The following is a 194170-nucleotide window of genomic DNA, read 5'->3' on the forward strand; positions in this document are numbered from 1 at the left end:
AATGCCGCCCGCCGCAGGCCGCTTCGCGTTCTGTACGAGGCTTCGTCCGGGGCCCCCATCCGGGGCGCGCCCGGTAAGTGGTACGACGCCGCATTGCGCCAAGTCCCCGGCGAAATAAGGGAGTTGAGGCGAACCTCCGCTTATGTTTTTCGTACGTGCGTACATTCCTGTGGTATATGCAGCCGGAGCCGCCAAGCGGCCCCCGAGCGGCTATGCTCCCTGTTGCGCAGCGCGTTGTGGCGACTACAAGCTGTCGTGCCGACTGCTGCGCGCCGCTGACCGCATGAGGGTTCGGGCGTCCTGGGACCGGCTTCTTCGTGCAGGGATCACCATCGTGAGCGCGCCGCGGCCAAGTGCCGGTGAGCGTGACGATTGCTCGTCGCGCTTGTTCAGGTAGCCCGCTCGCCGGTGCCCAACCTCCCCCACGTGTTTCCTCGTTCCTTCACCTTTCCTTCCATGAGCTTTGTTGAGGATGCCGATGGTCCGTGCTGGCTCGTCACCCGATGACTGGGGGCCCGCCTCGACCCCTATGTGGTTACTGCCTCCCATCCTGGTGGCCGTATGCGCTGCGGTAGCCGTCTCGCTCGCCCCTCCCGGAGCCCGCGCGCCGGTCGTCTGGTGCGGTGTGGCGGCGACCGTGGCCGTGGCCGTCGCGGCCCTGGAGGCGGTGCGCCGGGGACGTACGATCGCCCGGCTGCGACAGCGGTCCGCCGAGCAGGAGGCGTTTCTGCACCGGCGCCTGGCCGACCAGGAGGCCGAGACGGTCCGGCTCGCCAAGGAGCTGCTGCCCGCCGCGATGGCGCGGCTCCAGACGGGCGCGCTGGGCGAAGAGGTGCTGCAGGACATCGTCCTCGAGTCCAGGCTCAACCCGGAGTTCGAGGCCGCCCACCAGGCGCTGCTGCGGTCCGTGGTCGAAGCGGTGGAGGCGGAGGAGGGCCTCCGGGACTCCGCGCAGCGGGCCTTCGTCAACATCGCGCGACGCGTGCAGGCCATCGTCCACCAGCAGGCGCAGGACCTGCGGGAGATGGAGGAGAAGCACGGCAAGGACCCGGACGTCTTCGGCGACCTGCTGCACCTTGACCACGGCACAGCGCTCATCGGGCGCCTTGCGGACAGCATCGCCGTACTCGGCGGAGCCCGGCCCGGCCGCCAGTGGCAGCAGAAGGTGCCGCTGTTCAATGTGCTCCGCGGCGCCATGTCCCGCATCCTCGACTACCGGCGAGTCGATCTGCACTCGGTGGCCGAGGTCGCGATCGTGGGGCCCGCGGTCGAGCCGCTGATCCATGCGCTGGCCGAACTCCTGGACAACGCCACGCGCTATTCGCCCCCGCAAACGCGCGTCCATCTGACCGCGATCGAGGTCCAGTCCGGTGTGGCCGTCGAGATCGAGGACGCCGGGGTCGGCCTCACCGAGGAGGCCCGCAGCCGCGCCGAGCGGGTGCTGGAGCAGGCCTCGGCAGGCCTGGACCTCGACGACCTCGGCGAGACACCGCGGCTCGGCCTGGCCGTCGTCGGCAGGCTCTCCCAGACCAACCGCTTCACGGTCTCCCTGCGCCCGTCCGCGTACGGCGGCGTACGGGCCGTCCTGATTGTCCCTCAGGAACTGACGGCCGCAACTCCGTCGCCCGGCGGGCAGGTTGCCCGAGCCGCCACCCTGCCGCCGCCCAGGCCCAGGGTCAGGCCGCTTCCGGCGCAGCCGGCCGAAGCCGCCGTCGAGGAGTCGGCACTCGCGCCGCCGCGGAACGCCAACGGCCTGCCCCAGCGCCGTCGCCGCACCCCGGCCGCCGCCCCGCGAGCGAGTTCCGCGCCCGCGGCCTCCGCCACGGTTCCCAAGCCGCAGCAGGCACCCGCCGATCCGCCCGTACAGCCCGGGGTGTGGCTGGCCGCCTTCCAGAGCGGTGTTTCCGGAGAGACACCATCGCCGGACGGCGCCGACCGGCCGGACAGCGATGAGTCCTTGGACAAGGAAGAGTAAGTCAGTGACACAGCAGCGGCTCAACATGGACTGGATGCTCAAGGATCTGGCGTCCGGTGTTCCGCAGACCCGCCACGTCGTGGTGCTGTCCTCGGACGGCCTGTGCATGGCCCAGTACGGCACGGATATCGATACCGCCGATCGCCTGGCCGCGGCCTGTGCCGGACTGCAGAGCCTGTCGGCGGCTGTCGCGGCCGAATTCCCGGACGGCGACGGGTACATGCGGCTCGTGGTCATCGAAGTCGGCGGCGGCTTCTTCTACCTGATGGCGGCCGGCGCCGGGGCGTATCTCGCGGTGCTCGCCGACGAAGGGGTGGACGCCGGACTCATGGGTCAGCGCATGCGGGACCTGGTCGCCCGGATCGGCGAGCACCTCACCAGCCCACCGCGGGCCGACGGGCAGGTCACGTGAGCGACGGCCCCGAAGAGACGAGTGGAGGACCGGAACAGGCACGCCAACAGGACTGGGAGGAGGGCGGACCGGAGCGGCTCTACGTCGTCACGTCCGGCCGTAGCCGCCCTGCCCAGCGGACCCCCATCGACCTGGTCACGCTGATCGTGACCCGGAGCGCGCCCGGGGCCGGCATGCAGCCCGAGCACGCAGCGATCATTCGCATGTGCGACTACCCGCTGTCCGTCGCCGAGATCTCCGCATATATCCACCTGCCCGTCAGCACGGTCACGGTGCTCCTTGCGGATCTCCTCGCCGACGGCCACATAGAGGCACGCGCACCGATCCCGGCTGCCGCGTTACCCGACGTAGAACTTCTAGAGGCGGTGATGCATGGACTGCACAACCTCTGAGGCCTTTGTGGGGCCCCGGAGCGAGGACGCTCTTCCCGCCTCGGCCGCTTCAGCGGTCAAGGTGGTGATCGTCGGCGGATTCGGAGTCGGAAAGACCACGCTGGTCGGCTCTGTGAGTGAGATCCGCCCGCTGACCACCGAGGAGACCATGACCCAGGCCGGTGTCGGCGTCGACGACATCGCCGGGGTGGAGCGAAAGACCGCGACCACCGTGGCCATGGACTTCGGCCGGATCAGCCTGAACGAGCAGCTGGTGCTCTACCTGTTCGGCACGCCCGGCCAGGAGCGCTTCTGGTTCCTGTGGAACGGGCTGTTCGAAGGCGCGCTGGGCGCGGTGGTCCTGGTCGACACCCGGCGGCTGGAGGTCAGTTTCGATGTGATCGGCCGCCTGGAGGACCGGGGCGTGCCCTTCGTGGTCGCCATCAACGCCTTCCCCGACGCACCGGTGCATTCCGTGGCCGAACTTCGCGCGGCCATGGACCTCCCCGACTACGTCCCCATGGTCAACTGCGATGCCCGCGACCGTGGGTCCTGCCGCGATGCCCTGCTGACGCTCATGCGCTACCTGTACACCCTCACTACCGCGACTCCGGAGTCACAGTGACTGCCTCTTCCTCTGATCAGACCCGCACCGAGTCCGCCACTGCGCCGCCCCCGGAGTGTCCAGCCCACGTCCACATGGGTTCCGGCGGGCTGGTGCGGCTGTTCGGGCCCGAGTACGAAGCCGACCCGATGCGTGTGTTCGAGGAGCTGCGCGCCAAGCACGGTGCGGTGGCGCCCGTCCTGCTGACCGGGGATCTGCCGGCGTGGTTGGTGCTCGGCTACCGCGAGAACCTGGATGTCCTGCGGACACCCGGCCGGTTCTCCCACGACTCCCGTCTCTGGCACCAGCTGAAGGAGGGCAAGGTCCCTCCCGACTCTCCGATCCTGCCGGTGATCGGCTGGCGGCCCGACTGCCTGTCCGCCGACGGGGAGGAGCACCGGAGACTGCGCGACGCGATCATCGAGAGCCTGGGGCGCTTCGACCGGCGCGGGATCCGGCGCTACGTCACCCGCTTCGCCAACCAGCTGATCGACGACTTCGCCGCCGACGGGCATGCCGAGCTGCTGGCCCAGTACGCAGAGCAACTGCCCATGTTCGTTCTGACCCAGCTCTTCGGGATGCCCGAGGAGGCCGCTCCGCGCATGGTGGAGGCCACCACGGAGCTCGTGAAGGGGTCGGAGAAGGCCATCGCCAGCAATGAGTACATCAGAGACGTGCTCGGAGAACTCGTGGCTCACAAGCGCGCCGCGCCTGGTGCCGACCTCGCGTCGTGGCTGATCAGCCACGACGCCGGGCTCAGCGATGACGAGATCCTCAACCACTTGTGGCTCGTCCTCATCGCGGCGAATGAGAACACCACGAGCCTGATGGCGAGCACTCTGCGCATGGTGCTGACGGATCCGCGCTTCCGTGCATCCCTGGCCGGCGGTTACATGACCCTTCCCGACGCCGTCGAGCAGGTTCTGTGGGACAAGCCCCCGACGATTGTGCTTCCAGCCCGGTGGGCCACCGGTGACACGGAGCTCGCTGGCCAGTCCATCAAGGCCGGGGACATGCTCTTGCCCGGCCTGGCTGCCGGCAACGTCGACTCGGAGATCCGTCCCGATCTCGAGGTCCCCATGCACGGGAATGGTTCCCACCTCTCGTTCGGCGGTGGCCCGCACGAGTGTCCGGGCCGGGAAATCGCGCGAGCCATTGCCGACACCGCCGTTGACACCTTGCTCATGCGGCTGCCCGATCTTCAGCTTGCCGTTCCCGAGAGCAAACTGAGCTGGCGTACCACTACCTGGATCCGGTACCTGCGGGCCCTGCCTGTGAAATTCGAGCCGCGACGGCCTGAGCCCCTCACCTCGGCCGGACCCTCACAACGGCCTTCGCCCCGTCCGGCGGCCGAGGGCTCAGTGCCCCAGGACATGTCGACGGCTTCCGCGTCTACGGCGCCGGTCAGCGAATCCGGGGCCCGGCCGTCCTGGTGGAAGTCCTTGAAGAGGTGGCTGCGTCGGCGGTAGCCCATCTTCGAGGTCCACCAGGTCGTCGGGTCGGCGTACGCACGGGGGCGAGGACTTCCCTGGCCGTTCAGGACTCAGCCTCGCCCCGCGCGTCACTGAGCAGAGCCGATCTCCGCGTGCTGCTGAGACATTGATCAGCGGTGGCGCGCCGTCAGGCTTGGAGCGATGGGATGTCGTCGAGCAGCCTCATGCGCGTCGGCGCTCCCGGGTAGTGGTGCGGGGCGAGATAGCTGTTGCCATACACATTCCCGTTCACCATGTGGCGCACAAGCTCCACGTACCGGATCATATTGGGCTCACTGAGCGCTCGCGCGGCTTCGGCGATCAAATACCCCCGGTGCCAGAACTCGTCAGCCTTCTGGTTGTATAAGTCAGCGGTAGCCCGGACCGCAGCTTCTTGATCGTGGGACCGGTGCATAAGAAGCAGGGTGAAATTCGGTTCGGCTGGATGTCCGCCTACGCCGGGTGGGTGCCTCTCGCGCACGATGGATGCCAAGTCGTTCGCCAGGTAGGTGAGTTCGGCTGCCAGCTCGGCAATACCGGAGGAGCGCAGGGCTTCTTGAGCCTCAAGGGCAAAGGTCAGACGGTGTGCGATCCGCAGGCAGCTGATGTACGGGAGGACAGCTATGGTACGCAGCCTCAGCGCGTGGAACTCCTCCCAGGTCAGGGTCTCCGGGGCGATCTGATCCTCCTCTCGCATGCCTGCGCAGAGGTCTTCGACCCGGGTCTCGAACTCCGCGGTCGGTAGACCGGTGGAGCGCAGTTCTTGCAGCAGCGAATGGTAGTGGCTGCCCAATTCGTGGTCGGTAGGGGTGCGCCGCCTCCGGAGCTGGTCGGTGAAGTGGTGCCGTTCAGGCGGAGGGCAGTCGTCGAGGAGCATGAAAAGGACGGCGTACTTCGCGCACTGAAGTCGCGTGGGCAGGTGGCTGTCCGGTGGGGCGCAGTGGACCTCGAAGGCTGCGGCAAGAAACGCCTTCTGAGCGTGCCATGCGGGACCGCGTGTGCACGCACAGTGGTACATCGACCAGGCAAACGCCTGCGTAGTCAGAATCCATTGCCGTTCGCTGAGCATGAGCGGCCGGTAGGGGGCGAGGTGCGGGTCGGCCATGGCGATCTCTCCTCCTCTAGCGACCGGCGGCTGACGCTGACCTGGCCAGCCCGCGCAGGACATAAGCGAGCCCGAGCGCGGGGATATCGACGACGAGAGGGCGCGGCGCTGCGGTGTCCGCGAGACAGTCGAAACCACCGTCTGGACGCTGGACGCCGCGCAGGTACGCAAGCGCGGAGGGCACTGCCTTGCGGTCGGCCGCACGGCTGAGGGCGGCCAGGGCGAAGCCGGTGCTGGCCGGGTCGCTGGGTGAGCCGGTCCGGTGTCCCCAGCCTCCGTCGGGGTTCTGGCTCGCGGTCAGGTAGGCGATGGAACGGCCCACCGCCCGCCGCGCCGCCTGAGCGAGCGTACGAGGCAGGGTCGCGTGTTCCACTGCGTCGTTCAGACCGTCGACAGCCCGGACGATCGCGTTTCCTTCTGCCAGGCTCCAGCCACGTTCGAATGTGCCGTCCGGTTTCTGCGCGCTCACCAGCCACGCCGCGCCGGCCGCGAGCCGGTTGCCGTGCCGCGCCGCCCTCGTTGTCAGGACCGTGAGCGCACCCCCGGTCATCGCCGCCTCCGAAGGATTGCCGTGCCGGTATACCGGCCAGCCGCCGTCCGCGTTCTGCATGCGTTCCAAGTAGTCATGGCCGCGATCCAAGGAAGGCGCGTACCGCATCGGGTCCTGGCGATGCAAGAGACCGAGACCTGTGTAGGCGGTGTCGACGTCGGTCTGGCTCACACCGTCAGTGAAGCTCCAGCTGCCGTCGCACAGCTGACGACGCCCGAGCCAGGCGCATATTCGGTCCGTCAGCTCCCGTCTGGCCCCTGCCTCGGCCAGGGCCAGGCCCACTACCGATGTGGTCCAGGTGTCCATGTCCACGGCAAGGGACAACCCTCCGTCCTCGGTCAGCGTCGCGAGCAGCCGTGCCACCCCGGCATCCATCAGAGGGCCGTGTCCCGGCAGGAGCTGTAAGGCCGATAAGCACAGCAGGTGAGTCAGGTTGTTCCCCTCGTAGATGCTGCCGCCGGACACCACCTTGCGCAGGAGGGCCAGATCGGACTCCTCGACTGCCTCCCACCGCTCTCCCTCGTGGGCGTGCACAACCCGGCACGCCACCATCTCCGGTTGTTTCCACCGGTGCAGCCCCCGCAGAGCGAACGCGGACTCCTCACGCTGTGGGAGCGCCTTCATCGCACCTACCAGGTAGAGGATGGTGTCCAGCAGCACCCGCTTGCGGTGGGCCGAATGGTGCTCGAACCCGGTCAGCACATCCGCCGCGCAGGTATCTGCCGATCCTCTGCCGAGCGCCGCGAGTCCCAGCACGCGGTCCAGCTCCGTGGCGTCCGCCCGCACGGCGGCTGTTCCCAGATACGCCCGGAGACGGGCCGCTTGCTCCGCCCACCCGCCCTCGGCCTCCAGTAAACGCAGCGCCAACGACGACTCCAGCACCCGGCTTCGGCACCGGCAGTGCACCCGGCCCTGGGCATCGACCAGCCGGGCCAGACAGGTGCGCAGACCAACGAGCATCGGGTCCTGCGTATCGAACGCCACATCACTCATGCTCATTCTCTCCCTCATGACAAACAGGTGACATCACCTCCCACAGGCCCTCTTCCGAGAAAACGGATATCCTTCCACTGCTCACGGTCGGGCCTCTCGAGAAGGGTTGTCAGGCAGGTGCTCAGGCGCCCGCGACGGATGGTGGCAAGCTGACGTTCCGGGAAGAGACGCACGGGAACCCGGGCGCCGTGTGACCTAGCTCGTTGTTGAGAGCGGCCCGCGTGGGTGCCGTGCGTTTTCGAAGAAGCGGGAAGGACCGCGTTCCAGGCAGGCCGAGTGCACGGTCACGGGCAGCACCCCGGGCTCATACGGGACAATCGCGGTGGCCGACATGACAGAGCTCCTCAACGACGTGGTAGAGCATCTGGCGAATGTGCCCGGGCCCTCCGGCCCGGGATGCGCATATCGGTTCAACGGTTCCAGCCTCAATTACATTTGAGCAGAAGCAGCCCCCCGCCGCAGCGGCGCAAGAGGGCGCAAAACAGACGCGACATGAGGACGCAAGCACCCCCCACCGCTTCACCCAGCGCGAGCAGTTGGGGGAGAAGAGGCCCCCTGTGGCGGCTGTTCCTCGGGGGCTGTTTCCCGGAGCGGGTCGGCTGCCGTTGGTTGGTCGCCTCGGCGCCGCGCGATGGAGCACGCGCCGAGATCAGCCCTCCAGCAGGATCACCTCGAGCGTGCGCGGGCCGTGGACGCCTTCCACGCGGTCGAGTTCGATGTCGCTCGTCGCCGACGGGCCGCTGATCCAGGTCAGCGGGCGGACCGGGTCGAGCCGTTCCAGGGCCTGGGGTACGGAGTCCACGAGCTGTTCGGGGACGCGGACCACGCAGATGTGGTGGTCGGGCACCAGCGTGATCCGACGGCGGCCCTGGCCGGGACCGCCGTCGAGGACGACCGTGCCCGTTTCGGCGATGGCGACCGCGCAGCCGGTGACGACGCTGTCGACCGCGGCGAGTTCACCGGCCGTCGACTCCGCAGCGTCCGCTACGAGTTCGATGCCCTCGGCCTCGGCTGCCGCGAGCCATTCCTCCGGCAGCCCGCCCGGCACCAGAGCCGTACGGGCCCGGCCCGCGAGCAGCCGGGCGATCAGGCCCGGCAGCTCCGCGCCGGAGCAGCGGTGCACGACGGCCCGGTAGTCCGCCAGGTTCTCGGCGAGCAGGTCCGCGGTCCCGGCCGGGGTCCGCTCGCCGTGGACCCGGAGATAGTCGCGGGCGACCGGAAAGTCCTCAGGTCGCTCGCCCTCCGGGACGTCCGCCAGCGCCCGGCGTACCCGCGCCAGCACGCGCTCCCTGCTGCTCACTTCGCGCTCCCCTCGCCCCGGGTGCGCCGCCACCAGTCGCGGAACGACTCGGCGGGCATCTCCGGCAGTTCCCTGGTGTCGGACCACGCCCGGCCCGGGCCCGGCAGGCGCTTCGGGTGCAGCCTGCGCGTGCGCGACGCGACGCGCTGACCGGCACGGAGCGCGCCGGGGTGGTCCAGCGTCCAGCGGGCCGCGCGCATCGCCGCCCGCTCGGCCGCGTGCCCCTTCGCGGGCTTGAGGGTGACCTTGGTGCCGCGCCGCGTCACCTCGCCGCCCTCGACGACCCGTTCCCGCAGGTGCACCAGCACCTCGGGGATGTCGATGGCGACCGGGCAGACCTCGTAACAGGCCCCGCACAGCGACGACGCGTACGGCAGCGACGCGTCCAGCTCACTGCCCGTACCGCGCAGTTGGGGCGTCAGAATGGCGCCGATCGGACCCGGGTACGGGGACCCGTACGCGTGCCCGCCCGCTCGCTCGTACACCGGGCACACGTTCAGGCACGCCGAGCAGCGGATGCAGCGCAGCGCCTGCCGCCCCACCGTGTCGGCCAGGGCGTCGGTGCGGCCGTTGTCGAGCAGCACGAGATGGAAGGTCCGCGGCCCGTCGCCGTCCGAAGTCCCGGTCCACATCGAGGTGTACGGGTTCATCCGCTCGGCCGTCGAGGAGCGGGGCAGGAGCTGCAGGTAGACCTCGAGGTCCCGCCATGTGGGCACCACCTTCTCGATGCCGACGACCGAGATGAGGGTCTCGGGGAGGGTCAGGCACATCCGGCCGTTGCCCTCGGACTCCACGACGACCAGGGTGCCGGTCTCGGCCACGATGAAGTTCGCGCCGGAGACCGCGACCCTGGCGCGCAGGAACTTCTCCCGCAGGTGCAGCCGGGCCGCCTCCGCGAGATCCGCGGGTGCGTCCGTCAGGCCGTCGGGCGCGGGGCGGCCCCAATGCGCCATCTTCTCCCGGAAGATGTCGCGGATCTCGGAGCGGTTGCGGTGGATCGCGGGGACCAGGATGTGCGAGGGCAGGTCGTCGCCGAGCTGCACGATGAGCTCGGCGAGATCGGTCTCGCTGGCCGTGATCCCGGCTTCGGCGAGTGCTCCGTTGAGGCCGATCTCCTGGGTCGCCATCGACTTGACCTTCACGACCTCCGTCTCGCCGGTGGCCCGTACGAGCCCGGTGACGATCCGGTTGGCCTCGGCCGCGTCCACCGCCCAGTGGACCTGGCCCCCGGCCGCTGTCACCGCCTCCTCCACCTGCTCCAGGTAGTGGTCGAGATGGCGCAGCGTACGATCCTTGATCGCGGCCCCCGCGGCGCGCAGCTGCGCCCAGTCCTCCAGCTCGTCGACCGCCTCCGCCCGCTTGGCGCGGATGGTCTGGGTGGCGTGGCGCAGATTGGCGCGCAGCGTGACGTTCCGCGTGGACTCGGCCGCGGCTTGCGGGAAGGCGGGCATGCCCAGGAACGTGCCGCTCATCGCTCATCCCCTTCCGTGCTCGCGAGGATCTCGGCGATGTGGACGGGGCGCACCGGGGAGCCGAGGCGGGCGAGCGTGCCGCCGATGTGCATCTGGCAGGAGTTGTCGACCGCACACACGGCCTCGGCCCCGGTGGCGGCGATGTTGCGCGCCTTGTCCGCGCCCATCGCGGCGGACACGGCGGCGTTCTTGACCGCGAAGGTGCCGCCGAATCCGCAGCACTCCTCGGCGTCCGGCAGCTCGCGCAGCTCAAGCCCCTTGACGTGCTCGAGCAGCCGCCGCGGCCGGTCGCCGAGCCCCAGCAGCCGCAGCCCGTGGCAGGTGGGGTGATACGTGACGGTGTGCGGGTAGTACGCCCCGACGTCCGTCACTTTCAGTACATCGACGAGGAACTCCGTCAGCTCGTACGTCTTCGGGACCGCGCTCGCCGCGGCCGCGGCCAGTTCGCCGCCCCGCCCCTCCGCGGCCGCCCTGGCGCCGATCCGCGGGTAGCCGTCCCGCACCATCGCCGCGCACGAGCCGGACGGGGTGACCACGTAGTCGTAGTCGCGGAAGGCGGCGGCGTAGCGGCGCACCAGCGGCTCGGTCTCGTGGCGGTAGCCCGTGTTGAACTGGGGCTGCCCGCAGCAGGTCTGGGCAGCGGGGAAGTCCACCCGCACGCCGAGCCGTTCCAGCAGCGTCACGACCGCCTGCCCGGTGCGCGGATAGAGCGTGTCGTTGACGCAGGTGACGAAGAGCGCTACCCGCACGGCTGCTCCTCCCGCTCCTCGGGGCCGTCCGCAATCCGGGCCTCCGCCCGCTGCCGTGGCACGTGATCACCCATGGGCTCATCGTGCCGCAGGGTCCGGGCGTTGCACAGCAGGGAGCGCAGCTCGTCCGGCGAACCCGGCTGAGCCGGGGTGCGCGGGCGCGCTCCTGCGTAGCATGATGCCGCGGCCGTGAGGGACGGGCCGCGGGGAGCGCGGGAAGGCGGACGGTCGGGGGTCGTGGCAGCACGCATGGTGGGCATCAAGGACGTCGCACGGCAGGCGAAGGTGTCGGTCGGCACGGTCTCGAATGTCATCAACCGGCCCGAGATGGTCGCGGAGGAGACCCGCGAGCGGGTGCTCGCCGTGATCGACCGGCTCGGGTACGTGCGCAGCGAGTCGGCGCGGCAGCTGCGGGCGGGCCGGAGCCGGATCATCGCGCTGCTGGTCCTCGACATGGCGAACCCGTTCTTCGCGGAGGTGGCCTCCGGAGCCGAGCGCGCGGCGCGCGCGACCGGTCTCGGTGTGATGCTGTGCAACAGCGCGCAGAGCCCGACCGAAGAGGCCGACTACCTCTCGCTCTTCGCCGAGCACCGGGTGCGCGGCGTGCTGATCACGCCCGCGGACCCCACGGGCCGCAGCCTGGAGAACTTCCGGCGGCACGGCATCCCGCTCGTCTACGTCGACCGCGACGTGCCCCGCGCCGAGGCGTGCTCGGTGTCGGTCGACGACGTCACCGGCGGCACGCTCGCCGTACGCCACCTCCTCGAATACGGCCACCGCGGTATCACGTACATCAGCGGGCCCATGCACCTGGCGCAGTACCAGGACCGCCGGACGGGTGCGCTGAACGCGCTGGCGGAGGCGGGGCTGCCGGACAGCGCGCTCCGGCACATCGAGGTGGAGCGGCTGGATGTGCCCGCGGGCCGGGATGCGGGGGCGCGGCTGCTCGCCCTGTCCCCGCGCCCGACGGCCGTCTTCTGCGCGAACGACCTGCTCGCCCTCGGCGTGCTGCAGACGCTGTACGGGGCCGGGGTGCGCATTCCGGAGGACGTGGCCCTGGTGGGCTACGACGACATCGAGTTCGCGGCCGCGGCCGCCGTTCCGCTCACCTCCGTGCGCCAGCCCGCCTTCCGCATGGGCCGCGCGGCCGCCGACCTCCTGATCGAGGAGACGGGCGGGGGCGCGGAGGAGCACGAACACCAGCGCATCGTGCTCCAGCCGGAACTGGTGGTCAGGGAGTCCAGCCGCGTCTCGCACCGCGGATAGCCTGCGGGGCCCGAGCGAAGGAGCGTTCGGTCCGATGCGTGCCGCGATGTTCGAGAAGTTCGGCGAGGAGCCCGAGGTCAGGACGGTGCCGGACCCGGAACTGACCGCGTACGGCTCGGTGATCGGCTTCCACGAGGCGCCGGCGGCGCTGGCCGCGATGGGGACGGCATCCGCCAGGAGCGTCATGGTGATCGAATCGCACCGGTCCGCCTGACGGACGTCGCGCGACCGGCCTCATCCGGCTCTCGGCGCCGACGTCCGGCGCGGGGGTTGTCGCCGCGGGGCAGGCGGTCAGCGGAGCGCGTGGGGGAGGGGCGCGTCCGTGTCCGGGAAGGCCTGTTCCGTCCAGATGGTCTTCCCGGACGGCGTGTACCGCGTCCCCCACCGCTGCACCACCTGGGCGACGATGAACAGCCCGCGCCCGCCCTCGTCGTCACTGGCGCTGTGCCGCAGGTGGGGCGAGGTGTGGCCGCCGTCCGAGACCTCGCACAGCAGCGTGCGGTCGCGGATGAGCCGGAGCTGTACGGGTGGTGCGGCGTGCCGGATCGCATTCGTCACCAGCTCGCTGACGACCAGCTCGGTCGTGAACGCCAGCTCGTCCAGGCCCCATGCGCACAGTCTGCTGGTCGCCAGCTCACGGGCCTTCGCCACGCCCGCGGGCTCCGCAGGCAGCTCCCAGACCGCGACCCGCTGCGCGCCAAGCTCCCGGGTACGGACGAGGAGCAGGGCCGCGTCGTCGGCTTCCGGGCCGCTCGGCAGCAGCTCGGCGAGCGCCAGGTCGCACAGGTCGTCCAGCGAGTCCCGGGGCTCGCTGAGGACGCCGCTCAGCGTCTCGAGCCCGGCGTCGACGTCGCGGTGGCGGGACTCGACCAGGCCGTCCGTGAAGAGCGCGATGAGGCTGCCCTCGGGCAGCTCGATCTCCATGGACTCGAACGGCAGGCCCCCGAGGCCCAGCGGCGGACCCGGCGGGAGTTCGGGGAAGGACAGGGCTCCACCAGGCCCGACGATCGCCGGGGGCAGGTGGCCGGCCCGGGCCATGGTGCACAGCCGGGACACCGGGTCGTACACCGCGTACAGGCAGGTCACCCCGGTGGCCACGTCGTCCTCGGGGCCGAGACCGCCCGGGGCCTTCGAGGACGCCCGCTCCTCCGCGGACTGCCCCACCAGGTCGTCCAGGCGGAAGAGCAGCTCGTCGGGGGCGAGGTCGAGGCGCGCCAGGGCGCGTACGGTCGTGCGCAGCCGCCCCATGGTGGCCGCCGCGTTGAGGCCGTGGCCCACGACGTCTCCGACGACGAGTCCGACTCTGGTCCCCGAGAGGGCGATGACGTCGAACCAGTCGCCGCCGACGCCCGCCCGGCTGTCCGTGGGCAGATAGCGGTAGGACACGTCGACCGCGGACTGCGGCGGCAGGTGCTGCGGGAGCAGGTTGCGCTGCAGGGTGAGGGCCGCGGTGCGCTCGCGGGTGTAGCGGCGGGCGTTGTCGAGGCTCACGGCGGTGCGGGCCACCAGCTCGTCGGCCAGCGACAGCTCCCCGGTGTCGAAGGGCGCGGGGTTGCGGGTGCGCAGGAAGGTGACGAGCCCCATCGTCGAACCGCGGGCGCGCAGCGGTACGACCAGGGTGCCGCCCTCCAGGACGGCCCTGCCCGAGGAGAGGCCGCGGTCCTGCGGCGAGGCCGCCGGATAGCCGATGCGATACGGCTCCCGCACCGCCCCGGCCCCCTCGGCGCCCTCGGCCCCCTTGGCCCCCTCGGCTTCCGCCCCCTCCGCCGCGTCCTGCGGATGCGAGCGCCGCGCCATCCGCACGAGCGGGCCCGGGAGTTCCTGCGCGGAGTCCGGCTCCTCGCCCTCCAGCACGTCCTCCACCAGGTCGACCGTCACCGTGTCGGCGAACTGCGGGACGACCACCTCGGTGATCTCGCGCGCGATCAGCGCCATGTCCAGCGTCGTGCCGATGCTGCCGCCTGCCCGGACCAGCAGCTCGAGACGCTGCTGGGCCCGGTAGCGGTCGGTGATGTCGAACGCGTCCTCGCACACGCCCAGCACATGGCCGCGCGCGTCCTGCAGCCGGTAGTACGAGCAGGACCAGAAGTGGTCATTCTCCGGGTCCGCGGGCGGGCGGCCGCGGAAGTGCAGATCGACCACCGGCTCGCCCGTCGCGAGCACGTACCGCATGACCTCCGGGAGCGTGGACGGGTAGTTCGCGGAGAGGAACTCGCCTCCGGGGTACAGCTCCTCCACGTACAGGCCGAGGAACCCCTCGAGCGGAAGGCCGATCTCCTCCTCGTACTTGGCGTTGGCCCACGCCACGCGCAGATCCCGGTCGTAGATGGCCAGGGCGATCGGCGACTGGGTGGCCAGACCCTGGTACATCGCCTGGTGGGACTCCCAGCGGCGCAGCCCCTCCAGGTCGGCCGTGACCAGGACGCGTGCCGCTCCCGTACCGCCGTCCTCCAGCTCGCACACGGTCGTCGCCACCTGCAGCACATGGCCGTCCCGGTGGCGTGCGATACGGGGCTCGCTGTGGGTCATCGGACCGGTGTGGCCCTCGACGAAACCGGGGAATTCGGGCTCGGGAGTCGGCCGGCCCACCAGCAGCGTGTCCAGCCGATGCCCGATGATCTCGTGCGCGGGATAGCCGAGCAGTTCCTCGGCCGCCGGGCTCCACCCGATGATCACGCCCCGGGCGTCCAGCACTGCCGTGGCCGCCCTGGTCACATCGAGGGGACCAAGGAAGTCGGCGCCGTCCGCCGCGTTCCACGTGCTCATGGCATCAACCCAGCCCGGATTCAGTACCTACAGAATCGATCCTGATCAAGGCGTCCACAACCGCAGTGCCCCGGTCCGTCGGGGTGAGGGGCACTGCGGGGCACTGCGGGGCACTGAGGGGCACTGAGGGGAGCGCGGCACCGAAGGTGCGCTGACGTGCGCAAGGGTGCGCTGACGTGCGTACGGCTGACGCGTGCGACGGTGCGCCCGCGTCAGCCGTACGGGATGGCCGCGGTTCCGGACTATCGGTCCGCGCGGCGGCGGCGCAGCGTGATCACGGCGCCGGTGCCCGCCAGGACCAGCAGCGCGGTGCCGCCGGCGATCTGCGCGGAGGTCGTCTGGTCGATGCTGCCGCCGAGGCCGCCCTCCGTGCCCTTGCTGGGCGTGGTGGGCCGTGCCGTCGGCGACGTCGGCCTTACCGTCGGCCTTGCGGTCGGGCTGTGGGTCGGGCGGTGGGTCGGGCGGGAGGTGGGCTTCGACGTGTGGTCCCCCGGGTCGGGCTCGGCGAGAGCCGCCGGAGCCGCAAGGCCGAGGGTCGCACCGGTTACGAGGGCCACCGCGAATATTCGTCCAGCTTGCATATCGGATCTCCTGCGCCGGCGCGGCCCGCCTTGCCAAGCCGCTTCGGGGTAATTCCGGCGCAACTGGATTAAGCATGGAAATCCGGGCTGCCGCGACGGCTGGGCCGGGGCACATGTCACCCCGATGGAGCACCGGAGCCCGCCGCGGCGGACGCCTCTGCGCAGGTTGGCCGTCGTATGGGCCGGCTGTGGCAAGGGTTTCGCTGCAGCCCGCCGCATGGGTGAGCCGGTCGCCCGAGCCGAGTACCTCCGAAGGAGGGTCGTACTCCGTCCCGGCAGCACGCCGGAGGCGCGCATCCGGTTCAGCGGCGGGGTCAGCCGTGCCAGTGCACCTTGAACACCCAGGCGTGCCTGCCCGCTCTGCGGGCAGCGGCGGACCTGTCGGTCCGTGACCAGCCCTGGATCAGCGGCGACGCGCTCGCGCCCCTCCGCCGGGACTTCACCCTCGCGGACCTCGAACCGGAGGCCCGTGCCGTCGGGGTCACCGGCACGGTCCTCGTCCCCCAGACGGTCACGGTGCCGGAGGAGACACCCGAGTTGCTCGCGCGGGCCGCGGGCAGCGAACTCGTGGCCCGGGTCGTCGGCTGGACCAACCTGACCGCACCCCGGCGTGGAGTCGTCGGCGCCGCCGACGCGTTGACGGCCGGGCTCAGCCCTACGGAGCGGTCGGCCGTCTTCTCGGCCACGGCGACCGCCGTCTACGGCCTCCCCACCGCCTGACCCCTCCCCTCCCGAACCGGGGCTCCGCCCCAGACCCCCGTCCCGGGGCCAGGGGCGAAGCCCCATGCGGCGGGGCCGCATATCGTCCTCAGCCCGAAAGGCGATCGCGGGCGGAGCCCCTATGGGGCACTGCGGGGAAGAGGCCGCCGGACACGGCCCGGGTCGCCGGGCCCATGGAGCACCGCGGCTTCGGAGACCGACAGGGCCATGGCCATGATGGTGAGCTGCGGGTTCACCTCCGGGCAGCTGGGCAGCGCCGAACCGTCCGCGATCAGGACGCCGCGCACGCCGCGCAGCCGGCCGTCCGGGCCCGCGGGAGCGGCCTGCGGATCGGCGCCCATGGCGACCGTCCCCGTCGGGTGGAACGCGGACAAGTGCAGCTGCCGGGCCGTCACTCCGCTCAGCAGCTCGGTGAGTTCGGTCTCCGACCGGGCCCGTGGAGCTGCCGGAATCCCGGTCAGGACCTCTTCTGCACCGGCTGCGAAGAGAATCCTGCCCATCGCGCCGATCGCGCGCAGCAGCCGGTGCCCGTCGCCCCGGTCCAGGTCGTAGCGCGGCAGGCCGCGCCGGGTGCCCAGGACCCGGCCCGAGGGCCGGTCGGCGATCATCGCGCCCAGCGTGGCGAGGGAGCCCGCGCCCTCCAGCTCCGTGCGCAGCGCCCGGCCCACCCCGGGCAGTACGAAGGAGCCCATGCCCGGTGGCCCGGCCGTCGCCTCGATGAGGATGCCGTCCCCGTGCAGCTTCTCCACGCCGACGCTCTGCAGCACTCCGCGCCACGCCGTGACGGGCTCCGGGAAGCGCCCGGCGACGCTGCACGCCGGATGGACGGCGAGGTTGCGGCCGAGCCGCGGATGGCCGCCGAGGCCGGAGCGGCGCAGCAGCGGCGGCGACTGGAGGGCTCCGGCCGCCACGACGACCAGCGGGCTCAGGATCTCGAACTCCGTGCCGTCCGGCCGCCGGACGGCGACTCCGCACGCGCGCGCACCGCCCGGGCGGTCCGGTTCCGTCAGGATGCGCAGGACGTACGCGGTGGTGACGATCCGGGTTCCATCGGCGCACGCGCCGGGCAGCACGGACAGCTGAACGCTCTGCTTTGCGCCGGTGGGGCACCCGACGACGCACTGGCACGAGCCCCTGCAGCCGGGCGCGTTGCGGCGCAGCGGGCCCGCCTGCCAGCCGAGGCGCTCCGCCCCGCGCAGGGCCAGGCGCCCGTTGCGGCCGAGGACGTCGAGCGGCTGGGTGGCGACCCGGAGGGTGCGCTCGACCTCGTCCAGGCGGGCCCCGAAGGCCTCCGCGCCGGCGAGGGCGAGTCCGTACGCGTCGCGCCAGCGGGCCAGGACGCGGTCCGGAGTGCGGTAGCACGTACCGGAGTTGACCACCGTCGTGCCGCCGACCGCCCGGCCCACCGGCAGGACCACCGGAGGGTTGCCGAGCGCCACGGTCGCGCCGCCGTCGCGGTACAGCTCCGCGAACCGGTCCAGCGGCGCCCGCCGCCCGAAGTCCGCCGTGGTGTGCCTGCGCCCCTCCTCCAGGACGACGACGCGCATCCCCGACCGGGCGAGCGTACGGGCCGCCATGGCGCCACCCGCGCCCGAGCCGATGACGACGGCGTCGGCGACCGACCGGTCCGGCCACTCCGCCGACGGCACACAGTCCAGCGGGGGATCGTCCACCGCGCGCGTGGGCCGGGGCGGAGTTCCCGGCTCCTCATGGAGCATCCGCTCGGTCCCCGCGGCGAGCATCACCGGCACCTTCACGGCGTCGAGCAGCGGCAGCAGCGCGGGCCTGGCGGCGAGCGAGGCCAGTACGGTCTCGCGCTCGTCCGGTGTGAGGCCGTGCAGCCGCCGCCCGGTGCGCACGGCGGCGTACGCGTCAACGGCCGCCGCCGCGCCGCGCACCCCGGCGCGGGCGGGCCAGGCCATCGACGCGAGCAGCCCGTCGAGGCGGCCGGGAACCGCGCCCACCCACGGGGCGCCGCCGTCGTCGCCGAGCAGCGCGGCGACCAGGCCGCCCAGCCCCCGGCTCACCGGTCTCCCACCTCCGCGTGAGCGGTGCCGTCCAGCGTCCACTCCGCTTCCGTGCGCCAGCGGCCCCACCACCGTTCCAGCAGGATGTGCGCGTCGGCGGTCTCGCTGTTGCGGCACACGGCGGTGCTCCCGTCCGGGTCGGTGTAGTCCAGGGCGAGGGTGCGGTCCGCGGGCTGGGTGACCGTGACGCGGATGCGGCGCAGCCCGGCCAGCCCGGTGACGGTCCAGACGGGCAGTCCGATGCGCGCCCGGAATCGCCCGATTCCCGCCCAGCCGACCGCGCTGCGCTCCGCACGGCGCGGCCAGGTGCGGCCGTCCTTGCGCAGCCGCAGGAAGACGAGCGGCGGCAGCCTGTCGAGCCCCCGGCGCATCGAGACGGCCGTGACGATTTCGAGGACGTCGCCGCCGCCGAGGTCGGCGTGCAGCCAGGTCCAGCGGCGCGCGTTGCCGTGCCCGTAGATCCGCGCGGTCGCCCCCGGCGCGCCCGCGAGGCGCAGTTCGCCGCCCTCGTACGCGACGGTGCCTGCGTACGAAGCACGGGGCGCGGGCACGATCTGCGCGGCGGGCAGCAGCTCGCGCCGCCAGGACCAGCGCGGGAAGGTGTACAGCGGCCGGTCCTCGGGCTGTTCGGCGAGATCCCAGCGGAACTTTCCCGCCTCGCCGCGCAGCCGTCCCGGCCCGGCCTCGATCCCGTCGGCGGCGAAGCCGGACGGCCCCGGCCGCCAGGGCGCGGGCCCGAAGCGGGCGTGCCGCACCGGCCCACCGGGCGGGAAGAGCGCCACCCAGCCGTGCGCGTACGCCGCCGATCCGTCGCTGGGCGCGGTCAGTTCGTGGTGCAGCCACAGGCCGGTGCCGGTCGCGGGGTCGGTGAGGGTGGTGTACCAGACCTCGGTACGGCCCGGCCTGCCGTCCCAGCGCGGGGCCAGGTGACGGTCCGCGCTGTCATGCCGGGGGAAGCGGAAGCTCGCAAGGAACGGCAGCAGCCCGGTGGCGAGCGGAAAGCGGAGGGTGCCGTGCCCGGCCGGGGCGCCGTCCTCGAGCAGCGTGAAGGGCAGCACGGTCATGGATGTCAGAGGCCGCCGCGCGGACACGGACTTCCAGCCGTCGAGGGCGTACCGGCGGCCGTCCGCGGTGAAGCGCAGCCGGTAGCGGATCCGGCGCCTGGCGAGCGGCGAGATCTCCAACTCGCCCTCGGCGCATGGATCATCGGCCCAGCCGGCGACCCGTATTCGCCCGGTCAGCCGCCCCTCGGTCGTACGCATCGGGCGCAGCACCTCGTCCGCCCGCACGGCCAGATCCAGCCGTACCGCCCGCCGTTCGCCCTCCCCGGTGAACCGCACCGAGCCCAGCATCGTCTCCGCGAACGCGGTCCCGCGGCGGGCCATCAGGCGATCCCCAGACCCTTGAGCATGATCCGCTCGGTCGCGGCGAGGTATGCGTCCGCCGCCGCCCGGGCGGCCGGGCCGTCGCCCGCGGAGACCGCCGCGACGACCGGCTCGAGGCGGGCGTGGGCCGCGGCGGCGTCCAGGAACGGTCCTACGAGGTGCGAACGCAGCGGCAGATACGCGTTGAACAGCGTGTTCGTCAGCAGGCTGTAGACCCGGTTGCCGGTCGCGCGGGCCAGCGCGCGGTGCACCTCGACGTCGGCGAGCTGCACCGCGTCCACGCCCTCGGCGTCCCCGACGGCCGCCAGCAGTTCGCGCAGCTCGGCGCGCTGCTTGCGGGTGGCCTTCAGCGCGGCTCGCTCGGCGATCAACGCGCCGATGCTGCGCCGCACTTCGAAGATCTCGCCGAGCCAGTCGGGGCTGTGCCGCACGAGCATCGGCAGCAGATCGGCGCCGCCGAGCCGTGCGAAGTCGCGCACGCGCGTGCCGACGCCGTGCCGGGTTTCGAGCAGCCCGGCCTGCACGAGGCGGCCGAAGGCGTGCTTGAGGGTGGTACGGGTGACCCCGTACCCCTCGGCCAGCTGCCGCTCGGGCGGCAGATAGCTGCCGGTGGGATGGCGCCCGGAGAGGATGTCCTCGCGCAGCCGGCTCTCCAGTACGTCGACGATCGTCTCGCGCGGCAGCGTTTCCACGACTCGCCCCCTCCTGTCGGTTCAGTGGCCCAGTGGCTGAGCCACTGAACCATCCCACCCACCCAAGAACAACCCCCGTGCCCCGAAAACCCTGCGGCCCGACCCGAGTTGCTTCAACCTCCCGCCTCCGCGGCCCACTTCCCGCCCTCCGGCCGGGACTTCCCACCCGCCCGCATTTCCAAGGTCGCGCGATCCCGGCGCGACGCAGCCGCTCGGGGCAGGCCCCCCTTCCGGGAGCCCACTCCCCGTCCGCCTTCCCGCGCCGGCTGCGGGGGCATCGCTGCGGCCGGCAAGGCAGGGCGTGGACGTCCCCGGCATCGTCACCGTCGCCGCCCGGCTGACGTGCATCATGCTCGCCACCGACCGGGACAGCACCTCGGGCTGGACATCGGCGGAGGTCCTCGGCCCGCTCCTCGCGGGGGTAACGCTGCCGGCGCTGCTGGCACTGTTCGTCGCCGTGGAGCGGCGGGCGCGGGAGCCGGCCTCGCGGCGCTGGGCGACAACGCGCGCAGGCTGCTCTGCGCTCCCGACAGGGCCTGGAGACGATCCCGCGCCACCGAAACGCTGCCACCACAACGCGCCACCTCGCCGCCGGTGGCCCGGTGCCGCCCTCCCGTGGTGCAGTGGAGGGGAGAGGCTCCGCGAAGCTGCTCCGCGGGAGGGACGATGCCCGAGTGGACCTGGGAGTACACCGGATACGTTCCCGCTGAGGAGCGTCTGCGGGAGTCCCTGCTGACCCTCGGGAACGGCTACTTCGCCACCCGCGGCGCCGCCCCGGAGAGCATCGCCGACGACGTGCACTACCCCGGGACGTACGCCGCGGGCTGCTACAACCGCCTGGTCTCCATGGTGGCGGGGCGGCAGGTCGAGAACGAGGACATGGTCAACCTGCCGAACTGGCTGCCGCTGCGCTTCCGCGTCCGCACCGACGGCTCCGGCGCCTGGTTCTCGCCGGACGCCGACGAGCTCCTCGACCACCGGCTGATCCTCGACATACAGGGCGGCAACCTCACCCGCCGCATCCGGTACGAGGACGCCGACGGCCGCCGGCTGCGCGTCGACCAGTGCCGCCTCGTCCACATGGGCGATCCGCACCTGGCGGCGCTGCGCACCGAGTTCACCCCCGAGGGATGGTCGGGCGAGATCGAGCTGGAGTCGGCCATCGACGCCGAGGTGACCAACGCGGGCGTGCACCGCTACCAGGACCTGGCCGGAAACCATCTGACGCACGTACACGCCGGGGCGATGGAGCCCGACACGGTCTGGCTGCGCTGCCGCACCACCACCTCCGACATCAGGATCGGCATGGCCGCGCGCACCACCGTCACCGGAGCGGCCCCCGCGGTCTCCCGCCTGCACATCGCCCAGCTGCGGGTCGCCCATCTGCTGCACGTACCGGTCTCGCCCGGCGCCCCGGCCACCGTCGACAAGATCGTCGCCCTGCACACCTCCCATGACCCGGCGATCAGCGACCCGCTCGACGCCGCCGTGGGCGACGTCGTGACCGCCCCCGGCTTCGCCGGCCTCCTCGACTCCCAGCGCTCCGTGTGGGAACAGCTGTGGAGGCGTGCGGAGTTGGACGTGCCGGGTGAGGCGGGCACCATCCTGCGGCTGCATCTTTTCCACGTACTGCAGACGCTCTCGCCGCACACCGCGGACCTGGATGTGGGCGTTCCGGCGCGCGGGCTGCACGGCGAGTCGTACCGCGGCCATGTCTTCTGGGACGAGCTGTTCGTGCTGCCGTATCTGAACCTGCACTTCCCCGGCGTCTCCCGCGCGCTGCTGAACTACCGGCACCGCCGGCTTCCGCAGGCCTGCCGGATGGCCGCCGAGGTGGACAGGGCCGGGGCGATGTATCCGTGGCAGAGCGGCAGCGACGGCCGCGAGGAGACCCAGCAGCTGCACCTCAACCCCCGCTCCGGCCGCTGGCTGCCGGACTACTCCCGGCTGCAGTATCACGTCGGTTCGGCGATCGCCTACAACGTGTGGCGGTACTGCGAGGCCACGGGCGACACCGAGTTCCTGCAGACCAACGGCGCGGAGATGCTGCTGCAGATCGCCCGCTTCTGGGCCGACAGCGCCGCCTACGACCCCGGGCTCGACCGCTACCGGATCCGCGGCGTCGTCGGCCCTGACGAGTACCACGACGGCTACCCGGACGCCGAACAGCCCGGCCTGGACGACAACGCGTACACCAACGTCACCGCCGCCTGGGTGCTCGGCCGCGCCATCGACCTCGTACGCGATCTGCCCGAGCCGCGGCGCAGGGAGCTGTTCGAGCACATCGGGGTGGCCGAAGGCGAGCCCGAGCGCTGGGAGGACGTCTCGCGGCGGCTGCGCGTGCCCTTCCACCGCGGCGTCATCAGCCAGTTCGAGGGCTTCGGCGACCTGGAGGAACTCGACTGGGAGGGCTACCGCCAGCGGTACGGAGACATCCGCCGGCTCGACCGGATCCTGGAGGCCGAGGACGACACGGTCAACCGCTACCAGGCATCCAAGCAGGCCGACGTCCTCATGCTCGGCTACCTGTTCTCGCCCGCCGAGCTCTCGGACCTGTTCCGGCGGCTCGGCTACGAGTTCAGCGACGAGCTCTGGCACCGGACCGTCGACTACTACCTGCACCGCACCTGCCACGGCTCCACTCTCAGCGGCCTCGTCCACGGCTGGGTGCTCGCCCGGGTCCGGCGCGCCGAAGCGTGGAGCTTCTGCCGGGAGGCCCTCGAAGGGGACGTCGCCGACCTGCAGGGCGGCACCACCGGAGAGGGCATCCACCTCGGCGCCATGGCAGGCACCCTCGACCTGGTGCAGCGCGGCCTGACCGGCCTCGAGACCCGCGACGACGCGCTCTGGCTCGACCCGGTGCCGCTCCCCGAGCTGTCCGAGTACGGATTCTCGCTGCGCTACCGCGGGCACTGGGGCGTGGACCTGCGGCTGCGCCACGGCCGCCTGCGGATCAAGGTCCCGCCCTCCTCGGAGCCGCCCATCCGCGTGGTGCTGGCCGGCCGGTCGCTCACCGTCGCGCCCGGCGAGTCCTACGCGCTGCGGCTGCCGTAGGGGTGATCAGCCGCCGAGCGGCCGCGCCGCACTCTCCGGCGCGCCCGGCGGGCCGCGCGGCGCAGCCGGTACACCGGGGAGGGCCTTCCCGGCTCCTGCCGGTGGCGGTCCAGCTCCTCGGCCAGCCACTGGGAGCGCCGCTCGACGTCCAGCTCGTTCAGGAGCCGGTCGACGTTGGCCAGCAGCGCCCCGTGCAGCTCCCACCGGTCGGGCTGCCGCTCGGTCTCCAGCCGCAGCAGATCCGCGATCCTTTGCCGGTCGGCCCGCCCGTCGGCCAGCGCCTGGGCCAGCTGCTCCTCGGCCACCTCGGCGTTGGAGCTGACCTGGGCGGTGATCAGGCGGCCGAAGCTGTCCACGGCGTCGGCGATGTGCGTGAACAGCTCGCTCAGGGCCCCGGCCACCTCGCCCTCGTAGACCGGATCGGAACGCCGCTGGTGGGACAGGTCGGCGAGCGACCTGGAGAGGGTACGCAGCACTACGGCGCAGATCTCCAGCGTGTCGAGTCCGCTGCGCAGGACGAGCCGGGTGAGCAGGCCTTCGCGCACCCGCGGGTTGAAGCGCATGCTCTCGTCGGCGCGGTTCAGCTCGGCGTCGACGCCGGTGATCTGGTTGTCGAGGTGGCGCGCCTCGTGGAGCCAGCGCACCGCGTCGTCCCGGCTCGCGCCCAGTTCCAGCTCCCGGCTCATCCGCATCAGCAGCGCCCGCATCCGCCGGGCCAGGTCGGCGATGGCCTGGCCCGCTGGCTCCACGTACACGGGCGGAGCGACCAGCGCGTTCAGCAGAATGCCGGCCGCCGCGCCGATCAGCGTCTCGGCCACCCTGCTCCACGCCATGGCCGCCACGTGGCTGACGCCCAGCACGAGCATGGCGCTGATCGCCACCTCGGGCACGAACTCGTCGACGCGCACGATGTGGCCGATGACCAGCGAGGAGAAGATCAGCAGCCCCAGGCTCCACCAGCTCAGCCCCACCACGGCGCTGAAGGCCGAGGCGACCAGCACGCCCGCCACCACGCTGTTGACCCGCCGGAATCCGGTGGTCAGCGTCGCGTACAGGCTGACCTGGACGACCAGCAGCGCGGTCAGCGGCGCCAGCAGGGGCGGCGGGCCGCCGCTGATGAGCCAGTCCGCGGCCGCGTAGGCGAGAGTCGCGCCCACGGTGCAGCGCACCGTCTGGACGACGATCGGGTCGTCCCTGCGCTCCCAGCCCCGCCGGGCGCGGTCGGCGGCATACTGCGCGACTCCTGGCACAGTTCCCATGTATCCCATGTGGAAGCGGGAGGAACACCGCGGCCGGGGCATCCGGTGGTCCGTCGGCGGGCGGAGCCGTGCCGGGGGTGGCACAGTGGCGAACATGCCGGCCTCAATGCCACCGGTGCACGGCGCGCCGTGCTGGGTGAGTTTGATGACGCGCGACCTGGAGGCCGCGCAGACCTTCTATGGCGCGGTGCTCGGGTGGACGTTCCGGGCCACGTCCCTGGGACCGGACTTCTCAGTGGCGCTCGCCGACGAGGCGCCCGTCGCGGGCATGGGAGCGCTCGCGCACACCATGGGCGTCCCGGTCTCCTGGACCGCGTACTTCGCCGTCGAGAGCGCTGACGTCACGGCCGCCCGGATCCGGGAGCGCGGCGCCACGGTCGCGGTCGGGCCGATCAGCATAGGGAAGGGCCGGGCGGCCCTGGCCGCCGACCCGGCCGGTGCGGTCTTCGGCTTCTGGGAGGGCTGGGGCGTCCCGGGCTGGCAGGTCGGCCGCGGCGCGGCCCCGGCCTGGCTGGAACTCCGCACCCGCGACGCCTTCGCGGCGGCCATCTTCTACGGCCAGGTCTTCGACTGGGCCTCGGACAAGCCGGGCGCCCCCGAGGTCGAGTACGAGCACGACGCGGTGATGGTCCGGGTCGGCGGCCACACGGTGGCGCATCTGCGCGGCGGCGCCGTCGAAGCGGACCCCGACCCGCAGGTACGGCCCCGCTGGCACGTCTTCTTCGTCGTGGACGACGTCGACGCGGCGGCCGACGCGGCGGTCAAGGCCGGCGGCACGGTCGCGGGGCAGCCGAGCGACTCCCGAGTCGGGCGCGCGGCGACCCTGCGCGACCCGCACGGCGGGCTCTTCACGGTGACCTCGCCCCATAAGGACTCCCCGGAGCGAGCGGCGGACCGACCGCAGGAGTGAGCGGGGCCGACCCTCATGACGGGTTCTTCTCGCTGCCGACAGGCCGCCCCGCCGGAGCCCCGTTAGCGTGAGGAGCATGCAATCGCCCCTGCGTACGGAACGCCTTCTGGTGCGCGACTGGGCCGTCTCCGACGCCGAGGCGGCGCTAAGGATCTACGGCGCCGAGGAAGTGGCGCACTGGCTGACGCCCGCCATGCACCGCGTGGGGGACCTCGATGCGATGCGGGCCGTACTCCAGGCGTGGGAGGAGTCCCAGCACAACCTGGTTGTCCCGTCCGGCAGATGGGCCATCGAGCGGCTCGAGGACGGCCGGGTGGTGGGCGGTCTCGTCATCCGGATGCTGCCGCCGTACGAGGAGGACCTGGAGATCGGCTGGCAGCTCAGCCCCGACGCCTGGGGGAACGGCTACGCGACGGAGGCCGGGATCGCGCTCGCCCGCTGGGCGTTCCGGCAGGGCGCCGACGAACTCTTCGCCGTCGCCCGCCCGAACAACCACAGGGCCGCGGCCACGGCGCGCAGAATGGGCATGGAGTGGGTCGGGGAGACGTCGAAGTACTACGACATGCGGCTCAACGTGTACCGCATCCGCCCGTCCGACCTGCCGGACGCGAGCCGGGCCTGAGCGCGGGCGGGACCTGATCGGTACTTGGGGGCCCGGCTCGAGCCTCGCGGGGCTCACACGGGACGTCACGCGTTGGTGCAGGGCTTGCCGAACGTCGGGTTCAGCAGGCCGACCACGCTGATGGTGTTCCCGCAGACGTTGACCGGCACGTGGACCGGCGCCTGGACGACGTTGCCCGAAGCGATGCCGGGGGAGTGGGCAGCTGCGCCCTGCGCGCCGGAGTCGGCGACGGCGATTCCGGCGGCACCGGAGACGACGGCACCGGCGGCGATGGTCAGCACAGCGGCCTGGGCAATTCGCGGCATGGCGGGAAACTCTTTCCTCATTGGGCAGTTATCGTGCGGAAGGAAGATCCCTGCGTGTGATGTGCAGGGGATCTGCGCACTGCCCGCACGGAAGTTGTGCCCCGCCTCCCGCGTTAGCCCGATCCGGTGGTGACGAGCCCGAGCCCCGCCGGTTCCGAGCCCGCCTGTGCGCACACCGAAGCGGCCACCTCCGCGCCCAGCGCCAGCATGTCCCGCGCCTGATCTGCGGTTATGTCGGCGGGGCCGCCTGGGCGGAGCAGCCCGGCGCGGGCGAGCCAGGTCAGGACGCCCGCGGTGAAGGCGTCTCCCGCTCCGATCGTGTTGACGACCGGCACCGGGGTCGCCGGTACGTCGATCCGGTCGCCGCGCGGCGTGAAGGCGGTGCTGCCCGCCGCCCCGCGGGTGAGGACGACGAGACGTCCCCCGGCCGCCAGCCTCCGGCACGTGAACTCGGCGGTCTCGCCCGGCCACAGCTGTCGTACGTCCTCGTCACTGGCCTTGACGATGTGGGCCTGCTCGCAGAGGGCGGTGAGCCGTTCCCGGCAGTCGTGCTGGTCGAGCGCCGGAAGGGTGCGGACGTTGGGGTCGACGGCCAGCAGCGTCCGGCTTGCGGCGGCCGCCGCCGTCTCGGCGACGGCACCGGCCGCAGGGGCTACCACGGCCGACAGGCCACCGACGCAGACGGCCCCGAAGCCGTCAAGTCCGCGCGTCTGCGGGGCGATCCGGAAGGTGGCCGTGTCGGCGAAGTGGAAGTCGTACGCCGTGCTGTCCTCGCTGGGCGCACCTCCTGCGGTAGTCCCCCTGGGACTAACGGCCCTGGAGGCACCCCCGGGGGGAGGGCCGGCGACCGCCAGGGCCGTGGGCCGGTCGGAGCGTGAGCACAGGCCGAGGTCCACTCCGGCGGCGGTGAGCCGGCGTTCGATCGCGGCCCCGAAGGCGTCCCGGCCGAGACCGCCGGCGAAGCCGACCCGTACGCCGAGCCGGGCGAGTCCGGCGGCCAGGTTGGCCGGTGCCCCGCCCGGATGCGCGACGTAGCCGGTCCGGCCGGCCGTGTCCTCGGGGACCAGGTCCACCAGGGCTTCGCCCATCACCAGGACGGGGGCGGCGGGAGCGGTCACGGCTGCACCACGATCTTGCGTCCCTGGCCCGCCTTGAACTGGTCGAGCGCCTGCGGGTACTGCTCCAGTGGCAGCCGGTCGCTGATGAAGATCTGCGGGTCGAGGACTCCGGCCGCGAACAGCTCGGCGGCGCGCTCGTAGCTGTGCAGGACGGCCATGGAGCCGGTGATGGTGATCTCCTGGTTGTAGATCTTGTACGGCTCGATGGTGGCTTTCGTGGCGTAGTCCGAGACGCCGAACTGAAGGAACGTTCCCGCCTTGGCCACCCGGCCGAGGCCGTCCTGGATGGCCGCCGCGTTGCCGGTGGCGTCGATGACCACGTCCCAGCCGCGCGGCCGTTCCAGCTCGTCGGCCGACGCGGCGACCCGCGAGCAGCCCAGCTTCTGTGCCGTGGCGAGCCGTTCGGGGTTGATGTCGACGACGTCCACCGCGGTGGCGCCGGTGCGCTTGGCCAGCTCCAGCATCATCAGGCCCATGGTCCCTGAGCCGTAGATCAGCACCTCGGCGCCGAGCCGCGAGCCCAGTACGTCGTAGCCGCGGACCGCGCACGACAGCGGCTCGATCAGCGCCGCGTCCCGTACGTCCACATGGTCGGGCAGCCGGACGCAGTTGGCCGCGGGTGCGATCGCGTACTCCGCCGCGCCCCCCGCCACGGTCACACCGATCGCGGCCCAGCGGTCGCAGAGGTTGTTGTGCCCGGTACGGCAGTAGCGGCACTCGTGGCAGTACAGGGACGGGTCCACCGCGACCCGGTCGCCGACCGACAGCTCGGTGACCTCGCTGCCCACGCCCACGATCTCGCCGGCGAACTCGTGCCCGGGAACGACCGGCAGGGTGGGGGCGAACTCGCCCTGCAGAATGTGCAGATCGGTGCCGCACAGCCCGCAGGCGGCGACGTCCACGACGACCTCCCGCGGCCCGGGTGCCGGGTCGGGCACGGTGGTGACGGTGACTTTGCCGGGGGCTTCGATGAGCGCGGCCCTCATTTGACGGCTCCTAGCGACAGGCCCTGGACCAGTTTGTCCTGGGCGGCGAAACCGGCGGCGAGCACCGGCAGGGAGATGGCGACCGACGCGGCGCACAGCTGGGCGAGGAACAGGCCCTGGCTGGTGACGAAGCTGGTCAGGAACACCGGGGCGGTCTGCGCGGTGACCCCGGTGAGGACCCGGGCGAACAGCATCTCGTTCCAGCTGAAGATGAAGCAGATCAGCGCGGTGGCGGCGATGCCGGGTCCGGCGACGGGGGCGACGACCCGGGCGAGGACGGTGGGCAGCCGGGCCCCGTCCATCTGGGCGGCCTCGATGATGGAGACGGGCACATCGGCGAGGAAGGACTGCATCATCCACACCGCGATCGGGAGGTTCATCGAGGTGTAGAGGATGACGAGCAGCCAGACGTTGTCGAGCAGGCCGGTGTTCTTGGCGAACAGATAGACCGGCAGCAGTCCGGCCACGACCGGCAGCATCTTGGTGGACAGGAAGAAGAACAGCACGTCCGTCCACTTGCGTACGCGACGGATGGACAGCGCGTACGCCGCGGGAAGGGCCAGCAGGAGCACGAACAGCGTGGAGAAGACGCTCGCCGTGACCGAGTTGATCAGCGAGGGCCAGGGGCTCGCCCCGCCCCCCGCGCCGAAGAACTCCCGGTAGCCGTCCAGGGTGAGCGAGGCCGCCAGCGACGGCGGGTTAGTCGCCGCGTCGGCCTCCGAGTGCAGCGAGGTCAGCACCATCCACAGCACCGGCAGGCAGAACGCGATGCCGACCAGCCAGGCCAGCAGGCCCAGCGCAGCGGAGCGGCGGCGGGCCCGCCGGGCCGCGAGGGGAAGGGCGGCGGGGCGGGGGCGGGTTACGGTCAGCGAGCTCATGCGCGGGACACCTCCTCGCGGAAGAGGGAGGAGACCACTCGCAGCGCGAAGGTCGCGATCACGATCGTGCCGATCACGACGACGACTCCGGCGGCGGAGGCCAGACCGTACTCGTGGGCCTGGTAGAAGGTCTGGTAGATGGTGTACGGGAGGTTGGCGGTGCCCAGGCCTCCGGAGGTGATCGTGAAGACCGCGTCGAAGTTCTGCACGATGTAGACCGAGCCGAGCAGCACGCCGAGTTCGAGGTAGCGGCGCAGGTGCGGCAGGGTCAGATAGCGGAAGATCTGCCAGTTGCCGGCGCCGTCGAGGCGGGCCGCTTCCACCATGTCCTGCGGGCGGCTCTGCAGCCCGGCGAGCAGGATCAGCATCATGAACGGCGTCCACTGCCAGACCAGGGACGCCTCCACCGCGAGCAGCGGCATCTCCGAGATCCAGTCCCTCTGACCGAGACCCAGCCAGTTCAGGACGCCGTTCAGCAGCCCGTACTCGGGGTTGTAGAGCGCGTGCTTCCACAGCAGGGCGGCGGCGACGGGCACGAGCAGGAAGGGGGCGATGAGCAGCGTGCGCACCGCGCCCCTGCCGAAGAACGTACGGTCCAGCAGCAGGGCCAGGAGCAGTCCGAGGACCACGCTCACGACGACCACGGTGGTGGTGAGCGCAGCGGTCGTCAGGACCGAGTTCCGCAGATCCGGGTCGGTCGCCACGGTCGTGTAGTTGGCCAGGCCCGTGAAGTGGCGGGCGTCCGGGGCCAGGGAGTTCCAGTCGAAGAACGAGATCACCAGCGTCGCCACGAAGGGCAGTTGGGTGACCGCGATCAGGAACACCAGGGCCGGGAGGAGCGGCGCCCGGGTGGCCCAGGCCCGGAACTTCCGGGACTTCGGCCGGCCGGCGGCGGCCAGGTCCGGCGGCCCGGTGCCGGACCTGCGGACGTGGAGTGTGGTGCTCATCGGTTCCGGTACTCCTCGCCGACCTTCTCGGCCAGCTTCTGGGACTTCTTCAGGGCATCCTCGACGGACTGGCGGCCCGCGATGGCCGCGCTGATCTCCTGGGAGACCTTGGTGCCGAGGTCGGTGAACTCCGGAATGTCGACGAACTGGATGCCGATGGTCGGCCGGGGCTGGGTGCCGGGGTCGCGCGGGTCGGCACTGGAGATGGCCTGCTGGGTGACCGCCTCGAAGGCGCCTGCGGCCTTCTTGTACTCGGGGTTGGCGTACGTGGAGGCGCGCTTGCCCGCGGGTACGTTGGCCCAGCCGATCTCCTTGCCGACCAGGGACTCGTACTCCTTGCTCGAGGCCCAGGAGATGAACTTCCAGGCGTTGTCCGGGTTCTTGGACGCCTTCTGCAGGCCCCATGCCCAGGTGTAGAGCCAGCCGGAGCTGTCGGTCTTCTCCACCGGGGCCTGGACGTAGCCGATCTTGCCCTTCACCGGGGAGTCCGCGGCTTCGAGGGAGCCGGCGGCGGCCGTGGCGTCGTACCACATGGCGACCTTGCCCTGGGTGAGGTTGTTCAGGCACTCGGCGTACCCGGCCTGGGCCGCGCCCGCCTCACCGTGCTTGCGCACCAGGTCGACATAGAACTTCGTCGCCTTGGTGAACTCCGGCGAAGTGAGCTTCGCCTGCCAGTCCTTGGTGAACCAGGTGCCGCCGTAGGTGTTGACGACCGTGGTGAGCGGTGCGATCACCTCGCCCCAACCGGGCTGGCCGCGCAGGCAGATGCCCTTCATCCCCGGCTCGGCGCCGTCGGCCTTCGCCGCGAGAGCGGCCACCTGCTGCCAGGTGGGCTTCTCGGACACCTTCAGCCCCTTCTTCGCGAAAACGTCCTTGCGGTACATGAGGAAGGACGACTCGCCGTAGAAGGGCTGGCCGTAGACCTTTCCGTCGTCAGCGGTCAGCGACTCCCGCACGGGCGGCAGGATGTCGTCCTGGTCGAAGGCCTTGTCGTCCTTGATGTAGCCGTCCAGGGGGTGGAGCCACTGGTTCTTGGCGTAGAAGGGGACTTCGAAGTTGCTGATGGTGGCCACGTCGTACTGGCCGGCCTGGTTGGAGAAGTCCTGACTGATCTTGTCGCGGACGTCGTTCTCCGGCAGCACCGTGAAGCGGACCTTGATGCCCGTCTTCTTCGTGAAGTGGTCCGCGGTGAGCTTCTGCAGCTCGACCATCTGCGGGTTGTTCACCATGAGCACATTGAGGGTGTCGTCGCCGGATGAGCCGTTGCCGCCGGCTCCGGCGCACGCCGCGAGGAGTGTCCCCGCTGCGGCGACCGCGATGGTCACGCGTATGCCGTGTCGTCCCTGGATCGGCATGAGAATCTCCGTACCGCTGTGTCGGGTTAGGGGTGTGTCGAGCTGTGGGTTCGGGCAGGCATCGGGCTGTTTCCGGGCGTACGGAACCTAGCCGCCCGCGCGGGTGGGTCGGTGGACGGGGTTGCTGTGGTCAGGCAGGGGTGCGGCTCACACCCGTATGACCTGGGGGCCCAGGAGCGAGTAGCGATGGGCCTCGGACGATGGCAGGCCGGTGTCGGTGACGATCGCCTCGACATCGGCCACTTCGGCGAACCGGCAGAAGCTGACGGCCCCGAACTTGGTGTGCACCCCCACGAATATCCGGCGCCGGGCCCCTCGCATCGCCGCCGCCTTCACCTCGCTGACGACCGGGTCCGGCGTGGTCAGGCCGTAGGTGCGGGATATGCCGTTGGCTCCCACGTACGCCAGGTCGATGACGAAGCCGGAGAGCATCTGGACGGCCCAGTGGTCGACGGTGGCCATCGTGCCGCCGCGGACCCGGCCGCCCAGCAGCAGCACGGTGATCTTCTCGCTGGTCGCGAGGCCGCTCGCCACCGCGAGGGAGGCCGTGACCACGGTCAGCGGACGGTCCCGGGGCAGCGCCTCGGCGATGAGCTGCGGGGTGAAGCCCTCGTCGACGAAGACCGTCTCCGCACCGCCGAGCAACTCCGCGGCGGCTGAGGCGATCCGGGACTTCTCCGGGACGTGCATGGTGGTGCGGAAGGCCAGGGTGGTCTCGAAGCCGGCGCTCTCCACGGGGTACGCGCCGCCGTGCGTACGTCGTACGAGGCCGTGCTCCTCCAGGACGCTGAGGTCCCGGCGGACGGTCTCCTTGGAGATGCCGAAATCCGCGGCGAGCTTGGCGACATCGACGGACCCCGTGCGTCGGGCCAGCTCGAGCATGCCCCTGCGGCGTTCCTCGGCGTCCACGGTGCACTCCTTCACTGCCGGGCCTTGAGCTGTGCCCGTTCGGGCTCGTGTGCTGATTTAACAAGCCCGGATCGCTGGTGACCAGGTTCGTCGAAGCAACGATCGTGACCGTTTGTGCCCGTTTCCAGATCGACATCGGTGCTGCACAGGACCGGGGGAAGCGGTTGCGAAGGGGTCGGCCGCTGCCCGGGGCGGGGGGCGGGGAGGCCCGTTTTCTGCCCGCTCCGGGCCGCCCTTCGCGCAAAGCCGCACGCAACTGTGACCGTTGTGGTGTGTGGTGAGGGTGCGGGATATGGGGTGTCAGCGCGCGGTGAGCAGAGGCGGCCCGCCCTCCGGCGGGCACGGCGCCTGACCGGGGATGACGGGGGTCTGCGGCCCCGGGAACGGCATCGCGCCGGAGGGGCCGGAGGGGCCGGAAGGGCCGACCGGGCGGGGGATACGGAGCATCGGCTCGTCGCCGTCGTCCGCGGGCGGCCGGGGCCGGCCGCACGGACCGGTCCCCTCGCGCGCGGCGCTCTCGGCCGTCAGCGTCACCAGACCCCAGGCAGTGAGCGCGCCGGCGGCCAGCGTCGCCAGGCCCCCCGGCGTGCCGAAGCGAATGCCCTCGTCCAGCAGCACGATGCCGACGGCGGCGGCGACCACGGGGTTGACGACTGTCACGGTGGCCAGGGGCGCGGTCAGTCCGGCCCCGCGGTAGGAGGCCTGTGACGCGGCGAGCCCCGTCACCGCGAGCAGCGCGACCATGCCGAGCCCCGGCAGACTGTCCGCGACCGAGGAGGGCCACCCGTCCGGCCACTCCTCGGCCACCGTCTTCACGAATACCGAGGAGACGCCGTAGGACACCCCGGCTGCCGTGGCCAGCGCCACGCTGCGCGCCGCGGGCCGCCGCAGCCACCAGCTCGCCAGGACCAGGGCGCCGATCGCGCCCGCCGTGGTCACCGCCACCGCGAGCTGGTCGGCGCCGGACAGCGGACGGGACCGTGCCGAGCCGGTGAGCAGCAGGATTCCGGCGAGTCCGGCCGCGGCCATGAGGGCGCCGCGCCACGCGGCCGCCGTCACCCGGCGCCGCACGCACAGCGCGGCCATGGGCAGCACGAACACGATGGTCAGCACGCCCAGCGGCTGGACAACCGTCAGCGGTCCCGCTCCCAGGGCCAGCACGTGCAGGAGCGCCCCGGCCCCGTTCAGGGCGACCGCGAACCACCAGGCACCGCGCCGGAGCAGTGCGAGCTGCCGCGGGGGCGCGGTGGCGGCGACCCGCTCCTGGACGATGGCGGCCGCGGCGTAGCAGACCGCCGACACCAGGGACAGCAGCACCGACAGCGTGAGAGGGCTCATCGCCAGGCTCGCCGGCACGAGGGGGCGTGGAACGTCATGGCCCAACGATCCCGGAGCCGGGGGCCGATGTCGTCGTCTCCCAGGGTGGCTCGGGGCGTACCACAACCGGAGTACGCGGAGCCGCCGCGTCCGCCCACCGGTGGAGATCCTTTCGCTGCGGGTGGGGGTTCCGGGGCTGGGATCCGGGTCTGAAGCCGCGGTCGCGGGGTACACGGCAGGGCGTACGGCGGGAGTCGTACGCCCTTCCGACATGCCCAGGAGGCTGTGATGACCACTCCCCGCCCCGACCCCGTACCACCCACGCCCACGCCTCCGCCCGGTCCCGGACCAGGTCCCGGACCCGGCCCTGGCCCCGGACCCGGTCCCGTGCCCATTCCGGAGCCCGATCCGATCCCTCCGGTGCCGCCTGGGCCGACCACGCCCGAGCCCGTACCCGGGCCCGACCCGCAGCCCGCACCGGCTCCGTCGCCCGGGGGAGGGGGCTGATCGCATGGATTTGCTCGACGCGTTCGACGCCGGGCTCGAGGAGTTCGGCCGCCGGGTGCACAAGGTGGGGCCCGGCCAGTGGACGGTCGGTACGCCGTGCACCGAGTGGTCGGTGCGCGACCTGGTGAACCACCTCGTCGGCGAGCACCTCTGGGCGCCGTGGCTGCTGCGCGGCGCGACGATCGCGGAGGTCGGCGACCGGTTCGACGGCGACGTGCTCGGAGACGAGCCCGTCAAGGCGTGGGACCAGGCGGTCGCGGAGTCGAAGTCGGCCTTCCACCGGCCGGGTGCGCTCGACATCGAGGTGCACACCAGCGGCGGTCTCACCCCCGCGAGAGAGTACGGCTGGCAGATGACCTCCGACCTCGCCGTACACGCCTGGGATCTGGCCCGCGGCATCGGGGACGATGACACGCTGGACGAGGATCTCGCCCAGGCGGTATGGGAGTACATCGAACCCCAGGCCGACAGCTGGCGGGGCGCGGGCATCTTCGGCCCCGCCGTGAAGGTGCCGGACTCCGCACCCGTTCAGGACCAGTTGGTCGCCTTCCTCGGCCGCCGGCCGTGAGAGCGGCCGGCTGCGAGAGCACAGGCCGTGAGAGCACAGGCCGTGAGGGCGCGAGCCGGAGGAGCACCCGAGAGCCCAAGGCGGCACCGACCGGCGGCCGTTCATGAGTCCCTGACCAACCGTCAGCCCGGGGCCCCGACGTGTGGGGCCCCGCGCACCCCTGCCGCCGCCGTGACCTCGCCGCGGTTACGGTGCGTACCGATACGGGAAAATTTCTCGCTCTGCCTTTGAAACGCGGTGCCTGCACCGTCCGTACATAGCGCCGTCAAGAGGCGCGCACCCGCGCCGGACGGGAAGCGACTGCAGGAGTTGGACCAAATGAGGAAGTGGCAGAGCGCCTCGATCGCGGTGACCGCGGTGGCGATCATGCTGACGGCGGGTTGCGGCTCGGAGACCAACCAAGGGCAGACGGCCGCGGCGCAGCCCGCCGGACAGGCCGACGCCGCGTACGGGGGCCAGGACAAGGGGGGTTACGGTGGCGCGAATCCCCAGGGCCAGAAGGAAGAGGCCAAGACAGCGGGCCAACTCCAGATCGCGGACGACAAGAAGCTCGGCTCGGTCCTGACCGACAGTGAGGGCTTCACGCTCTACCGCTTCGACAAGGACACACCCGAGCCCCCGAAGTCCAACTGCGACGGCGACTGCGCCACCACCTGGCCGCCGGTCCCCGCCTCCGACGTCTCGTCCGCCGCCGGCATCGACCCCTCGCTGCTGGGCGAGGTCACCCGCGCCGACGGCACCCAGCAGCTGACGGTCGCCGGCTGGCCGATGTACCGGTACATCAAGGACAAGAAGCCGTGGCAGGTCAAGGGCGAGGGCGTGGGCGGCACCTGGTTCGCCTCGGCCCCCGACGGCAAGAAGGCCTCGGGCGACGGCGCCGATGACGGCGGCGCCGGTGCGGGCGAGGGCGCGGGCGAAGGCGGCGCGGGCGAGGGCGCCGGTGGTGAGGGCGGCGCCGGCGAGGGCGCCGGTGAGGGCGGCGGCGCGGCGGACCAGAAGCTGCCGGCGCTGTCGACCTTCACCGACCCGAAGCTCGGCGAGATCATCCGCGACGGCGAGGGCCGTACCCTCTACCGGTTCGACAAGGACTCGGCCTGGCCGATGAAGACCAACTGCACCGGCAAGTGCCTGGACACCTGGAAGCCCGCCAAGCCGGTCGACAAGGCCGACGTCGAGGGCATCGATCCCAAGCTGCTCACCACCTTCACCCGGCCCGACGGCACGGAGCAGCTCTCGATCGACTGCTGGCTCCTGTACACGTACACCGGCGACGAGAAGCCCGGGGACACCAATGGCCAGGGTGTGGGCGACGCCTGGTTCGTCGTCTCGCCGGACGGCAAGAAGATCACCAAGTAGCCGGGAGTGCGGAACCGGCGGCCCTTCAGCTGCCACCGGCAGTGCGGGCGAAGGGGCCGGCAGCCCACGGGTTGCCGGCCCCTGCGGCGTGCTGTGCCGCCGCTCGCACGTTTCGAAAAATGGGCTGAACAGTGACAGAGTTGCGCTGAGTGGGACAGCACGAACCGTCGGCACACCGCCCAGCGCGGTCCTCCGCACCGGGAGGGCGACATGGTTGATCGGGGAACGCCCCCGGCCGCCGCCCCGCTGCCCGACGACTGGCCCATGCGCGCCGAGGCCAACCTCGCCCTCAACCGCATGGGCAGCTTCGACTGGGACCTCGACGGCGGTCGGCTGCACATGGACGATCCGGCTCTCGAGGTCTTCGAGCTGAGCCCGGACGAGTACGACGGCGACCCGGTGACCCTCGCCGTCCGCGTGCCCATCGGCGAGGCCAGGCGGCTCGACGCCCAGGTCTCGCAGGCGCTCAAGGACGGCAGTACGACGTACGGCGCGTACTTCCGCATCCGCCGCCGCGACGGATCCCTGCGCTGGACCCACACCCAGGGCCACATCCAGCGGGACGGCGAGGGCCGCCCGCACCGCATCATCGGCATCATCCGGGACGCCACCCAGGAGCTCGTCCACGTGACCGAGCGCACCGCGCTGAGCGAGGAGCGCAAGCGCCAGACCAGCGTGATCGACGAGACCACCGCGGCCCTGGCCCACGCCATCACCGTCCAGGACGTCATCGACGTGCTGAGCGACAGCCAGGGTCTTGGCCGGCTGGGCGCCGTCAGCCTGTTGATGGGGCTGCTGGAGGGCGGACGGATCCATGTCGTGGCCGAGGGGCAGGCGGGGAGTTACGTGCCCGAGCTCGAGTACACGCGGGTCGACGAGGACTACCCCATGAGCGAGGTGGTGCGCACCCTCACCCCCCGCCTGATCACCTCGCCCGGCGAGTTCGCCCGCCGCTACCCGCGGCTGTGGCCGCACATCGAGCCGCTGGACGTCTCCGCCGCCGCCTACCTGCCGCTGATCGCGCAGGCCCGGCCGCTCGGCGCGCTCGGTCTGCTCTACCGGGGCAAGCGGAACTTCACCCCGGAGGAGCGCAACCTCCTGGTCGCCCTCAGCAGCAGCATCGCCCAGAGCCTGCAGCGCGCCATGCTCTTCGACCAGGAGCACGACATCGCCGAGGGCCTGCAGACGGCGATGCTGCCGCGCACCGTTCCCACCTTTCCCGGCGCCCGCATCGCCGTCCGCTACCGCTCCGCCCGGTTCGGCCGGGATGTGGGCGGCGACTGGTACGACGTGATCCCCGTGCCGGGCGGCCGGGTGGGCGCCGTCATCGGTGACGTGCAGGGCCACGACACACATGCGGCCGCCGTCATGGGCCAGCTGCGGATCGCCCTGCGCGCGTACGCCTCCGAGGGCCACTCGCCGGCCACCGTCATGGCCCGCGCCTCCGTGTTCCTGCACGAGCTGGACACCGACCGCTTCGCCACCTGCTCGTACGCCGAGGTGGACCCCGCCGACGGGACGGTGCAGCTGGTCAGGGCCGGGCACATCGACCCGCTGGTGCGGCACCCCGAGGGCCCCTGCCGGCCGCTCCCGGCCGCCGGAGGACTGCCGCTGGGGCTCTCGGCGATGTTCGGGCAGACGGACTATCCGGTGACCCGGGCGGCCCTCGACCCGGGGGAGACGCTGATCCTGTTCACCGACGGGCTCGTCGAGCACCCGGGGAAGGACCTGGACGACGGGATGCGGGTGCTGACCGACGCGGTGACCCGCGGCCCGCACGAGGTCGAGGAGCTCGCCGACCACATCGGCGCGGCGATGGGGGAGCGGACCGGCGGCGACGACATGGCGATGCTGCTGCTGCGCCGGGAAGGCGAGCCCATCCCCGAGATCGGCCGCAGGGTCCACCAGCATGTCGCCCCCGCCGACCCGGAGGCCCTGGCCCTGGCCCGGCACATGATCAGCGAGGCGGTACGGAACTGGGGCGCGGGCGGCCGCGCGGACGAGGTGGAACTGGTCGCCGACGAGCTCATCACCAACGCTCTGCTGCACACCGATGGCGGTGCCGTGGTGACCGTGCGCATGCCCGGTGGGGCCGAGCGGCGGCTGCGGGTGGAGGTGCAGGACGGGTCCAGTACGTGGCCGCGCCGGAGGGAGCCGGGCGAGACCGGGGTGTCGGGGCGCGGCCTGCTGCTGGTGGACCGGATGGCCGACGTCTGGGGCGTGGAGGCGCGGGGCAGCGGCAAGAGCGTGTGGTGCGAGTTCAACGTCCAGGACCGGTCGGAGAACTGAGGATCCGGACCGCGACCAGCGGGGAACGCGCTCGGTAAGCTCGCCGGGGACGGCGAGGACGACGGAACGGGGAGGCCCATGCGTACGGGACTGGCGGAGGAACTGCGTCGCCTGGACGGTGCCTCCTACGGCCGGTACAAGTCCCTCACCGGCACCTGGCGGATGCCGGGCTTCACCCTCGAAGTGGTGCGGGGCCAGGCCGATCCCTTCGCGCCGCCCGCCCGCGTCGCCGTACACGTACCCGCGGAACGGGCCGGGTTCCCGGGGGAGTTGCGGAACTGTCCGGTACGCCGCCGCGCCCTCGCCGGATATCTCGCACGGCAGGCCGCGGACGCGGCGGCCCGCACCCCGCTGCATGTGGACTGCGGCCGCCAGGAGGTGCTCGACCGTGCCTCCTGCCGGATCGGCGACGGCCGCGACGGCGAGGAGCGGGGCGCGGTGACGGTCCGTATGGGTGTCGAACTGCCCGGGCGGGGACGGCGGATCGACGGCCGCGCCGCGGAGGACGTCCTGTGCCGGCTACTGCCGCGGCTCGTCGAGCGCGCCCTGCACTACGCGTCGCTGGACGCGGTCGAGGTGCGGCGCTTCGTCGACGCCGTCGAGGACGCCGATGCACTGCGGCGGGCGCTCGACCCGCTCGGCCTGGTCGCGTTCGTCGCGGACGGCGCGGTGCTGCCGCGCCGCAGCGGCGTGGACGAGCGGCCGCTGACCGGGCCCGGCGTCGTGCCGTTCGCGTCCCCGGACGCCTTCCGGGTGGCCGTGGACCTGCCCAACGCGGGGCGGGTTACGGGCATGGGCGTGCCCGAGGGCGTGACGCTGATCGTCGGTGGCGGCTTCCACGGCAAGTCCACGCTGCTGCGGGCGCTGGAGGCGGGCGTCTGGGACCATGTGCCGGACGACGGGCGGGAGTTGACGGTCTCCCGCACCGACACGGTCAAGATCCGCGCCGAGGACGGCCGCCGCATCGAGCGGGTCGATGTGCACGCCTTCGTCAGCCACCTGCCCAGCGGGGCCGACACGGCGGACTTCTCCACCGACAACGCCTCGGGTTCCACCTCGCAGGCCGCCTCCCTGGTGGAGGCGGTCGAGGCGGGGGCCCGCACCCTGCTGATCGACGAGGACACCGCCGCCACGAATCTGATGATCCGTGACGCGCGGATGCAGGCGCTGGTGGCCAAGGACCGCGAGCCGCTGACCCCGTTCGTCGACCTGGCCCGCTCCCTGCACCGCGACCACGACGTCTCCACGGTCCTCGTGATGGGCGGCTCCGGCGACTACATGGACGTCGCCGATCACGTCCTGATGATGGACGCATACCTGCCGTCCGACGTCACCGCGCGGGCGCGCGAGCTGGCCCGTGTACCGACCGGCCGCAAGGCCGAGGCGGACGCCTTCCCGGCCGTCACCCACCGCCGCCCCGCCCCCGCCTCCGTCGATTCCCTGGTCCGCGGCCGCTCCCGGGTGCGGGCGCGCGGCACCGACGCGCTGGCCTTCGGGGAGGAGCAGGTGGACGTACGGGCCGTGGAGCAGATCCCCGACCGGGGGTACGTGACGGGGATCGGTTTCGCGATGGAGCTGCTGGTGCGGCGGGGGCACCTCGACGGCAAGCGGACGCTCGCCGAGGCGCTGGACCTGCTGGACCGTGAACTGGCGGGCGGCGCAGTGGAGTTGCTGGCCGTCTACGACGACGACTGCGCCGTGCCGCGGCGCCACGAGATCGCCGCTGCCCTCAACCGGCTGCGCAGTCTGCGGGTCAACCGCTGACGCGGTTGACCCGGACGCACGGCCCTGGCCAGGGGCGGCGGCCTGGGCGCCAAGCCGCGGTGGGGGCAGCCGGTTGAAAGAGGGCGGCTGCGGGAGTTCGGCCCTGCCGGGTGTGGCGGGTCAGAGCTTGCGGTAGCCGCGGGCGTCGTCGGTGGAGGAGATGACCGTGTCGGCGTCCGCCCCGGTCGAGGCGGTCACCAATGCCGCCACCGCGCCTTCTACGAACGGCGCGTCCGCGATCCGCACGTTCTCCGGCAGCGCCCCTTCCCCCGTCTCCGCCAGCAGCGCCTTCACCGTCAGCACGGCACTGCCCATGTCGCAGAGCACCACGACGCCGCGGCCCCCGTCCACCCGCTTGACCGCATCGCGGACGAGCGTGGCACTGGTGCCGATGCCGCCGTCCTCGACACCGCCCGCCGTGGCGATCGGGGACGGATTGCCCGTCCCGACCAGGGCCTTGGCCATCTCGGCGGTGGAGTCGGCCACTTCGCGGCTGTGCGAGACCAGGACCACTCCGACGCGCGGCCCCTCATCCCCGCCGTTCCCCGCCTCCTCGGCCGGGCCCTCCTCGGTCACCGGCCCAGCGGCCTCCGGCGCCCCCGTACCCGACTCCGCCCCGCGTGCCTCCGCATCCGGCGCCTCCGCGTCCGGCGCCTGGCCCCCGCCCGCCCGGGGATTGTCCGGCGCTTTCCCCTCCGCCGCCGGGGTGCGAGCGGGAGTCGCGGCCGGCTCCGGCTCCGCCCCGGCCAGCGCGTCGTACAGCGCCGTGATCAGCAGCGCCGACGACGCGGCCCCGGGGTCCTTGTGGCCGATGCTGCGCTCGCCGAGATAGCTGGCCCGGCCCCGGCGGGCCTGCATCGGGATCGTCGCCTCCGCGCCCTCGCGCGCGGCTCGCGCAGCCGCCGCCAGGGCGTCCCGCACCTGCGCGCCGCCGCGCAGCTCGGCGGCGTACGCCTCGGCGGCCGGGGCCAGTGCGTCGACCATGGTCTTGTCCCCGGGACCGGAGTCACCGAGCCGCCGCACCCCGGCGACCGCCTCGGCCAGGGCCTCGCCGAGCGCTTCGGGGTTCGCGGTCTCCGCGTCGCCGAGCGCCCGCCCCGCCCGCCGCAGAACCGTGCCGTACAGCGGCCCAGAGGCGCCGCCGACAGTCCGGGTGAGATGGGTCCCGAAGGCCTTGAGCAGTGCGCCCGGTGAGGCCGACGGCGCGGCGGCCACGGCGGCGGAGGCCGAGGTGAAGCCGCGCCGCAGATTGACGCCGTGGTCCGCGTCCCCGATGGCGGAGTCGAGCTGGGTGAGGTGGTCGGCTTCCTGCGTGATCACCTGCGTGGCACCGTCCAGCCAGCGCCGGAAGAAGGCGGTGTCGAGGACGGCGGCGGGTTCCGGAGGCACGGTCATGAGCGGGTGACTCCTCGGTTCGGAGCGGATGCGGGCGTACGGCGTGCGCCGGAGTGGCGCATACCGTCCGCCACCAGTCTGCTCCCTCGGACGACGACGTCACGATCCTCAGGGCCGGAATCGCATCCGCCCGGCCCCCGAGTGCGGGCCGGGCGGATTCCTCATCGAGCGGTCGGAGCGGTCGGAGCCGTCCGAGCCGTCCGAGCGGTCCGAGCTTTCGGAGCCGCCGGAGCTTTCGGAGCGGTCAGCTGAGCGCCTTGATCAGCTCACCGTTGCTCGTGTCGCCGCTGAGCTCCCAGAAGAACGTGCCGCCGAGGTTCTGCTCGTTCTTGTAGGCGACCTTCCCGGCGATGGTCTCCGGGGTGTCGTAGCTCCACCACTGGTTGCCGCAGTGCGCGTACGCCGTGCCCGCGACCGTACCGTTGGCCGGGCACTTGGTCTTGAGCTCCTTGTAGTCGTCGATGCCCTGCTCGTACTTGCCGGGCGCGGGGCCGCTCGCGGTGCCGCCGGGCTCCTTCTGCGTCACGCCGGTCCAGCCGCGGCCGTAGAAGCCGATGCCCAGCAGCAGCTTCTCCGACGGGATGCCGAGCCCCTTGAGCTTCTTGATCGCGGCGTCCGAGTTGAAGCCCTCCTGCGGGATGCCGTCGTACGAGGTGAGCGGCGAGTGCGGGGCGGTCGGGCCCTGGGCCGCCCAGGCGCCGAAGAAGTCGTACGTCATCGGGTTGTACCAGTCGACGTACTGTGCCGCGCCCGCGTAGTCGGCCGCGTCGATCTTGCCGCCGGACGAGGCGTCGGCGGTGATCGCCGCGGTGACCAGGTTGTCGTTGCCGAACTTCGCCCGAAGGGCCTGCATCAGGTTCTTGAACGCGTCCTTGCCGCTGGTGTCGCAGCTGAGGCCGCAGGCGTTGGGATACTCCCAGTCGATGTCGATGCCGTCGAAGACATCGGCCCAGCGCGGGTCCTCGACCAGCTGGTAGCAGGACTCGGCGAAGGCGGTGGGGTTCTGCGCGGCCTCCGTGAAGCCCTTGGACCAGGTCCAGCCGCCGAAGGACCACAGCACCTTGAGGTTCGGGTGCAGTTTCTTCAGCTTGCGCAGCTGGTTGAAGTTGCCGCGCACCGGCTGGTCCCAGGTGTCGGCGACGCCGTCGATGCTCTGGTCCGCGGTGTACGACTTCTCGTACGCGGGGAAGGACTCGCCGACCGTGCACTTGCCGCCCTGGACGTTGCCGAAGGCGTAGTTGATGTGCGTGAGCTTGTCGGCGGAGCCCGAGGTCTCGACGTTCTTGACGTGGTAGTTGCGGTCGTAGACGCCCCACTCGGTGAAGTAGCCGATCACCTTGTTGCCCGCGGCCGCCTTCTTGGGGGCCTTCGTTTCGCCGGCGGTGGCGGCGCCCGCCAGCAGCGTCGCGGCGAGCACCGCGGCACACGCGGCGGCGAGCGCCGCGATGAGCGCTCGCGTACGGGTGGGGGGACGACGGTGCGGTCTGAGCATGGGGGGATCTCCTCGGTGTGGGGTGAGGACGGGCCGGACCTGCATGCTGGGTTGGCATGCACGCGCTGACCGTTGACCGGAAACCGTAGAAGGACTAGACCACTGCGTCAATGGTTCGGACCAATCCTGGAGCGGCCGCCACCGGAATCCGTCCGGGATCACGAGTTCCGGGTCGCCTGTGACGGAGGGCCGCCGATCGGGCATACTCACAGCGCCACAGCCGCTGGTCAGGCCGTTCCGCGACCCGGAAAGGCAGCATCGGCTGAGCAGGATCACCCGGCGGCGCCGCCACACCCCGAGCGCGCACCGCCGCAGCGCCCGACAGGGAGGAGAGCGCCGCCATGCCCGACCGCGCCCCACAGCCGGTGGAACGCCAGTTGCCCACCGAGGAGGCCCGGGACCTGTTCGCCCTCGTCCGCGAACTCGCCCAGCGCGAGATCGCCCCGAAGGCCGCCGAGCAGGAGGACGCGGGCCACTTCCCCCGCGAGGTCTTCTCGCTCCTGTCCGAGTCGGGGCTGCTCGCCCTCCCGTACGACGAGGAGTACGGCGGTGGAGACCAGCCGTACGAGGTCTACCTCCAGGTCCTCGAAGAGCTCGCAACGGCCCGCCTCACCGTCGGCCTCGGCGTCAGCGTCCACACGCTCGCCTGCCACGCCCTCGCCGCCTTCGGCACCAAGGAGCAGCGGGCCGAGCACCTGCCGGGCATGCTCGGCGGCGGGCTCCTCGGCGCGTACTGCCTCTCCGAGCCCGCTTCGGGCTCCGACGCCGCCTCGCTGCGCACGCGCGCGGTGCGCGACGGCGACGACTGGGTTATCGACGGCACCAAGGCCTGGATCACCCACGGCGGCATCGCCGACTTCTACACGGTGCTCGCCCGTACGGGTGGCGAGGGCGCCCGCGGCATCACCGCGTTCCTCGTCCCCGGCGACGCCCCCGGGCTGGCCGCTGCGGCGCCCGAGCGCAAGATGGGCCTGAAGGGCTCACCCACCGCGCAGCTGCACTTCGACGGTGTGCGGGTCTCCGATGCGCGCCGTCTCGGCGACGAGGGCCAGGGTTTCGCGATCGCTCTCGATGCGCTCGACTCCGGCCGGCTCGGGATCGCCGCCTGCGCGGTCGGCGTGGCCCAGGCGGCCCTCGACGAGGCGCTGGCGTACGTGGGGGAGCGGCGGCAGTTCGGCCGCCCGATCGCCGACTTCCAGGGGCTGCGCTTCATGCTCGCCGACATGGCGACGCAGATCGCGGCGGGCCGCGCCCTCTACCTCGCGGCGGCGCGGCTGCGGGACGCGGGCCGGCCCTTCTCCAAGGAGGCGGCGATGGCCAAGCTCTTCTGCACGGACGCGGCCATGCGGGTGACGACGGACGCGGTGCAACTCCTCGGCGGCTACGGCTACACCGCGGACTTCCCGGTGGAGCGCTATATGCGCGAGACCAAGGTGCTCCAGATCGTGGAGGGGACCAACCAGATCCAGCGCATGGTCGTCGCCCGCCATCTGGCGGGCCCGGAGAGCCAGTAGAAGCGCGGCACGGGCGGTGGCCGGGTCCCCGAGGGGACCCGGCCACTGTCATGGCGAACCGCAGTCGCAGATCTCCGACGTCAGAGGCGTCTAGAAGATGTAGCGCAGCCAGTCGTAGTCGAAGAGCTTGAACAGATGACCGAACCCGTACAGGTCGTAGTCATCGTGGTCGTGGACGTGCTTCTTCTCGTAGTCGTTCCCGTAGCCGCGGTCGTCGTGCTTGTAGTCGGCCTTCTCGTGCTTGTAGCCGGACTTGCTGTGCTTGCTGTCCTTCTTGTCCTTCTTGTCCTTGCTGTGCTTGCACTTCTTCTTGTTCTCGTGCTTCGGCTTGGCGTGGTCGCCGTGGACGGCGGCGGTGACGGAGTGGCTCGGGGTCGCGTAGGCGGCACCCGCCATCGGCACGACAGCGGTTGCGACGGCCAGGCCGACGGCGGCAAGCGTGCGCCGGACGGATAGGGGCATGGGTCTTCCCTTTCATTCAGCCCAAAAAATGGCTTTCCCCCTCATTTCGGGACCCTAGGGGGAGTTGGCCGATCGCGCCCCTCATGAGAACCCGGCCTTCGAGCGGTGACCCGGCGCCAGCCACCTGACACCGGGCGCCGGAGCCCGTGGGAGGCCGTACCGCTGTAAGGGTGAGGGAGGAGGGGACAGGCCTCAACCGCGCGGCGTGGCGCCGGTCGTCTCCGCCGAGGTCTCGGCCGTCCGCTCCCCGGGCGCTCCGGACCGGCTGCCCGGGAGGTGGTTGAAGAGCAGGTTCAGGGCGATCGCGGTGAGGCAGCCCGCGCTGATCCCGCTGTCCATCACCGTCTGGAACCAGTCGGGGAACCGCGCATAGATGTCCGGCACTCCCACCGGCAGCAGTCCGACGGCGACCGACACCGCGACCACCGTCAGGTTGTGGTTGTCCCGGAAGTCGACGCCCGCCAGCGTCCGCAGTCCGCTCGCCGCCACCGTTCCGAACATCACCAGACCCGCGCCGCCGAGCACCGGCGCCGGGATCGCCGCCACCACCGCGCCCAGCTTGGGCAGCAGCCCCAGCAGGACGAGCATGCCGCCCGCGGCCGCGACGACCCACCGGCTGCGCACCCGGGTCATGCCGACGAGGCCGACGTTCTGGGCGTAGGCCGTGTACGGAAAGGTGTTGAAGACGCCGCCGAGCATGGTCGAGAGCCCGTCCGCCCGCAGCCCGTCCGCGAGCCGGCGCGGCTGGACCCCGCGGTCCGTCATCTCGCCGACCGCAATGAAGTCGCCGGTCGTCTCGGTCATGGTGACCAGCGCGACCACCAGCATCGACACGATCGCAGCGCCCTCGAACGACGGGGCGCCGAAGTGGAAGGGCGTGCTGACGCCCAGCCAGTCCGCGCTGCCGACCCCGTCGAAGCCGGTGTAGCCCAGCGGGACCGCGACGGCGGTGCCCGCGATGATGCCGGCCAGCACCGCGACCCGGCCGAGGAAGCCCGGCGCGAAGCGCTGCACGGCGAGGACGGCCAGGAGCACCCCGGCCGCGAGCGCGAGGTTCTTCGGCGCGCCGTGGTCCGGCGAACCGGACCCGCCCGCCGCCCAGTTGCCCGCGACCGGCAGCAGTGAGAGGCCGATGATCAGGATCACGGTGCCGGTCACCAGGGGCGGGAAGAAACGCAGCAGCCGCCCGAAGACCGGTGCGAGCAGGATCATCGCCAGGCCGGCGACGATGACGGACCCGTAGATCGCGGGCAGCCCGCCGTCCCCGGTGCCGATCAGCACCATGGGCGACACGGCCGCGAACGTACAGCCCTGCATGATCGGCAGCCGCACGCCGAACCGCCACCACCCCACGCACTGCAGAACCGTGGCGATCCCGCACACCAGCAGATCCGCGTTGATCAGATACGCCAGATCCGCGGGCGGCAGCTTCATCGCGCCGCCCACGATCAGCGGTACGGCCACCGCGCCCGCGTACATGGCCAGTACGTGCTGCAGGCCGAACGCGCCGAGCCGGGCGGCGGGCGGGAGCTCGTCCACGGGGTGGGCGGAGCCGGGTGGCAGGAATCGGTGAGAGGTTGTCGACATGGGGACTCCTCGACACAAGCGGTACGCGCGGATCGCGTGCCGACACGGTAGGCCGCTTGAACAGTTTGTTGAAGTCCCTGAGTGTTGCGTTCATGTGTCACGGGGCGCGGGCCGTACCGTAGGACCGCGCGGGAGGCCACAGGAGACGGCGGGGCCGTTGCGCCGCCCGGCGTTCCAACTCCCTCCCCTTATAGGCCACTTCCGCCATACGGGACCGTCTGAGACTCTCCTGTGACCGATCCTGGCCGAGACCGGACCCCTGGAGAAGCCATGACCGCAACCCCGTTCACCCGCCGCCACGGCATCAGGGCCGCGGCGGCAGCGGCCCTCGCCCTCCCGATCGCCGCCCACGCGGAACCAGCGGCGCAGGCGCAGGCCGCGGGCCCGGACGTGTCCGAGGGGTCATCGGCGTCCGAGAAGCCGTCGGCGTCCGCGGCGGCCACGTCCGGGGGCGGCGCCCGGCAGTTGCGCACCATGACCTTCAACCTCCGCTACGCCGGCGACACTCGGCCCAACTCCTGGGCCGAGCGCCGCCCCGTGATGCGGGAGCTGCTGCACCGCGAGGCGCCGCACCTGCTGGGCACCCAGGAAGGTCTCTACGGGCAGCTGCGGGACATCGTGTCCGACCTCGGCCCGCGCTACGACTGGATCGGCACGGGCCGCGAGGGCGGAAGCCGCAGCGAGTTCATGGCAGTCTTCTACGACAGGGCCCGCCTCGCCCCGGTCGAGTACGACCACTTCTGGCTCTCCGACACCCCGTATGTGATCGCTTCCAACAACTGGGGCGGCTCCATCACGCGGATGGTCACCTGGGTGCGCTTCGAGGACCGGGGCACGGGCGGCCAGTTCTACGCCCTCAACACGCACTTCGACCACCGCGGCCAGTACGCGCGGGAGCGGTCCGCGGCCCTGATCACCGAGCGGCTCGGGCAGCTCGACGCCGCCCTTCCCCGCATCGTCACCGGCGACTTCAACGTCCCCGCCCACGCCCACCCCGTCTACGACACGATGCTCGGCGGCGGCAGCCTGGTGGACACCTGGGACACGGCGGAGCGCCGCAGCCCGCAGTACGCGACCTTCCACGGCTACCGGCCGCTGGTCCCGGACGGCGACCGGATCGACTGGATCCTCACCTCGCCGGACGTCCGCACCCCCTACGCCGCCATCAACACCTTCTCCGCCCACGGCCAGTTCCCCAGCGACCATCTGCCGGTGCAGGCGGTGCTGGAGTTCTGATCGGGGGATCGGAGCACGGTGCTCACGGCTCTCGCGGCGTCGACGTCCGGTCGGGCTCGACGGCGGCTTCGCGTACGAACGGCTCGGTACGGTCGGCCGTGTGCGGCTGGGGACGGCTCGAGGGGCTCTCCTCGACGAGAACGATGTTGCGGGAGCCGCTCGGCGAGCTCAGGCAGGGAGCCGGGCTCAGGCGAGGCCGGGCTCGGCGGAACGAGCCGCGGTCAGGCGGCGTGATCAGGCGGCGTGATCAGGCGGCGTGATCAGGCGGCGTGATCAGGCCGCGCGGCGCTGAAACTGGGGCACTTGGATCGGCCGCGATCCCGGCCCGCCCACGTGTGAGAACGGCTGCGTGCGCCAGTCCAGGCCCTCCGGGAGGGTGAGCAGCAGCCCGGCGTCCCGCTCGTGCGCGTCGAACGAAGCGTCGGCGGGCGTCGTCTCGGCGACTCCGCGCCCCGTGCCGGGGCAGACCGTGAGGCCGAAGGGATTCCACGGTGTACGGACCAGCGCGTGCTCCGGCAGCACGTCCTCGTCCGCCAGCAGCGCGATCGGCCGCGCGCAGTCCGGGCAGATCACCCGGAACATCTCGTAGGTTTCGTCGGTACTGTCCTCGTCGCCGTCGTCCGCCACCGCCTCGAGGCCTGCCGGCTCGAGAACCGTGCTCTCCGGCACGGGCTGGGTGCGGTCGCTGTGACCAGGGCGCTTCAGGTTACGCATGGAGTAACTCCCCCTCCGGGTGGGCCGACAAAGGCGCTGCGGCCTCGACCACAGCAAGCATTTCCCTGACGGCCCCGCGGGTAATCGCGGCACTCCCGCGGACAGGTTCCGGAGTGTGTGGTGTTCGTCACATGCCGCTTGCAGGTGCCCCTCCGTGAGCCGTGAATTCGTCACATCTGCGGCCGAGTTCGGCTCCCGGCTCCCGGCCGGCCCTGGTGCGGCACATGGCCGAGGTGGAGCGCGCGTGGTTGCGCCGGGTGATCAACGGGGAGGACATCCCGCTCGTGTGGTCGGACGAGCGCGACTTCCAGGCGGCGTACGACGCGAGTGCGGCCACGCGGTCGGAGTCCTCGACGCCTGGCAGACGGAGGTCGAGCACGCGCGCCGTATCGAGCGGGAGGCGGAGTCGCTCGACGTGACCGGCTACGAGCCAGGGGAGGCGAGGACGTGGCGCTGCGACTGGTGATGCTGCACCTGATGCACGAATACGCCCGGCACAACGGGCACGCCGACTTCCTGCGCGAGGGAATCGACGGGACCGTCGGGGCCTGACCCAGCGCCGCCTCGCCGCCGGCCCGTGGCGACCGCCGGGCCCCCATCTCAGGTGTGCCAAGGGCCCCAGGTCACTGTAGGTTCTTGCGCTGTGGAGGAACTAGACCGGCAAATCGTGGAACTGCTCGTCAAGGACGGGCGCATGAGCTACACCGATCTGGGCAAGGCCACCGGCCTGTCCACCTCGGCAGTGCATCAGCGCGTCCGCCGCCTGGAGCAGCGCGGCATCATCCGCGGCTACGCGGCCGTCGTCGACCCCGAGGCCGTCGGCCTGCCGCTCACCGCCTTCATCTCGGTCAAGCCCTTCGACCCGAGCGCCCCCGACGACATCGCGGACCGGCTGGCCGACGTGCCCGAGATCGAGGCGTGCCACAGTGTCGCGGGCGACGAGAACTACATCCTCAAGGTGCGCGTCGCCACACCGCTCGAGCTGGAGAACCTGCTGGCCCGGATCCGCTCCAAGTCCGGGGTGTCCACCCGTACGACGGTCGTGCTGTCCACGCCGTACGAGGCCCGGCCGCCGCGCATCTGACCCGGGCGCGGGACGACTCCGCGAGCATCGGCACCCGGGACGACTCCGTGAGCATCGGCCCCCAGGAGCGGGGCGGCTCCGCCGACGGGCGACACTGAGATCATGCTGAATGACTCCGCCCCAGTCCAGGCCGAAGGCCGCACCGTGCTGCTGCGCGGAGGCACCGTCCACAGCCCCGCCGATCCCTTCGCCACCGCCATGGTCGTCGAGCGCGGCCAGGTCGCCTGGGTCGGCTCCGAAGGAGCCGCGGACGCCTTCGCGGACGGCGTGGACGAGGTCGTACGGCTCGACGGTGCCCTCGTCACCCCCGCCTTCACCGACGCGCACGTCCACACCACCGCGACCGGCCTCGCCCTCACCGGCCTGGACCTCTCCGGTGCCCGCACGCTCCCCGAGGCCCTCGGCCGCGTCCGTGCCCACGCCGCCGCCCGCCCCGGCGACCGCGTCCTGCTCGGCCATGGCTGGGACGCCACCCGCTGGCCCGAGCAGCGGCCCCCGTCCCGGGCGGAGCTGGACGAGGCCGCGGGCGGACGGCCCCTCTACCTCACCCGCGTGGACGTCCATTCGGCCGTCGTGACCAGTGCGCTCCTCGAGCTCGTCCCCGGGCTCGCGGGACACCCCGACGCGCCGCTCACCGGCGACGCCCACCACGCCGTACGCCGTACCGCCCACGCCGCCCTCACCCCGCAGCAGCGCGCCGAGGCCCAGCGCGCCGCCCTCCGGCACGCCGCATCCCTCGGCATCGGCGCAGTCCACGAGTGCGCGGGGCCCGACATCTCGGGCGAGGACGACCTCACCGCGCTGCTCGCCCTCGCCGCCGAGGAGCCGGGCCCCCGGGTCTTCGGCTACTGGGCCGAGCAGGTCACCGGGGCCAAGGACGCCGACCGCATCCGCGACCTCGGCGCGATCGGCGCGGCCGGGGACCTCTTCGTCGACGGCGCGCTCGGCTCCCACACCGCCTGCCTCCACGAGCCGTACGCCGACGCGGACCACACCGGCAGCGCCTACCTCGACGCCGCCGCCGTCGCGGCCCACGTCACGGCCTGCACCGAGGCCGGGCTCCAGGCGGGCTTCCACGCCATCGGGGACGCCGCCGTCGCGACCGTCGTCGAGGGCGTACGGGCGGCTGCCGAGCGGCTCGGGCTCGCCAGGATCCGTGCCGCGCGCCACCGCGTCGAGCACGCCGAGATGCTCACGCCGGAGACCGTCGCAGGGTTCGCCGAGCTCGGGCTCACCGCGTCCGTGCAGCCCGCGTTCGACGCCGCGTGGGGCGGCGAGGAGGGGATGTACGCCCGGCGGCTCGGCGCCGAGCGGGCCCGCACCCTCAACCCGTACGCGGCCCTGCTGCGCGCCGGCGTGCCGCTCGCGCTCGGCTCGGACAGCCCGGTCACACCCCTCGACCCGTGGGGCACGGTGCGCGCCGCGGCCTTCCACCGGACCCTCGACCACCGCATCTCGGCGCGCGCCGCCTTCACCGCCCACACGCGCGGCGGGTGGCGGGCCGTCGGCCGCGACGACGCGGGTGCGCTCGTGCCGGGCGCTCCGGCCGACTACGCGGTCTGGCGGACCGGTGAACTCGTCGTCCAGGCGCCGGACGAGCGGGTCGCCCGCTGGTCGACCGACCCGCGCTCGGGCACGCCGGGACTGCCCGACCTGACCCCCGGCGGCGACCTCCCGCGGGCCCTGCGCACCGTTGTGGGCGGACACACGGTCTACGCACGGCCGAACGAGTGACGTACCGGGGTGGCGCACCGCGGAACGCCGCGCCCGGGGCCTGTCGCGCCACCTGCGGATCTTTCCCACTGACCTGCTGCATCGTCAAATTTACGCAGGTCAAACGGCTGTTGACAGACCGCGGGCGGCGGCCGGTAGGTTCGGCCGAGTCCACCACAGGACGTCCGACCGGGGAATCTCCACACAGTCGCCGAACGCCGCTGGGCCATGGGGTGGCGCGCCGCACGGTGCGCCACCACTGGGAGCCAGGTCCAGCGCCCGCGCCACGGGGGCGAAGGAAGGTTCCGGCCGGCCGGCTGGTGTGACCCGGGTGGGGCCCGGACGTCCAGTAGACAACGGCTTTCGGTAGACCCGCAGCCAGCGGGTCCCAGGTCGGCCCGAAGGGCGCCGGGCCCCGATCCGCCGATCGCCTCCGGCGCGGTCGGCCATCTTCGAGGCGCGGTGGCAGTCTCTCGCTGCCGGGCTGCTTGCCCTCCCGCCTGCTTTCGCTCCCGTCTGCCGACCCTGCGTCGGCCTCCCCCCGGCTGAGCACGGGCGGGGACTTCCCCCGGTCCGTACGGAGTCTTCCCCCATCCTCAAAGGGCCGGGTGGGCGGGGAGCGCAGGGGCGCGGGGCCCGGTAAATGGAAGCGGAGCCTCCGCCGGCCTTGGTGAGGACCGGGGTCCATATCCCCGCCTTCGCGATGTACGGTCGCTTCACGACTTCGCTCGACCTGCAGGAAGGCCGCGACCGTGTCACCGGGCCCCCACACCACCGCCGCGAACCCCGCCGGGGAAGCACCCCGTGCCAACCGCGAAGCGGATCTCCCTGGAGCGCCCCGAGAGACCTCGAGCCTCGCGGGCCGCCCCGCCGACGGTGACGAGAAGGCCGCGCACGCCCAGGCCGCGCACCCCCAGGCCGCGCACTCCCAGGCCGCGGAGCCCTCCGAGCCCGCAGGGCCGGAGGCCGCGCGGGGCGGCGCGGGTGCCGTGGCGCGGCCGGGCCGCCCCACGCGCGCGTACCGGCTCGCCCGCCGCGAGGCGCCCCGTACCGGCCTCGCTGCAGCGGCCGGCATCGCCCTCGCCGCCGCCTTCCCGCCGTACGACGTCTGGCCGCTGTCCCTGCTCGCGGTCGCCGCGCTGAGCCTGCTCACCCACGGCAGGACGGCCCGCCAGGGAGCCTGGACCGGGTTCGCCCTCGGCCTGCCCTTCTTCTTCGTGCTGCTCCGCTGGCTCCATGTGGTCGGCTACGACGCGGTGTTCGGCCTCTCCGTCGCCGAGGGGGCCTTTCTCGCCGCGCTGGGCGCGGGCCTCGCGCTCACCTCCCGGCTGCCGCTGTGGCCGCTGTGGGCCGCGAGCCTGTGGGTGGCCGAGGAGTGGGCCCGCGACCGCGTTCCGTTCGGCGGATTCCCCTGGGGGCGCCTGGCGTTCGCCAACACCGGCTCGCCCTTCACCCCGCTCGCCGCGCTCGGCGGCGCCCCGCTCGTCACCTTCGCCGTCGCGCTGAGCGGCACCCTGCTCGCCGCCGCCGCGCTCGCCGCCTGGCGGCTGCGCCGCACCGAGCGGACCGCACGGGCCGCGCTCCCCGCCGCCACGGCCGCAGCCCTCGCCGTGGCAGTCGGCGCGGCCGGATACGCCGTGCCGGTCCCGACCGCCGCCGACGACCATGTGAACATCGCCGTCGTCCAGGGCAACGTCCAGCAGGCCGGCATGGACTTCCTGGGCCGCCCCATGAAGATCCTCAACAACCACGTCGACGCGACCCTCGACCTCGCCGAGGACGTGAAGGCGGGCCGCGCGCAGAAGCCCGAGCTGGTGATCTGGCCTGAGAACGCCTCCGACCTGGATCCGTTCCAGTCCCCGGAGGCGCATGCGCGGATCGACGAGGCCGTCAGGGCGATCGGCGTGCCCGTCCTCGTCGGTGCCCTCGTGGACCACCCCACCGAGGAGGGCTACGTCGAGAACCAGGGCATCGTCTGGGACCCGAAGTCCGGCCCGGGCGCCTCGTACACCAAGCAGCACCCGGTGCCCTTCGGCGAGTACGTGCCCTTCCGCGACCAGCTGAGCAAGGTGATCTCGCGGCTGCAGCGGGTGCCCCGCGACTTCTACCCCGGCGACCACAGCGGCGTGCTGCAGACCGGCCCGGCCCGGCTCGGCGACGTCATCTGCTTCGAGATCGCCTACGACGAGATCGTCCGTGACACGGTGAACGACCGTGCCCGAGCCCTCGTCGTACAGACGAACAACGCCACCTACGGCCGCACCGGGCAGCCCGAGCAGCAGCTGGCCATGTCCAAGCTGCGCGCCGTCGAGCACGGCCGCGCCGTCGTCACCGCCTCCACCAGCGGGATCAGCGCCATCGTGGCGCCCGACGGCACCATCGAGCAGCGCGCCGGGGAATTCACCCGCGACGTGCTCACCGCGCGCCTCCCATTGCGTGACGACACGACCGTCGCAGACCGCGTCGGCGCGGGCCCTGAGTGGGCGCTCGCTATGGTGGGCCTTCTGTCCTGCGCCGCCGCGATCGTGCTCGGCCGGCGGGGACGGGAACGGGGAGTTACGGACGAGAAGGGGCAGCAGTGAACGACGGCGGGCAGAGGCAGTACGGTCCTCTCGGCAGCGTCTTGGTGATCATCCCGACCTACAACGAGGCCGAGAACATCAAGCCGATCGTCGGCCGGGTGCGGACCGCCGTGCCCGAGGCGCACGTCCTCGTCGCCGACGACAACAGCCCGGACGGCACCGGCAAGCTCGCCGACGAGCTCGCGGCCGAGGACGGCCAGGTCCACGTACTGCACCGCAGGGGCAAGGAGGGCCTCGGCGCGGCCTATCTCGCGGGCTTCCGCTGGGGCATCCAGCACGGCTACGGCGTACTCGTCGAGATGGACGCCGACGGCTCGCACCAGCCCGAGGAGCTGCCGCGGCTGCTGACCGCGCTCAAGGGCGCGGACCTCGTGCTCGGGTCCCGCTGGGTCCCCGGCGGCCGGGTGGTCAACTGGCCCAAGTCGCGCGAGTTCATCTCCCGCGGCGGCAGTCTGTACTCGCGCCTGCTGCTCGATGTGCCGATCCGCGATGTCACGGGCGGCTTCCGGGCGTTCCGCAAGGAGACCCTCGAGGGCCTCGGCATGGACGCGGTCGCCTCCCAGGGCTACTGCTTCCAGGTCGACCTGGCCTGGCGGGCGGTCAAGGCCGGGTTCCACATCGTCGAGGTGCCCATCACCTTCATCGACCGCGAGTTCGGCGACAGCAAGATGAGCCGCGACATCGTGGCGGAGGCGCTGTGGCGGGTCACCGCCTGGGGCGTGGGCTCCCGGGTGAACCGCCTCCTGGGCCGCAAGTCCTCGCGCTGAGCCCGCCGCCTCCGCGCCGGGATCCCGGGTCGTCAGTCCGTCGGTTCGGCCGGCGGCGGGCGGCCCGGTTCGGCCTCCTCCATCTGCGGCGAGCCCCGCGGTCCCGTACCGGCCTCGTCCGTGTCGGGCAGCTCCTCGCCCTCTTCCGCCTCCAGGAACTCCTCGTCCTCGTTCTCGCCCTGCGCCTCCTCCGCATACCACTGGTCGGGGGCCTTGGCCCCGCCCGCCTGCTGGTCCGGCATATCCCGGGGGACACCGCGGCCGTGCTCGCCGGAGTCCGGTGAACGCTCGCTCATGCCTCCATCCTCACTCCCCGTGGGGATTCTGCGTGAACGGCCGGGTACCCGCGGACGCTCATCCCATCACCCCGGGCGCCGCGAGCACCGCCAGCAGGGCAAGACCGGCCACCGCCCAGGCCACGTAGTCGCCGATGTGCCCGGACTGCAGCCGTCGTACGGGCGCGAGCAGCGCCGCCGTGCGTCCCGGGGACGGCCGCCGCACGCCCAGGACGGACAGGGCGCAGGCGAGCAGCACCGAGAGCAGCCCGAGGAGCACTCCGGCGGCCGTCCAGTGCGGGGCGGTGACGGTCACCGGAGGTGCGGTGAGGCCGTCCAGCACGGCCCGTTCATAGGGTTCGTGGCCCGCGAAGAGCTCCCCGGCGCGCCCGGCGCCCGCCGCGAGAGTGGGGACGAGGCCCACGGCGAGCGCTCCGGCCAGCAGCGCCGAGGGCACCGCGAGCATGGTGTCGGGGATCCGGCCGAGGGGCGCGGTGGTCTCCGGCTCCTCATCGCCAGGCGTCTCCTCGACGCCCTCCGGCTCCTCGCCCGGCCGCAGCCCCGCGCCGCCGAAGACCCGCAGACCGGCGCGCAGGACCGCGCCGCCGGTCACCGCGGACACCAGCACGAAGACGGCGACGAGCCAGTGCGCCTCGTGCCCGGCGGCCTCCTCCGCAACCGCCTTGCCCAGGGCGGTGCCGAAGGGCGGCAGCCCGGCCAGGGCCAGGCCGCCGAGCAGGAACAGGGCCCCGGTCAGGCGCAGTTCGCGAGCACGGCCGTACAGCTCGTGCTCGTCCACGGAGGCGTACCGGTCCAGCAGGATCCCGGTGCAGGCGAACAGGGCGGCCTTCACGCCCGCGTGCCCCAGGACGTACAGCGCCGTCCCGGACGCGCCCTCCGGCGACAGCACGCCCACCCCGATCAGGAAGAGCCCGGTGTGCGCCACCGTGGAGAAGGCCAGCAGCCGCTTCAGATGCCGCTGTTGCCAGCACATCGCCGCACCGAGCAGTGCCGTCGCGACGCCGACGGCGATCAGGGTGCGGGTGACGGCGGCGGCCGGGATGCCGCCCGTTCCGGCGAAGACGGTCCAGTACACCCGCGCCGCGCCGTACACGCCCAGCTCCACCATCACGCCCGACAACAGCAGGCACACCGGCGTCGGCGCCTCCGCGTGTGCGTCCGGGAGCCAGAAGTGGAACGGGACCGCCGCCGCTTTGATCAGCATCCCGGCCGTGACCAGCACGAAGGCCGCGAGCACCAGGGCGTCAGGATCGCCCGGGCCGAGCCGCCGGCCGATCTGGGCGAGCCCCAGCTCGCCCGTCCGCGCGTACAGCATCCCGATGCCGAGCAGCATCGCGTATCCACCGAGGGAGCCGACGACGCCGAAGGCCAGCGCGCCCTGAAGCGGCCGGGGCTCCTCGACGCGGTAGCCGGTCAGCGCGTAGGCGACGACGCCCATCAGCTCGAAGAAGACGAAGGCGTTGAACAGGTCGCCGGTGAGGCAGAAGCCGCACATCCCGGCCTGGAAGAGCAGGATCAGCGCGGGGAAGGAACCGGCGTGGCCGCGCGGCGGCTCGTCGAAGTACCGCCAGGAGTAGACGAGTACGGCAACGACGAGGAGCGAGATGAGCACCGCGAGGCCGAGCCCCATCGGGTCGCCGACGAGGACGATGCCGACACCGGAGCCGCCGTCGTCCGGGCGCCAGCCGCCCACCCAGTCGACGGCGTACGGATCGCCTGCCGCGACCTCGGCGAGCGCCGTGACGGCCACGGCCGCTGTGCCGACCGCGACCACGCAGCCGACCGCGTCGGAGGCGATGCGCGGCAGCCGCCTGCCCACGGTGATCAGCACGGCCGCGCCCAGCAGGGGCACGGCCACGGTCAGCGGCAGGAGGGTCGCGGCGGTCAACCGGTCACCCCTTCAGTTCCGACAACTCGTCGGGGTCCACGGTCCCGTGGCGCTTGCGGAGCTGGACGACCAGCGCCAGCAGCAGCGCGGTCACGGTCGCGCCCACGACGACATCGGTGAGGGTGAGCGCCTGCACGACCGGGTCGACGGTCCGGGCGTTCCGCGGGACGTCCGAGAAGACCGGGGCCGTGCCGCCGTCGCGGTAGCCCACGGCCAGCAGCAGCACATAGGTCGAGGACTGGGTGACGGCCAGGCACCCCACCGCGTGAATCAGGTCGCGGCTGGTCACCAGGCCGTACACGCCGACCAGGAAGACCCAGCAGGCGACCAGATACGGCAGCACGCTCACGCGTCCTCCTTTCCCGGGCGCTCCTCCGCGTCCGCCGGGCCGGCGATCACCACGGCCTGGTCGAGGAAGCGGGCGGGCAGGACGACCACTCCGCAGGCCACCTCCATGCCCACGGCGGCGTTCAGCAGGGTCACCGTGCCGCCGGAGGAGAGCGTGTTGAACGTGCCGAGCGGCAGGACGTTCGCCAGGAACGCCGATCCGGCCAGCACCGCAGCCAGCCCCGTGATCACGTACGCGGCTTCGGCGGCCGCGTCCCCCACCTCGTACAGCCCGACCGGGCGGATGCGCTCCAGGGCCCGGTAGTCGTCGGCGATGTAGAGCAGGTGCAGCGCCGTGGCCACCACGATGCCGCCCTGGAAGCCGCCGCCCGGGCTCAGTGGGCCGTGCGCGACGATGTACAGCCCGACGAGCAGCGTGACCGGCAGCAGCATCAGGCCGAACCGGCGGATGCCCGCCGGCACCTGAGCGGGCTCCGGCGCGGTGCGGCGCCGCTCGCCCGCGGTCCGCCGCAGCAGCACCGACGTCCCCAGCACGGCGGAGAACAGGATCGTCTGCTCGCCGAGCGTGTCCAGCGACCGCTGGTCGAAGTTGACGGACGCCACGGTGTTGGCGGTGTGCCGCCGCAGCGCCGCCCGCACGGACCGGTCGCCGTACGGATGGTCGTCGCCACCGAACGGCGGCAGGTCGAGGCAGGCGAGGACGAACAGCGCCGCGACCACGGCCGCGGACGCGACGAAGAGTCCGATGCGGCCCCGCCGGCTCACCGGTCCCCGTTCCCGCCCCGCGGGCCGCCCCTCGGGCCGCGCTTCACTTTCCGTACGGTGAGCAGGATCATCAGCGGGGTCAGGGCGGAGCCGACGGCCAGCTGGGAGAGCGCGACGTCCGGCGCCTGCACGAAGGTGAAGAGCAGGGCCAGGGAGAGGCCGAGGAAGGACAGCACCAGCGCCTGGCGGGCGGGGTCGCGGTTGAGGACGGCGGCCGTCGCCGCGGCGGCCACCAGGAGCAGCGCCCCTGCGATGAGCACGTCAGTCATGCGCGGCCCTCGCGTCCGGCGTCGCGGCCCCCGGTCCCAGTTCCCCGGTCCCCGCGCTCGTGACCAGGCCGCCCGCGATCAGCAGGGCACCGATCACCAGCAGCTTCGCCATCTCCCTGCCGGGACCGGCCGCCACGCACAGCGGTACGACGGTGGCGGGGACCCCGGCCACCGCCGTCCAGCGCACCGGCCGTGAGCCGGGCAGGCCGCCGAGGAAGCGCGCGAACACCAGGGTTCCCGTGGGTCCGAGGACGGACAGCACCAGGGCGAGATCCAGATACGCGGGGCGGCCGAAACCGCGCGCGGCGAGGAGCAGAGTCATCGCCCCCAGCAGCGAGGTCAGGTTCTGGGCGACGAGCCGGTCGCGCGGTGAGCCACGGGAGATCCGCCACAGGGCGGGTACGAGGGCGGCGAGAGGCGCGAGCGCCGCTGCCAGCCAGCCGTCGGAGGAGCTCATCGCCGCTCCGCCGCCCGGCGCGCGGCGTGTGCGGCGACCGCGGCCACGAGCGCCGCGGCCGCGCCCACGGCCGCTTCGAGCGGGTCGACCGCCGACACCAGGACCAGCCAGAGCCCGGTCAGCCCGGCCCACCACAGCAAGATCTCCGACAGACCCCTCATGAGCCGGGAGCGTAGGCGCTGCGGGTCGCCGGTGGTCAGCGCCGCGCCCGGGCGGTACGGCGGCTCATCGAACGCCGCTCGCTCTCGTCGAGACCGCCCCAGATGCCGGAGTCCTGGTGGTGCTCCAGCGCCCACTCCAGGCAGTGCTTCCGCACCCGGCAACGTCCGCAGACGGCCTTCGCCGACTCGGCCTGCTGAGTCGTGGCGGGGCCTGAGACGCCGATGGGGAAGAAGAGTTCCGGGTCCTCGTCACGGCAGGCGGCGCTCTGACGCCAGTTCATGGGGGCCACTCCTTCCGCGCCCGCGCGCGGGCGCCTTGGTTTCCTTACGCGTGGTCGCACAGGTCGAAGTCCGCAACCCGCGTACCCGTGGGACCCGGGTCAATGCACACTGGGAGACATGACGACCGGCCTGCCGAACCAGCCACCGCCCACCCGCCCCCGGCGCTCGCGCGCCCGCATGTTCCTCCCGCTGGGCGTGGCCGCCTGGCTGGTGCTGGAGATCTGGCTGCTGACGGTCGTGGGCCGCGCCTTCGGCGGGTTCACCATCCTGGTGCTGCTCGTCGCCGGGGCGGTGCTCGGCGGTTACGTGATCAAGCGCGCCGGGCGCAGGGCCTGGCGCGGGCTGACCGCGAACGTCCAGGCGGCGCAGGCCGCGGCGGCGTCGGGGCGACCGCTCGACGAGACGACGGCGAGCGCCGAGAGCAGCGGCAATACCCTGCCGATGATCGGCGGGCTGCTGCTGATGATGCCGGGGCTGATCTCGGACGCGGCCGGGCTGCTCTGCATCTTCCCGCCGACGCGGGCGCTGCTCCGCCGCCTCCTGGAGCAGTCGCTGGAGCGCCGGATGCGGCTCGCGGCGGAGTCCGGCCCGTTCGGCCACGCCTACCAGCAGGCCGCCCAGTCCCGTATCCACCACCCCGACGGGAAGGTCGTCCAGGGCGAGGTCGTCCACGAGGACGGGCCCGGCGGCGAGCCACCCCGCGACGACGGGCCCCGCCCGCCGCTCACGGGCTGATGGGCGCCGTGGGCCCGAGCATGAAGAAGGCCGCGCGCGCCGCGAGCGCTTACGCGGACTTGCGGTTGTCCCGCGGATGCACGGCGATGTTCATGGCGCCGGAGCGCAGGACCGCCAGCCTCTCGGCCAGCACCTCCTCGAGCTCCTCGCGGGTGCGCCGCTCCATGAGCATGTCCCAGTGCGTACGCGCGGGCTTGCCCTTCTTCTCCTCAGGGCCCTCGCCATCCACCAGAAGTGCCTGGGCGCCGCACGCCCTGCACTCCCACTCCGGCGGGATTTCCGCCTCTACCGAGAACGGCATCTCGAATCGATGGCCGTTCGGGCATGCGTACTCCACCGCCTGGCGCGGGGCCAGATCGATGCCGCGGTCGGTCTCGTAGCTGGTCACCACGAGGCGCGTGCCGCGGAGAGCTCGCTCACTCATGAATCGTGCCTCCCGGGCTTGTCGCCCACAGGACAGGTGTCGCTGTCGTCGTCATCCGGTGCAACGTCCGGTCGGCGGTTAAGATTCCCGTTGCGGGTCATGCGTCGCCCGTCGTGCCGCCCCTTGTTGTACCCACCAGCGCCCGGTTTGTCACATCTGGCAGCAGATGTCACCCAGCGTTTTCGCCTCTTTAGCGAGCAGTAACGGTCCATCCGGTGAGTCAAGGGCGTACACTACCGTCCTTCGGGCGTGGACCCGAAATCCGGCCGGAATTCCCGCCTGGACCGGCCTTCCTCCGCCCCAGCGTCCGGCCCGCGTCCGGCCCGCCTCTCGCCTAGATCCGCTCCGGTACGGGATTGCCCGCGGCCGCCACCGCCCGGCGCACCGGCACCCGCGCGAGCAGCCCGAATCCCACCGCGAAGAACAGCACCAGCGAGATGATCGCGTCCCGGTAGCTGCCGGTCAGCTGGTAGGTCAGGCCGAACACCAGCGGCCCGAGCCAGCTCGTCCCGCGGTCGCTCAGCTCGTACGCCGAGAAGTACTCCGCCTCCTTGCCGCGCGGCACCAGCTGCGAGAACAGCGACCGCGACAGTGCCTGGCTGCCGCCCAGCACCATCCCGATCGCCGCCGCGAGCACGAAGAACCATACGGGCTCCCCCGCCGGCAGGAAGTAGCCCGTGCCGATCGTCAGCGTCCACGCCGCCAGCGAACCGAGGATGGTGCGCTTCGCGCCGTAGCGCCGCGCCAGCCGGCCCATGCCCAGCGCCCCCGCCACGGCCAGTACCTGCACCAGCAGGATCGCCGTGATCAGCGTCGTCTGGTCGAGCCCGAGCTCCTCCGAGCCGTATACGGACGCCTGTGAAATCACCGTCTGTACCCCGTCGTTGTAGACGAGATACGCGAGCAGGAACATCAGCGTCAGCGGGTAGCGGCGCATGTCCCGCAGGGTCGCCCGGAGTTGCCGCCACCCGCCGCCCAGCGAGCCCGCCCCGTTCGGGTCTTCGTCCGGGCCCCCGGCCGCGCCGCGCGGCACTCCCCGGTCCCGCAGCCTCCGCAGCGGCACGACCGCGAACGCACCCCACCACAGCCCGGCCGTCGCCAGGCAGATCCGCACCGCCGTCCCCTCCGACACCCCGAAGCCCTCGTGCCCCGAGTACAGGAGCAGGTTGGCGACCAACACCAGGGCGCCCGAGGCGTATCCGAGCGCCCAGCCGCGCGAGGAGACCGTGTCCCGCTCGTCGGGCTCGGCGATCTGCGGCAGGAACGCGTTGTAGAGCACCATCGACACGGAGAGGGAGGCGTTCGCCACGATCAGCAGAGCCCCGCCCAGCAGATAGCGCTCCCCTTCGAGGAAGAACAGCCCCGCCGTCGCCCCCGCCCCCAGATACGCGGCGGCCGCCAGCAGCGGCTTCTTGCGGCCCGTACGGTCCGCGACCGCCCCCACCAGGGGCATGACCAGCACGGCCAGCAGGATCGACGCCGACACCGCGTAGGCGAAGAAGGACCCCGCCCGCACCGGCAGCCCCAGCGGGTGCACATATCCGTCCGCGTCCGCGGCCGCCTTGGCGACCTCCGTCAGATACGGGCCCACGAAGACGGTGAGCACGCTCGTCGAATAGACCGAAACCGCCCAGTCGTAGACGTACCAGCCGCGCTGTTCCCGCCGCCGCTCGGCGGCCTCGGCCGCGGTCCCGGCCGGCCCGCTCGCGGTTTCCATGCCCATGCGGGCCCCCTCGTCGTCCCCGTCGCCGCGGTCCAGGGCTCACCGGCGACGAGCCGGGGGGAAGGGGCATGGTCAGGCCCAGGCCCCGCGGGCGGTCAGCACCGTGCGCAGCGTGTCGATGTGGTCGGTCATAATGCCATCCACTCCGAGGTCGAGGAGCGAGGTCATCCGGTCCGCGTCGTTCACCGTCCACACGTGCACCTGCAGCCCGCGCGCGTGCGCGGCCCGAACGAACGCGCGGTCCACGACCCGTATCCCGGACTGGCGCTCCGGCACCTGCACCGCGACCGCGGTGCGCCGCACGCGGGCCGGGAGGCCGTACGACCGCAGCCGCAGGCCGACAACGCCCCGGGTGCCGTACGAGGTCGCCAACCGCGGTCCGGCCAGCTTCAGAGCGCGGGTCACCCGGCCTTCCGAGAACGAGCCGATGCACACCCTGTCCCACGCGCCGGTCCGCCCGATCAGCTCCACCAGGGGTACGAGGGCCGCCTCCGCCTTGACGTCCACGTTCCAGCGCGCCTCGGGGAAGCACTCGAGCAGTTCCTCGAAGAGCGGCACGGGTTCCGACCCGGCCACGCGCGCGTGCCGCACCTCCGACCACGGCAGCTCCGCGATCCGCCCGCTCGCGTCGGTGACCCGGTCCAGGACCGGGTCGTGGAAGGCGACCAGCGTGCCGTCCGACGTGGCGTGCACATCGGTCTCCAGGTAGCGGTAGCCGGCGCCGATCGCGCGCCGGAAGGCGGCCGCGGTGTTCTCCAAGCCGTCCGCGGCCCCGCCCCGGTGGGCGAAGGCGAGCGTGGCCGGATGCTCGAGGAAGGGGTGCAGTGGAGTCACCGCGGCAGTATGGCGTCCTCCGCGGGACCGCCGTGAGCCACCACAAGTGAACGCGGGCCATCCGGCAGCGAAATCGCGAACACCCGCAGGAAGAGCTGCGAGAGCGGCCCGATCGCCAGCGCGTACGCCACGGTGCCCACCCCCACGGAGCCGCCGAGGACGAAGCCCGTCGCGAGCACCGACACCTCGATCCCGGTCCGTACGAGTCGTATCGAGCGGCCTGTTCGCCGGTGCAGGCCGGTCATCAGGCCGTCGCGCGGCCCTGGTCCGAAGCGCGCCGAGATGTAAAGACCGGTCGCGATGCCGTTCAGCACGATCGAGGCGGCCAGCAGCGGGACTTGCAGGCCCAGGCCGTGCGGAGCCGGAACGACCGCCAGGGTCGCGTCCATCGCGAGGCCGACCACCACGACGTTCGACACCGTGCCGAGCCCGGGGCACTGGCGCAGCGGGACCCACAGCAGCAGGACGACCGCGCCGACGATGATCGACACCACGCCGATCGACAGCCCGGAGTGCTCCGAAACCCCCTGGTGGAACACGTCCCAGGGGTCAAGACCGAGGCCCGCGCGCACCTGCAACGCCGCGCTCGCGCCGTACAGCACCAGACCGGCGTACAGCTGGACGAGGCGCCGGGTGAGCCTGCGCGACGACCGTCCCGGCTCGTGCGGTCGTCCCCGCCTGCCCGACCCTCCCCGTTCGCCTGGTCCTCCCTCTCCGTGTGATCCGCTCCATCCGCTCCATCCGCCTGATCCGGACAAAGTTCCCTCCCCGGTGGTGAAAGTGGCCTGGCTCGTGCCACCCTGTGGCAGGGGAATGGACTGCTTCCATGGCCAATCCGGGGAAGGTGGACTGGAAAGATGGGTCAGTGGACTTCGGCGGTGGGTGCCGCGCAGCTCGCCCGGCTGCTCCGGTCCCAGAGCGTGGCCGCGCGCGAGACCGCAGCCGGCCGCAGGCTGCCCGCCTACCGCGCGCTCGCCGACGGGGTGCGCCTGCTCGTCCTCGAAGGCCGGGTCCCGGTGGCGGCCCGGCTCCCGGCCGAGCGCGAGCTCGCCGCCGCGCTCGCCCTCAGCCGTACGACCGTGGCATCCGCGTACGAGGCCCTGCGCGGAGAGGGGTTCCTCGAATCGCGGCGCGGAGCGGGCAGTTGGACCGCCGTTCCCGCGGGCAGCCCGCTGCCCACCCGCGGCCTCGACCCGCTCCCGCCCGAGGCGGCCGGTTCGATGATCGACCTCGGCTGCGCGGCGCTGCCCGCCCCCGAGCCCTGGCTCACCAAGGCCTTCCAGGGCGCCCTCGAAGGACTCCCGCCGTACGCCCACACCCACGGCGACTATCCGGCAGGCCTCCCCGACCTGCGCCAGGCCCTCGCCGACCGCTACACCGCCCGCGGAATCGCGACCATGCCCGAGCAGATCATGGTGACCACCGGCGCCATGGGCGCCGTCGCCGCTATCTGTCATCTCTTCGCGGCCCGCGGTGAGCGCGTCGCCGTCGAGTCGCCGTCGTACGCCAACGTGCTGCAGCTGATGCGCGACGCCGGGGCCCGGCTCGTACCGGTCGCCATGGCCGACGGGCTCACGGGCTGGGACATCCCGGTCTGGCGGCAAGTGCTGCGGGACGCCGCGCCGCGCATGGCGTACGTGATGGCCGACTTCCACAACCCCACCGGCGCTCTGGCGAGCGAGGACCAGCGCCGGGCGATGGTGGCGGCCGCGCGCGCCGCCGGCACCGTCCTGGTCGTCGACGAGACGATGTCCGAGCTGCGCCACGACCCGGAGGCCGAACTGCCGTCCCCGGTCTCGGCGTTCGACCCCTCGGGCAGCACGGTCGTGACGGTCGGGTCCGCAAGCAAGGCCTTCTGGGCCGGGCTGCGCATCGGATGGGTCCGCGCGGCCCCCGACGTCATCCGCAGCCTCGTCGCCGCCCGCGCCTACACCGACCTCGGCTCTCCTGTCGTCGAACAGCTCGCCGTCACCTGGCTGCTGGGCGACGGCGGCTGGGACGCGGCGGGCGACATCCGCCGCACCCAGGCGCGTGAGAACCGCGACGACCTGGTCGCCGCCCTCGGGCGGCACGTGCCGGGCTGGGAGTTCACCGTCCCCAGCGGCGGCCTCACGCTCTGGGTCCGCACCGGCGGCCTGTCCGGCTCGCGGATCGCGGAGGCGGGCGAGCGGCTCGGCGTGCGGGTGCCGTCGGGGCCGCGGTTCGGCGTCGACGGGGCCTTCGAGGGCTTCGTACGGCTGCCGTTCACGGTCGGCGGCGCGCTCGCGGACACCGCGGCCACCCGCCTGGCGGCCGCGGCCCACCTCGTCGAGACCGGCGCACCCGCCGCGGCCGACACCCCGCGCAGCCTGGTGGCCTGACGGGCCGCCGCCGACTCGTCCAGCCGGCCGACCGAGTCGACCTCACCAACTCACCTAGCCGACCTTCGCCCAGCCCATGCTGCGCTCCACGGCCTTCTTCCAGCCCTCGTAGCCCTCCTCGCGCTGTTCCTCGCTCCACTGCGGGTCCCAGCGCTTGGACTCCGCCCAGTGGGTGCGCAGTTCATCCGTGTCCCGCCAGAACCCGGTGGCGAGTCCGGCCGCGTAGGCGGCGCCGAGTGCGGTGGTCTCGGCGACGACCGGGCGGCTGACCGGTACGCCGAGAATGTCGGCCTGGATCTGCATGCACAGGTCGTTGGCGGTCACGCCGCCGTCCACCTTGAGCACGTCGAGATGGACGCCGGAGTCGCGCTCCATGGCCTCCGCCACGTCGCGGCTCTGGTAGCAGATGGCTTCCAGGGTGGCCCGCGCCAGGTGGCCGCCGGTGTTGAAGCGAGTCAGACCCACGATCGCGCCGCGGGCGTCGGACTTCCAGTACGGCGCGAACAGGCCGGAGAACGCCGGTACGAAGTAGACCCCGCCGTTGTCCTCGACCGTCAGGGCGAGCCGCTCGCTCTCGGCGGCACTGGCGATGATCTTCAACTGGTCGCGCAGCCACTGCACCGCCGCGCCCGTGACGGCCATGGAACCCTCGAGGGCGTAGATCGCGGGGCTGCCCTCGAACTGGTAGGCCACGGTGGTCAGCAGCCCGAACTGCGAATGGACCGGCTCCGTACCGGTGTTGAGCAGCAGGAAGTTGCCGGTGCCGTAGGTGTTCTTGGCCTCGCCCGGCGCGAAACAGACCTGGCCCACGGTCGCGGCCTGCTGGTCGCCCAGCACCCCGGCGATCGGAATGGCCGCGCGCAGCGGCCGGCCGGTACGGGACCGCCCGAACCCCTCGGGTGAGGCCGAGGGGTTGATGCGCGGCAGCATGGCGCGCGGGACGCCGAAGAAGCTCAGGAGTTCGTCGTCCCAGTCCAGCGTCTCCAGGTCCATCAGCATCGTGCGGCTGGCGTTGGTCACGTCGGTGGCGTGAATGCCGCCGTCGGGACCGCCGGTGAGGTTCCACAGCACCCAGCTGTCGGTCGTGCCGAACAGCGCGTTGCCCGCTTCCGCGGCCTCGCGCAGCCCGTCGACGTGCTCCAGCAGCCACTGGATCTTGCCGCCGGAGAAGTACGTCGCCGGAGGAAGACCGGCCCTGCGCCGGATGACATCGCCGCGGCCGTCGCGGTCCAGGGCCGCGGCGATGGCGTCCGTACGGGTGTCCTGCCAGACGACGGCGTTGTAGTACGGGCGGCCCGTGCGAGGGTCCCAGATCACCGTCGTCTCTCGCTGGTTGGTGATGCCGATCGCGGCCAGGTCGGCGGCCGTCAGCCCGCCGTTCCGCAGCGCGTTCTGCATCACGGTGTTGGTGCGCTCCCAGATCTCCACCGGGTCGTGCTCGACCCACCCCGAGCGCGGCAGGATCTGCCGGTGCTCGAGCTGGTCCCTCGCCACCTCGTTGCCCGCGTGATCGAAGATCATGAAACGGGTGCTGGTGGTTCCCTGGTCCACCGCACCGACGAACTCTGGCATCTCTGCCGCCTCTCGTAGGGTCGTACGGGATGTCCTGGACTGGAGATGTCAGGGGGTCTCGCCCTCGGGCGTGGGAACTCGCCCCGGTTCCTGCGGCGGGCGCGCTTCCAGGAAGCGGCTGATGCAGAACTTGTAGAAGGCGGCACCGACCGGGCCGCCGATCAGCGGGCCCAGGATGGGAACCCAGAAATAGAGATTCCCGTACTGATCTCGCCAGGCACTGTCGTAGCCGGTGATGAAGCTCGCGAGACGGGGGCCGAAGTCACGGGCGGGGTTGATGGCGTACCCGGCGTCCGTACCCCAGGCCATGCCGATCCCGACCACGATGAGGCCGATGATGAACGGAGCCAGATTGGCCCCCGGCGGGGTGTTGAGCAGGTCGGTGACCGCGAAGACCAGCATCACCAGGATCGCGGTGCCGATGATCTGGTCCCGGAACGCGCCCATCTCGCTCACCGGCAGCGCCCCGTTGCCGGGGAGGGTGTTGAACACAAACTGAGTCTTGAGGGTGTGGCCGGGGTCGGCCGCGGCCAGCGTTTCGGTGTAGTTCCAGCGCACCAGCAGCGCTGCGACGAACGCGCCGGCCGTCTGAGCCACCATGTAGGGCAGCACCTTGGGCCATGGGAAGCCCTTGAAGGCTGCCAGCGAGAGGGTGACCGCCGGGTTGATGTGGGCGCCACTGAGCCGTGCCGCGACATAGATGCCCAGGGTGACGCCGATGCCCCAGGCCCAGGAGATGCTGTCGTGATCGCCGAGTGTCCCGTCGGCCAAATAGATGCTTGCGGCGAACTGTGCCACTACGCCGCAGCCGAAGAGGATGAGGACCATGGTGCCGGCGAACTCGGAGAAGAGTTCGCCGATCAGTTCTGTTCTCTTGGTTGGCGCCTGTGCCGTGTTCTCAGCCATTGAATACCCGCTTCCTCACGGTCTGGAGGGCCGCCGTGAAGGCCTCCATCCGGCTCATCGTGTGCTTCGGTGAGCCGCTTTCGCGCGCTGGGTACGGCCGTTCGGGGGTCACGTGTCGGCGTGCTCCGGCGGACGACGGGCCGCGGGAGGGACGGCGTCCAGCCGGTCGGGGAGCAGCTCGAGGACCGCCCGGCGGTGCGTCTCGCTCGCCGTGTCGTCATACGGGTCGGGGGTGGCCGGCACCTGGAGCCGGTGTACCGGGCCCGTGCCCACGCGCGCGTACCCGCGCCCCGGTGGCATGCCGGGAACCGGCGTGGTGTGCGGCGGCACGCCCAGCACGGCGTGCGCCTGCCGCGGGTCGGCGGGGCCGAGGACCACCCGCGCCCGGGTGTGCGACCGTACGGTCTCGGACAGCGCGTCGGCGTGGTCGAGCTGGTCGCCGACGACGACCGTGACACCGACCGTCCGGCCGTGCCGCAGCGGAACCTGCAGCAGCTCCTGCGGATCCCGCCGCCTCTCCGCGGCAGCGAGAAGGCTGAGCCCGGCCGGCCGGTCGAGCAGGATCCACAGCTGTCTGCGCGTGTCCTGCGGTGCCGGACGCCCGGCCTGGCGGGCCCGGTTGGCGGAGATCAGCCGGCGCTCGGTTTCGTTGGCGGCCCATTCCAGGGACGCCAGGGCGCCCCCGAGACCGCATTCCACGGCCAGTACGCCCTGCCGCCCGACCAGGCACGCGTACTCGCCGGTGCCGCTGCCGTCCACCACCAGCACATCGCCCTGGTGCAGTGCCTGGAGGGCGATCGAGCGCACCAGGGTCGTGACACCGGTTCCGCTGTGGCCGAGCGCGAGCAGATGCGGCTCCGTGGAGCGCGGCCCGGTGCGCCACATCACCGGCGGGGCGTCGCGCGTGCCGTCCGCACCCGTCACGGGGACGGTGCGCTGCACACCGCCCGCGTCCGTGAAGCCGAGGACCGTCTCGCCGGGCGCGGTGATGAAGCGCTGGGCGCAGATGTCGGTGGGCAGCGGCGGCAACACGGTCAGGGCGAGCTCGTTCGCCTCCTCGTCCCACTCGAAAAGGTACTCACGGCCGCGGCCGCACTTGGCCTGCAGCAACTGCTCGATACGGTCGCGGGACTGGGGATCGCCGTCCGTGAAGTACGGCGGGTAGCGCAGCTGGAGCCGGGCGAGCCGCCCGTCGTCGTCGAATTCGTAGGCGGAGAAGGCCTGTTGCCAGTCGCCGCCGTGCGCGTAGAGCGGGCTCGGGTCGTCCGCGGTGCAGAAGTACGGCACCAGGGCCTCGTAGAGGACGCGCAGTCGGCCGAGCTCGGCCTCGCCCGGGCCGGTCGCGGCGGGGGTGCGGTCGTGGCCCGCCCACGCGGCCGCGCCCATGAGCGCGATCAGCGCGACCAGCGGCCCGTACGGCATGAGGGCGACCGCCACCGCGCAGGCCGCCGCCGTGAGAAGCGCGGGCCCGCGCCGCTCGCTCGGTGTCGCGGACCAGCGGCGCCGCCCGGCGGCGGCCAGGCGGCGCAGGCCGCGGCTGATGACGATAAGAGGATGGAGCACGTCGGTGGCGCTGTCGGCTGCCGTGCGCGCGAAGTCGCGGCTGCGGGCGATCGGCGCGCTGGGATTGAGGATGCGGGGCAGTGGACGCCGGGCCACGTTCGTTCTCCTGATGTCCTGACGCTGAGACGTGCTGCGGGTGCGGGGGCCGTTGCGGGGCGCGGGTGACGGTGTCGGTCGTCGCGGGAGTGCGCGGCCGCGGAGTGCGCGGCCGCGGCTAGAACTTGATTCCGCCCAGGAGGCTGGCCAGGCTCGCGCTGCCCGCCCTGATGCTGGGGGCGATGGCGGTGCCCGCCAGGAAGAAACCGAAGAGCGCGCAGACCACGGCGTGGGAGGCCTTGAGTCCGTCCTTCCGGAGGAACAGGAAGACGATGATGGCGAGCAGCATGACGCCCGAGATGGACAGAATCATGAGGTTCTCCTGAGTGGTGGGGGACGATCGCCGTCACCATGAGTTCATCCAGGATCGCAGCATGTATCCACGAGGAGAAAGCCGCAAACGGGCGAATTGTCATGGAAATCCCCCGGTTGGTTGAGCGGAATCGCCGCACTGCGGGCGGAAGGCCGCTCCTGGGCCGATCATTGCCCCGGGCGGTCCGGGGCATGTCCCGGGCGCCGCAGTAGGCTGGCGAATCACTCGGACGGGCGCGCGGAACCTGGAAGGCGGATCAACGGATGAGTGCTCCGGAAGCCGGCGACGGCGCGGATCAGGTCGATCCGGAGGTCGTCGAGCTGGCGTCGAGGATCTTCGACCTCGCGCGGTCCGGCGACACCGCCGCCCTGGCCGCGTACGTCGATGCGGGCGTTCCCGCGAACCTCACCAACGACAAGGGTGACTCGCTCGTCATGCTCGCCGCTTACCACGGCCACGCGGCCGCCGTGGAGGCGCTGGTGGGCCGCGGCGCCGACCCGGACCGGGCCAACGACCGCGGCCAGACGCCGCTCGCCGGCGCGGTCTTCAAGGGTGAGGATGAGGTGATTCGCGCACTGCTCGCGGCCGGCGCCGACCCGGAGGCGGGCACGCCGTCCGCCGTGGACACGGCCCGTATGTTCGGCAAGGGCGAGCTGCTGAAGCTGTTCGGCGCGGAGTGACCCGCAGGGGTCAGAACAGCGGGAGTTGGCCCGGGAACGGCGGGGCGTCCAGATCGATGAGCGGCGGCTGGGTGTCGCCGGCGGACGTGAGCCGACGCGAGCCGGGGCACGAGACGAGCCCGAGGACCGTACGGCGGCCCGGAGGGTCGTGCCGGGCCAGCCGCCCGCCGACCACGGCGATCTGGCGGCGGCAGACGGGGCAGGCGCGGCGCGGAGCAGACATGTGCTCAGTTTCCCCCACCCGCCGCGGGTTATGGGCCGCGCCTGGAGGTGTGGCCGCTCGGTCGGGCGGGGCGCGGCCGGTCAGGAGCGGCCGTGCGCTGCGCCACCGTGACCACGAGTCGCCCCCTGGTCCGGGGGTCGGCGCATTTTAGGCAGGCATCTATCCATAAACCGTTCCAAAGCGCACAATGGTACTGCTCGCCCGATGCCGGGCAGTGCGAACAGAGATGTATGGACCGAAGGAGGCGAGCAGGAATGGCCGATCTCTCGCATCGCCCAGGTGACATTGCGACTCACCCGGACGTACATGAAATGCGGGACCGGTACGCACACATGCTCGAAGGGCGGAGTGCTCCCGCCATCGAGGGACTGGGGTTCCTCGCCGGCGTGTACTGCGCCATCTCGCCGTGGACGGTGCACTTCTCGGGTGCCCGCCCCGAGCTGACTCTCAACAACCTCGTTCTGGGAATCGCCATCGCGCTGATGGCCGTCGGACTCGCCGCCGTGCCGGAGAGGATAGGAGGCCTGGGCTGGACCTTGGCCCCGATGGGGGCTTGGCTGATCATTTCGCCGTGGGTGGTCACGCGCTTCCCCGACGCCGGGATGATCTGGAACAACGTTGTCGTGGGCGCTGTCGTGTGCCTCCTCGGCCTGATCACCGCGGGCGCGGCCATGGGGCCCGGACGCGACGTCACCGCGGGCGCGGGCATGAGGCCTCCTCGCGAAGCGTGACCCCGGCGGGAGGGGGCCGGCCACCCCGCCCGCGACCTCTCCGCCCTTCCCGAGCGGCAGCCGCTGAGCAGCTGCCGCTCACCTCTGCCGCGCGCGGCGCTCCACGGGCGGTCAACCGTGACCGTCAACCACCGTGCGCCCGGAGCCGCTCGTGCACCGCGTACGGCTCCGGGGCCCCGGTCCGGGCGGCCCGTACGCGCGTACCGCCGTCGACCACCAGCTCCGCGCCCGTCACCCAGTCCGCCTCGTCGGAGACGAGCCAGACCACGGCCCGGGCGATGTCGTCCGGCTCCCCGATCCGCCCCAGCGGCAGCCCGTCCGCGATCTCCGGCTCTGCCCGCTCCCAGACGAAGCGCGCCATCTCCGTGCGCACCAGGCCGGGGGAGACGGCGTTGACCCGTACGGCGGGGGCGAGTTCCCCGGCGAGTTGCCGGGTGAGGTGGAGCAGGGCCGCCTTGCTCGTCCCGTACGCGCCGACGTGCGGGCCCACGCCGTGCGCGCCCTCGGTGCCGATGTTGACCACCGCGCCTCCGTGCTCGCGCAGCCAGGCCCGCCAGGCGCACTGGACCAGGCGGAGCGGCGCTTCCACATTGACCGCGAAGGCGTCACGCCAGCCCGCCGGGTCGATGTCCATGAGCGGGCCGAACGGGGTGTTGGTGGCGGCGTTGTTCACCACGATGTCCGCGCCGCCGAGTTCCGCCACCGCCAGCGCCACGCAGGCCTCGAGGTGTTCGGGGACCGCGACGGACCCGGCGCAGCCGACGGCCCGGCCGCCGGAGGCGCGCAGCCGCTCAACGGCCGTACGGAGTCCGGCCGGATCCCGTGCGGTGACGCATACCCCGGCCCCGGCCGCGACCAGGGCTTGCGCGACCGCGAAGCCGATGCCGCGGGAGGCGCCGGTGACGATGGCGGCCTTGCCGTGCAGTGCGGGGTGACGAACCGTCATGCGAGCAGGGTCTCATGATGGCCCGTCAGATTGTGTCGGCCGTGCAGGGCTCAGGCCGCTACGGTGCGGGCCCCGTACCGGGGCGAACCCGCGGCGTGACCGGGGCCGGGTGCTGCCGGGGGGTGCGCCGGGTTCGCTGTCCGATTCGTTCAAGACCGGCGCCCGCCCGCTGTCTACGCTGCGGATATGGCACCTCGAATCGATCTCATCGGCCTCGTCGTCTCCGACATGGCCGCCTCGCTCGCCTTCTACCGCAGGCTCGGCCTCGACATCCCGGCCGACGCCGAAACGCAGCCGCACGTGGAGGCCCAGCTGCCCGGCGGACTGCGCATCGCCTGGGACACCGAGGAGACCGTCCGCTCCTTCGACCCGTCCTGGACGCCCCCGCAGGGCGGTCACCGGCTCGCGCTCGCCTTCGCCTGCGACGACCCCGCCGACGTGGACCGGACGTACGACGCACTCCTCGACGCCGGCTACACGGGCCACCTGGGGCCCTGGGACGCCTTCTGGGGGATGCGCTACGCCACCGTCCTCGACCCGGACGGCAACGGCGTCGATCTCTTCGCGCCACTGCCGTGACGCTCCCGCTGGGGGCGGTCGGACAGGCGCGGGTCGTGCTCGCCCGGCACTGCCGGTTGCCCCCGGCAGGAGCCCCCTGGCGTGGACCGGCCGTGCCGAACCGGCAGCACCCGACGAAGATCCGGACGGGCCTCAGGGCACCAGTTCGCCCAGCGGAACCCCGGCCAGGGCCTTGACCTCGCGGGCGAGGTGGGCCTGGTCGGCGTACCCCGCGAGCGCCGCGACCTCGGCGTACGGGGTGCCGGCGCGGGCCAGCGCCAGACCGCGGTTCATCCGCAGCACCCGGGCCAGCGTCTTCGGCCCGTACCCGAAGGCTGCCAGGCAGCGCCGGTGCAGCTGCCGCTCGCCGAGACCGGCCGCCCGCGCGACCGCGGACACGGTCTCGCCCGCGCGCAGGCCCGCCACGACCGCCGCCAGGAGCGGATCGGGCGGCGGAGAGTCGCGCAGCCGGTCGGTGGTGATCGCTTCCAGGGCCGCCGCGGGATCCGCCGCGCCGGAGACGCGCTCGGCCAGCCGCCGCACCCGCCCGCCCGGCCAGAGCGCTGCCAGCGGTACGCGCAGGTCCCGCAGCTCGTGCGCCGGCACACCCAGCACGTCGGGGCCGCGGCCCGGCGGGAACCGCAGCCCCACATAGCGCGTGCCCGGCGAGCTTCCGGGCACATGCGCCCGCGTGTCAGGACCTGCCACGACCAGCTGCCCGTCGAGCCAGATCAGGTCGGTGCAGCCGTCGGGCAGGACGCGGTGCGGCGCCCGGCCCGCCGTCCGCGTCCACAGCACCGCCTCCGCGCGCCGCGAGAACCACTCCTCGTACGTGCCGTCCACGCCTCCAGCATGGCACCCGCGGCCGTACGGCCGGCGCGGTCGCGCCCCGGCCCGCGGCCGCACCGGACGGGGGGAGCGGTTCACCCGATGGGCGGCGCTGCGCGAGGTCGTTGCTCCGGACGGCCGCTCCGCCCGCGCCACCTGCGCCGTTGCGGCATTCGCGGGACGCGCTGATGCTCCGTTGGCGGGACGCGTTCCGCCATTGCGGCGGGTGCGCTTGACGGGGCGTAGGGGTGCCATGGGTGCGTGGCGCGGACCCGTACCGAAAGGACACCCAGTGAGCCCGGAAGACATACGTCGCGGAAAGCACCTCAGCCCCCGTCGGCGCACCGTCCGGCGCCTCATATGCGGCGGCCTCGTCGGGGCACTCGGAGTCGTCCCCGCCGCGGGCAGCGCCTGGGCGCAGGGCGGGCAGCCGCCCGCGGCGCAGCAGCCGCAGGGGCCGGACGGGGAGGCCTACGGGCCGGGCTCCCGTGCCGCGGCCTCGGACGCGCACTCCGACGAGCCCTGGGAGCCGGAACCCCAGGTGGACGAGTACGACCCCGACTCGTACTACCCCGACCTCGACCTGCCGTACGGGGACGGGTGGGGCACGGAGGAGGACTCCGAGGACGAGGACTCGGACGATGAGGAGACCGATGAGGAGACCGACGAGGAGACCGACGCCGGGTCGGGCGAGCCGCTCGAAGGCCCGCCGGGCTCCTGGACCAAGCCGATCAGCTCCGGCAAGGTGTCGGCCGCCTACGGGATCCCCGGCAACTGGATCGCCGGACACCACACGGGCGTCGACCTCGCCGTGCCGGTCGGCACCCCGGTCCGCTCCGTCGGCTCCGGCGTCGTCACGAAGGCGGGCCGCGGCGGCGACTACGGCCTGATGGTGCTGATACGCATGGACGACGGGCGCTACACGCTCTTCGCGCACCTCTCGAAGGTGCTCGTACGGCCCGGGAAGCGGGTGGCGACCGGGTCCCTGATCGGCTACTCCGGCAACACCGGGAGGACCACCGGACCGCACCTTCACTTCGAGGTGCGCAAGACGGCCAAGTACGGCTCGGACATCAACCCCGTGTCGTATCTGGCATCGAAGGGCGTCCGCCTCTGAGAGCGCGCAGGCGGTGCGCCCGCACAGGCGCCGCCGGCGGGAGATCCGGCCGGCGGCGCCTTCCTGGGGTTCCCTGCGGCCCGGGTCAGGCCAGCTTGGCGGTGAGCGTGATGGTTGTGCCGGAAAGGGCCTGGCTGACCGGGCAGTTGGCCTTCGCGTCCTCGGCGGCGGAGGTGAAGCCCGCCTCGTCGAGACCCGGCACCTGGCCCTGCACGGTGATGTGGATGCCCGTGATGCCGGTGCCCGGCTGGAAGGTGACCTCCGCCTGCGTCCGCAGCTGCGTCGGAGGTGTGCCGGCCTTGGCGAGGCCGTTCGACAGCGCCATCGAGAAGCAGGCGGAGTGGGCGGCCGCGATCAGCTCCTCGGGGCTGGTCTTCCCGTCCGGCTGTTCGGCGCGCGCGGGCCAGGAGACCGGGTAGTCGCCGATCCCCGAGGAGTCGAAGGTGACGGTGCCCTTGCCCTCGAGCAGGTTGCCGTCCCAGACCGTGTGCGCGGTGCGCGTCGTGGCCACGATGAATCCCTCCTGTGTACGGATTTCGTCACCCCGGTCGTGCGCCTCGGCACGACCGAAGGGTTCCCGACGCGCGGTACGGCCGCGCCCCGTACGGTCGCTGGTCAGTGGCCGGGCCAGGGCGGCCGTCGCGTCAGGTTGATCCACTCGCGATCGTACTGCCCCGGGACGGCTTTGCCCGCCGACGTCCAGCGCTCGACCATCGCCGAGTAGATCGGCGCGTCCGTCGGCTGGGGAACCGATTCGCCTTCTGGTGGCCTGGTCAGCGGCCTGCGCCGTGCCGTGGCCCGTCGAAGCTGCATCGTTGTCACGGTCAACCAACGCTCTCCGGCGCACTCCGGTCACTTCCCGCGCCCCGCACTCACCCGCACCGGCGCCACCTCGCACACGCCATCGAGCCCGGAGACCGGCGAGCGCGCGCTCTTCGTCATCCCGTGGACCGAGTCCGAGCCGGTGGCCGGGGAGCTCTTGCACCGCGGTCCACCCGGGCGCCGTCGTCCCACGCTGAACACCACACTCGCGCTGGGCGGGGCGTTCCTGAGGCTCTGCCCGGGTGCCGGCGTGGGGCCGGGCTTCCCGCCGCAGCCGGGCGAGGAGTGGAGCCGGGCGCGCAGCTCGGTGTTGTTCCGGAAAGCGGTGGCGGCGGTCTCGCTGCCGAGCGGGTAGCAGATGCCGGAGCGCGGGGTGCCGATGGACTGGGCCGGGGTGCTGCGGCCGTAGTCGAAGGACAGCGGCCTCGCGGTCAGGGCGGGCGCGGGCCGCTTCTCGGGCCCGGGGACGGGGCCGGCTCCGGCCCCGCCGGTATCCCCGGCCCCCGTCGACTGGGCGGCGGTGAGCGCCACTCCGACGACGCCGGCGGCTGCCACGATCGACAGGCATCGGTGCTTCACGCTCATGTGACGTCTATCGGCGAGCCGGCCGGAGCCCGCAACCGCTGGAGAACGGCCCGCTGCGCCGTCAGCCGCGCTGTGGTACGAGGCCCTCCGAGGTCCGGCGCCACTTCTCGTGCACGACGACCTCGTGCACGCGCCATCCGGCTTCCGTGCGGCGCAGACCGAAGGTGTACCGGCCGCCGGAGGAGTAGTTCGGGATCGTCACGTGCTGCCCGTCGCGTCCGTCCAGCCGCATCGGATTGACGTAGTCCGCGTGGAGCACCGCGGTGTCCCCGGGCGCCCCGTCCACGCTCTCGATCCGCACCTGCCGGTTGACGATCAGGTGCTGGCGTACGGGGAAGAGCCGCATCACCTCCTCCAGCCACGTCGAGACGTCGGCGGCAGGCCCCTCGATCCCCCCGGATGAGCGGTAGTCGGCGCGCCCGTCGTGGGTGAAGAGGCTTCGGTAGGCCTGCCAGTCGCCGTCGTCGACCGCCCTCGCGTAACCCGTGATCAGATCGTCGATGGCCAGCCGGTCCAGGAGCACCGTGAGCTGAGCGCGCTGCGTCATGCGCACAGTGTTGGGCAGGCGGGCGGCCGGGCCAAGAGGGCAGGGGCAGCTGGAAGGATGTTGTGACCGCCCGCCGGGCGCCGCGTGAACGCGGTTGCCGGTGAAGAGGGCTGGACGGCGGATACGACTACCGGATCGTCGCACTCTTTCGAGGGAGGGCAGGGGGTGGTGTACGGGTGGGCACCCGTCGCCGACCGAGTCTGGAGCCACAACTCGTCGCCAGTGGCGAAAGGATCCCCCATGCCTCTGCCTCAGGCTCTCGGCGCCAGCCATCTGGCCGTCGACCTCGGCACCTCCTGCATCCGGATGCGCGGCCCCAGAGGCGCTTCCTTCCACGGCGCCTCGATGCTGGCCGTGGACACCCGCACCGGCAAGATCGTGGCGGTCGGCGACCCGGCCAAGCGCATGGCGGGCCGTACGCCGCCGGCCATCGAGACCGTCGCGCCCATCCGCCGCGGAGTGATCACGGACTTCGACGCGGCGACCCGGCTGCTGTGGCACGCCATCGGGCAGCAGCGCCGCGGGCGGCTGCGCTCCTGGCTGCCGCCGCGGGTCGTGGCGGGCGTACCCGCGCAGGCCACCGAGGTACAGCAGCGCGCGGTCGAGGAGGCCTTCGAATTCGCCGGTGCCCGCTCGGTCCACCTGCTGCCGAAGGTGACGCTGGCCGCCATCGGGGCGGGGGTTCCGGTGTGGGACGCGACCGGCACGATGGTCGTCGACATCGGCGCCGGTACGACCGAGGTCGCGGCCTTCGCGTTCGGCAATCTGGTGGCGGCCCAGTCCACGACGACCGCGGGCGACGCCTTCGGTGAGGCGCTGCGCGGCTATCTGCACCGGGAGCACACCCTCGCTCTGGGCGCCGAGGCCGCGGAGGAGGTCAAGATCAGCCTCAGCCGGGCGGCAGCCACCGGCAGGAACACCTGTGTGCAGGTGCGCGGCAGGGACCGAATCAGCGATCTGCCCAAGACCGCGATCATGTCGGCCGGTGAGCTCATGCGGGTGGTCGCACCAGAGATCAAGCGGATCGCCGCCACCGTGACCGCCGTCATCGGACAGTGCCCGGCCGTCGTGGCGGACGACGTGGTCGGCCGCGGTCTCGTGCTCACCGGGGGAGGGGCGCTGCTCGGCGGTCTGCCGGAGCAACTGGGCCGGACCGTGGGCATGGCCGTCCATCTCGTCGACTCCCCGGAGACGTCGGTACTCGACGGAGCCGTCCGCTGGGTGGCCGACTCCGCGACGCCCTCGGGACAGCAGCCGCTCCTCGCTCCCATCTGACAGCGAGACAGCTAATCGTCAGTTTCCTTGCGCCGTAAGAAATCTGACGGGAAGTCGGGAAATCCCCGGATGGAGCAGGAACTCGCGGCAGCCGTCGCCAACCCTTCCTACCGTGCGGATATGGACACGATGCCTGGACTGAAGACGCGGACCGGCGCGGCGGCTGTCGCCGCCGCGTGTCTGACAGTCGCCGGCCCGGTGGCGCCGGGTCACGCGGACGGCGAGGGACAGCACCACGTCGTTCCGGCCGCGGTCGGTGGGCCCCTGCTCGGCCGCCCCGGAGTGCAGGTGCTGCCGAGGCGCGGCGCACCGGAGCTCCCCCCGGGGCTCACGGCTCTGTCCTGGATGATTTCCGACGCTCGTACGGGCCAGGTGCTCGCGGCCAAGGACGCACACCGCAGGCTCGCCCCGGCGAGCACGCTCAAGACCCTCTTCGCGGTGACCGTGCTGCCGAGGCTGCCGCAGTCCGCGCTCCACACGGTGACAGAAGCGGACCTCGCCGGCATCGGAGCAGGCAGCAGCCAGGTCGGCATCAAGCCCGGGAAGTCGTACGCCGTGGCCGACTTGTGGCGCGGGGTCTTCCTCCGCTCGGGCAACGACGCCGTACGCGCGCTGGCCGCGATGAACGGGTCGATGGCCGAGACGATCGCCCAGATGCGCGCCAAGGCCCGCGCGCTGGGGGCCTACGACACGCGTGTCGTCTCGGCGGACGGCTACGACGCACCCGGCCAGGTTTCCTCCGCGTACGACCTGTCCCTGTTCGCGCTGGCGGGTCTGGCCAACCCCGACTTCGTCCGCTACAGCTCCACCGGGGTCGCCAAGTTCCCGATGGGCAGGGCGGCGAACGGCAAGCAGAAGGGCTTCTTCCAGATCCAGAACACCAACCGGCTGCTGACCGGCGCCCCCGGCCTCGACCCGTACCGTGGGCTCATCGGCGTGAAGAACGGCTACACCAGCCACGCTGGCAACACCCTCGTCGTCGCCGCAAGGCGGGGCGGGCGAACCCTGGTCGCCACGGTCATGAATCCCCAGTCAGGGATGCCCAACGCGGTGTACGAGGAGGCTCGTTCACTGCTCGACTGGGGTTTCGCCTCGGCCGGGCAGGTCTCGGCCGTCGGCCGGCTGCAGACTCCGCCGAGTTCGGTCACCCGGCATATCCTGCGTCCGCCGCGCGAGGAGGAGGGCAGTGTCATGAGCCGTGTGGCGGCCCATGTCCCGCACGGGCGGACGGGGGTGGTGTGGCTGGCCGGAGGGGCGGGCGCGCTGATCGGGGGCGGTACCGCCCTGCTGCTCCTGCGGCGCCGCCGGATCCGCCGGCGGTCCTGACGGGCCCGCCGGGCCGTGAGGGCCCGGCGCGGGCCGTCCGTCAGGTCCGGGCACTCCGGCCCCGGTTCGTCATCCCGGCTCAGACTCCGGGCCTGTCGCGCGGAATGCGCTCCAGCAGCGCCCGCATATCATCCGCGTGCTCCTCCTCCTGCGCCAGGATGTTCTCGAAGATGCGCCGCGTGGTCGGGTCGCCTGTGCCGATCCACTGGGTGATCTCGGTGTACGCCGAGATCGCCACCCGCTCCGCCACCAGATCTTCCTTGATCATCTCGATCAGGTCGCGGCTGGCGTCGTACTCGGCATGCGCCCGGTGCGTCAGGGTGTCGGGGTTGAAGTCCGGTTGGCCGCCGAGCTGGACGATGCGCTGGGCCAGCATGTCGGCGTGCTGCTCCTCCTCCTGGGCGTGCTCGAGGAACTCGGCGGCGACCGGCTCCGAGTACAGCCCGGTGGCGGTGTAGTAGTGCCGCTTGTAGCGCAGTGTGCAGACGATCTCGGTGGCCAGCGCCTCGTTGAGCACCTGGATCACCCGCTCCAGGTCGGCGCCGTACACATCCGTCACCGGACCCTTGTCGATCTCCCGCCGGGCCCGCTCCCTGATGGTCTGGATGTCGGTGAGGAACTCTGCCATGTCGTAACCGCCTTTCTCGGGGCACGGGTGCCGCGTGCTTGCTGCGCCTTCCCCGTGTGCCCCGATTGGGGCTTTCCATCACGGCTGTTCAGCCGACCGGCCGTACCCTCCGAGTGCCACCGGCGGGAGGAACTCGCCCACCAGGGTGCGGTGCCACCACGCCCCCGTCGCGCGCCGCTCCCGCCATGTGGTGAAGCGGTACTGGTAGAGGCGGGCGCGCACATGGGTGGGCGGGGTGGCGGGGAAGGGGTTGGAGCGCAGCAGCTTCAGCGTCGCCCGGTCGTTCTCCAACAGGCGCTCGGCGAACGGCAGGAACCATGACTGCGAGTACGCGGGCGACAGCGCGGCGAACCACATCAGCCAGTCGAGCCGGAGGTGGTAGGGGGCGACTTGGGGCGGCAGCCGCGCCGGATCGCCGGGCTTGCCCTTGAACTCGTACTCCCGCCACTCGGTGTCGCGCGTGATCTCCGGCTCGTCGGTCCCCTCGACGACCACTTCGCGGCGGGTGCGGCTGATGGTGCCGAACGCCCCGTAGGTGTTGACCAGATGGAACGCGTTGAAGGAACGGTTCATCTGCTGAGTGCGGGAGAGCAGATTGCGGGCAGGCCAGTAGCTGAGCACGACGACCAGCGCGGTCGCGGCGATCACCAGAACCTCGAACCAGACCGGCGTACCGCCGAACTCCGGCGGCTCGGGCAGCGGCAGCAGGTCGGCGGCCAGCGCGCCGTGGACCGCGGGCAGGGCCAGCACGATGGTCACCCAGTTCAGCCACGCGAAGTTGCCGGACACCACGAGCCACAGCTGCGTAACGATGATCGCGAGCGCGGCGATGCTCGCCACGGGCTGCGGTGTGAACAGCGCTACGGGGACGACGAGCTGGGCCACGTGGTTGGCGGCCACCTCGACGCGGTGCAGCGGCCCGGGCAGATGGTGGAAGTACCAGCTCAGCGGGCCGGGCATGGGCTGGGTCTCGTGGTGGTAGTGGAGGCACGTCAGATCCCGCCAGCAGCGGTCGCCCCGCATCTTGATCAGCCCTGCGCCGAACTCGACCCGGAACACCAGCCAGCGCAGCAGCCAGAGGATGAGGACGGGCGGCGCGGTGCGCTCGTTCCCGAGGAACACCGCGAGGAACCCCGCCTCCAACAGCAGGGACTCCCAGCCGAAGCCGTACCAGGTCTGGCCGACGTTGACGATCGACAGATACAGCACCCAGAGCGCGGCCCACATCAGCATCGACGCCCAGAGCGGCACGGCGTCGGCCGCCCCGCCGGCCACGGCCGCGGAGAGCGCGGCGCCGGTCCACGCGACGGCGGCGAAGAACCGGTCCGAGTAGTGGAAGTGGAAGATGCTGGGGGCCTCCCGGAACGGCACCCGCCCGACGAAGAACGGCACCGGCGTCATCCCGCGCTCGCCGATCAGCGCGCGGAACTGGTTCGCCGCGGCAAGGAAGGCGACCAGATAGAGCGCCGCCAGGGCCCGCTGGAAGACCAGCCGGCTCAGCCAGTAGCCGGAATCCGCGAACCACTCCATGCCGACTGCTCCTCGGACAGCGTCCTGGCGATGGGCCCTCTTCCCTACCACCCGTACCCAGCCGCGGAAGTCCCAGCGGTGCGGCGGGAGGGAGGGTTCATCCACTCGGCGGCTCGGGCTCCGCCCCAAAGCCGGGGGCCGGTGTCCGGGGGTGGAGGCCCCTGCTTACGGGATGGGGCCAGAGGTAGCCAGAGGTAGCCAGGCTTTGGTGCACTGCGGGGAAAGACCCGCCGGGTACGTCCTAGGCTGGCCGCATGGCCGTACGCACTCGGGTCACGGACTCCGCGGCAGGGCTGCCCGCGCCCGCGTTGCGCCCGTACGTCCGGCGCTGTCTCGGCTACCGCTACCTCGGTTATCCGCCCGGCACCCACCTGGGCCTGCCCTCCGGCTGGGTCACCGTCGTCGTGAGTCTGGGCGAGCCCACGCGCGTCGCCCGGACTCCGGGGGAGCGGACCACGGCGCACCCCGCGCTCGCCGGCGGCCTGCACACCGCGCCCGTCGGCATCGCGCACGACGGCGACCAGTACGGCGTACAGCTCGAGCTCTCGCCGCTGGGCTGCCGCACGCTGCTGGGTCTGCCCGCCGCCGGGATCGCGGCCGCCGTCGTCGACCTGTCCGAGCTGCTCGGCCCCGCCGTCGCCCGGGACCTGCCCGAGCGCATGGCGGCGGGCTCGACCTGGGCCGAGCGGTTCGCTGTACTCGACGAGGCGCTCGGGCGCGCCGCCGCGGCCCGGGATACGGCGGTCGTGGCGCCGGAGGTCGCGTACGCCTGGCGGCGCGTCCGGCAGTCGGGCGGCGCCGTACGCGTCGGGGCGCTGGCGGCCGACATCGGCTGGAGCCGCCGCCACCTGACCTCACGCTTCGCGGCCGAGTTCGGGCTCACGCCGAAGGACGCAGCCCGCGTCGTGCGCTTCGAGCGCGCCAAGCGCATGCTGTGCCTGCCCGCACGGCCATCCCTGGCGGAGACGGCGGCCGCCTGCGGCTACTACGACCAGTCGCACCTGGCCCGCGAGTGGCGCGACCTCGTCGGCATGCCGCCCTCCGCATGGCTCGCCGCCGAGGAGCTGCCGCCGGTCGAGGCCGCCGCCTCCGACCCCCGCTGACGGCCCGCTGACCGGCCCGGTTCCCATTCGTCCAAGCCCACCGCGCCCCGGGCCGCGCAGCATGGGCCCATGAGCGACAACACCATCGAACGCACCCGTACCGCGGTGTGGCCGACCATGCACTACCGGGACGCCCGCGCCGCCATCCGCTTCCTCACCGACGCCTTCGGCTTCGAGGTCGCCGCCCTGTACACCGGGGACACACCGGACGAGGTCGTCCACGCCGAGCTGCACACGCCGGGCGGCGGAGGCGTCATGCTCGGCAGCACCCGCCAGGACAGCGTCATCGCGGACCTGCCGTCCGGCACGGGCTCCGTCTACGCGGTCACCGACGACCCCGATGCCCTCTTCGCCCGCGCCACGGCCGCCGGGGCCACGGTCGTCCGGGGCCTGGAGGACACCGACTACGGCTCCCGCGGCTTCACTGTCCGGGACCCCGGGGGAGTCTTCTGGAGCTTCGGGACGTACGCGGGCAGCTGATCGTCGCGACTCGGGATGCCGTCGGCGCGCGAAAGTGGGTCCAATGGGGGTATGACCAGGTGTACGTCGAACCCGGCGGCGCCTGGCAGTGGCGTCGGAGGCGAGGAGGCTCGCGCCCATGACTACTGCGCCCCGATTCTTGCGGTCCCTGCCGACCGGCATCCGCGACCGTCTGATGGAGCTGGCCCAGGAGGTGTCCTTCCCCCAGGACGCCCGGATCTTCGAGGAAGGGGGGAGGGCGACCGGCTTCTGGATCATCCGCTCGGGCGCGGTCACCCTCGATCTGCGCGTGGCGGACCGGCGGCGCGCTACGGTCGCCACTCTCGGCCCCGGTGATCTGCTGGGCTGGTCGTGGCTGTTCCCGCCCTACGAGTGGGATTTCGGAGCCGAGGCGCTGAGCCCGGTCCGCACGTACGCGTTCGACGGGGCGCAGGTGCGCGCGCTGTGCGATGAGGATCCGGCGCTCGGCGTGGTCGTGCTGCGCACGGTCGCGGAGATCCTCGCCCACCGGCTGCAGACCGCCCGCACCCGGCTGCTCGAGATGTCGCCCTACACGTCCACGGCGTAGCCGCGCGGGCGGCTCCGGCCGGGTCGGTGGGCGACAGGTGGATGCAAAGGCCTGTGGCGCCCGCCGGAAGAAGGAACGGGCGCCACAGGGGGCGGTGCCGGAAGGCCGGGGGCTGCTCCGGCCCTCCGCCCCGCCCGCTCGGAGCACCGGCCGACGGTGCCGCGCCGGGGCCGGCGTGGGGGTGCTCACGCGCGTACTGCACGGTCAACGCGTCCGCCGCGGCGAGGTTGCGGCCTGGCACGAACGAGAGCCCGCTCGGGCGCACGGCGCGCCGGTATCCGAGTGACGTTGCTCGCGCCCGGCGCCGTATCGGGGTACCCATGGCCGGAGTTGTCCCCATGGCATGGAGCCCTTCTTGACCGCCAGCCCAGCTTCCGCATCCGCCGTCGCCGTACCCGGCCTGTCCTTCGCGGCTCCGCGCCGGCCCGGGCAGGCGGAGGAGGAGCTGCGCAGGCTCTCCTTCCGCGGCTTCCGCTACGACTGCCGCGTGCTGCGGCAGCGCGACGCGAGGACGGCGCCCATCCTGCTGCTGGGCGGGGCGGCGCAGGACAAGTACGCCTGGGCCAGACACGAGCCGAGACTCGCGGAGATCACCACCGTCCTCACCGTGGACCTGCCCGGCTGGGGCGGCGCCGACGCCCTCCCCGCGCGCTACGGGATGGACTTCCTCGCCGACGCCGTCCTGCACACCCTCGACCGGAACGGCATCCGCACCGCGAACGTCATGGGCGCCTGCTATGGCGGAGTGATCAGCCTCCGCTTCGCCCAGCGCCACCCGGACCGCGTGGCGCGGCTGGCCCTCGTCGGCACCCGCCGTACGCTGCCGGGGCCGCTGCGGGAGACCTTCCGGTTCGGCGTCGAGCTGCTGCGCCGCAAGGAGCAGGCGGAATTCGCGAGGCGCGCCGCCGAGCTGTTCGCCCCGCTGGCGGACCGGACGGTCGTCCGCAGGCGCGGAGCCGTGTACCGGCTGCTGGAGCGCCAGTTCCAGCAGATGACGCCGGGTCAGGTCGACCGGTTCGTGCTGAACACCGAGCGGCTGCTGCGGCACCCGCTCTACGACCCGGAACCGGTGCCGCCGCCCGTTGCGACGCTCTTTGTGCACGGTGAGCACGATCGCTTCTCCTCCCCGGGCCACGGCCGGGAGATGGCCGCCGACCTGCCCGGCTCGCGGGTCGCGGTCATGGAGGCGGCGGGCCACATGATCCCGCTGGAGCGCCCGGACGACTTCACCGATCTCATGGTGCGGTTCTTCACCGACGAGCCGCTCGACGAGCTGCCCCTGTGGTTCGGCGGTGCGGAGCGCTGAAGCGCGGAGAAGCGGAGCACTGAAGCGCCGGGGAAAATTGAGTGGTCCCCCACGGCGCGGTGGACGAGGCTGAGCCCCATGAACGACACGCACACCCCCGCGCCCCTGACTCCGGGCAGCGATGTCACGGTGCGGCTGGTCAAGCACCCCCGCCCCGACGTGCGGTACCCCGCGGTCGTGACCGGCGACGACGGCACGCACCTGGTGGTGCGCGCGCCCTGGGCGGGCGCGGCCGAGCGGGACTTCGGCTTCGTGCGCTTCGAGTACGGCGATGTGTTCACCGAGCACTACTGGCGCGACCGCTGGTACTCGGTGAAGGAGGTGCGCGCCGCCGACGGCCGGGTGAAGGGCTGGTACTGCGACGTGACCCGGCCCGCCCGCGTTGAGCGCGGCACGCTCGTCGTCGAGGACCTGGACCTCGACCTCTGGCTCTCGGCGGACCACAGGACGATCCTGCGCCTGGACGAGGACGAGTTCCTGGAGAGCGGCCTCGCGGAGCGCGACCCGGCCGCCGCGGGGCGGGCCCGCGAGGCCCTGGACGACCTCGAGCGCCTGGCCCGCGAGGACGGCTTTGCCTCGATCCTGGACCCGGACCTGCCGGGCCGGGGTTGAGGATCCTGTCCCGGCCGGGGCGGGCAGCAGGGGGGCGCCTGGAGCCGGTCCCGCGATGCAGCGGGAGGGCCCTCGCCTTGACCGCGGGGTCGGCTCCTCCGGCCGGGACAGGAGCGGGCGTGCGGCAGCAGCAGCGTCTCTGCGCCGCTGCGCCAGCTGATCACATCTCCTCCCCGCTCAGGGGCGCAACATGACACCCCGCCGGTGATTCGCCCGACGTGGTGATGGCCGCAGCCAGGTGTACGAATCGCGATGGGGCGGTCCGTACGGGATCCGGGCCCTCCGTCACCGCCGGGGCGGCCTCACCCCGGGCGCGGGGCCTCGCGCGTACGGGTCCACGTCAGCAGCCCGTGAGCCGTCCAGGTGTTGATGACCCGCTCCCCCGGAACGCCGCACTCCGCGGCCCGGGCGCACCCGTGGACGTGCCAGTCGAGCTGGCCCGGGGCGTGCGCGTCGGTGTCGATCGCGAAGAACACCCCGGCGTCCACGGCCTGCCGCAGCAGCCGGCGCGGCGGATCGAGGCGCTCCGGGCGGCAGTTGATCTCCACCGCGGTCCCCGACTCCGCGCACGCGCCGAACACCTCCGCCGCGTCGAACTGCGACTCCGGGCGGCTCCCGATGAGGCGTCCCGTGCAGTGGCCCAGTACATCGACCAGCGGACTGCGGACCGCCGCGACCATCCGCCGCGTCATGTACACCTGCTCCATCCGCAGCTTGGAGTGGACCGAGGCCACCACCACGTCGAGGCGGTCCAGCAGCTCCGGCTCCTGGTCCAGGGAGCCGTCGGGCAGGATGTCGACCTCGATTCCGGTCAGCAGCCGGAACGGCGCCAGCTCCTCGTTCAGTTCTGCGACCACCTCCAACTGCTCGCGCAGCCGGTCCGCGGAGAGTCCGCGGGCGACCGTCAGCCGCGGGGAGTGGTCCGTCAGCGCTGCCCAGTCGTGGCCCAGCTCCGCGGCGGTCCTGGCCATCACGTCGATCGGGCTGCCGCCGTCCGACCAGTCCGAGTGCGTATGGCAGTCGCCGCGCAGCGCGGCGCGCAGCTTCGCCGCACCCTCGTCGAGCGGCTCCGGCGCGGTCTCGGCCTCCAGCTTCGCCAGGTAGCCCGGCACCTCACCCCTGAGCGCCTCCCGTACGACCTGCGAAGTCTTCGGGCCCAGGCCCTTCAGGGACTCGAGCGTGCCGGTCGCGGCCCGCCGCTCCACCTCCTCGGCCGTCAGCCCGGCCAGCACGGCGGAGGCCGTACGGAAGGCGCGCACGCGGTAGGTGGGGGCCTGGGCGCGCTCGAGGAGGAACGCGATCCGGTCGAGTGCCGCCACCGGTTCCACTCCGCGCCCCCTACGAGCGAGCGGCCGCGAAGTCCGCCGGACGCAGCTCCGCCGGATTCTGGCCGGTCGCGACGGTGTGGAGGGCGATCTCGCGCAGTTTGACGTTCAGGCTCTGCGACGCCTTGACCAGCATCCCGAAGGCCTCGCGCGAGGTCACCCGGTAGCGCTCCATGAGGATGCCCGTCGCCTCGCCGATGACCTGGCGGCTGGCGACGGCGTGGGAGAGGTTCTCCACCGCGGACGCGGCGGAGAGGGCGATCGCCGCATGGGTCGCCAGCACGGCCACCGTCTTGGCGGTGTCGACGCTGAAGGCGCCCGGCTCGGCCGAGAGGAGGTTGAGGCATCCGGTGGCGTCCCGCTCGTCGTTGAGACGGCAGCTGAGCATCGAGCCGACGCCCAGGCCCGCGGCCTCGCGCGCGAAGCGGGGCCAGCGCCGCTCGCCCGCCATGTTCTCGATACGGACCACCGGCTCGCCGCTCGTGTCCCCCGGATCCCGCAGACAGGGCCCCTCGCCGGTCTCGGACTGGGCGCGGTCCACGCACAGCACCAGCGGGTGCGTGTAGGCGGGGCTCTCCAGGGCCTTGCCGCGGCGCAGCAGCGTCACCCCGGCGTACTGGGCGCCGTCCGCGGCGGTCGCGGCGAGTTCCGTGATCTCCTGCAGGATCTGGTCGCGTGAGGGCTGCCCGTGCAGGGCCTTCGCCATGGCCGCAAACGTTTCCGACAGCCACAGCGCGGAGCCGGCGTCGCCCATCCCGGAGCCTCCTCTTCGAGAACCGGATATCAAGCATTTTCAGGGGTAAATTACCCAATCTGCTATCTTCCGCGCTGCATGAGCCGGGTGTCATCGAGGCTCCGCGGATATCACCCGCTCCGGGTGACGCCCGGCCCCGGTCGTATCGCGACGGTGGGGCGCATGAGCGACTACCCGCTGATCGCCGACCACGGCCTGATCGGGGACCTGCAGACGGCCGCGCTGGTGGCGACCGACGGGACCATCGACTGGTTCTGCTGCCCCCGCTTCGACTCGCCGAGCGTCTTCGGCGCCCTGCTCGACCAGCGCCATGGCGGGCACTTCCGGGCCAGGCCCGCCGAGGGGCCGTACTCCGTCAAGCAGCTCTACCACCCGAACACCGCCATCCTCATCACCCGCTTCATGACCGAGGAGGGCGCGGGCGAGGTGGTGGACTTCATGCCGGTCGCGACCGGGACCGCCGCCACCCGGAACCATCGGCTCGTGCGCATGCTGCGCTGCGTGCGAGGCCACATGGAGTTCAGCGTCGACCTGGTCCCGCGGTTCGACTACGGCCGGCAGCCCCATGAGATCCACGCCTCGGAGCACGGCGCGGTCTTCGCCGGCAAGGACATGGAGCTCACGGTGCACACCGTGCGCGAGCCGGAGGACGCCCGCCCGGCGCGCGTCAGGAGGATCGACGACGGGGGCGCGGGCGGCGTCCACGTCTGGCTGCCCCTCAAGGCCGGCCAGCAGCGCGGGATCGTCCTGGAGTCCTTCGCCGACGGGCCGCCGCGCGAGATACACCAGGCCGAGTTCCAGCAGCTGTTCGACGACACCGTCCGCTACTGGCGCTCCTGGCTGCGCCGCTCGCAGTACACCGGCCGCTGGCGGGAGGCCGTGGAACGGTCGGCGATCACCCTGAAGCTCATGACGTACGCGCCGAGCGGTGCGCTGGTCGCCGCTCCGACCGCCGGACTGCCCGAGCAAGTGGGCGGCGAGCGGAACTGGGACTACCGCTACAGCTGGATCCGCGACGCGTCCTTCTCCGTCTACGCGCTGCTCGGGCTCGGATTCACCGAGGAGGCGGGCGCGTTCATCGGCTGGCTGCGCGACCGCGTACGGGAGCAGGCGGGCGACGGGGGCGGCCCGCTCAACATCATGTACCGGGTCGACGGCTCGTCCGACCTGACCGAGGAGGTGCTCGACCACTGGGAGGGCTACCGCGGCTCCCGCCCCGTACGGATCGGCAACGGAGCCGCCGGCCAGCTCCAGCTCGACATCTACGGCGAGGCGCTGGACAGCATCTACTTCGCGGACGAGCGCGGCATCCAGCTCGACCACAAGGGCTGGACCTCGCTCGGCACCCTCATCGACTGGCTCACCGAGCACTGGGACCAGCCGGACGAGGGCATCTGGGAGACCCGGGGCGGCCGCCAGGACTTCACCTACGGACGGCTCATGTCCTGGGTCGCCCTGGACCGCGCCGTACGGCTGTCCACCCGGCGCGGACGGCCCGCGGCCCTGCCCCGCTGGACCGACGAGCGCGACCGGATCTACGCCCAGATCATGGACCGCGGCTGGAACCCCGAACGGCAGGCCTTCGTCCAGCACTACGGCAGTGACGTACTGGACTCCGCGCTGCTGCGGATGGCCACCGTCGGCTTCCTGGCCCCGCACGACCCCATGTGGACCTCCACGCTCGCGGCGATGGACCAGGAGCTGGTGTCCGACAGCCTGGTCCACCGGTACAACCCGTCGGCCTCGCCCGACGGACTGCGCGGCTCCGAGGGCACCTTCTCGCTCTGCACCTTCTCCTACGTCGACGCGCTCGCCCGCGCCGGCCACCTCGACCAGGCGCGGCTCGCCTTCGAGAAGATGCTGACCTACGCCAACCACCTCGGGATGTTCTCCGAGGAAGTCGCCATCACCGGCGAGCAACTCGGCAACTTCCCGCAGGCTTTCACGCACCTGGGGCTCATCGACGCCGCCATCACCCTCGACGCCGCACTCACCCGGGCCGAGCGGGAGGCACCCGCCGCACTCCCGCGGCCGCCCACCTGACCCTCCGGAGGCTCCCGTGGCAGAGGACCGGCACTACGACGTCATCGTCATCGGCACCGGGGCGGGCGGCGGCACCCTCGCCCACCGGCTCGCGCCGTCCGGGAAGCGGATCCTGCTGCTGGAACGCGGCGGCTACCTGCCGCGCGAGCGCGACAACTGGGACTCGACGGCCGTCTTCGTCAACGCCAAGTACCGCGCCCCCGAGCTCTGGTACGACCGGCACGGCCGGGAGTTCCCCCCGGAGGTCAACTACTACGTCGGCGGGAACACCAAGTTCTACGGCGCCGCGCTGTTCCGGCTGCGCCCCGAGGACTTCGGGGAGCTGCGGCACGAGGGCGGCATCTCCCCGGCCTGGCCCATCCGCTACGAGGACCTCGAGCCGTATTACACCCAGGCCGAGCACCTCTATCTCGTCCACGGGCAGCACGGCGAGGACCCGACAGAAGGCCCCGCCGGCGCCCAGTACGCCCGCCCTCCGGTCCGGCACGAGCCGCGGATCCAGCAGCTCAGCGACGACCTGGAGAAGCACGGTCTGCACCCCTTCCACCTGCCCATCGGCGTGAACCTCACCCAGGACGCGCACGGGCGGGCGACCCGGAGCAGCGTGTGCATCCGCTGCGACCGTGTCGACGGCTTTCCCTGCCTGGTCGCCGGCAAGTCCGACGCCCAGGTGATCTGCGTCGACCCGGCCCTCGAACACGACAACGTGCACCTGGTCACCGGCGCTCACGTACGGCGTCTGGAGACCGATCCGGCCGGGCGCAGCGTGACGAGGGTCGTGGCGTCCGTCGGCGAGGGCACGGCGGCGGAGGAGTCCACCGCCTTCAGCGCGGATATCGTGGTGGTGGCGTGCGGAGCGGTGAACTCCGCGGTTCTGCTGCTCCGTTCGGCGAACGACCGGCACCCGGGCGGCCTGGCCAACAGCTCGGACGTGGTGGGCCGCCACTACATGCGGCACAACAACCTGGCCCTCATGGCGGTGTCCAAGGAGCCGAACGACACCCTGTTCCAGAAGACGCTCGCGCTCAACGATTGGTATCTGGGAGCGGACGACTGGGACTGCCCGCTGGGCGGCATCCAGATGCTCGGCAAGTCCGACGCCGAGCAGATCCACGCCGAGGCCCCGCGCTGGGCGGGAGCCCTCTCCCCGGACATGCCCTTCGAGGTGCTCGCCCACCACGCGGTCGACTTCTGGCTGTGCGGCGAGGACCTCCCGGCGCCGGACAACCGCGTCACGCTGGACGGCGACGGCCGTATCCACCTGGCGCTGGACGAGGGCAACAACATCAACGGGGTCCAGCGGCTCCGGCACAAGCTGCAGCGGATGCTCGGACACCTCGGCATGCACACGCACTACCTGCTGCCGCACAGCATCTATCTGCACAAGGGGATGCCGATCGGCGCGACCGCGCACCAGGCGGGCACCGTACGCTTCGGCACCGACCCCGGGACCTCGGCCCTCGACACGTACTGCAAGGCCCACGACCTGGACAACCTCTACGTGGTGGACACCAGCTTCTTCCCGAGCATCGGCGCCGTGAACCCCTCCCTCACCGCCATCGCCAACGCCCTGCGGGTCGGCGACCACATCGCCGAGCGCCTGCGGTGACACCTCTTCAGGCCTCCGGTTAGCCCGTAGGGCTTCAGATACTCCCTCCAGCAGATCAACCGGGCGCGGTGCCCCGTACGACCCGTCGCGGGTGATGGATTCTTCACGGTGGACATCCGGGACACACCGCCCGCCGCCGGTGAGGAGAGACCTCAGTGAACACCGCCAACCGCGAAGGCCGGCAGACCGTCTCCGCGCCCCTCCTCAAGGGACAGAAGGCGCTGGTGACCGGCGCCAACTCGGGGATCGGCAAGGCGACCGCCATCGGACTCGGGCGCGCGGGAGCCGATGTCGTCGTCAACTACGTCGCCGACCGGCCGGCCGCCGAAGCCGTCGTCAAGGAGATCGAGAGCTTCGGCGTACGGGCCTACGCGCACGAGGCCGACGTGTCCCGGGAGGACCAGGTCACCGGCATGATCTCCCGTATGGTCGGGGAGCTCGGCACGATCGACATCCTGGTGCCGAACGCGGGCCTCCAGCGCGACGCACCCATCGGCGAGATGTCGCTCGACGCGTGGCAGAAGGTGCTGGACGTCAACCTCACCGGACAGTTCCTGTGCGCCAGGGAAGCCGTCAAGGAGTTCCGGCGGCGCGGTGTGGTCCCCGAGGTCTCCCGGTCCGCCGGAAAGATCGTCTGCATGAGCTCGGTCCACCAGGTCATCCCGTGGGCGGGACACGTCAACTACGCCTCGTCCAAAGGCGGGGTGCAGATGATGATGGCGACGCTGGCCCAGGAGCTCGCCCCGGAGCGGATCAGGGTGAACGCCGTCGCGCCCGGCGCCATCCGCACCCCCATCAACCGCAGCGCCTGGGACACCGAGGCCGCCGAGCAGGACCTGCTGAACCTGATCCCTTACGGCAGGGTCGGCGAGCCCGAGGACATCGCCCAAGCCGTCGTCGTGATGGCCTCGGACCTCCTCGACTACGTCGTCGGGACCACGCTCTACGTGGACGGCGGGATGACCCTCTTCCCCGGCTTCGCGACGGGCGGCTGACGACAAGCCCATGAGCGCCGCCGCGTATCTGCTGGCGAACGGCCCCGGACAACTGCTGCCGGCCCGCCAGCGTACCTCTTCGGCCGGATGCACCCGGACGGCAGCGTGTCCGGCGGCATCAAGATCCCGCAACTCGACTCGATCCTCGCCGGGTTCACCCCGGCGACCAGGGTGACGGGGCCGACCTCGGTCCCGGCGAGCCGTCGGCCTCGTCCTGCGCGGCGCCGGCTTCGCCTTCCGGAAGCCGACCCGGCGCCTGGCCCAGCGGCGCGTATACGGCGCGGCGTTCGCCGTCTCGTCGCTGCTCACGCCGTACTTCCTCGGCGCCGCGGTCGGCGGCGTCGCCACCGGACGGGTCGCCCCGGGCACCCAGGCCTCGGCCCACGCCTGGGCGAACCCCACGTCCGTCATCGCCGGGCTCCTCACCCTCACCGCGAGCGCGTTCCTCGGCGCCGTCTTCCTCACCGGCGACGCCCGCCGCTGCGAAGTGGCGGACCTCGTCGGCTACTTCCGGCGGCGGGCCCTGTGCAGCCTGGGCGTCCTCGCCGCACTGGCGGCCGTCGGCCTCGGCGTCACCCGCAGCGACGCGAGCTACGTCCACCACGGCCTCACCAGCGGCAGCGGACTCGTGCCCGTCGTCCTCGCGGCCGCCTGCGCCGTCGCCACGGCGGCGCTGCTCGTCAGGGGAGCGACCGGGTGGGCGAGGGGAACCGCCGTCGCCTCGGTGGCGCTGGCGGTCGTGGCGTGAGGCGTGGCGCAGCGGCCGTATCTCGTACCCACCTCGCTGACGGTGGGCGACGCCGCGGGTGCACCGACGACCCTGCGCTGGCTGGTCCTCGTCACCGTCGTCGCGGTGGTCCTGGTCGGACCGGCCCTGGTGCTGCTGTACCGGCTCGACGCGCGCGGTGAACTCGAGCCGCTCCCCGAGTCCGAGGCGTGAGGCGCGAACAGCAGGCCACCGCTCACAGCAGGCCCCGCTCGCGCGCGGCGACGACGGCCTCGCGCCTGCTGCCCACCTGCAACTTGCGGTAGATGCTGCGCAGATGGGTCTTGAGCGTGTTGACCGAGACGAACAGGTCCGCCGCGAGCTCGTCCATCGTATGGAGCGAGGGCAGCCGCTGGAGGAGCGCCGTCTCCCGGGGCGTGAGGACCACCGCCGGAGCGGGTCCCGTGCCGTCCGGCATGACACGCAGTACCTCGCTCGCGAAGGGTTCGAGCGGCCCGGCGCCCGTCAGCGCGCGGATGAACAGGTGCCGCAGGCCGGGCGCGGAGACGCGGAAGGGGCGCAGGGCCTGCCGGGGCCCGGCCAGGTCCACCGCCTCGCGCAGGGCGTGCGCGGCGCGCGGCTGCTCTCCGTGGGCCGCGCACAGGCGGGCCTCCAGCAGCCACGCCTCGATGAGCGTGCTGACGACGACCGGTTCCACGGACCCGTCGAGGGCGTGCCGCAGCGCCGCGCGCGCCGCTTCGTGGTGTCCCCTGGCCGCCAGCACGGACGCCTCGAGGACTTCGGTCTCCGCGCTGCCGTCCAGCCTGAAGCGGGCGCGGTCGAGCGCCTCGGCCGCCCAGGCCCTGCGGCCGGCGGCCAGCGCCATCTCGACCTCCGCGACGGCCGCGAAGGCGGCCAGCTCCGGCATGAGCGGACGGCCCGCGCAGGCCGCCCAGGCCCGGCGCAGTTCGAGCAACCCCTCGTACTGCAGGCCCCGCTCGTACGCGCTCACCGCGCCGACCAGGCGGGCGCCGAACTCCATGCTGGGATCGGCCTGTCCGCGTACGGACTGCCGGGCCAGCCTCGCGTAGCGCTCCGCCGCCGCTGACTCCGACCGCTGCAACTCGGCCCAGGCGGCGGCCTCGTAGGCGGGTGCGCACAGGGCCGTACGCTCCCAGCCGTGCGCCGTGGCGAACCGCGCGGCCTGCTCGCCGAGGTGCGCGGCGCGGGCGAAGCCGCACTCGGCGGCGGCGACGGCGGCGAGGCAGCTCATGCACTGAGCCGTGAGGTGATCGAGGCGGCGCCGTACGGCGATGGCGAGGGCCGACTCCAAATCCGCCTTGCCCTGGGTGAGATGGCCCAGTTCCACATGGACCATGCCCCGGTCCGCCCTTGCGAGGGCTGACAGGTCGTCACCGTCCAGTGCGGCCAGGGGGATCTGCTCGGCGATGTGCAGCGCCTCCCGCAGGCTGCCGTGCATCCGCGCTCGTTCGACGTGCGCGATCTGGCGGAGGGTCCGCACCCGCGGGTCGTGGGGGCGGGGGGGAAGAGCGGGCGTGCAGCGCGAGGTGCCGGCTGCCGGCCACGGTGTCGCCCGCGTCGAGGTCCGCCAGGGCGGCCGCCAGCAGCAGCCCGGGTTCCGCCTCCAGCGCCGGCGCCGGCAGTTCGCCGAGCAGCCGCCGTACGGTCCCGCCGCGGCCCGACAACACCAGGCCCGTGCCGTGCCGGTCCAGCAGGGCCGAGGCGCGGGGGAGGTCGGACGCGGCGATGGCCTGCCGGACGGCCTCGACGGGCAGGTCGTGGGCGGCGAACCAGTCCGCCGCGGCGCGGTGCAGCCCGGGTACCAGGCGGGCGCGGCGGCGCCGGAGTTCCGCGTAGAGGTGGCTTCTGAGCAGGGGGTGATACCGATGCCAGGAGGAGCCGGACCGGCTGATCAGTACGTCGCCGCGGTGCAGCCCGTCGAGCACCGCGGCCGCGTCGTCCCGGCCGGTCAGTGCGCCCGCGAGATCGGCGGTCAGCCGCTCGCAGACGCTCGTACGCAGCAGGAACTCGCGCTCCGCGGGCGGGCTGCGGGACAGGATCTCGCCGGTCAGATAGTCGGCGACGCTCCGCTCGTCGCCGGTGAACGCGGCGAGGAAGGCCCTCGGGTCGTGTTCCTGCCGCAGCCTTGCGGCAGCGAGCCGCAGCGCGGCGGGCCACCCCTCCGTCAGCCGCATCAGCCCCGCCAGCTCGCGCGGGGCCAGGACCAGGCCGTGCTGGAGCAGCAGCTCGGCGGCCTCGCCTTCGGAGAAGCGCAGCGCCTCCTCGCGCACCTCGTGGAGCCGGTCCGCCAGCCTGAGGCGGTACAGCGGCAGCGGCGGCTCGCGGCGCGCCGCCATGACGAGCCGCAGCCACCCGGGCTGGTGGCGCAGCAGCAGCTCCAGGCCATGCAGCGCCAGCGGGTCGGTCAGGGCCTCGAGACCGTCGAGTACGAGGGTGACCCGTGGGCCCGCAGGGTGCTCCGGGTATTCCTGGCGGCCGCCGGAGTCCGGTACGGCCAGGCACGACAGCGCCTGGTCCGGTACGGCTCCGGTCGCCCGCAGCGCCGACCGGACCGCCGGCCACAGGTGCCGCGGATCGTTGTCGCCGCCGTCGATGCGCACCCACGCCACGGGAGACGTGGTCCTGCGGACCCATGCGGTGAGCAGCATGGTCTTGCCGTAACCGGCGGGCGCACAGAGCAGGGTGACCGGCTGGTCCGCTCCCGCGTCGAGGGCGTCGTACAGCCACTCCCTTCCGATCGGCGAGGGGGCCGTACCGGGAACCGCGATCTTCTCCGACGGGACCCTCACCCCTGGAGAGCGCAGGTCCCGTCTTTCACTCATATGGCCACGTTAGGGCCGCCTTGGGAGCCTCTCAACTCCTGTCTCTTCCGCCCCATCCGCCCATGAGGTCACGCGGCGCCCGCGCGGCTCACTGCTTGGCGCGGCTGGGCTGCACGCGCTTCGGCTCGCCCTTCATCTTCGGGTGCTCAGGCGGGTAGGGGAGGTCGCCGAGACCGTGCTCCCGCTCGTCCTTGCTGGCCAGCTCGAGCGCGGCCTCGAGGCGGAAGGCATGCTCATCCATGTCCGCGTGCACATCGCCGGCTTCGGCGAACCGCACCGGCATGGTCGCCAGATCGAAGTCCTCGGGGCGCGCGTCGGGCAGCTCGTCCCAGCGCAGCGGCGCGGACACCGGGGCGTGCGGCCGCGGGCGCACCGAGTACGCGCTGGCGATCGTCCGGTCCCTGGCCGTCTGGTTGTAGTCCACGAAGATCTTCGCGCCGCGCTCCTCCTTCCACCAGGAGGTCGTGACCCGCTCCGGTGCGCGCCGCTCCAGCTCCCGCGCCACGGCGATGGCGGCCCGCCGCACCTGCGTGAACGTCCAGGCGGGCTCGATGGGTACGAAGACGTGGATGCCCCGGCCGCCCGAGGTCTTCGGCCACCCCCGCAGCCCCAGACCGTCCAGCACGTCGCGCAGCTCGACGGCGGCCCGCAGCGCGTCCTCGTACCCCGTCCCCGGCTGCGGGTCGAGATCGATCCGCAGCTCGTCCGGGTGCTCGGTGTCCCCGCGCCGGACCGGCCAGGGATGGAAGGTCAGACAGCCGAGATTCGCCGCCCAGACGACGGCCGCGGTCTCGGTGGGGCAGATCTCGTCCGCGTACCGCCCGCTGGGGAACGCGATCCGCCCGGTGGGGATCCACTCGGGGAGATTCTTCGGCGCCCGCTTCTGGAAGAACGACTCGCCCGCTACGCCGTCGGGGTAGCGCTCCAGTGTCGTCGGACGGTCACGGAGCGCACGCAGGATGCCCTCGCCGACCGCCATGTAGTAGCGGGCCAGGTCGAGCTTGGTGAACCCCCGCTCGGGGAAATACACCTTGCCGGGGTTGGACAGCCGCACCGGCCGCCCGCCCACCGTGAGCTCAACCGTCTCTCGCATAGGGCCACGCTAGGCCCGGGAGGGCCGCACCGCACCCGGCGGGCGGGGACGGTTTCCAGCGGGCGGCACCGCCTTCCGGCAGGCGCGTGCCGGGCCCCGGCAGCAGAATGAGGAAGCATGGACCTTCCGGTGATGCCCCCGGTCAAGCCGATGCTGGCCAAGTCGGCGGCCAGAATCCCGTCCGGCATGCACTACGAGGCCAAGTGGGACGGCTTCCGGGCCATCGTCTTCCGGGACGGCGACGAGGTCGAGATCGGCAGCCGCACCGGCAAGCCGCTCACCCGCTACTTCCCGGAACTGGTCGCCGCGTTTCTCGCGAACCTGCCGCCCCGCTGCGTCGTCGACGGGGAGATCGTCATCATCCGCGGAGGGCGCCTCGAGTTCGAGGCCCTCCTGGAGCGCATCCACCCCGCGGACTCCCGGGTCCGGCTCCTCGCCGGGACCACCCCCGCCGGCTTCGTCGCCTTCGACCTCCTCGCGCTCGGCGACACCTCCCTGATGGGCACCCCCTTCCGCGAGCGCAGGGACGCGCTGACCGAGGCCCTGCGCGACGCCGCGGACCCGGTCTTCACCGCCCCGGTGACCGACGACCACGCGGTCGCCGAGCAGTGGTTCCAGCAGTACGAGGGCGCCGGCCTCGACGGCGTCATCGCCAAGCGCCCCGACCTCGGCTACCGCCCCGACGAGCGGGTCATGGTCAAGGTCAAGCACGAGCGGACCGCCGACTGCGTCGTGGCCGGCCTCAGGCTCCACAAGAGCGGCCCGGTCGTCGGCTCCCTCCTCCTCGGCCTCCACGACACGGCGGGGCGCCTCCAGCACGTCGGCGTCTGCGCCGCCTTCCCGATGCGGCGCAGGGAGGAGCTCATGACCGAACTGGAGCCGCTGCGGATGACCGACGTCGAGGGCCACCCCTGGGCGGAGTGGGCCCGGGAGGAGGCGCACGCGACCAGTCGTATGCCCGGCGCGGTAAGCCGCTGGACCGGCACGAAGGACCTGTCGTGGGTGCCGCTGCGGCCCGAGCGGGTCTGCGAGGTCGCGTACGACCACATGCAGGGCGACCGGTTCCGGCACACGGCCCAGTTCCGCCGCTGGCGGCCGGACCGCGAGCCGGAGTCGTGCACGTACGCCCAGCTGGAGGAGCCGGTCGGCTATGACCTCAGAGAGGTCCTGGGCTCCTAGCGCCCCCGACTTCCTTTCCCATCTGTGGCCCTGTGACCCGGTCTGCGCCATGCTGGAGAGGGAAAGACGGCACCCATCCGGAGGGCGGAGACCAGTCAGCGAGGCCGACGATGAGCGAGAGCATGATGGGTGACGAGGTCTACCAGCCGGACGGCTCGGAACAGCAGGACGACGTCAGTCTCCTCGAGCCCGAGGACACGCTCGACACGCGCGGCCCGGCCGAGGTCTACGAGGAGGGCTACTCCCCTCCGGAACGGCCCTGGGCGGTGGAGACCTACGGCACGACGGCCGAGGAACAGCACGAGGGGGAGACCCTCGACGTGCGGCTCGCCCGCGAGATGCCGGACCAGGACCTGCCCGACGGGGACGGGGTCGGGGACGTTCCGGGCGGCGACGGCGAACTGTGGGACGAGGAAGTCGGGGAGCGGCGCGCCGGCCGGCTCGTGGCCCCGGACGAGGGGGCCCACCCCGACGAGGAGAGCGACCTCGTCGCGAGCGACATGGGCATCGACGGCGCCGCGGCGTCCGCCGAGGAGGCCGCGATGCACGTCGTCGACTCCGAGGCGCCCGAAGAGTGGTTCTGACCGGCCACCGCGTGTCATTGAGCGACGTACTGTAGGTCTCCGTATGAAGAGACCGAACAGCAGCGGCCCGCATCTGCGCCACCACCTCGGGAGTTGAGACATGACCAACGCGTCGGCACACATCGGCGTCACCGGCCTGGCCGTGATGGGTCGCAACCTGGCACGGAACTTCGCGCGGCACGGCCATGCCGTGGCCGTCCACAACCGCACCCCCTCCAGGACCCGTTCGCTCGTCGAGGAGTTCGGCCACGAAGGCACCTTCGTGCCGTCCGAGAGCCCCGAGGACTTCGTGGCCTCGCTGGAGCGGCCCCGGCGCCTGGTCATCATGGTGAAGGCGGACGGCCCGACCGACGCCGTCATCGACGAGTTCGCGCCGCTGCTCGAGCCCGGGGACATGATCATCGACGGCGGCAACGCCCACTTCGAGGACACCCGCCGCCGCGAAGCCGCGCTGCGCGAGCGCGGCATCCACTTCGTCGGCACGGGCATCTCCGGCGGCGAGGAAGGCGCGCTCCACGGTCCCAGCATCATGCCCGGCGGCTCCGCGGAGTCGTACGAGTCGCTCGGCCCGCTGTTGGAGGACATCGCCGCGAAGGCCAAGGACGGCAGCCCGTGCTGCACCCACATCGGCCCCGACGGCGCAGGCCACTTCGTGAAGATGGTCCACAACGGCATCGAGTACGCCGACATGCAGCTCATCGCCGAGGCGTACGACCTGCTGCGGCACGTCGCGGGATACGAGCCCGCGCAGATCGCCAAGACCTTCCGCACCTGGAACACCGGCCGGCTCGACTCCTACCTCATCGAGATCACCGCAGAGGTGCTGGCGCACACCGACGCCGCCACCGGCAAGCCCTTCGTCGACGTGGTCCAGGACCAGGCCGAGCAGAAGGGCACCGGCCGCTGGACCGTGCAGACCGCCCTCGACCTCGGCGTCCCCGTCTCCGGCATCGCCGAGGCGGTCTTCGCCCGCTCCCTGTCCGGCCACGCGGAGCTGCGCGAGGCCGCCCGGTCCCTGCCGGGGCCCGGCCGCAGCGCGCTGGGGGAGCAGGGCGGCGATGTGTTCGCGGCCCATGTCGAGCAGGCGCTGTACGCCTCGAAGGTCGTCTCGTACGCCCAGGGCTGGAACATGATCAGCGCGGCCGGGAAGGAGTACGGCTGGGACATCGACCTCGGCGCCGTGGCCGCCATCTGGCGCGGCGGCTGCATCATCCGGGCCGCGTTCCTCGACCGCATCCGCTCCGCCTTCGCGGCCGACCCGAACCTGCCCACCCTGCTCGCCGACAAGGAGTTCGCCGAGGAGATCGGCAACGCGCAGGAGGCCTGGCGTGCCGTGGTCTCCACCGCAGCCGTCCGCGGCATCCCGACGCCCGGCTTCGCGGCCGCGCTCGCGTACTACGACGCGCTGCGCGCAGAGCGCCTGCCCGCCGCCCTGACCCAGGGCCAGCGCGACTTCTTCGGCGCCCACACCTACCGGCGCACCGACCGCGACGGCAGCTTCCACACGCTCTGGGGCGGCGACAGGGCCGAACAGCCCGCGGGCTGACCGGGGTCGGACCGAGCGGTCGCCCGCGTCCGCAGCGGGCGCGGGCGACCGCGTGGCTCACCGCACCACCGGCCTCAGCCGGTCCACGGGGTGACGGGCCACGTAGTCGTCCATGGCGCCCTCGCGCATCGCCTTCCACAGGGCGGAGGCGTCCCGGCTGCCGAGCAGTACGACGGACTGGCCCCGGATCGTGCCCGTCCGCGCCACGGGGGCGTTCATGAAGACCATCTGTGCGGGACGCAGGCTCCGCGAGTCCCAGATCAGGTCCCGCAGTTCGTCGTCGGAGAGCCGGTCGTCGACGCTGACGCTCTCGGCCAGCCGGTCCAGCAGCCGCTTGGTCCGGACCGGGTGCGTGACGTTGTCGCCCGACAGCACCTTGGACAGCACGGCGCGCAGGTAGTTCTGCTGCCGGTGCGTGCGGTCCAGGTCGCCGCGCGGCAGATCGTGGCGCTCGCGGACGTACTCCAGGGCCTGCGCGCCGTTCATGTGCCGGGCCGGGCCTCCGGCGACGGACAGATCGACGCCGCCCACCGCGTCCGTCAGCTTCCGGAAGCCGCTCCAGTCGATCACGGCGAGGTGGTCCACTCGTACGTCCGTCAGGCGCTGGACCGTGTCGATCAGCAGGGGCGGACCGCCCCAGGAGAATGCCGCGTTGAGCTTGGCCTCGCCCCGGCCGGGAACGGTCACCCAGGTGTCCCGCGGCAGGGACACCACGTATGCCGTGGAGTGGTCCGACGGCAGATGCACCAGCATCATCGTGTCGCTGCGCTGGGCGCCGGGCTTCCACGGCGGGGCCTTGGCGTCCGTGCCCGTGGTGGGCAGTTCGGAGCGCGCGTCGACGCCGACGAGCAGAAACGTCTGTCCGTCCTTGCTGGGTGCCGGCTGCTGGTCCTTGGGGACGTCCGTGGGGAAGGCGTGCGGGACGCGGTGCACCTTGCCCGTGTAGTGCCCGACCGCCCACCACCCCGTGCCGGCGACCATCAGAACTCCCGCGCACAGCAGTCCCAGCGCCCCCAACAGCACGCGTCTGGTCCTGCGTCTCCGGCTCCCGTCCCCGCCGCTGCTCGTCATCGTCAGTGCCCCCCACTGCTCGCCGCATGGCTCAATGGCCCCAAGTGGCCATGGATGACCGAGTTCTACGCCAGCGGTGACCGCGGCACGTGCGTTTCGGGGAAATTGGGGGAAAGCCCGGAGAACTCCAGGGAAACGAGAAGCGGCGCGGACCGCTCACGCCGCGTGCTACGGGAGGCTTTCAGCCCTCCTGGGTGCCGAGTTCGTCGAGCATCTTCACCAGGAAGGGAAGCGTGGCCACGGGCCGTTCCGCCTCCGCGCACAGCCGGTCCATGACCGACAGGTAGTTGTCCACGTCCTCGCGCTTGTCGAGGTAGAGCGCGCTGGTGAGCTGCTCGAGGTAGACGACGTCGGGCAGGTCCGGCTCCAGGAAGCGCAGGATCGTGAGGGGACCGCCCGCCGCGGCCACGCCGCCCAGGCTGAACGGCGCGATCTGCAGCGTCACATGGGGCATCTGCGCCACCTCTATGAGGCGATGGAGCTGCGCCAGCATCACCCCCGGGCCGCCGATCGGCCGGCGCAGCACCGCCTCGTCGAGCACGACCCAGATACGGGGCGGGTCCTCCCGGTGCAGGATCCCCTGGCGGGTGATGCGCAGCCGGACACGCCGTTCGACCTCCACGGCGGACGCCCGCGGGTTCCCCAGCTGGGTCACCGCGCGGGCGTATTCCTCGGTCTGGAAGAGGCCGGGGACGAACTGGTTCTGGTAGGTGCGGATGACGGAGGCGGCGTCCTCCAGGCCGAGGTGGGTCTCGAACCAGGGCGCCAGGATGTCCGAGTACTGGTGCCACCAGCCGGGCGCGTTCGCCTGCCGCGCGAGGTCGATGAAGTCGGCGCGCTCGTCCGGGTCGGTGATGCCGTACAGGGTGAGCAGGTCGGCCACGTCCCGCTCCTTGAAGCCCACCCGGCCCAGCTCGAGCCGGCTGATCTTCGCATGCGAGCCGCGAATGGCGTCAGCAGCCGCTTTCGTGCTGACGCCACTCTCCTCGCGCAGCTTCCTGAGCTGCGTGCCGAGCACGATGCGCAGGGCCGTGGGCCCTCCGCGCGGGTGCTCGAGATAGCGCTGCATCGGACGGCGCTCGCTGCCCGGCTGAGCGGCGGTCATACTGACTCCCCTGAGTGCACGGTTGAGAGCTCAGTGTTCCACCGATCCAGCCGTCGCGTACAGCAGGGCACCCGTAATTCCCGGTCGGTCGTCAGCAGTTGCCGACCATGCCGTCGAATTCGCCGTCCTTCGCACCACGCAGGAACACCTCGATCTCGTTGCGGGTGTAGATCAGCGCGGGGCCACCGGGGTCGCGCGAGTTGCGGAGCGCGATGTCGCCACCTGGAAGCAGGGCGAGCTCCACACACTCGCCGTTGGGGTTGCTGTACGTGCTCTTCACCCACACCGCGCCGTCGATCTGCGTCGCGGGGGTTCCGTTCTTGAACTCGTGCACAGTTACTCGTCCTTGGGGGCAGGCGGGCGATCTGTCAGGGAGAACTCAAGCGGGGTCCGCGTGCAATTGCAAGTGTTCTTGCAGATGTGCTTGCAGTGACTGACACAACACGGGGATAGTGGTGTTGGATCAGGAAGCTGTCGCAACTGCGCCTGCAGCCGTGGGGAGTGAACAGCCGTCAGCGGGATGCTCAAGCCAGGCGAAGCGCCGACCGTGGGCGAGCTCGCGTTCGACGCGAGGCGCGGCCGGGTCGGGATCGTCATGGATGCCCAGGGCGGCCGGGTGTACCTCCGTCGCCCGGAGGGCGGGCGCGAGTGGGAGGTCTCACCCGAGGACGTGCTCCCAGCGACCGACCACCGGGCGGCGCTGACGGCGAGGCGCGGGACGGGCGGAGCGCCGAGGAGGCCGCTGTGAGCGTGCATACGACCGACGGCAGCCCCAGTGACTGGTCGATGGCCCGGGAGCCGGCTCCCGAAGCCCCGTCGGCGGTCTTCGAGATGGAGTGCACGACCTGCGGCCACGCCTCGGGGCCCGCGGAGGATCCGGGGGCGGCGGGGGAGTGGGCCCTCCGTCATGTGACGGGCTGCCCTACGCACACCGGGTTCCGGGAGATCGTGCACCGCTTCTGGCGGGCCTTCCCGGTGGGTCCGTCGGCAAGGGTCGCGCAGACACCGTAGGCACCCGGACCGGATCGCGCAGGCTCACAGGAAAAGCGCGCAGGCGCGCAGGCGCAAGGAAAGGAGCCCCGGAGGACCGGGGCTCAGGGGCGGCCAGCGGTTGGGGCTCATGGCTTGAGGGCGACGCCGCCCCACTCGATCCACTCCTCGGTGAGCTGCCTCGGCCCGCGGTCGGCGTCCGGCCGCCAGGTGGAGACCTCCACGAGGCCGGGCTCCAGGATCTCCAGACCGGTGAAGTACTCGCGCACCTCGTGCGCCTGCCGCACCCGGCCCCAGTTCCCCTGGGTGCTGGTGTCCATGAAGTTGGTGACGAAGTCGCGCGTCGCCTTGTCCTCGCTGACCAGTTGGCAGATGACGAAGATGCTGCCCGGAGCGACCCGGTCCGCGATCCGCCGGATCAGCCCCGCCGGGTCGTCGCTGTCGGGGATGCAGTGCAGCACCGAGACGAACAGGACGCCGACGGGCTCGTCCGGGTTGATCAGGCGCTTCACTTCGGAGTGGCCGAAGATGCCTTCGGTGTCGCGCATGTCGGCCTGGATGACGGCGGTGTTGTCGTTCTCCTCGAGCAGTGCCCGCCCGTGCGCCAGAACGATCGGGTCGTTGTCGACGTAGACCACGCGCGACTGCTCGTCCACCCGCTGCGCGACCTGGTGGACGTTGTCCTGGGTCGGCAGGCCTGAGCCGTGGTCGAGGAACTGCCGGATCCCGTAGTCCTGCGCCAGGACGCGCACCACCCGCTGGAGGAACCGCCGGTTGTTGATCGCCAGCACCTGCGTGCTGGGAACGACCTTCAGCAGCTCCTCGGAGGCCTCGCGGTCGACGGCGTAGTTGTCCTTCCCGCCCAGGTAGTAGTCGTACATCCGCGCCACGCTCGGGATGTTGACATCGACCTCACTGGACAACGGTTTACTGCCCTGGCCCATCAGACCCCTCACAGACGTTCCGGCGGTCACCAGGTGTGACCGCGACCACACCATCCTAGAAGCTGACGCCGGGCGGCAGGGAATCTCCAACCAACCTTCCCCGTACGAGTGTTGGGCGGATCGCGGCGGATGCGGGCCGGTGCCCAGGCACCCACCCCGCGGCAGGCGTCAGCCGGTCCGCCAGTGGCGGCAGCCCACGCTGATCAGCCGGAGCTGCCTGCGGGCGGTGCCGGCGATGCGCTCCGCGTCCCCGGGACGTCCGGGCGGCACTTCGAGGAGCGCCGCGGCCGTGGTCACCATGTGGTCCACGTGCAGCTGAGCCAGCATGCTCATGTCGCCCGCGCTCCAGCCCTCATACTCCGGGCGGGCGGAGAGGGCGGTGGCGACCTCGTCGGCGAACCGGGCCAGCTCGGCGGCGATCGCCTCGCGTACGGCCCGCACGCCGCCGTAGCGCTCGCGCGCGATGAAGCGCATGTGCGAGGGATGGTCCCGGACGTACCGCACGATGGCCTCTACGGCCAGGTCGATCCGGCCATCGGTCTCCTCCTGCTCGGCCAGTATCGCCCGGATCGCGGCATGCAGGCTGGCGAGCGACTCCTCGACGAGGGCGACCCCGAGGTCGGGGATGTCCCGGAAGTGCCGGTAGAAGGCCGCGGGGGCGACCCCGACCGCCCGGGTGACCGCGCGCAGGCCGAGGCTGCTCAGGCTCTGCTCCTCCAGCAGGTGCAGCCCTGCGTCCAGCAGGGCCTGACGGGTCTTCTGCTTCTGGGTCTGCCGGACCCCGGCGGTGTGGCTCATAATTTTCAGTAGACAACCGTTCCCTCGGCCGGGCGCTGTACTCTGTAGTCAGTGAACAACTGTAGGTCCGACTGTTCACTGAAATTCGAGGCTTCGCAGAGAAAGGTCCTCCGGAACATGCTGTTCATCGTTGCAGCCCTCCTCGTGTTCGGAGTCCTCGTCGGCGCCGCAGCCCACCTCCCCCTCCCGGTCACCCTGATCGCCGCATCCGTCATCGGCGGCTGGCTGCTCGCCTTCGCCGTCCGCGAGCGCATCGTGCAGGGCAGGCGATCCTGACCGGAATGGCTGACCACCAGCAAGGGAGCTGAATCGTGCATCTGTCCCTCTCCGCGGGGCGCCGCCCTGCCGCACCCGGCCGGGAGGCCGACGCCATGGCCGTCGCCTCCTTCGTCATGGGGCTGCTCGGCCTGCTGGTCTTCAACATGGTCCTGGGCCCCTGCGCCCTCGTCCTGGGCGGCCTCGCGCTCGCCCGGGGGACCCGCAGGCGCGGCCGCGCACTGCTCGGACTCGGCCTCGGCGTCGCCGACCTGGTCCTCCTGGCCGTCCTCGTGTCGGCCGACAACACGGTCAGCTGGCAGCTCGTCGGCTGACCCGCGGCCGTACGTCCGTACGGCCGACAACCCGTAGCCCTGACGGCAGGACGCTCCGTCAGGGCTACCGGATGTTCGGGCTGCCCGGCCGACCGGCTGCCGCGCTCAACCCATCGCGGTCTTGGACTGCTCGGTGTCGTTGAGCGGGCTGCGCTGGACGTCCTTGCAGAACTTCACGGACCCCGTGTTGTCGACGTACTTCGCGGAGACCCAGACCTGCTGGTCGCGCAGCAGGTACCAGATCTGGTTGCCTCCGATGTTCTGTGCGCGGACCTTGCACTTCAGGCCCACCTGGGACCGGTACTTGAGGAAGCCCCGCACCGAGGAGTCGGTGCTGGGGTACTGGCGCTCGTTGACCCCGAACGGGGTGATCACCGTGCCGAACGGCCGGGCGGGGGCGGCGTCTGCGGGTGCCGCGGCGAGCAGCGATCCGCCGAGAACGACGGCCGCCGCGACGGCGCCCGGCCCCGCGGCCGGCCGTCTGCTGTGGATGTTCAGGACTTTGGACATCTTGTTCTCTCCTACTCCTCGCACCACATGGCGCATAGGCATATTCCAGCACTAAACATGACATAAACCGGATAAGCGCCCCGAACGGGTGGTTCCCTGAGTGCGTGTCAGCCCCGCGCGCTGCCACGGGAGATCGCGAGGAGCGCCATGTCGTCGGTGCTGCGGCGGCCGGTGTGCCGGCCGACTCCGGCGAGCAGGGCGTCGAGGAGCGCGTCGGGACCGGCGAAGCGCTGTCCGGCGAGCCCGGCCGCCGGGTCGCAGAAGGGTCCCGCCCCGGTCCCGGGCTTAGGAGAGGCCGTCCGTGCAGAGCAGCAGCGTCGACCCTTCGGGGAAGGGTCTCGGCTCAGCGCCGCACGCCTCAGTGCAGGACGCCCGAGTGCTCGGGGACCCGCTCGATGGCGATCATCGCGGCGTCGTCGCCCAGGCTGCCCCCGGCGTGGGCGAGGAGGTCGTCGTGGAGGATGCGCAGGAGCCTGTCGGGCGAGGCGTCTCCCCAGGACGTCAGCCGCTCCGCGAGCGGATAGAAGGCGCCGTCGTCGTTCCGGGCCTCGATCACGCCGTCGGTGTAGAGGACCAGGACGTCGCCGGGAGCGAACGGGGTGGTGCCCACGTGATAGGCGCCGCCGGTGAGCGCGCCGAGGCCGAGGGGCGGTGCGGGGGAAGAGACGGCGAGCTCCGTCACCTGGCCGCCGCTCAGCAACAGGGGTGCCGGGTGACCGAGGTTGATCATGTGCAGCTCGGGGATGTCGTCGAGGACTTCGAGTACGGCGGCGGTGACGAAGCCCTCGCCGGGGTGCTGTTCTCCGTCGGTGAGTTCTGTCAGTTCGCGGCTGACGCTCCGCTCCAGGTGGGCGGCCAGTTCGGGCAGCGACGTGTGCTGGTGGGCGGCCTCCCGGAAGGCGCCGAGGAGTACGGCCGCGTCGCCGATCGCGGTCAGGCCCTTGCCCCGTACGTCACCGATGATCAGCCGGGTGGCGCCGTCGGTCCGCGCTGCCGCGTACAGGTCGCCGCCGATCCGGGCCTCGGCCTCGGCGGCCAGATAGACGGAGGCGACGCGCAGCGGGCCGATTCTGCGGGGGAGGGGCCGCAGCAGGACCTGCTGCGCGGCCTCGGCCACCGACCGCACCTGCGACAGCTCGCGCTCGGAGCGCTCCCGTACATAGCTGAAGGCCACGATGGAGACCGAGATCAGCACGAGGGCGATGATCTGCACCTCGTGATTGAGCGTGCCCACCCCGCCCCGGAAGACGCCGATCACGATCTGCGCCGCCACGGCCAGCGCGCCGATCGCGCCCACGAGCCGGGGGCCGCCGAATGAGGCGGTGATCGCGGGGGCGGCGACCAGCAGCGGACCGAGGTGCACGTGCCGCGGGGCCGCGATGTCCACCACCACGACGACGAGAATCAGCGCGATCGGGATCATGACCAGCGCATGACCCGGCCGCCATGACCCGCGCAGAGCGGCATACCCGAGGCGCACATCTCCATTTACCTCTCTTGCGGCAGCGAATGCCACAAGGCGCGGCTGCGCGGGGCGGGCGACCCTGCCTGCGGTCCCGGGAGCGTGGATCAACCGAATGACCCTACCTGCGCGACGGCACGAATATCGGAAAACAGTTCGCATTGAAGATCTGGCGACCGGCGTCCGTATGTGTGGGGGCAGACTCGTCCCCCCACTGGAGGTCAGTGAGTTGAACCACCGACGTGTGAACAAGCGGACCGGTGCCATCGCCGGAGCCGGTGCGATCGCGGTCGTGGCAGCGGCCATCATCCTGCCCAACGCCAACGCGAGCACGGACGAGGAGCCGAGTCCAAAGGCGCTGGCTCCCCGCGCCGCCGCTCAGCTCGGCTCCGCCCTCGCAGACGACCTGGGACAGGACGCGGCCGGCTGGTACTTCGACGGCGACAGCAGTCGCCTTGTCATGAATGTATTGAACGAGGAGGCGGCGGACAGCGTACGCGAGAAGGGTGGCGTCGCGAGGGTCGTGGAGAACAGCACGGCGGAGCTCAAGAGCGCCACCAGTACGCTCAGCGACGGCGCCTCGGTGCCCGGCACCGCATGGTCGATCGACCCCAGGACCAACAAGGTCGTCGTGACCGCCGACAGAACGGTCACCGGTACGAAGTGGGACACCCTCACCGAAGCGACCGACAAGATGGACGGGCTGGTGAGCGTCAAGCGGTCCGCCGGCGAGTTCAAGCCCTTCGCGGAGGGCGGCGACGCGATCTTCGGCGGCGGGTCCCGGTGCTCCCTCGGTTTCAATGTCGACGTGCAGGGCGCGCCCGGCTTCCTCACCGCGGGACACTGCGGCAACGCCTCGGAGACCTGGACCAGCGACGAGGCGGGCAACGAGCCCCTCGGCACGGTCGCGGACTCGCAGTTCCCGGAGAGCGACTTCGCTCTCGTGACCTACGACGACCCGAACACCGAGGCCCCCAGCTCGGTCGACCTGCAGGACGGCACGCAGCAGGAGATAACCCAGGCCGCCGAGGCGAGCGTGGGCATGGAGGTGACCCGCAGCGGCAGCACGACGGGGGTCTTCTCGGGCACCGTCACGGGCCTCGACGCCACCGTGAACTACGGCAACGGAGACATCGTCAACGGCCTGATCCAGACGGACGTGTGTGCGGAACCCGGTGACAGCGGCGGCTCGCTGTTCTCCGGTGACGCCGCCGTCGGGCTCACCTCGGGCGGCAGCGGCGACTGCACCCAGGGCGGGGAGACCTTCTTCCAGCCGGTGACCGCGGCTCTGGAGGCCACGGGTGCCGAGATCGGCGCCGGTGGTGGCGGGCAGGCCGGTGGTGACCAGGCCGGCGGTGACCAGGCGGGCGGCGACCAGGCTGGCGGTGGCGAGGCTGCCGGTGGCGAGGAGGCTGGTGGTGACCAGGCCGGTGGTGGCGAGCAGGCCGGTGGCGAGGCTGCCGGTGGCGAGCAGGCCGGTGGTGACAAGGCCGGTGGTGGCGAGCAGGCCGGTGGCGAGCAGGCTGCCGACGGCAGCCTGGCTCCGTAGGAGACCGTCCCGTGTCCCAGCCCCTTGATACCGGGCTGCTGCGCAGCTCTGCGCACAGCCCGTCATGGGCCATGCTCAACCGGCTGGCGCCGGACTCCGGCGCCGGCCGGTCCTGGCAGCCCGGCCCTGCCGGCCCCGCCGGTCACGCAGGCCAACCGGAGCCGCTCGAGCGGCTCGACTTCTGCATCCCGTGCAACCCCTACTTCCCCACCCCGGAGATGTTCGCGCGGCTGCGGGAGTCCCTGGAGACGACACTCACGTACTACCCGAGCGACGCCGACACCATCACCGCCGAGCTGTGCGGCGTGCTGGGACTCAATCCGCAGACGGTCGCCATGGGGAACGGCTCCACGGAGCTGATCACCTGGATCGACCACCTGCTCGTCAGGGAGAGCCTCGCCATCCCGATCCCCACCTTCGGCCGCTGGACGGACCAGCCGCTGGAGACCGGCAAGCGGGTCGACATGTTCCCGCTGAGCGAGGACCATGACTTCGCCCTCGACCTCCAGGACTACGTCAAGTTCATCCGCCGCCGCGGCTCCAGAGTGGCGGTGATCTGCAACCCCAACAACCCCGACGGTGGCTACCTCAGACGCCAGCAGGTGCTGTGGCTGCTGGACGAGCTGGTGGACCTCGATCTGGTCGTGGTCGACGAGTCGTTCATCGACTTCGTCGACGCCGAACGCGCCCCTTCCGTCGCCGAGGAGGCGGCGATCCGGCCGAATGTCATCGTGCTCAAGAGCCTCGGCAAGAACTTCGGGCTGCACGGCATCAGGTTCGGCTACCTGGTCGCCAACCCGGCCCTGGCGGGCACCATCCGCAAGGCCCTGCCCAAGTGGAATCTCAACTCCTTCGCGGAGACCGTGGTCTTCATGCTCAAGGAGTACGCGGTGCCGTACCGGAACAGCCTGTCCCTGCTCTCCCGCGACCGCGCCAACATGTCCCTCGCTCTCGCCGGCCTGCCCGGTCTCGTGGTCTTCCTCTCCCAGGGCAACTTCCTCCTCGTGAAGCTGCCCGACGGGACGGACGGGGCCGCGCTTCGTGACCGGCTGCTCGCCGAGTACGGGGTGTTCGTCCGCGAGTGCGGCAACAAGCTGGGCAGCAGCAGCCAGTTCCTGCGGCTCGTGGTCCGGCCGTACGAGGACGTGCAGCGGCTGATGACGGCGCTGCAGGGCACGCTGTACGCCGGTGCCGCTCCGATGGTGACCGCGACGCCGGAGCACCAGGCGCACCAGCCGGTCAGGGCACTCACCCGGTAGGCTGCTGCTGCTCCTCTCCTCCAGCTCAAGCCCCAGCCGACTCCGGTGTGATGGCAGTCGGCAGAAACGAGCGGCAGCAGCATGCAGTCGGACCGTATCGCCGAGATCGCGACGGGCATCCACCTCGTCCACGGCAGCAACACGAACTGGATCATGATTGCCGACGGCGATCAGGTGACGCTGGTCGACACCGGCTATCCGGGCGACCGGGCGCAGTTGCTGGAGGGGCTGGCGGCGATCGGCCGCCGGCCCGGGGACGTGGCCGCGATCCTCATCACCCACGCGCACGCCGACCACATCGGATCGGCCGAGTACCTGCACGTCGCCCATGGGACGCCCGTGCTGACGCACGCAGCCGAAGTGCCGCACGCGCGCCGGGAGTTCCTCCACCAGGTGACGGTCGGGAAGGTCCTCGCGAACAGCTGGCGCCCCGGCGTCATCCCGTGGGCCCTGCACGCCTTGCGGTCGGGTGGCACGAGAGAGACACCGGTCAGCAAGCCCCGGCCCTTCCCGGGCGAAGGCCCCCTCGACCTGCCCGGGCACCCCGTCCCGGTGCCCAGTCCCGGCCACACCGGCGGGCACAGCGCGTTCCACCTGCCCCACGTGGGCGTACTGATCACGGGTGACGCCCTGGCGACCGGCCATCCGACATCGCGTCACCAGGGGCCGCAGCTGCTGCCCGGCTGGTTCGACAAGGACAGGAACCGCGCGATCCGGTCCCTCTCCGCCTTCGAGTCGCTCGAGGCCGACGTGATCCTGCCGGGACACGGGCCCGTGCACCGCGGCTCCGTCCGGGGCGCGGTGGCGCAGGCGCGCGAGCGGGTCTGAGAGCCGCCACGCCCAAGACCCGTACGACTACGGTTCGTACAGCGCCTCGATCTCCTTCTCGAAGTCCCGCATGATCGCCTCCCGCTTGATCTTCATCGAAGGCGTGAGGTGCCCGCTCGCCTCGGTGAATTCAACGGGCAGGATGCTGAAGCGGCGGATCGATTCAGCACGCGACACCAGCGCGTTGGCGTCCGTCACCGCCCGCTGGACCTCCTTGCACAGCTCGGCGTCGAACGCCAGCTCCTCGCGGGACAGCAGCTCCCTGCGGTGGATGATCTGCCAGTGCTTGAGCCCGTCCGGGTCGAGGGTGATGAGGGCGATGATGTACGGGCGGTTGTCCCCGATCACGATGCACTGGCCCACGAGCGAGTGGGCGCGCAGCCGGTCCTCGAGCGGAGCCGGGGCCGTGTTCTTGCCGCTCGCGGTGACAATGATCTCCTTCTTGCGGCCGGTGATGGTGAGATAGCCGTCGGCGTCGAGAGCGCCGATGTCGCCGGTCGCGAACCACTTCTGCGGGATCTTCTCCCACGCCTCGCCGGTCGCTGACCCGTCGTCGCCGATCGAGGGCCAGGACGGCGGCGGACCCACCGTGAAGGGCACGGCACCGCCGAGTGCCGAGTCCCAGTAGCCGGAGAACACCTGGCCGCCGCGTACGAGCACTTCGCCGTCGTCGGCGATCCGTATCCCCGTGCCCGGGAGCGGCCAGCCGACCGTGCCGAGGCGAGGTTTGAGCGGCGGGGTCACGGTCGCCGCGGCCGTCGACTCCGTCAGACCGTAGCCTTCGAAGATCTCGATGCCCGCGCCCGCGTAGAAGGCGGCGAGGCGGTGGCCGAGCGGTGAGCCGCCGCAGATGGCGTACTTGACCTTCCCGCCCAGCGCGGCCCGTATCCGGCGGTAGACCAGCGGATCGTAGAGCGCGCGGGCGGTGCGCAGGGCCACGCCGGGGCCGGGGCCCGTGCCGTGCTCCTCGGCCTCGTGAGCCTCGCCCCAGCGCTGCGCGATCTTCGCGGCGCGGTCGAACGACGGGGCGCGGCCCATGCGTTCGGCCGTGGCGCGGGCGGTGTTGTAGACCTTCTCCAGCACATAGGGCACGACGAGGATGAAGGTCGGCTGGAAGGTGGCGAGGTCGGCGAGGAGCGGCTCGGTCTTGATGCTGGGCGTGTGGCCGAGCCGGACCCGGGCGCGCAGGCAGCCGATGGCCACCATCCGGCCGAAGACGTGCGACAGCGGAAGGTAGAGGAGCGTGGACGCGGGCTCGGTGCTCACCGACTTGAAGCAGGGGTGGAGCAGTTCGATGGCGTTGTCCACCTCGGCCAGGAAGTTGCCGTGGGACAGGACGCAGCCCTTGGGGCGGCCGGTGGTGCCCGAGGTGTAGATGAGAGTGGCGACGGAACCGGGGGAGAGCGCGGCGCGACGCGCCTCCACCTCGCTGTCGGCGACGCCTCTGCCGGCCTCGGCGAGCTCCTCGATCGCGCCCGCGTCGAACTGCCACAGATGGGCGAACCCCGGCAACCGGTCGAGCTGCGCGTCGATCAGCAGCGCCTCGTCCACGCCCTCGACGGCACAGCCCACGGCGCCGGTGTCGCGGATGATCCAGCGCGTCTGCTCGGCCGACGAGGTGGGGTAGATGGGGACGGTGATCAGGCCGGCCGCCCAGGCGGCGAAGTCCAGAAGCGTCCACTCGTAGGTCGTACGGGCCATGATGGCGAGCCGGTCGCCGGGCCGCAGGCCATGCGCGATCAGGCCCTTCGCGGTGGCCAGGACCTCAGCGGCGAACTCGGCGGCCGTGACGTCCCGCCAGCTGCCGTTCCGCTCCTTGCGGCTCAGCACGACATCGCCCGGCGCCTCGGCGGCGTTGTCGAAGGGGATGTCGGCGAGGCTGCCGCGTTCGGGCGGCGGTACGAGCGGGGGCACGGAGACCTCCCGGACACTTCCGTCCACCACGATCTTTCTCGGTTCCACCAGAACTGGCTGTGCCGGGCTGCGCTGCACGGACACGAGGCGGCTCCTCTTCTCTCGGCCGGGGTCGAGATGAGGTACGGCGGCGGGGCGCCGGATGCTCAACGGCTCCATAGGATTGGTGTGTACCAGTGTTCCGCGGTGTTGTGGAAGAGCATCCGGCGCTCGGCGTGGGTCAGGCCCGCGAAGATCGTGTCGTAGGCGTCGTACACCGCGTCGAAGCCGGATCTGAGGTGTTCGAGCGGGAGATCGGAGCCGAGCATGCACCGGTCGGGGCCGAAGGTCTCGGTGACGTCGAGCAGCCAGGAACTGAGCTGGCCCGGCGTCCAGTTCCCGAAGATGGTGCCGAGGGCGTCGATGCGGGTGGCGGCGTTGGGGTGCTGCGCGATGCGTGCCAGGCGGCCGATATGCTCCCGCCGCCCGGCGTCGCTGAGATCGGTGGGCCAGCCGAAGTGGTCCACCACGAACCGGAGTCCGGGGTGCTGTTCCACGAGTGCGGCCACGTCGCCGAGCTGGTCGCCGGTGGCCTCGACGGTGGCGACGAGGCCGCTCTCGGCGAGCAGGGCAAGATGAGTCCGCGTCAGGTGGCCGGCGTCCGCGGACCGGGGTGCTCCGCGCGCCGAAGGGTCCGCGAGGGCCGTGGCCAGACGGACCCGCACGCTCGTGATGAGCGGCACCTCGCGGCACCGGCGTACGAGTTCCGCGAAGCCGGGGGAGGCCGGGTCGCCGAGCGTGACCATCCCCTTGACGAGCCCGCGCTCGCCCTGCTGGCGCGCCACCCACGCGGCCGCCCCGACCGGGTCCGTGGCCCCGGCGTCCGACCAGATGATGCCGCGGACGTCCCGGCCCGCCGTGTCACGCTCGTAGTCGGCGAGGGTGTAGCGGTCGGGCAGGGCGTCGTAGTTGCCGAGCACGTCCCGGAGCATGCTGCGGTCGGAGAGCCAGAAGACGGGGTTGTCGGCCTGGTCCCACAGGTGCACATTGCAGTCGAGGAGAGGACCGGGCTGCCGCTCGTCACCGGTTGACGACATGCACGCCATCATCACCGAGGGCCCGGCCCACCCTGCCGGTCCGCCGCCTGCGGGCCGCGCGTTTCATCCGGTCGACGCATACGGCGTCACCTGCTGCGCCCGGCGGCCGTACCGACCGCCGCGGCGCCTGCACCGGGAGGGAGCGCGGGCGGAGCGGCCGTTCTACGGTTGACGGGTGCGCCTGCTGCTGACCTCCGACACCCACCTTCCGGTCCGGGCCAAGGTCCTGCCGGAGGAGCTCCTCGCCGGGATCGACCGCGCCGATGTGGTGATCCACGCCGGGGACTGGGTCGACTCCGCGACCCTCGAGCTGCTGGAGGCGCGGGCGCGCCGCCTCGTCGGCGTGTACGGCAACAACGACGGCGCGGATCTGCGGGCCCGGCTGCCGGAGGTCGCGCGCGTGGAGCTGGAGGGGCTGCGGCTCGGCGTCGTCCACGAGACCGGCCCGACGCGGGGCCGCGAGCAGCGCTGCGCGGAGCGGTTCCCCGATCTGGACGTCCTGGTCTTCGGGCACAGCCACATCCCGTGGGACACGACGGCCGAGGGCGGGCTGCGCCTGCTGAACCCCGGTTCGCCCACCGACCGCAGGCGCCAGCCGTACTGCACCTACATGACCGCGGAGGTGGGCGCGGGCGCGCTGGGCGAGGTCCGGCTGCACCGCCTGCCGTCGCGGCGCGGCTGACGGCGGAGAAGCCTCTCCGCCGGCGGTTGCCACCAAGGAGCTGTGGGCATTCGTTCCGCGGGGCGGAACGGGTGGGCACAGCGACACGCACCCGGCATCGGCGCGCACTGCCGCGGCAGGGTTGCCGTTTCGTACGCGACCGCGGGCCGGTGGCCGGTTTGTGCCCACCCGTTCCGCCCTCGCGGAACGGATGCCCGCAAACCGGCCGTCCGCGCCGCCGCAGCGGGGCGAATGACCGCTGCGTCACTGCAGCGCGTGAACCGCGGCACGGAACAGCGGGGGCAGCGCGGAGGCCGCGGGCACGATCAGCCGGGCGGTGCCCGCCGTGCCGCTCAGCCGCAGCAGCGCCCCGGTCAGCATGCGGTGCCTGCGCGAGAGGCTGCGCCACTCCGTCTCGTAGTCGTCCGGCCGCCCCGCGGCCAGGCAGCGCACGGCGGCCCCGGCCGAGGCGAGCGCGAGGGCGATGCCCTCGCCGGTCAGCGCGTCGACGTAGCCCGCCGCGTCGCCGACCAGCAGTACGCGCCCCGCCACCCGGCCGCGTACGCGCTGGAGCATCGGCCCGGCGCCCCGGACGGGCGTGGCCGGGCGCGCGCCGAGCAGGGGGGTGAGGCGCGGGAAGCGCTCGAGGTGGGTGGCGTAGCCGCAGCGCTCCCGGCTGAGCACGGCGACCCCGACCAGATCGTCGGCCACGGGCGTCACGTACGCCTCGCCGAGGGGCGACCAGTGCACTTCCACATGGTCCGTCCAGGGCTCGACGCGGTAGTGGCGCCGCAGGCCGTAGCGGTGCGTCGCCCGGCGGCCCGGCAGGTCGAGGCCGAGCGCCCGGCGCACGGGGGAGTGCAGGCCGTCGGCCGCGATCAGCCAGCGCGCCCGCAGCCCGGCCGCGGTCACCCAGCCCTCGCCCTGCCGCACCGCGCCGACCCGGGCCGTCACCACGTCGACCCCCAGCTCGCGGGCGCGCCGCGCGAGAGCCGCGTGCAGCACGGTCCGCCGTACGCCGAGGCCTGCCGCGCCCCGGAAGCGCGCCTCCGCGGACCTGCGGCCGTCCAAGTAGCGGATTCCGAGGAGTTCGCGGCCGGACGCCGGGGCTCCGAGGGCGTGCAGCTGCTCGACGCCGCCCGGCATGATGCCCTCGCCACAGGCCTTGTCGACCGGTGCGGGACGTGGCTCGATCACTACCGCCCGCAGGCCGGCGAGAGCGGCGTGCACGCCCGCGGCAAGACCTGCCGGGCCGCCCCCTGCCACCAGCAGATCGATCACGCCCGTACGCCCCTGGCGGCCGCGAGGGCGGCTTCCTCGCAGCGGATCCGGGCAGTGAGCAGGACTGTGTTGCACAGGGTGAAGACGGCGGCGGTGATCCAGGCACCGTGCACGAGCGGCAGGGCGGTCCCCTCGGCCGCGACGGCGACGTAGTTGGGGTGGCGCAGCCACCGGTACGGCCCGCCGGTCACCTGGGGCAGACCGGGCACCACGATCACCCGCGTGTTCCACTGCCGGCCGAGCGTGGCGATGCACCACCAACGCAGCGCCTGCGCGGCCGCGACCACGGCGAGCATCGTCCAGCCCACGGCCGGTACGAAGGGCCGGTTCGCCGCCCACACTTCGGCCAGGCAGCCGGCGAGCAGGCCGGTGTGCAGGAGCACCATGGCCGGGTAGTGCGCCTGCCCGGACTCGGAACCGCCGCGCGTCAGGCTCCAGCGGGCATTGCGGCGGGCGACCGCCAGTTCGGCCATCCGCTCGGCCGCGACGGCCAGCACCAGGACCGTGTACCAGATCACCACGTCCCCCTTGTCACCAGCGCAGCAGGACCAGTTCGGAGCAGAAGCCGGGGCCGAGGGCGAGCAGCAGGCCCGGTGTCCCGGCCGGGGGCGGGCGCTCGGTGAGGGTGTCCCGCAGCACGTGCAGCACGGAGGCGGAGGAGAGGTTGCCGACCGTCTCCAGGGAGCGCCAGGTGATGTCGAGTGCGCCGTCCGGCAGTTCGAGCGCCTCTGAGACCGCCTCGAGGACCTTCGGGCCACCCGGGTGGCACACCCAGGCGGTGATGTCCTGCCGCTTGAGGTCGTGGTCGCCGAGGAAGCCGTCGACATCGTCGGCGAGGTGCCGCCGGACGACGTCGGGGACGGTGGGGTCGAGCACGACGCGGAACCCGCTGGCGGTGATGTCCCACCCCATCACCCGCTCGGTGTCCGGATAGAGGCGGCTGCGCGTCGCCACGACGGTCGGGCCCGCGGGGCGCGGCAGCCGCCGGGCTCCGCAGCACACGGCGGCGGCCGCGCCGTCGCCGAAGAGCCCGCCGGCTACGAGGTTGGCGGGCGAGGGGTCGTCGCGCTGGAAGGTCAGCGAGCACAGCTCGACGGAGAGCAGTACGGCGACGTGGTCCGGCCAGCCGCGCAGATAGTCGTGGAGGCGGCCGAGGCCTGCCGCGCCCGCAACGCAGCCGAGCCCGAAGACCGGGAGCCGCTTGACGTCCTGCCGCAGGCCGAGCCGCCCGACCAGACGGGCGTCGACGGAGGGCGCGGCGATGCCCGTCACGGACGTGAAGACCAGCAGATCCACCTCGTGCGGCGCGATGCTCGCGGCGCGCAGGGCGTTCTCGACCGCTCCCGCGCCGAGCTCCACCGCGGCCTCGATGAAGGTGTCGTTGACCGCCCCGAAGCCGTCGAGGGCGGCGTACGCGTCCAGGGGCAGCACCGTATGGCGGGAGCGGACCCGCGCGGAGGCGTGGAGGCGGTCGAGCACCGCCCGGTCCGCGCCGCCGGGCAGGCACGTACGGGCCATCAGGTCGGTGATCTCCCGCTGTTCTTGGCGGTGCGGTGCCAGGACCCCGTGCACGGCGGCGATGCGGCTCATCCGGCTTCTCCGTTGGGGCGGCGTTTCACGACTTCAACGAAGTCCCCCGGGAATTCCCGGGCCATGCAGCCCGTCACCCGTCCGGAGTAAAGGTTCGCCACCCCGGGCCCGCCGGCCTCTTACGATCCGCGCGTGGCACCTGAAGACGTGGCACCTGAAGACGTGGCACCTGGAGATGTGGCACCTCGCGACGCGGCAGCTGAGGACCTGGCAACTGACGCCCCGGCGCCTGAGCGTCCGTCACGGACCATCGCGTACTGGCCCGCTCTCCGCCGGGCCGTGGCCCTGACGGCAGCCTGCCATCCGGTCCCGAGCGCGGCCGTGACCCTGCTGGTCGCCGGGCTTGCGGTGAGCGCGGGCAGGGGCGGAACGGGCTGCGCTCTCGTGGCGGGGGCGGTGCTGGCGGGGCAGCTGTCGGTGGGCTGGTGCAACGACGCGGTCGACGCGGCCCGCGACACCGCCGCGGGCCGGACCGCCAAGCCGGTGGCCTCCGGCGCGGTGTCCCCGGACACCGTACGGGCCGCGGCGCTGACCGCGGTCGCCCTCTGCGTACCGCTCTCACTCGCCTCCGGACTGCTCGCGGGGACCGTGCACCTGGCCGGGGTCGGTGCGGCCTGGGCCTACAACCTCGGCCTGAAGGCCACCCCGTGGTCCTGGCTCCCGTACGCGCTGGGCTTCGGCAGCCTTCCCGCCTTCGTCGCCCTCGGCCTGCCCGGGCACCCCTGGCCCCCGTGGTGGCTCGCCCTCTCCGCGGCCCTGCTGGGAGTGGGAGCCCATCTGGCCAATGTGCTGCCGGACATCGGCGACGACCTGAGGAACGGGGTGCGCGGCTGGCCGCAGCGGCTGGGGCAGGCGAAGGTGCTGCTCCTGCTGCCGGTGCCGCTCGTGGCGGCCTCGGCCCTGCTGATCTTGGCGGGGCGGCCCGGCGCGGCCGGCCCCGCGGGCCCCATCGCCCTGCTGGTCGTCACGGTGGCCGCCGTGGGAGCGGCGCTGCTCGGGCGGTCCCGTCCCCGGGCGCCGTTCCTGGCGGCGATCGGCGTCGCCGTGCTCGACGTGGTCCTGCTGCTGTGGCGCGGCGCGGGGATCGTCTGAGGCGCGGCCCTCGCGGCGGGCGTGCGGAAATCCGCTCGAAGGGAGCCGGTCGGTGTACCTATCGTGGCCCGGTCAACGGCTTACGGGGGACCGGTGTGCCCCGTCGCGATAAGGGGGACAAGCAGGTGGAGCACAACGGTTGGGCCGACGAGGGGTTCGGGGCCGTCGCGGACGAGTTCGCGAGGAACTTCGCCGAACGCGGTGAACTCGGCGCGGCCGTCGCCGTGTTCGTGGACGGACGCAAGGTAGTCGACCTGTGGGGCGGAACCGCCGACGAGCGGACCGGGCGACCTTGGGAGAAGGACACGGCCGTGCCGGTCTTCTCCTGCACCAAGGGCATCGTGAGCATCTGCGCCCACCTGCTGGCACAGCGGGGACGCCTGGATCTCGACGCCCCGGTGGCCGACTACTGGCCGGAGTTCGCGCGGCAGGGCAAGGAGCGGATCACGACGCGCATGGTGCTCGCGAACACCGCTGGAATCCCCCTCGCCGAACGGAAGTTGACCTTCCAGGAGCTGACCGCCTGGACCCCGGTGATCCACGCCCTCGAGGAGCAGAAACCGCTCTGGGAGCCCGGCACCGCGTACGAGTACCACGCGCACGCCTTCGGTTTCATCGTCGGCGAGGTGATCCGGCGCATCACCGGCTTCACCCCCGGCGTCCACTTCCGTCAGGCCATTGCCGACGAACTGGGGCTGAGCACCTGGCTCGGCGTGCCCGAGGAGGAAGTTCCGCGGCTGGCGCGGATCACCGAGGCCGAGGGACGGGCCCCCTTGCCGGACGCCGACTTGCTGTTCATGCGGGCCCTGACGATGAACGGCGTGCTGCCCTTCCCCGGCCTCGACGACCCGCACGGCTGGAACTCGCCCGGGGTGCTGACCGCCGAGTTCCCCGGGGCGGGCGCGGTCTCCTCGGCGCGCGGGCTGGCCACGCTGTACGCGGCGGCCGCGACCGGCGTCGACGGCTCGGCGCGGCTGCTCGCTCCGGACACCGTCACCGATGCGGTGACGCCCCTGTCGGGCGGCGTGTCCTGGTCGGGCTTCCCCGACCTGGGCAGCCGCTGGGGGAGCGGGTTCCTGGTCGACTCGCCCTTCGTCCGCCTGCTCGGCCCGCGCAGCTTCGCCAACCACGGTGCGGGTGGTCAACTCTGCTTCGGCGACGATGAGTTCGGCGTCGGCTTCAGCTATGCCGCCAACCGGATGGGCGGCCGGGGCGATGTACGGGCCGAGCGGCTGGTCGCGGCGGTACGGGAATGCGTCGGATGACGCTGAGGGCCGTTCAACGGGCGCGATTGCGTCCCAGCGCAAGACGTTCGGCCGCTCTCGTCCCGAGGCTCAGGGGAAAGGGGAGGCTCTCCGCTCTCATCGACGCGACCAATTGCCGGTACACATCGCCGATCGTGAGGAGTTCGCTTCCGTGGTCGAGGCCCTCGTTGAGCAGCCGGATCAGCCTGCCGGTGAAGGCGGTGTGCTGCTCGCCCGCGACGGCCATCGCGGCCTTGTCGCGCGGCGCCGACGTGAGGACGTACGACCCCTCGACCTCGATCTGGCCGAGGAGGGCGGCCTCGGCGTCGTCCGGCGACCCACCCGCCGCGCTCCCGGAGAAACAGCAGTCGAGGATGATGAACTTGATCGATGCCGGACTGTCGAGCACGGCATCGCGCACGTCGTCGTAGGCGAGGGAGTTGAACGCGGGCGCCGCTTCCTCGCTCTCGGTGAGCGCCAGGTAGAGGTCGTGTCGCCTGCCGCCGACCAGGCCGTGCCCGGTGTAGTACACGAGCAGCAGATCCTCGGCGGCCTCGACCGTCGTCTGCAGGACCCGGCCGACCTGCTGTACGTCGCCCTCGTCCGAGAGCAGCGCGCAGTGTTCGCCGGGGATCACTCCATACCTGGGGTCCGTCAGCGTCGCCGCCAGGTCGGACAGGGTGTCGGGGACCGCGGGGAGGTCGGGTAAGTGGGCGTTGGCGTACCGGCTCGTGCCGATCAGGAGGGCGCGGGACCGGCGGGGATCTGGAAGTCGCATGGCTGCTCCGGGTATTCGCCGTTCATGGGCGCGTGCAACAGGAAGGCGGTGCCCGCCCTTCGCGGGCAGCGACGATAGCGCAGTGCAAGTACATGTGCACTTGCCGATGCAATTTCATCTGGGGTGTGCGTCCATTGCGCGGCCTGCCACCCCGCCGTGGCAGGCTCATGGTGTGAGACGAGGCGACGAAGGACGGAGGGCCCCGTGGCGGACGATCACAACACCCGAGCAGCAGACGCCCCGGACGCCGTCCTGGGGCTGGACATCGGCGGCACCAAACTCGCGGCCGGGGTCGTCGGCCCCGACGGGAGCGTGCACTCCTTCCTGGTGACGCCCACCCTCGTCCAGGAAGGCGTCCAGGCGGTGCTCACCCGGCTGTTCGATCTCGGCCGCAAGGCGATCGACGAATCGGGTACCGACCCGCGGCGGATCGCCGCCACCGGCATCGGCTGCGGAGGCCCCCTCGACCCCGAAGCGGGTGTCCTGCTCTGCCCGCCGCACCTCCCCGGCTGGGTCGACGTACCGGTGACCCGGCTCGCGGAGGAGCGGTACGGGCTCCCGGCCGTCCTCGACAATGACGCGACCGCAGCCGCGGCGGGCGAGCACCGCTTCGGCGCGGGTGCCGGCGCCCGGCACATGCTCTATCTGACGCTCTCCACCGGCGTCGGCGGCGGCATCGTCATCGACGGCCGTACGTACCGCGGGGCCGCGGGAAACGGCGGGGAGCTCGGCCATGTGACGGTCGACCGCAACGGGCGGCACTGCCGCGGCTGCGGGCGTACCGGCTGCCTGGAGGCCTACGTGTCCGGCACCTCGATCGCCGAACGGGCCCGCGAGGCCGTCGCCGAGGCCGAGGCCGCGGGCCGCCCGACCGCCCTCACCGGCTGTTCGCCGATCACCGCGGCCGACGTGTCGCGCGAGGCCGCCGCTGGCGATCCCGTCGCCACCCAGGTGTGGGTGGCCACCACGCAGGCGCTGGCCTGCGGCATTACCTCGCTGGTCAACCTCTTCGAACCCGAACTGGTCGTGCTCGGCGGCGGCGTGACGCGCGCGGGCGAGCAACTCCTCGCGCCCGTACGCCGTATCGTGCGCGAGCAGGCCATGGGTCCTGCGGCGCGCGCGGTCCGGATCAGTGTCGCCCGCACCGGCGACCGGGTCGGTGTCGTGGGCGCCGCCGCCGTGGCCTTCGAGCGCGTCGTCAACGGGGGCGCGGCCTGATGGTCGTCCTCGCGGGCGTGGACGTGGGGAGCACTCACTGCAAGGCCGTGCTGTGCACGCCGGACGGCACCGTTCTCGCGCACGCCCAGCGGCGCACTCCGGCCGACGGCCACAGTCACCCCGTGGCGCCGCTGCAACGGGCCGCGCTGGACGCGCTCGCCGAGTGCACGGCGGTCGCCGGGCGGGCCCCCGACGCCATCGGGATCACCGGCATGGCCGAGACGGGTGCCCCGCTCGGCGGGGACGGCGAACCGCTGCTGCCGGCCTGCTCCTGGTCCGACCCGCGCCCCGCCGCACACGCAGAACGGCTCCGCCGCGACCGGGGCGCCGCCGCACTGCACGCGGTCACCGGGATCCTGCCCAGCCCCAAGGTGCCGCTGGCCAAGTGGCTGTGGCTGCGCGACGAAAACCCGGGCGTGCTGCGCCGGATGCGCACCTGGGCGGGTGCGGCGGATCTGGTGGCCCAGGCCCTCACGGGGGCCGTGGGGACGGACGCCACCTTCGCACAGCGCACCATGGCCTGGGACGTCCACGCCGGGACGTGGGACGAGGAACTGCTCGCCCTCGCCGGGCTGGACGCCGGGCGTATGCCCGCCGTGCACGCCCCGGGCGAGCCCGTGGGCCGTACCGACCGCCGTACCGACGCTCGTATCGCGGGGGCCGGGGCGCCCGTGGTGGTCGCCGGGCACGACCATCTGGTCGGCGCGTGGGCCGCCGGGGTACGGGCAGCAGGCGAGGCGGCGGACTCGATGGGCACGGCGGAAGCCGTGATCACCGTCGGCGACGGGCCGCCCGACGTGCGGGCCGCCGGGCGCGAGGGCATGTCGTACGGGCGCCACGTGGACGGGCGGCACTGGTGCGTGGTCGCCGGGATGTCCAGCTCGGGGGCGCTGGTGGAGTGGTTCTGCGACCGGGTGCTCGACCTCGGCGACGCTCCGGCCGCCGACCGGTACCGCCGCTTCGGCGAGCTGGTCGGGCGGGCGGGGGAGGGGCCCACGGGCCTGACGGTCGAGCCGTATCTGTACGGCAGGTCGGCGCCGGAGCCGGATCCGGGCAGGCGCCTCGCCGTTCACGGTCTCGAGGCGCGGCACGGACTGCCCGAGCTGGCGCGGGCGCTGCTGGAAGGCGCCGCGCATCAGGCGCGGTGGATGGCCGAGGTGCAGGGCGGGCTGACCGGGGGCCGGCCGCGCGCCGTCACGCTGCTCGGCGGCTCCGTACGCCAGGAGGCCTGGACCGCGATCAAGGCGGCAGTCTCGCCCTGGCGCACCCTGGTGTGCACCGTCCCCGACATCCCCTGCCTGGGGGCCGCGGCCTGGGCCGGTGCGGCGCTCGGCCTCGATCCGGCCGCCCTGCTCTGCGAACGGCGCGAGCTGCGGCCGCCGCCCGGCACGGCGGAGGCGTACCGGGACGCGTACCGGGAGGCGTTCCTCCCCGCCGTACGCGGCACCGGCGGGGCCGGCGGAACAGGCGGCGAGGGCGGGACCGGCGGGACAGGCGGCTCCGGCGCGAAGCCCGGACCGTGACCGCCGTCTGCCGGTCCTGCTAACGTCGTAATTGCGCGAACCGCGCAAGAAGCAGTGCCGATGCCGGGTGGGCCGGCGGGAGTGGACTGTCAGGTGACCAATCGGGAGCGCTCGTCCACACGGAACAGACGGCAGCGCCTGGTCGAGCTGTTGGGCGCCGGCGATGTCAGCGTGCACGCCCTGGCCGCCGAGTTCGGGGTGTCGCTGTCGACGATCCGCCGCGATCTGGCCGTACTCGCCGACCGCGGCCGGATCACGCGTACGTACGGCGGCGCGGTCGACCACCGCGGCGTCGAGCGGTCATGGCGTGACAAGGAAGGGGTGCGGCGGGCGGAGAAGAACGCCATCGCCGCGGACGCTGCCGCGATGGTCCGTAGCGGCGACGTGGTGCTGCTCGACGCCGGGACCACGGTCGCCCGCCTCGCGCACGAGCTCCGCGACCGCACCGACATCACCATCGTCACCAACGGGCTCTCCACCCTGCTCGAACTGGCCGACGCGGACGTGGACGTCGTCGTGCTCGGCGGCAGACTGCGGCGCCCGAACGAGTCGCTGCTGGGCACCAGGACCGAGCAGGCGCTCCGCCGCATCACCCCGGACCTCGCCTTCCTGGGGGTCGACGGCCTCGACCCGGTGCGCGGCATCAACTGCCCGGACCACGAGCAGGCCGCGCTGAAGGAGGCCATGGCCGAGTGCGCCCGCGCCACCTGGGTGCTGGCCGACCACTCCAAGCTGTCCGGGGCCGCGGGCTTCCCCTTCTGGGCCGCCATGCCGCCGGGCACGGGCCTGATCTCGGCGGGCGGCGACGACCGCCTGGCCGCGTTCGCCGACGCGCACTGGACGGTGCGCAGCGCGGGCACCGAGGACGGCGCTGCGGACGGTGCCGCGCACATGTCTTGACAGCCGGTCAGCGGGATGACCACCCCTGAAATGAGTGAAACGCGCAAGAAGTATGCGCGATTCGGTCATCAGCTAAGGAGGCAGGGCGTAGGCGGCGACTCCTCAAGGGCCGCCCGCCTGCCGCAGGATGAACGGCGGACGGGCGGCCGGGCCCGGTCTCAGGCGGTGTGCAGCCGCAGGCCGTAGACCGCGAGGATCTCGTTCACCGGCTGGTACCAGGTCTCCCCGCCGCTGCCGCAGTTGCCCCAGCCGCCGGACGTGACGCCCTGGGCCTGGTCACCGCTGATGAACGAGCCCCCCGAGTCGCCCGGCTCGGCGCACACGCTGGTCTTCGTCATCTGGTGGACGGCGCCCTGGCTGTAGTTCACCGTCTCGTTCTTCGCGAGCACCGTGCCGCAGTGCCAGTGCGTCGTGGATCCCGAGCGGCAGATGGAGGCGCCGACCGGGGCCTCGGCGGAGCCGCGGACCAGCTGGTCGGGGACGGTGCCCCAGCCCAGGACGACCGGTACGGTCCACCAGCCCTGGCCGACGTTGACCCACGCGTAGTCGTTGCCGGGGAAGGACGAGCCCTGGAAGTTCCCGATGCCCGAACCGTCCCATCCCCGCGCCGAAGCGCCCGGCTGCCCGCAGTGCCCGGCGGTGACGAAGCCGCCGTGCACCGAGAAGCCGATGGAGCAGCGCACGTTCCCGGTGTAGTACGGGTCGCCGCCGACGGTGCCCGCGGCGAAGGTCGACGGTGCCTTCCCGGCCGCCGCCCGGACCGTGACCGGGCCCTCCCGCTTCGCGTCCTCGACGAACGCCCGCACAGCGGCGTCGCGCTCCGCCCCTCTGACCACGTTGACCACCACGCTGCCCGCTCTGGCGTCCACGTGCCAGCTGCTCACTCCGCGCGGGGCGGCCTTCCGTTCCGCGCGTTCGTCGATCGCGGCCTGCACGGCGTCGAGTTCCCGCGCGCTGTGCGCGACGATCCGCGCGGCGGCGCCCATTGCCCGTACGGCGGCGGCCGCCTTCCCGTCGGTGACGCCGACGACGAGCCTGCCCGTCCCCGCGTCGAACCAGCTGCCGCCGAAGGCCTTGCCCGCGGCGCGTCTGGCCTTCGGCTCGAGGCGCATGGCGGCCGACTCCTGCCGCAGGCGTTCCTCGGCCTCGCTCCTGCTCAGGCCCAGGTCGTGGCGCAGGGCGCCGACCAGCTTCGCGGACGGCTCGGGTCCGGAGGGGCCGCGTACGGCGGCGGCGGAGGAGGAGGTGGGGCCGAGTCCGGCGCCTGCCCAGACGCCGAGAACGAGCAGCGCGGACAGGGCCGTACGAACAGCGATCGTGCGTCGCATGGCGGGTTCTCCTTCTGTTGCTCCATCGCGGTGGGGGCGGAACAGCGGAGAAATGAGAGCGCTCTCGTTCTCGTGCAGGATCCTAGAGGCCGTCTTGCGGTCATGTCCATACCAATCAAGCCATTGGCGGGGCATGCCGCAGCCCCCGGAGTCCGGGGGCTGCGAAGGGCTGAGAAGGGGCTGCGGAGGTTCTGCGGGGGAGTCGCGCGCGCAGCTGCGGGACCGCGCCGGCCGGTCAGCCCGCAGGCGCGGGAGCCTCCGCCCCCGCTTCACGGTCATTACGGAACGTCAGCTTCCCGTCCACCACATCCACCTCGACATGACTGTGCGGCTGCAGGCTGCCACCGAGCAGCATCCGCGAGAGCTGGTTGTCCACCTCGCGCTGGATCGTGCGGCGCAGCGGCCGGGCCCCGTACTCCGGCTGGTAGCCGCGGCGCGCGAGCCAGTCGACGGCCACCGGGGTGAAGTCGATGGCCACGTCCTGGGCCCGCAGGCGCCGCCGCGTCTCGTCCAACAGCATGTCGGTGATCCGCCGCAGCTGCTCGTCCGAGAGCTGACGGAAGATCACGATCTCGTCGATGCGGTTGAGGAACTCCGGCCGGAAGTGCTCGCGCAGCGGGCGCAGCACCCGCTCGCGGCGCGCCTCCTCGTCGGCCTCGGTGCCTCCCGTGCCGAAGCCCAGCGTCCCGCCGCGCCCGGTGATCGCCTCGGAGCCGAGATTGCTGGTCATCACGATGACGGTGTTGGTGAAGTCGACGGTGCGCCCCTGGGAGTCGGTGAGCCGCCCGTCGTCGAGCACCTGCAGCAGGACGTTGAAGACGTCCGGGTGCGCCTTCTCGATCTCGTCGAGCAGCAGCAGCGAGTACGGGTGCCTGCGCACTGCCTCGGTGAACTGCCCGGCCTCCTCGTGCCCGACATACCCCGGGGGAGCCCCGACGAGCCGGCTGACCGTGTGCCGCTCCTGGTACTCGCTCATGTCCAGCCGCACCATGCGCTCCTCGCTCCCGAACAGCGCCTCCGCCAGCGCACGGGCCAGCTCGGTCTTTCCGACGCCGGTGGGCCCGAGGAAGAGGAAGCTGCCGATCGGGCGGTCCGGGCTGGCCAGACCCGCCCGGGAGCGCAGCACCGCGTCGGCGACGGCGGTCACGGCCTCGTCCTGGCCGACGACCCGGTGGTGCAGGTGCTCCTCCAGGCCGAGCAGGCGCTCCTTCTCCTCCTTGGTCAGGCTGCTGACGGGGATGCCGGTCTGCCGCGAGACGATGTCCGCGACGTCCTCGACGGTCACCTCGGGGCTCCGGTCGCCGCCGGGCTGTTCCTTCCGGCTCCCCTCCTCGATCCGCTTCTCCAGCCCGGCGATACGGTCCCGCAGCTGGACGGCGCGCTCGTAGTCCTCGGCGGCCACCGCCTGCGCCTTGTCCCGGCCCAGCTGCTCCACCTCGCGCTCCAGCGTCCGTACGTCCGTGCCCCGGGTGGAGGAGCGCAGCCGGACCCGCGCCCCGGCCTGGTCCATCAGGTCGATCGCCTTGTCGGGCAGGAAGCGGTCGGTGAGGTAGCGGTCGGAGAGCTCGACGGCCGCCAGCAGCGCGTCGTCGGTGTACCGGACCTGGTGGTGCGCCTCGTACCGGTCGCGCAGCCCGCGCAGGATGTCGAGGGCGTCCGCGGGGCTGGGCTCCGGCACCAGCACGGGCTGGAAGCGGCGGGCGAGCGCGGCGTCCTTCTCGACATAGCGGCGGTACTCCTCGAGCGTGCTCGCCCCGATGACGTGCAGCTCACCGCGCGCAAGCGCCGGCTTGAGCATGTTGCTCGCGTCCATCGGGCCGCCCTCGGAGCCGCCTCCGCCGGCGCCCACGACCGTGTGCAGCTCGTCGATGAACACGACCAGCTCGTCGGAGTGGGCCCGGATCTCGTCGATGATGCCGTTCAGCCGCTCCTCGAAGTCGCCGCGGTAGCGCGTACCCGCGACGACCCCGGCCAGGTCGAGCCGTACGACGCGGCGGCCGAGCAGGATGTCCGGGACGTCGCTGTCGACGATCCGCTGGGCGAGGCCCTCCACGATGGCGGTCTTGCCGACCCCGGCCTCCCCGATGAGGACCGGATTGTTCTTGCCCCGGCGGGCCAGCACCTCGACGGTCTGCTCGATCTCCTGCTCGCGGCCGATCACGGGGTCGATACGGCCGTCGCGCGCCATCCCGGTCAGGTCGCGGCTGAACTTGTCGAGATTCGGCGTGCCGCTGCCGCCCGCCCCCGGCCGCTGCTCGGTGCCGCCCGGGGCCGTCGCGAGCCCGCCGGGCGCGCCGCCCGGGGCCCCCGCGCGGGGGTCGAAGTGGGCGGCGTTGAGGATCTGCCCGGCCGTGGAGTCGCGGTTGGCGGCCAGCGCCACCAGGACGTGCTCGGGACCGATGTACGAGGCGCCGGTGGACCGGGCGATCTCGTGGGCGTCGAGCAGGGCGCGCTTGACGGCGGGGGTGACCGCGATGGACCTGCGGGGCGGGCCCTCGCCCGCCTGGCGGTCGATCTCGGCGGCGATCGCGTCGGGGTCGGCCCCGGCCCGGGACACCATGGCGCGGGTCGGCTCCGCGCTGAGCGCCGCCCGCAGCAGGTGCTGGGTGTCGAGGTCGGTGCTGCCGTGCTCGGCGGCATACGAGGCCGCGGCCGACACCAGCTGCCGGGCCGGCTCGCTCATCAGGCGCCCGAAGTCGAGATACCTGGCCTCAGGGCGGCGGCCGGTCTGCCCGGTGCCGAGGAAGTGTGCGAGGAACTCTCCGAGCGGGTCCCGGCCGTACTCCTCAGGACCCGTGTACCCGCTGGTCATAGGCTTCCGTCCCGATGGCCCGGAGAGACCGGGCCACGCTGTTCGTTCGTGCGGTGCGGCTTCCGGGCGGGTTTCCCCGTCCGGCGCCGCGACACGTCACCGATGGGCGTACTTGGTCGAATTTCACGCGATCGGCGGCCGCCTTTCCGGGGTCGCCCTGCCTTCGGGCCCGTAGCCGTCGGCGGCCGTCAGTCGAGCGGCCAGGTGTGGGCGGGCGCGTTGAGGTGCATGTAGTCGATGTACTGGCTGGTCATGCGGCGCAGCGCCTCGTGCGGGTCGACATGGGCGGTGTCCTCGATCCGGTGGTACATCTCCGCCTGCCACAGGGCGCCGTTGCGCTGGGTGACGCACCGCTGCTCGATGATGCCGAGCATCGGCTCGCGCCACGCGGCGTCGATGCCGGAGCGTTCCAGGCCCGCGTGCGCCAGCGGCAGCAGCCGCCGGAGGACCAGCTCCGACACGGGCACCTCGCCCATCCCCGGCCAGTACAGGCGGGCGTCCATGCCGTGCAGCGCGGCTGCGTGCAGATTGTCCTCGGCAGCGGAGAAGGACATCCGCGACCACACCGGCCGCTCCTCCTCCGCCAGCGTCCGCAGCAGCCCGTAGTAGAAGGCCCCGTTGGCCGACGTATCGGCCATGGTGGGGCCCGCGGGCAGCACGCGGTTCTCGATACGCAGATGGGGCGTGCCCTCGACGACCGCGTAGACCGGGCGGTTCCAGCGGTAGATCGTGCCGTTGTGGAGGGTGAGTTCGGGCAGCTCCGGGACCTCGCCGCGCTCGAGCGCCTCCAGCGGGTCCTCCGGTTCGCACAGCGGCAGCAGGGCGGGGAAGTAGCGGACGTTCTCCTCGAAGAGGTCGAAGACCGAGGTGATCCACCGCTCGCCGAACCAGACCCGCGGGCGCACCCCCTGCGCCTTCAGCTCCACCCCGCGCGTGTCCGTGGCCTGCTCGAACAGAGGAATCCGGGTCTCACGCCACAACTCCTTACCGAACAGGAACGGCGAGTTGGCCGCGAGCGCGACCTGGACACCGGCGATGACCTGGGCGGCGTTCCAGTGGGCGGCGAACTGGTCCGGGCTGACCTGCAGGTGGAACTGGGTGCTGGTGCAGGCGGCCTCCGGAGTGATCGTGTCGGCGTAGGTGCGCAGCCGCTCGGCCCCGTCGATGGCGATGCGCAGGTCCTCGCCCCGCGCCTGGAAGATCTGCTCGTTGAGCAGCCGGTAGCGCGGGTTGTCGACCAGGGCTGCCTCGGTGACGTCGGTCTGCTGCAGGGTCGGCAGGATGCCGACCATGATCAGGTGGGCGCCGACGGAGGCGGCCCGCTCCTCGGCGTGGTTGAGCGCATCGCGTACGTCCTGCTCCCAGGCGCCGGGTCCGCCGGTGGTCAGCTCGCGCGGCGGGATGTTGATCTCGAGGTTGAAGCGCCCGAGCTCGCTGGACCAGGCGGGGTCGGCGATGGCCTCGAGCACTTCGGTGCTCTGCATCGACGGCTCGGCCGTGTCGTCGACGAGGTTGAGCTCGATCTCCAGGCCGACCTGGGGGCGCTCGGTCTCGAACCGCTCCTCGCGCAGCATCTGCGCGAAGGCGTCCAGGCACCGGTGCATCTTCTGCCGGTACTCGCGGCGATCTTCACGGGTGAACACCCGCGCGGGGACGTTGCGTCCCATCCGGTCCTCCCGAGGCCTGCTCGGCGGACACCCCTTCGCATGTCAGCGTCCCACGCCGGGACCCCGCCTGCCAGCGACCGTCGGCGCTGGTGCGTACGGTGAGATGCCGGGTGCGCAGGGTGAGAACGGTCGGCGGGTCGGCGGAGCCGCCCGGGGCGGGGGCGGCGGCACGGGCGGATGCGCGCTAGTCGTCGGCGGAGGGGTCGGCACTCCGGCCGTCGGGGGGACTCACCCAGCCGCAGAGCCCGCAGACATAACGGTTCTGCACGCCGTCTATCTGCGCTCCGCAGGCTGGGCAGGTCGTGGTCGAGTACATGTCGTTGCTCAACGCTGCGCTCCGCAATTCCCGCACAGCCAGCCGCCGTTCGGGCTCTGTTGCATCTGGCCGCCGCACTGCGGGCACTGGTTCCGGGTTTCTGCCGGATCGATTCTCACAGCGAACTCCCGTCGTTCGTTCCACCAGTGGAGACGTACGGGGGCGTTACAGGTTCCATCCGCCGCTCTCAATGTCAACCTTTGGCCTGAACCATGCTCTCCGTGGTTGAGCTCTGTCCAGCCGGGCTGCTGCCCGGTACCGCGCGACGCATGCGTGGCCGTTTGGTCTTTGTGCAATCGGTACCCGGCCGATATCCATGCCGCCCGGCCGCGCGGCACTGTCCACACGCGGTATGCCCGGCTTGCATCCGGTTCAGCCGCCCTCATCGCGCCACCTTTGCGGCGCGGCGCCCTCGAGCGCGAACGGCGGTTGCGGCTGGGCTCTTTGGGCTCGAAGCCATGAAATGTGACGTCATTCCTGCGATGTCGGAGCAGACGCGCGGGCGTCTCAGCGGTGTCCGCGTACGCCTGCATCCGTACGACCAGGCTGTCCGGTGACGTGCATCACATCGGGCAACCGGCCGCCCCGCCCAGCCGGTTCACGTCGGCGCGGGGCCGACCAGCAGGGCATGACGGACCGCCCTCGCCCGCACCTGGCCGAAGTGGAACACATCGCAGGGCAGGGCCCGGAGGCGCACGGTCGCGCCGCGGATCCACTGCTCCCGGTCAACTCTCCGCGTCGCAGCAGGCGTCCCGCCGCAGCTGCCGCCCGACCTCCAGCCAGTGGTCCGCCGACCGGTCCGCGTCCGTCCGGCCCGCCGCCCCGGCGTAGGCGCCGACCAGGTCCGCCTCCTCGTACGGCACCCCGCCGCGCAGCACCGACACGGTTTGGACGGTTGAGTCGAAGTCCGTGAACGGGTCGCCGTCCACGACCGTCAGATCGGCCAGCTTGCCGGGTTCCAGGGTGCCGAGGTCCCGCTCCGCGCCGAAGGCCCGCGCCGGGAGCGCGGTCGCCGTGCGCAGCGTCTGCGCCGCCGAGAGACCGGAGCGGTGCAGGGCACGGAGCCCCAGGTGCAGGGCCAGGCCCACGGGTGTGATGGGTGCGTCCGTGCCGAGTGCGACGAGTCCGCCGCCCGCGAGCACCCGCCGGTACACGCCGATCTCCGTACGGAGCGTGGCGAGTTGCGCCGCGGTCGGCGGCCGCCCGGCGAGCTGCCGGACGAGCGCGGCGTCCCAGGGCGGCATGAGGGAGGTGACCCGCGGATCCTCCGCCAGCCCGGGATCCGCCCCCACCAGGGGCAGGGCCGTGAATGGCGTGGCGACGAGCGTGAAGCCGGGAGTCGCGTAGAGCTCGGTCACATCCTGGTGGGCGCGACCGGTCGCCGACGTGGCGTGCCCGTACTCCAGGCGCTGCGTGGCCTGCAGATGCGTGGTCAGGTCCTGCCCGAGCTGTACGCCGGGTGAGCACAGATGACTGCCGGCGGGCACCCCGAGCCGCTCGTGCGCGAACCGCGCGGCCTCCTCCATCATCCAACCGGGCGCGCGCACGTACGTCTTGACGAAGTCCCAGTCGAGTGCGGCGGCGCGCTCCAGCGAGCGGCGCAGGCCCGCGCGCGTGCGGTGCGCTCTGCCCATGCTGTACGCGACGCGCGAGCCGTCCAGCAGCTCCCCGGTCGCCAGCAGCCGGGGCCCGGCCAGTGCCCCGGCCGCGGTCGCCTCGCGGATACGGGCCTGTTCATAGGCGAAGCCGCCGAAGGAGACGGCCGTCGTGATCCCGTACGCGAGCTGCGTCACCGTCTGCCGCCCGCCATAGGTGTACTGCCAGGGGTGGGTGTGCGCGTCCCACAGGCCGGGGATGACCGTGCGCCGGGAGGCGTCGACGCGGCGCGCGGCGCGGCGGCCCGCGCGGTGCGGCTCGACGGCGGCGATCCGCCCGCGCCGCACCACGAGGTCGACGTCCTCCCGCACGGTCTCGCCCGTGCCGTCCCAGAACTTCCCTGCGTGCACGACGGTCTCGTCGGGTGCCGGGCGCCGGTAACCGAGCGGGACGCGGACCGTACGGGCGCTGCCGGAGTGCACGTCGAGCAGCCGCAGCCGCCCCGCCGACAGATACATCAGGGAACCGGAGTCCGCGGACCAGGAGGGGTGGTCGGCGGGCTCGTCCGTCAGCCGTAGCGGCTCGCCGTCGGGCGTCCCGTCGGGGCGCACGGGCAGCAGCCACAGGGCGGATTCGGAGATCAGCGCCATGTGGCGGCCGTCCGGGGACCACACGGGCCCGGAGTCGTAGCGGTCGGAGAGGGAGTGGTGCGGCGCGATGGCGTGCAGCCGCGCCGCGCCGCTGCGCGCGTCGATCACCCGGATGAGGTTGTAGCCCTCGCGGAAGCGCTGGTCCAGGCGGTTGCGGTCGCAGAGCGCGATGAAGCGGCCGTCGGGCGACCAGGTCGGCCGGCCCGGGAGCCCGCCGGCGCCGAGCGGAGCGGCCAGCACCCGGTCCGTAGTGGCGGCGAGGTCGCGGAGGACGAGGTTCCCGGACATGTCCAGGCAGGCGAGCCGGGTGCCGTCGGGGGAGAGGGCGGGGTGGACGCGGCCGCCGGTGGCGAGCACGGTCTCCTCGCCGGAGGCGAGGTCGCGGCGGCGCACCGCGTACAGGCCGTCCCGGTCGTCCGCGTACACCAGCGCCCGCCCGTCGGCCGTCCACACCGGCCCGAGGACATACCGGGTGGGGTCCGCCCGGACGATCCTGCGGGGGCTGCGGCCGCCTGAAGTATCCGCCACCCACAGGGCGTTGAGGGCGGCGAAGGCCACCTGCCGCCCGTCGGGGGAGAGCGCGGGCAGGTGCACTCCGCGGACCGGCCGCACCGCACCGCCGCCGTCGAAGTCGTGGCGCTTGGCGCGGTAACGGGGCCGCTGGACCGGCAGCGTGGCGGTGAACGGGATCTCGCGGCTGTCGTCCGGGGCGTCGGGGCGCAGCAGCCGGTACTGGCCGCCGACCGTCAGCAGCAGCTCCTCGCGCGAGGTCCAGCGCGGCGGGACGGGCGCGACATCGCCACCGGCGGCGACCGGCCTCCCGTCCACGACGAGCGTGCAGGACGCCTCGGGTGCGGGCGTGGTCCGCAGGTAGGCCAGCCGCCCGCCGCCCGAGACCGCGGGCACCATCACCTGGAACGGGGCCGTTTCGCTGTGCTCCACCGAGACCGGGCCCGTGCCGTCGGCCTGTACTGACGCGATGGTGCGGGCATCGAGCGCGGTCCCGGCCACGCGTGCCCGTACGAACAACACCCGCCCGCCGTCCGGGGACCAGGTGGGATCGAAGTCCTCCCAGGGGCCGTCCTGTGACGGTCCGTCCTGTCCCGGCAGGCCGGTGAGCCGGGTCAGGCCGCCGGTCCGCAGGTCCAGGACCCAGATACGGTACGGGCTCCCCGCCACCGGATCGCCGCCGCGCTCCGAGGCGAAGGCGATCCGCGTGCCGTCGGGCGACCAGGCCGGGCCGCGGTCGTCCCACGGTCCTTCGGTGCGCTGCCGCAGCTCCGTACCGTCCGGGCGAAGCGTCCAGATATGGAACCCGCCGCCCCGGTACGCGCATACGGCGAGCAGCTTCCCGTCGGGGGAGAAGACGGGACGGGTGGGCTCGAGATCGGGCGGGGTGAGCGGGAGGGCGTTGCCGCCCTGCCCCGGGATCGACCACAGGACGTCCTGCACCTCGGCGATCAGGCGGTCACCGCTGGGGGAGAGCGTGCCGGAGCCGTTGGTGGCGGCGGTGAAAGTGAGGGTGGCGGGGGTGGTTCGGGCGGCGGCCGCCTCCATGGCGGGACCGGCCACCGTGCCCGCGGCGGCCGCGGTGCCGACGGCAGCGGTGCCCGCCGCCGCCTGGAGGAACCGCCGGCGCGAGAGCGACGCGCCGTCGGTCGGGTCTGTGGTCGCCAACGGGCCTCCTGGAGCACGGGAGTTGTGCGGGACGGACGATGCGGACGGTGCGGGCGTGGCCCTTGATCGTCGCATCCCGTACCTGCCCGCGGTCAACACCGCCTCGCGCGCCCCCGCTTCCGCACCCCACTGGCCCCTGACATGAATCCGCCCGGCGGCTCAGCGGAACCGCGCGGCGATCCCGGCCAGCCGGTCGAGGTGCTCCAGCGTCTCGCGCTCCGGCAGCGTCGGCAGGTAGAGCAGCACCCGCTCGACGTCGAGCCCGGTGTACCCCTCGACGACCTCGGGGTTGCCCGGCACTCCGTACACCGTGACGGGAACCTCCCGGCCCGCCGTGGCGCGCACCTGCTCGATCTGCGGGCCGAGCGCGTCCGCCCGCACGTTGTTGGCCAGCCAGGCGTCCCCGAACTCCGCTACCCGGGGGAACGCCCGCTCTCCGCCGCCCACGTAGACGGGTGGGTGCGGGTGCTGCACCGGCTTGGGCCAGCAGTACACGGGATCGAAGTCCACGAACTCCCCGTGGAACTCGGCCTCGTCCTTGGTCCACAGCTCCCGGATCGCCCCGAGACGCTCGTTGACCAGCCGGCCCCGGGTGGCCGGATCGGTGCCGTGGTTCTCCATCTCCTCGCGATTCCAGCCCACGCCGACGCCGAAGATCGCGCGACCGTCCGATACGAGGTCGAGGGAGGCCACCTCCTTCGCCGTGATGACCGGGTCCCGCTGTGCCACCAGGGCGACGCCGGTCCCGAGCAGCAGCCGCTCGGTGGCCGCGGCGGCGGAGGCCAGCGCGACGAAGGGGTCGAGGGTGCGGTAATACCTCTCCGGCAGCTCACCGCCGCGGGGGTAGGGTGAGCGGCGCTCGACCGGGATGTGGGTGTGCTCGGCGATGAGCAGCGCGTCGAATGCGCGCTCCTCCAGCGCCCGCCCGAGCGCTGCGGGACGGATGCCCTGATCGGTGAGGAAGGTCGAGATCCCGATCTTCACGGCGGCTCCTCCTGGAGGACGGGGTACGGCTACGGGGTGACGGACCTGCGGCTCTCCGCCTCGCCTGTGTACCCGCCTCCGGCGATCTCGCAACGACGATCACACGCAGGAACCCACCGTTCCCAGAGACTCACCGTTCTCAGGCCTCACCGTCCTCAGGACCTACCGTTCCCAGGTACTCACCGATCTCGGGGCTCACCGCCCGGACGCCCGGGAGCCGACCAGCAGCAGGCACAGCACCGCGATACCCGCGACGAGCCCGGCCAGAGCCAGCAGCGGGTCAAGGGGGCGGGCGGTGCCGGCCGGTGCCGCCGCCGGGACAGCCGACGTACTGGCCGCCGCGGAGGGGGCGGGCGCCGGGGGAGAGCTCCCGGCGGTGCGGGTCGCGGGCGAGGACGCGGAGGGTGCCCGGCTCGGCGCCCGCCCGGCCGTCCCGGTGGCACTCGTCGCGGGACGTGACGCGGATGCCCTCGGCGGCGTACCGCCGGAGTGGTCGTGGTGGTGCCCCCCGTCGTGCTGGGGTGCGGCGGTCGTCGCCGGGGCGGCGGCCGGTTTCACCACGATGTCCGCGGTCATGTCCGGGTGGACGGTGCAGTAGTAGCTGTACGTCCCCGGGGTGGTGAACGTGAAGCTCCAGGACTCGCCCTTGTCGAGCAGTGGGGAGTGGATCGCGACGGGCCCGGACCTGGTCTTCACGTCGTGCGGCGCGGTGTCCTTGTTGGTCCAGGTCACCGTGGTGCCCGCCGCGACAGTGAGCGCGGCGGGCCCGTAGGCGTACCCCTGCATCACCACCTGCCGTCCCGCGGCCGACGCCTGGCCTGCCGTCAGCGGGGTGAGCCCGATGGCGAGGAGCAGCAGGGCCGCCGCCGCGCGCACGGCGCGGAGCGCCGTTCTCGTGCCGGTCATGCGAATTCCGCGGCGACCAGCAGCCGAAGCCGGCTCGCGGGCGCGGTGGGGCGGGGCAGGGCGAACCCCGTGGCGCGGCTCAGCGGACGGTAGGGGGCTTCGGCATGGCCGACGACGAGCAGCCGGTCCTCCGTCGGTTCGACCACGCGCAGCCGCAGCGTGGTGGCGATGGGGACACCGCGCACCACGAGGTCCCCCGGCACGTCCAGCCGCTTCCCGCCGGCCGCCGGCTCGATGCGCCGGGATACGAAGGTGAGCAGCGGATGCCGCTCGGCGTCCAGGCCACGGCGGCCGCGCAGCCTGCCGTCGCCGAGCAGCCGGCCGGTGCGGAGCGACCCGCTGTCCAGATCGATACGGAGCGTGCTGAGGGCCGGATCGGGGTCGGCGGCCACCGTCAGGGACGCGCCGGCCAGGGTCATACGACCGCGGAGAGTGGGCAGCGGGCCGAGCCGCGCGGTGAGTTCGGCGACGCTGAGGCCCGGCGCGACGGCGTACGTGCCGGGGCTCGGCAGCCAGTCGGGGCCCGGGGCGGGCGGCGGGGCCGGGGTGGTGGGCAGAGTCACGGTGCTCATCTCGGGCTCCTGTCGGGGCTTGTCAGGGCTTGGGTGACAATGGAGCGGACGGCGGGCCGGCCGACTGCGACTCGGCCGGCCCGCTGTCCTTGCGATGGAGAGGTGTCTCGTCAGCAGTTGTCGAGGAGGTAGTCCTCGGTGGGCTGGAGCATGTGCTCCGCCCAGACGGTGTGCAGCTTGACGTAGTCGTCGGCGTTCAGCAGGTCCTTGACCTGCTGTCCGGGCGACTCCTCCAGGTGCGCGGTCTTGATGTGCTGCAGCAGGACGGTCAGCGTCTTGTCGGCCGTCGCACCGCCGCCCTCCACGGCCGGGTTGAGGATGCTCTCCACCCACACGGTGTGCGTCTTGATGTACTGGTCGAGCGCCAGTGCGTCCTGGACCTGCTCGCCCGGGGACCGCTCGAGATGCGCCGTGTTGATGTGCTGCAGGATCGGGAGCAGGACCTGCTTGACGCTGGAGCACTGGGCATCGCCGTCCCCGCCGCCGGACCCGCCGGTACCGCCCGACGAACTACCGCCGGTGGAACCGCCGCTGGAGGTACCTCCGCCGCTAGAGCCGCCGGTACCGCCGGTGCTGCCGCCCGTGCTGTGCCCGCCGCCGTGCCCGCCGGAGCTCCCGCCTGACGCACCGCCCGTCGACCCACCGGACGTACTGCCGCCGGTGCTTCCACCGCTGCCGCTGCCGTCGTCCTCGACGACGGTCACCGACGCGGTCATGTCCGGGTGCACCGAGCAGTAGTACTCGTACGTACCGGGTTCGGTGAAGGTGTAGGAGAAGCTCTCGCCCTTGTCCAGCGTGCCGGAGTCGAACTTCTCCGGCCCCTTGGTGGTGGTGACCGTGTGCGGCACGTCGTCGTAGTTCGTCCAGAGGACCGTGTCGCCGACCTTGACCGTCAGCTTCGCCGGGATGTAGGCGTTGCCCTTCAAATCAACGGTGTAGTCGGCCTGTTCGCCCTGCTGCGCCGCGGGCTGCGCCTGCTGTCCCGCTGCGGGTGCCGGAGCGCCGACTGCCGCTCCGGAAGTCGCCGACTGCAGCAGCGCCAGGCACAGGACGGCCGAGAAGGCGGCACCCAGACCGCCGATGAGCAGGACCCGGTTGCCGGACCGGGACGGCGGCCTGGGTCGTCGCTCCGGTTCCGCACCGGGGGTGTCGGTGGTGTCCATGGAGATATGGCTCCTTTGGTTTTCGAGGTGGGGAGGGGGAATGGGAGGGAAAGTGCCGGATCAGCGGCCCGGGTTGGCCGTGACCAGCAGACTCGTTGCCGCGAGAACCACGAGGACAAGCACCGTCTCCGCGGCGACCGAGTAACCGAAGGGCCGCACGGTGGCGGCGTCGCCGCGCAGCAGCACGGCGAGGTCGAGCCTGGTGCGCACCCAGAGTCGGCTGCGCTGCGCCACCAGCAGCACGGCGCCGAGCATCGCGACCTTGAGCAGCAGCAGCCGCCCGTAGGAGGTGTGCAGCAGGCCGTCAAGTGAGCCGACCACCTGCCAGGCGAGTACGAGTCCGGCGGCGGCGATCGCCGTCACCGACACCGCCGCCAGGGTGGAGAAGCGGGGCACCACCTCGGCGAGCTCCCGCGGGCTGCGGCGCGGCAGCACGGCGAAGGTGAGCATGGCCAGCCCCCCGATCCACAGCGAGACGCCGAGCAGATGGACCAGGTCGGCAATCGCGCCCCAGGCGGGCGCGCTGCCCTCGGAGTTGTGGCCCGCTATACCGGTGGTGCGCAGCAGGCCGAACGTCACCGTCACCGCACCCACCCGCCAGCCCGGGGAGCGGGCGGCCGCTTCCCCGGCCTGCAGAATGGCCGCGAGGACCGCCGCCGCCAGGAGCCACAGCAGAGCGCGGGCGGCCAGCACGATCCCGATGTCGGTACCGAGCACCTCGCGGTACGTGGCCGGGGCGAGCGCGTCGGGGAGCGTACCCGCGGTGGCGTACGCGCCCTGGAGGCCCAGGGCGGCGACGGCCGACAGCAGCCCGGACAGCCACGCCGTACCGAGCACGGCCCTGGCCCGCCGGTCGTCCGTGCCCTGCGGCCAGAGCAGGGAGAGGAAGGCCAGGCCGCCGACGAAGAGGGTGAGGGAGAGATAGCCGAGCCATCGGGTGCAGACGAGGGCCTGGCGTACCGCGATTGACGGGGCGGGCGCCGCGGCCGCTCTGCTGTGGGCTCCGTCGGGCGCCGCCTGTTCGCTGCCGTGCCCGTGGGATGCGGCCGCTGCGGTGTTGTCGCTGAAGGTGAGGGCGACCCGGGACGGGGGATGTGCGAAGCGGGCCCCGTCCGCGGGACGGGAGTCGCGCAGCTCGGTGTGCGCGGCGGCGCCGGGCGCGGTGCCGAGTGCGTACAGCAGGGCTGCGACGAGGACGACGAGGGCACTGGCGGCCCGGCGGGGGGTCATGGCCTGTCCGCGGGAGGAGTCGCCGTGGCTTCGGGCTCGAGCCCGGTGCACATGGCGGGCAGGCGGGCCTCGTCCGCGGCGTCGTCGGTGTCCTCGGCATCCCGTGGGGATGGTGCGGTGGCGCCGTCGGATATGCCGGGGCCCAGGAGCAGGCCGTCGAACAGACTGGTCACGGGGCTGGTGACGCCTTCGAGCAGTGGCTGGACGAGGTGCACCGACCCGTCGGAGCAGGGGGACTCACCGGTGCCGGGACTGTGGTCCCCGGCAGGGTCGGAGGGGGACGGCGCGTACGTGGTCCCATGACCCCCGTCGTGGCCGCCGGGTCCACCGTCGTGGCCGCTGCCCTGCCCGCCGCCCGGGAGCCCTGATCCACCGTGTCCTCCCTGCCCGTGTCCGGTGTGATCCACGGGGAAGGTGAGCGGGGGGACTTGGAATCCGCTGCCAGGGGGCGGCAGCACGGCCGGGGGCGCCGCTGGTACGCCGTCCGGCGGAGGGCCGCCTGTTGAGGGGCCGGGGCTGGGCGGTGCGGTGGCCCCGGGCTGCACGCCCGGCGGCGCTGCCGCCTCCTGGGCACCCGGCGCACGGGCGCCGCCAATACCCGACGCGTATCCGACGACGATCACTACAGCACCGACGAGCGCACCCGCGACGATCTCGTCACGGTGGTCTCCCGGCCAGACCGCCTTGGTGAAGAAGGGCATCGTCCCTCCTGCCATGGCCTGATCAAAACGACGATTGCCCGACTGAACTGCAGGAGAAATTCGCCACGACTACGCGCCAGTTAATCGGCTGTTGCCTGCCTCTCTTTCCGTACCTGCCTATCTGTGAGAACGGGGCACACGTCCCAATACAGCGCATCGTGCCTGGTGAAGACGTGTGAAGTAAGGGTGAATTCGAAGCATTGGCAACACGTTTCACTCTCCTCCGGAATGTGAATTCCGTCGGGTGTGCGATTTCGGAGTGCGAACTTCGTTGCTCACAAGCCCGGTCCAATGGCATTGGATCCGGAAATGGGTATTCTCCCGCCTTCGGCCGGGATCAGCTCTCCTCCTGCCGGGGAGCGGGGACCGTACGGCGGTGCACCCGCGCCTCCCACGGGCCCAGCGCCACCGGAGTCCGCAGCGGCCCCGCCGCCTCCGGTGCGTTGCCCAGCAGCAGCTCGGCCCCTGCCCAGGACTCCCCGTACGGCAGGTCCACCCGTACGTCCTCGCCCGTGAAGTTGCCGAGCACCAGCAGCTCCACGCGCGCGTGCCGCCGTGTGAACGCGTACACCCGCTCGTCGTCCGGCAGCAGCATGGTGAAGTCGCCGTGCGCGACGGCGGGTTCGTCGTGGCGGAGGGAGATGAGCCGCCGGTAGTGGTGGTAGACGGAGGCGGGATCGGCCACGGACGCGGCTGCGTTGATCGTGGTGTGGTTGGGGTTGACCGCGAGCCAGGGCTCGCCGGTGGTGAAGCCCGCGTGCCGGGAGGCGTCCCACTGCATCGGCGTACGCGCGTTGTCGCGGCCCATGGCGCGCAGCCCTGCCAGCACCCGCTCCGGGTCCGCGCCGCCCGCCACGGCCTCCGCGAAGTAGCGCAGCGACTCGATGTCGCGGAAGTCGTCGACCGAGGAGAAGGGGGCGTTGGTCATGCCCAGTTCCTCGCCCTGGTAGATGTACGGCGTTCCGCGGTGCAGGTGGAGGACCGTGGCCAGCAGGGTCGCGGAGCGCACCCGGTACGGCCCGCTGTCGTCGCCGAAGCGCGATACGACCCGCGGCTGGTCGTGGTTGTTCCAGTACAGGCTGTTCCAGCCGGTGCCGTCGAGACCCGTCTGCCACCGGCCGAGCGACGCCTTCAGGTCGGTCAGCCGCAGCGGCCGTACGTCGAACTTGTCCGCTCCGTGGTCGAGCCCGACGTGCTCGAACTGGAACACCATGTCGACCTCGGCCCGCGCCGGGTCGGTGAACAGCCGGGCCTGCCCGACCGTCACGCCCGGCATCTCCCCGACCGTGAGCAGCGGTTCGCCGGTCCGCCCGGCGAACACCTCGCGGTGCATCTCCTGCAGATAGTCGTGGATGCGCGGGCCGCAGGTGTAGTGCGGCGAGCCGTCCCCGTACGGGCTGCCGTCGCGGACTGCCCCGTCGGGCAGGGCGGGGTCCTTGGAGATCAGGTTGATGACGTCCATCCGGAAGCCGTCCACGCCCCGGTCCAGCCACCACCGCATCATCGCGTACACCGCCTGCCTGACCTCGGGGTTCTCCCAGTTGAGGTCGGGCTGCTTGCGGGAGAACAGATGCAGGTAGTACGCCTCGCTCGCCGGGTCGTACTCCCAGGCCGGCCCTGAGAAGAAGGACGCCCAGTTGTTCGGCTCGGCGCCCGGAGTGCCGGGCTCCCTGCCCTCCCGGGCCGGCCGCCACCAGTACCAGTCGCGCTTGGGGGTGTCGGGACCGCTGCGGGACTCGGTGAACCACGGATGCTCGTCGGAGGTGTGGTTGACGACGAGATCCATGACGAGCCTCATGCCGCGCGTGTGGACGGCGGCCAGCAGGCGGTCGAAGTCCTCCAGCGTGCCGAAGACCGGGTCGATGCCCTGGTAGTCGCTGATGTCGTAGCCGTTGTCGTCGTGCGGGGACGGATAGACCGGGGACAGCCACAGGACGTCGACGCCCAGCCCGGCGAGGTAGTCCAGACGCCGTTCCATGCCGGGCAGATCACCGACGCCGTCGCCGTCGGAGTCGGCGAAGCTCCGTGGATAGATCTGGTAGACGACGGCGCTCTTCCACCAGGGGTCCGGCCTCGCACCGTCGGACCCGGCTTCGGTCGTGGTTTCGGGCCCGGCTTCGGGTCCCGCTTCGGTCGTGGTTTCGGCAGCGGCGCCGCGGGCGCCGTTCACGGCCATGGTCAAGGGAATCGAACCTCACTGATTAAGCGTCAGATTCGCCTGGCCTCGACGAGGACCAGGCTCTCGGGATGGAGGATGGGGGCCTGGACGCCGACGGCGGCCAGCACCCGCCCCGGCAGCTCCGCGCCGTCTCCCCACCAGGGCAGCGGCGAGCGGGCCGGGCCGTGGAGCCGGTCGCCCGGAGCCAGCGGCGCCACCCGGTAGTCAGCACGCTCGTCCAGACCGGGGAGGCGGACCCGGCCGGGCGGCGACTGAACGCCGGTCGCGGTCTGCACGAGCGCGTAGACGGCCCGGGAGCGGTCGGGGGCGACCACTCCGTGCACCCACAGCGCCGGGTCCGGGTGGTCGCCGCGTACGACCGTCCCGCCGTGCAGCAGCGGACGCAGCTCCTTGTACGCGGCGATCCACTCGCCGAGCCGGGCCCGCTCCTCAGGCCCGGCCTCGGTGAGGTCCCACTCGATGCCGAGGTGCCCGAACAGGGCCGTGCCGGCGCGGAAGTCGAGGCTGTGGGCGCGCCCGGTCGTATGGGCGACGGGCGCACCGACGTGGGCGCCGAGGAGCTCCGGCGGCAGCAGCAGCCCGGTCCAGCGCTGGATCTGCTGGCGCTCCAGCGCGTCGATGCAGTCGCTGGTCCACACCCGGTCCGTGCGCTCGAGGATGCCGAGGTCGACGCGGGCGCCGCCGGAGGAGCAGGACTCGATCTCCAACCCCGGGTGGCGGGCGCAGAGTTCGTCGATCAGCCGGTAGACGGCCTTCGTCTGCGCGTGCACCCCGGCGGCGCCCCCCGGGCCCGACCCGGCCTCGACCAGGTCGCGGTTGTGATCCCACTTCAGATAGCCGATGCCGTACTCGCTCACCAGGGCGTCCAGCCGCTCCAGCAGGTACGCGTACGCCCCCGGCTGCCCGACGTCGAGGACCTGCTGGTTGCGGGCGGGCGGCGGGGTCCGGCCGCCCGTGGACAGGATCCACTCGGGGTGGGCGCGGGCCAGGTCGGAGTCCGGGTTGATCATCTCCGGCTCGACCCAGAGTCCGAACTCCATGCCGAGCCCGCGGACATGACGTACGAGCGGGTGCAGGCCCTCGGGCCAGACGTCCTTGTCCACATACCAGTCGCCGAGTCCGGCGCGGGCGTCACGGCGGCCCCGGAACCAGCCGTCGTCCAGCACGAACCGCTCCGCCCCCACCTCGGCCGCCGCGTCCGCCAGGGCCTTGAGCTTGCCCAGGTCCTGCCGGAAGTAGACGGCCTCCCAGGTGTTGAGGGTGACCGGGCGGGGCTCGCGGGGGTGGTGCGCCCGCCCCCGCAGATAACCGTGGAACCGCCCGGCCAGCTCATCGAGCCCGCGCCCGTACGAGCCGTAGACCCAGGGGCCGGTGTACGACGCCCCGGGCGCCAGCCGCACCTCGCCCGGCAGCAGCGCCTCGCCGCCGCCCAGCAGCCCGGCCCCGGTGTTCGTGCGTTCCGCCAGCGACCGGTGGTTGCCGCTCCAGGCCACGTGCAGCCCCCACACCTCACCCGTACGGAAACCGAAGCCGCGCTCGCCCGCGACCTGGACGAGCGTCGCGTCGGCGCCGGTGCGGCCGCGGCGGTTCTCGCGCAGATGTGTGCCGAGGGTGAACGCGTGGCGCTGCGGGGAGCGTTCGCGCAGATGGCGGCCGGTGAGATCGAGCAGCTCGGTGGCGTGCCCCGGGACGGGCAGGGTGAGCAGCAGGCCGTCCAGGGTGTACGGGCGGTCGTCCTCGCCCTCGTTGGTGAGCTCGGCCCGCTGCCGTACGAGCCCGGAGCCGGTGAGCTCGATCTCCAGCCGCAGGGAGAGCCGGGCCTGGTCGTCGGCGGCCTCTACGGCGACCCGGTGGCGCACCGGGCCGTCCCGGCCCTCGCCCGTCTCCAGGGAACGGACCGTGAAGGCGGTGGAGAAATCACCGCCTTCGCGGTGGCCGGACAGACCGGGGGTGCCGAGCCAGCCCGCGGACTGCTCGGGCAGCACGCTCACCGGTACCGGGACATCGAGGGTGCTGTTCACGATCTGCGGCGCGCCCGCCGCGACCAGTGCGGCCAGCGCGCCGTCGGTGAGCTCGCCGAGATCGGCGCCCCAGTGGACGACCCGGGGCAGCAGGTCCCCCGCGCAATCGAGGACGAGACTGGTGCCGGAGGAGCGGAGATGGAGCAGGCGGGGGGCGTGTCCTTCGCTCATGGAAGACCCCTTGCTCGGTGGCGGTGACTGGCAAGGTTAGTTGTATTGCGGAAGTCTGGGGCCGGTCAACCCTGAAGAAGCGCCGGGCTTTATTCGCAGAAAACCGGCCGAACCCCACCCCATGACTTCCGTTCCAGAACTCAGTAGGGTGCACGCCACCGGACGACCGTGACCCTTCGTGGAGGCTCCCGACCTTGCCCGCGACCCCGCCGCCCTGGACCCCGCCCTCGGGGGCCGCCCACGCCGTCGCCCTCGAGGTGCTGCTGCGGGGCCCCCTGCCGCGCAGCGAGCTGGCCCGCCGCCTCGACCTGTCGCCGGGCAGCCTGACCCGGCTGGCCAGGCCGCTCCTGGACAGCGGCCTGCTCGTCGAAGCCGGTACGAGCCACGAGCCGCGCACCGGGCGGCCCACCCGGCCGCTCGACATCGCCCCCCAGTCCCACCACTTCATCGGGGCCAAGGTCACCGGCGACGACGTCCACGTCGTGGTGACCACCCTGCGCGCGGAAGTGATCGCCTCGGCCCGCGCCGACCTGCCGGGCCGCGACCCGGCCTCCGTCGTCGCGACCGTCCACCGGCTCGCCGCGGACCTGACCGCCGGCGTACCCCGCGTCACGGCCCTCGGCCTCAGCCTCGGCGGCCGCGTCGCCGACCGCGCCACCGTCACCGCCGCGCCCTTCCTGGAGTGGACCGAGGACGTACCGCTCGGCGCGCTCCTCACCGAGGCCTTCGGCCTCCCCGCCGTCGTCGACAACGACCTCCTCGCCCTCACCCGCGCCGAGCACTGGTTCGGCGCGGGCCGCGGCCACGACCGCTTCGCCGTCCTCACCACCGGCGTCAGCGTCGGCTACGGCCTGGTGGTGCACGACGCGGTCGTGGACAGCCCCGACGCGGGCGTCGGCCTCCTCGGCCACTTCCCCCTCGACCCGCTCGGCCCGCTCTGCCCCTCGGGCCACCGCGGCTGCGCCACCGCCATGCTGTCCGTCCCGGGCATCTGCGCCGCGGTCTCCGTCGGGCTGCGCCGCCAGGTCCCGTACGAGGAGTGCCTGGCCCTCGCCGCGGCCGGAGACCCGGTGGCCCAGCCGGTCGTCACGGCCGCGGGGCGCGCCCTCGGCCGTCTCGTCGCCGCGGTCGCCAACATCACCCTCACCGAGCGCTTCGTGCTCACCGGAGAGGGCATCGGCCTCGCCGTAACCGCCCGTGAGGAGATGGACGAGGCCATCCGCGACGGCCGCTATCCGGGCGCGCCCCCGCTCTCCCTCGAGATCCGGCCCATCGACTTCCACGAGTGGGCGCGCGGCGCCGCGGCGACGGCCATCCAGACGTACGTCCTGGGCGCCGTCCCGGCCCCGCCCGGCCCGCCTTCCGCCAACGAGGCGGGAGGGTGAGCCGCCCAGCGCCCAAGGCGCGGGGGAACTGACGGCAACCGGGCCTCCTTCAGAGCGTGTCCGAAGTCCGGGGAACGTTTCGCCAGGGCACGGCCTAAGGAGCGGACTGCACGTCTCCGGTCGTCGACGACGCGATGCTGCCGCCCAGAGCGAAGTCGCCCGGCGGGATGCCGGGGTGGTGCCCGCGCCGGACCGGCGGGTCTGTGCGCGCCGCCGGGCTCGCCGAGGGGTCGAGCGCCAGGCGGGAGACGATGCGGTAGCGGTCGCCCCGGTAGAGCGAGTGCACGTACTCGACGGGACGGCCGGACCTCTCCGTCGTCAGCCGCTCGAACAGCAGGGCGGGGGAGAGGACCGGGACGTCGAGCAGGCGGGCCTCGTCCTCGTTGACCACCGTGGGCTCGATCGACTGCAGCGCCTCGTGCACCCGGACCTGGTGACGCTCCCTCAGGTGGTCGTAGAGGTCGCCCGCCTCCAGCTCCGCCCGCGAGAGGCCGGCCACCACATCGGCCGGGAAGTGCAGATGCTCGATGGCGATGGGGGAGCCGTCGACGAGCCGCAGCCGTGCGACGGAGACCAGCTCGGCCGCCGGGGACATGCGCAGCTTGCGGCCGATGCGGGCACCGGCCTGCACGGTGGTCAGCTCCAGCACTCTGCTGGACCAGTCGCCACCCGCCCGGGGGGCCGTCATGGCCCGGTCGTCGCCGACGAGTTCCTGGGTGATCTTCGCGGGCGCCACGAACATGCCGCGGCCGTGCTCGCGTACCAGCTGGCCAGTCGCCACCAGCTCGTCCACGGCGGCGCGCAGCGTGGGGCGGGAGACGCCGAGCCGGGCGCACAGCGTGCGCTCCGAGGGGATGCCGTCCCCCGGGCCGCGTGCGTCGATGAGCTCGAGGAGGAAGTCGCGGACCCTCTCCCGCTTGAGCACCGCCCGTGACGATCCGCCGTCCATCCGACCGCCCCTCCGTCCTGGCTGGGATGGTAACCAGTGCGTTGCAGAGCACACAACTGGTCTGCTGCGATCTGCCGGGTCGGCCGAGGGGTACGAATCCCCATCATCCAACTCGGCCTGCGTACGGTGAGATTCGGGACAGCGTGAGCCTTGACGGGGACATTGGTCTATGCCAGCTTCTGGGGCTGGAAGCTGACCAGTTGGCCAACTGGTCAGCTTCGGTCCAGTAGTACGTCGAGACCCCCCACCTACTTCAGACGAGGACGTCGGACGATGAGCCACACACCGACCACCGCCACAAGACTGCGCACCGCCGCGGCCGTTGCCACCGCCGCCGGGCTGGCCTGCGCCGCCCTCACCGCTCTGCCCGCCTCGGCCGCACAGGACGACCGGGCCCCGCAGGACGACCCGGCCCTCTTCGACGACTTCAACTACTCCGCGCACAACGACCCGAAGCTCGCGGAGCACGGCTGGACCGTCAGGTCCGGCTCCGGCGGGCCCGGCGTACCCGGCGCCGCCTGGCGGCCGGAGAACATCACCTTCGCCTCCGACGGCGGCAACAGCGTCATGAACCTGGAGACCGGAACCGACGGAACCGGGGCCGGCACGCAGCAGTCCGAGATCCACCACCGGCGCAAGTTCGGCAACGGCACCTACGCCGCCCGCGTACGGTTCTCCGACGCGCCCACGAGCGGCCCCGACGGCGACCAGCTCGTGCAGACCTTCTTCACCATCACCCCGCTCGACGCCCCCATGGACCTCGACTACGGCGAGCTGGACTTCGAGTATCTGCCCAACGGCGGCTGGGGCGAGTCGGACAACGTCCTGTTCACGACGTCGTGGGAGACCTACCGCCCGGACCCCTGGGAAGCCGTGAACACGCACAACGAAGTGCGGGCGAGCTACGAAGGCTGGCACGACCTGGTCGTCACCGTCGACGGCGCGGCGATCAAGTACTACGTGGACGGGAACCTGTTCGCCACCCACGGGGAGCCGTATCTCCCGGAAACTCCGATGTCGGTCAACTTCAACCAGTGGATCATCGCCGATGGCCTGCAGGACAGCGCCACCACGCGCGCGTACGACCAGAAGGTCGACTACGTCTACTACGTCAAGGACCGCGTGCTGACACCCGCTCAGATCCAGGACCAGGTCCGGGCCTACCGCGACCAGGGGATCACGCACATGGACACCGTGCCGTAGGCGCTGGAGCGCGGCGGATCTCTCCCCGCAGTGGCCCGTGGCGAGCTCCGCCCAAGGGCGCCCTCCCCCTGGGGGCAGCCTCCCGGGCCGCTAGGCCCAGGCGGACTGCCGCCGGGGGAGAGTGGGTCAGGGAAGGCCCGCCGCAGGCGCCGTGATCCGCCGGATACGGCCTAAGCGGTGCGGTGCTCGCCGGGCTGCTGGAGGGCGTGCCGGGGGAGCGGGTCGGAGGGGGAGCGGACCGCGTGCACCACGGAAGGCGACTCGGTCCTGCCCTCGGCGGGGTTCTTCGCGGCCGTTTCCTTCGCCGCGGCAGGCGCGGCAGGCGCGGCGGACGCGGCGGGTGCGGCGGGTGCGACCGCGGCGGGCGCGGGCCGGGTGCTCAGCCGGTGGCTTGCGGCCTCGTCGAGGCTGACCGGGCGCTGCTGCTGGGCGGCAAGCCGGCCGGCTTCGTGGCCGAGGAGGGCGATGTCCTCCCAGCGGAGGCGGAGCACCAGGCGGAGCTCGGCCTTCCCATCCGGAAGGGCTTGCAGGGGAAGGGAGTTGAGATCGCTCATGCGGCGGTCCTCCAGGGGGTTCGGCAGCGGAACGGCGGGCTGGTCCCGCACGCCGGTCCGCGGACGTGTGCTGAGTCATACGGCGCCCGGCCGGCCCTCGTTCAGCTCCGGCGCCGAACGTTTCCCGGGTCCTGGCCGTATATCTGAAGGAGCCGCAGGGAGTGCTGCAGGGAGTTCAGCAGCGCCAGACCTCAATGGAGCCGCCATGCGCACGCGTCGCCGTCGTTCCCCCGTACTCGTCGCCGCCCTGCTCGCCGCCACCGCGCTCGCCGTGGCCGGCTGCAGCATGGACAGCGGCGGCGGCACGGCTGCGCCCGGCACCGGGGCCCGTGCGGATGCGGGTGACGCGGGTGACGCGGGTGACGCGGGTGACGAGGGGGGTGCTGCGGAGCCGCTCCGGTTCTCGGGCACGACGCTCGAGGGGAAGTCCTTCGACGGCGCGAAGCTGGCCGGGAAGCCGGCGGTGCTGTGGTTCTGGGCGCCGTGGTGCGGCACCTGCCGCGGCCAGGCCCCTCAGGCCGCGAAGCTCGCCAAGACCTACGAGGGCCGGGTGAACGTCGTCGGTGTGGCCGGTCTCGACAAGCCCGGGCCGATGAGGTCCTTCGTCTCCTCGCGGAAGGTCGGCGGATTCCCGCATCTCAACGACGAACAGGGAAGTATCTGGAGGAAGTTCGAGATCTCCCAGCAGAGCTCCTTCGTTCTGCTGGACAAGGACAGCAAGGTCGTGCACAGCGGTGTTCCCTCGGGCCCGGAGGAGCTGGACAGCCGCGTCGCGAAACTGGTCGGGTGAGGGCGCGGATGCGGGCGCGCGTGAGGGTGAAGGTGCGGCCACGGGCGCCGGCCGCCGAGCCGCCTCCCGTACGGTCCCGGCCGTACGGGAGACAGCTCGGCAGGTCGGTCAGGCGATGTGCCAGGCGATGCGCCGGACGTTACGCGGAGTCCGAGCGGTCAGCCGCACTTGCGGCCGCTGTTGATGCAGAAGACCGCCTTGCGCATGAGGGAGGACGACATCACGTTGATGAAGTCCCCGTGGTCGGTGACCGGCTTGTGGAGCTGCTCCGGGAAGCTGTCGACGGCGAAGACCGAGCCCGGCCTCATGTTGTACGTGATCCGCTGGACCAGTTGCGGAATGGCCCGGAAGCCGCTCGGGCAGGAGCCGTCCTGACGGGCGAAGGCCACGTGCGTACGGTGGTTGGCGCTGTCGATGTTCGCGCCGTCCCAGCAGCTCTGGAAGTTGAAGGTGCGGACGACCCTGCTGCCGCTCGGGCAGAGCGGGTACTTGTCCTTGAGCCGGCGGTTCTCGAAGCCCGTGCAGCTCCACGAGGCGTTGGCGTTGGCCGTCCCGCTGGTGAACGCCTTGGCGTCACCGGTGATGATGCGCAGGAAGCGGGGCATGGCCGTGACCTTGCCGACCGGGCTGCCGCGGAAGGTGAGCTTGACCGAGGCCGGCTGGAGGATGCGGCCCACGTTGCCGTCCTGGCCGCCGCCGGGGGCGTCGGCGTCGGCCTCCCGCTGCCCGTCGCGCAGCCGCAGCACGGGCCAGTAGTGCGTGGAGCGATCGCCGTTGGAGCAGGTGGTGCCGGCCGCGGCGAGGCTCTCGTTGGAGGAGAAGGCGCTGGTGTCGAGGTTGCCGACGTAGTCGTGCTTGTGGTGGGCGCCGTTGCTCACACCGGGGGCCACGATGACGTTGTCCGAGTTGAAGTGCTTGTTCTCGTTGCGGCCGCAGCGCGACGTGAACGTGCCCGTGGACGCGCCGCTGCGGGCGCGCGGCTTGGCCGCGGCCGGCCGCACCTTCCTGATATCCACGAAGTCGGACTTGTTCGGGCCACTCGCGGCCGGTGCGGAACTCGCGTTCGGGGCGGGGGAACCCTTCGGGGCGGGGGAGGCGGAGACAACCGGGGCAGCGGCGTCCCGCTTGAGCGTGCAGGCCGCCATGGAGGCGAGGTTGCCGGGACTCGTACCGACCCGGTCGATGGCCGTACCGATACGGTCGAGGGCGGTGCTGCGCTGCTCTGCCAGCGGGTCCAGGACCCGCGAGTTCACCCACTGCCTGCTGGTCGCCTCGCCCGAGGCGGCGAGTCGCCGGTACGCGTCAGCCACCTGGCTGTCCATCCGCGCCAGTTCCGCGTCCACCTCGGGGCGCGCCTGCTGTGGCACCTGCGAGAGCCGGACGGCGACGTCCGGGCAGTCGATGGTCGCCGCCGTCGCCTGCCCCGTCGTCCCGGGTGCGGAGGCCGACGCCTCCCCGCCCGCCTCGGCGTCATCGGTGATCAGTACGATCCCTCCTCCGCCGAGCGCCAGAGCGGCCACTGCCGCGACTGCCGTACCGATGACACGGGAACGTCTGTGGCCCTTCTTCTTCACTAGGGGCCCCTTTCCGATCGTTGTCCCTCGCCGGGGGCCGCCTTCCGGGGCCTGGCCCGGCCGGATGCGCACCGAGCCCTCCCCTGGCCCGGTGGGGACGGCTCGGCGCATCGAGAGATACGGATGGGAACGCTCTCGTGCTCGATGCGGCAGCGGGAAGCCGACGGGCCCGACCCCGGGCAGACCCGCCGGCAGGTCGCCGAGGGGGCCGTTTTTGCGCCGATCACCACCGCTCGGCCACCGAGCGCGCTTGTCCAGGATTCAACGGTCATCCCCGCCATGGGCGGTGAGTTGAGGACACAATCCGACCGCAACTCCCCTTAGCGTCGTCCACAGACCCGCCGGACCGCCGATGACAGCGGTCAGGTCACCGGACGAAAGGACGACGTGTCATGGATCTGAAGCTCGAACTCGTGGCGGTGCCGGTCTCCGATGTGGACCGGGCGAAGGCCTTCTACACCGAGAAGGCCGGCTTCAACGCCGATCACGATCACACGGTCAGCGACGAGATTCGCTTCGTCCAGCTCACACCCCCGGGGTCGGCCTGTTCGATCGCGCTCGGGACTGGCATCACGGACATGCGGCCGGGTTCTCTGAAGGGCCTGCAGCTGGTGGTCTCGGACATCAAGGCCGCACGTGCCGAGTTCGTCGAGCGGGGCCTGGAGGTGAGCGAGATCCAGGACTTCCCCTGGGGCTCGTTCGTCTTCTTCAGCGACCCGGACGGCAACGGCTGGGCCGTGCAGCAGATCCCCTCCCGCGATTAGGGGGACCCGCCCGCGGAGGTGCGCCGGGCGCGACGCTGCCACACGCTGGGAGCATGAGTCACGGCGCACGGGCTCCGATCGTCGTTCTGCGGGTGATGCCGGGCGACCCCCCGTTCCGCATCGTCGAGATCAACGGCGCCCCGGCAGGAATCGCCCACGACATGCTGGACGTGGTCCGGCTGGCGCAGCATGCGGGGCTACGGCATGTGGATCTCGACGATCCGGCGTACGTGAGGTGGGTGGGCGGCGGCAAGTACACCTGGACGCTCTGAGCCGGGCGCATCCGAGCTACGGAGTGCGGGGTGAGGGATCGCGGAGTCGTCGGCGCAGCTGAATCGCTGGATCGCTGAGTCGTCGAATCGCTGAGTCGGCAGAGTCGGCAGAGTCGCGGTGCGCGTCTGTACGCTCACCGACCGCCGTCGGGGAAGCGCCAGCGGGTCTGGCCGTACTCGCCCTTGGCGAAGCCGAAGACCGTCGCGGGGGCGACCCGGTAGACCAGAGCGGTGCCGCCGTCCTCCGTGTGGAAGGCGCCGTCGCGGACGTCGAAGTGCCATTCGGTGCCGTACTTCGCCTCGTAGGCCTCAGCGAGCCTGATGAGCGCTGCGTGGTCGGTCACGTTCACGGCGTTGCCTTCCGCGACCAGGTCGAGCCCCTCGCGCAGCGCGTTGCACCCGGTGGTCATGACGCAGTGGGTATTGGTCCGCAGGTTCTTCGCCTTCCGCTCGGCCGGGCCGGTGCAGAAGTGGAGGGCATCGTCCAGCCAGACCGCCAGGAGGGGGGTGACATGCGGGCGGCCGTCGGGGCGCACGGTGGTCAGCCAGTACAGCTCGGCGGCCTCGAGCCGCTCGCGCGCCGCCGGCCACGGTGTCGGGGACGCGCCTTTGCTGCTGTAGCGCGCGTCCAGCTCTGTGACCGGTTCCCTGCCTGCCATGGTTCTTCTCCCTGCGTGGCTGAGTGTCGCCGAATCGGTCGGCTGCAGATGAGACCCCGCGGTACCGCCGGATTCATCGGTGCACCCGGACGGACTCCCGCCGCCAGGAGCCCCTCGCCAGGAGCCCCCCGCCCAGGAGCCCGTCGCCGGGAGCCCGCCCAGGAGCCCCCCCGCCCAGGAGCCCCCCCGCCCAGGAGCCCGCCACCGTCGCCGGCCGACGGCGCAAGCCGGGGCGCCCTCGTACGGTCGCCCCGGCTTGCCCGGAGAGGTGCTACTGACCAGGAGTTACGGGGCTTGCGGGAGCTTCCGGAGTTGCGGGCATCTCGGCGCCACCGGACATGCCAGGCGTGACGGACGCGCCGGCTCCGCCGGACGTGCCGGCGTTGGCGGACGCCCCGGGGTTGGCGGAACTGCTGGACACGCAGGACTCACTCTGTTCGCCGGCGTGGGGGAGAAGGCCGCCGAGGATGCCGGGGGTGATGTTCTTGGAGCACATCTGCATGTTTCCGTGGGGCCCGTCAGCCGCCTCGGCGACGGCCGGCGCGGCGACGAACAGGGCGCCGCACAGCCCGGCACCGACAGCGGACAGACGCATCACGTTGCGCATGGGAACCTCCTGTTTGAGAGCGCGGTGGTTCCACCGTGTCTTGGAGATCACCGCGCCGCACGCGGGCTTACTGCGACCGGGGTGATCAGGCGTCAGAAACAATGTGCGTGCAGTGACGGCATGTCAGGTCCTGAGATCATGAGCCCAGCCATGAGCCCGTAGCCTGACGACTACGACCAGGTGATGCGCCGTCACAAGACGCGGCACGAGCCACGTGACGGAGAGGACGACGACGGTGGACCGAACGCAGCGGACACCCGGGGAGGGCGCCGACGCGCCGGTCATCGTGAGCAGCGAGCCGGGCTCCTTCCCGTATGGCGTCTGGCACGAGCGCCATCCCGCTCTCTTCCGGCAGCTGAGCGACGCCTTCCCCTTCACTCCCGCTCAGCGGCGGGCGCTCGACGGGCTCCTCGACGAGACGCTCAACGGCGTCATCGAGCCGCTGCCGGACACTGCCCACGACCATGCGGTGTGGTCGGGCGCATGGGACCGCGGACACTACGGCAAGCGGTGGACCGACGCGCCTTTCCTGTGGGCAGAGAGCTACTTCTATCGCCGTCTGCTCGAGGCGGTCGGCCACTTCGGGCCGGGGCCGTGGCGGGATATCGACCCCTTCGGGCCGTCCAAGGAAGCCGAGCTGAACAGCGACCTCGTCGACGGGGAACTCGCCGCTCTCGACACGGTCGAGACCTCCTCCGACGAGGCGCTGACGGACGCACTCGTGCAGGCTGCCCTCTGGGGCAATCGCGCGGACCTCGGCTTCCTCATCACCGCGGACGACACCCGGCAGGCCGATTCCACCCCGCCTCTGGTCGCCGACGACCGCGCGGTGCTCCATACGCTGCTGCGGACCGCGGCCGAGCGCGGCGGCAAGGGAGGCGGCGGAGACGGAGGCGGAGGCCGAGGTGGAGGCCGCATCGTCATCGTCACCGACAACGCGGGCCGCGAGCTCATCCCCGATCTCGTTCTCGCCGATCACCTCCTCACCAGCGGGCGCGCCGCACAGATCACCCTCCTGGTGAAACCCCACCCGTACTACGTCTCCGACGCCACCACCGCCGATGTCCTGGCGAGCCTGCGGAGGGTGCACCGGGCCCCCGGCCGGGCGGGCAGCACCGGCAGCCGCCTCTGGACGGCGATGCGGGAAGAGCGGGTGACCCTCGGCGCGCACCCGTTCTTCTGCGCTCCTCTGCCGTACGAGGAGATGCCCGACGACCTGCGGCGGGAGTTCGCGTCGGCGGCGCTCACGATCCTCAAGGGCGACCTGAACTACCGCCGTCTGGTGGGCGACCGGCACTGGCCTGCCACCACGCCCTTCGCGGAGGTCACCGGCTATTTCCCGGGCCCGGTCGCGGCGCTGCGGACGCTGAAGTCCGACGTCGTGACCGGCCTCTCGGCCGCAATGCTCGCGTCGCTGGACGCGTCGGGGGAGCCGTGGCGCACGAACGGCCGCCACGCGCTGATCCAGGCCAGGCCGTAACGCCGGGCCCTGACGCCGGGCCCTGACGGCGCGGCAGGGCCCTGGTTCCGGGGCGAGAGAAGCCGGGGCGGCCGCGACGCGGCCGCCCCGGCGCGTGTAGCGGGGGCTCTGTACGGGTGCCTCAGCTTCCGGGGTTGACGGAGCTGCTGGTGACGCAGGATTCGGCTTGGTTCCCGGTGTTGGGGAGGAGGCCGCCGAGGATGCCGGGGGTGATGTGCTTGGAGCACATCTGCATGTTGCCGTTGGGGCCTTCGGCGAAGGCGGGTGAGGCGAGGGCGAGGGTGCCGCCGAGTGCGATGCCGACAGCGGCCAGGCGGATGACGTTGCGCATGGGAAACCTCCTGTGAGAGCGCGTGAGACCACGGTGTCCCGCTGATCAGCACGCCGCACGCGGAAGTACTGCGACCGGGGTGGAAAGGTGACGGTCCGTCGGCGTGTCGGGTGACAACATGTCAGATCGCGCCTTCAGGTCGGCGGCCTCCCGGGTGCACGCCGAGGAGCCCGGTGTCCGGGGCCACCGCGGCCCGCGCCCAGGCGGCTACGCGTCCTCAGTGGGCGTGCCCTGATCCCAGCGCCGCTCGGAGGCTCCGAACTCCACGAACTCCGGGTCGAGCAGCTCGTACACCAGCTCCGGGGATGCCCGCACTTCGGGTCGAGGAGCCGCAACTCGGCCTCGATCACGGTCGGGACGGCCTGGACCGATTGCTCCTGTCCGGTGCACCCGTCATGCCGGACACCCTGGGAACCACGGGCTCCGGTGGCGACGGCATGTGGTGACGGCACCCGCGCTGCGACATATATTCGCAATTGAAGACGCCCGGAGTGCGGGGTCGGACCGGACCCCGCACTCCCCCTGCCTCATCCCTCATCCTCATCCCCCGTTCTCCAGCGAAGGAGGCGCCCGCCGCATGAGTGGAACGCCACAGGTGCACGGCGCCCGCTTCGCCGATCGCGTGGCCGTGGTGACCGGAGGAGCATCGGGCATCGGCGCGGCCACCGCCGCCCGCCTGGCCGACGAGGGCGCCGCCGTCGTCCTCGCGGACGTCGCGGACGAGCGGGGCAAGCACGTCGCCGAGGCGATCCGCGCACGCGGCGGCCGCGCGGAGTTCGTCCGGGCCGATGCCGCGGACGAGGACGACTGGCGCCGCGTCATCGACGCCGCCCACGCCACCGGCCCCGTCGGCGTCCTGGTCAGCAACGCCTACGTCGACCACCTGACACCGGCTCACGAGACCTCCCTTACCTCCTGGGACCGGCAGGTCGCGGTGAATCTGACCGCCGGATTCCTCGGCGTCCGCGCCGCCCTTCCCGACCTCCGCGAGCGCCGCGGAGCCGTCGTGCTGACCTCCTCGGTGCACGCGCACCACGGCATCCCCCGCCACCCCGCGTACGCCGCGGCCAAGGGCGGGCTGCTGTCCCTGTGCCACCAGCTCGCCGTCGAGTACGGGCCCGAGGTGCGGATCAACGCCGTACTGCCGGGACCGATCCTGACGGCGGCCTGGGACCGGGTGCGGGAGGAGGACCGGCAGCGCAGCGTCGCCGGAACCGCCGCGCGCCGCTTCGGTACACCCGAGGAGGTCGCGGCGGCCATCGCCTTCCTCGCGGCCGGCGAGGCCTCCTACATCACCGGAACGAGCCTGGTCGTCGACGGCGGCTGGAGCGTCGTCAAGGCCTCGGCGTGAGCAGTGGACCTGGACCTGGACCTCAATGCAGCACCTGGCGCTGTCCCGCACCTGGCCCTGCACCTGGACCCGGACGCCTTCACAGAGAGCCACAGAAGGGCAGGAACGACATGACGCCGTACGCGCGCCGCGGGGTCCACGGGCAGGCCGTGGAGACCCTCGCGCGCCGGGTGCTCAGCGGCGAGATCCCCGAGGGATCGACCCTCGACCTCGTGGCCCTGCAGCGCGAGTTGGACGTCAGCCTGACCGCTCTGCGGGAATCGCTGAAGGTGCTCGCCGCCAAGGGGATGGTCGACGCCCGGCAGAAGCGCGGCACGTTCATCCGTGCCCGCGCCCACTGGAACCTGCTCGACGCCGACGTGCTCCGCTGGCAGCTCGCCGCGGGCTGCGCGTCGGGCGATGACAGCAGCCTGCTGCGCAACCTCGGGGAGGTCCGGGGCATCGTCGAGCCCGCCGCGGCCCGGCTGGCGGCCGAGCGTCGCACCGGCGCCGACCTCGACGCCCTGGAGGCGGCCCTCGCCGCGATGGGGGAGGAGGACGCGGACGACGGGGAGGGCGCGGGCCCCGCCCACGCCGTCGAGGCCGACCTCGCCTTCCACCGCGCGCTGCTGACCGCCACCCACAACGAGCTGCTGGAGCGGATGGAGATGGTCATCGAGTCCGGTCTCGCCCACCGCGACCGCATCGTCCACAGCTCCCTCCACCACGACGATCCGGTGCCCAGCCACCGGGCCGTGCTGGAGGCCGTACGGGCGCGGGATCCGGACGCCGCGGAGGCGGCCATGCGGGCGCTGCTCGACAAGGCCCTCCGCGACCTCGACAAAGCGCTAGGCGACCTCGGCACAACTCTCCGCGACCCCGGCGAGGTCCGCGGCGCCGCGAACGGGAAGGCGGTACGTGACCGGTGAAGATCGCTCGTATCGAAACCTTTCTCGTGCCGCCCCGCTGGCTGTTCTGCCGGGTCGAGACCGATGACGGGGTCGTCGGCTGGGGCGAGCCGGTGGTCGAGGGGCGCGCCGAGGTCGTCCGCGCGGCCGTCGACGTTCTCGCCGAATACCTCGTCGGGCGGGATCCGCTGCGGATCCAGGACCACTGGCAGGTGCTGAGCAAGGGCGGCTTCTACCGGGGCGGGCCCATCCTCTCCAGCGCCGTCGCCGGCCTCGACCAGGCCCTGTGGGACATCGCGGGCAAGACCTACGGGGCCCCCGTGCACGCGCTGCTCGGCGGGCCCGTACGCGATACGGTCCGCGTCTACGCCTGGGTCGGCGGCGACGAACCGGCCCAGCTCACCGAGCAGATCACCGCTCAGGTCGAGGCGGGCTTCACCGCGGTGAAGATGAACGCGGCGGGCCGGGTGTCGCCGATCGCCAGCCCTGCAGAGACGGCCGCGGTCGTCGAGCGCGTCGCCACAGCCCGCGAGGTGCTGGGCCCGCACCGGGACGTGGCGGTCGACTGCCACGGCCGCTTCACCCCAGCGGGAGCCCGCCGTGTCCTGGTCGAACTCGCCCCGCTGCACCCGCTGTTCGTCGAGGAGCCGCTGCTGCCCGAGCAGACGCACCTGCTCGCCGGACTCGTCAGCGGCAGCCCGGTGCCGGTCGCCACCGGCGAACGGCTCTACGACCGGCCCGGATTCCTGCCCGCCCTGACGGCCGGGATCGCCGTCGCCCAGCCCGACCCGTCCCACGCGGGCGGCATCACCGAGGTGCACCGCATCGCCGCGCTCGCCGAAACCTACGGCGCCCAGCTCGCCCCGCACTGCCCGCTCGGTCCCATCGCGCTCGCCGCAAGCCTGCAGATCGCGCTCGCCGTACCGAACTTCCTCATCCAGGAGCAGAGTCTGGGCATCCACTACAACAAGGAAGCCGACCTGCTGTCGTACGTCGTCGATCCCGAGCCGTTCCGCTTCACCGCGGGGCACGCCCGGCGCACCGAGCTCCCGGGGCTCGGCGTCACGGTCGACGAGGCGGCGGTACGCACGGCCGACCGGCGCGGACACGCCTGGCGCAACCCGGTCTGGCGGCACGCCGACGGCTCCTTCGCCGAATGGTGACGGAGGAACTTTCGTCAACCGGCCCCGGACAAAGGGCTCCTGTCGGGCCGACGGCCGCAGGCGCCCGGCCATGACCGCGACTCGGACGGAGCAGAGACGATGACCGACGCAGACCCGATGACCGACGACGTACCCACGCCGCGCTGGGCGGACCGGCTCGAACTGGGCGAGGGCATCCGCTGGACCGACGGCAGGCTCGTGCTCGTCGACATCCTCGCCGGACGACTGCTCGAGGCCCCCGGCGCGAGCGGCACCGGCCCTGCCTCTGCTTCCGCCTCCGCTTCCCCCTCCGCCCCTGCCTCTGCCCCTGCCGCCCTGCGCCTGCTCGCCGAACTGCCCGTGCCACTGGGCGCCGTGGCTCCGGTGGCCGGCCGCCCGGGAACCTGGATCGCCGCGGCAGGGACCGGTATCTGCCTCATCGCCCCCGACGGCACCCTCGACTGGCTCGCCAGGCCCGAGGACGATACGCCCGCGCACTCCCGTATGAACGACGGCACCGCCGACCCGCACGGCCGCTTCTGGGCGGGCAGCATGGCGTACGACGCCACCGAGGACGCGGGATCGCTCTACCGCGTCGACCCCGGCGGTACCGTCACCCGTGTCCTGGATCGCATCACCGTTCCCAACGGCCCCGCGTTCACGGCAGATGGGACGGCGATGTACCTGGCCGACAGCGCCCGCGGCGTCATCCGGCGCTACCCGGTCGACCCGGGGCCCGGCACGCTTGGCACGCCCGAGCCCTTCGCCTACGTCGAGGACGCCAGCCCCGACGGGATGACCGTCGACCAGCAAGGTCGCCTGTGGGTCGCCGTCTGGGGCGCGGGCGCCGTCCACCGCTACCTGCCGGACGGCACGCTCGACCGCGTCGTCCCGGTACCGGCCACCCAGCCCGCCGGAGTGTGCCTCGGGGGTCCGGACGGGCGGACCCTTCACATCACCAGCGCCCGGATCGGCCTGGACGCGCCGGGCCCGCTGGACGGCGCAGTCTTCAGACTGCGCGTGGACACCCCGGGCCTCCCCACGATGCCCTTCCGCCCCGCTGGGCCCGGCTGACCCCGAATCTCCGTCGTCCAACGCACGGTCGGTCATCACGGGCTCCCGCCCCTCCGACAGCATTCGGCGCGCTCGGCGCGGAGACGGCCCAGCATCGCGTGGGCCTGCTCGACGGTCTCCAGGTCGCGATGCTCGATGCCCCAGCGCAGAGCGCTCACGGCAGCCACCGCGGCGTACGCGGCGCACGCACGGCGCTCATCGGCGGTGAGCTCGCGCCCGTAGCCCTCGTAGAACGCGGACCGAAGACCGGAACGGGCGTGCAGGAACCCGTACTCCAGGCGGCATAAGTCGCGACGCACTGCGGGCTCGACACAGGTTCGCTCGAAGCCGATGACGCGCAGCAGCTGTTGCTCCTCGTCCCACAGCCAGTTCCGGGGCTGGAAGTCGGCGTGCGCCACCACCTGCGGCCGAGCCGGCGGCGGCTCCTCGGTGATCGCACGGACCAGCGCGTCGTCCTCGGCGGTCAGGTACAGCGCGGCGCCGTTGAGCGTCGCCTCCACATCCGCCTCCCAGGACGTCCCGATACCCGGCCCGATATCCGGCCCGGAATCCGTCCCGGGTTCTGTCCCGCAGTGCGTCCCCCGTTCAGCCCCGGCTTCCGTCCCGCTTCCCAACGCATCCCGCCCCGGCTCCGGTTGGCCGACCGGCGCGGAGTGCAGCAGCGCGAGCAGATGTCCGGCCTGCCGGTACGCCTCGCGCTCCCGTTCCGGCGCCGGCGGACGGCAGCCCAGGCTGCGCCCGGGCACCGCGGTGACCACGATGGCCTGCGCCGGGGTGTCGGCGGCCGCCAGCACAGGGGCGCGCCCCTCGCCGAGCGCCGAGGTCCACCTCCGGTACGCGGTGACCTCCCGGCGGTGCTCCTTCGGACCCGTATGCCGTTTGGCGAACCACCGCCGCCCGTCGAGGCCCTTCACCTCCCAGACGGCGGGCCGGCCGGAGCCGCCCCAGGAGTGATCGGCGGCAATGGTGAACTCGCCCGCCACTGAGGCCACCAGGCGACGGATGTCCCTGGGCATCTCGACCACGATGTCTCCCCCCTTCCGTTCAGGCACCGGCGTGCCTGCCCCTGCCCCTGCTCCCCGGCCGGTCGGCCCGGTCGGTCCGGTCGGTCCTGCCGGTCCGGGCTCAGCGCCGGTAGGTGACTCGACGGCCACAAATGGTGACCGGGTGTTGGTAGAAGGATGCCAACTGCCACTGACATCGGGACCCCATCGCGCGTACAGCAGTCGGCTACGGCAGCCGCGAGCCACGTACATCCGGGTCCAGTGCCCGCCCCGCGGATCTGACGCTCTATCGTGGATGCCATGTCCGCCCCTGAACTGATCCGCATCGTCTCCCGTTCCTCGCCCATGGCCCTCGCCCAGGTGGAACGGGTCCGCACCGAGCTGGCCGCCCTCCACCCCGGCATCCGTACGGAGGTTGTGCCGGTCACGACGTCGGGCGACCGCTGGATGGGCGACCTGGCGAAGCTGGGGGGGAAGGGCGCGTTCACCAAGGAGGTGGACGCCGCGCTGCTCGCGGGGGAGGCGGATCTGGCGGTGCACTGCGTCAAGGACGTACCCGCGGACCGGCCCCTCCCGGCCGGCACGACGTTCGCGGCCTACCTGAAGCGCGACGACATCCGGGACGCCCTGATCCACCCCGGCGGACTCACGCTCGACGAACTGCCCGCGGGCACCCGTATCGGCACTTCCTCGGTGCGCAGGATCGCGCAGCTCGCCGGCTCCCACCCGCACCTGGAGTGCGTGCCGATGCGCGGCAACGCCAACCGCCGCCTGGAGAAGCTGCACGCCGGGGACGCGGACGCGCTGCTGCTCGCCGTGTCGGGACTCGAGCGCATCGGCCGCACCGACGTCATCACCGAGATCCTCTCCGTGGAGACGATGTGCCCGCCGATCGGCGCCGGGGTCCTGGCCCTGCAGTGCCGCGAGGACGACACCGCCACCATCGACACCGTGAGCGGGCTCGGCGACCCGGACGCCTTCCGGGAGACCACGGCCGAGCGGATGTTCCTGCACGTCCTGCAGGGCCACTGCAACTCACCCATTGCCGGGTACGCGAGGTCCGAGCGCAATGGAGGGCTGTCGCTGCGGGCCCGCGTCTTCACTCCGGACGGCAAGACCGTTCTCGACGCCCACGAGTGGGCGGGCCCGCTCGACCCGGCGACGCTCGGCACGTCCGTCGCCGTAGCACTGCTGCGCCAGGGCGCGCGCGAGCTGATCGACGGCATCGCGGGTCACTGAACCGGGCGGGCGTCACCGGAGAGGGGCGGCCGCGCGACGACGGGGGCGCGGCGCGTCTCGTCGCGTCGCGGCGCATCGTCACCGAGCGGGAACGCCCCTGCCGAGCCTGTCGTGTGACCAGTTCGGCGGGACCCCGGCGGCCCTGCACACGGCGATGTACAGCAGGATCGGGTGGGTGTACGGCACGGTGTCGTCGGGCCAGTGGATCAGGCGGGGGACGGCGGGCCGCGGGACTGCTCCCGCGCGTCCCGCGCGTCCTGCGCCTCCTACGCGTCCCTCGCGTTCCTCCCGGAGCGGTGCGGCCACATAGGCGCCGACCGAATAGCGCGCCATGGGCGGCCATGTGACCCCGTATTGGGACTTGGACGGGACGACCCACCACCATCGCTCGCTGTCGGCGAAGACGCACCCCACCCGGGGCAGAGCGTCCATGATCCAGGGCCCGTGGTGCCGGTCCACCCCGACGGCGTCGCATCCGAGGGCTGTCGGTAGGGCGGGCGGTATCTCAAGGCGCCGCCGACGGGCGGGTTCCACCCGCTGCCTCCGCTGTCCGAGCAGGCCGGACAGACGGGTCACCAGGTCGAGGCCGTGAGTCATGGGCGGGACCCGCCGTGGGGCCGGGCCGGCTCGCGCCTGTGCCGGCGCACGCCGTTGCCCGAGAAGGGGCCTGCCGTCGTACGAGACGTCATCGCCTTACCGAGCGCCACGGCGATTCCTATCGGTGGGGGGCTTGCCGGACTCTCTGCACCACAGCCACGCGGACCGCGTCACCACGATCAATATGGTTGCAGCCGCTGACACTTGGCAAGACCCACTCTGGACATTGCAGAGTCGGAAGTGCAGTGTGTCCAGGCCTTCCCTAGTCATGGCACACTGCCGACATGAGCGTGCGGGGAGACGCGACGTGAGTGAACCGCGGTCGGCACCGACCGTGGGTCAGGTCGTTCTCGGCAAGCGCCTCCAGGACCTGCGCGAGAGGGCAGGTCTGAAGCGCGATCAGGCCGCCCGGGTGCTCCGCGTCGCCTCGGCCACGATTCGCAGGATGGAGACGGCCGAGGTCGCCCTGAAGATCCCTTACGTGCGGATGCTGCTCGAGGCCTACGGGATCACCGGCGAGGAGGTCGAGGCCTTCACCGAGCTGACCGAGGAAGCCAACAAGCCCGGCTGGTGGCAGAGGTTCCACGACATCCTGCCGGACTGGTTCAGCGTGCACGTCAGCCTGGAGGGCGCGGCGAGCCTCATCCGGGCGTACGAGCCCCACTTCGTGCCCGGCCTGCTCCAGACCGAGGATTACGCCCGCGCCGTGCTGCGGTCCGGTGCTCTCGGACGGGCCAGGCCCGACGACATCGAGCGGTATGTGGCGCTGCGCATGGAGCGGCAGAGTCTGCTCACCCGTCAGAACGGCCCCAGGCTGTGGGTGGTGATGGACGAAACGATTCTGCGCCGACCCGTCGGAACGCCGGATGTGATGCGGGCCCAGGCTGACCGGCTCCTGGAAGCGGCCCGTATGCCCAAAGTCACGTTGCAAATTGCCGAGTTCGCCTCGGGACACCATCCCGGCACCTACGGGCCCTTCGTCCTCTTCCGGTTCGCCCTCCCCGAACTGCCCGACATGGTCTACGTCGAATACCTGACGGGCGCCGTCCATCTCGACGAGCGCGACGAAGTGGCCTCCTATCTCGAGGTGCTGGACCACATGGCGGCCCAGGCGGCGACCGCACAGCGGACAAGGAAAATCCTCACAGAATTCCGCAAGGAGATCTGAATGGACCGCATATACAACGGCATGCGCGCCACCGACCTCGGCAGCGAGGGCTGGCACAAGCCGTGGAGCGGCGGCAACGGGGGAAACTGCGTCGAGGCCATGAGACTGCACGACGGCCGGGTGGCGCTGCGCCAGTCCGACGATCCCGAAGGCCCCGCACTGATCTACACCAGCGGCGAGATTCTGGCGTTCATCGAGGGAGCGAAGGCCGGTCAGGCCGACTTCCTGCTGCCGGAATGGAAGCGCTGACTGTCCCTCATCGCACTCCTGCGCTTCGTACCGGACGAAGACGACGCGTACGGACTCGTCCGGAATCTCGTCGGCGCGCCGGCGCCGGGCAGCTACCTCGCCTTCTCTCATGTCACCGGAGACTTCGACCCGGGAGGCGACGGAGCGGCAGTCGCGCTCTACGGCAAGGAGGGCGTGACGCTCCGGCCGCGCTCCCGCGCCGAGGTCGCCGCATTCTTCGTGGCCTCGAACTCGTCGGCCCCGGGCTCGGCCCGGCTCCGGACTGGCACCCGGAACTCGGCCTTGACCCGCCGGTGTCCCGGGCCTTCCTCCTCACCGCGCGGCGTGGCCGGGAAGCAGCCCGGACAGCATGTTGATCACCTCGTCCAGCGGTCGTACGGGGGTGGACTGGTCCGTCATGACCGTGACGTGATCGTGCACGACCACGTACGTGATCACGTCCCGCGCGTTCTCGTCGACCGTGCGCCGTGGCAGCCGCTCGAAGTCCGCCGACTTCAATGCCTCGCGCAGCGAGCGGAGTTGAGTGGGCCTCAGGGTGCGCTTCGGGCCGTTTCTGCCCTTGTCGAGGGTGGTGTACGTGCCGTCGTCGAGGACGCGGATCTGTTCCTGGCGTCCGGCGAAGCCGCCGCTGACCACCATCTCGACCAGGACCGGTGCCGGTACCTTCCGGTCCTCGGAGGTGGCGGGGGAGGAGGACGGGGACGGCGTCCGCTGCTGGTCAGTCGGCGAGGACGTGGCCGGCGAGGGCATGGCCGGCGAGGGCGACGGTGCAGGGGAGCCGTCCTGCCCGCCGGTGCCGGTGCAGCCCGACACGAACACGAACAGCACAGCGGCTGCCGACAACGCCACCGCCGCACCTGTCCTGCCGCTCCGGAATCTCTCGGTCACAGCGACTCCTTCCCATCACGCTCGTGTGGCATCAGTCGATGATCCTGCCGGACCCGCCGGACCCGCCGGACCCGCCGGACCCGCCGGACCCGCCGGACCCGCCGGACCCGCCGGACCCGCCGGACCCGCCGGACCCCGCCGCGCTCCGCGCAGCGGAGAGCAGAGACCCCATTGAGCATCTGTAGGAATCCGCGGCCCGAACTTATGGCATCTGTCTATGGGTGTCGCAGAGCGTGGCTCCTACCTTGAGTGCTGCGCGACACCACGCACGTGCGGCACCACCGGTGACCAGGGACGTCACCACGGTGCCCCGGGTGGCTGAGGAATGCGCGCGCACCAACGCGCACCAACGCGCACGAACACAGGGCCGCCGTGACGCACAACCTGCGGTGCCGGCCGAGCCCCCTGGCGGCGGAAACCCCGAGGCCGTCACAACGGCAAGCAAGCCGTCTCGCTCACGCCACCCGACGCTCACACCACCTATTGATGGAAGTGACCCATGAGCACCGCAGGCAGAACCCGTCCACGCACCGGCATTCTCCGCCGCCAGCCGATCACGGGCGGAGCCGCGCCCGAGGAACGCAGCGGACTGAAGCGCACGCTGGGGCTCTGGCAGCTCACCGCGATCGGGCTCGGCGCCATCATCGGCGCCGGCATCTTCTCCCTGGCCGGCACGGTCGCCAACGGGACCGCGGGACCGGGCGTCAGCCTCTCCTTCATCATCGCCGGGATCGCCAGCGCCGCCGCGGCGCTGTCCTACGCCGAGTTCGCGGGGCTCATCCCTCGTTCCGGATCCGCCTACACCTACAGCTACGCGGTGCTGGGCGAGGCCGCCGCCTGGATGATCGGCTGGGACCTGCTGCTGGAGTACACGGCGATCGTCGCCGTGGTGGCCATCGGTATCTCCGGGTACTTCTCCTTCCTCCTCGACGGGCTCGGGGTCGATCTGCCGGCGTGGATGCTCGGCGCTCCGGGCACCGGCTCCGGCCACCGGGTCGACCTGTTCGCCGCGCTGCTGTGCCTGCTGATCGCCTGGCTGCTCAACCGCGGCATGAAGACCAGCGCACGCATCGAGACGATCCTCGTCTTCGTCAAGATCGCGATCGTCGTCGCGGTCGTCGTGGTCGGCGTGTTCCACGTGAAGTCCGGCAACCTGAGCCCGTACCTGCCGTACGGTTTCGGCGGCGTGGTCACGGGAGCGGCGACTGTCTTCTTCGCCGTCTTCGGATACGACGCGATGAGTACGGCGGCGGAGGAGTCCAAGGACGCCCAGCGCAATCTGCCCAAGGCGATCGTACTCTCGCTCGGCATCGCCATGGTGCTCTACCTGCTCGCCTGCGGGGTGCTGACCGGCATGCAGCGCTACAACCACATCGACCCGGAGAGCGCCTTCTCCTCGGCCTTCGAGGCCGTCGGCCTGCCCGTCTTCGCCGACGTCATCGCGGTCGGCGCGATCGTCGGCATCCTCACCGTGCTGTTCTCCTTCATGCTGGGCGCCTCCCGCGTCTGGTTCGCGATCAGCAGGGACGGCCTGCTGCCCGGCTGGTTCGCGAAGGTGCACCCCCGCACTCAAGTACCGCATCGCCCCACCTGGATCGTCGGGGTGGTCTCCGCGGTCATGGCCGGCCTGATGCCGATCAACGAGGCCGCGGAACTCACCAACATCGGCATCCTGCTGGCCTTCGTGGTGGTCTCCGCCGCCGTGATCGTGCTGCGCTACCGCTCTCCGCACCTCCCACGGACCTTCCGCTGCCCGGGCATGCCACTGGTCCCCGTCCTCGGCATCGTCTTCTCGCTGTGGCTCATCACCCAGCTGCAGCCGATGACTTGGGTGCGCTTCCTGGCCTGGGCCGTGCTCGGCGTCGTCGTCTACGCCCTCTACGGCTACCGGCACTCCAAGCTCGGGCTCGCCGGGGGAGCGCCGGGCGGACCGGACGGACCCGATGGACCCGATGGACCCGATGGACCGGACGGACCCGACGGACCGGCTGGACCGGACGGAGCGGGCAGGACGGGCGCCACCGTGGCCACCACGGCCGCCGCCGGCCCCGACGGCAGCCCCAAGGGCAGCCCCAACGGCAGCGGTGAGCAGGAGAACCAGTCGTTCCGATGACCGCAGTCACGGCATCAAACCCTTCCCTTGACGGTGCCTCACCCGAGCACGAGGAGGACCGGGCCACCCCTGGTGTCCAACGCGCGGGCGGCGGGGCATGTTTCGTCGTCATCGGAGGAGACGTGGCCGGCAGGGCCTGCGGATCGCTGCGCTCTGCCGGCCACTTCGTCCACCACCTCGGCCGACCCACGGACGCGGAGCTGCGCCGTGTGCTGGACGAGGAGGTGGCAGGCGTCGCGATCCTGCTCGACGACGACGTCGAGGCCCTGCGCTACGCGCTCGCGGTGGAACACATCCGCCCCGCCGTCACGCTCGTGGTGACGATCTTCGACCGGACCGTGGCCGAGCAACTCGTACGGGTGGTCCCCAACTGCCGGGTCACCTCACCCGCCGACGTCGTCGCACCGACCTTCCTGGCCGCATGCGTCGAGCCCGGACTCCTGGCCCTCACCCGGACGTCCTCGGGCCACGTCGCCGCCCGGCGGCACGGGGACCACGTACGCCTCACGCCGTACCGGCCGCCGCGCTCCCTGAAGAACCGGGCATGGCTGGGGCGGATCCGGGGGCAGTTGCGGCCGCACGACGGCAGCTCGCGGATCATGCTGACGGGCCTCACCGGGCTGCTCGCCGTACTGGTCTCCGACTGGGGCTGGTCCGTGGCCGTCAACCACCGGCCGCCGGTCCAGGCGTGGTTCGAGGCGGTGCGTACGGTCTCCACCGTCGGTCCGGGATCCGCGCACGGCTCGGACGCCTACCTGGTGTTCTCCAGCATCGCGATGCTCATCACCGTCGTCTTCACTGCCGTCTTCACCGCGGGCATGGTGGACCGCCTGCTGGCGCCGCGCTCGGTCGGCATCGTCGGCGCCCGGACCCTTCCCAGGGCGGGCCACGTGGTCGTCGTCGGACTGGGGCAGGTGGGCCTGCGGCTCTGCACCCAACTGCAGGACCTGGGCATGGGCGTGGTCGCGGTCGAGCGCGACCCGGCCGCCCCGAACCTCCGGCTCGCCAGGGCCCTTGGCGTACCCGTCGTCGTCGCGGACGCGACGGACCGGTTCGTCCTGCACAAGCTGGGCCTCCACCGGGCGCAGGCGATGGCCGCCGTCTCCTCGGACGACCGCGACAACATCGCCGTCTCCGTGGCCGCCCGGGCGATCGCACCCGAACTGCGCGTGGTCATGCGGGCAGGCGACCACGAGGCCATCGCGGAGACCCAGTCGCTGTTCAGGATCGGCATCGTGCACGACCTGGGCAGCATGAGCGCCGCGTACGCGAGCGCCAGCCTGTGCGGGCTGCGGCCGCGCGGCGTGCTGGCACACGGCAAGCGGTTGCTGGTGGAGTGCGCGGACGGACGTTTCGTGCCCTGGCCCCACGCCGGCCGGTGCGGTCACGAGGATGACGGGGCCGAGACCCGGGAGTGACCTCCGTACCGGCCCCCGGCCGCGGGAGCGGCGCTCACGCGAGAACGCACTCGGGCTACATCTGGGACATCTGCCAAACCGGTCCCGCTGCATGCCCGGCATCCGTATTGTCTGCTCCCGCAGACCCCTCAACTCTCTGCGGAATGACCGACCCGGAGAGGCCAGTCCTCGCGCGTGGCGACGCCTGCCCCAAGGGAGAAGCGGATGACCTACCTGACCGTACCGGTCATGATCATCTTTGGGATCTTCCTGCTCGCCATGGTCATGGTGGGTATCTGGACATACCAGGAGACCACCACCTTCTCCGACTTCGCCCTCGGCGGCCGCAGGCTGAGCGCCCCGGTGGCGGCCCTGTCCGCGGGGGCCAGCGACATGTCCGGCTGGCTGTTCCTCGGCCTGCCCGGCGCCGTGTACGCGGCGGGAATCGGCGCCACGTGGATCGCCGTCGGCCTGGTCATCGGCACCTATCTCAACTGGCGGCTCGTCGCACCGCGCCTGCGCACCTACACCGAGATGGCCGGCAACTCCGTAACCCTCTCCGCGTACTTGGAGGAGCGGTTCGAGGACGGCAGCAAGGTGCTGCGCACCGTCTCGGCGACCGTCATCGTCGTGTTCTTCACCGTCTACGTCGCGAGCGGCCTCATCGCAGGCGGCGTGCTGTTCGAGGAGATCTTCGGCGGTGGCTTCGAGTTCGCGCTCACCGTCTTCGCCGTGGTCATGGTCCTCTACACCTTCCTCGGCGGTTTCCGCGCCGTGAGCGTGACGCACTCCGTACAGGCCACGCTGATGTTCTTCGCGGCGCTCGCACTTCCCCTGATAGGAATCGGGCTGCTCGGGGGGTTCGACGCGCTGGGCGGTGTGCTCGGCGCCAAGACTCCGGCGCTGCTGGACATGGGAGCCGAAGCAGGCTTCGACGACGGCGGGTGGGAGACCGGCAAGCCGCTCAGCGGCGTCGCGGTGATCTCCCTGCTCGCCTGGGGACTCGGCTACTTCGGCCAGCCCCACATACTCGTCCGCTTCATGAGTATCCGCAGCACACGCGAGATCCCCATGGCCCGCCGCATCGGTGTGGGCTGGGTGATCGTCGTGCTGGCGGGTGCCTCGCTCGTCGGGCTCGTCGGGATCGCCGCGCTCGACGAGCCGCTCGAGAACCCGGAGACCGTCTTCATCGCGCTGTCCGCGCAATTGGTCAACCCCTGGGTGGCGGGCATCCTGCTGGTGGCCGTGCTGGCCGCCATCAAGTCCACGGCGGACAGCCAGTTGCTGGTGTCGGCGACCGCCCTCACCGAGGACTTCTACCGGGCGTTCCTCAACCGGCGCGCCTCGGACGCGTGCCTGGTGTTCGTAGCGCGCGGCACGGTCGTGGCCGTGGCCCTGGTCGCCTACGCGATCGCGCTCAGCGGCGGCGCCGTCCTCGACATCGTCGCGTACGCGTGGGCCGGCTTCGGCGCGGCCTTCGGCCCGGTGATCCTCCTGTCGCTCTACTGGCCGCGCATGACCAGGGCCGGGGCGATGGCCGGCATCGTGACAGGCGCGGTCACCGTCGTGGTGTGGAAGCGCATCGACCCACTCCTCGGGCCTCTCGAGACGGGCGTCTACGAGATGGTGCCCGGCGTGCTCGTCGCCACGGCCGCCGCGCTGTTCTTCGGCAGATTCGTCGGCCGTCCCCCGCTGCGCGACTGGTACGGCCCGATGGACAACCGAACCCCTCAGCGGATGATGGCCGGCTGAGCCCCTTCCCCGTGGGCGGGCGGGCTCATGGCTCAGACCGCGAGAACCCTCGCCTCCTTCTCCGGGGCGAGACCGACGGAGGGGCGGTCGGGCCGCCGGGGCGCTTCTCCGCCCAGGCTCCTGAGCCAGGCCCAGGTGTCGGCCACGGTCTCGGCGACGGGGCGGCAGCGCAGCCCGGCGGAGAGCGCCTTGGACACGTCCCCGCGGTGCAGGGTGTCGTACAGCTCGCCCGGAGGCAGCCAGACCGGGAACTCCGTCCAGGGCTCGATTCCCGCCGCGAGGACCTGCTCCGGATCCAGCCAGCGCAGCTCGGCGTCGGCACCCGTGACGCGCGCGCACGTCTCCAGCAGATCGCCCATGGTGGTGTGGCCCGGCGGGCTGACGAGGTTGTACGGCCCGCCGAGCCCGCGTCCGGCGGCGTCGAGGGCCCACGCGGCGAGGTCGCGGGCGTCGATGTACTGCAATGCCAGCTCGCGCGGTCCGGGGGCGGGCACCGGGCCGCCGCGTGCGATCCGGTTCAGCCACCACGGCAGCCGGCCGATGTTCTCGTAGGGGCCGAGGATCAGCCCGGCCCGCACCAGCAGCGCCCGGTCGCCGAAGGCCTCCGCCGCGGCCAGTTCCCCGCCGCGCTTGGCCTGTGCGTACTCGACCTCGCCCGCGTCGGGCGAGGCGTCCACCAGCGGGGCGTCCTCGGCCGAACCGGCCGCGGAGGGAGAGGAGTACACCGACCGGCTGGAGACGTAGGCGTAGTGCCCGGCCCGGTCGGCCAGCAGCCGGGCCGCGTCCCGTACCGCCGATGGTGCGCCCGACCAGGTGTCGACGACGACGTCCCACTCGCCCCGGCCGAGGGCCGCCAGACCGCCCGCGGCGCCGCGGTCCCCGTGCAGCGATGCGACGCCGTGCGGCGGCTCATGGAGTCCGCGGTGAAACACCGTCACCCGCCAGCCCCGGGCCAGCGCCTCCTCCGTGACGGCACGCCCCACGAACTCCGATCCACCCAGCATCAGAAGCCTCATGACGGTGACACTGCCCGCCGCCCGCGGCCGGTGGCACCTCTGCTTGCTGTCAGCGGAATCGCCGAAAGCTGAACCGGGCGGCGCCTACTTACGGAGCAGCAGGACCACGGCGGCCAGCACCGCGCCGAGCACGACGGCCGCGATGCCGTGACCGAGCCGGTGCGCCCGCAGACCCGGCAGGAACCGGTCCGCGGCCAAGCGGCCAGGCCCGGTCAGGGCGAGGGCGGCCGCGGCTGCCGTCAGCAGCAGCTCGTACTCCACGCCCTCGGGGGAGAAGAAGCCGCCGCCCCACTTCACGGCGATGGCGTTGACCATGGTGCCGGCCACGGCTGCGCCGGCCAGGGGGGTGAGCAACCCGAGGACGAGGCCGAGACCGCCGAGGGTCTCGGTCAGCCCGGCCACAGCGGCCATGGCCTTGCCGGACGGGTAACCGCTCATCGTGAAGAACTGCCCGCTCGCGTCCAGGCCGGCGCCGCCGAACCAACCGAAGAGCTTCTGCGCGCCATGGACGGCCATGGTCAGTCCGAGGGCCAGGCGGAGCACCAGGAGCCCGGCGTCGTAGGCGGGCAGGGAGGGGGCGTGACGGTCGGCCGGGGCGCCTGTCGCGGGGGTGGTACGGGTGCTGGCGGGCGATGTCATGACGGTGCCTGTGTCGGCTGTGGGGGGCGGGGCAACAGGCCGCCACCGAGCAGATCTTGAAAGTTCAAGCTACCAGACGGCGGACCGGCTTCGTGGGCCGGATCACCGATCACCGGCAGGGGGCCCGGAGGGTCCGTCGCCGTACTCCTCCCGCCAGCGGCGGAAGCGCTCGCGCTGCCAGGCCAGGGCACGTTGGATCTGGAGCGGGCTCAGTCCGGTCTCGGCCGCCAGCTGCTCCTGGCCGAGACCCTCGGGGTGGTGCCCCAGCGCACGGGAGATCCTTCCCGCCCACTGCTCCTCGTTCACGAACGGCCTTCGCCGGTACTGCTCCTGCAGCTCCTCCAGATGACGCGGGGAGCAGGCGGTCAGGAACCGCTGCCCGTCCAGGTCCGGATCCCGGGCATGGATCACGGAGGAGTCCGGCACGAGCGCATGGACCTCCGAGCCGTTGGAGATCGTTACGCCGCACAGATCGCACAGCTCGGGGAGCAGCTCGTCCTCGTCCGGCTCGCCGTCATCGTCATCGACCACGGCGGATTCCTACCCGGCTCGTCCCGGACCGTCACCGATGCTGGTCACGGCCCCCGCGGTCGTACGTGTCGCGGACGGGGAATCCGGTCTGCTGGTGGTCGGCCGCCGGAGTCACCGGAAGACCCTGACGACGCGGATCGGTGTCAGCGTCGTGACGAGCGCTCGATGAACTCGTACGAGTCGGCGCCGCCCTGGCCGTCGAGCAGCTCGTAGCTGCCGACGGCCCAGTGCCGGCCGGTGTGGCCGACCGGAGCGAGGTCGGTGACGTTGTAGGACTGGGTCTCGCCGCCGGGGGCCGTCGCCCCGGGCACCCGCGCCCAGCGCCGACCGTCGTAGCGCCAGAAGACCGGCGGCCCCTCTCATCCGGTGGGGTCACCGGTGAGCCAGACGCTGCCGCGGCCGTCGCCGCTGAGCGCCTGCGGCGCCGCCCTTCCACCGGCCCGGTGACGTCCCGCCAGGTCCGTCCGTCCCAGTGCAGCACCCTGGGCTCCACACGGAAGACTCGTCAACCGCAGTAAAGTTATGCGGATTTGCTGTGCACACCTGGCGGTCAGGGCTGATTCTCAGCCAACTCGACAACTTGCGCTGAAGTTCAGTGAGCTCGTCCTCGATGCTCTGGTCTTTCTCCGTGATCTGGCGCGCGAGTCAACTCGCCTTGCCTCTTTCGCGCTCGCATTCCAGCGGCTCGATCCGTGATCGGCCCGGCCGGCGACGGCCGCACCTGGACCGATACGGCGGGCCTGACCGACTGAGACCGGCCGCGGTCGGCGCGCAGGGCCCGGGGTTCCGCCCACGCGTGATCGTCCTGCTGGTCCCGCTCGGCGAAGTCCCCCGGCCTCTTGATCCACACCAACGTGACGGGTTTTCACCCCCACCCCGCACACCACGACCGCCAGGGTGATCCGTATCGTTGACGCGACCAGCAAGATTCGCCTCAACACCGGCCGCCGGTGCGCCGAGGCCCCCCGGGGATGACGGCTTCCCCGGTGGGCTCCTGCGAGGGTGCCGCCCCGGTCGGTCCGTGCCGACCAATCCGTCCTCGTCCGGAGGATTCGATGACACCCATGCCGGACGCAACGATCTGGCTCCTGCTGCCGGGCCTGGCCGCGGCCGGGGCAACCGCCCTGCGGTACCGGAGGACCGTCTCCACCCGCGCGAAGTGCGTAGCGGAGCCCGCCCCCGCCGAGCGCTCCGGCCCCGCAGCCCCGGCCGAGGAGCCCGCGCCCCCTGCCCCGGCCGAGCGGCCCGCAGTCCAACGGGACCAACAGCCCCTCCCCGTACGCCCCGACGGACTCCCGCAGCGCCGCAGGGGCCGGTCGCGGCGGCACACCACACCGGCGCACCCCGCCATGCAGACCCCGTCGAACCCCGCCGCCAGCCTCGGAGCGGTCGTACGGGGCCGCCGAGCCGCACGGCAACAGCAGATTCCGGACGAAGGGAACACGGAGCAATGACCACCCCCGGCACCGACCTCAGCGGCCTCGGCTGGATCCTGGACGAGAACATCCTCAGGCTGCCGCACACACTGCGCGCCCTGGTGCTGTCCGCCGACGGCCTGACCGCGGCCTCGTCCGAGGGGGTCGACCGCGACCTGGCCGACCGCATGGCCGCCGCGGTCTCCGGGATGCAGTCCCTGAGCCGCGAGGCGGCCGAGTTCGCCAACTGCCAGGACGACCCGTGGGAATTGACCATGATCCAGTACGCCGGTGGCTTCATCTTCACCATGGCCGCGGGCCCCGGCACCTACCTGGTCGTCGCGGCAACCCAGGACGCGGACGTCGAGGCCGTCTCCTACGCCATGGAGAAGGCCGTCGACCGCCTCGGACACGAGATGAACCTCCCCGCACGGGACGTCGAGGGCAACTCGACGTGACTCCGCCGCGGCGCGGCCGGGGCAGCGGGCTGGCACGGCCCTACGTGGTGACGGCGGCCGGTCCGGTCCCCAGCCGGAGCCACTTTCGCTCACATCACGCTCGTCCGGGCGTCCACGGCTGCCCCGCCCCCGACCTCGCCCGGTCATCTCCGAGACAGCCGTTGAACGTCGAACGCCTCCTCGGCCGGCTGCCCGACCCCACCCCCGCGGTCGCCCGCGACCAGTCCAGCCGCAGGCCCGGAACGTTCCGCTCCGGCTGGACCGCTCTGCCCGTCACCTTCCCACCCGTCACAGTCCCAGCGAGTTCTGGAGAGACCACATGGACGACACCCAGCGCACCTCCGGCTGCCCCTTCCGGCTCGACCCCCTGGCCGCCGACATCCACGGGGAATCCGCCCACCTCCGCGCCGAGGGCCCCGCAACACAGGTAGAGCTGCCCGGCGGGGTGCACGCCTGGTCGGTCACCGACACCGCCCTCATCAAGCGGCTGCTCACCGATCCCCGCGTCTCCAAGGACGCCCACCAGCACTGGCCGGACTACATTGCCGGCCGGATACCGGAGGCCTGGCCGCTGCGGACCTGGGTGGACGTCCGCAACGCCCTGTCCGCGTACGGCGACGAGCACACCCGCCTGCGCCGTCTGATCGGCGCGGCGTTCACCGCCCGTCGCGTACGCGCCCTCGCACCGAAGATCGAAGCCATCACCGGAGACCTGCTGGACCGGCTGAGCACCGCCCCCGCTGGGGCCCCGGTGGATCTGCGGGTCCGGTTCGCCTGGGTGCTGCCGCTGCTCGTCGTCAACACCCTCTTAGGCGTCCCCGAGGAGGCACACGACGGCTTCCGCCGCACCATCGGCGGCCTGTTCGCCACCAACGTCACCGAGCAGGAGGCGACCGAGAACGCCCAGGAGGTGTACCAGCTGCTGGCCGACCTCACCGCCGCCAAGCGCGAAGCCCCCGGCGACGACGTCACCAGCGCGCTCATCGACGCCCACGACGACGAGACCGACTCCCGCCTGTCCGAGCAGGAACTCCTCGACTCGCTACTGCTGTTGATCGGCGCCGGGCACGAGACCACGGTCAACCTGCTCGACCACGCCGTCGTCAACCTGCTCGCCCATCCCGACCAGCTGGCCCTGGTCCAGGGCGGCGGCGCATCCTGGGGCGACGTGGTGGAGGAGACCCTGCGCCATCAGGCCCCGGTCGCCAACCTCATCATGCGTTTCCCGGTGGAGGACATCCACGACGCCGGCAGCGGCCTGACGTTCCGCCAGGGCGAAGCCATCGTCATCAACTACGCCGCCGCGGGCCGCGACCCTCACCTCCACGGCGAAGCCGCCGACTGCTTCGACGTCACCCGGCCCACGCGCCGCGACCACCTGTCGTTCGGGCACGGCGTGCACTACTGCCTCGGCGCGGAACTGGCCCGACTGGAGGGCCGGATCGCCCTGCCCGCCCTGTTCGACCGGTTCCCCGATCTGTCGCTGGCCGTGCCGCCCGGCGAGCTGCAGCCGCTCGAGTCCTTCATCTCCAACGGCCACCAGGCCCTGCCCGTCCACCTCCACAAGCCGGGCGACCGTACGACGGCCGCCTGAGGCGCCGCTGCGACGCGGTCGCGAACCCTGTTGAACAGGGCGCTCTATGTCCCGGAAACACCCCCTCCGCCCAAGGCCCTGCGGCTCCCAGCAGCTCCGCCCCGGCCGACCTCGCCGAGACCGGGTCCTCCAGCAGCACGCCGCTGATCGCCGGCACGGCTGCCGTCGCGGTTCTCGCCGGTGGTGCCATCCTCCTGGCCACCGGTGAGCGCCGCACCGCACGCCACTGACCCGACCGCTGACCGCTCCGACCGTGCCCGCTGTTCACCCGAACCGCGGGCACGGCCGCGACCCGCAGCGGGCCTCCCTCTGCGCCACCTCGAAGCGGAACCCCCGCACGGCCGCCTGAGGCGTGCGCGTCCTGTACCGGTGGGAAATGCCCGGTGCTCGCCTGTTCGCGGGGAACACGGACAGGTAAGTCAAGCCTTACTTTCGTGGGAATTTGGCCTCATAGTGGAGGGCCACATCGAGAGGAGGCCGGCTGTTGCCGCAGTTCAACGAGGTCTACGACACCGCCGCACGCCAGGTCGAGGTGGAGCAGGCGCACGTGTCCGCCGTATACGGGCTGCTCGACGAGCGGCTTGCGGACGTGCGGGCCCAGCTGACGGACGTGCTGAGGTCCTCGGCCGACAGCCCGGGCGAGGTGTACGCGCGCGACGTCGCCGCCGACCGTCTGGTGCGGCAGCTTCGCCGGCTCGAACGGGCCGAGGAGGGGCTGTCGTTCGGCCGGATCGACGGCGCGGACGGAACCGTCCTGCACATCGGGCGGATCGGCCTGCACACGGACGACCGCGAGCTGCCGCTGCTCGTCGACTGGCGCGCGGATGCGGCACGGCCCTTCTATGCGGCGACGTCCGTCCACCCGATGGGACTGCGGCGGCGCCGTCACCTGCGTGTCGAGGACCGTACGGTACGCGCGGTGAGCGACGAGCTGCTGGACGGTTCCGTCCCGACGGCCGACGACGTCGTGGGCGACGGGCCGTTGACGGAAGCGCTGGAGACGCGTCGCACGGGGCGGATGCGTGCGGCGGTGGCGACGCTGCAGGCCGAGCAGGACGCGATCGTCCGTTCTCCGCACCGGGGGGTGACGGTGGTGCAGGGCGGCCCCGGCACGGGCAAGACCGTGGTCGCGCTGCACCGGGCGGCGTACGTGCTGTACGCATTTCCGCGTGCTGCCGAGCGCGGCGTCCTGGTGCTCGGGCCGAACGCGCGGTTCCTCGACTACGTCTCTCAGGTTTTGCCCTCACTCGGGGAGAACGACGTGGTCCTGGCGACGTGCGGGGAGCTGGCCGGCGTGGTGCCTGCCGCCGTGGAGCCGTCCGATGTGGCGCGGCTCAAGGGGAGTTCCGTGCTGGCGGAGGCGCTGGCGGGTGTGGTGCGCTCCCGGCAGGCGCCGGGCGGCGGCTTCGCCGTGCGTGTGGGGCAGGAGTGGGTCCGTCTGGAGAGCGGGGATGTCGCGGGCGCGCGGGACGCGGCCGTGGCGAGCGGCCTGGCGCACAACCGTGCGCGGGCCGTGTTCAAGGAGCGCTTGGTCGGCGCGGTCACGGACGCGCTGGAACGCGGTGCCGTGGAGGCCCTTGAGCACATCGACGCCGAGGTCGCGACGAGCACGGGCATCGACCTCGACCGGGCCGCCGAGGCCGACCTGCGCGCTCTCGGTTTCGACGGCGCACCGGCCGCGGGACCGGCCGAGGAGTTCGACGCGGACGCCGTCCGGGCGGACCTCCGGGACGACGCCCACGTCGACCGCGCCGTCGAGTCCCTCTGGCCGCGATTGACACCCGAAGCCGTGGTACGTGCCCTCCTGACGGACGCTCGCGTGATGGCCGCGCATCTGCCGTCGCTGACCGGTGCGGAACGGTCCCGGCTGTTGTGTTCCCTTGACGCCCCGTGGGCCAACGCCGATGTACCGCTGTTGGACGAGGCGGCGAGCCTGGTGTACGGCCCGCCGGAGCGGACATTCGGGCACGTCGTCGTCGACGAGGCCCAGGAGCTCACCGCCATGCAGTGGCGGATGGTCGTGCGCCGGTGCCCGGCCAGGTCGATGACGCTGGTGGGCGACTTCGCCCAGGCAGGCCCGGCGTCGACCGCCCGTGACTGGACCGAGGCGCTGGGCCCGCATCTCGGCACCCGGTTCGCCCTGCACACCCTGACTGTCGGTTACCGCACCACGGACGAGATCCTGGCGGCCACCCGGGGCCTGCTCTCGCGGATCGCCCCCGGTCAGACGCCGAGCCGGTCGATCCGCCACGGCGACCTTCCACGCACCCTCACCGCGCTCCCGCACACGCTCGCCACCACCGCGGCGGGGGAACTCCGGGCCCAAGCCGCGGCGTACCCGGGCGACTTGCTCGGGGTGATCTGCGCGGACGCCAGGGTGGACGACCTGGCGTCCGCCGGAATCGCACGGTGGGCGCGCCTCGTTCCGGTATCCGAGGCCCGCGGCCTGGAGTTCGACGCGGTCCTCGTCGTCGGCCCGGAGGAGATCGTCGCGGCCCGTCCCAGTGGCGAGCGGGACCTGTATGTCGCCCTCACCCGGGCCACCAAGAGGCTCTGCACGATCGCCATCCGGCCCGCGTGACAGAACCACGCGCACTGATCACCTACGAGAGGCAATCGACCATGACGAGATGATCGACGCGGCCCACGGATCTGCGCGTGGGCCCAGCGGCCATCCGTGACGTCCTGGAGCGCGCGCACAGCCTGGCGGAAGGCGGCCGCCGCCACGTCGCCGCGGGGGAGTGGCCGGCCTTGTGCACGCAGACGAACAGCACCTCGCGGACGGTTGTCACGACGACTCCGCGGACTATGGCTGTTGGCGGGCGGGCTGGAATAGTTCGACGAGGTTGCCGGCGGGGTCGGCGAGCAGGATTTGGCGTCCACCGGGGCCAGTGACCAGCTCGCTGCGGAAGGACAGTCCGGCGGTGCGCAGTCGGTCGATCTCGGCGTCGAGGTCGCTGACGATGAGATGGATGCGGTTGCGGCCACTGGAGGCGGCGTCTGCGGGTGTGGCCCGGGCGCCGGAGCTGGTCGGCCCGGACAGCAGCAGTCGCAATGGGCCGCGGATGACGTCGGCAAAGGCGGGCGCCGCGTTGCTGTGCACGGTGAAGCCGAGGTGAGTGGTGTAGAAGTCGACGGCGGCTTGGACGTCGTCGACGAGGTAGCGGACGCCGGCAAGCTGGTCGGGCGCGGTCATGGTTGAACCTCCGGGTGCGGGCTGCGGGTGAGGACAGCCAGCAGGTAGCGGATGCGGGTGTCGATCTCCGTGGCGGCGCGATGAAAGGCCTGGTAGCTGTCCTGGCCGGCGTCACCGGCGGTGGCGGGGTCGGGGACGCTCCAGTGGACCGTCCGCGGCTGGTCGGGGAATTCGGGGCAGACCTCGCGGACCCTGTCGCACAGGCTGATCACGTAGTCGAACCGGCGCCGGGCCACCGCGTCCAGATGCCGGGGACGCTGGGCGGCGATGTCGATGCCGTAGTCCTCGCGCAGTACCCGTACGGCGTTGGGGTGGATGCGCTGTTTGGGGTCGCTGCCGGCGCTGGTGACGTCGACGTGGCCGGCGGTGTGGTGGCGCAGCAGGGCCTCGGCGATCGGTGAGCGGGCGCTGTTGCCGGTACACGCGAACAGCACGCGGGGCCGGCCCTGCCGTGCGGCGGCCGGTGGCGGCAATGAATCGGGGTCCTGGGCCGGGGGCCGGCCGGGATGCAGCGCCGGGTGCAAGGCGGCACCGGCGGCGGCCAGCGCGCCCCCACAGCGATCCAGGTCCAGGTGGTAGTAGCTGTCGCGGCCGTCGAAACTGCTGCGACGGGCGGTAACCAGCCCGCTGTGGCGCAGCAGCCGCAGGTGGTACGAGACCAGGTTCTAGGGTTGGCCGACCAGGCCGGTCAGCTCACGGACACGGTAGTCGCTCGCGGCCAGCGCGGTCAGCAATCGCCACCGAAGCGGGTGGGCGGCCAGCCGTACGAACGCCGGGGTGGCATGACCCGAGGGCACCATGACCACATGGTACATCAAACCAGTTTGATGTATTTCCGGGAGGACTCTCGCTGAGCGGTCCCAAGCAACGCGACGTCCCCGAGACCACAAAGCGTGAACACGCGCTGCACGCTGCCCTCCACCGACTTGGGCCGTCACTGTGGAGGAGATGCAGTACGAGCCGACGAGCACCGGCCGCATGGCGCTGGGCGAACCGCTGTTACCTCAGCAAGGGATTCCCTGCCGGCGCAGCCAGTCACACTGGGTTTCCCCGGAGGTCTTGCCGCCGTCGTAGGCGCGGGGGTCTTTGTACCCGGGCCCGACAGGCTCGTTCTCCTCGAAGACTCCGTCGCCGTCGATGTCGCCTCCGCCGGGTGTGATCTGCGCGCCCTCCGGGAAGCGGCAGGCCGCTCGGTCGGCCGGGTCCGTCGTGCACCTGCCCGGCCCCTGTTGCGGTTGCTGCTGTTGCGATCGGGGCTGCTGTTCCTGCTGTTGACCGGGTTCGGCTTCGTGTGCTGCGGCCTTTGCCCGAGCGGTCTCAGCAGCCTTGCTCTGGGCCACGGCCTGCTTCTCGACTGCGTCTGCCGCGGGAGCGGGTGAAACTATCCAGGCCGCCACCGGGCCGGCCTGGGGCGAGGAGGATTCCGTGCTGCCGCACGCCGCGATAGGGACAACGGCGAGCGCCGCAACGAGGGCACAGGTACCGAGGTGCTGGCGATGCCGGTGTCTGCCGTTCATGACACGCCCTGCGCTGTAGGGGTAGCAAACCGCTTGGTCCGAGGTCGGGGGCGACGTCGTCCCGTCGTGCCCGGCTCTCGACTTCGCTTTTGGTCGCCGGGTCCGCGCGGCTGGGTCCATTATCTCCCCGACAGTCGTCGTCGGCCTCAGCCCAAGGAGGGGCTCGGAAAGCGTCACTCTCCCCGTCCGGCCGCCTGGAGCGTGCGGCGTTCCCGGCCCGTGTCGTGCTGGGCAGCGAGCGTGCTGTACGGGACAGTCGCCGTCGAGGAGGCGGCCAGGCTGACGGCACGGTCCTTCGAGAGCTGCGGCATCTGAACGTCAGAGGCGGTTTTCGAACCCGGATGTCCGCTGCCCGAGGGGTTGCGCTCTGAAAACGCGGCGATGCCGCCGCCCCAAGGGACGACGGCACCAGCCAGACTCAGTGCGCCGGTCAGTACCCGACGTACAGGTCCCAGTCCCACCACGACTCCTGGCAGTCGTAGATGCGCCACATACCCTGCGCGACCCCGTCGCTGCCGACCTTCTCGCACTCCTCCCGAGTCCAGAAGTCGTCATAGAACTCCATGTTCCCAGCAGCCTTCACCCCAGCCACCGACACGGAAGCCGGGGCCTGCGCGGGCTCGGCCGCTTGCGCCGGCGCCGCCAGAGCCCCCAGCCCCAGAACGGCACCGATACCAACACCGGTAAGAACACGGCGAATACGCATGGATTCCCCCATGAATCGCTGCTTCCCCCCGACAGCACTTGCCGCGAGGGGCGGCTGGCTTCGCCAACCAACGATCACGCTAGGTCCGGCCCCAACTCCCGTCACCCTCAGACGTCTCAGGGCGAGATGCGGATCTCGATCTGTGTGACCGGCAGTTGCCAGAAGTTGCCAGAAGTTTCCAGAGCTCCCGACCGCTCTGGCCGAGGGCTTCCGCACAGCATGACCAACTGATCCACGGCGAGACGTACCACGCCCGCACCGCCAGCGCCAACGGGATCCCGTGGACCGTCAGTTGGAAGCTCGTACGGACGCCGGAGTGCCACTTCCCGGACCCGGTGCCGCCCGAGCCCGGCGCCTACCTCAGCGACGTCGTCGCGCTGCCGGGGGACGTCGTACGCGCGTACGGCGAGCACACCTTCAACCACGGCGAGGTGGACAACGAGCCCGCCGACGAGTACATACGCCTGGACTGGAACGGCACCCGCTGGACCAAGCAGCCGGACGCGAAGGGAGACTGCGCCGGCCGTGTCCCCGCGGTCCGCGACGGTGAGCGCGTGCTGCTGTGATCGTCAGCCTGAAGCGCTGAAGGTGGCCACACTCTTCGCCCTGAAAATCACTCGTGCTCCGACGGTCGAGCTGCTGCAGTTGCGGCGTCCAGGGCTGCCAGGTTGAAGCCGGCGTCTGTGAGCACCGTTGCCGCCACACCACGACCGACCTGTGCAAGCCCAACGAGCAGGTCGTCGCAGTCGATGGTCACAGAGCCGGCTCGCTCGGACCGTGTCTCCGCGATGGCGATTGCCTTGCGGGAGTAGGGCGTCCATGCGATCCGCTCGGCCGCCTGGGAAGCGCCCATACTCAGCCGGGTTCCGACGGACTGGTGGACGAACTCGGGTGAGACGCCGGAAGTCTGCAGAAGCCGGGTGGCGCTGTTGCTCTCGGCGGTGAGGCCCCACAAGAGGTGTTCGGTGCCGATGTAGTTGTTGCGATGCTGCACTGCACCCTGCTTCACATGGGCCATCGCTCGGCGGAGGTCTTCCGTCATCGTCTCGGGGCTGTAGCGCTTGTGGGGTGCGTGAAAGCGCTGCTGCGCTGCCTGCCGGGTCACGCCCAGAGCTGCGCCGATGTCCGTCCACGAGCAACCGTGCATCCGGCAGTGCTCGACATAGTCCTCGACCAAATCGTCTGCCAGAGCCTGTAGTTGTCCTGCGAGCTGCGCGGCGACCGTCAGCAGTTCCAGCCAGTCCGGCTGTTCCTGTCCGCCCGGGCGGTGTGCGGTGTCGCACGTTCGGTCTACTTCTGCGATGAGGTCGTCCAGGTCCAGAAGCGGCATGAGGCAAGTACGCCTTGACAATTCGAGATTGTCAAGGCGTACTTGCCTCATGGTTGCTCGTGAGTGCTGCCACGCAGGGACGGGCCGAGGCCCAACGCGCCGTCAGGCGCAGCCGCGCACCCAGTGCCAGCCGATGAAGGTGTGCCGAAGGGTCACGTCGAGCCGGCACGAGGCGGTGCCGTCCCCGTTCAGCTGCACGGCGGAGTCGTGGGTGTTGGCGTACCAGTCGCCGGTGAGGTCGAAGATCCCGCGGTAGCCGAACTCCGCGTGGGCGGCGGCGCTTGCGCCGGGGCAGGTCCCGGCGCAATCCCCGGTCTGGCTCGCACCCGCGAGGGACCAGCCTCCGTCCCACGGTTCGCGGTTCCAGTCGTGCCGCGCGGTGGTGTTGACGTCGCGCACCTTGCTGTCGACGTTCTCCCAGGTGGAGGTGGTGTACAAGGCGGTCATCAGGATCCCGCAGCAGTCGTACATCGCCGACCAGGTGCGCAGCTCCCGGCGGTCGGCCGCGGTGTCCCGCCGCCCGTCTGAAGCGGGCACGAACCGGACCGGGCCCAGGCGCGGCTTGCAGTCATCGCCGACGCTGACCTCCTGCCGGACGGCCATCCCGGCCGGAGGCGCGGGCAGCGCGCCCGTCACCCGGAACTGCCCGCACGCCTTACCCTGCCGTGCGGTGCCGGACCGCGCGTCCGGGACCGGAGCCGCGGCGGCGGAGGCGCTCAGCGGCGTCGACAGCACGAACACGGCGGCCATGATCAGCGATAGCAGCGGCAACGAGCGCAGCGACAGTAAGCGGCTTCGCATCCTTTACCTTTCTCTCTTCGGGCGACCGGCAGCCTACCGGCCGGTAGCACACCCCTGCCCCGGCCCTCGACGATCAGCTCAGCCCAGCAGCTCGGCGCCGGTCACCGGCTCGCACCGCGGCTGCTGGGTGGCCACAGGTGATCATCGGCAGGCACCGCCGGCGTAGCGCCGGAGCGCGCACAGGAAATGTTGTCCGCTTCCTGGCGAGTTGCTGGTCGTACGCTGGCCGGCCGCTTGACCGCCTGTGCCTAGGGTCGTTGACGTTCCGCAGGCCCGGATCGCGAACTGCGTACGGGCCCCGGCTGCTTGAGGCCCATCCCCACAACCCCGTGGAGTTTCCATGAACGCCAAGACCCGCGCCGCTCTGGCCGCCCTGCCCACCACCGTCGTGCTCTTCGGCCTGGTCGGCTGCGGTGGTTCCGACGCCGGTGATTCCGCCGACAACACCCAGGCCACCACTGCGCCCGCCGCGGGCGGGGAGGCGAACGCGGAAGCCGAGGGGGGTGACGCGGTGGAGACGCCGTTGACCGGCGAGGCGAAGCAGAAGGCCGAGGCGGCGGCGCTGAAGGCATATCCGGGCACCGTGGTGAAGTCCGAGGAGGACGCGGAGAACCCCGGCCTGTACGCGGTGGAGATCAAGAAGTCGGACGGCACCGAGATCGAGGTCTACCTCAACCCTGACACCTACAAGGTCGTCAAGACCAAGGACGAGGCCGGCGACGAGGACGGCAGCTGACCCGCGTGCCAGGGGAAGCGAGCGGTCGGCTGCCCCGGCCGGAAGGCCGGCCGTGACGGCGGGCCCCGGCCCCGCCGTGCACCGCTGGTACCGGTACGTGCGACAGCGTTCGCCCTGGACGGCAAGGCGATGCGTGACTACTCCACTCGTTGCGGCCGGGCTGTGTGAGTCTGACGCCATGCAGGTGTTGCTCATCGAGGACGATGAACGGATCGCCGGCCCGCTGGCGGAGGGGCTTGGCCGGTACGGATTCACCGTTGAGCGGGCCCGTACCGGGGCCGCCGCGCTGGCGGCGCCCGAGCCGGAGATGGTGCTGCTCGACCTGGGCCTGCCTGACATGGACGGCATCGACGTGTGCCGGGCCCTGCGGCAGCGCTCGAACGTACCGATCATCATGATCACCGCGAGGGGTGAGGAGATCGACCGGGTCCTCGGCCTGGAGCTCGGCGCGGACGATTACCTGGCCAAGCCGTTCGGCGTACGGGAGTTGGTGGCTCGCATCCGGGCCGTCACCCGCCGCACTCGTCCGCCCGTCATGGTGCAGCCCGCGCGGGCGCCCGGTACCGGCCACGCCGCACCCGTGGACGCCGCCCAGCACATAGGTCCGCTGACCATTGACCGCCGCACCCGCCAGGTCCACCTCGCAGGCCGGGCCGTCGCCCTGGCGCCGAAGGAATTCGACCTGCTTGCCCACCTCGCCCAGGACCCCGGCGCGGTCTGCTCCCGCCAGCAGATCGTGGACCAGGTGTGGGACCCGCACTTCTTCGGCCCCACCAAGACCTTGGACGTGCACGTGGCCGCCCTGCGCCGCAAACTGGGCGACCCGGCGTGGATCGAGACCATTCGCCGGGTCGGCTTCCGCCTGCACGTGCCCGACGGGACCACGCCGACGGCAGACTCCGTCCGCGGGCACGACGAGACCCCCTGGTGACCCGCCGACTGCTCGCCAGCTACCTCGGCCTGGTCCTGCTGGTCCTGCTGGGTCTGGAGATCCCCTTCGGCCTCGTCTACGCCCGAGGCGAGCTGTCCCGCTTCTCCAACAGCATCGAACGCGACGCCGGAATGCTGGCCGAACTCGCCGAGGAACGCATCGAGGAAGGCGACACCGCCGAACTGCCCGAACTGGCCACCGACTACGCCGGCGAGCGCGGCGCCCGCGTCGTCATCGTTGACCGGACCGGCACCATGCTGACCGACTCCGCCGGTACCCACGGCGCCGACCTGTCCGCCGAACCGGACATCGCCGCCGCCCTGCACAACCAGCCCACCGTTGGCACCCACCACGACCCGGCCACCGGCACCGAGACCCGCTACGCCACCATGCCGGGCTCCTCCGGAAGCACCATCCGCGGCGCACTGCGGCTCAGCTACCCCACCACCGTGCTGACCGACCGCATCCACGACATCTGGCTCACCCTCGCCCTGACCGGCCTGGGCATCCTTGCCGCCGTCGCACTGATCGCCTTCGCCCTCGCCCGCTGGATCGTCCGCCCCGTGCACGCCCTGGAACGCGCCACCGCCCAACTCGCCGATGGCAGCCTGACCGAGCCGCCCGCCGCCCACGTCGGCCCACCCGAACTGCGCCGCTTGGCCGCCTCCTTCACGGCCACCGCCACCCGCCTGCAGCATTTGCTCCGTGCCCAGCGCGCCTTCGCCGCCGAAGTTTCCCACCAGCTGAAAACCCCGCTGACCGCGCTGCGGCTGCGCCTGGAGAACTTCGAGCCCCACCTCGACCCGTGCGCTCACGACAGCCTTGAGGAGGCCATCGGCGAGACCGAGCGCCTCGGCCGTATGATCCATGGGCTGCTCTCCCTGGCCCGCCTGGAAAGCACCGCGACCACTCCTGCGACCTCCACACCGTGGTGGCCGACCGCGCCGCCACCTGGAGCCCCTTCGCCGCCGAACAGCACGTCCGCATCGCCGTAGCCGGCCGGTCATGGTGCCAGGTCTGGGCCATCCCTGGAGCGCTGGAGCAGATCATCGACAACCTGCTCGCCAACGCCTTACGTGTCTCACCCCCCGGCACCACCATCACCCTCGCCACGACAAGCACGCCCCAGGCAGCCGAGCTCCACGTCATCGACCAAGGGCCCGGCATGACCGAAAGCGAACGCCGACGCGCCTTCGACCGCTTCTGGCGCGCCTCCGACACCCACCATGACGGCACCGGCCTCGGCCTGCCCATCGTCGAACAGCTCACCCGCGCCAGCGGTGGCCACATCACCCTCGAACCCGCGCCCGGCGGCGGCCTCGACGCCGTCGTCCGCCTCCGCCCCGTCACTATCAGCAGCCCGCCTCGACCCCAGGCCCCCGCCACCTCGCCGGCCCCGGACAGCAACCAGGAGCTTCAACAGACCAACGTGGCTCGAATCGAGCCGCTACTTCCTGACCGAACGCCGAAACGGGGCGGCGGTGGCGGCGGCGGTGGCGGGATCATCGCGAGGTGATCGATGCGATCGCCTGGAAGTACCGGACCGGATCGCCGTGGGTTCACCTGCCCGGAGAAGCACGGCAACTGGAGGGGCGTCTACACCCGGCTGCGGATGTCGGCCGTCGACGGCACGTGGGAGCGGGTGTTTACCGCGCTGATGGCCCAGGCTGATGCTCTGTGCCCGGCTGCGGGAGCACGGACCGCCCTGGCTCTGGGGGCGTGTCCGGCATCACAGGGCGTCTCGCCTGACGGGGGGAATGCCGCGACCGCCGGGACGGTTGGCACCTGCACGCATTCAATGCGTGTGCACATACCGTCTGGTACCCAAGAGGAGCACCCCCGTGACCGTCTCTGCCCCCTCCGCCTCCCGCGCGGCCGAGATCCTGTCCCGGCCCGTCATGCTGAACGGCCTGACCGTCCCGAACCGCATCGTGATGGCGCCGATGACGCGCATGTTCTCCCCGGGCGGCGTCCCCGGTGAGGACGTGCGGTCGTACTACGCCCGTCGCGCCGCCGCGGGTGTGGGCCTGATCGTCACCGAGGGGACCTACGTCGGCCATGAGTCGGCCGGGCAGAGTGACCGTGTGCCGCGGTTCCACGGTGAGGAGCAGCTGGCGGGGTGGGCGGAGGTCGCCGAGGCCGTTCACGCGGCGGGCGGCACGATCGTGCCGCAGCTGTGGCACATCGGCATGGTGCGCAAGCAGGGCGACCCGCCCTACGCCGACGCCCCCGCCGTCGGCCCCTCCGGCATCCGCGTCGACGGCACCGAGGGCACCGGCAAGGCGATGACCCGACGCGACCTGGACGACGTCATCGGCGCCTTCGCCGAGGCCGCCGAGGCCGCCGAGCGCATCGGCTTCGACGGCGTCGAACTGCACGGCGCCCACGGCTACCTCCTCGACCAGTTCCTGTGGGCGGGGACGAACCGCCGTACCGACGCCTACGGGGGCGACCCCGTGGCCCGTACGACGTTCGCGGCCGAGATCGTGGCCGCGGTCCGCGAGACCGTCTCGCCCGACTTCCCGGTGATTTTCCGCTACTCGCAGTGGAAGCAGGAGGCCTACGACGCGAGGCTCGCCGAGACCCCGGAGGAGCTGGAGGCGATCCTGACCCCGCTCGCCGCGGCCGGCGTCGACGCCTTCCACGCCTCCACCCGCCGCTACTGGCTCCCGGAGTTCGAGGGCTCGGATCTGAACCTGGCGGGCTGGACCAAGAAGCTCACCGGCAGGCCCACCATCACCGTCGGCTCGGTCGGCCTCGACGGCGACTTCATCCGCGGCTTCATGGGCGAGGGCGCCCCGGTCCAGGGCATCGACAACCTCCTCGACCGGCTGGAGCGCGACGAGTTCGACCTGGTCGCCGTCGGCCGCGCCCTGCTCCAGGACCCGGAGTGGGCGGCGAAGGTCCTGGGGGACCGGTTCGAGGAGCTGAAGCCGTACGACGCGGCGGCGCTGAAGACGCTGAGCTAGGCGGCTTCGTTTGGATCACCGGGCTGACCGGAGGAAGATGCCCGTGACGTGGAGTCCGGTCAGATCGATGGTCGCGGTCTTCTCGTAGCGGGCGGGGGCGCCGCGCCACTGCTTGAGACGGTTGATGCACCGCTCGACGGTGTTGCGCTGCTGAGAGGCCTCGCGGTCGAAAGCAGGTGGCCTGCCGCCACGACTGCTCCGTCAGGACCGGATCCGGCCTGGTCCAGGCCGTCCGCGGCGGCGGGGAACTCGCAGACGTGCCATCACATCGGCGAAGGCGGGCGCGTCACCGGCCTGGACGGCGGTGAGGTGGAAGGCCAGGGGCCGGCAGCGGGCCGTCGCCTGCGAGACGGATCTTCGTGGTCAGTCCGCCGCGGGACCGGCCGATCGCGTGGTCGTCCGGCTCGCCGGCCGGGGCTCCTTTTTGCGAGCCCCGGCCGCGGGCTGGTGAGCGCGCACGATGGTCGAGCCCACCGAGACAGCCCAGTTCAGATCCTCGTCAGCATCAGCCTGGGCCATCAGCGCGGTGAACACCCGCTCTCACCGCAAGCCCTCAGGGGAGCGACCACGACCGGCCGCCGGCCCCGCATCGCCAGGAATAACCAGCACCCTGTCGCGACTTGGCCCCGAACATGACCGCCACACCATTCAACCCACGCACGCTGCTCGCGGAAAGCCGACTCGGTGTCCTCGCAACGATCAAGTCGGACGGCCGCCCCCAGCTTTCCCCCGTCATGCCCTTCTACGACCAGGAGGCCGGTGTCATCTACGTTTCGATGACCGAGGGACGAGCCAAGACGGCGAATCTGCGCCGTGACCCACGAGCCACGCTGGAGGTCACCAGCCCCGACGGCGGGGCGTGGGCCACTGCCGAGGGCACGGCGACACTCACCGGACCGGGAACCGACCCCCACGGTCCCGAGGTCGAGGCACTGGTGGACTACTACCGCCTCGCCGCCGGGGAGCACCCGGACTGGGACGAGTACCGGTCGGTGATGGTGTCCGACCGTAGGGTGCTCATGGCGATGACGGTCGACCACGTGTACGGCGCCAAGATCCGCTGACCGCCCGCGACGGCCCCGGCAATCCGCCCCGCGATTCCGGGGCCTTCGCATGCCCGCCGCGCATGCCGGGTCTGTCCAAAGAACGGTGTAACTCGGGGTGGGTGAGTTACACCGTTACTTGGTGGACAGACCCAGTTGACCTGCCGGTGGGCGATCAGGTAGCACGCGAGACGGCGGGTGTTGTCTGCTGGTCTGGTGGCCGTGGCCCTGATCTACCCCGTACGAGGGGCCCCAACGCGCCCTCTCTTGGCGCCCCCTGCGCCCCCCAGCAGGCAATTAGTCACATTGCATCCACGTCGCTACCACGGTTTTCTAGGGGCTGGCACAGCCAGGCGCGGCCGCGGTCCTGGAGATAGTGGTCTCTCACCATGGAGGTTTCCGTGCGCCCGACCCATCGCCTCACCGCCAAGATCGTCGCTGCCGCACTCGTGGTCGCGGGCGGCCTGATCGCTCTCCAGCCCAGCGCCTCGGCGGCACCCGCACACGCCGCCACGAGCATGCACACGCAAGCCACCGCAGCCGTGACAGGCTCGGTGGGCATCGGCCTGTCGGCCGGCGGCACGATCACGATCCCCGGCGCGAAGTTGTCCGCCGGAGCCACCCTCGACACCGGCATCCAGGTATCGGCAGTCGCCCGGGTGACCAACAACACCGACGCCACCCTGGTCTTCTCCGGCGGCGGCAGCGCCAGCGTCACCGTCGCGCCCGGCACCTCGGCGAGCGTCAGCGCCCTCGCCAGCGGCAGCTTGAAGATCCGCGTCGCGTAGCGGACGGACACCCTCGAGTGCCGGCGGTTCCTGGAACTCCCGGGAACCGCCGGCACGACTCCGCACCCACCACGGCCGCTGCCCCCACCGGGCGACACTGATCGTCCACTCGCAGTCGTGAAGGCAACTGCCGACTGTCAGGCAAGAAAATCCGAGGTCACCGCCCTCCAGCCACTGCTGGAGGTGTCGCGCCGTCGTTCTGCCACCCGTCGCCGTCCGTACCGATGACGCTGAGCGTGATGGCGAAGCCGCCGCCCGCGTAGATCGTGCTCCGTCTCTGGGCCTCCCAGAGATGTACGCGGGAGAAAGCTTTCCGTTCGTCCGTGACCATCAGCGCGTCCAGATGGCTCCTAGGTCGTCACGTGCTTACGACTCGTCGTTCACCCAGAGCTGCCACTTGCCGCTGCTGGTCGGCCGGCACTCCCACTCGGAGTAGACGGAGTTCTTCCCGTCGTTGTAGCAAGCCCTGTGGGTGCGGTAGGTGCCGACGTAGATCCACGAGTTGGCGATCGGTGCGGCGGCGGTCGTCGTGCTCGTGTCGGAGGAGGCGGGTGTCGCCTGCGCGGTGGCGACGGTACCACCGGTCAGCAGGGCGGCTCCCATCGCGGCACTGGCGAGCACAAGTCGAGTACGCATGTTTCCCCTTGAGGTCGAAGTGTTGCTGTCGGCGTGATCCTGAGGCAGGAAGTGGACCGAGGGGAACAGCGATCCGATGTCCTGGACGTACTTGGCGTGTCCCGGACGCCCTGCTTGGTGTCCACGCTGGTCAGCGTCCTGTCCCGCCGACGGTGTCCGTGCGTCGTCCGCATATCGCGACCGCGGAAGCCGTAGCTCGTGATGGGAGCCACAGCCCGTCCTCTGCGGGCATCGTGATTGGCGCGGATCGCCATTGACGGCTCGCACGACGACCACGATGATCAACTTCATGGCAAACCTGGGGGGTTGGGAACTCGGAGAAGTCCATGACTTACCCGCATTCATGGAATTGCTGCGCCAACTGAAGAAGGATTCCGCACTGTCGTACCGGCAGCTGGAAGAGCGCGCAGCAGACGTGGGGGACGTGCTGCCACGCAGTACCGCCTCCAGCATGCTGAGCCGGGACGTTGCACCGCGACCTGACCAACTGGCTGCCTTCGTGAAGGCCTGCGGGGAAGGGGAACGGGTGGCGCAGTGGCTCCAGGCCCGGGACCGAATCGCCGGTCAGCAGGTGAGCGAAGCCTGTAAGGCAGAACCGGCTCGGCGGGGCCCGCTCATCAGGCCGCCGCGCAGGGGCACAGCACTGGGTGTGTTGGTGGCCGTCCCGGTCCTAGCCGCTGTCGGCGTCTGGATGCTGGCTGCTTCCGGCGAACCGGCAGGAGATGCCGGGGCGGACCGGAGTGTGGGGTCCGCGTCCCCTGGCGTCAGGTCGGCACTGCTGAGCGGCTGGGTACGCATCCGCCCGGTCACGGCTCCCGATCTGTGCCTGACCGACGGACGGGTCCTGGACCGCCGGTACACCCCACTGGTGGCCGTTCAGCGGCGGTGCAGCAAGGTGGCACCGCAGGCCACCAAGCTGGAGCCGATGGGCGGGGACACGTACCGGATCCAATGGCATCATCCCGACTACGGCAAGGGCTGCCTCAAGGCACTCGATGAGGGCGCCGGTGCCGGGTTGCTGGAGCCGTATGACGACTGCGCGCAGGCCAGCCGGTTCCACCTCGAACCGTCCGGACCGTACGCAGGCGGCAGGTATGTCCTTCGCGTGGCCGGACAGGGATGTGTGGGGATCAAAGCCTCCGACACCTCCGAGGGAACCGAGGCAGTGATGGAGCGGTGCGTGGGCAAGGGGGGGCAAGTGTTCTTCATCGAGCCTGCATCTGCATCCTGACCCGCGAGCGCCGCCCGGCGCCGCCGGACGCCGCGTGCGACGGCGGTGGTGAACCGGTGGCTGCATGAGCTCCCGGCCGGCGGGGCGCCGGCGCCGAGCTCGTGCGTGCACGACTACCTTGAGCTGGATCGGGCGGCCACGGCAGAGGGCACGCGGTGGCTGCCGCCGCGCCGGTAGGGCGAGCCGCTGATGGTGACCGAGCCGATCTTCCGGAGCTGCGCGCTCGCCCGCCGCCTCGGTCATCAGTGCGGGAGGCAACTACGATCTCGCCATGGCCAAGCTATTCACGCACCGATTGCGAGTGCGCTACAGCGAGTGTGACCAGCAAGGCGTGGTGTTCAACGGTCACTACCTCTTCTACTACGACGTCGCCGTGACCGAGCTATTGCGAGAAGTCATCGAGGACTACGCGTCCATGGTCGAGGGCGGAGCCGATCTGGTCGTGGCAGAAGCGCGGATTCTCTACCGCCTGGGGGCGCGCTTCGATGAGCTGCTCGACATTGAGATGCCCATCACCCATCTCGGAACAACCAGCATGATCGTGCGCCCGGTGTTCAAGGTCGGTGAACGGGTCATCGCAGAAGGTGAAATACGGCACGTGTTCATCGATCCCGCGACCCACAGCAAGAAGGAGATGCCCACCACGGTTCGTGCGGCCCTCCAGCCCTACACCTCAGCAGGACAGTAGGACCAGCACATCAGCACGCGCTTCACCACCCGATGATCACCGCTGGGTCCCCCCGCCGCGAAAAGTGCACCGTCCGTCACGGAGCCGGGCCCTCACGAACCGCGTCCGTCAGGGACGTAGGCCGAGAGGGCCCGGGACCGCCAAGCTATCGGCACCCTGCACATGAGACTGCCCATCAGCTGCAGGGATGGAGCAACATGGCTCTCAAAACTGAGTGTCCGAGTGGCTCACATTCACCCTGCCGAAAACAGGTCAGCCGCCTCCCCGCACCGCGAACCGCCGTGTTCGGGACCTGCAGCTGAGGTGACCCATCGCGACGGTCAGCCTGTTCAGACATGTCGGAGCGTGTATTCCGCGCTGGCGTATGCACCACCCTGGAGATCGCACTCCGCCGAGTCCCCGTCTGGCGGAATGCTCGACGCGAAGGCTTCCGCGTCGTCCACGGGTGTGTATCCCAGAGCCGAGCCAGCCTCGATATCCCAGAACCGACGAGTGTTGGCGGAAACGGCATACACGGTCGTGAAGCGAACGCCCGGGGCGGTGAGAGCCGCGCGAACGAAACCGAGGCAGTCGCGCGGGCTCAGCCACGTGGCCAGATGGCGTCGCTCGGACGGCGCGTCTTCAAAGCTCCCGATACGCAGGCACACCACGGACAGACCGAACTTGTCCGCATACAGACGTCCCAGCGCCTCGACCGCTACCTTGCTCACCCCATAGAGGCCATCCGGACGCGGCGGCAGCTCGGCTGTGACGGTCTCCGAGACCGGATAGAAGCCGGTGAGGCGGTTACTGCTGGCGAGCAACACTCGCCCAACCCCTTGCCGACGTGCACCCTCCAGCACGTTATGCGTCCCCCGAACATTGCCGTCCAGCAGGTCCGGCAACGGCGCCTCATCCGGCACCCCGCCCAGATGCACCACCGCATCCGCATCCTCCAAGGCCGCTGTCACCGCCTCAACATCACGCAGGTCAAGCTGCCGCACCTCCTCGGCCGACGACTGCGCAACGAGGCCGACACGATCGACGAGCACCAGGCGCTCCACCTCACCGCGCAAACCGACCCGCACTGCCGACCCAACACGCCCGGCAGCGCCGGTGACCACCACAGTCCCAAGACCCGTTCCCATAGCGGCCACTCTGCCTCACACCGCCGACAGCTCGGCCGCAGAAGGTCTCGTCAAGACGGAACAGGAACTCCAACCCGACAGTGATCTACATCACCTCGACTGTCCGGGAATCGCGACACTGCGCGCAACCGTCGAAGCGAAACCGTTCTCGGCAAAGGCCCCGCTCAAATCGCTATACCAACTAACGGTGATCACCGTGAGGAGTCCGGGGATGCCGGGGCGGGTTACTGAGGTTGAACTCGTGGTGTCGTAGGGGGCTGACGGCTCCTGGTCCGTGCGGTATCACCTGGGCGATGCGGTATCCACAGGGTGGCGGGCTGTCTGTCGAACGGCAGCAGTTCCGCGAGC

At 72.0% G+C, this 194170-nt stretch carries 184 protein-coding genes and 7 pseudogenes; 88 read left to right on the forward strand and 103 right to left on the reverse strand.

What is annotated here, in order from left to right; all coding sequences use genetic code 11:
• Positions 1-478 precede the first annotated feature (478 nt).
• The 5 genes from ACTWP8_RS18545 to ACTWP8_RS18565 all read left to right on the forward strand — a co-directional run bounded on the left by ACTWP8_RS18545 (position 479) and on the right by ACTWP8_RS18565 (position 4831).
• Positions 479-1975 carry a sensor histidine kinase gene (locus ACTWP8_RS18545; RefSeq protein ID WP_443323250.1) on the forward strand — a complete coding sequence of 499 codons (1497 nt, stop codon included), beginning with the start codon at positions 479-481 and terminating at the stop codon, positions 1973-1975.
• 4 nt (positions 1976-1979) lie between these two features.
• Complete coding sequence (locus tag ACTWP8_RS18550) at positions 1980-2387, forward strand: roadblock/LC7 domain-containing protein (RefSeq protein ID WP_443323251.1); 408 nt, start codon at positions 1980-1982, stop codon at positions 2385-2387.
• Entirely contained in the window at positions 2384-2779 is a 396-nt protein-coding gene (locus tag ACTWP8_RS18555) for a DUF742 domain-containing protein (RefSeq protein WP_443323252.1), read from the forward strand. Before ACTWP8_RS18550 ends, ACTWP8_RS18555 begins: the two co-directional genes overlap by 4 nt.
• Positions 2760-3383, forward strand: a complete 624-nt coding sequence (locus ACTWP8_RS18560) for a GTP-binding protein (protein ID WP_443323253.1) — start codon at positions 2760-2762, stop codon at positions 3381-3383. Before ACTWP8_RS18555 ends, ACTWP8_RS18560 begins: the two co-directional genes overlap by 20 nt.
• A 74-nt stretch (positions 3384-3457) precedes the next feature.
• Positions 3458-4831, forward strand: coding sequence for a cytochrome P450 (locus tag ACTWP8_RS18565; protein WP_443323254.1), 1374 nt, complete (start codon positions 3458-3460; stop codon positions 4829-4831).
• Positions 4832-4982: 151 nt separating this feature from the next.
• On the opposite strand, the gene ACTWP8_RS18570 is transcribed toward ACTWP8_RS18565, so the two are convergent.
• The 5 genes from ACTWP8_RS18570 to ACTWP8_RS18590 all read right to left on the reverse strand — a co-directional run bounded on the left by ACTWP8_RS18570 (position 4983) and on the right by ACTWP8_RS18590 (position 11003).
• The gene (locus ACTWP8_RS18570; RefSeq protein ID WP_443323255.1) at positions 4983-5939 is read right to left on the reverse strand and encodes a terpene synthase family protein; all 957 of its coding nucleotides are present in this window, start codon (positions 5937-5939) and stop codon (positions 4983-4985) included.
• Positions 5940-5955: 16 nt separating this feature from the next.
• Positions 5956-7482 (reverse strand): prenyltransferase/squalene oxidase repeat-containing protein, encoded by a 1527-nt coding sequence (locus tag ACTWP8_RS18575; RefSeq protein ID WP_443323256.1) that lies wholly within the window; start codon positions 7480-7482, stop codon positions 5956-5958.
• A 649-nt stretch (positions 7483-8131) separates the two neighbouring features.
• Positions 8132-8782: a LutC/YkgG family protein gene (locus ACTWP8_RS18580; RefSeq protein ID WP_443323257.1), complete on the reverse strand. Its 651-nt coding sequence runs from the start codon at positions 8780-8782 to the stop codon at positions 8132-8134.
• Positions 8779-10254, reverse strand: coding sequence for a lactate utilization protein B (locus tag ACTWP8_RS18585; RefSeq protein ID WP_443323258.1), 1476 nt, complete (start codon positions 10252-10254; stop codon positions 8779-8781). The genes ACTWP8_RS18580 and ACTWP8_RS18585 overlap by 4 nt, the downstream gene beginning before the upstream one ends.
• Positions 10251-11003, reverse strand: a complete 753-nt coding sequence (locus ACTWP8_RS18590; protein ID WP_443323259.1) for a (Fe-S)-binding protein — start codon at positions 11001-11003, stop codon at positions 10251-10253. The genes ACTWP8_RS18585 and ACTWP8_RS18590 overlap by 4 nt, the downstream gene beginning before the upstream one ends.
• Positions 11004-11252: 249 nt before the next feature.
• Between ACTWP8_RS18590 and ACTWP8_RS18595 the strand changes: the two genes are divergently transcribed.
• Together ACTWP8_RS18595 and ACTWP8_RS18600 are read left to right on the forward strand one after the other, a co-directional pair.
• Entirely contained in the window at positions 11253-12269 is a 1017-nt protein-coding gene (locus tag ACTWP8_RS18595) for a LacI family DNA-binding transcriptional regulator (protein ID WP_443323411.1), read from the forward strand.
• Between the two features lie 34 nt (positions 12270-12303).
• Positions 12304-12483: a hypothetical protein gene (locus ACTWP8_RS18600; protein ID WP_443323260.1), complete on the forward strand. Its 180-nt coding sequence runs from the start codon at positions 12304-12306 to the stop codon at positions 12481-12483.
• A gap of 77 nt (positions 12484-12560) precedes the next feature.
• Here the strand turns inward: ACTWP8_RS18600 and ACTWP8_RS18605 are convergent, their stop codons facing one another.
• Both ACTWP8_RS18605 and ACTWP8_RS18610 read right to left on the reverse strand, forming a co-directional pair.
• The gene (locus tag ACTWP8_RS18605) at positions 12561-15035 is read right to left on the reverse strand and encodes a SpoIIE family protein phosphatase (protein WP_443323261.1); all 2475 of its coding nucleotides are present in this window, start codon (positions 15033-15035) and stop codon (positions 12561-12563) included.
• A gap of 242 nt (positions 15036-15277) precedes the next feature.
• Positions 15278-15616: a hypothetical protein gene (locus ACTWP8_RS18610; protein WP_443323262.1), complete on the reverse strand. Its 339-nt coding sequence runs from the start codon at positions 15614-15616 to the stop codon at positions 15278-15280.
• A 333-nt stretch (positions 15617-15949) separates the two neighbouring features.
• On the opposite strand from ACTWP8_RS18610, the pseudogene ACTWP8_RS18615 reads away from it, so the two are divergent.
• Positions 15950-16231 (forward strand): annotated as a pseudogene (locus tag ACTWP8_RS18615) (hypothetical protein); the annotation flags it as partial.
• 224 nt (positions 16232-16455) lie between these two features.
• Here the strand turns inward: ACTWP8_RS18615 and ACTWP8_RS18620 are convergent.
• Genes ACTWP8_RS18620 through ACTWP8_RS18630 form a run of 3 tightly spaced genes read right to left on the reverse strand, consistent with a single transcriptional unit; the run spans position 16456 to position 20440 of the window.
• The gene (locus ACTWP8_RS18620) at positions 16456-18363 is read right to left on the reverse strand and encodes a GMC family oxidoreductase N-terminal domain-containing protein (protein ID WP_443323263.1); all 1908 of its coding nucleotides are present in this window, start codon (positions 18361-18363) and stop codon (positions 16456-16458) included.
• Complete coding sequence (locus tag ACTWP8_RS18625; protein WP_443323264.1) at positions 18360-19748, reverse strand: hypothetical protein; 1389 nt, start codon at positions 19746-19748, stop codon at positions 18360-18362. Before ACTWP8_RS18625 ends, ACTWP8_RS18620 begins: the two co-directional genes overlap by 4 nt.
• Positions 19748-20440, reverse strand: coding sequence for a FadR/GntR family transcriptional regulator (locus ACTWP8_RS18630; RefSeq protein WP_443323265.1), 693 nt, complete (start codon positions 20438-20440; stop codon positions 19748-19750). Before ACTWP8_RS18630 ends, ACTWP8_RS18625 begins: the two co-directional genes overlap by 1 nt.
• 666 nt (positions 20441-21106) lie before the next feature.
• Between ACTWP8_RS18630 and ACTWP8_RS18635 the strand changes: the two genes are divergently transcribed.
• On the forward strand, positions 21107-23494 hold the full coding sequence (locus ACTWP8_RS18635; RefSeq protein ID WP_443323266.1) for a glycoside hydrolase family 65 protein: 2388 nt from the start codon (positions 21107-21109) through the stop codon (positions 23492-23494).
• Here the strand turns inward: ACTWP8_RS18635 and ACTWP8_RS18640 are convergent.
• Positions 23473-24753 carry an FUSC family protein gene (locus ACTWP8_RS18640; protein ID WP_443323267.1) on the reverse strand — a complete coding sequence of 427 codons (1281 nt, stop codon included), beginning with the start codon at positions 24751-24753 and terminating at the stop codon, positions 23473-23475. The genes ACTWP8_RS18635 and ACTWP8_RS18640 overlap by 22 nt on opposite strands.
• A 145-nt stretch (positions 24754-24898) precedes the next feature.
• On the opposite strand from ACTWP8_RS18640, the gene ACTWP8_RS18645 reads away from it, so the two are divergent.
• Together ACTWP8_RS18645 and ACTWP8_RS18650 are read left to right on the forward strand one after the other, a co-directional pair.
• Complete coding sequence (locus tag ACTWP8_RS18645; protein ID WP_443323268.1) at positions 24899-25663, forward strand: VOC family protein; 765 nt, start codon at positions 24899-24901, stop codon at positions 25661-25663.
• Positions 25664-25739: 76 nt separating this feature from the next.
• A complete protein-coding gene (locus ACTWP8_RS18650; protein WP_443323269.1) occupies positions 25740-26285 on the forward strand; it encodes a GNAT family N-acetyltransferase in 546 nt (181 codons plus the stop codon).
• A gap of 65 nt (positions 26286-26350) precedes the next feature.
• On the opposite strand, the gene ACTWP8_RS18655 is transcribed toward ACTWP8_RS18650, so the two are convergent.
• The 8 genes from ACTWP8_RS18655 to ACTWP8_RS18690 all read right to left on the reverse strand — a co-directional run bounded on the left by ACTWP8_RS18655 (position 26351) and on the right by ACTWP8_RS18690 (position 34121).
• Positions 26351-26590, reverse strand: coding sequence for a chaplin (locus ACTWP8_RS18655; RefSeq protein ID WP_443323270.1), 240 nt, complete (start codon positions 26588-26590; stop codon positions 26351-26353).
• A 113-nt stretch (positions 26591-26703) separates the two neighbouring features.
• Positions 26704-27708: a PfkB family carbohydrate kinase gene (locus ACTWP8_RS18660; protein WP_443323271.1), complete on the reverse strand. Its 1005-nt coding sequence runs from the start codon at positions 27706-27708 to the stop codon at positions 26704-26706.
• Complete coding sequence (locus tag ACTWP8_RS18665; protein ID WP_443313826.1) at positions 27705-28694, reverse strand: zinc-dependent alcohol dehydrogenase family protein; 990 nt, start codon at positions 28692-28694, stop codon at positions 27705-27707. Before ACTWP8_RS18665 ends, ACTWP8_RS18660 begins: the two co-directional genes overlap by 4 nt.
• Positions 28691-29572, reverse strand: coding sequence for a carbohydrate ABC transporter permease (locus tag ACTWP8_RS18670; protein ID WP_443323272.1), 882 nt, complete (start codon positions 29570-29572; stop codon positions 28691-28693). The genes ACTWP8_RS18665 and ACTWP8_RS18670 overlap by 4 nt, the downstream gene beginning before the upstream one ends.
• A complete protein-coding gene (locus ACTWP8_RS18675; protein ID WP_443323273.1) occupies positions 29569-30519 on the reverse strand; it encodes a carbohydrate ABC transporter permease in 951 nt (316 codons plus the stop codon). Before ACTWP8_RS18675 ends, ACTWP8_RS18670 begins: the two co-directional genes overlap by 4 nt.
• The gene (locus tag ACTWP8_RS18680; RefSeq protein WP_443323274.1) at positions 30516-31874 is read right to left on the reverse strand and encodes an ABC transporter substrate-binding protein; all 1359 of its coding nucleotides are present in this window, start codon (positions 31872-31874) and stop codon (positions 30516-30518) included. The genes ACTWP8_RS18675 and ACTWP8_RS18680 overlap by 4 nt, the downstream gene beginning before the upstream one ends.
• Before the next feature lie 147 nt (positions 31875-32021).
• Positions 32022-32783 (reverse strand): DeoR/GlpR family DNA-binding transcription regulator, encoded by a 762-nt coding sequence (locus ACTWP8_RS18685; RefSeq protein ID WP_443313822.1) that lies wholly within the window; start codon positions 32781-32783, stop codon positions 32022-32024.
• A 300-nt stretch (positions 32784-33083) separates the two neighbouring features.
• On the reverse strand, positions 33084-34121 hold the full coding sequence (locus ACTWP8_RS18690) for a DMT family transporter (RefSeq protein ID WP_443323275.1): 1038 nt from the start codon (positions 34119-34121) through the stop codon (positions 33084-33086).
• Positions 34122-34611: 490 nt separating this feature from the next.
• On the opposite strand from ACTWP8_RS18690, the gene ACTWP8_RS18695 reads away from it, so the two are divergent.
• The 4 genes from ACTWP8_RS18695 (at position 34612) to ACTWP8_RS18710 (ending at position 40584) form a co-directional block, all read left to right on the forward strand.
• A complete protein-coding gene (locus ACTWP8_RS18695; protein ID WP_443323276.1) occupies positions 34612-35175 on the forward strand; it encodes a TIGR03086 family metal-binding protein in 564 nt (187 codons plus the stop codon).
• 318 nt (positions 35176-35493) lie between these two features.
• Entirely contained in the window at positions 35494-36531 is a 1038-nt protein-coding gene (locus ACTWP8_RS18700; protein ID WP_443323277.1) for an SCO0930 family lipoprotein, read from the forward strand.
• 210 nt (positions 36532-36741) lie between these two features.
• Entirely contained in the window at positions 36742-38820 is a 2079-nt protein-coding gene (locus ACTWP8_RS18705) for a SpoIIE family protein phosphatase (protein WP_443323278.1), read from the forward strand.
• Positions 38821-38898: 78 nt separating this feature from the next.
• Entirely contained in the window at positions 38899-40584 is a 1686-nt protein-coding gene (locus ACTWP8_RS18710; protein WP_443323279.1) for an ABC-ATPase domain-containing protein, read from the forward strand.
• Positions 40585-40704: 120 nt separating this feature from the next.
• On the opposite strand, the gene dhaM is transcribed toward ACTWP8_RS18710, so the two are convergent.
• The 3 genes and pseudogenes from dhaM to ACTWP8_RS18725 all read right to left on the reverse strand — a co-directional run bounded on the left by dhaM (position 40705) and on the right by ACTWP8_RS18725 (position 43471).
• Positions 40705-41160 carry a dihydroxyacetone kinase phosphoryl donor subunit DhaM gene (dhaM, locus tag ACTWP8_RS18715; protein ID WP_443323412.1) on the reverse strand — a complete coding sequence of 152 codons (456 nt, stop codon included), beginning with the start codon at positions 41158-41160 and terminating at the stop codon, positions 40705-40707.
• Positions 41161-41334: 174 nt separating this feature from the next.
• Positions 41335-41979, reverse strand: a pseudogene (gene dhaL / locus ACTWP8_RS18720) (dihydroxyacetone kinase subunit DhaL); the annotation flags it as partial.
• A 244-nt stretch (positions 41980-42223) separates the two neighbouring features.
• Entirely contained in the window at positions 42224-43471 is a 1248-nt protein-coding gene (locus ACTWP8_RS18725; RefSeq protein WP_443323280.1) for a glycoside hydrolase family 18 protein, read from the reverse strand.
• Positions 43472-43812: 341 nt separating this feature from the next.
• Between ACTWP8_RS18725 and ACTWP8_RS18730 the strand changes: the two genes are divergently transcribed.
• Positions 43813-44985 (forward strand): acyl-CoA dehydrogenase family protein, encoded by a 1173-nt coding sequence (locus ACTWP8_RS18730; RefSeq protein WP_443323281.1) that lies wholly within the window; start codon positions 43813-43815, stop codon positions 44983-44985.
• A gap of 90 nt (positions 44986-45075) precedes the next feature.
• Here the strand turns inward: ACTWP8_RS18730 and ACTWP8_RS18735 are convergent, their stop codons facing one another.
• Together ACTWP8_RS18735 and ACTWP8_RS18740 are read right to left on the reverse strand one after the other, a co-directional pair.
• On the reverse strand, positions 45076-45447 hold the full coding sequence (locus tag ACTWP8_RS18735; protein WP_443323282.1) for a hypothetical protein: 372 nt from the start codon (positions 45445-45447) through the stop codon (positions 45076-45078).
• A 192-nt stretch (positions 45448-45639) separates the two neighbouring features.
• Positions 45640-47034 carry a nucleobase:cation symporter-2 family protein gene (locus ACTWP8_RS18740; RefSeq protein WP_443323283.1) on the reverse strand — a complete coding sequence of 465 codons (1395 nt, stop codon included), beginning with the start codon at positions 47032-47034 and terminating at the stop codon, positions 45640-45642.
• Between the two features lie 270 nt (positions 47035-47304).
• Between ACTWP8_RS18740 and ACTWP8_RS18745 the strand changes: the two genes are divergently transcribed.
• Positions 47305-48270: an endonuclease/exonuclease/phosphatase family protein gene (locus ACTWP8_RS18745; RefSeq protein WP_443323284.1), complete on the forward strand. Its 966-nt coding sequence runs from the start codon at positions 47305-47307 to the stop codon at positions 48268-48270.
• A gap of 273 nt (positions 48271-48543) precedes the next feature.
• Here the strand turns inward: ACTWP8_RS18745 and ACTWP8_RS18750 are convergent, their stop codons facing one another.
• On the reverse strand, positions 48544-48984 hold the full coding sequence (locus ACTWP8_RS18750) for a hypothetical protein (protein ID WP_443323285.1): 441 nt from the start codon (positions 48982-48984) through the stop codon (positions 48544-48546).
• Between the two features lie 161 nt (positions 48985-49145).
• On the opposite strand from ACTWP8_RS18750, the pseudogene ACTWP8_RS18755 reads away from it, so the two are divergent.
• The 5 genes and pseudogenes from ACTWP8_RS18755 to ACTWP8_RS18775 all read left to right on the forward strand — a co-directional run.
• Positions 49146-49536: pseudogene (locus ACTWP8_RS18755) on the forward strand (mycothiol transferase); the annotation flags it as partial.
• Between the two features lie 91 nt (positions 49537-49627).
• Positions 49628-50068 (forward strand): Lrp/AsnC family transcriptional regulator, encoded by a 441-nt coding sequence (locus ACTWP8_RS18760; protein WP_443313810.1) that lies wholly within the window; start codon positions 49628-49630, stop codon positions 50066-50068.
• Positions 50069-50170: 102 nt separating this feature from the next.
• Positions 50171-51802, forward strand: coding sequence for an amidohydrolase (locus ACTWP8_RS18765; protein WP_443323286.1), 1632 nt, complete (start codon positions 50171-50173; stop codon positions 51800-51802).
• A 968-nt stretch (positions 51803-52770) separates the two neighbouring features.
• Positions 52771-54363 (forward strand): apolipoprotein N-acyltransferase, encoded by a 1593-nt coding sequence (gene lnt / locus ACTWP8_RS18770; protein WP_443323413.1) that lies wholly within the window; start codon positions 52771-52773, stop codon positions 54361-54363.
• Positions 54360-55130 carry a polyprenol monophosphomannose synthase gene (locus tag ACTWP8_RS18775; RefSeq protein WP_443323287.1) on the forward strand — a complete coding sequence of 257 codons (771 nt, stop codon included), beginning with the start codon at positions 54360-54362 and terminating at the stop codon, positions 55128-55130. The genes lnt and ACTWP8_RS18775 overlap by 4 nt, the downstream gene beginning before the upstream one ends.
• Before the next feature lie 32 nt (positions 55131-55162).
• Here the strand turns inward: ACTWP8_RS18775 and ACTWP8_RS18780 are convergent, their stop codons facing one another.
• From ACTWP8_RS18780 to ACTWP8_RS18815, 8 genes are read right to left on the reverse strand one after another with little or no spacing between them, the layout of a single operon-like run.
• Positions 55163-55426 carry a hypothetical protein gene (locus ACTWP8_RS18780; RefSeq protein WP_443323288.1) on the reverse strand — a complete coding sequence of 88 codons (264 nt, stop codon included), beginning with the start codon at positions 55424-55426 and terminating at the stop codon, positions 55163-55165.
• A gap of 58 nt (positions 55427-55484) precedes the next feature.
• Positions 55485-57314, reverse strand: coding sequence for a complex I subunit 5 family protein (locus ACTWP8_RS18785; RefSeq protein ID WP_443323289.1), 1830 nt, complete (start codon positions 57312-57314; stop codon positions 55485-55487).
• Between the two features lie 4 nt (positions 57315-57318).
• The gene (locus ACTWP8_RS18790) at positions 57319-57663 is read right to left on the reverse strand and encodes a sodium:proton antiporter (protein ID WP_443323290.1); all 345 of its coding nucleotides are present in this window, start codon (positions 57661-57663) and stop codon (positions 57319-57321) included.
• Positions 57660-58427 (reverse strand): MnhB domain-containing protein, encoded by a 768-nt coding sequence (locus ACTWP8_RS18795; RefSeq protein WP_443323291.1) that lies wholly within the window; start codon positions 58425-58427, stop codon positions 57660-57662. The genes ACTWP8_RS18790 and ACTWP8_RS18795 overlap by 4 nt, the downstream gene beginning before the upstream one ends.
• Positions 58424-58696, reverse strand: coding sequence for a Na(+)/H(+) antiporter subunit B (locus ACTWP8_RS18800; protein WP_443323292.1), 273 nt, complete (start codon positions 58694-58696; stop codon positions 58424-58426). Before ACTWP8_RS18800 ends, ACTWP8_RS18795 begins: the two co-directional genes overlap by 4 nt.
• Positions 58689-59153, reverse strand: a complete 465-nt coding sequence (locus tag ACTWP8_RS18805; protein WP_443323293.1) for an MrpF/PhaF family protein — start codon at positions 59151-59153, stop codon at positions 58689-58691. The genes ACTWP8_RS18800 and ACTWP8_RS18805 overlap by 8 nt, the downstream gene beginning before the upstream one ends.
• Positions 59150-59314, reverse strand: coding sequence for a hypothetical protein (locus ACTWP8_RS18810; protein WP_443323294.1), 165 nt, complete (start codon positions 59312-59314; stop codon positions 59150-59152). Before ACTWP8_RS18810 ends, ACTWP8_RS18805 begins: the two co-directional genes overlap by 4 nt.
• Before the next feature lie 35 nt (positions 59315-59349).
• Positions 59350-59595: a WhiB family transcriptional regulator gene (locus ACTWP8_RS18815; protein WP_443313800.1), complete on the reverse strand. Its 246-nt coding sequence runs from the start codon at positions 59593-59595 to the stop codon at positions 59350-59352.
• A 118-nt stretch (positions 59596-59713) separates the two neighbouring features.
• On the opposite strand from ACTWP8_RS18815, the gene fxsA reads away from it, so the two are divergent.
• Entirely contained in the window at positions 59714-60331 is a 618-nt protein-coding gene (fxsA, locus tag ACTWP8_RS18820) for an FxsA family membrane protein (RefSeq protein ID WP_443323295.1), read from the forward strand.
• A gap of 49 nt (positions 60332-60380) precedes the next feature.
• Here fxsA and ACTWP8_RS18825 read toward each other — a convergent pair whose 3' ends face one another.
• The 4 genes from ACTWP8_RS18825 to yczE form a co-directional block, all read right to left on the reverse strand.
• The gene (locus ACTWP8_RS18825; protein WP_055472566.1) at positions 60381-60755 is read right to left on the reverse strand and encodes an RNA polymerase-binding protein RbpA; all 375 of its coding nucleotides are present in this window, start codon (positions 60753-60755) and stop codon (positions 60381-60383) included.
• 334 nt (positions 60756-61089) lie between these two features.
• Positions 61090-62478, reverse strand: a complete 1389-nt coding sequence (locus ACTWP8_RS18830; protein WP_443323296.1) for an MFS transporter — start codon at positions 62476-62478, stop codon at positions 61090-61092.
• 72 nt (positions 62479-62550) lie between these two features.
• Complete coding sequence (locus tag ACTWP8_RS18835) at positions 62551-63312, reverse strand: glycerophosphodiester phosphodiesterase (protein WP_443323297.1); 762 nt, start codon at positions 63310-63312, stop codon at positions 62551-62553.
• Positions 63309-64121, reverse strand: a complete 813-nt coding sequence (gene yczE / locus ACTWP8_RS18840) for a membrane protein YczE (protein ID WP_443323414.1) — start codon at positions 64119-64121, stop codon at positions 63309-63311. Before yczE ends, ACTWP8_RS18835 begins: the two co-directional genes overlap by 4 nt.
• A 48-nt stretch (positions 64122-64169) precedes the next feature.
• Between yczE and ACTWP8_RS18845 the strand changes: the two genes are divergently transcribed.
• Positions 64170-65672, forward strand: coding sequence for an SCO1417 family MocR-like transcription factor (locus tag ACTWP8_RS18845; RefSeq protein WP_443323298.1), 1503 nt, complete (start codon positions 64170-64172; stop codon positions 65670-65672).
• Positions 65673-65726: 54 nt separating this feature from the next.
• Here the strand turns inward: ACTWP8_RS18845 and glpK are convergent, their stop codons facing one another.
• From glpK to ACTWP8_RS18865, 4 genes are all read right to left on the reverse strand, one after another.
• On the reverse strand, positions 65727-67244 hold the full coding sequence (glpK, locus tag ACTWP8_RS18850; RefSeq protein WP_443323299.1) for a glycerol kinase GlpK: 1518 nt from the start codon (positions 67242-67244) through the stop codon (positions 65727-65729).
• 48 nt (positions 67245-67292) lie between these two features.
• Entirely contained in the window at positions 67293-68150 is an 858-nt protein-coding gene (locus ACTWP8_RS18855) for an MIP/aquaporin family protein (RefSeq protein ID WP_443313795.1), read from the reverse strand.
• Positions 68151-68258: 108 nt separating this feature from the next.
• Positions 68259-69809 (reverse strand): hypothetical protein, encoded by a 1551-nt coding sequence (locus ACTWP8_RS18860; RefSeq protein ID WP_443323300.1) that lies wholly within the window; start codon positions 69807-69809, stop codon positions 68259-68261.
• A gap of 118 nt (positions 69810-69927) precedes the next feature.
• Positions 69928-70122: a hypothetical protein gene (locus ACTWP8_RS18865; RefSeq protein WP_443313793.1), complete on the reverse strand. Its 195-nt coding sequence runs from the start codon at positions 70120-70122 to the stop codon at positions 69928-69930.
• Positions 70123-70385: 263 nt separating this feature from the next.
• On the opposite strand from ACTWP8_RS18865, the gene ACTWP8_RS18870 reads away from it, so the two are divergent.
• A complete protein-coding gene (locus ACTWP8_RS18870; RefSeq protein ID WP_443323301.1) occupies positions 70386-70802 on the forward strand; it encodes an ankyrin repeat domain-containing protein in 417 nt (138 codons plus the stop codon).
• 10 nt (positions 70803-70812) lie between these two features.
• On the opposite strand, the gene ACTWP8_RS18875 is transcribed toward ACTWP8_RS18870, so the two are convergent.
• Complete coding sequence (locus ACTWP8_RS18875) at positions 70813-71025, reverse strand: hypothetical protein (RefSeq protein WP_443323302.1); 213 nt, start codon at positions 71023-71025, stop codon at positions 70813-70815.
• A 254-nt stretch (positions 71026-71279) separates the two neighbouring features.
• Between ACTWP8_RS18875 and ACTWP8_RS18880 the strand changes: the two genes are divergently transcribed.
• Entirely contained in the window at positions 71280-71756 is a 477-nt protein-coding gene (locus ACTWP8_RS18880; protein WP_443313790.1) for an SPW repeat protein, read from the forward strand.
• A gap of 124 nt (positions 71757-71880) precedes the next feature.
• Here ACTWP8_RS18880 and ACTWP8_RS18885 read toward each other — a convergent pair whose 3' ends face one another.
• The gene (locus tag ACTWP8_RS18885) at positions 71881-72702 is read right to left on the reverse strand and encodes an SDR family oxidoreductase (RefSeq protein WP_443323303.1); all 822 of its coding nucleotides are present in this window, start codon (positions 72700-72702) and stop codon (positions 71881-71883) included.
• Between the two features lie 186 nt (positions 72703-72888).
• Here ACTWP8_RS18885 and ACTWP8_RS18890 point away from each other — a divergent pair, with 186 nt between their 5' ends.
• Positions 72889-73281 (forward strand): VOC family protein, encoded by a 393-nt coding sequence (locus tag ACTWP8_RS18890; RefSeq protein ID WP_443323304.1) that lies wholly within the window; start codon positions 72889-72891, stop codon positions 73279-73281.
• A 132-nt stretch (positions 73282-73413) separates the two neighbouring features.
• Here ACTWP8_RS18890 and ACTWP8_RS18895 read toward each other — a convergent pair whose 3' ends face one another.
• Positions 73414-74103 carry a helix-turn-helix domain-containing protein gene (locus tag ACTWP8_RS18895; protein ID WP_443323305.1) on the reverse strand — a complete coding sequence of 230 codons (690 nt, stop codon included), beginning with the start codon at positions 74101-74103 and terminating at the stop codon, positions 73414-73416.
• A gap of 277 nt (positions 74104-74380) precedes the next feature.
• Between ACTWP8_RS18895 and ACTWP8_RS18900 the strand changes: the two genes are divergently transcribed.
• The gene (locus ACTWP8_RS18900; protein WP_443323307.1) at positions 74381-75205 is read left to right on the forward strand and encodes a peptidoglycan DD-metalloendopeptidase family protein; all 825 of its coding nucleotides are present in this window, start codon (positions 74381-74383) and stop codon (positions 75203-75205) included.
• An 85-nt stretch (positions 75206-75290) separates the two neighbouring features.
• Here ACTWP8_RS18900 and ACTWP8_RS18905 read toward each other — a convergent pair whose 3' ends face one another.
• The 4 genes from ACTWP8_RS18905 to ACTWP8_RS18920 all read right to left on the reverse strand — a co-directional run bounded on the left by ACTWP8_RS18905 (position 75291) and on the right by ACTWP8_RS18920 (position 77159).
• Positions 75291-75716, reverse strand: coding sequence for an OsmC family protein (locus tag ACTWP8_RS18905; RefSeq protein ID WP_443323308.1), 426 nt, complete (start codon positions 75714-75716; stop codon positions 75291-75293).
• A gap of 104 nt (positions 75717-75820) precedes the next feature.
• Positions 75821-76018: a hypothetical protein gene (locus ACTWP8_RS18910; protein ID WP_443323309.1), complete on the reverse strand. Its 198-nt coding sequence runs from the start codon at positions 76016-76018 to the stop codon at positions 75821-75823.
• Positions 76019-76057: 39 nt separating this feature from the next.
• Positions 76058-76612: a hypothetical protein gene (locus tag ACTWP8_RS18915; RefSeq protein WP_443323310.1), complete on the reverse strand. Its 555-nt coding sequence runs from the start codon at positions 76610-76612 to the stop codon at positions 76058-76060.
• A 61-nt stretch (positions 76613-76673) separates the two neighbouring features.
• Positions 76674-77159 carry a nuclear transport factor 2 family protein gene (locus tag ACTWP8_RS18920; protein WP_443323311.1) on the reverse strand — a complete coding sequence of 162 codons (486 nt, stop codon included), beginning with the start codon at positions 77157-77159 and terminating at the stop codon, positions 76674-76676.
• A 240-nt stretch (positions 77160-77399) separates the two neighbouring features.
• Here ACTWP8_RS18920 and ACTWP8_RS18925 point away from each other — a divergent pair, with 240 nt between their 5' ends.
• A complete protein-coding gene (locus tag ACTWP8_RS18925) occupies positions 77400-78434 on the forward strand; it encodes a rod shape-determining protein (protein WP_443323312.1) in 1035 nt (344 codons plus the stop codon).
• 120 nt (positions 78435-78554) lie between these two features.
• On the forward strand, positions 78555-79760 hold the full coding sequence (locus ACTWP8_RS18930; RefSeq protein WP_443323313.1) for a D-alanyl-D-alanine carboxypeptidase family protein: 1206 nt from the start codon (positions 78555-78557) through the stop codon (positions 79758-79760).
• Positions 79761-79839: 79 nt separating this feature from the next.
• Here the strand turns inward: ACTWP8_RS18930 and ACTWP8_RS18935 are convergent, their stop codons facing one another.
• A complete protein-coding gene (locus ACTWP8_RS18935; RefSeq protein ID WP_443323314.1) occupies positions 79840-80388 on the reverse strand; it encodes a ferritin-like domain-containing protein in 549 nt (182 codons plus the stop codon).
• Between the two features lie 78 nt (positions 80389-80466).
• Positions 80467-81918 carry a lipase maturation factor family protein gene (locus ACTWP8_RS18940; RefSeq protein WP_443323315.1) on the reverse strand — a complete coding sequence of 484 codons (1452 nt, stop codon included), beginning with the start codon at positions 81916-81918 and terminating at the stop codon, positions 80467-80469.
• Between the two features lie 254 nt (positions 81919-82172).
• On the opposite strand from ACTWP8_RS18940, the gene ACTWP8_RS18945 reads away from it, so the two are divergent.
• The 5 genes from ACTWP8_RS18945 to ACTWP8_RS18965 all read left to right on the forward strand — a co-directional run bounded on the left by ACTWP8_RS18945 (position 82173) and on the right by ACTWP8_RS18965 (position 85987).
• Positions 82173-83021, forward strand: coding sequence for a helix-turn-helix domain-containing protein (locus ACTWP8_RS18945; protein ID WP_443323316.1), 849 nt, complete (start codon positions 82173-82175; stop codon positions 83019-83021).
• A 69-nt stretch (positions 83022-83090) separates the two neighbouring features.
• Complete coding sequence (locus tag ACTWP8_RS18950; protein WP_443323317.1) at positions 83091-83501, forward strand: VOC family protein; 411 nt, start codon at positions 83091-83093, stop codon at positions 83499-83501.
• A gap of 118 nt (positions 83502-83619) precedes the next feature.
• Positions 83620-84069: a Crp/Fnr family transcriptional regulator gene (locus ACTWP8_RS18955; protein ID WP_443313775.1), complete on the forward strand. Its 450-nt coding sequence runs from the start codon at positions 83620-83622 to the stop codon at positions 84067-84069.
• A 355-nt stretch (positions 84070-84424) separates the two neighbouring features.
• Complete coding sequence (locus ACTWP8_RS18960; protein ID WP_443323318.1) at positions 84425-85375, forward strand: alpha/beta fold hydrolase; 951 nt, start codon at positions 84425-84427, stop codon at positions 85373-85375.
• Between the two features lie 78 nt (positions 85376-85453).
• Entirely contained in the window at positions 85454-85987 is a 534-nt protein-coding gene (locus ACTWP8_RS18965; RefSeq protein WP_443323319.1) for a DUF402 domain-containing protein, read from the forward strand.
• A 302-nt stretch (positions 85988-86289) separates the two neighbouring features.
• Here ACTWP8_RS18965 and ACTWP8_RS18970 read toward each other — a convergent pair whose 3' ends face one another.
• Both ACTWP8_RS18970 and ACTWP8_RS18975 read right to left on the reverse strand, forming a co-directional pair.
• Positions 86290-87315 carry a PHP domain-containing protein gene (locus tag ACTWP8_RS18970; RefSeq protein WP_443323320.1) on the reverse strand — a complete coding sequence of 342 codons (1026 nt, stop codon included), beginning with the start codon at positions 87313-87315 and terminating at the stop codon, positions 86290-86292.
• Positions 87316-87325: 10 nt separating this feature from the next.
• Positions 87326-88066: a GAF and ANTAR domain-containing protein gene (locus tag ACTWP8_RS18975; RefSeq protein WP_443323321.1), complete on the reverse strand. Its 741-nt coding sequence runs from the start codon at positions 88064-88066 to the stop codon at positions 87326-87328.
• Between the two features lie 162 nt (positions 88067-88228).
• Here ACTWP8_RS18975 and ACTWP8_RS18980 point away from each other — a divergent pair, with 162 nt between their 5' ends.
• The 5 genes from ACTWP8_RS18980 (at position 88229) to ACTWP8_RS19000 (ending at position 93653) form a co-directional block, all read left to right on the forward strand.
• Complete coding sequence (locus ACTWP8_RS18980; protein WP_443323322.1) at positions 88229-90109, forward strand: glycoside hydrolase family 15 protein; 1881 nt, start codon at positions 88229-88231, stop codon at positions 90107-90109.
• A 16-nt stretch (positions 90110-90125) separates the two neighbouring features.
• Positions 90126-91718 (forward strand): GMC oxidoreductase, encoded by a 1593-nt coding sequence (locus ACTWP8_RS18985; RefSeq protein WP_443323323.1) that lies wholly within the window; start codon positions 90126-90128, stop codon positions 91716-91718.
• A 155-nt stretch (positions 91719-91873) separates the two neighbouring features.
• Positions 91874-92713, forward strand: coding sequence for an SDR family oxidoreductase (locus ACTWP8_RS18990; protein WP_443313769.1), 840 nt, complete (start codon positions 91874-91876; stop codon positions 92711-92713).
• A gap of 256 nt (positions 92714-92969) precedes the next feature.
• Complete coding sequence (locus tag ACTWP8_RS18995; RefSeq protein ID WP_443323415.1) at positions 92970-93461, forward strand: cytochrome d ubiquinol oxidase subunit II; 492 nt, start codon at positions 92970-92972, stop codon at positions 93459-93461.
• 3 nt (positions 93462-93464) lie between these two features.
• Entirely contained in the window at positions 93465-93653 is a 189-nt protein-coding gene (locus tag ACTWP8_RS19000; protein ID WP_443323324.1) for a hypothetical protein, read from the forward strand.
• 22 nt (positions 93654-93675) lie between these two features.
• On the opposite strand, the gene ACTWP8_RS19005 is transcribed toward ACTWP8_RS19000, so the two are convergent.
• The 3 genes from ACTWP8_RS19005 to ligD all read right to left on the reverse strand — a co-directional run bounded on the left by ACTWP8_RS19005 (position 93676) and on the right by ligD (position 97376).
• A complete protein-coding gene (locus tag ACTWP8_RS19005; protein WP_443323325.1) occupies positions 93676-94899 on the reverse strand; it encodes a LuxR C-terminal-related transcriptional regulator in 1224 nt (407 codons plus the stop codon).
• Entirely contained in the window at positions 94832-96283 is a 1452-nt protein-coding gene (locus ACTWP8_RS19010) for a hypothetical protein (RefSeq protein ID WP_443323326.1), read from the reverse strand. The genes ACTWP8_RS19005 and ACTWP8_RS19010 overlap by 68 nt, the downstream gene beginning before the upstream one ends.
• A gap of 88 nt (positions 96284-96371) precedes the next feature.
• Positions 96372-97376 carry a non-homologous end-joining DNA ligase gene (ligD, locus tag ACTWP8_RS19015; protein ID WP_443323327.1) on the reverse strand — a complete coding sequence of 335 codons (1005 nt, stop codon included), beginning with the start codon at positions 97374-97376 and terminating at the stop codon, positions 96372-96374.
• A gap of 117 nt (positions 97377-97493) precedes the next feature.
• On the opposite strand from ligD, the gene ACTWP8_RS19020 reads away from it, so the two are divergent.
• From ACTWP8_RS19020 to gndA, 3 genes are all read left to right on the forward strand, one after another.
• Positions 97494-98555 carry an ATP-dependent DNA ligase gene (locus ACTWP8_RS19020; RefSeq protein WP_443323328.1) on the forward strand — a complete coding sequence of 354 codons (1062 nt, stop codon included), beginning with the start codon at positions 97494-97496 and terminating at the stop codon, positions 98553-98555.
• Between the two features lie 110 nt (positions 98556-98665).
• Positions 98666-99139: a DUF5709 domain-containing protein gene (locus tag ACTWP8_RS19025; protein ID WP_443323329.1), complete on the forward strand. Its 474-nt coding sequence runs from the start codon at positions 98666-98668 to the stop codon at positions 99137-99139.
• Positions 99140-99239: 100 nt separating this feature from the next.
• Positions 99240-100685 (forward strand): NADP-dependent phosphogluconate dehydrogenase, encoded by a 1446-nt coding sequence (gndA, locus tag ACTWP8_RS19030; RefSeq protein WP_443323330.1) that lies wholly within the window; start codon positions 99240-99242, stop codon positions 100683-100685.
• A gap of 57 nt (positions 100686-100742) precedes the next feature.
• Here the strand turns inward: gndA and ACTWP8_RS19035 are convergent, their stop codons facing one another.
• The 3 genes from ACTWP8_RS19035 to ACTWP8_RS19045 all read right to left on the reverse strand — a co-directional run bounded on the left by ACTWP8_RS19035 (position 100743) and on the right by ACTWP8_RS19045 (position 103195).
• Positions 100743-101708: an LCP family protein gene (locus ACTWP8_RS19035; protein ID WP_443323331.1), complete on the reverse strand. Its 966-nt coding sequence runs from the start codon at positions 101706-101708 to the stop codon at positions 100743-100745.
• Positions 101709-101937: 229 nt separating this feature from the next.
• The gene (locus ACTWP8_RS19040) at positions 101938-102861 is read right to left on the reverse strand and encodes a helix-turn-helix domain-containing protein (protein ID WP_443323332.1); all 924 of its coding nucleotides are present in this window, start codon (positions 102859-102861) and stop codon (positions 101938-101940) included.
• A 91-nt stretch (positions 102862-102952) separates the two neighbouring features.
• The gene (locus ACTWP8_RS19045; protein WP_443323333.1) at positions 102953-103195 is read right to left on the reverse strand and encodes a DUF397 domain-containing protein; all 243 of its coding nucleotides are present in this window, start codon (positions 103193-103195) and stop codon (positions 102953-102955) included.
• 186 nt (positions 103196-103381) lie between these two features.
• On the opposite strand from ACTWP8_RS19045, the gene ACTWP8_RS19050 reads away from it, so the two are divergent.
• Positions 103382-103609, forward strand: coding sequence for a hypothetical protein (locus ACTWP8_RS19050; protein WP_443323334.1), 228 nt, complete (start codon positions 103382-103384; stop codon positions 103607-103609).
• Entirely contained in the window at positions 103606-103872 is a 267-nt protein-coding gene (locus tag ACTWP8_RS19055; RefSeq protein ID WP_443323335.1) for a DUF7848 domain-containing protein, read from the forward strand. Before ACTWP8_RS19050 ends, ACTWP8_RS19055 begins: the two co-directional genes overlap by 4 nt.
• 107 nt (positions 103873-103979) lie before the next feature.
• Here ACTWP8_RS19055 and ACTWP8_RS19060 read toward each other — a convergent pair whose 3' ends face one another.
• Together ACTWP8_RS19060 and ACTWP8_RS19065 are read right to left on the reverse strand one after the other, a co-directional pair.
• Entirely contained in the window at positions 103980-104795 is an 816-nt protein-coding gene (locus tag ACTWP8_RS19060; protein ID WP_443323336.1) for an SAM-dependent methyltransferase, read from the reverse strand.
• A gap of 168 nt (positions 104796-104963) precedes the next feature.
• Positions 104964-105593 carry a TetR family transcriptional regulator gene (locus tag ACTWP8_RS19065; protein ID WP_443323337.1) on the reverse strand — a complete coding sequence of 210 codons (630 nt, stop codon included), beginning with the start codon at positions 105591-105593 and terminating at the stop codon, positions 104964-104966.
• 117 nt (positions 105594-105710) lie between these two features.
• On the opposite strand from ACTWP8_RS19065, the gene ACTWP8_RS19070 reads away from it, so the two are divergent.
• Positions 105711-105869, forward strand: a complete 159-nt coding sequence (locus ACTWP8_RS19070; protein ID WP_443323338.1) for a hypothetical protein — start codon at positions 105711-105713, stop codon at positions 105867-105869.
• Positions 105870-105964: 95 nt separating this feature from the next.
• A complete protein-coding gene (locus tag ACTWP8_RS19075) occupies positions 105965-106183 on the forward strand; it encodes a DUF4190 domain-containing protein (RefSeq protein ID WP_443313921.1) in 219 nt (72 codons plus the stop codon).
• Positions 106184-106288: 105 nt separating this feature from the next.
• Here ACTWP8_RS19075 and ACTWP8_RS19080 read toward each other — a convergent pair whose 3' ends face one another.
• Both ACTWP8_RS19080 and ACTWP8_RS19085 read right to left on the reverse strand, forming a co-directional pair.
• Complete coding sequence (locus tag ACTWP8_RS19080) at positions 106289-106693, reverse strand: SH3 domain-containing protein (RefSeq protein WP_443323339.1); 405 nt, start codon at positions 106691-106693, stop codon at positions 106289-106291.
• 358 nt (positions 106694-107051) lie between these two features.
• Positions 107052-108116, reverse strand: coding sequence for a PP2C family protein-serine/threonine phosphatase (locus ACTWP8_RS19085; protein WP_443323340.1), 1065 nt, complete (start codon positions 108114-108116; stop codon positions 107052-107054).
• Between the two features lie 283 nt (positions 108117-108399).
• On the opposite strand from ACTWP8_RS19085, the gene ACTWP8_RS19090 reads away from it, so the two are divergent.
• The 3 genes from ACTWP8_RS19090 to ACTWP8_RS19100 all read left to right on the forward strand — a co-directional run bounded on the left by ACTWP8_RS19090 (position 108400) and on the right by ACTWP8_RS19100 (position 111791).
• A complete protein-coding gene (locus tag ACTWP8_RS19090) occupies positions 108400-109704 on the forward strand; it encodes a S1 family peptidase (RefSeq protein ID WP_443323341.1) in 1305 nt (434 codons plus the stop codon).
• An 11-nt stretch (positions 109705-109715) separates the two neighbouring features.
• On the forward strand, positions 109716-110963 hold the full coding sequence (locus ACTWP8_RS19095; RefSeq protein WP_443323342.1) for a pyridoxal phosphate-dependent aminotransferase: 1248 nt from the start codon (positions 109716-109718) through the stop codon (positions 110961-110963).
• Positions 110964-111044: 81 nt separating this feature from the next.
• Positions 111045-111791 (forward strand): MBL fold metallo-hydrolase, encoded by a 747-nt coding sequence (locus ACTWP8_RS19100; protein ID WP_443323343.1) that lies wholly within the window; start codon positions 111045-111047, stop codon positions 111789-111791.
• A 27-nt stretch (positions 111792-111818) separates the two neighbouring features.
• Here ACTWP8_RS19100 and ACTWP8_RS19105 read toward each other — a convergent pair whose 3' ends face one another.
• Positions 111819-113864, reverse strand: coding sequence for an AMP-dependent synthetase/ligase (locus ACTWP8_RS19105; RefSeq protein WP_443323344.1), 2046 nt, complete (start codon positions 113862-113864; stop codon positions 111819-111821).
• Positions 113852-114781, reverse strand: a complete 930-nt coding sequence (locus ACTWP8_RS19110; protein WP_443313746.1) for an amidohydrolase family protein — start codon at positions 114779-114781, stop codon at positions 113852-113854. Before ACTWP8_RS19110 ends, ACTWP8_RS19105 begins: the two co-directional genes overlap by 13 nt.
• A 175-nt stretch (positions 114782-114956) precedes the next feature.
• On the opposite strand from ACTWP8_RS19110, the gene ACTWP8_RS19115 reads away from it, so the two are divergent.
• On the forward strand, positions 114957-115463 hold the full coding sequence (locus ACTWP8_RS19115; protein WP_443323345.1) for a metallophosphoesterase family protein: 507 nt from the start codon (positions 114957-114959) through the stop codon (positions 115461-115463).
• A gap of 243 nt (positions 115464-115706) precedes the next feature.
• Here the strand turns inward: ACTWP8_RS19115 and ACTWP8_RS19120 are convergent, their stop codons facing one another.
• The 3 genes from ACTWP8_RS19120 to ACTWP8_RS19130 are packed head-to-tail and all read right to left on the reverse strand — an operon-like array spanning position 115707 to position 118313.
• On the reverse strand, positions 115707-116723 hold the full coding sequence (locus ACTWP8_RS19120; protein WP_443323346.1) for an NAD(P)/FAD-dependent oxidoreductase: 1017 nt from the start codon (positions 116721-116723) through the stop codon (positions 115707-115709).
• Positions 116720-117241: an isoprenylcysteine carboxyl methyltransferase family protein gene (locus ACTWP8_RS19125; protein WP_443323347.1), complete on the reverse strand. Its 522-nt coding sequence runs from the start codon at positions 117239-117241 to the stop codon at positions 116720-116722. The genes ACTWP8_RS19120 and ACTWP8_RS19125 overlap by 4 nt, the downstream gene beginning before the upstream one ends.
• A gap of 13 nt (positions 117242-117254) precedes the next feature.
• Positions 117255-118313 (reverse strand): type III polyketide synthase, encoded by a 1059-nt coding sequence (locus ACTWP8_RS19130; RefSeq protein WP_443323348.1) that lies wholly within the window; start codon positions 118311-118313, stop codon positions 117255-117257.
• A gap of 132 nt (positions 118314-118445) precedes the next feature.
• Between ACTWP8_RS19130 and ACTWP8_RS19135 the strand changes: the two genes are divergently transcribed.
• Positions 118446-119405 carry a UbiA family prenyltransferase gene (locus ACTWP8_RS19135; protein ID WP_443323349.1) on the forward strand — a complete coding sequence of 320 codons (960 nt, stop codon included), beginning with the start codon at positions 118446-118448 and terminating at the stop codon, positions 119403-119405.
• A gap of 125 nt (positions 119406-119530) precedes the next feature.
• Positions 119531-120670: a serine hydrolase domain-containing protein gene (locus tag ACTWP8_RS19140; RefSeq protein WP_443323350.1), complete on the forward strand. Its 1140-nt coding sequence runs from the start codon at positions 119531-119533 to the stop codon at positions 120668-120670.
• Between the two features lie 13 nt (positions 120671-120683).
• Here ACTWP8_RS19140 and ACTWP8_RS19145 read toward each other — a convergent pair whose 3' ends face one another.
• Positions 120684-121427, reverse strand: coding sequence for a caspase family protein (locus tag ACTWP8_RS19145; RefSeq protein ID WP_443323351.1), 744 nt, complete (start codon positions 121425-121427; stop codon positions 120684-120686).
• Between the two features lie 204 nt (positions 121428-121631).
• On the opposite strand from ACTWP8_RS19145, the gene ACTWP8_RS19150 reads away from it, so the two are divergent.
• From ACTWP8_RS19150 to ACTWP8_RS19160, 3 genes are all read left to right on the forward strand, one after another.
• The gene (locus ACTWP8_RS19150; RefSeq protein WP_443323352.1) at positions 121632-122645 is read left to right on the forward strand and encodes an ROK family protein; all 1014 of its coding nucleotides are present in this window, start codon (positions 121632-121634) and stop codon (positions 122643-122645) included.
• On the forward strand, positions 122645-124168 hold the full coding sequence (locus ACTWP8_RS19155; protein ID WP_443323353.1) for an FGGY-family carbohydrate kinase: 1524 nt from the start codon (positions 122645-122647) through the stop codon (positions 124166-124168). Before ACTWP8_RS19150 ends, ACTWP8_RS19155 begins: the two co-directional genes overlap by 1 nt.
• Before the next feature lie 93 nt (positions 124169-124261).
• Positions 124262-125068, forward strand: a complete 807-nt coding sequence (locus tag ACTWP8_RS19160) for a DeoR/GlpR family DNA-binding transcription regulator (RefSeq protein ID WP_443323354.1) — start codon at positions 124262-124264, stop codon at positions 125066-125068.
• A gap of 158 nt (positions 125069-125226) precedes the next feature.
• On the opposite strand, the gene ACTWP8_RS19165 is transcribed toward ACTWP8_RS19160, so the two are convergent.
• The 12 genes from ACTWP8_RS19165 to ACTWP8_RS19220 form a co-directional block, all read right to left on the reverse strand.
• Positions 125227-126396, reverse strand: coding sequence for a S1 family peptidase (locus ACTWP8_RS19165; protein ID WP_443323355.1), 1170 nt, complete (start codon positions 126394-126396; stop codon positions 125227-125229).
• A gap of 235 nt (positions 126397-126631) precedes the next feature.
• Entirely contained in the window at positions 126632-129208 is a 2577-nt protein-coding gene (locus tag ACTWP8_RS19170; protein ID WP_443323356.1) for an ATP-dependent Clp protease ATP-binding subunit, read from the reverse strand.
• Positions 129209-129396: 188 nt separating this feature from the next.
• Complete coding sequence (locus ACTWP8_RS19175; RefSeq protein WP_443323357.1) at positions 129397-130875, reverse strand: glutamate-cysteine ligase family protein; 1479 nt, start codon at positions 130873-130875, stop codon at positions 129397-129399.
• Between the two features lie 1041 nt (positions 130876-131916).
• Positions 131917-135189, reverse strand: a complete 3273-nt coding sequence (locus ACTWP8_RS19180; protein WP_443323358.1) for an amidohydrolase family protein — start codon at positions 135187-135189, stop codon at positions 131917-131919.
• Positions 135190-135273: 84 nt separating this feature from the next.
• Entirely contained in the window at positions 135274-136098 is an 825-nt protein-coding gene (locus tag ACTWP8_RS19185; protein WP_443323359.1) for an LLM class F420-dependent oxidoreductase, read from the reverse strand.
• A 195-nt stretch (positions 136099-136293) separates the two neighbouring features.
• Positions 136294-137004, reverse strand: a complete 711-nt coding sequence (locus tag ACTWP8_RS19190; RefSeq protein ID WP_443323360.1) for a cupredoxin domain-containing protein — start codon at positions 137002-137004, stop codon at positions 136294-136296.
• On the reverse strand, positions 137001-137576 hold the full coding sequence (locus ACTWP8_RS19195; RefSeq protein ID WP_443323361.1) for a YceI family protein: 576 nt from the start codon (positions 137574-137576) through the stop codon (positions 137001-137003). The genes ACTWP8_RS19190 and ACTWP8_RS19195 overlap by 4 nt, the downstream gene beginning before the upstream one ends.
• Before the next feature lie 110 nt (positions 137577-137686).
• On the reverse strand, positions 137687-138739 hold the full coding sequence (locus tag ACTWP8_RS19200) for a cupredoxin domain-containing protein (protein ID WP_443323362.1): 1053 nt from the start codon (positions 138737-138739) through the stop codon (positions 137687-137689).
• A gap of 60 nt (positions 138740-138799) precedes the next feature.
• Entirely contained in the window at positions 138800-139969 is a 1170-nt protein-coding gene (locus ACTWP8_RS19205; RefSeq protein ID WP_443323363.1) for a CopD family protein, read from the reverse strand.
• Positions 139966-140685, reverse strand: a complete 720-nt coding sequence (locus tag ACTWP8_RS19210) for a hypothetical protein (RefSeq protein WP_443323364.1) — start codon at positions 140683-140685, stop codon at positions 139966-139968. The genes ACTWP8_RS19205 and ACTWP8_RS19210 overlap by 4 nt, the downstream gene beginning before the upstream one ends.
• A gap of 322 nt (positions 140686-141007) precedes the next feature.
• Positions 141008-142846, reverse strand: a complete 1839-nt coding sequence (locus tag ACTWP8_RS19215) for a glycoside hydrolase family 13 protein (protein ID WP_443323416.1) — start codon at positions 142844-142846, stop codon at positions 141008-141010.
• A gap of 32 nt (positions 142847-142878) precedes the next feature.
• The gene (locus ACTWP8_RS19220) at positions 142879-145041 is read right to left on the reverse strand and encodes an alpha-galactosidase (protein WP_443323365.1); all 2163 of its coding nucleotides are present in this window, start codon (positions 145039-145041) and stop codon (positions 142879-142881) included.
• 194 nt (positions 145042-145235) lie between these two features.
• Between ACTWP8_RS19220 and ACTWP8_RS19225 the strand changes: the two genes are divergently transcribed.
• Positions 145236-146426, forward strand: coding sequence for an ROK family protein (locus tag ACTWP8_RS19225; RefSeq protein ID WP_443323366.1), 1191 nt, complete (start codon positions 145236-145238; stop codon positions 146424-146426).
• Between the two features lie 94 nt (positions 146427-146520).
• On the opposite strand, the gene ACTWP8_RS19230 is transcribed toward ACTWP8_RS19225, so the two are convergent.
• On the reverse strand, positions 146521-147375 hold the full coding sequence (locus tag ACTWP8_RS19230) for a GntR family transcriptional regulator (protein ID WP_443323367.1): 855 nt from the start codon (positions 147373-147375) through the stop codon (positions 146521-146523).
• A gap of 396 nt (positions 147376-147771) precedes the next feature.
• On the opposite strand from ACTWP8_RS19230, the pseudogene ACTWP8_RS19235 reads away from it, so the two are divergent.
• Positions 147772-148578, forward strand: a pseudogene (locus ACTWP8_RS19235) (glycoside hydrolase family 16 protein); the annotation flags it as partial.
• A 170-nt stretch (positions 148579-148748) separates the two neighbouring features.
• Here the strand turns inward: ACTWP8_RS19235 and ACTWP8_RS19240 are convergent.
• On the reverse strand, positions 148749-149132 hold the full coding sequence (locus ACTWP8_RS19240) for a hypothetical protein (RefSeq protein WP_443323368.1): 384 nt from the start codon (positions 149130-149132) through the stop codon (positions 148749-148751).
• A 205-nt stretch (positions 149133-149337) separates the two neighbouring features.
• On the opposite strand from ACTWP8_RS19240, the gene ACTWP8_RS19245 reads away from it, so the two are divergent.
• Positions 149338-149922, forward strand: coding sequence for a redoxin family protein (locus ACTWP8_RS19245; RefSeq protein WP_443323369.1), 585 nt, complete (start codon positions 149338-149340; stop codon positions 149920-149922).
• 158 nt (positions 149923-150080) lie between these two features.
• Here the strand turns inward: ACTWP8_RS19245 and ACTWP8_RS19250 are convergent, their stop codons facing one another.
• Positions 150081-151496, reverse strand: a complete 1416-nt coding sequence (locus ACTWP8_RS19250; RefSeq protein WP_443323370.1) for a DUF1996 domain-containing protein — start codon at positions 151494-151496, stop codon at positions 150081-150083.
• A 392-nt stretch (positions 151497-151888) separates the two neighbouring features.
• On the opposite strand from ACTWP8_RS19250, the gene ACTWP8_RS19255 reads away from it, so the two are divergent.
• Both ACTWP8_RS19255 and ACTWP8_RS19260 read left to right on the forward strand, forming a co-directional pair.
• Positions 151889-152260, forward strand: a complete 372-nt coding sequence (locus ACTWP8_RS19255; RefSeq protein ID WP_443313718.1) for a VOC family protein — start codon at positions 151889-151891, stop codon at positions 152258-152260.
• Positions 152261-152313: 53 nt separating this feature from the next.
• Entirely contained in the window at positions 152314-152532 is a 219-nt protein-coding gene (locus ACTWP8_RS19260; RefSeq protein ID WP_443323371.1) for a hypothetical protein, read from the forward strand.
• A gap of 134 nt (positions 152533-152666) precedes the next feature.
• On the opposite strand, the gene ACTWP8_RS19265 is transcribed toward ACTWP8_RS19260, so the two are convergent.
• Positions 152667-153191, reverse strand: coding sequence for a pyridoxamine 5'-phosphate oxidase family protein (locus tag ACTWP8_RS19265; RefSeq protein WP_443323372.1), 525 nt, complete (start codon positions 153189-153191; stop codon positions 152667-152669).
• Between the two features lie 271 nt (positions 153192-153462).
• A complete protein-coding gene (locus tag ACTWP8_RS19270; RefSeq protein WP_443323373.1) occupies positions 153463-153798 on the reverse strand; it encodes a hypothetical protein in 336 nt (111 codons plus the stop codon).
• A 235-nt stretch (positions 153799-154033) separates the two neighbouring features.
• Between ACTWP8_RS19270 and ACTWP8_RS19275 the strand changes: the two genes are divergently transcribed.
• Positions 154034-155278, forward strand: a complete 1245-nt coding sequence (locus tag ACTWP8_RS19275; protein ID WP_443323374.1) for a damage-control phosphatase ARMT1 family protein — start codon at positions 154034-154036, stop codon at positions 155276-155278.
• Between the two features lie 121 nt (positions 155279-155399).
• On the opposite strand, the gene ACTWP8_RS19280 is transcribed toward ACTWP8_RS19275, so the two are convergent.
• Complete coding sequence (locus ACTWP8_RS19280) at positions 155400-155609, reverse strand: hypothetical protein (protein WP_443323375.1); 210 nt, start codon at positions 155607-155609, stop codon at positions 155400-155402.
• 577 nt (positions 155610-156186) lie between these two features.
• Between ACTWP8_RS19280 and ACTWP8_RS19285 the strand changes: the two genes are divergently transcribed.
• From ACTWP8_RS19285 to ACTWP8_RS19300, 4 genes are all read left to right on the forward strand, one after another.
• Positions 156187-156960 carry an SDR family NAD(P)-dependent oxidoreductase gene (locus tag ACTWP8_RS19285; RefSeq protein ID WP_443323376.1) on the forward strand — a complete coding sequence of 258 codons (774 nt, stop codon included), beginning with the start codon at positions 156187-156189 and terminating at the stop codon, positions 156958-156960.
• A gap of 110 nt (positions 156961-157070) precedes the next feature.
• Positions 157071-157868, forward strand: a complete 798-nt coding sequence (locus tag ACTWP8_RS19290; protein WP_443323377.1) for a FadR/GntR family transcriptional regulator — start codon at positions 157071-157073, stop codon at positions 157866-157868.
• Positions 157865-159010: a galactonate dehydratase gene (gene dgoD / locus ACTWP8_RS19295; RefSeq protein WP_443323378.1), complete on the forward strand. Its 1146-nt coding sequence runs from the start codon at positions 157865-157867 to the stop codon at positions 159008-159010. The genes ACTWP8_RS19290 and dgoD overlap by 4 nt, the downstream gene beginning before the upstream one ends.
• Positions 159011-159127: 117 nt before the next feature.
• Positions 159128-160063, forward strand: coding sequence for an SMP-30/gluconolactonase/LRE family protein (locus ACTWP8_RS19300; RefSeq protein WP_443323417.1), 936 nt, complete (start codon positions 159128-159130; stop codon positions 160061-160063).
• A 35-nt stretch (positions 160064-160098) separates the two neighbouring features.
• Here the strand turns inward: ACTWP8_RS19300 and ACTWP8_RS19305 are convergent, their stop codons facing one another.
• On the reverse strand, positions 160099-161079 hold the full coding sequence (locus tag ACTWP8_RS19305; protein WP_443323379.1) for an aminoglycoside phosphotransferase family protein: 981 nt from the start codon (positions 161077-161079) through the stop codon (positions 160099-160101).
• A 288-nt stretch (positions 161080-161367) separates the two neighbouring features.
• Here ACTWP8_RS19305 and hemC point away from each other — a divergent pair, with 288 nt between their 5' ends.
• Positions 161368-162306 carry a hydroxymethylbilane synthase gene (hemC, locus tag ACTWP8_RS19310; protein ID WP_443313707.1) on the forward strand — a complete coding sequence of 313 codons (939 nt, stop codon included), beginning with the start codon at positions 161368-161370 and terminating at the stop codon, positions 162304-162306.
• 78 nt (positions 162307-162384) lie between these two features.
• Here hemC and ACTWP8_RS19315 read toward each other — a convergent pair whose 3' ends face one another.
• Positions 162385-162903, reverse strand: coding sequence for a hypothetical protein (locus tag ACTWP8_RS19315; protein WP_443323380.1), 519 nt, complete (start codon positions 162901-162903; stop codon positions 162385-162387).
• Positions 162904-163210: 307 nt separating this feature from the next.
• Here ACTWP8_RS19315 and ACTWP8_RS19320 point away from each other — a divergent pair, with 307 nt between their 5' ends.
• The 3 genes and pseudogenes from ACTWP8_RS19320 to ACTWP8_RS19330 all read left to right on the forward strand — a co-directional run.
• Entirely contained in the window at positions 163211-164071 is an 861-nt protein-coding gene (locus ACTWP8_RS19320; protein ID WP_443323381.1) for a helix-turn-helix domain-containing protein, read from the forward strand.
• Positions 164072-164320: a DUF397 domain-containing protein gene (locus ACTWP8_RS19325; RefSeq protein WP_443323382.1), complete on the forward strand. Its 249-nt coding sequence runs from the start codon at positions 164072-164074 to the stop codon at positions 164318-164320. It abuts the gene before it with no gap.
• Positions 164321-164338: 18 nt separating this feature from the next.
• A pseudogene (locus tag ACTWP8_RS19330) lies at positions 164339-164506 on the forward strand (SAM-dependent methyltransferase); the annotation flags it as partial.
• Between the two features lie 126 nt (positions 164507-164632).
• Here ACTWP8_RS19330 and ACTWP8_RS19335 read toward each other — a convergent pair.
• A complete protein-coding gene (locus ACTWP8_RS19335; RefSeq protein ID WP_443323383.1) occupies positions 164633-165208 on the reverse strand; it encodes a hypothetical protein in 576 nt (191 codons plus the stop codon).
• Between the two features lie 38 nt (positions 165209-165246).
• Here ACTWP8_RS19335 and ACTWP8_RS19340 point away from each other — a divergent pair, with 38 nt between their 5' ends.
• The 4 genes from ACTWP8_RS19340 to putP all read left to right on the forward strand — a co-directional run bounded on the left by ACTWP8_RS19340 (position 165247) and on the right by putP (position 170470).
• Positions 165247-165393: a hypothetical protein gene (locus tag ACTWP8_RS19340; RefSeq protein ID WP_443323384.1), complete on the forward strand. Its 147-nt coding sequence runs from the start codon at positions 165247-165249 to the stop codon at positions 165391-165393.
• A 314-nt stretch (positions 165394-165707) separates the two neighbouring features.
• Positions 165708-167321, forward strand: coding sequence for an amino acid permease (locus tag ACTWP8_RS19345; RefSeq protein WP_443323385.1), 1614 nt, complete (start codon positions 165708-165710; stop codon positions 167319-167321).
• Entirely contained in the window at positions 167318-168739 is a 1422-nt protein-coding gene (locus ACTWP8_RS19350; RefSeq protein ID WP_443323386.1) for an NAD(P)-binding protein, read from the forward strand. Before ACTWP8_RS19345 ends, ACTWP8_RS19350 begins: the two co-directional genes overlap by 4 nt.
• A gap of 204 nt (positions 168740-168943) precedes the next feature.
• A complete protein-coding gene (gene putP, locus ACTWP8_RS19355; protein WP_443323387.1) occupies positions 168944-170470 on the forward strand; it encodes a sodium/proline symporter PutP in 1527 nt (508 codons plus the stop codon).
• Positions 170471-170502: 32 nt separating this feature from the next.
• Here the strand turns inward: putP and ACTWP8_RS19360 are convergent, their stop codons facing one another.
• From ACTWP8_RS19360 to ACTWP8_RS19375, 4 genes are all read right to left on the reverse strand, one after another.
• Positions 170503-171486, reverse strand: coding sequence for an NAD-dependent epimerase/dehydratase family protein (locus tag ACTWP8_RS19360; RefSeq protein WP_443323388.1), 984 nt, complete (start codon positions 171484-171486; stop codon positions 170503-170505).
• 84 nt (positions 171487-171570) lie between these two features.
• The gene (locus tag ACTWP8_RS19365; RefSeq protein ID WP_443323389.1) at positions 171571-172125 is read right to left on the reverse strand and encodes a DoxX family protein; all 555 of its coding nucleotides are present in this window, start codon (positions 172123-172125) and stop codon (positions 171571-171573) included.
• A gap of 102 nt (positions 172126-172227) precedes the next feature.
• On the reverse strand, positions 172228-172656 hold the full coding sequence (locus ACTWP8_RS19370; RefSeq protein ID WP_443323390.1) for a hypothetical protein: 429 nt from the start codon (positions 172654-172656) through the stop codon (positions 172228-172230).
• 143 nt (positions 172657-172799) lie between these two features.
• Positions 172800-172967, reverse strand: coding sequence for a hypothetical protein (locus ACTWP8_RS19375; protein ID WP_443323391.1), 168 nt, complete (start codon positions 172965-172967; stop codon positions 172800-172802).
• Between the two features lie 753 nt (positions 172968-173720).
• On the opposite strand from ACTWP8_RS19375, the gene ACTWP8_RS19380 reads away from it, so the two are divergent.
• The 5 genes from ACTWP8_RS19380 (at position 173721) to ACTWP8_RS19400 (ending at position 178704) form a co-directional block, all read left to right on the forward strand.
• Positions 173721-174110 (forward strand): hypothetical protein, encoded by a 390-nt coding sequence (locus ACTWP8_RS19380; RefSeq protein WP_443323392.1) that lies wholly within the window; start codon positions 173721-173723, stop codon positions 174108-174110.
• The gene (locus ACTWP8_RS19385; protein ID WP_443323393.1) at positions 174107-174529 is read left to right on the forward strand and encodes a roadblock/LC7 domain-containing protein; all 423 of its coding nucleotides are present in this window, start codon (positions 174107-174109) and stop codon (positions 174527-174529) included. Before ACTWP8_RS19380 ends, ACTWP8_RS19385 begins: the two co-directional genes overlap by 4 nt.
• A gap of 319 nt (positions 174530-174848) precedes the next feature.
• Complete coding sequence (locus ACTWP8_RS19390) at positions 174849-176123, forward strand: cytochrome P450 family protein (protein WP_443323394.1); 1275 nt, start codon at positions 174849-174851, stop codon at positions 176121-176123.
• Entirely contained in the window at positions 176120-176353 is a 234-nt protein-coding gene (locus ACTWP8_RS19395; RefSeq protein WP_443323418.1) for an LAETG motif-containing sortase-dependent surface protein, read from the forward strand. Before ACTWP8_RS19390 ends, ACTWP8_RS19395 begins: the two co-directional genes overlap by 4 nt.
• 317 nt (positions 176354-176670) lie before the next feature.
• A complete protein-coding gene (locus tag ACTWP8_RS19400; RefSeq protein ID WP_443323419.1) occupies positions 176671-178704 on the forward strand; it encodes a HelD family protein in 2034 nt (677 codons plus the stop codon).
• 225 nt (positions 178705-178929) lie between these two features.
• Here ACTWP8_RS19400 and ACTWP8_RS19405 read toward each other — a convergent pair whose 3' ends face one another.
• From ACTWP8_RS19405 to ACTWP8_RS19425, 5 genes are all read right to left on the reverse strand, one after another.
• Positions 178930-179319, reverse strand: coding sequence for a VOC family protein (locus ACTWP8_RS19405; RefSeq protein ID WP_443323395.1), 390 nt, complete (start codon positions 179317-179319; stop codon positions 178930-178932).
• Positions 179316-179753 (reverse strand): arsenate reductase ArsC, encoded by a 438-nt coding sequence (locus ACTWP8_RS19410; RefSeq protein ID WP_443323396.1) that lies wholly within the window; start codon positions 179751-179753, stop codon positions 179316-179318. Before ACTWP8_RS19410 ends, ACTWP8_RS19405 begins: the two co-directional genes overlap by 4 nt.
• A gap of 231 nt (positions 179754-179984) precedes the next feature.
• Positions 179985-180134, reverse strand: coding sequence for a hypothetical protein (locus tag ACTWP8_RS19415; RefSeq protein WP_443323397.1), 150 nt, complete (start codon positions 180132-180134; stop codon positions 179985-179987).
• An 875-nt stretch (positions 180135-181009) separates the two neighbouring features.
• Positions 181010-181147 carry a hypothetical protein gene (locus ACTWP8_RS19420; protein ID WP_443323398.1) on the reverse strand — a complete coding sequence of 46 codons (138 nt, stop codon included), beginning with the start codon at positions 181145-181147 and terminating at the stop codon, positions 181010-181012.
• 119 nt (positions 181148-181266) lie between these two features.
• Positions 181267-181401, reverse strand: a complete 135-nt coding sequence (locus ACTWP8_RS19425) for a hypothetical protein (protein WP_443313689.1) — start codon at positions 181399-181401, stop codon at positions 181267-181269.
• 296 nt (positions 181402-181697) lie between these two features.
• On the opposite strand from ACTWP8_RS19425, the gene ACTWP8_RS19430 reads away from it, so the two are divergent.
• Positions 181698-182108: a hypothetical protein gene (locus ACTWP8_RS19430; RefSeq protein WP_443323399.1), complete on the forward strand. Its 411-nt coding sequence runs from the start codon at positions 181698-181700 to the stop codon at positions 182106-182108.
• A gap of 47 nt (positions 182109-182155) precedes the next feature.
• On the opposite strand, the gene ACTWP8_RS19435 is transcribed toward ACTWP8_RS19430, so the two are convergent.
• A complete protein-coding gene (locus ACTWP8_RS19435) occupies positions 182156-182872 on the reverse strand; it encodes a Clp protease N-terminal domain-containing protein (protein WP_443323400.1) in 717 nt (238 codons plus the stop codon).
• Positions 182873-182974: 102 nt separating this feature from the next.
• Positions 182975-183673: a hypothetical protein gene (locus ACTWP8_RS19440; protein WP_443323401.1), complete on the reverse strand. Its 699-nt coding sequence runs from the start codon at positions 183671-183673 to the stop codon at positions 182975-182977.
• 340 nt (positions 183674-184013) lie between these two features.
• Between ACTWP8_RS19440 and ACTWP8_RS19445 the strand changes: the two genes are divergently transcribed.
• From ACTWP8_RS19445 to ACTWP8_RS19460, 4 genes and pseudogenes are all read left to right on the forward strand, one after another.
• Positions 184014-184409, forward strand: a complete 396-nt coding sequence (locus ACTWP8_RS19445; RefSeq protein WP_443323402.1) for a PepSY domain-containing protein — start codon at positions 184014-184016, stop codon at positions 184407-184409.
• A 178-nt stretch (positions 184410-184587) separates the two neighbouring features.
• On the forward strand, positions 184588-185340 hold the full coding sequence (locus tag ACTWP8_RS19450; RefSeq protein WP_443323403.1) for a response regulator transcription factor: 753 nt from the start codon (positions 184588-184590) through the stop codon (positions 185338-185340).
• Positions 185337-186856: pseudogene (locus ACTWP8_RS19455) on the forward strand (ATP-binding protein). The gene ACTWP8_RS19450 and the pseudogene ACTWP8_RS19455 overlap by 4 nt, the downstream one beginning before the upstream one ends.
• A gap of 325 nt (positions 186857-187181) precedes the next feature.
• Positions 187182-188309, forward strand: a complete 1128-nt coding sequence (locus ACTWP8_RS19460) for an NADH:flavin oxidoreductase (protein ID WP_443323404.1) — start codon at positions 187182-187184, stop codon at positions 188307-188309.
• A gap of 15 nt (positions 188310-188324) precedes the next feature.
• On the opposite strand, the pseudogene ACTWP8_RS19465 reads toward ACTWP8_RS19460, so the two are convergent.
• Positions 188325-188846: pseudogene (locus tag ACTWP8_RS19465) on the reverse strand (IS5/IS1182 family transposase); the annotation flags it as partial.
• A 95-nt stretch (positions 188847-188941) separates the two neighbouring features.
• On the opposite strand from ACTWP8_RS19465, the gene ACTWP8_RS19470 reads away from it, so the two are divergent.
• Both ACTWP8_RS19470 and ACTWP8_RS19475 read left to right on the forward strand, forming a co-directional pair.
• Entirely contained in the window at positions 188942-189373 is a 432-nt protein-coding gene (locus ACTWP8_RS19470) for a PPOX class F420-dependent oxidoreductase (RefSeq protein ID WP_443323405.1), read from the forward strand.
• A 380-nt stretch (positions 189374-189753) separates the two neighbouring features.
• Positions 189754-190140, forward strand: a complete 387-nt coding sequence (locus ACTWP8_RS19475) for a hypothetical protein (RefSeq protein ID WP_443323406.1) — start codon at positions 189754-189756, stop codon at positions 190138-190140.
• A gap of 366 nt (positions 190141-190506) precedes the next feature.
• Here ACTWP8_RS19475 and ACTWP8_RS19480 read toward each other — a convergent pair whose 3' ends face one another.
• Entirely contained in the window at positions 190507-190776 is a 270-nt protein-coding gene (locus ACTWP8_RS19480; protein WP_443323407.1) for a hypothetical protein, read from the reverse strand.
• 277 nt (positions 190777-191053) lie between these two features.
• Between ACTWP8_RS19480 and ACTWP8_RS19485 the strand changes: the two genes are divergently transcribed.
• Positions 191054-192007 carry an RICIN domain-containing protein gene (locus ACTWP8_RS19485; protein WP_443323408.1) on the forward strand — a complete coding sequence of 318 codons (954 nt, stop codon included), beginning with the start codon at positions 191054-191056 and terminating at the stop codon, positions 192005-192007.
• A 271-nt stretch (positions 192008-192278) separates the two neighbouring features.
• Entirely contained in the window at positions 192279-192695 is a 417-nt protein-coding gene (locus ACTWP8_RS19490) for an acyl-CoA thioesterase (protein ID WP_443323409.1), read from the forward strand.
• Positions 192696-193024: 329 nt separating this feature from the next.
• Here the strand turns inward: ACTWP8_RS19490 and ACTWP8_RS19495 are convergent, their stop codons facing one another.
• A complete protein-coding gene (locus ACTWP8_RS19495) occupies positions 193025-193822 on the reverse strand; it encodes an NAD-dependent epimerase/dehydratase family protein (RefSeq protein ID WP_443323410.1) in 798 nt (265 codons plus the stop codon).
• Positions 193823-194170: the final 348 nt, after the last annotated feature.

Origin of the sequence: Streptomyces sp. 7N604 (assembly GCF_052245475.1) — a bacterium.
In the GTDB taxonomy this organism is placed as follows: Bacteria; Actinomycetota; Actinomycetes; order Streptomycetales; family Streptomycetaceae; genus Streptomyces.

Bases quoted from the DNA above. Each gene is read 5' to 3' on its own strand.
- ACTWP8_RS18725 (WP_443323280.1), bottom strand. From the start codon at position 43,471: ATGCTCAGACCGCACCGTCGTCCCCCCACCCGTACGCGAGCGCTCATC.
- ACTWP8_RS18545 (WP_443323250.1), top strand. From the start codon at position 479: ATGGTCCGTGCTGGCTCGTCACCCGATGACTGGGGGCCCGCCTCGACC.
- ACTWP8_RS19265 (WP_443323372.1), bottom strand. From the start codon at position 153,191: ATGGCAGGCAGGGAACCGGTCACAGAGCTGGACGCGCGCTACAGCAGC.
- ACTWP8_RS19480 (WP_443323407.1), bottom strand. From the start codon at position 190,776: ATGCGTACTCGACTTGTGCTCGCCAGTGCCGCGATGGGAGCCGCCCTG.
- ACTWP8_RS19060 (WP_443323336.1), bottom strand. From the start codon at position 104,795: ATGGGCCAGGGCAGTAAACCGTTGTCCAGTGAGGTCGATGTCAACATC.
- ACTWP8_RS19010 (WP_443323326.1), bottom strand. From the start codon at position 96,283: ATGAGTGAAAGACGGGACCTGCGCTCTCCAGGGGTGAGGGTCCCGTCG.
- ACTWP8_RS18655 (WP_443323270.1), bottom strand. From the start codon at position 26,590: ATGCCGCGAATTGCCCAGGCCGCTGTGCTGACCATCGCCGCCGGTGCC.
- ACTWP8_RS19100 (WP_443323343.1), top strand. From the start codon at position 111,045: ATGCAGTCGGACCGTATCGCCGAGATCGCGACGGGCATCCACCTCGTC.
- ACTWP8_RS18805 (WP_443323293.1), bottom strand. From the start codon at position 59,153: ATGAGCTCCTCCGACGGCTGGCTGGCAGCGGCGCTCGCGCCTCTCGCC.
- ACTWP8_RS19360 (WP_443323388.1), bottom strand. From the start codon at position 171,486: ATGAGGCTTCTGATGCTGGGTGGATCGGAGTTCGTGGGGCGTGCCGTC.
- ACTWP8_RS18765 (WP_443323286.1), top strand. From the start codon at position 50,171: ATGCTGAATGACTCCGCCCCAGTCCAGGCCGAAGGCCGCACCGTGCTG.
- ACTWP8_RS19495 (WP_443323410.1), bottom strand. From the start codon at position 193,822: ATGGGAACGGGTCTTGGGACTGTGGTGGTCACCGGCGCTGCCGGGCGT.
- ACTWP8_RS19260 (WP_443323371.1), top strand. From the start codon at position 152,314: ATGAGTCACGGCGCACGGGCTCCGATCGTCGTTCTGCGGGTGATGCCG.
- ACTWP8_RS18735 (WP_443323282.1), bottom strand. From the start codon at position 45,447: ATGCCCCTATCCGTCCGGCGCACGCTTGCCGCCGTCGGCCTGGCCGTC.
- ACTWP8_RS18940 (WP_443323315.1), bottom strand. From the start codon at position 81,918: ATGGAGTGGTTCGCGGATTCCGGCTACTGGCTGAGCCGGCTGGTCTTC.
- ACTWP8_RS18675 (WP_443323273.1), bottom strand. From the start codon at position 30,519: ATGAGCACCACACTCCACGTCCGCAGGTCCGGCACCGGGCCGCCGGAC.
- ACTWP8_RS19165 (WP_443323355.1), bottom strand. From the start codon at position 126,396: ATGCGACGCACGATCGCTGTTCGTACGGCCCTGTCCGCGCTGCTCGTT.
- ACTWP8_RS18605 (WP_443323261.1), bottom strand. From the start codon at position 15,035: ATGAGCACGTGGAACGCGGCGGACGGCGCCGACTTCCTTGGTCCCCTC.
- ACTWP8_RS19240 (WP_443323368.1), bottom strand. From the start codon at position 149,132: ATGAGCGATCTCAACTCCCTTCCCCTGCAAGCCCTTCCGGATGGGAAG.
- ACTWP8_RS18870 (WP_443323301.1), top strand. From the start codon at position 70,386: ATGAGTGCTCCGGAAGCCGGCGACGGCGCGGATCAGGTCGATCCGGAG.
- ACTWP8_RS18830 (WP_443323296.1), bottom strand. From the start codon at position 62,478: ATGGGCATGGAAACCGCGAGCGGGCCGGCCGGGACCGCGGCCGAGGCC.
- ACTWP8_RS18825 (WP_055472566.1), bottom strand. From the start codon at position 60,755: ATGAGTGAGCGAGCTCTCCGCGGCACGCGCCTCGTGGTGACCAGCTAC.
- ACTWP8_RS19300 (WP_443323417.1), top strand. From the start codon at position 159,128: ATGACCGACGACGTACCCACGCCGCGCTGGGCGGACCGGCTCGAACTG.
- ACTWP8_RS19050 (WP_443323334.1), top strand. From the start codon at position 103,382: ATGCTCAAGCCAGGCGAAGCGCCGACCGTGGGCGAGCTCGCGTTCGAC.
- ACTWP8_RS18965 (WP_443323319.1), top strand. From the start codon at position 85,454: ATGAACGACACGCACACCCCCGCGCCCCTGACTCCGGGCAGCGATGTC.
- ACTWP8_RS18705 (WP_443323278.1), top strand. From the start codon at position 36,742: ATGGTTGATCGGGGAACGCCCCCGGCCGCCGCCCCGCTGCCCGACGAC.
- ACTWP8_RS18865 (WP_443313793.1), bottom strand. From the start codon at position 70,122: ATGATTCTGTCCATCTCGGGCGTCATGCTGCTCGCCATCATCGTCTTC.
- ACTWP8_RS19425 (WP_443313689.1), bottom strand. From the start codon at position 181,401: ATGGAGTTCTATGACGACTTCTGGACTCGGGAGGAGTGCGAGAAGGTC.
- putP (WP_443323387.1), top strand. From the start codon at position 168,944: ATGACCTACCTGACCGTACCGGTCATGATCATCTTTGGGATCTTCCTG.
- ACTWP8_RS18815 (WP_443313800.1), bottom strand. From the start codon at position 59,595: ATGAACTGGCGTCAGAGCGCCGCCTGCCGTGACGAGGACCCGGAACTC.
- ACTWP8_RS18810 (WP_443323294.1), bottom strand. From the start codon at position 59,314: ATGAGGGGTCTGTCGGAGATCTTGCTGTGGTGGGCCGGGCTGACCGGG.
- ACTWP8_RS18925 (WP_443323312.1), top strand. From the start codon at position 77,400: ATGCCTCTGCCTCAGGCTCTCGGCGCCAGCCATCTGGCCGTCGACCTC.
- ACTWP8_RS18700 (WP_443323277.1), top strand. From the start codon at position 35,494: ATGAGGAAGTGGCAGAGCGCCTCGATCGCGGTGACCGCGGTGGCGATC.
- ACTWP8_RS18640 (WP_443323267.1), bottom strand. From the start codon at position 24,753: ATGGGAACTGTGCCAGGAGTCGCGCAGTATGCCGCCGACCGCGCCCGG.
- ACTWP8_RS19305 (WP_443323379.1), bottom strand. From the start codon at position 161,079: ATGCCCAGGGACATCCGTCGCCTGGTGGCCTCAGTGGCGGGCGAGTTC.
- ACTWP8_RS19255 (WP_443313718.1), top strand. From the start codon at position 151,889: ATGGATCTGAAGCTCGAACTCGTGGCGGTGCCGGTCTCCGATGTGGAC.
- ACTWP8_RS18625 (WP_443323264.1), bottom strand. From the start codon at position 19,748: ATGGCCCGCCGCGGGACCGCGTTCGCGGAGACGATGCTGGGCTCGGTG.
- ACTWP8_RS18745 (WP_443323284.1), top strand. From the start codon at position 47,305: ATGACCGCAACCCCGTTCACCCGCCGCCACGGCATCAGGGCCGCGGCG.
- ACTWP8_RS19290 (WP_443323377.1), top strand. From the start codon at position 157,071: ATGACGCCGTACGCGCGCCGCGGGGTCCACGGGCAGGCCGTGGAGACC.
- ACTWP8_RS19180 (WP_443323358.1), bottom strand. From the start codon at position 135,189: ATGCGACGATCAAGGGCCACGCCCGCACCGTCCGCATCGTCCGTCCCG.
- ACTWP8_RS19440 (WP_443323401.1), bottom strand. From the start codon at position 183,673: ATGCGAAGCCGCTTACTGTCGCTGCGCTCGTTGCCGCTGCTATCGCTG.
- ACTWP8_RS19025 (WP_443323329.1), top strand. From the start codon at position 98,666: ATGAGCGAGAGCATGATGGGTGACGAGGTCTACCAGCCGGACGGCTCG.
- ACTWP8_RS19040 (WP_443323332.1), bottom strand. From the start codon at position 102,861: ATGACCGCCGCTCAGCCGGGCAGCGAGCGCCGTCCGATGCAGCGCTAT.
- ACTWP8_RS19155 (WP_443323353.1), top strand. From the start codon at position 122,645: ATGGTCGTCCTCGCGGGCGTGGACGTGGGGAGCACTCACTGCAAGGCC.
- ACTWP8_RS18845 (WP_443323298.1), top strand. From the start codon at position 64,170: ATGGGTCAGTGGACTTCGGCGGTGGGTGCCGCGCAGCTCGCCCGGCTG.
- ACTWP8_RS18595 (WP_443323411.1), top strand. From the start codon at position 11,253: ATGGTGGGCATCAAGGACGTCGCACGGCAGGCGAAGGTGTCGGTCGGC.
- ACTWP8_RS19110 (WP_443313746.1), bottom strand. From the start codon at position 114,781: ATGTCGTCAACCGGTGACGAGCGGCAGCCCGGTCCTCTCCTCGACTGC.
- ACTWP8_RS18750 (WP_443323285.1), bottom strand. From the start codon at position 48,984: ATGCGTAACCTGAAGCGCCCTGGTCACAGCGACCGCACCCAGCCCGTG.
- ACTWP8_RS19105 (WP_443323344.1), bottom strand. From the start codon at position 113,864: ATGGAGCCGTTGAGCATCCGGCGCCCCGCCGCCGTACCTCATCTCGAC.
- ACTWP8_RS19405 (WP_443323395.1), bottom strand. From the start codon at position 179,319: ATGACCGCGCCCGACCAGCTTGCCGGCGTCCGCTACCTCGTCGACGAC.
- ACTWP8_RS19200 (WP_443323362.1), bottom strand. From the start codon at position 138,739: ATGGACACCACCGACACCCCCGGTGCGGAACCGGAGCGACGACCCAGG.
- ACTWP8_RS18680 (WP_443323274.1), bottom strand. From the start codon at position 31,874: ATGCCGATCCAGGGACGACACGGCATACGCGTGACCATCGCGGTCGCC.
- ACTWP8_RS18690 (WP_443323275.1), bottom strand. From the start codon at position 34,121: ATGAGCCCTCTCACGCTGTCGGTGCTGCTGTCCCTGGTGTCGGCGGTC.
- ACTWP8_RS18890 (WP_443323304.1), top strand. From the start codon at position 72,889: ATGGCACCTCGAATCGATCTCATCGGCCTCGTCGTCTCCGACATGGCC.
- ACTWP8_RS18650 (WP_443323269.1), top strand. From the start codon at position 25,740: ATGCAATCGCCCCTGCGTACGGAACGCCTTCTGGTGCGCGACTGGGCC.
- hemC (WP_443313707.1), top strand. From the start codon at position 161,368: ATGTCCGCCCCTGAACTGATCCGCATCGTCTCCCGTTCCTCGCCCATG.
- ACTWP8_RS19145 (WP_443323351.1), bottom strand. From the start codon at position 121,427: ATGCGACTTCCAGATCCCCGCCGGTCCCGCGCCCTCCTGATCGGCACG.
- ACTWP8_RS19415 (WP_443323397.1), bottom strand. From the start codon at position 180,134: ATGTACCATGTGGTCATGGTGCCCTCGGGTCATGCCACCCCGGCGTTC.
- ACTWP8_RS18565 (WP_443323254.1), top strand. From the start codon at position 3,458: ATGGGTTCCGGCGGGCTGGTGCGGCTGTTCGGGCCCGAGTACGAAGCC.
- ACTWP8_RS18800 (WP_443323292.1), bottom strand. From the start codon at position 58,696: ATGACTGACGTGCTCATCGCAGGGGCGCTGCTCCTGGTGGCCGCCGCG.
- ACTWP8_RS19220 (WP_443323365.1), bottom strand. From the start codon at position 145,041: ATGAGCGAAGGACACGCCCCCCGCCTGCTCCATCTCCGCTCCTCCGGC.
- ACTWP8_RS19075 (WP_443313921.1), top strand. From the start codon at position 105,965: ATGGCCGTCGCCTCCTTCGTCATGGGGCTGCTCGGCCTGCTGGTCTTC.
- ACTWP8_RS19420 (WP_443323398.1), bottom strand. From the start codon at position 181,147: ATGCCGCAGCTCTCGAAGGACCGTGCCGTCAGCCTGGCCGCCTCCTCG.
- glpK (WP_443323299.1), bottom strand. From the start codon at position 67,244: ATGCCAGAGTTCGTCGGTGCGGTGGACCAGGGAACCACCAGCACCCGT.
- ACTWP8_RS18885 (WP_443323303.1), bottom strand. From the start codon at position 72,702: ATGACGGTTCGTCACCCCGCACTGCACGGCAAGGCCGCCATCGTCACC.
- ACTWP8_RS19065 (WP_443323337.1), bottom strand. From the start codon at position 105,593: ATGAGCCACACCGCCGGGGTCCGGCAGACCCAGAAGCAGAAGACCCGT.
- ACTWP8_RS19070 (WP_443323338.1), top strand. From the start codon at position 105,711: ATGCTGTTCATCGTTGCAGCCCTCCTCGTGTTCGGAGTCCTCGTCGGC.
- ACTWP8_RS19435 (WP_443323400.1), bottom strand. From the start codon at position 182,872: ATGCCGCTTCTGGACCTGGACGACCTCATCGCAGAAGTAGACCGAACG.
- ACTWP8_RS19195 (WP_443323361.1), bottom strand. From the start codon at position 137,576: ATGAGCACCGTGACTCTGCCCACCACCCCGGCCCCGCCGCCCGCCCCG.
- ACTWP8_RS19390 (WP_443323394.1), top strand. From the start codon at position 174,849: ATGGACGACACCCAGCGCACCTCCGGCTGCCCCTTCCGGCTCGACCCC.
- ACTWP8_RS18560 (WP_443323253.1), top strand. From the start codon at position 2,760: ATGGACTGCACAACCTCTGAGGCCTTTGTGGGGCCCCGGAGCGAGGAC.
- ACTWP8_RS18855 (WP_443313795.1), bottom strand. From the start codon at position 68,150: ATGGCTGAGAACACGGCACAGGCGCCAACCAAGAGAACAGAACTGATC.
- ACTWP8_RS19490 (WP_443323409.1), top strand. From the start codon at position 192,279: ATGGCCAAGCTATTCACGCACCGATTGCGAGTGCGCTACAGCGAGTGT.
- ACTWP8_RS18930 (WP_443323313.1), top strand. From the start codon at position 78,555: ATGGACACGATGCCTGGACTGAAGACGCGGACCGGCGCGGCGGCTGTC.
- ACTWP8_RS18635 (WP_443323266.1), top strand. From the start codon at position 21,107: ATGCCCGAGTGGACCTGGGAGTACACCGGATACGTTCCCGCTGAGGAG.
- ACTWP8_RS18780 (WP_443323288.1), bottom strand. From the start codon at position 55,426: ATGAGCGAGCGTTCACCGGACTCCGGCGAGCACGGCCGCGGTGTCCCC.
- ACTWP8_RS19205 (WP_443323363.1), bottom strand. From the start codon at position 139,969: ATGACCCCCCGCCGGGCCGCCAGTGCCCTCGTCGTCCTCGTCGCAGCC.
- ACTWP8_RS19350 (WP_443323386.1), top strand. From the start codon at position 167,318: ATGACCGCAGTCACGGCATCAAACCCTTCCCTTGACGGTGCCTCACCC.
- fxsA (WP_443323295.1), top strand. From the start codon at position 59,714: ATGACGACCGGCCTGCCGAACCAGCCACCGCCCACCCGCCCCCGGCGC.
- ACTWP8_RS18610 (WP_443323262.1), bottom strand. From the start codon at position 15,616: ATGCAAGCTGGACGAATATTCGCGGTGGCCCTCGTAACCGGTGCGACC.
- ACTWP8_RS19365 (WP_443323389.1), bottom strand. From the start codon at position 172,125: ATGACATCGCCCGCCAGCACCCGTACCACCCCCGCGACAGGCGCCCCG.
- ACTWP8_RS18645 (WP_443323268.1), top strand. From the start codon at position 24,899: ATGACGCGCGACCTGGAGGCCGCGCAGACCTTCTATGGCGCGGTGCTC.
- ACTWP8_RS19280 (WP_443323375.1), bottom strand. From the start codon at position 155,609: ATGCGCAACGTCATCCGCCTGGCCGCTGTCGGCATCGCACTCGGCGGC.
- ACTWP8_RS19130 (WP_443323348.1), bottom strand. From the start codon at position 118,313: ATGAGCCGCATCGCCGCCGTGCACGGGGTCCTGGCACCGCACCGCCAA.
- ACTWP8_RS19245 (WP_443323369.1), top strand. From the start codon at position 149,338: ATGCGCACGCGTCGCCGTCGTTCCCCCGTACTCGTCGCCGCCCTGCTC.
- ACTWP8_RS19190 (WP_443323360.1), bottom strand. From the start codon at position 137,004: ATGACCGGCACGAGAACGGCGCTCCGCGCCGTGCGCGCGGCGGCGGCC.
- ACTWP8_RS19005 (WP_443323325.1), bottom strand. From the start codon at position 94,899: ATGCACGGCAGCCTGCGGGAGGCGCTGCACATCGCCGAGCAGATCCCC.
- ACTWP8_RS18600 (WP_443323260.1), top strand. From the start codon at position 12,304: ATGCGTGCCGCGATGTTCGAGAAGTTCGGCGAGGAGCCCGAGGTCAGG.
- ACTWP8_RS19450 (WP_443323403.1), top strand. From the start codon at position 184,588: ATGCAGGTGTTGCTCATCGAGGACGATGAACGGATCGCCGGCCCGCTG.
- ACTWP8_RS18915 (WP_443323310.1), bottom strand. From the start codon at position 76,612: ATGAGCGTGAAGCACCGATGCCTGTCGATCGTGGCAGCCGCCGGCGTC.
- ACTWP8_RS18695 (WP_443323276.1), top strand. From the start codon at position 34,612: ATGGATTTGCTCGACGCGTTCGACGCCGGGCTCGAGGAGTTCGGCCGC.
- ACTWP8_RS19175 (WP_443323357.1), bottom strand. From the start codon at position 130,875: ATGGGACGCAACGTCCCCGCGCGGGTGTTCACCCGTGAAGATCGCCGC.
- ACTWP8_RS19080 (WP_443323339.1), bottom strand. From the start codon at position 106,693: ATGTCCAAAGTCCTGAACATCCACAGCAGACGGCCGGCCGCGGGGCCG.
- gndA (WP_443323330.1), top strand. From the start codon at position 99,240: ATGACCAACGCGTCGGCACACATCGGCGTCACCGGCCTGGCCGTGATG.
- ACTWP8_RS19340 (WP_443323384.1), top strand. From the start codon at position 165,247: ATGATCCTGCCGGACCCGCCGGACCCGCCGGACCCGCCGGACCCGCCG.
- ACTWP8_RS19470 (WP_443323405.1), top strand. From the start codon at position 188,942: ATGACCGCCACACCATTCAACCCACGCACGCTGCTCGCGGAAAGCCGA.
- ACTWP8_RS18935 (WP_443323314.1), bottom strand. From the start codon at position 80,388: ATGGCAGAGTTCCTCACCGACATCCAGACCATCAGGGAGCGGGCCCGG.
- ligD (WP_443323327.1), bottom strand. From the start codon at position 97,376: ATGCGAGAGACGGTTGAGCTCACGGTGGGCGGGCGGCCGGTGCGGCTG.
- ACTWP8_RS19215 (WP_443323416.1), bottom strand. From the start codon at position 142,846: ATGGCCGTGAACGGCGCCCGCGGCGCCGCTGCCGAAACCACGACCGAA.
- ACTWP8_RS18945 (WP_443323316.1), top strand. From the start codon at position 82,173: ATGGCCGTACGCACTCGGGTCACGGACTCCGCGGCAGGGCTGCCCGCG.
- ACTWP8_RS19485 (WP_443323408.1), top strand. From the start codon at position 191,054: ATGATCAACTTCATGGCAAACCTGGGGGGTTGGGAACTCGGAGAAGTC.
- ACTWP8_RS18910 (WP_443323309.1), bottom strand. From the start codon at position 76,018: ATGCAGCTTCGACGGGCCACGGCACGGCGCAGGCCGCTGACCAGGCCA.
- ACTWP8_RS19020 (WP_443323328.1), top strand. From the start codon at position 97,494: ATGGACCTTCCGGTGATGCCCCCGGTCAAGCCGATGCTGGCCAAGTCG.
- ACTWP8_RS19270 (WP_443323373.1), bottom strand. From the start codon at position 153,798: ATGCGCAACGTGATGCGTCTGTCCGCTGTCGGTGCCGGGCTGTGCGGC.
- ACTWP8_RS19345 (WP_443323385.1), top strand. From the start codon at position 165,708: ATGAGCACCGCAGGCAGAACCCGTCCACGCACCGGCATTCTCCGCCGC.
- ACTWP8_RS19445 (WP_443323402.1), top strand. From the start codon at position 184,014: ATGAACGCCAAGACCCGCGCCGCTCTGGCCGCCCTGCCCACCACCGTC.
- ACTWP8_RS19315 (WP_443323380.1), bottom strand. From the start codon at position 162,903: ATGACTCACGGCCTCGACCTGGTGACCCGTCTGTCCGGCCTGCTCGGA.
- ACTWP8_RS18585 (WP_443323258.1), bottom strand. From the start codon at position 10,254: ATGAGCGGCACGTTCCTGGGCATGCCCGCCTTCCCGCAAGCCGCGGCC.
- ACTWP8_RS18710 (WP_443323279.1), top strand. From the start codon at position 38,899: ATGCGTACGGGACTGGCGGAGGAACTGCGTCGCCTGGACGGTGCCTCC.
- ACTWP8_RS19385 (WP_443323393.1), top strand. From the start codon at position 174,107: ATGACCACCCCCGGCACCGACCTCAGCGGCCTCGGCTGGATCCTGGAC.
- ACTWP8_RS18575 (WP_443323256.1), bottom strand. From the start codon at position 7,482: ATGAGTGATGTGGCGTTCGATACGCAGGACCCGATGCTCGTTGGTCTG.
- ACTWP8_RS18665 (WP_443313826.1), bottom strand. From the start codon at position 28,694: ATGAGGGCCGCGCTCATCGAAGCCCCCGGCAAAGTCACCGTCACCACC.
- ACTWP8_RS19380 (WP_443323392.1), top strand. From the start codon at position 173,721: ATGCCGGACGCAACGATCTGGCTCCTGCTGCCGGGCCTGGCCGCGGCC.
- ACTWP8_RS18740 (WP_443323283.1), bottom strand. From the start codon at position 47,034: ATGTCGACAACCTCTCACCGATTCCTGCCACCCGGCTCCGCCCACCCC.
- ACTWP8_RS18570 (WP_443323255.1), bottom strand. From the start codon at position 5,939: ATGGCCGACCCGCACCTCGCCCCCTACCGGCCGCTCATGCTCAGCGAA.
- ACTWP8_RS18875 (WP_443323302.1), bottom strand. From the start codon at position 71,025: ATGTCTGCTCCGCGCCGCGCCTGCCCCGTCTGCCGCCGCCAGATCGCC.
- ACTWP8_RS18920 (WP_443323311.1), bottom strand. From the start codon at position 77,159: ATGACGCAGCGCGCTCAGCTCACGGTGCTCCTGGACCGGCTGGCCATC.
- ACTWP8_RS18880 (WP_443313790.1), top strand. From the start codon at position 71,280: ATGGCCGATCTCTCGCATCGCCCAGGTGACATTGCGACTCACCCGGAC.
- ACTWP8_RS19210 (WP_443323364.1), bottom strand. From the start codon at position 140,685: ATGGCAGGAGGGACGATGCCCTTCTTCACCAAGGCGGTCTGGCCGGGA.
- ACTWP8_RS18975 (WP_443323321.1), bottom strand. From the start codon at position 88,066: ATGGGCGACGCCGGCTCCGCGCTGTGGCTGTCGGAAACGTTTGCGGCC.
- ACTWP8_RS19230 (WP_443323367.1), bottom strand. From the start codon at position 147,375: ATGGACGGCGGATCGTCACGGGCGGTGCTCAAGCGGGAGAGGGTCCGC.
- ACTWP8_RS18955 (WP_443313775.1), top strand. From the start codon at position 83,620: ATGACTACTGCGCCCCGATTCTTGCGGTCCCTGCCGACCGGCATCCGC.
- ACTWP8_RS18980 (WP_443323322.1), top strand. From the start codon at position 88,229: ATGAGCGACTACCCGCTGATCGCCGACCACGGCCTGATCGGGGACCTG.
- ACTWP8_RS18670 (WP_443323272.1), bottom strand. From the start codon at position 29,572: ATGAGCTCGCTGACCGTAACCCGCCCCCGCCCCGCCGCCCTTCCCCTC.
- ACTWP8_RS18730 (WP_443323281.1), top strand. From the start codon at position 43,813: ATGCCCGACCGCGCCCCACAGCCGGTGGAACGCCAGTTGCCCACCGAG.
- ACTWP8_RS19170 (WP_443323356.1), bottom strand. From the start codon at position 129,208: ATGACCAGCGGGTACACGGGTCCTGAGGAGTACGGCCGGGACCCGCTC.
- ACTWP8_RS19325 (WP_443323382.1), top strand. From the start codon at position 164,072: ATGGACCGCATATACAACGGCATGCGCGCCACCGACCTCGGCAGCGAG.
- ACTWP8_RS19085 (WP_443323340.1), bottom strand. From the start codon at position 108,116: ATGATCCCGATCGCGCTGATTCTCGTCGTCGTGGTGGTGGACATCGCG.
- ACTWP8_RS18950 (WP_443323317.1), top strand. From the start codon at position 83,091: ATGAGCGACAACACCATCGAACGCACCCGTACCGCGGTGTGGCCGACC.
- ACTWP8_RS19285 (WP_443323376.1), top strand. From the start codon at position 156,187: ATGAGTGGAACGCCACAGGTGCACGGCGCCCGCTTCGCCGATCGCGTG.